This is a genomic window from Pseudomonas sp. B23(2017) (genome assembly GCF_002113725.1).
Classification (GTDB): Bacteria; Pseudomonadota; Gammaproteobacteria; order Pseudomonadales; family Pseudomonadaceae; genus Aquipseudomonas; species Aquipseudomonas putida_Z.
Map to the genome: position 1 here is coordinate 56,716 of NZ_NEJM01000006.1, position 229,210 is coordinate 285,925.

189 protein-coding genes, 13 tRNA genes and 5 pseudogenes (2 of these 207 running past the window's edge) are annotated in these 229,210 nt (G+C 61.6%); 132 read left to right on the forward strand and 75 right to left on the reverse strand.

The genetic code is table 11. The features are described 5' to 3' along the window. Window positions 1-894: the 3' portion of a cation acetate symporter gene (locus CAG46_RS11995; protein ID WP_013971432.1), read on the forward strand. Its footprint begins 771 nt before the window's first position; 894 of the gene's 1,665 nt are visible here — the last part of the coding sequence; its start codon lies beyond the left edge, outside the window; its stop codon occupies window positions 892-894. 56 nt (window positions 895-950) lie between these two features. Here CAG46_RS11995 and CAG46_RS12000 read toward each other — a convergent pair whose 3' ends face one another. After that, window positions 951-1,103: a DUF3309 family protein gene (locus CAG46_RS12000; RefSeq protein WP_013971433.1), complete on the reverse strand. Its 153-nt coding sequence runs from the start codon at window positions 1,101-1,103 to the stop codon at window positions 951-953. Between the two features lie 312 nt (window positions 1,104-1,415). Here CAG46_RS12000 and CAG46_RS12005 point away from each other — a divergent pair, with 312 nt between their 5' ends. Together CAG46_RS12005 and csrA are read left to right on the forward strand one after the other, a co-directional pair. After that, the gene (locus CAG46_RS12005; protein WP_025338082.1) at window positions 1,416-2,225 is read left to right on the forward strand and encodes an SDR family oxidoreductase; all 810 of its coding nucleotides are present in this window, start codon (window positions 1,416-1,418) and stop codon (window positions 2,223-2,225) included. A 120-nt stretch (window positions 2,226-2,345) separates the two neighbouring features. Further along, window positions 2,346-2,534, forward strand: coding sequence for a carbon storage regulator CsrA (gene csrA / locus CAG46_RS12010; RefSeq protein WP_085589970.1), 189 nt, complete (start codon window positions 2,346-2,348; stop codon window positions 2,532-2,534). Between the two features lie 113 nt (window positions 2,535-2,647). Here csrA and CAG46_RS12015 read toward each other — a convergent pair whose 3' ends face one another. The 5 genes from CAG46_RS12015 to mnmC form a co-directional block, all read right to left on the reverse strand. Further along, window positions 2,648-2,875, reverse strand: coding sequence for a YheU family protein (locus CAG46_RS12015; RefSeq protein WP_003252629.1), 228 nt, complete (start codon window positions 2,873-2,875; stop codon window positions 2,648-2,650). 168 nt (window positions 2,876-3,043) lie between these two features. Next, a complete protein-coding gene (locus CAG46_RS12020) occupies window positions 3,044-4,228 on the reverse strand; it encodes an osmoprotectant NAGGN system M42 family peptidase (protein ID WP_085617662.1) in 1,185 nt (394 codons plus the stop codon). A gap of 129 nt (window positions 4,229-4,357) precedes the next feature. Next, the gene (gene ngg, locus CAG46_RS12025) at window positions 4,358-6,103 is read right to left on the reverse strand and encodes an N-acetylglutaminylglutamine synthetase (protein WP_025338085.1); all 1,746 of its coding nucleotides are present in this window, start codon (window positions 6,101-6,103) and stop codon (window positions 4,358-4,360) included. A gap of 3 nt (window positions 6,104-6,106) precedes the next feature. Next, a complete protein-coding gene (locus CAG46_RS12030; protein ID WP_085617664.1) occupies window positions 6,107-7,894 on the reverse strand; it encodes an N-acetylglutaminylglutamine amidotransferase in 1,788 nt (595 codons plus the stop codon). 226 nt (window positions 7,895-8,120) lie between these two features. Continuing rightward, window positions 8,121-10,085, reverse strand: a complete 1,965-nt coding sequence (mnmC, locus tag CAG46_RS12035; protein WP_085617666.1) for a bifunctional tRNA (5-methylaminomethyl-2-thiouridine)(34)-methyltransferase MnmD/FAD-dependent 5-carboxymethylaminomethyl-2-thiouridine(34) oxidoreductase MnmC — start codon at window positions 10,083-10,085, stop codon at window positions 8,121-8,123. A gap of 153 nt (window positions 10,086-10,238) precedes the next feature. On the opposite strand from mnmC, the gene pap reads away from it, so the two are divergent. Together pap and CAG46_RS12045 are read left to right on the forward strand one after the other, a co-directional pair. Beyond that, window positions 10,239-11,732, forward strand: a complete 1,494-nt coding sequence (gene pap / locus CAG46_RS12040) for a polyphosphate:AMP phosphotransferase (protein ID WP_025338088.1) — start codon at window positions 10,239-10,241, stop codon at window positions 11,730-11,732. Window positions 11,733-11,986: 254 nt separating this feature from the next. Beyond that, the gene (locus CAG46_RS12045; protein ID WP_025338089.1) at window positions 11,987-12,952 is read left to right on the forward strand and encodes a DMT family transporter; all 966 of its coding nucleotides are present in this window, start codon (window positions 11,987-11,989) and stop codon (window positions 12,950-12,952) included. Window positions 12,953-13,084: 132 nt separating this feature from the next. Here the strand turns inward: CAG46_RS12045 and CAG46_RS12050 are convergent, their stop codons facing one another. After that, window positions 13,085-14,479, reverse strand: coding sequence for a class II fumarate hydratase (locus CAG46_RS12050; RefSeq protein ID WP_025338090.1), 1,395 nt, complete (start codon window positions 14,477-14,479; stop codon window positions 13,085-13,087). A 155-nt stretch (window positions 14,480-14,634) separates the two neighbouring features. Between CAG46_RS12050 and CAG46_RS12055 the strand changes: the two genes are divergently transcribed. The 7 genes from CAG46_RS12055 to CAG46_RS12085 all read left to right on the forward strand — a co-directional run bounded on the left by CAG46_RS12055 (window position 14,635) and on the right by CAG46_RS12085 (window position 22,599). Then, complete coding sequence (locus CAG46_RS12055) at window positions 14,635-15,159, forward strand: DUF2059 domain-containing protein (protein ID WP_025338091.1); 525 nt, start codon at window positions 14,635-14,637, stop codon at window positions 15,157-15,159. 10 nt (window positions 15,160-15,169) lie between these two features. Next, a complete protein-coding gene (locus CAG46_RS12060; protein WP_003252644.1) occupies window positions 15,170-15,466 on the forward strand; it encodes a BolA family transcriptional regulator in 297 nt (98 codons plus the stop codon). Between the two features lie 228 nt (window positions 15,467-15,694). Continuing rightward, complete coding sequence (locus CAG46_RS12065; RefSeq protein ID WP_025338092.1) at window positions 15,695-16,627, forward strand: rhodanese-related sulfurtransferase; 933 nt, start codon at window positions 15,695-15,697, stop codon at window positions 16,625-16,627. Window positions 16,628-16,630: 3 nt separating this feature from the next. Then, window positions 16,631-17,263, forward strand: a complete 633-nt coding sequence (locus CAG46_RS12070) for a DsbA family protein (protein ID WP_025338093.1) — start codon at window positions 16,631-16,633, stop codon at window positions 17,261-17,263. Then, on the forward strand, window positions 17,256-19,088 hold the full coding sequence (locus CAG46_RS12075; protein ID WP_075044054.1) for an ABC transporter ATP-binding protein: 1,833 nt from the start codon (window positions 17,256-17,258) through the stop codon (window positions 19,086-19,088). The genes CAG46_RS12070 and CAG46_RS12075 overlap by 8 nt, the downstream gene beginning before the upstream one ends. A gap of 238 nt (window positions 19,089-19,326) precedes the next feature. Continuing rightward, complete coding sequence (locus tag CAG46_RS12080; protein WP_085617668.1) at window positions 19,327-21,783, forward strand: EAL domain-containing protein; 2,457 nt, start codon at window positions 19,327-19,329, stop codon at window positions 21,781-21,783. Between the two features lie 30 nt (window positions 21,784-21,813). Then, on the forward strand, window positions 21,814-22,599 hold the full coding sequence (locus CAG46_RS12085; protein WP_075044056.1) for a TenA family transcriptional regulator: 786 nt from the start codon (window positions 21,814-21,816) through the stop codon (window positions 22,597-22,599). A gap of 126 nt (window positions 22,600-22,725) precedes the next feature. Here the strand turns inward: CAG46_RS12085 and CAG46_RS12090 are convergent, their stop codons facing one another. The 3 genes from CAG46_RS12090 to ubiG form a co-directional block, all read right to left on the reverse strand. Beyond that, entirely contained in the window at window positions 22,726-23,466 is a 741-nt protein-coding gene (locus CAG46_RS12090) for a YciK family oxidoreductase (RefSeq protein ID WP_025338096.1), read from the reverse strand. Window positions 23,467-23,617: 151 nt separating this feature from the next. After that, the gene (gene mupP / locus CAG46_RS12095) at window positions 23,618-24,289 is read right to left on the reverse strand and encodes an N-acetylmuramic acid 6-phosphate phosphatase MupP (RefSeq protein ID WP_085617670.1); all 672 of its coding nucleotides are present in this window, start codon (window positions 24,287-24,289) and stop codon (window positions 23,618-23,620) included. A gap of 2 nt (window positions 24,290-24,291) precedes the next feature. Next, window positions 24,292-24,990, reverse strand: coding sequence for a bifunctional 2-polyprenyl-6-hydroxyphenol methylase/3-demethylubiquinol 3-O-methyltransferase UbiG (gene ubiG / locus CAG46_RS12100; RefSeq protein ID WP_025338098.1), 699 nt, complete (start codon window positions 24,988-24,990; stop codon window positions 24,292-24,294). A 111-nt stretch (window positions 24,991-25,101) separates the two neighbouring features. Here ubiG and mtnA point away from each other — a divergent pair, with 111 nt between their 5' ends. The 31 genes and pseudogenes from mtnA to CAG46_RS29095 form a co-directional block, all read left to right on the forward strand. Then, the gene (gene mtnA, locus CAG46_RS12105) at window positions 25,102-26,178 is read left to right on the forward strand and encodes an S-methyl-5-thioribose-1-phosphate isomerase (protein WP_025338099.1); all 1,077 of its coding nucleotides are present in this window, start codon (window positions 25,102-25,104) and stop codon (window positions 26,176-26,178) included. Window positions 26,179-26,544: 366 nt separating this feature from the next. Then, window positions 26,545-29,310, forward strand: a complete 2,766-nt coding sequence (gene gyrA / locus CAG46_RS12110) for a DNA gyrase subunit A (protein WP_085589990.1) — start codon at window positions 26,545-26,547, stop codon at window positions 29,308-29,310. 257 nt (window positions 29,311-29,567) lie between these two features. Next, window positions 29,568-30,653 (forward strand): 3-phosphoserine/phosphohydroxythreonine transaminase, encoded by a 1,086-nt coding sequence (gene serC / locus CAG46_RS12115; protein ID WP_025338101.1) that lies wholly within the window; start codon window positions 29,568-29,570, stop codon window positions 30,651-30,653. Continuing rightward, window positions 30,653-31,747 (forward strand): prephenate dehydratase, encoded by a 1,095-nt coding sequence (gene pheA, locus CAG46_RS12120; protein WP_025338102.1) that lies wholly within the window; start codon window positions 30,653-30,655, stop codon window positions 31,745-31,747. The genes serC and pheA overlap by 1 nt, the downstream gene beginning before the upstream one ends. Before the next feature lie 209 nt (window positions 31,748-31,956). After that, the gene (locus CAG46_RS12125; RefSeq protein WP_238067670.1) at window positions 31,957-34,164 is read left to right on the forward strand and encodes a bifunctional prephenate dehydrogenase/3-phosphoshikimate 1-carboxyvinyltransferase; all 2,208 of its coding nucleotides are present in this window, start codon (window positions 31,957-31,959) and stop codon (window positions 34,162-34,164) included. Further along, window positions 34,161-34,847, forward strand: coding sequence for a (d)CMP kinase (gene cmk, locus CAG46_RS12130; protein WP_003260862.1), 687 nt, complete (start codon window positions 34,161-34,163; stop codon window positions 34,845-34,847). Before CAG46_RS12125 ends, cmk begins: the two co-directional genes overlap by 4 nt. Window positions 34,848-34,971: 124 nt before the next feature. Continuing rightward, window positions 34,972-36,648, forward strand: a complete 1,677-nt coding sequence (gene rpsA, locus CAG46_RS12135) for a 30S ribosomal protein S1 (RefSeq protein WP_003252673.1) — start codon at window positions 34,972-34,974, stop codon at window positions 36,646-36,648. Between the two features lie 87 nt (window positions 36,649-36,735). Beyond that, complete coding sequence (locus tag CAG46_RS12140) at window positions 36,736-37,794, forward strand: acyltransferase (RefSeq protein ID WP_178080701.1); 1,059 nt, start codon at window positions 36,736-36,738, stop codon at window positions 37,792-37,794. A gap of 190 nt (window positions 37,795-37,984) precedes the next feature. Continuing rightward, window positions 37,985-38,284, forward strand: a complete 300-nt coding sequence (ihfB, locus tag CAG46_RS12145) for an integration host factor subunit beta (protein ID WP_013971456.1) — start codon at window positions 37,985-37,987, stop codon at window positions 38,282-38,284. 19 nt (window positions 38,285-38,303) lie between these two features. Next, window positions 38,304-38,567 (forward strand): lipopolysaccharide assembly protein LapA domain-containing protein, encoded by a 264-nt coding sequence (locus CAG46_RS12150; protein ID WP_085617676.1) that lies wholly within the window; start codon window positions 38,304-38,306, stop codon window positions 38,565-38,567. Window positions 38,568-38,669: 102 nt separating this feature from the next. Then, window positions 38,670-40,094 (forward strand): MBL fold metallo-hydrolase RNA specificity domain-containing protein, encoded by a 1,425-nt coding sequence (locus CAG46_RS12155; RefSeq protein ID WP_085617678.1) that lies wholly within the window; start codon window positions 38,670-38,672, stop codon window positions 40,092-40,094. Window positions 40,095-40,328: 234 nt separating this feature from the next. Then, window positions 40,329-41,390, forward strand: coding sequence for an LPS O-antigen chain length determinant protein WzzB (locus CAG46_RS12160; protein ID WP_085617680.1), 1,062 nt, complete (start codon window positions 40,329-40,331; stop codon window positions 41,388-41,390). Between the two features lie 80 nt (window positions 41,391-41,470). Further along, a pseudogene (rfbC, locus tag CAG46_RS29085) lies at window positions 41,471-42,031 on the forward strand (dTDP-4-dehydrorhamnose 3,5-epimerase); the annotation flags it as partial. Between the two features lie 27 nt (window positions 42,032-42,058). Then, a complete protein-coding gene (locus CAG46_RS29090; protein ID WP_223998121.1) occupies window positions 42,059-42,445 on the forward strand; it encodes an FdtA/QdtA family cupin domain-containing protein in 387 nt (128 codons plus the stop codon). Further along, the gene (locus tag CAG46_RS12170) at window positions 42,438-42,905 is read left to right on the forward strand and encodes an acyltransferase (protein ID WP_085590002.1); all 468 of its coding nucleotides are present in this window, start codon (window positions 42,438-42,440) and stop codon (window positions 42,903-42,905) included. Before CAG46_RS29090 ends, CAG46_RS12170 begins: the two co-directional genes overlap by 8 nt. Next, the gene (locus tag CAG46_RS12175; protein WP_085617682.1) at window positions 42,898-44,010 is read left to right on the forward strand and encodes a DegT/DnrJ/EryC1/StrS aminotransferase family protein; all 1,113 of its coding nucleotides are present in this window, start codon (window positions 42,898-42,900) and stop codon (window positions 44,008-44,010) included. Before CAG46_RS12170 ends, CAG46_RS12175 begins: the two co-directional genes overlap by 8 nt. A gap of 3 nt (window positions 44,011-44,013) precedes the next feature. Then, on the forward strand, window positions 44,014-45,285 hold the full coding sequence (locus CAG46_RS12180; RefSeq protein WP_085590006.1) for an O-antigen translocase: 1,272 nt from the start codon (window positions 44,014-44,016) through the stop codon (window positions 45,283-45,285). 6 nt (window positions 45,286-45,291) lie between these two features. Next, window positions 45,292-46,725, forward strand: a complete 1,434-nt coding sequence (locus CAG46_RS12185; RefSeq protein ID WP_085617684.1) for a hypothetical protein — start codon at window positions 45,292-45,294, stop codon at window positions 46,723-46,725. Between the two features lie 2 nt (window positions 46,726-46,727). Next, window positions 46,728-47,993, forward strand: a complete 1,266-nt coding sequence (locus CAG46_RS12190; RefSeq protein WP_178080702.1) for a hypothetical protein — start codon at window positions 46,728-46,730, stop codon at window positions 47,991-47,993. Then, on the forward strand, window positions 47,953-48,801 hold the full coding sequence (locus tag CAG46_RS12195; RefSeq protein ID WP_085617689.1) for a hypothetical protein: 849 nt from the start codon (window positions 47,953-47,955) through the stop codon (window positions 48,799-48,801). The genes CAG46_RS12190 and CAG46_RS12195 overlap by 41 nt, the downstream gene beginning before the upstream one ends. Further along, on the forward strand, window positions 48,798-49,505 hold the full coding sequence (locus CAG46_RS12200) for an acyltransferase (protein ID WP_046615532.1): 708 nt from the start codon (window positions 48,798-48,800) through the stop codon (window positions 49,503-49,505). Before CAG46_RS12195 ends, CAG46_RS12200 begins: the two co-directional genes overlap by 4 nt. Beyond that, window positions 49,502-50,593 carry a glycosyltransferase family 4 protein gene (locus CAG46_RS12205; protein ID WP_085590014.1) on the forward strand — a complete coding sequence of 364 codons (1,092 nt, stop codon included), beginning with the start codon at window positions 49,502-49,504 and terminating at the stop codon, window positions 50,591-50,593. The genes CAG46_RS12200 and CAG46_RS12205 overlap by 4 nt, the downstream gene beginning before the upstream one ends. Continuing rightward, the gene (locus CAG46_RS12210; protein ID WP_085590016.1) at window positions 50,583-51,692 is read left to right on the forward strand and encodes a DUF1972 domain-containing protein; all 1,110 of its coding nucleotides are present in this window, start codon (window positions 50,583-50,585) and stop codon (window positions 51,690-51,692) included. The genes CAG46_RS12205 and CAG46_RS12210 overlap by 11 nt, the downstream gene beginning before the upstream one ends. Beyond that, window positions 51,692-52,681 carry an SDR family oxidoreductase gene (locus CAG46_RS12215; RefSeq protein ID WP_085617691.1) on the forward strand — a complete coding sequence of 330 codons (990 nt, stop codon included), beginning with the start codon at window positions 51,692-51,694 and terminating at the stop codon, window positions 52,679-52,681. Before CAG46_RS12210 ends, CAG46_RS12215 begins: the two co-directional genes overlap by 1 nt. After that, window positions 52,678-53,691, forward strand: a complete 1,014-nt coding sequence (locus tag CAG46_RS12220; protein WP_085617693.1) for a glycosyltransferase family 4 protein — start codon at window positions 52,678-52,680, stop codon at window positions 53,689-53,691. Before CAG46_RS12215 ends, CAG46_RS12220 begins: the two co-directional genes overlap by 4 nt. Window positions 53,692-53,749: 58 nt before the next feature. Further along, on the forward strand, window positions 53,750-55,747 hold the full coding sequence (locus tag CAG46_RS12225; RefSeq protein ID WP_085590023.1) for a nucleoside-diphosphate sugar epimerase/dehydratase: 1,998 nt from the start codon (window positions 53,750-53,752) through the stop codon (window positions 55,745-55,747). 101 nt (window positions 55,748-55,848) lie between these two features. Further along, on the forward strand, window positions 55,849-56,919 hold the full coding sequence (rfbB, locus tag CAG46_RS12230; RefSeq protein ID WP_085590025.1) for a dTDP-glucose 4,6-dehydratase: 1,071 nt from the start codon (window positions 55,849-55,851) through the stop codon (window positions 56,917-56,919). Continuing rightward, on the forward strand, window positions 56,916-57,812 hold the full coding sequence (gene rfbD, locus CAG46_RS12235; protein ID WP_061550844.1) for a dTDP-4-dehydrorhamnose reductase: 897 nt from the start codon (window positions 56,916-56,918) through the stop codon (window positions 57,810-57,812). The genes rfbB and rfbD overlap by 4 nt, the downstream gene beginning before the upstream one ends. Before the next feature lie 5 nt (window positions 57,813-57,817). Next, window positions 57,818-58,699 carry a glucose-1-phosphate thymidylyltransferase RfbA gene (gene rfbA / locus CAG46_RS12240; protein ID WP_085617752.1) on the forward strand — a complete coding sequence of 294 codons (882 nt, stop codon included), beginning with the start codon at window positions 57,818-57,820 and terminating at the stop codon, window positions 58,697-58,699. Between the two features lie 313 nt (window positions 58,700-59,012). Then, window positions 59,013-60,914, forward strand: coding sequence for an acyltransferase family protein (locus CAG46_RS12245; RefSeq protein ID WP_085617695.1), 1,902 nt, complete (start codon window positions 59,013-59,015; stop codon window positions 60,912-60,914). Window positions 60,915-61,134: 220 nt separating this feature from the next. After that, a pseudogene (locus tag CAG46_RS29095) lies at window positions 61,135-61,327 on the forward strand (transposase); the annotation flags it as partial. Between the two features lie 252 nt (window positions 61,328-61,579). Here CAG46_RS29095 and CAG46_RS12255 read toward each other — a convergent pair. From CAG46_RS12255 to wecB, 11 genes are all read right to left on the reverse strand, one after another. After that, window positions 61,580-63,196, reverse strand: a complete 1,617-nt coding sequence (locus tag CAG46_RS12255) for a hypothetical protein (protein ID WP_085617699.1) — start codon at window positions 63,194-63,196, stop codon at window positions 61,580-61,582. Window positions 63,197-63,295: 99 nt separating this feature from the next. Then, entirely contained in the window at window positions 63,296-64,333 is a 1,038-nt protein-coding gene (locus CAG46_RS12260) for an acyltransferase (protein WP_085617701.1), read from the reverse strand. Window positions 64,334-64,423: 90 nt separating this feature from the next. Further along, window positions 64,424-64,819 carry a hypothetical protein gene (locus CAG46_RS28105; RefSeq protein WP_143493479.1) on the reverse strand — a complete coding sequence of 132 codons (396 nt, stop codon included), beginning with the start codon at window positions 64,817-64,819 and terminating at the stop codon, window positions 64,424-64,426. A gap of 14 nt (window positions 64,820-64,833) precedes the next feature. Next, entirely contained in the window at window positions 64,834-66,159 is a 1,326-nt protein-coding gene (locus CAG46_RS12265; RefSeq protein WP_085617703.1) for a glycosyltransferase family 4 protein, read from the reverse strand. Further along, the gene (locus CAG46_RS12270; protein ID WP_085617705.1) at window positions 66,160-67,392 is read right to left on the reverse strand and encodes a glycosyltransferase family 4 protein; all 1,233 of its coding nucleotides are present in this window, start codon (window positions 67,390-67,392) and stop codon (window positions 66,160-66,162) included. Further along, the gene (locus CAG46_RS28110; RefSeq protein ID WP_143493480.1) at window positions 67,389-69,140 is read right to left on the reverse strand and encodes a hypothetical protein; all 1,752 of its coding nucleotides are present in this window, start codon (window positions 69,138-69,140) and stop codon (window positions 67,389-67,391) included. Before CAG46_RS28110 ends, CAG46_RS12270 begins: the two co-directional genes overlap by 4 nt. Window positions 69,141-69,163: 23 nt before the next feature. Then, window positions 69,164-69,574, reverse strand: coding sequence for a hypothetical protein (locus CAG46_RS28115; RefSeq protein ID WP_143493481.1), 411 nt, complete (start codon window positions 69,572-69,574; stop codon window positions 69,164-69,166). Between the two features lie 14 nt (window positions 69,575-69,588). Then, a complete protein-coding gene (locus CAG46_RS12280) occupies window positions 69,589-71,391 on the reverse strand; it encodes a glycosyltransferase (RefSeq protein WP_256575080.1) in 1,803 nt (600 codons plus the stop codon). A 1-nt stretch (window position 71,392) separates the two neighbouring features. Further along, window positions 71,393-76,744, reverse strand: coding sequence for a methyltransferase domain-containing protein (locus CAG46_RS12285; RefSeq protein WP_085617714.1), 5,352 nt, complete (start codon window positions 76,742-76,744; stop codon window positions 71,393-71,395). Window positions 76,745-76,757: 13 nt separating this feature from the next. Continuing rightward, the gene (gene wecC, locus CAG46_RS12290) at window positions 76,758-78,020 is read right to left on the reverse strand and encodes a UDP-N-acetyl-D-mannosamine dehydrogenase (protein WP_085617716.1); all 1,263 of its coding nucleotides are present in this window, start codon (window positions 78,018-78,020) and stop codon (window positions 76,758-76,760) included. Beyond that, window positions 78,017-79,159, reverse strand: a complete 1,143-nt coding sequence (wecB, locus tag CAG46_RS12295) for a non-hydrolyzing UDP-N-acetylglucosamine 2-epimerase (protein ID WP_085617718.1) — start codon at window positions 79,157-79,159, stop codon at window positions 78,017-78,019. Before wecB ends, wecC begins: the two co-directional genes overlap by 4 nt. 690 nt (window positions 79,160-79,849) lie before the next feature. On the opposite strand from wecB, the gene CAG46_RS12300 reads away from it, so the two are divergent. After that, complete coding sequence (locus CAG46_RS12300) at window positions 79,850-80,185, forward strand: ComEA family DNA-binding protein (RefSeq protein WP_085590160.1); 336 nt, start codon at window positions 79,850-79,852, stop codon at window positions 80,183-80,185. A 246-nt stretch (window positions 80,186-80,431) separates the two neighbouring features. Here CAG46_RS12300 and CAG46_RS12305 read toward each other — a convergent pair whose 3' ends face one another. After that, complete coding sequence (locus CAG46_RS12305) at window positions 80,432-80,599, reverse strand: DUF2897 family protein (RefSeq protein ID WP_010952850.1); 168 nt, start codon at window positions 80,597-80,599, stop codon at window positions 80,432-80,434. Window positions 80,600-80,780: 181 nt separating this feature from the next. On the opposite strand from CAG46_RS12305, the gene pyrF reads away from it, so the two are divergent. Next, the gene (gene pyrF / locus CAG46_RS12310; protein ID WP_085617720.1) at window positions 80,781-81,482 is read left to right on the forward strand and encodes an orotidine-5'-phosphate decarboxylase; all 702 of its coding nucleotides are present in this window, start codon (window positions 80,781-80,783) and stop codon (window positions 81,480-81,482) included. A gap of 188 nt (window positions 81,483-81,670) precedes the next feature. Here pyrF and CAG46_RS12315 read toward each other — a convergent pair whose 3' ends face one another. Both CAG46_RS12315 and CAG46_RS12320 read right to left on the reverse strand, forming a co-directional pair. Further along, a complete protein-coding gene (locus CAG46_RS12315) occupies window positions 81,671-81,946 on the reverse strand; it encodes a DUF3077 domain-containing protein (RefSeq protein WP_038409084.1) in 276 nt (91 codons plus the stop codon). A gap of 470 nt (window positions 81,947-82,416) precedes the next feature. Then, entirely contained in the window at window positions 82,417-83,418 is a 1,002-nt protein-coding gene (locus CAG46_RS12320) for an NADP-dependent oxidoreductase (RefSeq protein WP_024086491.1), read from the reverse strand. 175 nt (window positions 83,419-83,593) lie between these two features. Here CAG46_RS12320 and CAG46_RS12325 point away from each other — a divergent pair, with 175 nt between their 5' ends. After that, window positions 83,594-84,355: an SDR family oxidoreductase gene (locus CAG46_RS12325; protein WP_085617756.1), complete on the forward strand. Its 762-nt coding sequence runs from the start codon at window positions 83,594-83,596 to the stop codon at window positions 84,353-84,355. Window positions 84,356-84,414: 59 nt separating this feature from the next. Here the strand turns inward: CAG46_RS12325 and CAG46_RS12330 are convergent, their stop codons facing one another. Then, a complete protein-coding gene (locus CAG46_RS12330; RefSeq protein ID WP_085617722.1) occupies window positions 84,415-85,590 on the reverse strand; it encodes an MFS transporter in 1,176 nt (391 codons plus the stop codon). Window positions 85,591-85,815: 225 nt separating this feature from the next. Here CAG46_RS12330 and CAG46_RS12335 point away from each other — a divergent pair, with 225 nt between their 5' ends. The 3 genes and pseudogenes from CAG46_RS12335 to CAG46_RS29325 all read left to right on the forward strand — a co-directional run bounded on the left by CAG46_RS12335 (window position 85,816) and on the right by CAG46_RS29325 (window position 89,270). Then, on the forward strand, window positions 85,816-87,213 hold the full coding sequence (locus CAG46_RS12335) for a PLP-dependent aminotransferase family protein (RefSeq protein ID WP_085617724.1): 1,398 nt from the start codon (window positions 85,816-85,818) through the stop codon (window positions 87,211-87,213). A gap of 668 nt (window positions 87,214-87,881) precedes the next feature. After that, window positions 87,882-88,409, forward strand: a pseudogene (locus CAG46_RS29320) (HAMP domain-containing protein); the annotation flags it as partial. Beyond that, the gene (locus tag CAG46_RS29325; RefSeq protein ID WP_371858040.1) at window positions 88,407-89,270 is read left to right on the forward strand and encodes a methyl-accepting chemotaxis protein; all 864 of its coding nucleotides are present in this window, start codon (window positions 88,407-88,409) and stop codon (window positions 89,268-89,270) included. The pseudogene CAG46_RS29320 and the gene CAG46_RS29325, both read left to right, overlap by 3 nt. A gap of 143 nt (window positions 89,271-89,413) precedes the next feature. Here CAG46_RS29325 and CAG46_RS12350 read toward each other — a convergent pair whose 3' ends face one another. After that, window positions 89,414-90,604 carry a benzoate/H(+) symporter BenE family transporter gene (locus CAG46_RS12350; protein WP_084785075.1) on the reverse strand — a complete coding sequence of 397 codons (1,191 nt, stop codon included), beginning with the start codon at window positions 90,602-90,604 and terminating at the stop codon, window positions 89,414-89,416. 145 nt (window positions 90,605-90,749) lie between these two features. Here CAG46_RS12350 and CAG46_RS12355 point away from each other — a divergent pair, with 145 nt between their 5' ends. Beyond that, window positions 90,750-91,352, forward strand: coding sequence for a glutathione S-transferase family protein (locus tag CAG46_RS12355; protein WP_061302973.1), 603 nt, complete (start codon window positions 90,750-90,752; stop codon window positions 91,350-91,352). 130 nt (window positions 91,353-91,482) lie between these two features. Here the strand turns inward: CAG46_RS12355 and CAG46_RS12360 are convergent, their stop codons facing one another. The 5 genes from CAG46_RS12360 to CAG46_RS12380 form a co-directional block, all read right to left on the reverse strand. Continuing rightward, entirely contained in the window at window positions 91,483-91,854 is a 372-nt protein-coding gene (locus CAG46_RS12360; RefSeq protein ID WP_003260822.1) for a glutaredoxin, read from the reverse strand. 59 nt (window positions 91,855-91,913) lie between these two features. Continuing rightward, entirely contained in the window at window positions 91,914-92,459 is a 546-nt protein-coding gene (gene folE / locus CAG46_RS12365; protein WP_013971502.1) for a GTP cyclohydrolase I FolE, read from the reverse strand. A gap of 70 nt (window positions 92,460-92,529) precedes the next feature. Continuing rightward, on the reverse strand, window positions 92,530-93,090 hold the full coding sequence (locus tag CAG46_RS12370) for a Smr/MutS family protein (protein WP_024086499.1): 561 nt from the start codon (window positions 93,088-93,090) through the stop codon (window positions 92,530-92,532). 174 nt (window positions 93,091-93,264) lie between these two features. Beyond that, window positions 93,265-93,585: a hypothetical protein gene (locus CAG46_RS12375; RefSeq protein ID WP_024086500.1), complete on the reverse strand. Its 321-nt coding sequence runs from the start codon at window positions 93,583-93,585 to the stop codon at window positions 93,265-93,267. An 85-nt stretch (window positions 93,586-93,670) separates the two neighbouring features. Beyond that, entirely contained in the window at window positions 93,671-94,261 is a 591-nt protein-coding gene (locus CAG46_RS12380; RefSeq protein ID WP_025338152.1) for a cysteine hydrolase family protein, read from the reverse strand. 180 nt (window positions 94,262-94,441) lie between these two features. Here CAG46_RS12380 and prmB point away from each other — a divergent pair, with 180 nt between their 5' ends. Next, window positions 94,442-95,350 carry a 50S ribosomal protein L3 N(5)-glutamine methyltransferase gene (prmB, locus tag CAG46_RS12385; protein WP_015269350.1) on the forward strand — a complete coding sequence of 303 codons (909 nt, stop codon included), beginning with the start codon at window positions 94,442-94,444 and terminating at the stop codon, window positions 95,348-95,350. Window positions 95,351-95,473: 123 nt separating this feature from the next. Here prmB and CAG46_RS12390 read toward each other — a convergent pair whose 3' ends face one another. Together CAG46_RS12390 and CAG46_RS12395 are read right to left on the reverse strand one after the other, a co-directional pair. Further along, window positions 95,474-96,256, reverse strand: coding sequence for a hypothetical protein (locus CAG46_RS12390; RefSeq protein ID WP_085617733.1), 783 nt, complete (start codon window positions 96,254-96,256; stop codon window positions 95,474-95,476). Between the two features lie 214 nt (window positions 96,257-96,470). Next, window positions 96,471-97,433, reverse strand: a complete 963-nt coding sequence (locus tag CAG46_RS12395) for an alpha/beta hydrolase (protein WP_084785076.1) — start codon at window positions 97,431-97,433, stop codon at window positions 96,471-96,473. A 236-nt stretch (window positions 97,434-97,669) separates the two neighbouring features. On the opposite strand from CAG46_RS12395, the gene aroC reads away from it, so the two are divergent. The 3 genes from aroC (at window position 97,670) to CAG46_RS12410 (ending at window position 100,583) form a co-directional block, all read left to right on the forward strand. Further along, a complete protein-coding gene (aroC, locus tag CAG46_RS12400; protein ID WP_025338155.1) occupies window positions 97,670-98,761 on the forward strand; it encodes a chorismate synthase in 1,092 nt (363 codons plus the stop codon). Window positions 98,762-98,892: 131 nt separating this feature from the next. After that, window positions 98,893-100,047, forward strand: coding sequence for an MFS transporter (locus CAG46_RS12405; protein WP_085617735.1), 1,155 nt, complete (start codon window positions 98,893-98,895; stop codon window positions 100,045-100,047). Next, complete coding sequence (locus CAG46_RS12410; protein WP_085617737.1) at window positions 100,047-100,583, forward strand: oxidase; 537 nt, start codon at window positions 100,047-100,049, stop codon at window positions 100,581-100,583. Before CAG46_RS12405 ends, CAG46_RS12410 begins: the two co-directional genes overlap by 1 nt. Before the next feature lie 123 nt (window positions 100,584-100,706). Here the strand turns inward: CAG46_RS12410 and CAG46_RS12415 are convergent, their stop codons facing one another. Beyond that, complete coding sequence (locus CAG46_RS12415; protein WP_025338158.1) at window positions 100,707-100,979, reverse strand: DUF3509 domain-containing protein; 273 nt, start codon at window positions 100,977-100,979, stop codon at window positions 100,707-100,709. A 265-nt stretch (window positions 100,980-101,244) separates the two neighbouring features. On the opposite strand from CAG46_RS12415, the gene CAG46_RS12420 reads away from it, so the two are divergent. Together CAG46_RS12420 and CAG46_RS12425 are read left to right on the forward strand one after the other, a co-directional pair. Further along, window positions 101,245-101,769, forward strand: coding sequence for an ankyrin repeat domain-containing protein (locus CAG46_RS12420; protein ID WP_025338159.1), 525 nt, complete (start codon window positions 101,245-101,247; stop codon window positions 101,767-101,769). Window positions 101,770-101,829: 60 nt separating this feature from the next. Further along, the gene (locus CAG46_RS12425; protein WP_085617739.1) at window positions 101,830-102,360 is read left to right on the forward strand and encodes a hypothetical protein; all 531 of its coding nucleotides are present in this window, start codon (window positions 101,830-101,832) and stop codon (window positions 102,358-102,360) included. Between the two features lie 122 nt (window positions 102,361-102,482). Here CAG46_RS12425 and CAG46_RS12430 read toward each other — a convergent pair whose 3' ends face one another. Continuing rightward, the gene (locus CAG46_RS12430; RefSeq protein WP_085590062.1) at window positions 102,483-103,421 is read right to left on the reverse strand and encodes a ZIP family metal transporter; all 939 of its coding nucleotides are present in this window, start codon (window positions 103,419-103,421) and stop codon (window positions 102,483-102,485) included. 124 nt (window positions 103,422-103,545) lie between these two features. Here CAG46_RS12430 and CAG46_RS12435 point away from each other — a divergent pair, with 124 nt between their 5' ends. The 4 genes from CAG46_RS12435 (at window position 103,546) to CAG46_RS12450 (ending at window position 107,017) form a co-directional block, all read left to right on the forward strand. Beyond that, window positions 103,546-103,737 (forward strand): PLDc N-terminal domain-containing protein, encoded by a 192-nt coding sequence (locus CAG46_RS12435; RefSeq protein ID WP_012271091.1) that lies wholly within the window; start codon window positions 103,546-103,548, stop codon window positions 103,735-103,737. A 239-nt stretch (window positions 103,738-103,976) separates the two neighbouring features. After that, complete coding sequence (locus tag CAG46_RS12440) at window positions 103,977-106,052, forward strand: LTA synthase family protein (RefSeq protein ID WP_085617741.1); 2,076 nt, start codon at window positions 103,977-103,979, stop codon at window positions 106,050-106,052. Between the two features lie 219 nt (window positions 106,053-106,271). Continuing rightward, complete coding sequence (locus tag CAG46_RS12445) at window positions 106,272-106,508, forward strand: hypothetical protein (RefSeq protein WP_025338164.1); 237 nt, start codon at window positions 106,272-106,274, stop codon at window positions 106,506-106,508. 176 nt (window positions 106,509-106,684) lie between these two features. Next, a complete protein-coding gene (locus CAG46_RS12450; protein WP_003260395.1) occupies window positions 106,685-107,017 on the forward strand; it encodes a ribonuclease E inhibitor RraB in 333 nt (110 codons plus the stop codon). 123 nt (window positions 107,018-107,140) lie between these two features. Here CAG46_RS12450 and CAG46_RS12455 read toward each other — a convergent pair whose 3' ends face one another. After that, window positions 107,141-107,941, reverse strand: coding sequence for a cytochrome c (locus tag CAG46_RS12455; RefSeq protein WP_085617743.1), 801 nt, complete (start codon window positions 107,939-107,941; stop codon window positions 107,141-107,143). 528 nt (window positions 107,942-108,469) lie between these two features. Here CAG46_RS12455 and CAG46_RS12460 point away from each other — a divergent pair. Continuing rightward, on the forward strand, window positions 108,470-109,201 hold the full coding sequence (locus CAG46_RS12460; RefSeq protein ID WP_075044094.1) for an amidotransferase: 732 nt from the start codon (window positions 108,470-108,472) through the stop codon (window positions 109,199-109,201). A 32-nt stretch (window positions 109,202-109,233) separates the two neighbouring features. Here CAG46_RS12460 and CAG46_RS12465 read toward each other — a convergent pair whose 3' ends face one another. The 3 genes from CAG46_RS12465 to CAG46_RS12475 form a co-directional block, all read right to left on the reverse strand. Then, window positions 109,234-110,205, reverse strand: coding sequence for a magnesium and cobalt transport protein CorA (locus tag CAG46_RS12465; protein ID WP_015269363.1), 972 nt, complete (start codon window positions 110,203-110,205; stop codon window positions 109,234-109,236). A gap of 64 nt (window positions 110,206-110,269) precedes the next feature. Beyond that, on the reverse strand, window positions 110,270-110,989 hold the full coding sequence (locus CAG46_RS12470; RefSeq protein WP_085617745.1) for a 1-acyl-sn-glycerol-3-phosphate acyltransferase: 720 nt from the start codon (window positions 110,987-110,989) through the stop codon (window positions 110,270-110,272). A gap of 181 nt (window positions 110,990-111,170) precedes the next feature. Beyond that, window positions 111,171-111,860, reverse strand: a complete 690-nt coding sequence (locus CAG46_RS12475; RefSeq protein WP_085617747.1) for a crotonase/enoyl-CoA hydratase family protein — start codon at window positions 111,858-111,860, stop codon at window positions 111,171-111,173. A gap of 198 nt (window positions 111,861-112,058) precedes the next feature. Between CAG46_RS12475 and CAG46_RS12480 the strand changes: the two genes are divergently transcribed. Further along, window positions 112,059-112,148: transfer RNA gene (locus CAG46_RS12480), tRNA-Ser, on the forward strand. A 170-nt stretch (window positions 112,149-112,318) separates the two neighbouring features. On the opposite strand, the gene CAG46_RS12485 is transcribed toward CAG46_RS12480, so the two are convergent. The 4 genes from CAG46_RS12485 to CAG46_RS12500 all read right to left on the reverse strand — a co-directional run bounded on the left by CAG46_RS12485 (window position 112,319) and on the right by CAG46_RS12500 (window position 117,334). Beyond that, window positions 112,319-114,451 (reverse strand): TonB-dependent siderophore receptor, encoded by a 2,133-nt coding sequence (locus tag CAG46_RS12485; RefSeq protein WP_085707964.1) that lies wholly within the window; start codon window positions 114,449-114,451, stop codon window positions 112,319-112,321. 202 nt (window positions 114,452-114,653) lie between these two features. Beyond that, window positions 114,654-115,034 (reverse strand): hypothetical protein, encoded by a 381-nt coding sequence (locus CAG46_RS12490; protein ID WP_025338170.1) that lies wholly within the window; start codon window positions 115,032-115,034, stop codon window positions 114,654-114,656. 120 nt (window positions 115,035-115,154) lie between these two features. Then, on the reverse strand, window positions 115,155-116,342 hold the full coding sequence (locus CAG46_RS12495) for an MFS transporter (protein ID WP_085618111.1): 1,188 nt from the start codon (window positions 116,340-116,342) through the stop codon (window positions 115,155-115,157). Window positions 116,343-116,584: 242 nt separating this feature from the next. Further along, window positions 116,585-117,334 (reverse strand): 3-oxoacyl-ACP reductase family protein, encoded by a 750-nt coding sequence (locus CAG46_RS12500; RefSeq protein WP_085618114.1) that lies wholly within the window; start codon window positions 117,332-117,334, stop codon window positions 116,585-116,587. 118 nt (window positions 117,335-117,452) lie between these two features. Between CAG46_RS12500 and CAG46_RS12505 the strand changes: the two genes are divergently transcribed. Beyond that, on the forward strand, window positions 117,453-118,391 hold the full coding sequence (locus tag CAG46_RS12505; protein WP_075044101.1) for a LysR family transcriptional regulator: 939 nt from the start codon (window positions 117,453-117,455) through the stop codon (window positions 118,389-118,391). A gap of 115 nt (window positions 118,392-118,506) precedes the next feature. Here the strand turns inward: CAG46_RS12505 and CAG46_RS12510 are convergent, their stop codons facing one another. Together CAG46_RS12510 and CAG46_RS12515 are read right to left on the reverse strand one after the other, a co-directional pair. Continuing rightward, the gene (locus tag CAG46_RS12510; RefSeq protein WP_085618116.1) at window positions 118,507-118,977 is read right to left on the reverse strand and encodes a GreA/GreB family elongation factor; all 471 of its coding nucleotides are present in this window, start codon (window positions 118,975-118,977) and stop codon (window positions 118,507-118,509) included. A gap of 2 nt (window positions 118,978-118,979) precedes the next feature. Further along, window positions 118,980-119,378 (reverse strand): hypothetical protein, encoded by a 399-nt coding sequence (locus CAG46_RS12515; RefSeq protein ID WP_025338175.1) that lies wholly within the window; start codon window positions 119,376-119,378, stop codon window positions 118,980-118,982. A gap of 130 nt (window positions 119,379-119,508) precedes the next feature. On the opposite strand from CAG46_RS12515, the gene earP reads away from it, so the two are divergent. Continuing rightward, window positions 119,509-120,636, forward strand: coding sequence for an elongation factor P maturation arginine rhamnosyltransferase EarP (gene earP / locus CAG46_RS12520; RefSeq protein ID WP_085618118.1), 1,128 nt, complete (start codon window positions 119,509-119,511; stop codon window positions 120,634-120,636). A gap of 48 nt (window positions 120,637-120,684) precedes the next feature. Continuing rightward, the gene (gene efp, locus CAG46_RS12525; protein ID WP_013971530.1) at window positions 120,685-121,254 is read left to right on the forward strand and encodes an elongation factor P; all 570 of its coding nucleotides are present in this window, start codon (window positions 120,685-120,687) and stop codon (window positions 121,252-121,254) included. A gap of 224 nt (window positions 121,255-121,478) precedes the next feature. On the opposite strand, the gene CAG46_RS12530 is transcribed toward efp, so the two are convergent. From CAG46_RS12530 to CAG46_RS12540, 3 genes are all read right to left on the reverse strand, one after another. After that, on the reverse strand, window positions 121,479-121,907 hold the full coding sequence (locus CAG46_RS12530) for an organic hydroperoxide resistance protein (protein ID WP_085590091.1): 429 nt from the start codon (window positions 121,905-121,907) through the stop codon (window positions 121,479-121,481). A gap of 141 nt (window positions 121,908-122,048) precedes the next feature. Then, a complete protein-coding gene (locus CAG46_RS12535) occupies window positions 122,049-122,504 on the reverse strand; it encodes a MarR family winged helix-turn-helix transcriptional regulator (RefSeq protein ID WP_025338178.1) in 456 nt (151 codons plus the stop codon). 58 nt (window positions 122,505-122,562) lie between these two features. Then, window positions 122,563-123,516, reverse strand: coding sequence for a LysR family transcriptional regulator (locus tag CAG46_RS12540; protein WP_025338179.1), 954 nt, complete (start codon window positions 123,514-123,516; stop codon window positions 122,563-122,565). A gap of 114 nt (window positions 123,517-123,630) precedes the next feature. On the opposite strand from CAG46_RS12540, the gene CAG46_RS12545 reads away from it, so the two are divergent. Then, a complete protein-coding gene (locus tag CAG46_RS12545; protein WP_025338180.1) occupies window positions 123,631-124,380 on the forward strand; it encodes a sulfite exporter TauE/SafE family protein in 750 nt (249 codons plus the stop codon). 111 nt (window positions 124,381-124,491) lie between these two features. Here the strand turns inward: CAG46_RS12545 and CAG46_RS12550 are convergent, their stop codons facing one another. After that, window positions 124,492-125,343, reverse strand: coding sequence for a LysR substrate-binding domain-containing protein (locus CAG46_RS12550; RefSeq protein WP_061552405.1), 852 nt, complete (start codon window positions 125,341-125,343; stop codon window positions 124,492-124,494). Between the two features lie 96 nt (window positions 125,344-125,439). Here CAG46_RS12550 and CAG46_RS12555 point away from each other — a divergent pair, with 96 nt between their 5' ends. Next, complete coding sequence (locus CAG46_RS12555) at window positions 125,440-125,658, forward strand: DUF1127 domain-containing protein (protein ID WP_013971536.1); 219 nt, start codon at window positions 125,440-125,442, stop codon at window positions 125,656-125,658. 123 nt (window positions 125,659-125,781) lie between these two features. Continuing rightward, window positions 125,782-127,002, forward strand: a complete 1,221-nt coding sequence (locus tag CAG46_RS12560; RefSeq protein WP_085618121.1) for a winged helix-turn-helix domain-containing protein — start codon at window positions 125,782-125,784, stop codon at window positions 127,000-127,002. On the opposite strand, the gene CAG46_RS12565 is transcribed toward CAG46_RS12560, so the two are convergent. Then, window positions 126,983-128,329, reverse strand: a complete 1,347-nt coding sequence (locus CAG46_RS12565) for a class II 3-deoxy-7-phosphoheptulonate synthase (protein ID WP_003247094.1) — start codon at window positions 128,327-128,329, stop codon at window positions 126,983-126,985. The two genes, CAG46_RS12560 and CAG46_RS12565, sit on opposite strands and share 20 nt — an antisense overlap. 116 nt (window positions 128,330-128,445) lie before the next feature. Here CAG46_RS12565 and CAG46_RS12570 point away from each other — a divergent pair, with 116 nt between their 5' ends. Both CAG46_RS12570 and CAG46_RS12575 read left to right on the forward strand, forming a co-directional pair. After that, a complete protein-coding gene (locus CAG46_RS12570; RefSeq protein ID WP_025338183.1) occupies window positions 128,446-129,201 on the forward strand; it encodes a spermidine synthase in 756 nt (251 codons plus the stop codon). 406 nt (window positions 129,202-129,607) lie between these two features. Next, a pseudogene (locus tag CAG46_RS12575) lies at window positions 129,608-131,321 on the forward strand (DEAD/DEAH box helicase). Between the two features lie 176 nt (window positions 131,322-131,497). Here the strand turns inward: CAG46_RS12575 and CAG46_RS12580 are convergent. Further along, the gene (locus CAG46_RS12580) at window positions 131,498-132,265 is read right to left on the reverse strand and encodes a class III extradiol ring-cleavage dioxygenase (protein ID WP_085618123.1); all 768 of its coding nucleotides are present in this window, start codon (window positions 132,263-132,265) and stop codon (window positions 131,498-131,500) included. A gap of 101 nt (window positions 132,266-132,366) precedes the next feature. On the opposite strand from CAG46_RS12580, the gene CAG46_RS12585 reads away from it, so the two are divergent. Beyond that, window positions 132,367-133,017 (forward strand): thiopurine S-methyltransferase, encoded by a 651-nt coding sequence (locus tag CAG46_RS12585; protein WP_085618125.1) that lies wholly within the window; start codon window positions 132,367-132,369, stop codon window positions 133,015-133,017. A 169-nt stretch (window positions 133,018-133,186) separates the two neighbouring features. On the opposite strand, the gene htpX is transcribed toward CAG46_RS12585, so the two are convergent. Both htpX and CAG46_RS12595 read right to left on the reverse strand, forming a co-directional pair. Then, entirely contained in the window at window positions 133,187-134,074 is an 888-nt protein-coding gene (gene htpX / locus CAG46_RS12590; protein ID WP_003259721.1) for a protease HtpX, read from the reverse strand. Window positions 134,075-134,366: 292 nt separating this feature from the next. Next, entirely contained in the window at window positions 134,367-135,578 is a 1,212-nt protein-coding gene (locus tag CAG46_RS12595) for a pyridoxal phosphate-dependent aminotransferase (RefSeq protein WP_013971543.1), read from the reverse strand. Between the two features lie 167 nt (window positions 135,579-135,745). On the opposite strand from CAG46_RS12595, the gene msrB reads away from it, so the two are divergent. Together msrB and CAG46_RS12605 are read left to right on the forward strand one after the other, a co-directional pair. Continuing rightward, window positions 135,746-136,141 carry a peptide-methionine (R)-S-oxide reductase MsrB gene (gene msrB, locus CAG46_RS12600; protein WP_085590101.1) on the forward strand — a complete coding sequence of 132 codons (396 nt, stop codon included), beginning with the start codon at window positions 135,746-135,748 and terminating at the stop codon, window positions 136,139-136,141. A 13-nt stretch (window positions 136,142-136,154) separates the two neighbouring features. Next, a complete protein-coding gene (locus CAG46_RS12605) occupies window positions 136,155-136,643 on the forward strand; it encodes a glutathione peroxidase (protein WP_025338188.1) in 489 nt (162 codons plus the stop codon). Here CAG46_RS12605 and CAG46_RS12610 read toward each other — a convergent pair. Further along, entirely contained in the window at window positions 136,633-138,990 is a 2,358-nt protein-coding gene (locus CAG46_RS12610; RefSeq protein ID WP_085618127.1) for a response regulator, read from the reverse strand. The two genes, CAG46_RS12605 and CAG46_RS12610, sit on opposite strands and share 11 nt — an antisense overlap. Before the next feature lie 200 nt (window positions 138,991-139,190). Between CAG46_RS12610 and CAG46_RS12615 the strand changes: the two genes are divergently transcribed. Together CAG46_RS12615 and CAG46_RS12620 are read left to right on the forward strand one after the other, a co-directional pair. Beyond that, complete coding sequence (locus tag CAG46_RS12615; RefSeq protein WP_013971547.1) at window positions 139,191-140,078, forward strand: ATP-binding protein; 888 nt, start codon at window positions 139,191-139,193, stop codon at window positions 140,076-140,078. Beyond that, window positions 140,079-140,561: a GAF domain-containing protein gene (locus CAG46_RS12620; RefSeq protein ID WP_085618129.1), complete on the forward strand. Its 483-nt coding sequence runs from the start codon at window positions 140,079-140,081 to the stop codon at window positions 140,559-140,561. It begins immediately after the preceding gene. A 127-nt stretch (window positions 140,562-140,688) separates the two neighbouring features. Here CAG46_RS12620 and CAG46_RS12625 read toward each other — a convergent pair whose 3' ends face one another. Further along, a complete protein-coding gene (locus tag CAG46_RS12625) occupies window positions 140,689-141,456 on the reverse strand; it encodes a hypothetical protein (RefSeq protein WP_075044110.1) in 768 nt (255 codons plus the stop codon). Window positions 141,457-141,833: 377 nt separating this feature from the next. Between CAG46_RS12625 and CAG46_RS12630 the strand changes: the two genes are divergently transcribed. From CAG46_RS12630 to CAG46_RS12650, 5 genes are all read left to right on the forward strand, one after another. Then, window positions 141,834-141,909: transfer RNA gene (locus CAG46_RS12630), tRNA-Glu, on the forward strand. 4 nt (window positions 141,910-141,913) lie between these two features. After that, window positions 141,914-141,989: transfer RNA gene (locus tag CAG46_RS12635), tRNA-Gly, on the forward strand. A gap of 91 nt (window positions 141,990-142,080) precedes the next feature. Then, a tRNA-Glu gene (locus CAG46_RS12640) sits at window positions 142,081-142,156 on the forward strand. A 3-nt stretch (window positions 142,157-142,159) separates the two neighbouring features. Continuing rightward, window positions 142,160-142,235 (forward strand) — tRNA-Gly (locus CAG46_RS12645). 84 nt (window positions 142,236-142,319) lie between these two features. Then, window positions 142,320-142,395: transfer RNA gene (locus CAG46_RS12650), tRNA-Gly, on the forward strand. Window positions 142,396-142,435: 40 nt separating this feature from the next. Here the strand turns inward: CAG46_RS12650 and CAG46_RS12655 are convergent. From CAG46_RS12655 to CAG46_RS12670, 4 genes are all read right to left on the reverse strand, one after another. Further along, window positions 142,436-143,899: a hypothetical protein gene (locus tag CAG46_RS12655; protein ID WP_085618131.1), complete on the reverse strand. Its 1,464-nt coding sequence runs from the start codon at window positions 143,897-143,899 to the stop codon at window positions 142,436-142,438. Window positions 143,900-143,983: 84 nt separating this feature from the next. After that, on the reverse strand, window positions 143,984-146,164 hold the full coding sequence (locus tag CAG46_RS12660) for an autotransporter outer membrane beta-barrel domain-containing protein (protein WP_085618133.1): 2,181 nt from the start codon (window positions 146,162-146,164) through the stop codon (window positions 143,984-143,986). A 179-nt stretch (window positions 146,165-146,343) separates the two neighbouring features. After that, entirely contained in the window at window positions 146,344-148,332 is a 1,989-nt protein-coding gene (locus CAG46_RS12665; RefSeq protein ID WP_085618203.1) for a hypothetical protein, read from the reverse strand. Window positions 148,333-148,600: 268 nt separating this feature from the next. Then, window positions 148,601-153,502 (reverse strand): RHS repeat-associated core domain-containing protein, encoded by a 4,902-nt coding sequence (locus tag CAG46_RS12670; protein ID WP_085618135.1) that lies wholly within the window; start codon window positions 153,500-153,502, stop codon window positions 148,601-148,603. Window positions 153,503-153,689: 187 nt separating this feature from the next. Here CAG46_RS12670 and CAG46_RS12675 point away from each other — a divergent pair, with 187 nt between their 5' ends. The 6 genes from CAG46_RS12675 to CAG46_RS12700 all read left to right on the forward strand — a co-directional run bounded on the left by CAG46_RS12675 (window position 153,690) and on the right by CAG46_RS12700 (window position 167,883). Continuing rightward, complete coding sequence (locus CAG46_RS12675) at window positions 153,690-155,519, forward strand: hypothetical protein (RefSeq protein WP_085618137.1); 1,830 nt, start codon at window positions 153,690-153,692, stop codon at window positions 155,517-155,519. A gap of 94 nt (window positions 155,520-155,613) precedes the next feature. Further along, window positions 155,614-158,142, forward strand: coding sequence for a hypothetical protein (locus tag CAG46_RS12680; RefSeq protein ID WP_256575081.1), 2,529 nt, complete (start codon window positions 155,614-155,616; stop codon window positions 158,140-158,142). Further along, window positions 158,139-160,412, forward strand: a complete 2,274-nt coding sequence (locus CAG46_RS12685; protein WP_085618140.1) for a hypothetical protein — start codon at window positions 158,139-158,141, stop codon at window positions 160,410-160,412. The genes CAG46_RS12680 and CAG46_RS12685 overlap by 4 nt, the downstream gene beginning before the upstream one ends. Window positions 160,413-160,442: 30 nt before the next feature. After that, the gene (locus CAG46_RS12690; RefSeq protein WP_085618142.1) at window positions 160,443-163,358 is read left to right on the forward strand and encodes a hypothetical protein; all 2,916 of its coding nucleotides are present in this window, start codon (window positions 160,443-160,445) and stop codon (window positions 163,356-163,358) included. Between the two features lie 68 nt (window positions 163,359-163,426). Continuing rightward, the gene (locus tag CAG46_RS12695; protein ID WP_085618144.1) at window positions 163,427-163,942 is read left to right on the forward strand and encodes a hypothetical protein; all 516 of its coding nucleotides are present in this window, start codon (window positions 163,427-163,429) and stop codon (window positions 163,940-163,942) included. Between the two features lie 11 nt (window positions 163,943-163,953). Beyond that, complete coding sequence (locus tag CAG46_RS12700; protein ID WP_085618146.1) at window positions 163,954-167,883, forward strand: RHS repeat domain-containing protein; 3,930 nt, start codon at window positions 163,954-163,956, stop codon at window positions 167,881-167,883. Between the two features lie 67 nt (window positions 167,884-167,950). Here the strand turns inward: CAG46_RS12700 and CAG46_RS12705 are convergent, their stop codons facing one another. The 6 genes from CAG46_RS12705 to CAG46_RS12730 all read right to left on the reverse strand — a co-directional run bounded on the left by CAG46_RS12705 (window position 167,951) and on the right by CAG46_RS12730 (window position 176,074). After that, the gene (locus tag CAG46_RS12705) at window positions 167,951-169,030 is read right to left on the reverse strand and encodes a fimbrial protein (RefSeq protein ID WP_085618148.1); all 1,080 of its coding nucleotides are present in this window, start codon (window positions 169,028-169,030) and stop codon (window positions 167,951-167,953) included. A 66-nt stretch (window positions 169,031-169,096) separates the two neighbouring features. Then, window positions 169,097-171,595 carry a fimbria/pilus outer membrane usher protein gene (locus CAG46_RS12710; RefSeq protein WP_085618150.1) on the reverse strand — a complete coding sequence of 833 codons (2,499 nt, stop codon included), beginning with the start codon at window positions 171,593-171,595 and terminating at the stop codon, window positions 169,097-169,099. Between the two features lie 24 nt (window positions 171,596-171,619). Next, window positions 171,620-172,357, reverse strand: coding sequence for a molecular chaperone (locus tag CAG46_RS12715; protein ID WP_085618152.1), 738 nt, complete (start codon window positions 172,355-172,357; stop codon window positions 171,620-171,622). Window positions 172,358-172,418: 61 nt separating this feature from the next. Next, on the reverse strand, window positions 172,419-172,958 hold the full coding sequence (locus CAG46_RS12720; RefSeq protein ID WP_085618154.1) for a fimbrial protein: 540 nt from the start codon (window positions 172,956-172,958) through the stop codon (window positions 172,419-172,421). A 190-nt stretch (window positions 172,959-173,148) separates the two neighbouring features. Next, the gene (locus CAG46_RS12725) at window positions 173,149-173,547 is read right to left on the reverse strand and encodes a PA2817 family protein (RefSeq protein WP_085618156.1); all 399 of its coding nucleotides are present in this window, start codon (window positions 173,545-173,547) and stop codon (window positions 173,149-173,151) included. Between the two features lie 79 nt (window positions 173,548-173,626). Next, complete coding sequence (locus CAG46_RS12730) at window positions 173,627-176,074, reverse strand: acyl-CoA dehydrogenase (protein ID WP_085618158.1); 2,448 nt, start codon at window positions 176,072-176,074, stop codon at window positions 173,627-173,629. Window positions 176,075-176,356: 282 nt separating this feature from the next. On the opposite strand from CAG46_RS12730, the gene CAG46_RS12735 reads away from it, so the two are divergent. From CAG46_RS12735 to CAG46_RS12745, 3 genes are all read left to right on the forward strand, one after another. Continuing rightward, on the forward strand, window positions 176,357-176,980 hold the full coding sequence (locus CAG46_RS12735; protein ID WP_085618160.1) for a glutathione S-transferase: 624 nt from the start codon (window positions 176,357-176,359) through the stop codon (window positions 176,978-176,980). A gap of 144 nt (window positions 176,981-177,124) precedes the next feature. Further along, window positions 177,125-178,057, forward strand: coding sequence for an ABC transporter ATP-binding protein (locus CAG46_RS12740; RefSeq protein WP_046617069.1), 933 nt, complete (start codon window positions 177,125-177,127; stop codon window positions 178,055-178,057). Continuing rightward, a complete protein-coding gene (locus tag CAG46_RS12745) occupies window positions 178,054-178,833 on the forward strand; it encodes an ABC transporter permease (protein WP_003260104.1) in 780 nt (259 codons plus the stop codon). Before CAG46_RS12740 ends, CAG46_RS12745 begins: the two co-directional genes overlap by 4 nt. A 9-nt stretch (window positions 178,834-178,842) precedes the next feature. Here the strand turns inward: CAG46_RS12745 and CAG46_RS12750 are convergent. Next, window positions 178,843-179,349: pseudogene (locus tag CAG46_RS12750) on the reverse strand (DUF2062 domain-containing protein); the annotation flags it as partial. Between the two features lie 142 nt (window positions 179,350-179,491). Between CAG46_RS12750 and CAG46_RS12755 the strand changes: the two are divergent. From CAG46_RS12755 to murB, 8 genes are all read left to right on the forward strand, one after another. Continuing rightward, a complete protein-coding gene (locus CAG46_RS12755) occupies window positions 179,492-181,708 on the forward strand; it encodes a DNA internalization-related competence protein ComEC/Rec2 (RefSeq protein ID WP_085618208.1) in 2,217 nt (738 codons plus the stop codon). A 217-nt stretch (window positions 181,709-181,925) separates the two neighbouring features. After that, a complete protein-coding gene (locus CAG46_RS12760; protein WP_016391244.1) occupies window positions 181,926-182,561 on the forward strand; it encodes a MotA/TolQ/ExbB proton channel family protein in 636 nt (211 codons plus the stop codon). Beyond that, window positions 182,558-182,992 (forward strand): biopolymer transporter ExbD, encoded by a 435-nt coding sequence (locus CAG46_RS12765; protein ID WP_025338207.1) that lies wholly within the window; start codon window positions 182,558-182,560, stop codon window positions 182,990-182,992. Before CAG46_RS12760 ends, CAG46_RS12765 begins: the two co-directional genes overlap by 4 nt. Then, window positions 182,992-183,993 (forward strand): tetraacyldisaccharide 4'-kinase, encoded by a 1,002-nt coding sequence (gene lpxK, locus CAG46_RS12770; RefSeq protein WP_085618162.1) that lies wholly within the window; start codon window positions 182,992-182,994, stop codon window positions 183,991-183,993. Before CAG46_RS12765 ends, lpxK begins: the two co-directional genes overlap by 1 nt. Window positions 183,994-184,037: 44 nt before the next feature. Continuing rightward, window positions 184,038-184,223: a Trm112 family protein gene (locus CAG46_RS12775; RefSeq protein WP_011532874.1), complete on the forward strand. Its 186-nt coding sequence runs from the start codon at window positions 184,038-184,040 to the stop codon at window positions 184,221-184,223. Then, the gene (gene kdsB / locus CAG46_RS12780; protein ID WP_085618164.1) at window positions 184,220-184,984 is read left to right on the forward strand and encodes a 3-deoxy-manno-octulosonate cytidylyltransferase; all 765 of its coding nucleotides are present in this window, start codon (window positions 184,220-184,222) and stop codon (window positions 184,982-184,984) included. Before CAG46_RS12775 ends, kdsB begins: the two co-directional genes overlap by 4 nt. Then, window positions 184,984-185,448: a low molecular weight protein-tyrosine-phosphatase gene (locus tag CAG46_RS12785; protein WP_003259973.1), complete on the forward strand. Its 465-nt coding sequence runs from the start codon at window positions 184,984-184,986 to the stop codon at window positions 185,446-185,448. The genes kdsB and CAG46_RS12785 overlap by 1 nt, the downstream gene beginning before the upstream one ends. Continuing rightward, a complete protein-coding gene (murB, locus tag CAG46_RS12790; RefSeq protein WP_085618166.1) occupies window positions 185,445-186,464 on the forward strand; it encodes a UDP-N-acetylmuramate dehydrogenase in 1,020 nt (339 codons plus the stop codon). Before CAG46_RS12785 ends, murB begins: the two co-directional genes overlap by 4 nt. Before the next feature lie 186 nt (window positions 186,465-186,650). Here murB and rne read toward each other — a convergent pair whose 3' ends face one another. Further along, window positions 186,651-189,935, reverse strand: coding sequence for a ribonuclease E (gene rne, locus CAG46_RS12795; protein WP_085618168.1), 3,285 nt, complete (start codon window positions 189,933-189,935; stop codon window positions 186,651-186,653). 799 nt (window positions 189,936-190,734) lie between these two features. Between rne and rluC the strand changes: the two genes are divergently transcribed. From rluC to sppA, 3 genes are read left to right on the forward strand one after another with little or no spacing between them, the layout of a single operon-like run. Further along, a complete protein-coding gene (rluC, locus tag CAG46_RS12805) occupies window positions 190,735-191,691 on the forward strand; it encodes a 23S rRNA pseudouridine(955/2504/2580) synthase RluC (RefSeq protein WP_025338212.1) in 957 nt (318 codons plus the stop codon). Window positions 191,692-191,694: 3 nt separating this feature from the next. Beyond that, entirely contained in the window at window positions 191,695-192,369 is a 675-nt protein-coding gene (locus CAG46_RS12810; RefSeq protein WP_025338213.1) for an HAD family hydrolase, read from the forward strand. A gap of 6 nt (window positions 192,370-192,375) precedes the next feature. Continuing rightward, complete coding sequence (gene sppA, locus CAG46_RS12815) at window positions 192,376-193,365, forward strand: signal peptide peptidase SppA (protein ID WP_085618170.1); 990 nt, start codon at window positions 192,376-192,378, stop codon at window positions 193,363-193,365. Between the two features lie 136 nt (window positions 193,366-193,501). Here sppA and CAG46_RS12820 read toward each other — a convergent pair whose 3' ends face one another. Then, the gene (locus CAG46_RS12820) at window positions 193,502-194,080 is read right to left on the reverse strand and encodes a nucleoside triphosphate pyrophosphatase (RefSeq protein WP_085618173.1); all 579 of its coding nucleotides are present in this window, start codon (window positions 194,078-194,080) and stop codon (window positions 193,502-193,504) included. Between the two features lie 96 nt (window positions 194,081-194,176). Between CAG46_RS12820 and CAG46_RS12825 the strand changes: the two genes are divergently transcribed. The 18 genes from CAG46_RS12825 (at window position 194,177) to CAG46_RS12910 (ending at window position 209,119) form a co-directional block, all read left to right on the forward strand. Then, a complete protein-coding gene (locus CAG46_RS12825; RefSeq protein ID WP_012313431.1) occupies window positions 194,177-194,704 on the forward strand; it encodes a YceD family protein in 528 nt (175 codons plus the stop codon). Between the two features lie 13 nt (window positions 194,705-194,717). Further along, entirely contained in the window at window positions 194,718-194,900 is a 183-nt protein-coding gene (gene rpmF, locus CAG46_RS12830; protein WP_003247154.1) for a 50S ribosomal protein L32, read from the forward strand. A gap of 3 nt (window positions 194,901-194,903) precedes the next feature. After that, on the forward strand, window positions 194,904-195,914 hold the full coding sequence (gene plsX / locus CAG46_RS12835) for a phosphate acyltransferase PlsX (RefSeq protein ID WP_075044133.1): 1,011 nt from the start codon (window positions 194,904-194,906) through the stop codon (window positions 195,912-195,914). A 253-nt stretch (window positions 195,915-196,167) separates the two neighbouring features. Further along, complete coding sequence (gene fabD / locus CAG46_RS12840; protein ID WP_023661404.1) at window positions 196,168-197,106, forward strand: ACP S-malonyltransferase; 939 nt, start codon at window positions 196,168-196,170, stop codon at window positions 197,104-197,106. 15 nt (window positions 197,107-197,121) lie between these two features. Continuing rightward, complete coding sequence (fabG, locus tag CAG46_RS12845) at window positions 197,122-197,862, forward strand: 3-oxoacyl-ACP reductase FabG (protein WP_003247160.1); 741 nt, start codon at window positions 197,122-197,124, stop codon at window positions 197,860-197,862. 202 nt (window positions 197,863-198,064) lie between these two features. Then, a complete protein-coding gene (gene acpP, locus CAG46_RS12850) occupies window positions 198,065-198,301 on the forward strand; it encodes an acyl carrier protein (RefSeq protein WP_016715141.1) in 237 nt (78 codons plus the stop codon). A 188-nt stretch (window positions 198,302-198,489) separates the two neighbouring features. Further along, entirely contained in the window at window positions 198,490-199,734 is a 1,245-nt protein-coding gene (gene fabF / locus CAG46_RS12855; RefSeq protein WP_025338216.1) for a beta-ketoacyl-ACP synthase II, read from the forward strand. Further along, entirely contained in the window at window positions 199,734-200,549 is an 816-nt protein-coding gene (pabC, locus tag CAG46_RS12860) for an aminodeoxychorismate lyase (protein ID WP_085618175.1), read from the forward strand. The genes fabF and pabC overlap by 1 nt, the downstream gene beginning before the upstream one ends. A gap of 4 nt (window positions 200,550-200,553) precedes the next feature. Beyond that, window positions 200,554-201,780 carry an endolytic transglycosylase MltG gene (gene mltG / locus CAG46_RS12865; RefSeq protein WP_085618177.1) on the forward strand — a complete coding sequence of 409 codons (1,227 nt, stop codon included), beginning with the start codon at window positions 200,554-200,556 and terminating at the stop codon, window positions 201,778-201,780. A gap of 9 nt (window positions 201,781-201,789) precedes the next feature. Next, on the forward strand, window positions 201,790-202,422 hold the full coding sequence (gene tmk / locus CAG46_RS12870) for a dTMP kinase (protein WP_085618179.1): 633 nt from the start codon (window positions 201,790-201,792) through the stop codon (window positions 202,420-202,422). Further along, entirely contained in the window at window positions 202,415-203,401 is a 987-nt protein-coding gene (locus CAG46_RS12875; protein WP_085618181.1) for a DNA polymerase III subunit delta', read from the forward strand. Before tmk ends, CAG46_RS12875 begins: the two co-directional genes overlap by 8 nt. Before the next feature lie 30 nt (window positions 203,402-203,431). Next, window positions 203,432-204,214 (forward strand): TatD family hydrolase, encoded by a 783-nt coding sequence (locus CAG46_RS12880; protein ID WP_046616993.1) that lies wholly within the window; start codon window positions 203,432-203,434, stop codon window positions 204,212-204,214. Between the two features lie 340 nt (window positions 204,215-204,554). Beyond that, window positions 204,555-204,932 carry a hypothetical protein gene (locus tag CAG46_RS28755; protein ID WP_158090803.1) on the forward strand — a complete coding sequence of 126 codons (378 nt, stop codon included), beginning with the start codon at window positions 204,555-204,557 and terminating at the stop codon, window positions 204,930-204,932. Between the two features lie 431 nt (window positions 204,933-205,363). Then, window positions 205,364-205,999 (forward strand): TetR/AcrR family transcriptional regulator, encoded by a 636-nt coding sequence (locus CAG46_RS12890; RefSeq protein WP_003260720.1) that lies wholly within the window; start codon window positions 205,364-205,366, stop codon window positions 205,997-205,999. A gap of 284 nt (window positions 206,000-206,283) precedes the next feature. Continuing rightward, window positions 206,284-207,252 (forward strand): GTP 3',8-cyclase MoaA, encoded by a 969-nt coding sequence (locus CAG46_RS12895; RefSeq protein WP_085618183.1) that lies wholly within the window; start codon window positions 206,284-206,286, stop codon window positions 207,250-207,252. 66 nt (window positions 207,253-207,318) lie between these two features. Next, a complete protein-coding gene (locus CAG46_RS12900) occupies window positions 207,319-207,924 on the forward strand; it encodes a DUF4823 domain-containing protein (protein ID WP_013971585.1) in 606 nt (201 codons plus the stop codon). A gap of 10 nt (window positions 207,925-207,934) precedes the next feature. Then, a complete protein-coding gene (locus CAG46_RS12905) occupies window positions 207,935-208,495 on the forward strand; it encodes a DUF1285 domain-containing protein (protein WP_023661447.1) in 561 nt (186 codons plus the stop codon). Window positions 208,496-208,702: 207 nt separating this feature from the next. Next, window positions 208,703-209,119, forward strand: a complete 417-nt coding sequence (locus CAG46_RS12910) for a cupin domain-containing protein (RefSeq protein WP_075044140.1) — start codon at window positions 208,703-208,705, stop codon at window positions 209,117-209,119. Here the strand turns inward: CAG46_RS12910 and CAG46_RS12915 are convergent. From CAG46_RS12915 to CAG46_RS12925, 3 genes are all read right to left on the reverse strand, one after another. Continuing rightward, window positions 209,092-210,378 (reverse strand): cytosine deaminase, encoded by a 1,287-nt coding sequence (locus tag CAG46_RS12915; RefSeq protein WP_085618185.1) that lies wholly within the window; start codon window positions 210,376-210,378, stop codon window positions 209,092-209,094. The genes CAG46_RS12910 and CAG46_RS12915 overlap by 28 nt on opposite strands. 114 nt (window positions 210,379-210,492) lie before the next feature. Continuing rightward, window positions 210,493-210,568: transfer RNA gene (locus CAG46_RS12920), tRNA-Asn, on the reverse strand. 62 nt (window positions 210,569-210,630) lie between these two features. After that, window positions 210,631-211,827, reverse strand: a complete 1,197-nt coding sequence (locus CAG46_RS12925; RefSeq protein WP_085618187.1) for an amino acid aminotransferase — start codon at window positions 211,825-211,827, stop codon at window positions 210,631-210,633. Window positions 211,828-212,115: 288 nt separating this feature from the next. On the opposite strand from CAG46_RS12925, the gene uvrB reads away from it, so the two are divergent. Continuing rightward, complete coding sequence (uvrB, locus tag CAG46_RS12930; RefSeq protein ID WP_085618189.1) at window positions 212,116-214,131, forward strand: excinuclease ABC subunit UvrB; 2,016 nt, start codon at window positions 212,116-212,118, stop codon at window positions 214,129-214,131. A 132-nt stretch (window positions 214,132-214,263) separates the two neighbouring features. Here the strand turns inward: uvrB and CAG46_RS12935 are convergent, their stop codons facing one another. Continuing rightward, window positions 214,264-215,814 carry an MDR family MFS transporter gene (locus CAG46_RS12935; protein WP_085618191.1) on the reverse strand — a complete coding sequence of 517 codons (1,551 nt, stop codon included), beginning with the start codon at window positions 215,812-215,814 and terminating at the stop codon, window positions 214,264-214,266. Then, window positions 215,804-216,859, reverse strand: a complete 1,056-nt coding sequence (locus CAG46_RS12940; RefSeq protein ID WP_085618193.1) for an HlyD family secretion protein — start codon at window positions 216,857-216,859, stop codon at window positions 215,804-215,806. The genes CAG46_RS12935 and CAG46_RS12940 overlap by 11 nt, the downstream gene beginning before the upstream one ends. Window positions 216,860-217,002: 143 nt before the next feature. Between CAG46_RS12940 and gltX the strand changes: the two genes are divergently transcribed. The 12 genes from gltX to CAG46_RS13000 all read left to right on the forward strand — a co-directional run bounded on the left by gltX (window position 217,003) and on the right by CAG46_RS13000 (window position 223,384). After that, complete coding sequence (gltX, locus tag CAG46_RS12945; protein WP_085618195.1) at window positions 217,003-218,484, forward strand: glutamate--tRNA ligase; 1,482 nt, start codon at window positions 217,003-217,005, stop codon at window positions 218,482-218,484. A 289-nt stretch (window positions 218,485-218,773) separates the two neighbouring features. Next, window positions 218,774-218,849, forward strand: a tRNA-Ala gene (locus tag CAG46_RS12950). Between the two features lie 72 nt (window positions 218,850-218,921). Then, window positions 218,922-218,997, forward strand: a tRNA-Glu gene (locus CAG46_RS12955). A 53-nt stretch (window positions 218,998-219,050) separates the two neighbouring features. Continuing rightward, a tRNA-Ala gene (locus CAG46_RS12960) sits at window positions 219,051-219,126 on the forward strand. Window positions 219,127-219,169: 43 nt separating this feature from the next. Beyond that, window positions 219,170-219,245 (forward strand) — tRNA-Glu (locus tag CAG46_RS12965). 60 nt (window positions 219,246-219,305) lie between these two features. Continuing rightward, a tRNA-Ala gene (locus CAG46_RS12970) sits at window positions 219,306-219,381 on the forward strand. A 42-nt stretch (window positions 219,382-219,423) separates the two neighbouring features. Continuing rightward, window positions 219,424-219,499, forward strand: a tRNA-Glu gene (locus CAG46_RS12975). A 173-nt stretch (window positions 219,500-219,672) separates the two neighbouring features. Next, window positions 219,673-220,212 (forward strand): TetR/AcrR family transcriptional regulator, encoded by a 540-nt coding sequence (locus CAG46_RS12980; RefSeq protein ID WP_013971594.1) that lies wholly within the window; start codon window positions 219,673-219,675, stop codon window positions 220,210-220,212. Window positions 220,213-220,227: 15 nt separating this feature from the next. After that, window positions 220,228-221,061, forward strand: coding sequence for an alpha/beta fold hydrolase (locus tag CAG46_RS12985; RefSeq protein WP_085593300.1), 834 nt, complete (start codon window positions 220,228-220,230; stop codon window positions 221,059-221,061). 187 nt (window positions 221,062-221,248) lie between these two features. Then, window positions 221,249-221,683, forward strand: a complete 435-nt coding sequence (locus CAG46_RS12990) for a thioesterase family protein (protein WP_046617041.1) — start codon at window positions 221,249-221,251, stop codon at window positions 221,681-221,683. 51 nt (window positions 221,684-221,734) lie between these two features. Next, window positions 221,735-222,706, forward strand: coding sequence for a tRNA-dihydrouridine synthase (locus CAG46_RS12995; protein WP_085618197.1), 972 nt, complete (start codon window positions 221,735-221,737; stop codon window positions 222,704-222,706). 234 nt (window positions 222,707-222,940) lie between these two features. Further along, a complete protein-coding gene (locus tag CAG46_RS13000) occupies window positions 222,941-223,384 on the forward strand; it encodes an Hsp20 family protein (RefSeq protein ID WP_084785084.1) in 444 nt (147 codons plus the stop codon). A gap of 208 nt (window positions 223,385-223,592) precedes the next feature. On the opposite strand, the gene CAG46_RS13005 is transcribed toward CAG46_RS13000, so the two are convergent. Both CAG46_RS13005 and CAG46_RS13010 read right to left on the reverse strand, forming a co-directional pair. Continuing rightward, window positions 223,593-226,889 (reverse strand): PAS domain S-box protein, encoded by a 3,297-nt coding sequence (locus CAG46_RS13005; RefSeq protein WP_085618199.1) that lies wholly within the window; start codon window positions 226,887-226,889, stop codon window positions 223,593-223,595. A gap of 62 nt (window positions 226,890-226,951) precedes the next feature. Continuing rightward, window positions 226,952-227,830, reverse strand: a complete 879-nt coding sequence (locus CAG46_RS13010) for a LysR family transcriptional regulator (protein WP_025338235.1) — start codon at window positions 227,828-227,830, stop codon at window positions 226,952-226,954. A gap of 131 nt (window positions 227,831-227,961) precedes the next feature. On the opposite strand from CAG46_RS13010, the gene leuC reads away from it, so the two are divergent. Continuing rightward, a protein-coding gene (gene leuC, locus CAG46_RS13015) for a 3-isopropylmalate dehydratase large subunit (protein WP_025338236.1) crosses the window boundary here: on the forward strand, window positions 227,962-229,210 show its 5' portion. Its footprint extends 185 nt past the window's final position; the window shows 1,249 of its 1,434 coding nt (coding positions 1-1,249); it begins with the start codon at window positions 227,962-227,964; its stop codon lies off the right edge, out of view.

Here is a 229,210-nt window from a genome sequence, read left to right on the forward strand (position 1 = left end):
CCGGGCGGCCTGGTCAAGGACCCGATCTCGGCGTTCTCGCTGGGCCTGGCGCTGATGTTCGGTACCGCCGGCCTGCCGCACATCCTGATGCGCTTCTTCACCGTCAGTGACGCCAAGGAAGCGCGCAAGAGCGTGCTGTACGCCACCGGCTTCATCGGCTACTTCTACATCCTCACCTTCATCATCGGCTTTGGCGCCATCCTGCTGGTCAGCACCAACCCGGACTTCAAGGACGCCGCTGGCGCCCTGCTGGGTGGCAACAACATGGCAGCGGTGCACCTGGCCAATGCCGTGGGTGGCAGCGTGTTCCTCGGCTTCATCTCGGCTGTTGCCTTCGCCACCATCCTGGCGGTGGTCGCCGGCCTGACCCTGGCCGGTGCCTCGGCGGTGTCCCACGACCTGTACGCCAGCGTATGGCGCAAGGGCAAGGCCAACGACAAGGACGAGATCCGCGTGTCGAAGATCACCACCGTCGCCCTGGGCGTACTGGCGATCGGCCTGGGCATCCTGTTCGAGAAGCAGAACATCGCCTTCATGGTCGGCCTGGCGTTCTCCATCGCGGCCAGCTGCAACTTCCCGGTACTGCTGCTCTCGATGTACTGGAAGAAGCTGACCACCCGCGGTGCCATGATTGGCGGCTGGCTGGGCCTGGTGAGCGCGGTGACGCTGATGATCCTCGGCCCGACCATCTGGGTGCAGATCCTCGGCCACGAGAAGCCGATCTATCCGTACGAGTACCCGGCGCTGTTCTCGATGCTGATCGCCTTCGTCGGTATCTGGTTCTTCTCGGTCACCGACAAGTCCAAGGCTGCCGAAGACGAACGTGCGCTGTTCTTCCCGCAGTTCGTTCGTTCGCAGACTGGCCTGGGCGCTTCGGGTGCTGTTTCGCACTGATCCCTTCCGGCAATGAAAAAACCGCGCTTCGGCGCGGTTTTTTTGTGTTTTCGTTGCTAGATCATGCCTAGTAGCAACAAAACCAGCAGAACTACCAGCACCACGCCGATGATGCCGGACGGGCCATAGCCCCAGCTGCGCGAGTGCGGGAAGACCGGTAAGCCACCAATCAGCAGAAGGATCAGGATGATGATGAGAATCGTGGTCATGACGGAGTCCTTGCGTGGTTGAGGGTCAAGGGCCTCGGACTGCTGGCCTCTTGTAAATAAGGACTGGTGGTGAGTGTCAAAGATTCCATTTGAATGGTTGCCAGTGCCGGCCTCTTCGCGGGTAAACCCGCTCCCACAGGGACAGAGCAACCCTTAGGCTTGTGATGATCCTGTGGGAGCGGGTTTACCCGCGAAGAGGCCGGTACTGACCACACAGTCATGCCCCTCCATTCACTACCTTGATGAACCCTGCCTGCCCCCCAGGCCTTGATTAGACTGGTTGCACAACCCATCAGAACAAGGCCAGCCACCATGCAAAACCGCATCATGATCACCGGCGCCGGGTCCGGCCTCGGTCGCGAAATCGCCCTGCGCTGGGCGCGTGAGGGCTGGCGCCTGGCGCTGGCCGATGTCAACGAAGCCGGCCTGCGCGAAACCCTGGAGCTGGCCCGCGCAGCTGGCGGCGAAGGCTTTGTCCAGCGTTGCGATGTGCGCGACTACAGCCAGCTCACCGCCCTGGCCCAGGCTTGCACCGAACAGTTCGGTGGTATCGACGTGATCGTCAACAACGCCGGCGTTGCTTCGGGCGGGTTCTTCGCCGAACTGTCGCTGGAGGACTGGGACTGGCAGATCGCGGTCAACCTGATGGGCGTGGTCAAGGGCTGCAAGGCCTTCCTGCCGCTGCTGGAACGCAGCAAGGGGCGGATCATCAACATCGCCTCGATGGCCGCGCTGATGCAGGGCCCGGGCATGAGCAACTACAACGTGGCCAAGGCCGGCGTGCTGGCCCTGTCGGAAAGCCTGCTGGTCGAGCTACGCCAACTGGAGGTAGCGGTGCACGTGGTGTGCCCGTCGTTCTTCCAGACCAACCTGCTGGACTCGTTCCGCGGGCCGAACCCGGCGATGAAAGCCCAGGTTGGCAAGCTGCTGGAAGGCTCGCCGATCAATGCGGCGGACATTGCCGAGTACATCCACCGGCAGGTTGCCGCTGGCGAGTTCCTGATCCTGCCCCATGAGGCCGGGCGCCAGGCCTGGCAACTGAAGCGCCAGGCCCCTGAGCGGCTGTACGACGAGATGGCCGAAATGGCGATGAAAATGCGGGCCAAGGCTCAGTCGCGATGATTCGTCTGTAAGGAAAATTACCTGGAAATGTAGGGCGCTTCTGAATCACGGCAGAACTATTGAGTAGTCCTATGCTGTCAAGGCAGGCTCCGGTTTTCCCTTTCGCTGGAGGACCGGAGCATGCTGGTAATAGGGCGCGAAGTGGGAGAGATCATCGTGATTGGTGATGACATTCGGATCATGGTCGTGGAAACGCGGGACGGGGTGGTGCGCTTTGGTGTGGATGCACCGCGGCAGGTGCCGGTGCATCGGGCCGAGGTGTACAAGCGCATCAAGGAAGGGCAGAAAGATAAAGCCCGTGGAATCTGATGTTGCCTGTGCCGGCCTCTTCGCGGGCTCGCCCGCTCCCACAGGTACTGCACCGCTCTCAAGACTTGTGAAATTCCTGTGGGAGCGGCGAGCCCGCGAAGAGGCCAGGCCTGCTAGTCGAGCAGCTCGCGGGGCACATCATGCTTGGCCAGCAACTGGCACTGCTGGCTTTCCAGGTCGAACAGGATGAACGCCTGGCCCTTGGCCAATGCCTGGCGCACCCGCAGCACGCGGGTTTCCAGCGGGGTGTCGTCGCCGTTGTCGGTACCGTCACGGGTGACGAAGTCCTCGATCAGGCGGGTCAGGGTTTCGGCTTGCAGTTGGTCGTAGGGGATCAGCATGGTGGGCGTTGCCTAGGGTGTTGGTGGGGGCATGCTACGCGAAACATTCGGGATTTTGGGGCCGCGTTGCGGCCCATCGCGACACAAGGCCGCTCCTACAGGGGAACGCGTATCGTCTGTAGGAGCGGCCTTGTGTCGCGATGGGCTGCAAAGCAGCCCCCAGGGCTCTCAGCCCTTGTTGCCAACCAGGCTATCCACCGCCGGCACCCGCGTATCGCTTTCCATCTGCGCATCATGTTCCAGCTGATGGCTGAAGCGCTCCAACGACGCATTGGCCGGCTGCGAATCACTGGCAAACACCGGCGGGCTCAGCAGGTACGCCGACAACAAGCGGCTCAACGCCGCCAGGCTGTCGATGTGTGTTCGCTCGTAGCCATGGGTGGCATCGCAACCAAAGGCCACCAGCGCGGTACGAATATCGTGCCCCGCCGTCACTGCCGAATGGGCATCGCTGAAGTAATAGCGGAACAGATCACGCCGCACCGGCAGGTCGTGGTCGCCAGCCAGTTTCAGCAGGTGCCGGGACAGGTGGTAGTCGTAAGGCCCCGACGAGTCCTGCATGGCCACGCTCACCGCATGCTCGCTGGAGGCCTGCCCGGGCGCCACCGGGGCAATGTCGATGCCGACGAACTCGCTGACATCCCAGGGCAGGGCGCCAGCCGCTCCCGAGCCGGTCTCTTCGGTGATGGTGAACAGCGGGTGGCAGTCGATCAATGGTTGGCGGCCGCTTTCCACCACGGCTTTCAGCGCCGCCAGTAGTGCTGCCACGCCGGCCTTGTCGTCCAGGTGGCGGGCGCTGATGTGGCCGCTTTCGGTGAATTCGGGCAGCGGGTCGAAGGCAACGAAATCACCGATGCTTACACCCAGCGCCTCGCAGTCGGCGCGGGTGGCGCAGTAGGCGTCCAGGCGTACCTCAACGTGCTCCCAGCTGACCGGCATCTGGTCGATGGCGGTGTTGAAAGCATGCCCGCTGGCCATCAGCGGCAGCACGCTGCCCCGGTATACGCCGGTATCGGTGAACACACTGACCCGGCTGCCTTCGGCGAAGCGGCTGGACCAGCAACCGACCGGTGCCAGGGCCAGGCGGCCGTTGTCCTGCAACTGGCGCACGCTGGCGCCGATGGTGTCCAGGTGAGCGGACACGGCGCGGTCGGGTGAGGTCTGGCGGCCCTTGAGGGTGGCGCGGATGGTGCCGCGGCGGGTCAGCTCGAATGGGATACCCAGCTCGTCCAGGCGTTCGGCCACGTAGCGCACGATGGTGTCGGTGAAACCGGTGGGGCTGGGGATGGCGAGCATCTCCAGCAGCACGCGCTTGAGGTAGTCGAGATCGGGTTCGGGATGTCGGTCGGACATGGTTGGGGACTCCTTTACTCCTGTGCCGGCCTCTTCGCGGGTAAACCCGCTCCCACAGGAAACCCACAGAGTTCAGCGCCTGTGGGGTACCTGTGGGAGCTGGCTTGCCGGCGATAGGGCCATCAGCAGTTACGCCAAAGGCCGGCTATGCGGAAACAGCAGGTCGATAAAACGCTCGGCGGTCGGTTGTGGTTCATGGTTGGCCAACCCGGCACGCTCGTTGGCCTCGATGATCACGTACTCCGGTTGCCCGGCATCACGCACCATGAAGTCCAGCCCCACCACCGGGATCTCCAGCGCCCGTGCAGCGCGCACGGCGGCGTCGGCCAGCACCGGGTGCAGGCGTTCGGTCACGTCTTCCAGGGTGCCGCCGGTGTGCAGGTTGGCGGTGCGTCGCACGGCCAGGCGCTGGCCGGCGGGCAACACGTCGTCGTAGCCAAAGCCCGCCGCGCGCAGGGTGCGCTCGGTTTCGTCGTCCAGCGGAATGCGGCTTTCGCCACCGGTTGCGGCCTGGCGCCGACGGCTCTGGGCATCGATCAGCTGGCGGATGCTGTGCTTGCCATCGCCCAGCACCTGCGCCGGGTGACGGATGGCTGCCGCCACCACTTCATAGCCGATCACCACGATGCGCAGGTCATGCCCGGCATGGAAGCTTTCCAGCAACACGCGGCTGTCGAACTGGCGGGCCTGCGCCACGGCGTGGGTGATGTCGTCGATGCAGGTGAGGTTCACCGCCACGCCCTGGCCTTGCTCGCCATCGACCGGCTTGACCACCACCGCGCCATGCTCGTCGAGAAACGCCAGGTTGTCGTCGGCATTGCCGGCCAGTTGCTGCGCCGGCACCTGCAGCCCGGCATTGTGCAGGGCATGCTGGGTCAGGCGCTTGTCCTGGCACAGGGTCATGGTCACGGCGCTGGTCAGGTCGCTGAGCGACTCACGGCAGCGAATGCGGCGCCCACCCAGGCTGAGGGTGAACAGGCCGCCGGCGGCATCGTCCACTTGTACCTCGATGCCCCGGCGCAGTGCCTCGTCGACGATGATGCGTGCGTACGGGTTGAGGTCGGCTTGAGGCCCCGGCCCCAGAAACAGCTGCTCGTTGATGCCGTTTTTGCGCTTGACCGCGAAGGTCGGCAGGTTGCGAAAACCCAGCTTCTGATACAGGCGCTTGGCCTGGCGGTTGTCGTGCAGCACCGACAGGTCCAGGTAGGCCAGCCCACGGCTCATGAAGTGTTCGATCAGGTGGCGCACCAGCACTTCACCCACGCCGGGGCGGGTGCAGTGCGGGTCTACCGCCAGGCACCACAAGCTGCTGCCGTGCTCGGGGTCGTCGAATGCCTTGGCGTGGTTCAGGCCCATGACGCTGCCGATCACCGCGCCGCTGTCTTCGTCCTCGGCCAGCCAGTACACCGGGCCGCCCAGGTGCAGAGGGGTGAGCAGCTCGGCGTCGACCGGCAACATGCCGCGCGCCTGGTACAGGGTGTTGATCGCCTGCCAGTCGCCCGGGTTCTGCGCCCGGCGCACGCGGAAGCCGCGGAACACCCGCTGCGCCGGGCGGTAGTCGGTGAACCACAGGCGCAGGGTGTCGGACGGGTCGAGGAACAGTTGCTGCGGGGCCTGGGCCAGCAGCTGCTGGGGCGCGGCCACGTACAAGGCGATGTCGCGCTCGCCGGGGCGTTCTTCCAGCAGGTCGGCGGCGAGGTCGGCCGGGTTGGGGTAGGTGTGTCCGATCAACAGCCGGCCCCAGCCGCAATGCACGGCGCGCGGCTGGTCGTGTGGCTGGCTGCCATCGCCGGCCAGGCGCGCCTGCAGGCGCTCGTAGGACGGCGCCTGGCCGCGCAGCAGGCGCTGACCGTAAGCGATTTCATGGGCTTTCATCGGTCAGATTCCTTGTTCGCTCAGCCACAGGTTCAGCGCCGCCAGCTGCCACAGCTTGGAGCCGCGTAGCGGTGTCAGCTGGCCGTGCGGGTTGCTCAGCAGGCGGTCGAGCATGGCCGGGTTGAACAGCCCGCGGTCCTGGCTGGGGTCGGTCAGCAATTCACGTACCCAGCCGAGGGTGGCGCCTTCCAGGTGCTTCAGGCCAGGTACCGGGAAGTAACCCTTCTTGCGGTCGATCACCTCGTGCGGGATCACCCGCCGCGCCGCCTGCTTGAGCACCTGCTTGCCGCCGTCGGGCAGCTTGAAGCGTGCCGGAATGCGTGCTGACAGCTCCACCAGGCGGTAGTCGAGGAACGGTGTGCGCGCCTCCAGGCCCCAGGCCATGGTCATGTTGTCGACCCGTTTGACCGGGTCGTCGACCAACATCACCGTGCTGTCCAGGCGCAGCGCCTTGTCTACCGCATCGGGGGCACCGGGGCGGGCGAAGTGTTCACGGACGAAGTCGCCGGCCGTGTCGGTTTCCAGAAGCCAGGGTGCCTGCACGGTGTCGCGGTACTCGGCGTGGCTGCGATCGAAGAAGGCCTCGCGGTAGGCGGTAAAGGCATCTTCGGCGCCGTCCACCTGGGGGTACCAGTGGTAGCCGGCGAACAGCTCGTCGGCCCCCTGGCCGCTTTGCACGCCCTTGCAGTGCCGGGCTACTTCCCGCGACAGCAGGTAAAAGGCGATGCAGTCGTGGCTGACCATCGGCTCGCTCATGGCGCGGAAGGCGGCCGGCAATTGCTCGATGATCTCGTGCTCGGCGATGCGTAGCTGGTGGTGGCGGGTGCCGTAGTGCTTGGCGATCAGGTCGGAATACTGGAACTCGTCGCCGCGTTCGCCGCCGGCATCCTCGAAACCGATGGAGAAGGTCGACAGGTCGTCCACGCCCACTTCGCGCAGCAGGCCGACCAGCAGGCTGGAATCGACCCCACCGGACAGCAGCACACCCACGTCCACCGCTGCCCGTTGGCGAATGGCCACGGCGTCGCGGGTGGCGTCGAGCACGCGGGTGGTCCAGCCTTCCAGGTCCAGCTCACGTTCATCGGGGTTGGCGCCATAGTGCAGCTGCCACCAGGTCTGGCGTTCCACTTCGCCATGGCGGTCGATGCGCATCCAGGTACCGGGTTCCAGCTTTTGCACGTTGGCCAGCAGGGTGCGCGGCGCCGGCACCACGGCGTGGAAATTCAGGTAGTGGTTGAGTGCCACCGGGTCGAGCATCGGGTCGATGTCACCACCCTTGAGCAGCGCCGGCAGGGTCGAGGCGAAGCGCAGGCGCTCGCCGTTGCGCGACAGGTACAAGGGTTTGACGCCCAGGCGGTCGCGGGCGAGGAACAGGCGCTGGTTGTCGCGCTCCCAGATGGCCAGGGCGAACATGCCATTGAGCTTGGGCAGCAAAGCCGCGCCCCAGGCGTGGTAGCCCTTGAGCAGCACCTCGGTGTCGCCGTCGGACCAGAAGCTGTAGCCCAGGGCCTGCAGCTCCTGGCGCAGTTCGGGGAAGTTGTAGATGGCGCCGTTGAAGGCCAGCGAAAGGCCCAGGGTGTTGTCGACCATCGGCTGGGCAGAGCCGTCGGACAGGTCCATGATTTTCAGGCGCCGGTGGCCGAGGGCGATCGGGCCTTGGCTATGGAAGCCCCAGGCATCCGGGCCGCGGGGCGCCAGGTGGTGGGTTATGCGCTCTACCGCAGCCAGGTCGGCTGGGCGAGGGGCTTGGTCGATGGGGGTGAAACGCAACTCTCCTGCTAATCCGCACATAGGTCCTTACCGGTTTTTCCGTTGGGGAGGGGGTACCCCGGATTAGGGCACCTTAAGGAACTGACCCATGTGGTTTGTGAGAGTTTTAGATCGATCTGTTATATGGCGCAAAGCTATGGGGGCGCGTTGCGCCCCTTTCGCGACACAAGGCCGCTCCTACAAGAGAATACGATCTCCTGTAGGAGCGGCCTTGTGTCGCGATGGGCTGCGCAGCAGCCCCATTTCCCTATTTCCCGCGAATCAACCTGCGCAAGGCAAACCGGTTCGGGTGGCACGCCTCCGCCACCGCCCGTGGCAACGGCAGCGGCTCCCCGCACACCCACGCCGCCACCAGTTCACCGCTCAATGGCGCCGTGATCAACCCGCGCGAGCCATGCCCGCTGTTCACATACAACCCATCCAGCCAGGGGCAGGCCACATCCGGCAACTGCCGTGCATCCCGGCCCAGCACTGCGTAGGCCTGGGCGAACGCCTGCGCATCCGCCACCGGCCCGACGATCGGCAGGTAATCCGGGCTGGTGCAACGGAACGCCGCACGCCCCTGCAATTGCCCGGGGTCCAGCTCGGCCGTACCCAGGCGCTGGGCCAGGTCGACCGAAATCTCGTCCAGCAATGCCAGGTTGCCCTGGTGCTCGGCCACCGTCGGTGCCAGGTCTGTGCTGTGGAAGTCGAAGCTCGCGCCCAAGGTGTGTTCATCCCCGCGCGGCGGCGCCACATAGCCTTCCGCACACACCACGGTGCGCAGCGCGCGGCTGCTGGCCGTGGCCGGCAGGCGGGTGATCTGCCCGCGGATGTGCTTGAGCGGCAGCTGCGCGCATGGCTCGAAGCGCAGTACGTCGGCGGCACCGGCCAGGACCACCACCGGTGCGCTGGCCAGCAGGTGTTCGCCAGCCCAGGCTTGCCACTGCCCGTTGACCTTGCGCAGTTCGAGCACCTCCTGGTGCGTCAGCAGGCGAATACCTGGGTGCTGCAACTGCTGCTGGCACAGCGCCGGCGGGTGCACCCAGCCACCTTCGGGATAGAACAGCCCACCAGCCGGCAAGGCCACCCCGGCGATGGCTTCGGCCTCTGCACGCTCCAGCGAGTGCAACAGGCCAGGTTCGAAGGCGCCAGCCAGCTTGCCCTGGCGTTCGGCTTCCTTGCTGTCGAAGGCCAGTTGCAGCACGCCGCAGGCATCCCAGTCGCGGCCACGTTGCAGGCGCTGCAGCTGGCGCCGGGTGTAACCGAAACCGGCCAGGATCATCTGCGACAACGCCGTGCCGTGGGCGGACAGCTTGAGGTACAGCACCCCTTGCGGGTTACCCGAAGCTTCCCGTGCCGGGGTGTCGTGGCGTTCCAGCACGGTAACCTGCCAGCCACGCCGGGCCAGGCTGGCGGCGGTTGTGCTGCCGGCGAGCCCGGCGCCTATCACCAGCGCTTCACGCGGCCCCGCTACGGCAGCCGGGCGCGCGTACCATGGCGCGCCGGGGCTGGGCACAGGGCCGACATAGGCGCCGCTCATCACTTCCCATTTCTTGCCGATGCCCGGCACCTTCTTCATGGCGAAGCCGGCGTCGACCAGGCTGCGGCGTACCCAGCCGGTGGTGGTGAAGGTGCCTAGCACCGTGCCCGGGTGTGACAGCCGTGCCAGCTGCGCGAACAGCTCCGGGGTCCACATGTCGGGGTTCTTGGCCGGGGCGAAGCCGTCGAGGAACCACACATCGATCTGCGCATCGAGTTGCGGCAGCTGTTCCAGTACGTCGCCTATCAACAGGGTGAGGGTGACCCGGCCGTTGTCGAAGGTGAACTGCTGGAAGCCAGGGTGCACTGCCACGTACTGCTCCAGCAGGGGCTGGCTGTAGGCCGCCAGTTCCGGCCACAGGCGTATGGCGCGGGCCAGGTCGTCGCGACCGAGGGGGTATTTTTCGACGCTGACGAAATGCAGGCGGGCCTCGGCATGGGCGTGCTGCTCGAACAGTTGCCAGGCGCAGTAGAAGTTCATGCCGGTGCCGAACCCGGTTTCGCCGATCACCAGGCAGGCGTGCGGGGCGAGGTTGGCAAAGCGCTCGGCCAGGCGGGTTTGCCCAAGAAACACGTGCTTGGTTTCTTCGATGCCTTCGTTGACTGCGAAATAGACGTCGTCGTATTGCCGCGAATGGGGGCGGCCCTGGTCGTCCCAGTCGATCTGGGCGTGCTGGAGGAGGGTGGACATGGTTGGCTCGGTTGCAGCGGATGGGCGGATTTTATGCCATCCGGGAAGTTTGCGCAGGCTGTGCCGGCCTCTTCGCGGGCACGCCCGCTCCCACAGGTACTGCACAAGCCTTCAAATCCGCTAGTCTTGCTTATCCATTGAAGGAGCCAGTGCATGTTCGAATCCGCCGAAATCGGCCACAGCATCGACAAGGAGGCTTACGACGCCGAGGTACCCGCTTTGCGCGAGGCCCTGCTCGAAGCCCAGTACGAACTCAAGCAGCAGGCGCGCTTCCCGGTAATCGTGCTGATCAACGGTATCGAAGGCGCCGGCAAGGGCGAGACGGTCAAACTGCTCAACGAGTGGATGGACCCGCGCATGATCGATGTGCTCACCTTCGACCAGCAGACCGACGAAGAGCTGGCCCGCCCGCCGGCATGGCGCTACTGGCGGGCCCTGCCACCGAAGGGGCGGATGGGCGTGTTCTTCGGCAACTGGTACAGCCAGATGCTGCAGGGGCGGGTGCACGGGGTGTTCAAGGACGCCGTGCTCGACCAGGCCATCACCGGCGCCGAGCGGCTGGAGGAAATGCTGTGCGACGAAGGTGCGCTGATCATCAAGTTCTGGTTCCACCTGTCCAAGAAACAGATGAAGGCGCGGCTGAAATCGCTCAAGGACGACCCGCTGCACAGCTGGAAGATCAGCCCGCTGGACTGGCAGCAGTCGGAGACCTACGACCGTTTCGTGCGCTTTGGTGAGCGCGTGCTGCGCCGCACCAGCCGCGATTACGCGCCGTGGCATGTCATCGAGGGCGTCGACCCGAACTACCGCAGCCTGGCGGTAGGTCGCATCCTGCTGGAAAGCCTGCAGGCGGCACTGGACAACAACCCCAAAGGCAAGCACCGGGGCAACGTTGCTCCGCTGGGCCGCAGCATCGACCAGCGCAGCTTGCTTGGCGCGCTGGACATGACCCTGCGCCTGGACAAGTCCGACTACCAGGAGCAACTGGTCACCGAGCAGGCACGCCTGGCCGGCCTGCTGCGCCACAAGCACATGCGCCGGCATGCCTTGGTGGCGGTGTTCGAAGGCAACGACGCTGCTGGCAAGGGCGGCGCCATCCGCCGCGTGGCCGCCGCGCTGGACCCGCGCCAGTACCGCATCGTGCCGATTGCCGCGCCCACTGAAGAAGAACGCGCGCAGCCTTACCTGTGGCGGTTCTGGCGGCACATTCCGGCGCGTGGCAAGTTCACCATCTTCGACCGTTCCTGGTATGGCCGGGTGCTGGTGGAGCGGGTGGAAGGCTTCTGCAGCCCGGCCGACTGGATGCGGGCCTACAGCGAGATCAACGATTTCGAGGAACAGCTGGTGAATGCCGGCACGGTGGTGGTCAAGTTCTGGCTGGCGATCGACCAGCAGACCCAGCTGGAGCGCTTCGAAGAGCGCGAGCAGATCCCGTTCAAGCGCTACAAGATCACCGAGGACGACTGGCGCAACCGCGACAAGTGGGACGACTATGTTCAGGCGGTGGGAGACATGGTCGACCGCACCAGCACCGAGATTGCGCCCTGGACGCTGGTGGAGGCCAACGACAAGCGCTGGGCGCGGGTGAAGGTGTTGCGCACCATCAACCAGGCGCTTGAGGCGGCGTTTGCCAGGGACAAGAAATAATCGAAGTTCCTGTTTGCCTGTGCCGACCTCTTCGCGGGTGAACCCGCTCCCACAGGAATACCACAGGGCTGAATCTTGTGTGATCCCTGTGGGAGCGGGTTTACCCGCGAAGAGGCCAGAACAGGCAGCATATCTGCCAAGCCATGCCGCAGAAGAATGACCTGATGAATTCTTTTCCCGGCACTTGCCACCGTCCCCGCCCTCCAAGCCCGTAGAATTCAACTACCCCCACCACGGGCTTGATCGAGGATTTTATGCACACCATTACCGGCCGCTGGGGCTATGGCCTGTTCCTGGCACTTCTGACCGCATTGCTCTGGGGCATCCTGCCGATCAAGCTCAAGCAGGTGCTGCAAGTGGTCGACCCGGTCACCGTCACCTGGTACCGCCTGCTGGTCTCCGGTGGCCTGCTGTTCGCCTGGCTGGCCGCCAAGCGCAGGTTGCCCTCCTTGCGCAAACTGGCGCCCAAGGGCAAAGGCCTTGTGGTAGTGGCCGTGCTTGGCCTGATGGGCAACTACGTGTTGTACCTGATCGGCCTCAACCTGCTCAGCCCGGGCACCGCGCAACTGGTTGTGCAGATCGGCCCGGTGCTGTTGCTGGTGGCAAGCGTGTTCGTGTTCCGCGAGCGTTTCAGCCTGGGGCAGGGCGTGGGCCTGCTGATCCTGCTGGCGGGGTTCGGGCTGTTTTTCAACCAGCGTTTGGAAGAGCTGCTGACCTCGCTCGGCACCTATACCACCGGCGTGCTGACCATCCTGCTGGCCACCAGCATCTGGGTGTTCTATGCGCTTAGCCAGAAGCAGCTGCTGACTGTGTGGCATTCGCAGCAGGTAATGATGGTGATCTACCTCAGCTGCGCCGCGCTGCTGACGCCCTGGGTCCACCCGTTGGAGGCGTTGCAGCTGACCCCGGTGCAAGGCTGGCTGTTGCTGGCCTGTTGCCTGAATACCCTGGTGGCCTATGGCGCGTTCGCCGAGGCGCTGGCGCACTGGGAGGCGTCGCGGGTGAGTGCCACGCTGGCGCTGACCCCGCTGGTGACCTTTGTCGCGGTGGCGTTGGCGGCGTTGGTGTGGCCTGAGTATGTGCACGCCGAGGACATCAATGCCCTGGGCTATGTGGGGGCAGTGACGGTGGTGCTGGGTTCGGCGCTGGTGGCGCTGGGGCCTTCGCTGGTGGCCGGGTGGCGCGCCCGCAAGTTCAAGAGGGTTGCGCGCTCTGTGTAGGAGCGGCCTTGTGTCGCGATGGGCTGCGCAGCAGCCCCAGAAATCTCGGCAGCGACATAGATTTTTGGGGGCTGCTGCGCAGCCCATCGCGACACAAGGCCGCTCCTACAGGGGAGCGCGGTCTCTGAGCTGTCAGCCCTTGCCCCCCGGAGCCAGCATGTTCTCCGGCCTCACCCACTGGTCGAACTGCTCATTGGTCAGGTACTTCAGCTCCAGTGCCGCCTCGCGCAAGGTCTTGCCTTCGCCATAGGCCTTCTTGGCAATTTCCGCCGCCTTGTCATAGCCAATATGCGGGTTCAGCGCCGTCACCAGCATCAACCCCCGCTCCAGGTGCGCCGCCATCTGCTCGGCATCCGGCTCGATGCCCGCCACGCAGTGCTGCTGGAAGTTGCGGCAGCCGTCTGCCAGCAATTCGATCGACTGCAGCAGGTTGTGGATGATCACCGGCTTGAACACGTTCAGCTGCAAATGCCCCTGGCTGGCGGCAAAGCCGATCGCCGCGTCGTTGCCCAGCACCTGGCAGGCCAGCATCGACAGCGCTTCGCACTGGGTCGGGTTGACCTTGCCTGGCATGATCGAGCTGCCCGGCTCGTTGGCCGGCAGGCGTACCTCGGCCAGCCCGGCGCGCGGGCCGGAACCCAGCAGGCGCAGGTCGTTGGCGATTTTCATCAGGGCCACGGCCAGGGTCTTCAGGGCGCCGGCCAGGCTGGTCAGCGGCTCGTGGCCGGCTAGGGCAGCGAACTTGTTCGGCGCAGTGACGAACGGCAGGCCGGACAGCGCCGCCAGCTCGGCGGCGATGGCTTCGGCAAAACCATGCGGGGCGTTGAGCCCGGTACCCACGGCAGTGCCGCCCTGGGCCAGTTCGCACACCGCCGGCAAGGTGGCGCGGATGGCGCGCTGGGCATAGTCGAGCTGGGCGACGAAGGCCGACACTTCCTGGCCGAAGGTGATCGGCGTGGCGTCCATCATGTGCGTGCGGCCGGTCTTCACCAGCTTGTGGTGGCGTGCCGACAGCTCGGCCAGCCCCGAGGACAGCTCTGCAATGGCCGGCAGCAGCTTGTCGTGCACCGCGTGCGCCGCAGCGATGTGCATGGCGGTAGGGAAGCAGTCGTTGGAACTCTGCGAGCGGTTGACGTGGTCGTTGGGGTGCACGGGTGCCTTGCCGCCACGGCCCTTGCCGGCCAGTTCGTTGGCCCGCCCGGCGATCACTTCGTTGACGTTCATGTTGCTCTGGGTGCCGCTGCCGGTCTGCCAGACCACCAGCGGGAACTGGTCGTCATGCTGGCCGCCCAGCACTTCGTCGGCGGCCTGCTCGATCAGCCGGGCGATGTCGGCTGGCAAGTCGCCGTTACGGTCGTTGACGCGGGCCGCGGCCTTCTTGATCAGCGCCAGGGCGTGCAGCACCGCGATGGGCATGCGTTCCTTGCCGATGGCGAAGTTGATCAGCGAACGCTGGGTCTGCGCACCCCAGTAGGCGTCCTCAGGAACTTCGACCGGGCCCAGGCTGTCTGTCTCGATACGGCTCATTCTGTACTCACTCCTGTGTAGTTCGAAATCGCAGTTTAGGCCCTGATTCGACCGAGCGGTTCCGTCGCTCGTCGTGCCACTTGAGCACATCGCCACCACGGCGCAGAATGCTCTACTCTGAGGTACCCGCCTCCCTCTCTTCTGAAGGAAATGCAATGACCCGTCTCCGTGTCCTTTGTGCCGCCGTTGCCCTGGCTTGCGCCAGCGGCCAGGTACTCGCTGCCACCGCCAGCCACAACGCTGCTGCCGAGAAATTCCTGACCCTGGCCAACGCCGACAAGCTGGGCACCCCGGTATACATGCAGGTCCAGCAGATGTTCGCCCAGCGTTTCGCCCAGACCAAGGCCCCGACCACCAAGCAGGCGGTGCTGGAAAGCTACCAGGCCAAGGCCAACGCCGCGCTGGACAACGCCATCGGCTGGAACAAGCTGAAGCCGAAGATGGTCGACCTGTACACCCAGACCTTCACCGAGCAGGAGCTCAAGGACCTGGTCAAGTTCTACGAATCGCCGCTGGGCAAGAAAGTGCTGCGCGAAATGCCCAAGGTCACCCAGCAGTCGGCCCAGCTGACCCAGCAGAGCCTGGAGCCAGCGGTACCGGTGGTGAACAAGCTGCTGGACGACATGACCAAGGAGCTGGACCCGAACGCTGGCAAGGCCGCCGCCCCGGCGAAGAAGTGAGTACGCCGCGATGACCATGCAACAGCGTATCGAACAGCAGCTGGCCGCCCTGGCGCCGCAACACCTGCAAGTGCTCAACGAAAGCCACATGCACAGTCGTGGTCAGGAGACCCACTACAAGGCAGTGATCGTCAGCGAGCAGTTTGCCGGGTTGAACAGCGTCAAGCGCCACCAGAAGGTGTACGCCACCATGGGTGAGCTGATGGGCGAGATCCATGCCCTGGCCATCCACACCTACACTGCCGAAGAGTGGGCCAAGGTCGGCGTTGCACCGGCCTCGCCGGTGTGCGCGGGCGGCGGGCACTGAAACCTTGCTGTTGTTCTGGTAGAATCCTGCAAAATCCGGGGGCCGTTTTGCGGCCCTTTCGCGACACAAGGCCGCTCCTACAAGGGATCGCAACAGCCATCGGGTTGTGCATTCCCTTGTAGGAGCGGCCTTGTGTCGCGAAAGGGGCGCAAAGCGCCCCCAAGCTTTTTCTACACCTGTCAAACCCGGTCCGCCCCTTACGAGGGCAACCACTGGAGATCCTGCTTCATGTCCCAACCCATCGTCGTCGCGGCGCTGTACAAGTTCGTCACCCTGGAAGACTACGTCGAGCTGCGCGAGCCGCTGCTCAAGACCATGCTCGACAACAACGTCAAGGGCACCCTGCTGCTGGCCCACGAGGGCATCAACGGCACCGTGTCGGCCACCCGCGAAGGCATCGACGGCCTGCTGGCCTGGCTGCGCAACGACCCGCGCCTGGTCGATGTCGACCACAAGGAATCGTACTGCGACGAACAGCCGTTCTACCGCACCAAGGTCAAGCTCAAGAAAGAGATCGTCACCCTCGGCGTGCCGGGCGTGGACCCGAACCAGGCGGTCGGCACCTACGTCGAGCCCAAGGACTGGAACGCGCTGATCAGCGACCCGGAAGTGCTGCTGATCGACACCCGCAACGACTACGAAGTGGCCATCGGTACCTTCAAGGGCGCCATCGACCCGAAGACCGAAACCTTCCGCGAGTTCCCCGACTACATCAAGGCCAACTTCGACCCCAGCAAGCACAAGAAGGTTGCCATGTTCTGCACCGGCGGTATCCGTTGCGAAAAAGCCTCCAGCTACATGCTCGGTGAAGGCTTCGAGGCGGTCTATCATCTTAAGGGCGGCATCCTGAAATACTTCGAGGAAGTGCCTCAGGAAGAAAGCCTGTGGGACGGCGACTGCTTCGTCTTCGACAACCGCGTCACGGTGCGCCATGACCTGAGCGAAGGCGAGTACGACCAGTGCCACGCCTGCCGCCACCCGATCAATGCAGAGGAGCGCGCGTCCGAGCACTATTCGCCAGGGGTCAGCTGCCCGCATTGCTGGGACACCCTGAGCGAGAAGACCCGGCGTAGCGCCATCGACCGGCAGAAGCAGATCGAGCTGGCCAAGGCCCGCAACCTGCCGCACCCGATCGGTTACAACTACAAAGCCGAGGCTTGATGCATGTCTGCACGCCTGATCTATGTGATGGACCCGATGTGCTCCTGGTGCTGGGGTTTCGCACCCGTGGCCGCGGCCCTGATCGCCCAGGCGCGTGACGCAGGCGTGCCCACCCGCCTGGTGCCGGGCGGGCTGCGTACCGGCGGCAGTGCCCTGGACAGCTCTACCCGCAAGTACATCCTCGAACACTGGCAGGCGGTGGCCGATGCCACCGGCCAGCCGTTCCGCTTCGAGGGGGCCATGCCCGACGGCTTCGTCTACGACACCGAGCCGGCGTGCCGTGCCCTGGTCACCGCCCGCGAACTGGACGCCGAGCGCGTCTGGCCGCTGCTGGCGCTGATCCAGCGTTCGTTCTACGAGCAAGGCGTGGACGTGACCGTTGCGCCGCATCTGGTCGACCTGGCCGAACAGGCAGGCTTCGACCGTGCCGTGTTCGCCGAGGCCTTCGCCCGTGCCGACACCCGCGCCGCCACTGCAGCCGATTTCAGCTGGGCCCAGGACCTGGGCATCGCCGGTTTCCCGACCTTGCTTGCCGAACGCAATGGCCAACTGGCCCTGCTGACCAACGGCTACCAGCCGCTGGAGCGCCTGCAACCCTTGCTCGGCCGCTGGCTGCAGCAGGCCGCCTGTGCTTGATGTGCCTGGGTCACCCGACCCGGTACCGGGCAAACCTCACACTGTGGCCGATCGATTGAGCTGGGCGGAAATCCGCCGCCTGGCCCTGCATCACAAGAAAAACCTCTGGTCCGCCAACCTCATCGCCGTATTGGCGGCCTGCTGCAGCGTGCCTATCCCGCTGCTGCTGCCGCTGCTGGTGGACGAAGTGCTGCTGGGCCATGGCGATGCCGCGCTGAAGTGGATGAACCACCTGCTGCCGTCCAGTTGGCAGGTGGCCGCGGGCTACATCGGCCTGATGCTGCTGCTGACCCTGTGCCTGCGCCTGGCCGCCCTGGCGTTCAACGTGATCCAGGCCAAGCTGTTCGCCGGCCTGGCCAAGGACATCGTCTACCGCCTGCGCATTCGGCTGATCGAGCGGCTCAAGCGCATCTCGCTGAAGGAATACGAAAGCCTGGGCAGCGGCACGGTGACCACTCACCTGGTCACCGACCTGGACACCCTCGACAAGTTCGTCGGCGAAACCCTTAGCCGCTTCCTGGTGGCCATGCTGACCCTGACCGGCACGGCGGCCATCCTGATCTGGATGCACTGGCAGCTGGCCTTGCTGATCTTGCTGTTCAACCCGCTGGTGATCTACTTCACCGTGCAGCTGGGCAAGCGCGTCAAGCACCTGAAAAAGCTCGAGAACGACAGCACCGCACGCTTTACCCAGGCGCTGGCGGAAACCCTCGACGCCATTCAGGAGATCCGCGCCGGCAACCGTCAGGGCTACTTCCTGGGTCGCCTTGGCCTGCGCGCCCGCGAAGTGCGTGACTACGCCGTGGATTCGCAGTGGAAGAGCGATGCCAGTGGCCGCGCCAGTGGCCTGCTGTTCCAGTTCGGCATCGATATCTTCCGCGCCGCGGCCATGCTCACCGTGCTGTTCTCCGACCTGTCGATCGGCCAGATGCTGGCGGTGTTCAGCTACCTGTGGTTCATGATCGGCCCGGTGGAGCAGCTGCTCAACCTGCAATACGCCTACTACGCCGCCGGTGGTGCGCTCAGCCGCCTCAACGAACTGCTGGCACGCGACGACGAGCCGCAGTACCCGGCTGCCAGCGACCCGTTCGCCGGCCGCGAGACGGTGGGCATCGAAGTGCGCGACCTGCGCTTTGCCTATGCCGACGAGCCGGTGCTCGAGCACCTCGACCTGTCCATCGCCCCGGGCGAGAAGGTGGCGATCGTCGGCGCCAGCGGTGGTGGCAAGAGCACCTTGGTGCAGCTGTTGCTGGGCCTCTACAGCGCCCAGGCCGGCACTATCCGCTTTGGCGGTGCCAGCCTGCAGGAAATCGGCCTGGAAACCCTGCGTGAAAACGTCGCGGTGGTATTGCAGCACCCGTCGTTGTTCAACGACACCGTGCGCGCCAACCTGACCATGGGCCGTGACTGCAGCGACGAGGCCTGCTGGCAGGCGCTGCGCATTGCCCAGCTGGATGCCACCATCGCCGCCCTGCCGCAGGGCCTGGACAGTGTGGTGGGGCGCTCCGGCGTGCGCTTGTCCGGTGGCCAGCGCCAGCGCCTGGCCATTGCCCGCATGGTGCTGGCCGAACCCAAGGTGGTGATCCTCGACGAAGCCACCTCGGCCCTGGATGCCGCCACCGAATACAACCTGCACCAGGCCCTGGCGCGCTTCCTCAGCGGCCGCACCACACTGATCATTGCCCACCGCCTGTCGGCGGTGAAACAGGCCGACCGGGTGCTGGTGTTCGACGGCGGGCACGTGGCCGAGGATGGCGACCATCAGCAGCTGATTGCCGAGGGTGGGTTGTATGCCAAGCTTTACGGGCACCTGCAGCAGAGCTGAATTTGTGGCAGCCTGTGCGGGCCCTATCGCCGGCAAGCCAGCTCCCACAGGATTACCACAGGCCTGAGCATTGTGGGGTACCTGTGGGAGCTGGCTTGCCGGCGATAGGGCCGGGAAGGCCGTGCGAAAATCCCCAGGTTCGCTGTCATAAAAAACCCAACCGCGAGGATGGCAAATGGCCTACGCTGTGCTTTGTCTGGGTTGATTTGCGCCTTATCTGCTCTGTGACAGGGACTCCATGAAGGGACATCGCACTCTAGAAGCGCCAAAGCTGCTCGGCATCACCTGGCCCTTCATCGCCGTTGTGGTCTTCCAGGTAGCCTTGGGCAGCCTCAGCCTTTATACGCTCTCGGCCGTGCGTGCCTATGTCGCGGGCGAAAGCCTTTGGTCCAAGGCGCAGAAAGACGCCATCTACTACCTCAACCTGTACGCCGAAACCCGCGACGACAGCACCTACCATCGCTATCGCCAAGCCATCACCGTGCCCCAGGGCGACCACCAGCTGCGCGAAGTGCTGGACCAGCCCAGCCCCGACCTGGACGCCGCGCGCCAGGCCGTGCTGCAAGGCGGCAACCACCCCGACGATGTCGAGCGGATCATCTGGTTCTACCGCAACTTCCGCAACGTCAGTTACATGCAGACGGCCATCGACTACTGGGACATCGGCGACGACTACCTGGGCAAGCTGGATATGCTGGCCATGGAAATGCGCAGCAGCTTCGCCGCTGGCCCGGTGGACGCCCGCACGGTCAGCGACTGGAAGGCGCGCATCGTCACCATCAACGAAGGGGTAACCCCGGCCGCCAAAGCGTTCAGCGATGCCTTGGGCGAGGGCTCGCGCATGCTGCTGCGGGTGCTGCTGATCACCAACCTGCTGACCGCGATGTTCCTGATTGCCATTGCCTGGCGCCGCTCCAGCAAGCTGTTGGCCCAGCGCCAGGCCTTTGCCAGCGCCCTGCAGGAAGAAAAGGAGCGGGCGCAGATCACCCTGCAGGCCATTGGCGATGCGGTGATTACCGCTGACGTGGAAGGCAGTATCGGTTACATGAACCCCGCCGCCGAGCAACTGACCCACTGGCAGGCCGGTCATGCCCAGGGCCTGCCGCTGTCGGCGCTGTTCAGCCTGGTGGACGAGCAGGCCGAGGAAGACGGCCGCAGCCTGGTCGAACAGGTGCTCAGCGGCAGCCTCAAGGGTGGCGCCGAACATGCCCGGCTGATCCAGCGTCTGGACGGTAGCACCGTGTCGGTCAACCTGGTCGGTTCGCCGATCGTCAATGACGGCCAGGTCAGCGGCATCGTGCTGGTGCTGCACGACATGACCCAGGAGCGCCAGTACATCGCCAACCTGTCCTGGCAGGCGACCCACGATGCCCTGACCGGCCTGGCCAACCGCCGCGAGTTCGAATACCGCCTGGAACAGGCGCTCAATGACCTGGCGCGCCAGGCCGGGCGGCATTCGCTGATGTTCCTCGACCTCGACCAGTTCAAGCTGGTCAACGATACCTGCGGGCATGCCGCTGGCGACGAGCTGCTGCGGCACATCTGCGCCGTGCTGCAGTCCGGCCTGCGCGAGGGCGACACCCTGGCCCGGCTGGGTGGTGACGAATTCGGCGTGCTGCTGGAAAACTGCCCGCCCGACCAGGCCGAGCGCATTGCCGAGCAGCTGCGCCAGCTGGTGCAGAGCCTGCATTTCGTGTGGAAAGGGCGGCCGTTCGTCACCACCGTCAGTGTCGGCCTGGTGCACATGGCCCAGTCCCCCGGCACCCTCGAAACCTCGCTGCGCGCCGCCGACATGGCCTGCTACATGGCCAAGGAAAAGGGCCGCAACCGCGTGCAGGTGTACCATGCCGACGACAGCGAGCTGTCCATGCGCTTTGGCGAAATGGCCTGGATCCAGCGCTTGCACGTGGCCCTGGAAGAAAACCGCTTCTGCCTGTACGCCCAGGAAATCGCCCCGCTGAAAACCTTCGAAGGCCCCGGCCATATCGAGATCCTGCTACGCCTGCACGACGAAAGCGGCCGTACCATCCTGCCCAGCAGCTTCATCCCGGCGGCCGAGCGCTACGGCCTGATGACCGCGCTGGACCGCTGGGTTGTGCGCAATGTGTTCCTGGTCATCCGCCAGTGCCTGGACGAAGGGCGCGAGGGGCCGCTGTCGATCTGTGCGATCAACCTGTCGGGGTCGAGCATTGGCGATGACAAGTTCCTCGAATACCTGCAACGCCTGTTCGTCGAATACGCCATTCCGCCGCGGATGATCTGTTTCGAAATCACCGAAACCAGCGCCATAGCCAACCTTGGCAGCGCCATCCGCTTCATCAACGAGTTGAAGGGGCTGGGGTGTCGCTTCTCGCTCGATGATTTCTGCGCTGGCATGTCGTCGTTCGCCTATCTCAAGCATTTGCCCGTGGATTACCTGAAGATCGACGGTAGTTTCGTCAAGGACATGCTCGACGACCCGGTCAACCGGGCCATGGTCGAGGTCATCAACCACATCGGTCACGTAATGGGCAAGCGCACCATTGCCGAATTCGTCGAAACACCCTTGATCGAGCAGGCCTTGCAGGAAATTGGCGTGGATTACGCCCAGGGCTACCTCATCGAACGCCCCCAGGTGTTCACCTGTGACAGTCTGCAGCGCCAACGGATCGCCGCCCGGCCTCTGTTGCAGCGGGCACCTGGCACGTTTCGCTAGCTAGAAATCACAAGGATCAAGGAGCTGAAAGTGATTGACGCATTCGTTCGTATCGGGCCTTTGATGGATCCCGCCAGCTACCCCCAATGGGCCCAGCAACTGATTGAAGACTGCCGCGAGAGCAAGCGCCGGGTAGTGGAGCATGAGTTCTACGCGCGCCTGCGCGATGGCCAGTTGAAGCAATCGACCATTCGCCAGTACCTGATCGGTGGCTGGCCGGTGGTGGAGCAGTTTTCGCTGTACATGGCCCACAACCTGACCAAGACCCGCTATGGCCGTCATCAGGGCGAAGACATGGCGCGGCGCTGGCTGATGCGCAACATCCGTGTCGAGCTCAACCACGCCGACTACTGGGTGAACTGGTGCCAGGCGCATGGCGTGCACCTGCACGAGCTGCAGGCCCAGGATGTGCCGCCAGAGCTGAACGGCCTGAATGACTGGTGCTGGCGCGTGTGCGCCACCGAGAACCTGGCCATTTCCATGGCGGCGACCAACTACGCCATCGAAGGTGCGACCGGTGAATGGTCGGCGGTGGTGTGCTCCACCGACACCTATGCGCTGGGCTTCCCGGAGGATCAGCGCAAGCGGGCGATGAAGTGGCTGAAGATGCATGCCCAGTATGACGACGCGCACCCGTGGGAGGCGCTGGAGATCATCTGCACCCTGGCCGGCGAGAACCCGACCCAGGGGCTGCGCAATGAACTGCGCAAGGCGATTTGCAAGAGTTATGACTGCATGTACCTGTTCCTGGAGCGGTGCATGCAGCTGGAAGGGCGCCAGCAGGGGCGCATGCGCCCGGTGTTGGCAGCGGGCTGATCGCTCTCCAGTCCCGGCCTCTTCGCGGGTAAACCCGCTCCCACAAGTACTGCGCTGCCCTGATGGGCGGTGAATAACCCTGTGGGAGCGGGTTCACCCGCGAAAGGGCCGGTACAGGCAAAAGCCTTACTGGGCGTTGAACGCCTGCCCATTCACCCCTTTGCTGTCCGGCCCCATCAGGTACAGGTACACCGGCATGATCTCTTCCGGCAGCGGGTTGTTCTGCGGGTTCTCGCTGGGGTAGGCCTGTGCCCGCATCGCCGTGCGCGTGGCGCCCGGGTTGATGCTGTTGGAGCGCACCGGTGCCACGCCTTCCAGTTCATCGGCCAAGGTTTGCATCAGGCCCTCGGTGGCGAACTTGGACACGCCATAGGCGCCCCAGTAGGCCCGGCCCTTGCGCCCGACGCTGCTGCTGGTGAACACCACCGAAGCGTCTTCCGACAGCTTCAGCAGCGGCAGCAGGGTGCTGGTGAGCATGAAGGTGGCATCGACGTTGATGTGCATCACGCGCATGAAGTTGTCACCCGACAGCTGCTCCAGTGGCGTGCGCGGGCCGATGATCGAAGCGTTGTTCAGCAGGCCGTCGAGGCGGCCGAACTGGTCTTCGATCATCACCGCCAGTTCGTCGTACTGGTGGGGCAGGGCGGTTTCCAGGTTGAACGGGATCACCACCGGTTGCGGGTGCCCGGCGGCTTCGATCTGGTCGTAGACCTCGTTCAGGTTGGCCTCGGTCTTGCCCAGCAGCAGCACAGTGGCGCCCAGCGCAGCGTAGGCCTTGGCGGCAGCGGCGCCGATGCCGCGGCCGGCACCGGTAACCAGGATGACCCGGCCTTGCAGCAGGTCGGGGCGGGCGGTGTAGTCGAACATGGTAGGTCCTTCGAGTTCGTTGGCGCGGCACCGTCCCCTGTGGGAGCGGGTTTACCCGCGAATGCGCACTATCAGACGCCGGTGTCGCCTGGGCTGGCGCATTCGCGGGTGAACCCGCTCCCACAGGGGCTGTGCTGCGGTCTAGACAGGGTTAGCAGCCGCACAGCGCGCTGTCGATCACTTTGCGCAGTTCCAGCGGGTGGTCCACCACCACATCGGCGCCCCAGTTGTTGGGGTTGTCCTCTGGATGAATATAGCCGTAGCGCACCGCCGCCGTGCGGGTGCCGGCGTCGCGGCCAGACTCGATGTCGCGCAGGTCGTCGCCGACGAACAGTACGCTGGCCGGGTCCAGGCCGAGGGTCTTGCAGGCGAGGATCAGCGGCTCGGGGTCGGGCTTGCTGTTCTTGACGTGGTCCGGGCAGATCAGCAGCGCCGAACGCTCGGCCAGGCCCAGTTGCTGCATGATCGGCTCGGCGAAGCGCACCGGCTTGTTGGTGACCACGCCCCACAGCAGGTTGCCTTTCTCGATGTCGGCCAGCAGCTCGGCCATGCCGTCGAACAGCTTGCTGTGCACCGCGCAGTCGCGCTGGTAGCGCTCGAGGAACTCCAGGCGCAGGGCCTCGAAGCCTTCGGCATCCGGGCTCATGGCGAAGGTCGCGGCGACCATCGCCCGGGCGCCGCCGGAGATCACGTCGCGGATCAGCTTGTCATCGACGGCCGGCAGGCCGCGCTCGGCGAGCATGGCCTGGCAGATGGCGATGAAGTCCGGCGCCGTGTCGAGCAAGGTGCCGTCCATGTCGAAGAGTACTGCTTGCAAACGCATGCTTATTCCTCGCGCAGGGTCTGGATCATGTAGTTGACGTCGACGTCGCTGCTGAGCTTGTAGTGCTTGGTCAGCGGGTTGTAGGTCAGGCCGATGATGTCCTTCACCTGCAGGCCGGCAACGCGGCTCCAGGCGCCCAGCTCGGACGGGCGGATGAATTTCTTGAAGTCGTGGGTGCCGCGCGGCAGCATCTTCAGGATGTACTCGGCGCCGACGATGGCCAGCAGGTAGGCCTTGGGGTTGCGGTTGATGGTAGAGAAGAACACCTGGCCGCCAGGCTTGACCATGCGGTAGCAGGCGCGGATGACCGAAGACGGGTCGGGCACGTGCTCGAGCATTTCCAGGCAGGTGACCACGTCGAACTGTTCAGGCATTTCCTCGGCCAGGGCTTCGGCGGTGATCTGCCGGTATTCCACCTGCACGCCCGACTCCAGCTGGTGCAGCTGGGCCACGGCCAGTGGCGCTTCGCCCATGTCGATGCCGGTGACCGTGGCGCCGCGCAGGGCCATCGCCTCGCTGAGGATGCCGCCGCCGCAACCCACGTCCAGCACTTTCTTGCCGGCGAGGCTGGCGCGCTCGTCGATCCAGTTGACGCGCAGCGGGTTGATTTCGTGCAGCGGCTTGAACTCGCTTTCGCGGTCCCACCAGCGGTGGGCCAGCGCTTCGAACTTGGCGATTTCGGCGCGGTCGACGTTGCTCATTAGAACAGTCCTCTGAAACTTCGCAAAATTGCGCCGGAGTATACCCGAGCGCTCGGCCCCGAGGGTCGCTATAATCGCCGGCTTTTGATATCCGAACGACGGGGAGAGGCGATGCGCGAGCGACTTTTGGCGGCGGAGAAGGTGACCGGGATCCGCTGGCAGGGCGGCGTCTTGCACCTGCTCGACCAACGCCTGCTGCCGTCGGAAGAGCGCTGGCTGGCCTGCGACAATGTCGCGCAGGTGGCAGCGGCGATCCGCGACATGGCCGTGCGCGGCGCCTCGGCCATCGGCATTGCTGCGGCCTATGGCCTGGTGCTGGCCCTGGAAGAGCGGCTGGCCGAGGGTGGCGACTGGGAAATGGACCTGGAAGAAGACTTCCTTGTCCTGGCTGAAGCGCGCCCTACCGCCGCCAACCTGTTCTGGGCGCTGAACCGCATGCGTGAGCGCCTGCAGCGCCTGCGTCCGGACGAAGGCGTGCTGGCGGCGCTGGAGGCCGAAGCGGTGGCCATCCACGAAAGCGACCGGGAAGCCAACCTGACCATGGCCCAGCACGGTATCGAGCTGATCCGCCGCCACCAGGGCAACGCCCAGACCCTGCTCACCTACGGCAACGCCGGCGCCCTGGCCTGTGGTGGTTTCGGCACCGCGCTGGGGGTGATCCGCGCCGGTTACCTGGAGGGCATGGTCGAGCGTGTATACGCCGGCGAGACCCGCCCCTGGCTGCATGGCTCGCGCCTGACCGCCTGGGAGCTGGCCAACGAGGGCATTCCAGTGACCCTGTGCGCCGACTCGGCGCTGGCCCATCTGATGAAAAGCAAGGGCATCACCTGGGTGGTGGTGGGCGCGGACTGCATCGCCGCCAACGGCGACGTGGCCAGCAAGATCGGCACCTACCAGCTGGCGGTCAGCGCCATGCACCATGGCGTACGTTTCATGGTGGTGGCGCCGAGCACCAGCATCGACCTGAACCTGGCCACGGGCGAGGACATCCCGCTGGAAGAGCGCGCTGCCGACGAGTTGCTGGACATTGGCGGTACCCGCGTGGCGCCGGATGTCGAGGTGTTCAACCCGGTGTTCGACGTGACCCCGGCGGACTTGATCGACGTGATCGTGACCGAGCGCGGCATCGTCGAGCGGCCGGATGCCGCCAAACTGGCACAATTGATCTGCCGCAAGCGCCTGCACTGATAGTCGTAGCGCCTGTGCCGGCCTCTTCGCGGGTAAACCCGCTCCCACAGGGATAGCACAAGGCCTGAGGGCGGTGGTGTACCTGTGGGAGCGGGTTTACCCGCGAAGAGGCCGGCACAGGCTACAAAAAATCCAGATTCAACCTCGTGTGAGGCCACCTGCCACATCTCCCCACCGCCCCTGCCTTTGTGATAACATCCGGCAGTTTCCAAGACCGCCCACCACGGCGGCCTTCATTGCGCAGATCCATGGCACAACTCATTGATTTGTCGTAAGTCGTCGCACCCTTATGCGCTGCGGCGGCGAGCTTCGTTCGGCCCTTGATGGAGCTGCGAAGTTTCACCAGAAAAAGGAATCAGGCTTCTCATGGGCGAACTGGCCAAAGAAATCCTCCCGGTCAATATCGAAGACGAACTGAGACAGTCTTACCTCGACTACGCGATGAGCGTGATTGTCGGGCGAGCGCTGCCCGATGCGCGTGACGGCTTGAAGCCCGTGCATCGTCGCGTTCTCTATGCGATGAGCGAACTGGGCAACGACTGGAACAAGCCGTACAAGAAATCCGCCCGTGTGGTCGGTGACGTGATCGGTAAGTACCACCCGCACGGCGACACCGCGGTCTACGACACCATCGTGCGTATGGCCCAGCCGTTCTCGCTGCGCTACCTGCTGGTCGACGGCCAGGGCAACTTCGGTTCGGTGGACGGCGACAACGCCGCAGCCATGCGATACACCGAAGTGCGCATGGCCAAGCTGGCCCACGAGCTGCTGGCCGACCTGCACAAGGAGACCGTCGACTGGGTGCCCAACTACGACGGCACCGAGCAGATCCCGGCGGTCATGCCGACCCGTATTCCCAACCTGCTGGTCAACGGTTCCAGCGGTATTGCCGTGGGCATGGCGACCAACATCCCGCCGCACAACCTCGGCGAGGTCATCGATGGCTGCCTGGCACTCATCGACAACCCCGAAGTCACCATCGATGAGCTGATGCAGCACATCCCTGGCCCGGACTTCCCGACTGCCGGCCTGATCAACGGCCGCCAGGGCATCATCGAGGCCTATCGTACCGGTCGTGGTCGCATCTACATGCGTGCCCGCTCCGAGATCGAAGACATCGACAAGGTCGGTGGCCGCCAGCAGATCGTGGTTACCGAGCTGCCGTACCAGCTGAACAAGGCTCGCCTGATCGAGAAGATCGCCGAGCTGGTCAAAGAGAAGAAGATCGAAGGCATCACCGAGCTGCGCGACGAGTCCGACAAGGACGGCATGCGCATCGTCATCGAGCTGCGTCGCGGCGAGGTGCCGGAGGTGGTGCTCAACAACCTCTACCAGCAAACCCAGCTGCAGAGCGTATTCGGCATCAACGTGGTGGCCCTGGTCGACGGCCGTCCGCGCCTGCTCAACCTCAAGGACCTGCTCGAAGCGTTCGTGCGTCACCGCCGTGAAGTGGTGACCCGCCGTACCGTGTTCGAGCTGCGCAAGGCCCGCGAACGCGGCCATATCCTCGAAGGCCAGGCGGTCGCGCTGTCCAACATCGACCCGGTCATCGCCCTGATCAAGGCCTCGCCGACCCCGTCGGAAGCCAAGGAAGCCCTGATCTCCACTGCCTGGGAATCCAGTGCCGTGCAGGTCATGGTCGAGCGCGCCGGCGCCGATTCCTGCCGCCCCGAGGACCTGCCGGAGCAGTACGGCCTTCGTGAAGGCAAGTACTACCTGTCGCCGGAACAGGCCCAGGCCATTCTCGACCTGCGCCTGCACCGCCTGACCGGCCTCGAGCACGAGAAGCTGCTGGCCGAGTACCAGGAAATCCTCGAGCAGATCGGCGAACTGATCCGCATCCTCAGCAGCGCCGAGCGCCTGATGGAAGTGATCCGCGAAGAGCTGGAAGCCATCCGCGCCGAATATGGCGATGCCCGCCGTACCGAAATCCTCGATGCGCGCCACGACCTCAACTACGGCGACATGATCCCGGAAGAAGAGCGCGTGGTGACCATCTCCCACGGCGGCTACGCCAAGACCCAGCCGCTGTCCGCCTACCAGGCCCAGCGCCGTGGCGGCAAAGGCAAGTCGGCTACCGGGGTGAAGGACGAGGACTACGTCGAGCACCTGCTGGTTGCCAACAGCCATGCCACCCTGCTGCTGTTCTCCAGCAAGGGCAAGGTGTACTGGCTGAAGACCTACGACATCCCTGAAGCGTCCCGCGCCGCCCGCGGCCGCCCGCTGGTCAACCTGTTGCCGCTGGAGGAGGGTGAGCGCATCACCGCCATGCTGCAGATCGACCTCGAGGCCCTGCAGCAGAACGCTGACGCCGACGAAGAGCTGGAGGACGCGGAAGACACCGTGCTCGAAGGCGAAGTGGTCGAGGCCGAGGAAGTGGACGAGGAAGACGGCGACACCCCTGAGTGGGTGGCCGAGCCGACCGGCGCCTACATCTTCATGGCCACTGCTTCGGGTACCGTGAAGAAGACCCCGCTGGTGCAGTTCGCCCGTCCGCGCTCCAACGGCCTGATCGCTCTGAAGCTGAAGGAAGGTGACACCCTGATCGCCGCGGCCATCACCGACGGTGCCAAGGAAGTCATGATGTTCTCCGACGCCGGCAAGGTGATCCGCTTCGCTGAAAGCGTGGTGCGCGAGATGGGCCGTAACGCCCGTGGCGTGCGCGGCATGAAGCTGGGCAAGGGCCAGCAGATCATCTCCATGCTGATCCCGGAATCCGGCGCGCAGATCCTCACCGCCTCCGAGCGTGGCTTCGGCAAGCGCACACCGCTGTCCAAGTTCCCGCGTCGCGGCCGTGGTGGCCAGGGCGTGATCGCCATGGGTACCAAGGGGCGCAACGGCCTGCTGATCGGCGCCATCCAGGTGCAGGAAGGCGAAGAGATCATGCTGATCTCCGACCAGGGCACGCTGGTGCGTACCCGCGTTGGCGAAGTGTCCAGCCTGGGCCGTAACACCCAGGGCGTGACCTTGATCAAGCTGGCTACCGACGAGACGCTGGTGGGCCTGGAGCGCATCCAGGAGCCTTCCGAGGACGAACTCGATGATGTGATCGAGACGGACGAAGAGGGCGTCGAGGCTGAAGCGCCAGACAACGAAGAAGCTGCTGGTGCCGAAGAGGCCCCGCAGGAGTAAGCAAGCGTAAAACCCGAACGGGGCGACCAAGGTCGCCCCGTTTGACTGATCAGGCCAGGTCATTGGGGCCGCTGTGCGGCCCATCGCCGGCAAGCCGGGCTCCCACAGGTTCAGCGCGAGCTTTGAGGGTTGCGCGGCCCTTGTGGGAGCTGGCTTGCCTGCGATGGCCTGCAAGGCAGGCCCATGACAGGCGACACAGTTTTAGTTGGCCGGCACCGAATTACGATTTTGTACCATTTGGCAGAGCGAGAGTGGATGTGAGCAAACGAGCCTTTAACTTCTGCGCAGGCCCTGCCGCGCTTCCTGACGCTGTTCTGCAGCGCGCCCAGGCCGAGATGCTGGATTGGCGTGGCAAGGGCTTGTCGGTGATGGAAATGAGCCATCGCAGCGACGATTACGTGGCCATCGCCGAAAAGGCCGAGCAGGACCTGCGTGACCTGCTGTCCGTCCCCTCCAACTACAAGGTGCTGTTCCTGCAGGGCGGCGCCAGCCAGCAGTTCGCCGAAATCCCGCTGAACCTGCTGCCGGAAAACGGCACCGCCGACTACATCGAAACCGGCATCTGGTCGAAAAAGGCCATCGAGGAAGGGCGCCGCTTCGGCAACGTCAACGTCGCCGCCAGCGCCAAGCCCTACGATTACCTGGCCATCCCGGGCCAGAACGAGTGGAAGCTGACCAAGAACGCTGCCTACGTGCACTATGCGTCCAACGAGACCATCGGTGGCCTGCAGTTCGACTGGGTGCCGGAAACCGGTGACGTACCGCTGGTGGTCGACATGTCGTCCGACATTCTCTCGCGCCCGATCGACGTGTCGCAGTACGGCCTGATCTACGCCGGCGCGCAGAAGAACATCGGCCCGAGCGGCCTGGTAGTGGTGATCGTGCGCGAAGACCTGCTGGGCCGCGCCCGCAGCAGCTGCCCGACCATGCTCGACTACAAGGTCTCGGCCGACAACGGCTCGATGTACAACACCCCGGCCACCTACTCCTGGTACCTCTCGGGCCTGGTGTTCGAATGGCTGAAAGAGCAGGGTGGCGTCGATGCCATGGAGCAGCGCAACCGTGCCAAGAAAGACCGCCTGTACGGTTTCATCGACAGCAGCGAGTTCTACACCAACCCGATCAGCCACAACGCCCGTTCGTGGATGAACGTGCCGTTCCGCCTGGCTGACGAGCGTCTGGACAAGGCCTTCCTCGCCGGCGCCGATGCCCGTGGCCTGCTCAACCTCAAGGGCCACCGTTCGGTAGGCGGCATGCGCGCCTCCATCTACAACGCCCTGGGCCTTGAAGCAGTCGAAGCCCTGGTGGCCTACATGACCGAATTCGAGAAGGAGCACGGCTGATGTCCGAGCACGAACTGAAGGCGCTGCGCGTTCGCATCGACAGCCTCGACGAGAAGATCCTCGAGCTGATCAGCGAGCGCGCCCGTTGCGCCCAGGAAGTGGCCAAGGTCAAGACCGCTTCGCTGGCGGAAGGCGAGAAGCCGGTGTTCTACCGCCCCGAGCGTGAAGCAGCCGTGCTCAAGCGCGTGATGGAGCGCAACAAGGGCCCGCTGGACAACGAAGAGATGGCGCGGCTGTTCCGCGAAATCATGTCGTCGTGCCTGGCCCTGGAAGAGCCGCTGAAAATCGCCTACCTCGGCCCTGAAGGCACCTTCACCCAGGCAGCGGCCATGAAGCACTTCGGCCACGCGGTGATCAGCCGGCCGATGGCGGCCATCGACGAAGTGTTCCGCGAAGTGGCGGCCGGTGCCGTCAACTTCGGCGTGGTACCGGTGGAAAACTCCACCGAAGGCGCGGTCAGCCACACCCTGGACAGCTTCCTCGAGCACGACATGGTGATTTGCGGCGAGGTCGAGCTGCGCATCCACCACCACCTGCTGGTGGGCGAGAACACCAAGACCGACAGCATCACCCGCATCTACTCCCACGCCCAGTCGCTGGCCCAGTGCCGCAAGTGGCTGGACGCGCACTACCCGAATGTGGAGCGCGTGGCCGTGTCGAGCAATGCCGAGGCGGCCAAGCGGGTCAAGGGCGAGTGGAACTCGGCGGCGATCGCCGGCGACATGGCGGCCAACCTGTACGGTTTGACCCGCCTGGCCGAAAAGATCGAAGACCGCCCGGACAACTCCACGCGCTTCCTGATGATCGGCAGCCAGGAAGTGCCGCCGACCGGCGACGACAAGACCTCGATCATCGTTTCGATGAGCAACAAGCCGGGTGCCTTGCACGAGCTGCTGGTACCGTTCCACCAGAACGGCATCGACCTGACTCGCATCGAGACCCGCCCATCGCGCAGCGGCAAGTGGACCTACGTGTTCTTCATCGACTTCGTCGGCCACCACCGCGACCCGCTGATCAAGGCGGTGCTCGAGCAGATCAGCCAGGAGGCTGTGGCGCTGAAGGTGCTGGGTTCGTATCCGAAGGCGGTGCTTTGATCGAAGATTGCCGGGGCCGCTGTGCGGCCCATCGCCGGCAAGCCAGCTCCCACAGGGGCCGCACAAATCTCATGGCATGCGCCGTACCTGTGGGAGCTGGCTTGCCGGCGATGGGCTGCAAAGCAGCCCCCTGCGGTCTCAAAGACTGTCCTGACTTCTGAACAGGGTTCGCACCAGTGGTAAAAGCAGTAACAACCAAACCCGCACCAATCATCAACCGCCTGGTCGTGGTCGGCCTCGGCCTGATCGGTGGCTCGTTCGCCAAGGGCCTGCGTGAAAGCGGCCTGTGCCGCGAAGTGGTCGGTGTCGACCTGGACGCGCCCTCGCGCAAGCAGGCCGTGGCCCTGGGCGTGGTCGATCGCTGCGAGGAAGACCTTGCTGCCGCCTGTGTCGGTGCCGATGTCATCCAGCTGGCCGTGCCGATCCTGGCCATGGAAAAACTGCTGGCCCGCCTGGCCCAGCTCGACCTTGGCGATGCTGTCATCACCGACGTCGGCAGCGCCAAGGGCAACGTAGTGCGCGCCGCGCGGGAAGTGTTTGGGGGGCGCCTGCCGCGCTTCGTCCCCGGCCACCCCATCGCCGGCTCCGAGCAGAGCGGGGTAGAGGCCTCCAACGCCACCCTGTTCCGTCGGCACAAGGTCATCCTCACGCCGCTGGCCGAAACCGACCCGGCCGCCCTGGCCCTGGTCGACCGCCTGTGGCGCGAGCTGGGCGCCGATGTGGAGCACATGTCGGTCGAACGCCACGACGAAGTGCTTGCCGCCACCAGCCACCTGCCGCACCTGCTGGCCTTCGGCCTGGTCGATTCACTGGCCAAGCGCAATGAAAACCTCGAGATCTTCCGGTACGCTGCGGGAGGCTTCCGCGATTTCACGAGAATCGCCGGCAGCGACCCGACCATGTGGCACGACATCTTTCTCGCCAACCGCGACGCTGTCCTGCGCACGCTTGATACATATCGCAGCGATCTCGACGCCTTGCGCGACGCGATCGCTGAAGGGGACGGGCACCAGCTGCTGGGTGTATTCACCCGCGCACGCGTTGCCCGCGAGCATTTCAGTAAAATCCTGGCCCGCCGGGCCTATGTGGACGCTATGAACGCCAACGATCTGATTTTCCTGGCCCAACCGGGTGGCCGCCTGTCAGGGCGAATCCGCGTACCGGGCGACAAGTCGATTTCCCACCGCTCGATCATGCTCGGCTCGCTGGCCGAAGGCACCACCGAGGTCGAAGGCTTCCTCGAGGGTGAGGACGCGCTGGCGACCCTGCAGGCATTCCGTGACATGGGTGTGGTCATCGAAGGCCCCAACCACGGTCGCGTGACCATTCACGGCGTCGGCCTGCACGGCCTCAAGCCGCCACCCGGGCCGCTTTACGTGGGCAACTCGGGTACCTCGATGCGCCTGCTGTCGGGCCTGCTGGCCGGCCAGCCGTTCGACGTGACCATGACCGGCGACGCTTCGCTGTCCAAGCGCCCGATGAACCGTGTGGCCAACCCGCTGCGCGAAATGGGTGCCGTGGTCGAGACCGGCCCTGAAGGCCGCCCGCCGCTGACCATCCGCGGTGGCCACAAGCTCAAGGCGCTGACCTACACGCTGCCGATGGCCAGTGCCCAGGTCAAATCCTGCCTGCTGCTGGCCGGCCTGTACGCCGAAGGCAAGACCACCGTCACCGAGCCTGCGCCAACCCGTGACCACACCGAGCGCATGCTGCGCGGCTTCGGCTACAGCGTCGACAGCAACGGCCCGGTGGCCTCGCTGCAGTCCGGCGGCAAGCTCACTGCCACCCGTATCGAAGTACCGGCCGACATTTCCTCGGCAGCGTTCTTCCTGGTGGCGGCGTCCATCGCCGAAGGTTCCGAACTGGTGCTGGAGCACGTTGGCATCAACCCGACGCGTACCGGCGTGATCGACATCCTGCGCCTGATGGGCGGCGACATCACTCTGGAAAACCAGCGTGAAGTCGGCGGCGAGCCGGTGGCCGACCTGCGTGTGCGTGGTGCCAAGCTGAAGGGTATCGACATCCCTGAAGAGCTGGTGCCACTGGCCATCGACGAGTTCCCGGTGTTGTTCGTCGCCGCTGCCTGCGCCGAAGGGCGTACCGTGCTGCGTGGTGCCGAGGAGCTGCGGGTGAAGGAATCCGACCGTATCCAGGTCATGGCCGACGGTCTGATCACCCTGGGAATCAAGTGCGAGCCGACCCCGGACGGCATCATCATCGACGGCGGCCAGTTGGGCGGCGGCGAAGTGCATGGCCACGGTGACCACCGTATCGCCATGGCCTTCAGCGTTGCCTCGCTGCGCGCCAGCGCACCGATCCGCATCCACGATTGCGCCAACGTCGCCACCTCGTTCCCCAACTTCCTGGCGCTGTGCGCCGAGGTGGGCATCCGCGTGGCGGAAGAGGGCAAGTCGTGAGTGCCCTGGCGCCGGTCATCACCATCGACGGGCCAAGCGGCTCGGGCAAGGGTACGGTCGCCGGGCTGCTGGCCCGCGAGCTGGGCTGGAGGTTGCTGGACTCTGGCGCGCTGTACCGTCTGCTGGCGTTCAACGCCAGCAACCACGGCGTCGACCTGACCAACGAAGAGTTGCTGACCAAGCTTGCCGCCCATCTGGATGTGCAGTTCATCGCCGCCGAGCCCGGTAAGCTGCAACAGATCATCCTCGAGGGCGAGGACGTCAGCAACGTCATCCGCACCGAAACCGTCGGCGCCGGTGCCTCGATGGTTGCTTCGCTGCCGGCCGTGCGTGATGCGCTGCTGGTGCGCCAGCGCGAATTCCGCGAGGCGCCGGGCCTGATCGCCGACGGTCGCGACATGGGCACCGTGGTGTTCCCGGACGCGCCGTTGAAAGTCTTCCTCACCGCCAGCGCGGAGGAGCGGGCGCGTCGCCGCTACCTGCAGTTGAAGGGCAAGGGTGAAGATGTTAGTCTGTCGAGTCTGCTGGATGAGATTCGTGCGCGTGATGAGCGCGACACCCAACGTGCAGTGGCCCCGCTGAAGCCAGCGGTCGATGCCATTCAGTTGGACTCTACCGAGTTGTCCATCGAGCAGGTGTTGCAACGTATCAGGAGCGAGATCGCACTGCGCGACCTTCTCTGATAGCCAGGAAAGCAGGCAGGGGCACCAGTCAACGTCCTGCCGGCTTTCCTTTACTTAAAACAAACCCACATTGTCTGGAATGTGGCTATGGGCGTCTGTTTCGCCCGAATCTACAGGAATTAAAATGAGCGAAAGCTTTGCAGAACTCTTTGAAGAAAGCCTGAAAACCCTCAATCTTCAGCCGGGTGCCATCATCACCGGTATCGTTGTCGACATCGACGGCGACTGGGTTACCGTACACGCTGGCCTGAAGTCCGAGGGCGTCATCCCGCTCGAGCAGTTCTACAACGAAGCTGGCGAGCTGACCATCAAGGTCGGTGACGAAGTTCACGTTGCGCTGGACGCGGTCGAAGACGGCTTTGGCGAAACCAAACTGTCCCGTGAAAAAGCCAAGCGCGCCGAGTGCTGGATTGTTCTGGAAGCAGCTTTCGCCGCCGAAGAAGTGGTCAAGGGCGTTATCAACGGTAAGGTTAAGGGCGGCTTCACTGTCGACGTTAACGGCATCCGTGCGTTCCTGCCGGGCTCCCTGGTTGATGTCCGCCCTGTGCGCGACACCACCCACCTGGAAGGCAAAGAGCTGGAATTCAAGGTCATCAAGCTGGACCAGAAGCGCAACAACGTTGTCGTTTCCCGTCGCAGCGTGCTGGAAGCCGAGAACAGCGCCGAGCGCGAAGCCCTGCTGGAAACCCTGCAGGAAGGCCAACAGGTCAAGGGTATCGTCAAGAACCTCACCGACTACGGCGCCTTCGTGGACCTGGGCGGTATCGACGGCCTGCTGCACATCACCGACATGGCTTGGAAGCGCATCAAGCACCCATCGGAAATCGTTAACGTTGGCGACGAAGTCGACGTACGCGTTCTGAAGTTCGACCGTGAGCGCAACCGCGTTTCGCTGGGTCTGAAGCAGATGGGCGAAGATCCGTGGGTAGCTATCACTGCCCGTTACCCAGAAGGTACTCGCGTACAGGCTCGCGTTACCAACCTGACCGACTACGGCTGCTTCGCTGAGCTGGAAGAAGGCGTTGAAGGTCTGGTACACGTTTCCGAAATGGACTGGACCAACAAGAACATCCACCCGTCGAAAGTCGTTCAGGTTGGCGACGAAGTGGAAGTCATGGTTCTGGACATCGACGAAGAGCGTCGTCGTATCTCCCTGGGCATCAAGCAGTGCAAGTCCAACCCATGGGAAGACTTCTCCGGCCAGTTCAACAAGGGTGACAAGATCACCGGTACCATCAAGTCGATCACCGACTTCGGTATCTTCATCGGCCTGGACGGCGGCATCGACGGTCTGGTTCACCTGTCCGACATCTCCTGGAACGAAACCGGCGAAGAAGCCGTGCGTCGTTTCAAGAAGGGCGACGAGCTGGAAACCGTCATCCTGTCGGTCGACCCAGAGCGCGAGCGCATCTCCCTGGGCATCAAGCAGCTGGAAGACGATCCGTTCTCCAACTTCGTTGCTGTCAATGACAAGGGCGCTATCGTCAAGGGCATCGTGAAAGAAGTTGACGCCAAAGGCGCCATCGTCACTCTGGCCGACGACATCGAAGCTACTCTGAAAGCTTCCGAAATCAGCCGTGACCGCGTTGAAGACGCGCGTAACGTCCTGAAGGAAGGCGAAGAGATCGAAGCCAAGATCATCAGCGTTGACCGCAAGTCCCGCGTTATCAGCCTGTCCATCAAGTCGAAGGACGATGCTGAAGAGCGCGAAGCCATCCAGAGCCTGAAAAACGCTCCGGAAGCGGCTGCCGACACCACCATGGCTGCGCTGCTGCGCGAAGCAATGGCCAAGCAGAACTGAGTTCTGTTTGATCGGTAAAAAAGGGCGACCCTCGGGTCGCCCTTTTTTTATGTCGGAAATGGTCCATGTCGGAGGTGGATGATGTTGATGTTTGGCGACGTCATGAAAGGTCGCGGGCGTGATAACAATTTCCTGGTCATCAGGTTGCTGGCGGCAACCGCTGTGGTAGTTGGGCATTCCTTTGCGTTGTCCTACCTGGAGTGCCTGAGTTGTGCCGACCCGGCGTTGCTGCTGGGTATGCCGGTGCCGGTTCACAGCCTGGGCGTTGAAGTGTTCTTCATGGTCAGCGGGTTCTTGATCGCTGCCAGTGGTGAGCGCAATGGTGCCCGGGATTTCTACCTGGCGCGCGCACTGAGGATCTTGCCTGGTTTGCTGGTGTGTCTGCTGCTCATGGCCTTTGTGCTGGGGCCAGTGGTTACCTCGTTGCCGCTTGCCGAGTATTTCTCGAAAGGCCAGGTTTACAAGTACGTCTACAGCCCGCTGTTGATATTCAAGGATGCTCAGTTCGTGCTGCCCGGCGTGAGTTTTACTCCGAGGTTTCATGGGGTTTCGGTCAATGGCAGTTTGTGGACCATTCCGCTGGAAATGCGCATGTACCTGGTGCTGGGGGTATTGGTGCTGGTGGCCAGGGTTTGTCGATGGCCGATGGCAGGGCTGACGCTGGCGGCGCTGGTGATTGCGCTGGGGCTGCATACCCTGCATCCGGCTTATGGGGAGTACCCATTCAAGTTGGTGGTGTGTTTCCTGGCGGGTTCGGCGTTCTATTCGTGCCGGGCGGTGATCCCGCATGGGGGGTGGCTGCTGCTTGCCTGCGCCGGATTGTTCTTGCTGAGCAAGGGTGGGCGCTTCGAGGTGTTTACCTGCGCCATCCTGACGCTTTACGGCACCTTGTACTTTGCTTACTGCCCGCAGGTGAAGCTGCCTTCGTTGGTGCAGGATTACTCGTACGGTATCTACCTGTATGCATTTCCGATCCAGCAAGTGTTGGCGGGGGCAATGCCATGGGCCGGTCCCTACTGGTTGATGTTGGCTGCGGTGCCGGCGTCGTGGTTTGCGGGCTATGTTTCGTGGGAGCTGGTAGAGAAGCCTGCCTTGGCGATGCGAAAGCGCTTTTCCCAAGCGGTCTCCCGGGAACAATTGGCATAGGTGTTCAGGGTGTCGGTGTGCCCGCTGCGCTAGTGGCGGGCGCGCTCGGGTGCCGCCGGCTAGACCATCCCTGTAAAACTTCAATCTTGAATTTTTTTATTAAGTCAAGAACCACCCTGTTCAAATCCCTCCCAGCGTGCTACAAACTGGTTAAGCAATGATCTAGCTGCTTGATAACGAAGGGAAAAATATGACGAAGTCGGAGCTGATCGAACGTATTGTCACCCATCAGGGGCTGCTCTCGTCCAAGGACGTGGAGCTGGCCATCAAGACCATGCTTGAGCAGATGTCACAATGCCTTGCCACTGGCGATCGCATCGAGATTCGCGGTTTTGGCAGCTTCTCGCTGCACTATCGCGCCCCTCGCGTAGGCCGTAACCCGAAGACCGGCCAGTCGGTCAGCCTCGAAGGCAAGTTCGTGCCGCACTTCAAGCCTGGCAAGGAGTTGCGCGATCGGGTCAATGAAGAAGAACATGAGGCCCACACCTGATTCCACAAGGAGCAATCTGATGCGTAACCTCAAGCGCGCCCTGGCGGCGGTGTTCGTGCTGCTGTTGGCGGCTGTGGTGCTGTTCTTCGTGCTGGAGAACCAGCAAACCGTCTCGTTGGTCCTGTTCGGTTGGGCAGCCCCGGCCGTGCCAGTCGCCGTGCTGGTCCTGGCCGCCCTGGTCATTGGCCTGGCAGTCGGGCCGCTGCTGGGTGCCTACGGCGTGCAGCGCAGCAAGCGCAAGATCAGGGCTTCTGCCCGCCAGGCAGCACTGAACGGTAACTAAGGATATTTCCTACAACTGTTTGGGAAAGTCTCACCTATGCCTGTACCGGCCGTCATGGAGTAATAACGCACTTCATTTTCGGCCCAGGCGAGTGTGCGCAGCATGGAATATCCTGTCCTTTCCCATCACGGTGGTGCCCGTGGCGTCACCGGCTCATGCCATCAACTGCACCTCGCCCCGTCCACCAGCCTGCTGATCGACTGCGGCCTGGAGCAGGGCGCCGAGGCCGTGCCAGGCGCAGCATCGGCACCGTTGGGCTTCGACGTGCAGGGTATCCAGGCCCTGGTCATCACCCATGTGCATCTCGACCACGTAGGTCGCATTCCGGCATTGCTGGCTGCCGGCTACCGTGGCCCGATCCTGTGCAGCGAGCCGTCCGCCCGGCTGCTGCCTCTGGTGCTGGAAGATGCCTACAAGCTGAGTATCAGCAGTGAGCCCGCCCAAGTGGCGAGGTACCTGGAGTTCATCCGCGACCTGATCGAGCCGGTGCCTTTCGAGCAGTGGCACACCCTGGTCGAGCGCCCCGGCCTCGGTTGCCGCATTCGCCTGCAGCGCGCTGGTCATCTGCTGGGTTCGGCCTATGTCGAATGCGATGTGCAGCGTGAACAAGCCAATACCCGATATGTGTTCTCCGGTGACCTTGGTGCCGGTGGCAACCCTTTGCTGCGCCCTGTGCTGCCCCCGGAACGGGCCGATGTGCTGGTACTGGAAAGCACCTACGGCGACCGCCTGCACCCGCCTGCAGGCGACCGGCAGCAGCGGCTGGAAGCGGCCATCGACCGCGCCCTTGCCGACCAGGGCACGCTGCTCATTCCGGCCTTCAGTCTCGGCCGCACCCAGGAGCTGCTCTACGAGCTCGAAGGCATTCTTCATCGCAAGGCCTTGCTGAACAAGGCCGGCCCGGCCTCCGAGGGCGACCCGCTCGACTGGTCACAGCTGCCCATCATCCTTGACTCACCACTGGCCCAGCGCATTACCGGTGTGTACCGGGAGTTGCACGACTACTGGGATGCCGAAGCCAGGGCGCGCCTGGCCGAAGGGCGCGACCCGCTTGGCTTCAGCCAGTTGATCAGCGTGGACACCCATGCCCGCCACCAGCAGGTGGTCAATTACCTGAAGAGCACCGGGCGGCCGGCGATCGTGATTGCCGGCAATGGCATGTGTTCGGGTGGGCGCATCGTCAATTACCTCAAGGCCATGCTCGGGGATCCGCGGCACGAGGTTATGTTTGTCGGTTATCAGGCCAAGGGCACGCCGGGCGCGGTGATACAGGCGAGTGAAGGGGCGGAAGGGTTTGTGCAGATTGATCTGGATGGGCGGATGTATGAGGTGCGCGCAAAAGTCGTAACCTTGCCGGGCTACTCTGGTCATGCGGATCAGCAGGGGTTGGTTAGCTTCGCGCTGGATGGTGCGAAAGCCGCAAGGAAGGTTGTGCTGGTACATGGAGAAGCTCGGGCGAAATCAGCTTTGGCCGAAGCATTAAGCAAGCGCGGCGGTAGGGAGGTCGACGTCATGGTTGCCCAGTAGCGAGCCGCAGGCCGTCGGCTCGTGGGGCGGCGGTGGAACTTTGTTGACGGTATCTTTCTCTTAGATCGGATAAGTGCTAAAGCTGTAGGTCGTTTCGAGCGGTCTGCGGTGGATGAGCAAAATGCCGCTACGCTTAGCTTCAGCTGGTCTTTCGTCAGGTCAGCTGCAGCCAAGGCTAAGCCAAGCTGACATAGGAATCATGCAAATGGCCGGATCTAAGGAAAACGAGAACAAATGCGAAATGAACGTAGTCCCGGAGTCGAAAATGACGAAGTTGATGTTCTCGAGCTCTGGCATGTCTTGTGGAGTCGTAAACTGCTCATCCTTTCGTGCGTTGTTTTAGTTACTGCAGCTACTCTTGTTTATGTTTGGCTAAAGACGCCGATATATGAGGCCAAGTCTTTTATATTGCCACCTACCAAGAATGATATTGCCCAGTTGAACTATGGCCGCACTGAAGCCGGCGGCCTCAAAGCGTTTACACCCAAAGATGTTTATCAGATTTACCTGCGTTCCCTGCAATCCGAGTCACTGCGGCGCCAGTTTTTTCGCGCGGTCTATTTGCCTAATTTGCCAGAGGTCGCCCGCCAAGGCTCTCAAGATGCACTTTATGACCAGTTTGGCAAGGTATTGACTGTGGGGGCTGTGGCGGGAGATAGTGCCGAGCGCTTTTTGATCAGGGCGTTAAGCGACGACCCCAAGATGAGTGTGAAGTGGGTAACGCGTTTTTCGGAAATGGCCAGCGACCTTGCTAAAAAGACGCTGGTTGAAGATGCCGATACTGAAGTGAAGGTGCTGGTCAAGAACCTGGAGCAACAGATCCGCAGCGCACGAGATGCGGCGCACAAGCAGCGGGAAGATCAAATCGCCCGCCTTGAAGAGGCGCTGAAAGTTGCCAAGGCAGTGAACCTGAGCAAGCCCCCCATCATTGCCAGTGGCATGGATACTGAGGTGTCTGGCGGCATGCAGGGCGCACTGACCTACATGCGCGGTAGCCAGGCCCTTGAGGCAGAGCTTGCAAACCTTCGCACGCGGGAGTCCGATGACCCATTCGTCGCCGGTTTGCGGGAGATCCAGGAGAAACTCGACTTCTACCGCAACCTGCAGCTGAACCCTGCCGTGATCGAGGTGTTTCAGCAGGATGGTGCCATCGAGGTGCCTGATACCCCGGTCCGGCTGCGCAAATTGCTTATTGTCGTAGGGGGTGTGTTCGCAGGGCTGGTACTCGGTGTGCTCCTGGCCGCATTTACCCACCTGGTATCTACTGAAAGAGAGCGTCGTCTGGGGCGCGTTTGAGCTACCCCGCCCCCCCCGAGCCTGTATGCTGCGGGAAGAGTCGAACTGATAGTAATAAATTTCAACAAGAGGCTGGTTGCGTGAAGCTCATAGAAACAAATATCTCGGACGTAGTCGTTTTTGAACCTACCGTTTTCGAGGACGACAGGGGCTGGTTCTATGAGTCTTATAGCGAGCCTAAGTTTCATGCCTTGCTCAGTGCGCAAGGTATTACCCTTCCGCCTTCTTTTGTTCAGGAAAATTGCTCTTTATCCAAAAAGGGCGTCATGCGCGGCTTGCACTATCAGCTTTATCCATTTGCCCAAGGCAAGTTGGTAAGCGTGGTCAAGGGCGCAGTGTTCGACGTGGCAGTGGATATTCGAAAAGGCTCCCCTACCTTCGGGCAGTGGGTAGGCATGGAGCTGTCGGCGGCCAACCGCAAGATGATGTGGGTGCCTGAAGGCTTCGCCCATGGTTTTATCGCGCTGGAAGAAGATACGGTGTTTCAGTACCGCACGACCAATGTCTATTCCAAAGAGCATGAACGCAGCATTGCCTGGAATGACCCGGACCTTGCCATCGAATGGCCACAGCTGGAGGGGCTGCTGATCAGTGACAAGGATGCGATTGCGCCAACCCTTGCCGAGGCTGACTTGCCACCGCTGATCCTGAAAGGGCAGGCGGAAGACTTGGTACTACCGATCATTGGTGATGATCGCGGGAGCCTGATCAGTATTGAAAAGGCGTTGAATATCCCGTTTGCCATCCGTCGCGTCTACTACATCTTCGGTACCAAGGCCGGCGTCAGCCGCGGCTTCCATGCCCACCGGGATCTCCAGCAACTGATAATCTGCCTGGCCGGCAGTTGCCGCATGACCCTGGATGACGGTACCGGCCGAGTCGACCATATGCTTGACGCGCCACAGAAAGCCTTGCTGATCAAGAATATGGTCTGGCGTGAAATGCATGATTTCAGTGAAGACTGCGTACTCATGGTCATCGCCAGTGAAACCTACGACGAGCGTGATTACATTCGCAGTTACGATGACTTCAAGAGGCTGATCGCCCATGCCTAGCATTCATGCCTTGGCCGATGTACAAACCGATGCCATCGGTGAAAAAACCAGAGTCTGGCAATACGCGGTCATCCTCAAAGGTGCGCGAATTGGCAGCAACTGCAACATATGCGCCCACACCCTGATCGAAGGAGGGGTTGTAGTCGGGGACAACGTCACCGTGAAAAGTGGTGTGTTTCTGTGGGAGGGGCTCGTGATCGAGGACAATGTCTTCATTGGCCCCAATGCTACATTCACCAACGACAGAGTGCCGCGCTCCAAGTGTTACCCCGAGGCTTACGAAGTCACGGTGCTGAAGGAAGGCTGCAGCATCGGTGCAAACGCAACATTGCTCCCGGGCGTCACGATTGGTCGACATGCCATGGTAGGTGCCGGTGCCGTCGTGACAAAGGATGTACCTGATTACTGCGTGGTAGTGGGTAATCCGGCAAAAATAACAAGGGAGCTAGAGCATGGTTGATTTCCTGAATCTCAAGGCCGTCAATAAACAGTACCGCGAAGAATTGTTGCAAGCGTGTGCCGATGTCATCGATTCCGGCTGGTACATCGGCGGTAGCGCTCTGGCCCGCTTTGAAAGCAACTTTGCCGCTTATTGCGGTACCGCTCATTGCATTGGCGTGGCAAACGGCCTCGATGCGCTGACGTTGACCTTGACTGCCTGGAAACAGCTGGGGCGGGTGAAGCAGGGTGATGAAGTCATCGTCCCGGCCAATACCTACATTGCGAGCATCCTGGCAATCACCGCCAGTGGGCTTGAGCCTGTGCTCGTCGAACCTGACCCCGCAACCTTCAATATTGATACCTCCCTCATACGCCAAGCTATTACCGACAAGACGCGCGTCATCCTGCCGGTGCACCTGTATGGGCAAATTGCAGACATGAAGGCGATCACCGAGATTGCCGCCGAATACGGTTTGCTGGTACTCGAAGACTCGGCCCAGGCTCACGGTGCCTCAATCGATGGCAAGCGGGCGGGGAGCTGGGGGAATGCCTCGGGCTTCAGCTTCTATCCGGGTAAGAATCTGGGTGCGCTCGGCGATGCCGGGGCGATAACCACCTCGGATGCCGAGTTGGCGGAAGTGCTGCGCGCCCTCAGAAACTACGGCTCCCATGAGAAGTACAAGAACTTGTACGTCGGAGTGAACAGTCGTTTGGACGAGATCCAGGCGGCTATGCTGGACGTGAAGCTCAAGTATCTGGGTGAAGAAATCAGCCGGCGCCGGCACATCACCCAGTGCTACCGCGCGGGGATTCAAAATGCTCAAATCGTCCAGCCGCAAAATAGTGTTGTCGAGGAGCATGTCTGGCATCTGTATGTAGTACGCACGCCGCACAGAAACGATTTGCAGCAACATCTTCGCGAGCAAGGGATACAGACGCTGGTTCACTACCCAATCCCGCCTCACAGGCAGCAGGCTTACAGTCAGTACAACGGTTTGAGCCTGCCGCTGACTGAAAAAATTCATGATGAAGTGCTCAGCCTGCCTGTCGACCCCACCATGAGCGACGCGGATATTCAGACGGTCATCGATGCCTGCAACAGTTTTACTGTGTCCGGGCAATAATACATGACGTTGATCAAGACCAGTCTGCTGAATGCTATTGCTGTTTTTGTAAAGATGGCGACATTGCTGGGGCTCAACAAGGTGCTGGCCCTTTATGTAGGGCCAGCGGGTTACGCGGCGATCGGGCAATTGCAGAATGCCGTTACCATGTTCACGACACTGGCCAGCGGCGCTGTCAGCACAGGGGTAACCAAGTACACGGCGGAGTTTGCTGATCGGCCGGACGAACAACACAGGATCTGGCGAACTGCCGGGACGCTGTCACTGCTGGTTTCGTGTGTATTGGCAGTGCTGATCGTGGCCATGCGGGCACCATTGGCAGGTTGGTTTTTCAACGACGAAAAACTCGCCCCAGTGCTGGTGTGGTTTGCCGCTACCTTGGTATTTTTTGCTTTCAACTCTTTGCTGCTGGGCATTCTGAACGGCAAGAAAGACGTTCAGCGCTACGTGCTTGCCAATATTTCTGGCAGCCTGATATCGCTGGTGGTGACCTGTGCCCTGACCATCAGGCTGGGGTTGTACGGTGCGCTGGTTTCGCTGGCTGTGTACCAGTCGTTGAGCTTCGTGGCCACCTTGGTCATCTGCATGCGCACATCATGGTTCCGCCTCTCAGATTTCATCGGGGCGCTGGACAAGCAGTCCTTGTCCCGGCTGGCAAAGTTTGCCCTCATGGCCGTTGTGACAGCATGTTCTCTGCCCGTTTGCCATGTGTTCATCCGTGATTACCTGGGGGCGGAGTTCGGCTGGGATCACGCTGGTTACTGGGAGGCCATGTGGCGGTTGAGCACGGCCTATCTCATGTTGATCACCACGACGCTTGCGGTCTATTACCTGCCGAGGCTTTCGGAGCTTTCAGATGCAGGTGAACTTCGTCGGGAAATCATTCAGGGATACAAGCTCATCCTGCCCCTGACCATTGCTGCCGGCCTGGTTATCTACCTGCTCAGGGACTTCATCATCCATGTCCTTTTCTCGGCGTCATTCCTGCCCATGCGTGAGCTGTTCGCATGGCAGATGGTAGGGGACAGCTTGAAGGTCATCAGTTGGTTGATGGCCTACCTGATGCTCGGCAAGGCACTCACCCGGTTGTATCTGATTACCGAAGTCCTCTCGACGCTTTCGCTTTATGCTCTGACGGTCTATTTCACCCAGTTGTGGGGGTATGAAAAAGTTACCCTTGCATACGCGGCAAACTACCTGTTGTACGGAGTCGTGATGTATTTCTCGGTATTCCGTCGTTTGCACATTATTGTTGGCGATACGGCGCGGAGCTGAGTAGAGATGAAGGACGTCATCGAACAGTTACATGGGCGCATCCTTGGCGCTGAACCTGCCCAGGCATTGGTGCAGGCGCAGGTCTATGGGGCACTGCTCTGGGCGGTGGACCTGGGTATTTATGATGCCACCGCGCTGGAGCGCCACCTGGTGGCCCGATGCGCCAGCCAGGTCACGCTGCCGGCTGTCAGCAGCGTATCGCGCGGCTGCCTGCATGTGGTCAGCGAACCCTATATGCAAGGCGGGCACACCCGGCTGATGGAGCGCCTGGCGCACATGCACGAGGGGCCTGTGGGCCTGCTGGTCGCGCGCAGCGCCAAGCCCCAGGTGCTCGAACGCCTGGCAGGCTATTTCGCCCATATCGAGGTGGCGCGCGGCGATGACCCGTGTGCCCGCCTGCAGTCCATCGTCGACATCCTGGCCCAGTACGACAAGGTGGTGTTGCACATTCACCCGGACGACATCATCACCACCGTCGCCTGCGGCCTGCTGAAGCAACAACGTGGCGCCGCGCTGACAGTGTATTTCGTCAACCATGCCGACCACGTGTTCAGCTTTGGCGCGTCGGTGGCCGACGTGTATTTCGAGATCAGCGCCTACGGGCACCATCTGGACAAGAAAAAGCACCTATCCTGCCAGAAGAGCTTCCTGGCGATCCCGATCGAGACCAGCGGCGCCAGAGTGCCGGATGCCGTGCCAACCCATGAGCGGATCAAGGTGTTCAGCGCTGCCTCGGCGGCCAAGTACAAGCCCCACGGCGGCCTGGACATGCGTCCGTCGATCACGGCGATTCTTCAGCGCTTCCCCAATGCCGAGTGCTGGATCATCGGTGCCAACCCCCTGACCAACACCTGGTGGTGGACAGTGAAGCTGCGCTACCCCAAGCGCTTCTTCATCCGCCGCCACCTGCCGTACAAGGACTACCTGGCCTTTGCGGAAAAAGCCGACTTCTACCTGGACAGCTACCCTATACCCGGTGGCACGGCGTTCGCCGAGCAATTGCTCAAGGGCCGGCGTTGCGTGGGGCTGGTGGCGCCGATTCAGGGCTATTCCCCGGCAGACGGCCTGAAGGTGGCCAGCATCGACCAGCTGCTGGCCAGCATCGAACAACCCCGGCCCAGTGCCTCGGTGGTGGAAGCGGTGCAGCGGGTCAACTCGCTGGAGTCGGTGAAAGCGCGTTACCTGGCTTGCATCGAGCGGGGCGAATTCAGCGAGAACGAACTGGCAGCCATGTTGCCGTGGACGGGCAACCTCGATTTCATGAAACCGACAGGTAAGGTCACTAGCATGATCCCTGCGGATGTCTTCGACGCCCTGTGCCGCATAGACACGAACCTGGCGTTGCGAACCCTGTTTGCCTACGCCTGGGTGCCGAGAATCAAACTCTTGATCAAGGTCGTGCTGTTCCGGCTGGCCAGGCTGACCAGAGCGCGAGGGTGAGTGTGATCAGGATATTTATCGGCGTGCTGTTCTGCCTGCTGTTCTTCAGCGACTTCGTCGTGTTGACGCTGGGGCTGGGCAGTGTGTTTGCCGGTTGGCGAGAAATGATCAGCCTGCTGATGATCATGTGGCTGCTGCTGCGGGTGCTGGCCGGTGTCACGGCACGTGGCATGGTCAACCTCGAAGTCGGGCGGTGGTTGCTGGTCGTGCTGTTCTTCGTCTTCCTGTATCTGCTGTTCGGCGACCTTAGCGCGTCGTCGGTGCGCATGTTCCGCGCACTGGCCGTGCCGGTGTTCGTCGGCATGGCGGTGGCCATCTGGGCCCACGCGGTGTCGACCGAGAAGAAGCTGCGCCATGTGTACTGGTCGGTGCTGGCGATGAGCGTACTTACCGGCGCGTATGCGTTTTACCAGTACCTGACCATCGTCTCGGCCGAGCAGTTCTGGTACTGGCCGCTGCTTACCGCCAAAGGCTATGAGCTGCAACCCTACAACTCGATGCGTGACGGGCTGCCGCGGGTTTCCGGCTTCTTTACCGGCACGCTGGAGTTTTCTGCGGTAATCCTCAATACCGCCGCCATGACCCTGGCCGTGTTGCTCAGCGGGCGCAACTGGTCTTTGACCCGGCGCCTGCTGCTGAGTGTTGCCTTCCTGCTGCTGTGCGGGCTGATTGTGATCGGTTCGGTGCGTACGGCCATGATCGGCCTGGTGTGCATCTGCTCGATGCTGGTGGCGGCCCGGGTACTGCATACGGCCTGGCTGATCTCACTGCTGGGCTACCTGCAGTTCGTGGGCCTGACCGTGGCGATTTTCGCCTACCTGTCGATGGGCTACACCGAGGACTTGTCGGCACTGGACCGTGAGCGGCAGTGGCTGCACATGTTTGAGGTGCTTGGCGCGCACCCCATGGGCTATGGCTTTGGCGCGGTAGGCCCGGGCCAGCCGCACTGGTTCGATTCGTTCTGGCTCAACCTGCTGGCCACCTGCGGTCTGGTCGGCCTGCTGATCATGGCCGGGTTGATCCTCTGGTACCACAAGCTGGTGACGATCATCGTCCGGGACAGGCCTCACGGCAGCTCCTGGAAAAACGGCCTGGGCAACTTCGTGATTGCCAGCTATCCGTTCTTCCTGAGCTCGTTCTTTTTCCAGTCCTATACGAACAGTGTTGTCCTCTACATTTTCGCGATCGTGGTGATGGTGATCATTGGTGAAAACAGAAGAACAAAAGTTGAGCCTGGCAGTCCTGATCGTTCTGTATCGGAAAGCTAGCCAGGACTCGATTGCCCTGCAGTCGTTGCTCGCGCAGCAGGCGTTACTGCGTGACGAGGGTATCGACCTGCAGCTGTACGTCTGGAACAACTCCCCCGGCGTGGCACAGCCGTGCCCGGGCGTACGCTGGTACGAGGCGGACAACCAGCGGTTGTCGGTGGTCTACAACCAGGTGGCCGAACAGGCGTTTGCCGCCGGGGTCGACCTGTTCATGATCTCGGACGACGACACCAACTACTCGAACATCCGCCTGTCCAGCTGCCTGGCGCAGATCGGCCAGGTACGCCGTGCGCCAGGCGGCGAGCAGGTGGGCGTGTTCATGCCCCGGCTGGTCAGCCATGGGCAACTGGTCAGCCCCGGCAAGCGCTGGCTGTTCATGGGCCGCCTTACCCCCAACGTGGCCGCGGGGCTGGTGGACTCGAAAAACCTGCTGGGCATCAACAGTGGCCTGATCTTCACTTGCGAGTGCTTCCAGCGCATGACGCCTTTCTATGACGAGCGGTTGCGCTTCTATGCCACCGATACCGACTTTTTCATCCGCTACGAGGGTTATTTCCCCAAGGCCTGCGTGCTGGATGTGGAGATTGCCCACGACCTGTCCGAGCACAGTGCCGATACCCCCGAGCGTGCCTTGTTCCGCTTCGAGGAAATGATCCACGGGCTGCGTATCAGCTTCCATTCCCACGGCCTGCTGGAGCGAGGCCTGCTTGACCTGTACCTGGTCTATGCGGCCATTCGCAAAGCGGTGGCCTACCGCCGCCCGGCCTTCGTCAAGGCCTTGTTTACCCAGGTGAGGGCCGTGAAATGATGCATGCCTTGCTCGAAAAACTGGTGCTGCTGGTTAAAAAGCGCCCATTGGTTGTCGACCGGCGCATCTCGTCGGGCTATCTGCTGGGGCTGTTCGTGACCAAGCTGCTGATGGCCTGCCGCGGCGTGATCCGCCTGCGCCGGCGGCGCCTGGCGTTCATCGGCTCGGGGGTAACCCTGAAGGAAGTGGGCAAGATCGAGTACGGCCCGGGGCTGGTCATCGACCAGGGCTGCTTCGTCGATGCCTTGTCCAATGACGGCATCCGCTTCGGCACCGCCGTGTCGCTGAACAAGCACATCATCATCGAGTGCACCGGCAGCCTGGCCAACATCGGCAAGGGCCTGGTGATCGGCGACAACGTCGGCCTGGGTGCCGGCTGCTTCCTGGGCTGCGCCGGCGGCATCGAGATTGGCAGCGACACCATCATCGGCAACTTCGTCAGCTTCCATTCGGAAAACCACAACTTCGAAGACCCGCTGCAACCCATCCGCCTGCAGGGCGTGACCCGCCAGGGCATCAAGGTGGGCCGCAACTGCTGGATCGGCGCCAAGGTGACCGTACTCGATGGCGCGGTGATCGAAGACGGCTGCGTGTTCGCCGCAGGGGCGGTGGTGGCCGCGGGCGTGTACCGCAAGAATTCGATTTATGGCGGTGTGCCGGCCAAGTTCATCAAGGCGCGCGTAGCGGAAGAAGGGGTGGCATGAAAACGTTGCACTTTGTCCATCTGCTTAATGACTACAGCGGCAGCCCCCGGGTGTTGAACCAGACCATCACCGCGCTACAGCGACACGGCGCCGACTGCACCCTGCACGTGGGCAGCAGCGGCCACGGTGTGCTCGACGAGCTGCAGGTACGCACCTGCAGGTTTGCCTACAAGCGCTTCGACAACCGCTGGCTGACCTTGCTGGCGTATGCCGGCTCGCAGGTGGCGCTGTTCTTCAGCCTGTTGCGCCAGGTGCGGCCGGGGTCGATCGTGCTGGTTAACACCATGCTGCCCTTTGGTGCCGCCCTGGCCGCCCGTTTGCGCGGTGCCAAGGTGGTCTACCACGTGCACGAAACCTCCATCCGGCCTGCGCTGCTCAAGGCGTTCCTGCGCCGGGTGATTGCCGGCTGTGCCAGCAAGGTGGTCTACGTGTCGAAGTACCTGCAGGTACAAGAGGGCGTGGCCGGCGTGCCAGCGGTGACCGTGTACAACGGGCTGGCCGAGGGCTTCCAGCAGCAGGCAATGGCCACGCCGTACCAGCACTTGCACGACGGCAGCTTCAACGTGCTGATGCTGGCGTCGTTGAAGGGCTACAAAGGGGTGGACGAATTTGTCGCCCTGGCCACCGCACTGGCCGCGAACCCTGTGCTGAAATTCACCCTGGTGCTCAATGCCAGCCCGCAGGAAGTGGACGCCTACTTTGCCGGCAAGGTTCTGCCGCAAAACCTCATGCTCAGCCCGGCCAGTGCCGAGGTGGCGAAGTTCTACCGCAATGCCAGCCTGGTGCTGAACCTGTCCCATGTGGACGGCTGGGTTGAAACCTTTGGCCTGACCATTCTCGAGGCGATGGCTTTCGGCATCCCGACCATAGTGCCCCCGGTAGGCGGCCCGGTCGAACTGGTCAGTGACGGGGTTGAGGGCTACCAGATCGATTCGAAAAACCATGAACAACTGGTGCGCACCGTTGCGCGCCTGTCGCAGGACCCACAGGTGTGCCAGGCACTGTCCGAGTGCGCACGCAGGAAAGCGAGTGAGTTTTCCACTGCCAACTTCCAGAAAAAAATCGTGATGGTGTTTGATGACCTATAAGATTGCAGTGATTGGTACGGTCGGTTTACCCGCTCAATACGGTGGTTGGGAAACACTGACCGAGCAATTGGTGCGCAACCTGCCGGGTGACTGCGAACTCACCGTATATTGCAGTGCGCCCCATTACCCCCAGCGCCCGAAGTTTTTCGAGCGTGCCCGCCTGGTCTACCTGAACCTCAAGGCCAATGGCGTGCAAAGCATTCCGTACGATGTGCTGAGCATGCTGCACGCCTACCGCAAGCATGACCTGATGCTGATTCTGGGTGTTTCCGGCTGCATTGCCCTGCCATTCATGCGCCTGCTGACCCGCAAGCCGATCGTGGTGAACATCGACGGCTATGAATGGAAGCGCGCCAAGTGGTCCAACTTCGCCCGCTGGTTCCTGAAGTTGTCCGAAGCGGTGGCCGTGCGTTTTGCCCACGCGGTCATCACCGACAACAAGGTGTTGCAGGAATACGTGACCGCCGAATACAACAAACCCAGCGAACTGATTGCCTACGGTGGCGACCAGGCCCGGGCCGGCGAGCCAAGCGAGCAAGCCCGCCAGGCTTACCCCTTCCTGGGTGCGCCCTATGCCTTTACGGTGTGCCGCATCGAGCCGGAGAACAACATCCATGTCATTCTCGAAGCCTTCGCCGGCTCTGGCATGCCGCTGGCGATCATCGGCAACTGGAACCACAGCGAATACGGCGTGCAACTGCGCAAGCAATACGAAGGGGTAAGCAACATTCACCTGCTGGACCCGATCTACGACGTGGAGCAACTGAGCCCGCTGCGCAGCAATGCCACGGTGTACCTGCATGGCCACAGCGCCGGCGGCACCAACCCGTCGCTTGTCGAAGCCATGTGGCTGGGCCTGCCGGTGGTGGCCTTCGATGTGTCGTTCAACCGCGCCACCACCGAAGACCAGGCGCTGTACTTTGCCGACAGCACCTCGCTGCGCAACCACGCCCAAGCCCTGTTTGCCGATGAAGGCGCCCGTGCGCAGCTTTCGGCGCGCCTGCATGAAATTGCCAACCGCCGTTACCGATGGTCGGTGGTGGCAGACCAGTACCGTAGCGTGTTCACCCGCCTGCTAGGCCGGGCGGGGAGAGGCTGATGGCCGAGCAAGGCAACGGGCAACGGCCAGGTATCCTGGCCACCGGCGGTAGCGGTTTTGTCGGCAAGGTGTTGCTGCAACGGCTTGCTGCAGACACACGCTGGGCGCCGCGCGCGCTGGTACGGCAAGCGCCCGGCCAGCGGCTGGCGGGCGTCGACTACCGGCCATTCAGCGAACTGGCGGCGGTGGATGTTGCTTCAGGGCATTTCGAGCATGTCGACACCGTAATCCACCTGGCCTCCCGCGTGCACGTTATGCAGGAAACCGCCGCCGATCCGCTGGCCGAGTTCCGCCGGGTAAACGTGGAAGGTACCCTGAGCCTGGCCCGAGCCGCCGCCCAGGCCGGTGTGCGGCGCTTCATTTTTGCAAGCTCGGTGAAGGTGAACGGCGAAACCACCAACGGCCGCCAGCCGTTCACCGCCGATGAAACCCCCGCGCCTTCGGACCCGTACGGCATCTCCAAGCGCGAAGCCGAAGACGGCCTGCGCCAATTGGCGGCTGAAACCGGGCTGGAAGTGGTGATCGTGCGCCCGGTGCTGGTGTATGGTCCAGGCGTGAAAGCCAACTTCCGCAGCATGATGAACTGGCTGAGCAAAGGTGTGCCGCTGCCGTTTGGCGCCATCCACAACAAACGCAGCCTGGTGGCGTTGGACAACCTGGTGGACCTGCTGCTGACCTGCATCGACCACCCGGCCGCCGCCAACCAGACTTTTCTGGCAAGCGACGGCCACGACCTGTCCACCACCGAACTGCTGCAACGGTTGGGCAAGGCGCTGGGCAAGCCAGCCAGGTTGTTGCCCGTGCCCGCCGCCTGGTTGAAGGGCGCGGCCACCTTGGCCGGCAAGGCCGGGCTGGCCCAGCGCCTGTGCGGCTCGCTGCAGGTAGACATTGGCAAAACCCGTGAACTGCTGGGCTGGCAGCCCCCGCTGGATGTCGACCAGGCACTGCGGGCCACGGCACTCAACTTTCTGAAAGAGCAAGACAAATGATGGCATGGTGGCTTATCCCCCTGGTCGCAGGGGCATCCCTGCTTTTGACCGCAGTGCTGCGGCGCTACGCCCTGAACAAGCAGATCATCGACGTGCCCAACGCGCGCAGTTCGCACACCGTGCCCACCCCACGGGGTGGCGGTGTGGCCATTGTGCTGAGCTTTCTTGGCTGCCTGCCGCTGCTGGGCCTGGCGGGCGCTGTGCCGCTGCCGGCACTGGTTGCCATCGGCGGGGCAGGGGCACTGATCGCGGTAATCGGCTTCATGGACGACCACGGCCACATCGCTGCCCGCTGGCGCCTGCTTGGCCACTTCGCCGCGGCCGCCTGGATGCTGTACTGGCTGGGTGGCCTGGCGCCGCTGCAAGTGTTCGGCTTTACCCTGGACCTGCAGTGGTTCGGCTACATCCTGGCCGCGTTCTACAGCGTGTGGATGCTCAACCTGTATAACTTCATGGATGGTATCGACGGCATCGCCAGCGTCGAAGCGGTGACCGCCTGCCTGGGCATGGTGCTGCTCTCGGCCCTGGCCGGTGTGCCACAGTTGATGGCGTTGCCACTGTTGCTGGCCGCGGCCACGCTGGGCTTCCTGTTCTGGAACTTCCCACCGGCCAGGATCTTCATGGGTGACGCTGGCAGTGGCTTCCTTGGTATCGTGCTGGCAGGCCTGTCGCTGCAGGCGGCCTGGGCCGCGCCGCAGCTGTTCTGGTGCTGGCTGATCCTGTTGGGCGTGTTCGTGGTCGACGCTACCTTCACCCTGATCCGCCGCCTGCTGCGCGGCGACAAGGTGTACGAAGCGCACCGCAGCCACGCCTACCAGTTCGCCTCGCGCCACTATGGCAAGCACCTGCCGGTGACCTTGGCTGTGGCCGGGCTCAACCTGTTCTGGCTGCTGCCGGTGGCCTTGTGTGTGCTGTTGCTGGGCCTGGACGGCGTGTTGGGCGTGATCATCGCCTACCTGCCATTGGCGTTTCTGGCCGTGCGCTGGCGCGCCGGTGAACTCGAACACTAGCTAGAGTGATAGAAAGAAGACGCTAGACATGTCACTTTGCAACACTCTCAGAGGTTCTATGGATAAGCTGCGCTCAAGACTGCTTGGACTACCTCGACGCCACAAACGGCTGATCCAGGTAGCGACCGATGTAATTCTGGTCTGGTTCGCGCTGTGGCTGGCGTTTGTCGTGCGCCTGGGCATCGATGATCTGGCCAACCCTGTCCGTGATCACACCTGGCTGTTCATCACGGCGCCGATCATCTCGATCCCGCTGTTCATCCGCTTTGGTCTTTACCGGGCGGTGATGCGCTATTTCGGCAATGACGCACTGATCGCGATCATCAAGGCGGTGACCCTGTCGGCGCTGATCCTCGGTTTCATCATCTACTGGGCCAGCAACCACCAGAACGTGGTGCCGCGCTCGATCACCTTCAACTACTGGTGGCTGAGCCTGATCATGGTCGGCGGCCTGCGTCTGGCCATGCGCCAGTACTTCCTCGGCGACTGGTTTGCCACTGCCGTGCAGCACGTGCCCTTTGCCAACCGCGACGACGGCTTGCCACGGGTGGCCATCTACGGCGCCGGCTCGGCCGGTAACCAGCTGGTGGCGGCGCTGCGCATGGGCAAGGCCATGCGCCCGGTAGCGTTCATCGACGACGATGCCAGCATCACTGACCGAGTGATCGCCGGCCTGCAGGTGTACCAGCCGGAACAACTGCAACGCATGATCGACGATACCGGCGCCGAAGAAATCCTGCTGGCGCTGCCCTCGGTGAGCCGCAGCCGTCGCCGCGAAATCCTCAACCTGCTGGAAGGCTACCCGCTGCACGTGCGCAGTGTGCCCGGCTTCATGGACCTGGCCAGCGGCCGGGTCAAGGTGGACGACATCCAGGAGGTGGACATTGCCGACCTGCTGGGCCGTGACGCGGTACCGGCGCAAGGCGACCTGCTACAGCACTGCATCATCGACCAGACGGTCATGGTGACCGGTGCCGGCGGCTCTATCGGCTCCGAGCTGTGCCGCCAGATCCTCGGGCAGACACCGCGCACCCTGCTGTTGTTCGATCACAGCGAATTCAACCTGTACACCATTGCCGGCGAACTGGAGCAGCGCATCATTCGCGAAGGCCTGGCGGTGCAACTGATCCCCATCCTCGGCTCGGTCCGCGACCAGGCCAAGATGCTCGACGTGATGCGCGCCTGGCAGGTGGACACCGTGTACCACGCCGCTGCCTACAAGCATGTGCCGATTGTCGAGCACAACATTGCCGAAGGCCTGACGAACAACGTGTTCGGCACCCTGTACACCGCCCAGGCGGCGCTGCAGGCCGGCGTTGCCAACTTCGTGCTGATTTCCACCGACAAGGCCGTGCGCCCCACCAACGTGATGGGCAGTACCAAGCGCCTGGCCGAAATGGTGCTGCAGGCCCTTAGCCGTGAGCTGGCGCCGGTACTGATGGGCGAAACCGGCAATGTCTCACAGGTGAACAAGACCCGCTTCACCATGGTGCGTTTCGGCAACGTGCTGGGCTCGTCGGGCTCGGTCATTCCGCTGTTCCACAAGCAGATCAAGGCCGGTGGGCCGCTGACCGTGACCCACCCGAAAATCACCCGCTACTTCATGACCATCCCCGAGGCCGCGCAGCTGGTGATCCAGGCCGGTTCCATGGGGCAGGGCGGCGATGTGTTCGTGCTGGACATGGGCGAACCAGTGAAGATCGTGGAACTGGCGGAAAAGATGATTCACCTGTCCGGCTTCAGCATCCGCTCCGAGCGCAACCCGCTGGGCGACATCGCCATCAACTTCACCGGCCTGCGCCCGGGCGAGAAGTTGTACGAAGAGCTGCTGATCGGCGACAACGTGATTGCCACCCGCCACCCCATGATCATGAGCGCACACGAGGACTACCTGCCCTGGGATGTGCTGAAGCAGCGCCTTGACGCCCTGCGCGCGGCGACTGCGGAAGATGACTTTGCCACCGTGCGACAGCTGCTGCGTGACACCGTAAGCGGCTACGTGCCTGGCGGCGACATTGTGGACTGGCTGTACCAGCGCCGGCGCATGGAGCCCTGAACGCTGCACTTACAAAATGAACGGCGGTGCCGATACAGGAACGCCTACATGAACTTCAAACGCTGTGAAGTTTGAACGCGGGAATTGGGAAGAACTGAACGATGACTATTCTGGTAACTGGTGGTGCGGGCTTCATTGGCGCGAACTTCGTGCTGGACTGGCTGGCCGGCAATGACGAGCCCGTGGTCAACCTCGACAAACTCACCTACGCAGGCAACCTGCAGACCTTGAGCAGCCTGCAGAACGACGCGCGGCACATTTTCGTGCATGGCGACATTGGTGATTCCGCGCTGGTGGAACAGCTGCTGAAAACCCACCAGCCACGCGCCATCGTCAACTTTGCCGCCGAGTCCCACGTCGACCGCTCGATCCACGGCCCGGAAGACTTCATCGAAACCAACATCGTCGGCACCTTCCGCCTGCTGGAAGCCGTACGCGCCTACTGGGGCGGCCTGGATGAGCAATCGCGTCAGGCCTTCCGCTTCCTGCATGTGTCCACCGACGAAGTATATGGTTCGCTGGCCGCCGATGAACCGGCCTTCACCGAAACCCACCAGTACCAGCCCAACAGCCCGTACTCGGCCAGCAAGGCCGCCAGCGACCACCTGGTGCGCTCGTACCACCACACCTACGGCCTGCCGGTGCTGACCACCAACTGCTCGAACAACTACGGCCCTTACCACTTCCCGGAGAAGCTCATCCCGCTGATGATCGTCAACGCCCTGGCCGGCAAGCCGCTGCCGGTATACGGCGACGGCCAGCAGATTCGCGACTGGCTGTACGTCAAGGACCACTGCAGCGCCATCCGCCGCGTGCTGGAAGCCGGCAAGACCGGCGAGGTGTACAACGTGGGCGGCTGGAACGAAAAGCCCAACCTGGAAATCGTCAACCGCGTGTGCGCCCTGCTGGACGAACTGCGCCCCCGCGCCGACGGCAAGCCCTACGCCGAGCAGATCACTTACGTGACCGACCGCCCAGGCCATGACCGCCGCTACGCCATCGACGCCCGCAAGCTCGAGCGCGAACTGGGCTGGAAGCCTGCCGAAACCTTCGAAACCGGCATTCGCAAGACCGTGGCCTGGTACCTCGACAACCAGGAGTGGGTGCAGAACGTACAGTCCGGCAGCTACCGCGACTGGGTCGAGAAAAACTACGCAGGGCGCTCGGCATGAAGATTCTGCTACTGGGCAAGGACGGCCAGGTAGGTTGGGAGCTGCAACGCAGCCTGGCCCCGCTGGGCCAGGTGCTGGCGCTCAATTCCCGCAGCCAGGCACACTGCGGCGACCTGGCCAACCTGCCGGGCCTGGCCGAAACAGTGCGCGCCTACGCCCCCGATGTAATCGTCAACGCCGCCGCCTACACTGCCGTGGATAAAGCGGAGAGCGACCGTGAACAAGCCTTCAAGGTAAACGCCGAAGCCGTCGGCGTGCTGGCCCGCGCCGCCGCCGACTGCGGAGCATTGCTGGTGCATTACTCCACCGATTACGTGTTCCCAGGGCAGGGCACTCAAGCCTGGCGCGAAGACGACAGCGTCGGCCCACTGAATGCCTATGGCGAAAGCAAGCTGGCCGGCGAACAGGCCATCCAGGCCGCCGGTTGCCAGCACCTGATCTTCCGAACCTGCTGGGTGTATGCCGCACGCGGCAACAACTTCGCCAAGACCATGCTGCGCCTGGCTGCGGAACGCGACAGCCTGGGCGTGATCGACGACCAGCACGGCGCCCCGACCGGCGCCGAACTGATCGCCGACATCACCGCCCACGCCATCACCGCCACCCGCCGCGACCCGGCCCTGGCCGGCCTGTACCACCTGGCGGCGGCCGGCGAAACCACCTGGTGCGGCTACGCCCGTTACGTGCTGGAGCAGGCAGCGGCCTTGGGTGTGCCATTGAAAGCCCACGCCGAACAGGTCAACCCGTTGACCACCGACGCCTACCCGACCCCGGCCAAGCGGCCGGCCAACTCGCGTCTGGACACCCATAAACTGCAGCAAGCCTTTGCCCTGAACCTGCCAGACTGGCGCCTGGGTGTGGCTCGCATGCTTACGGAAATACACGAGAAATGACCACTATGAAGCGTAAAGGCATCATTCTGGCGGGCGGGTCGGGTACCCGTCTGCACCCCGCGACCCTGGCTATTTCCAAGCAGCTGCTGCCGGTCTACGACAAGCCGATGATCTACTACCCGTTGACCACCCTGATGCTGGCGGGTATCCAGGACATCCTGATCATCTCCACCCCGCAGGACACCCCGCGTTTCGAGCAACTGCTGGGCGACGGCCACCAGTGGGGCATCAACATCAGCTACGCCGTGCAGGCCTCGCCAGACGGCCTGGCGCAGGCCTTCCTGATTGGTGAAGGCTTCATTGGCAACGACCTGTCGGCACTGGTGCTGGGCGACAACATCTATTACGGCCACGACTTCCAGCAACTGCTGCGCAACGCCATGGATCGCGACGAAGGCGCCAGCGTGTTCGCCTACCACGTGCACGACCCCGAGCGTTACGGCGTGGTCGAGTTCGATGAGAAGGGCAAGGCGATCAGCTTGGAGGAGAAGCCGACCAAGCCGAAGTCCAGCTATGCCGTGACCGGGTTGTACTTCTACGACAAGGACGTGGTCGAGATTGCCAAAAGCATCAAGCCGTCTGCGCGGGGTGAGCTGGAGATTACCGATTTGAACCGGGTGTACCTGGAGCAGAACCGGTTGTCGGTGGAGATCATGGGGCGCGGGTATGCCTGGCTGGATACCGGGACGCATGACTCGTTGCTCGAGGCTAGTGGGTATATCGCGACCATTGAGCGGCGGCAGGGGTTGAAGGTGGCTTGTCCGGAAGAGGTGGCGTACAGGCAGGGGTGGATTGGGGCGGAGCAGTTGCTGAAGTTGGCTGAGCCGTTGGCTAAGAATGGCTATGGGCAGTATTTGAAGCGGCTGGTGCAGGATAGGGTTTATTGAGAGGGGGGCTCGGCCCTTGAGGTAATGGACCTCGAGGGCGTTGGACTGATAGGTTACTGTGCTGCGTCAATAGCCAAAATGTGGTAGGCCAATATCTGCGAGTGTTGATACCTTCCACTTTATGGACCTCCAGTGCTCTCTTGGTCAAATCGCTGTATAGTGGCCAAATTTTCTAGACGGGGAATGTGCGTCAGGCTTGTATTTATCGGTGCCGCTCCGGCTTAACCAGATCCAGTAAAAAGAAAGTCTTAACGCACTGCGTTGTTAAACCATAAACCATAATGCAAACTAAGAAATTCGCAGCGAACTCATAATGACATTGATAAGAAATGACATACAAGCGCTCAGGGGGCTAGCTGTAGCGCTAGTGGTGCTAGATCATATAGGTCTAAAATACTTAAAGAATGGATATCTCGGTGTTGATATTTTCTTTGTTATTTCGGGTTTTCTGATCACTTCAATTATATCTGGTAAACTCAAGGAGGGAAGTTTTTCGTTTTCGGAATTCTATCTTAGACGTGCGCGACGTTTGCTTCCTTCCGCATTCGCAACGATTGTACTAACGTCAATTGGGTCGGTGTTTTTCCTGAACTCAATTGAGCTTCAAGCACTACAGTCGCAGATCTTAGGTGCTCTTACCTTTAGTATTAATTTTGTTCTTTGGGGGCAAACAGGTTATTTTGATGTTTCTGCTGGCTATAAGCCGCTTTTGCATTTGTGGTCTCTAGCTGTCGAGGAACAGTTCTATCTTATCCTCCCTCTGCTGCTCATTATTTGCCCGCGGCGCCTGTGGCTGTATGCGATTACTACACTTATAGGTGTTAGTGCTGGGGCTTGTGCCTATTTAATGAGTGTCGATACAAGTGCTGCCTTTTACCTGCTGCCGTCGCGTGCATGGGAACTGCTTTTAGGCTCTGCAGGCGCGTTTTTGATACATAGTGGCAAAGTTAAGTCTTTCTCAAAAATTTTACTGGTCCCGTCTATAGTTGGGCTGCTAATAGTTCAATTCTTTAGTTCCGGTTTTCCGCATCCTGGGTTGGATGCAGTCATAGTTTGTGTTTTGACCTTGATTATCATACTGGCGTGTAGCCAGAAGCTTAATAGGTTGTGGTTGCTTAAGCCCGCTGCTCGTCTAGGTGATATTTCTTACCCGTTATACTTGGTTCATTGGCCGATTATAGTATTTATGAATAGTTCCTATATTGGGCCTATTCCTATCGGTACCAAGTTTGGTGTCGTTGTATTATCAGTGGTGCTCGCTATCTTCATGCACAAGGCCATTGAAAATCCCCTGCGGTTTGCTGGGAATCGGGTACTCCCGACACTGTCGGCCTATGCAGCAGCAGCTATAGTGGTGTTTGGATTCCACTTGGCAGTAATCGCTTTATCGAAGCCCACAATTGATTTTACTGTTAATCGCTTGCCCAATGTTGGTTTGGATAAGTTATGTGATAACTTTAACTTTACTGACAGCGCCAAATGCAAAACTAGCGAAAATCCTACCACACTAATTTGGGGGGATTCTTACGCAATGCACTCTGTCCCCGGCCTAGTGAGGTCGCAGAATATCGATCTGCGACAAGCTACTCTGAGTGCTTGCCCTCCGTTCATCGGATCTTCTCCCTATAATCCCAAGAATCCCTATCCTCAGAAAATAAAAAATTGCATCGCTTTTAATGATAAGGTGCTGCAATTTATTAAAGAGCATGATGAGATAAAGACTGTGATTCTCGGGGCGTCCTTTGCAGGATATGCAAATGTTGGCGGGAAGCTATCCGTCCGACAACAAAATGGCAGTGATAACCTGATAATTGACACAGGTCTTCCTAACCTAAAAAAAGATATTAAGAATACAATCGATGAAATTCGAGCGACAGGAAAAAACGTTGTAGTTATTTCCACAACTCCAGCGATATCTACACAGAACCTCAATTGTATGGAAAGAACACTAAGTGGCAAGATTAGTTTTGGAGATAACTTGGACTGTGGTAAGCCAAGAGTGATTTTTGATCGACAAACCAAAAATGTTCAAGAATTTTACAGCTACTTGGAGTCCGAACTGAATATAAAGGTCGTCAAGCTTTCGGATACACTATGCAACGCATTAAGCTGCGTAAGCATTCTTGATGGTATCCCTATTTATCGTGATGAAGGGCATTTGAGTGTGGTCGGGTCTGTTAAAGTATTCTCGCTTGCTCCTCAAGTCATTGAATGATCAAGGTTTAGTCTACGAGGGGACTCCCTAGTGATGTCGGGCTTCGTTATTTTGTACCTTTCATGATCTAACCTGTTAAGGTTGGCGTTTACGGATAGGTTGTAGAAGTTTCTGCCGAGGATTGTTTAGGCTCTGTACGAAATCCCGAGAGGCCTAATCGCCACCCCTCGTCCGCTGAGATCTTGTAGAGTTCCCGCGATCAACGGAAAGGAATTCTGCGATGGCTAAGCGTTACGTACTCTCGGATGAGGTGGTCGCCGATCTTTCCACTGAAATCCACGGCCCGGGGGCGACCTCGACCGAGTGACCGACTGCGTGCTCTGGGAGCTTTGCTCGGGTGCTGCGTGGCGAGATATGCCGGAGCACTTTGGCCCATGGTCAAGGTGTATTAACGGATTCGGGGCTGGCGAAACTAGGGGACATTCGATCAAATGCTAAAACGCTTGCACTTGAGACTGAACATCATCGAGTGCATGTTTGGCTGACTGTAAGAGTATTTCCGGATCGTGACACGCTTCGCAAGCTCGTGAAAAGCTATGCCACCATGGTGTCGCTAGCTTGTTCTATGACATCTTTTTTCGTACAGAGCCAAGCATGTAGCATTGCTCGAGCAGGCCTACCATATAATGTAGGGCCTGCTCGTACAGTTAGGGGAAGGCTTGGTCTCAAGTTAGACTGCTAGTCTTCTTGATATCTCGTTTCCATTTCAATAAGTCAGCATCACTGTTTTGAGTTAACCCCTTACCTGTCGTGGCATGCATGTTAAAGACAGTGTGGCTGTAATAAATGGCTTTAAGCTGCTTATAAGCAGCAAATAAAGCATTTTGGTCAATCCACCAGTTATTGTTCTCGTGGGAAATGGTGGAAACAAAATAGTCGCAAATTGATTTTGTGAAGAATAGCGCCGGTGCGCTTTGAGGGAGAAAGGTCCCAGCTGCTGCGATGTTGGTCCATGGGAATGACCTGGCACCGTCGCTTTTCAATGATAGCGCTAGCTCCTTGGCAGCAGCAATGCTCTTAATATCCTCGGCCATTGCGGGAGAAATGATCATGTCAATATCGAATACAAAGGCTTGGCAGTTTGTTTTTCTCAATATTTCATATGCTGCAACAAATCGAGCAGTCGCCGCAACCGGTAATAGTTCATGGCTAGTGCTGCCAAATATATAATAGCTATTCCGAGAGTGCTCTGCGCAAAGAGAATCAATCTCAGCTTTTATGGCGCAGCATTCATGTTGGTCGCCAATAATAAAAAATAAAAAGTCAACATCTAGCTTCTGCTCTAAAGCTGATCCAACTACTTGAAGTGAAAATTTATTAAAGTAATTAGGCTCGGCCGAGAAAATAAAAATGTTTTCCTTGTAGGAGTGCGAAATCTGGTGTAGGTCATTGCTTTCTACATTGATAACATTGAAGTAGTTGAGCGGTTTTCTTTGTTCGCGTAACGCCTTGATAGGATGGCGGAAAGTTGAACTTCCTCTGAGGAAATGTCCCATATGTTCTGTTAGGGGGTAGTTGGAATTAGCGAGAAATTTTTCAGCGGTATCCCATTCTTCAAGCACACTGGCGATGACACCTTTAATCAGTGAGTAGACATGATGCTTGATGTTGCCGCTTGAATAATGATAATCAAGATCACATTCAAGTTTGTCGTACCAACTTACTGGCGGGATGCCTAAGCTTGCATGTTCCCCTTTCCATCCATAGCTAGAGTTACATAGTATGTAGAAGCCATCAATCACCGAAAAGTTAAAAAGTTCGATGTTTTTGATGTTTAGTTCATGGATTTTTTCAAAGAAAATCTCATATGCCTGAACTTTTGTTTCTTTGTCATTGCAGGTATATATTGGGTTTTCAGATCTTGAAAATTTGGGGTTAATTGTCTCGGTGGCCAAGTTGGTGAAGAGAGTCTTTACTAAATTGTCTGGGGCGCGATCCACTGGCGATTCAGAAAGCGTTATTGTTTCGCTCTTGAATGACTTGACCTCAACATCTTCTTTGTCGAAGCGCAGAAATACTTGAGCTTGGAAGGTTGATTTTCCTTCAAATTTATCCCTAGGGATTTTGATTTGGTGAACCTTTGAATACCATATGACATCCTCTTTTACATTATCGAAAAAGCAATATATGGCGGCTTCAAAATCCTCTGCTCCGATTATATCGATAACTATGCCATGCTCTGCGAGTTTTACCTCTGTTGAGATGAGGTCAATTATGCAGTTCTTCATTTTGGCCCAATAACTGATGGTTTTTTGGAATTTAGTGATTGCATGTGGTTGCATCACCTATTATAAGTGTACATCTTTTTGGTTAATATAAAAAACTTGATATTATAGGTAGTGCCTAGTTCTTGCAATGCTAATAAGTTAATGCTAGTGGGGTTAGATCGTTCGATTAAGTATGGGCGTCTTGCTGATAACGTAAATAATGATATAGGAAATTATGAGGGTGGAAGTAATAGTTAGAGGTATCGAATATGTTGAATTTCCATATAATGCGGACATTTTAAAGCCAAATGTCCCGTACTTTAATGCTGTTATTATCATTGCATGCACTAAGTAGATGCCAAAGCTAAGGGTGCTGATTGAGGTTGCTAAGGTGGTCAGAATTTTTGGTAATTTAATTGCCGAATCGTCGGCTATGTACTTTATTAGTATCATCCACGCGCAGGCCGAAATAATAACAGTGGGGGCTAGGTAGTCATAGAGCGTGGCATCAAGAGAGCCTTTAAACTTACTTAAGTGATATGTTCCGTAAGTAGTAATTAAGAAAGAAGTCGCGATTGCAAAAGTCGATAGGATGGCATGCTTTCGCGTATATTTGAGCCTTCCTAAGTAGGCACCTAGGACTAGGTATCCCAAGAAACCAGTGAACAGGTTAAGTTCATACCGTGATCGAACGCCAAGCACTTTTTGCATCCAGGGCAGCAAGGCAACAACAGCAAACCAAATAATAATGAAGTAAAGAAGACTGCTGTTGCTGGCGCTGCTAGTGAAAGGTCTAATTATGGGAACCGCAAGATACAAACCTATGATTGAATAAATAAACCAAAGGTGATAGTAGGCTGGCGAAAAGAGTATCTCTACAATATTTTGGGAAGGGTCAAATTTGGCGCCTTCAAAATTAACCTTCCAGATTATATATAGCACGGACCATGCTACAAGTGGAGTTATAATTTTGTTGAGGCGTTTTTTAATAAAGCTCGTTATGGTTTCGTTTTTGTTTAGTAGTAGACAGCCGGAAATCATGAAAAAAATAGGGACACATGGCCTTACGAAAGAATCATAAAGGTTTCCTGTCATCCAGGAACTATTTACTGAGTTGTCAAACTTGTAGAGTAATGGCGCAGCGCTGTGCAATGTAATGACCATTAGCATAGCAATGGTTCGCAAGTAATGTATCCATATTAGATTTTGCATGATAAGTGATGCTGTAAGTTGTTATTTGGGTTTGTGCCATGACTACAAAAGGCCTAGCTCCAAAACGTAGGAGCTTAGCCTTAGTCTTAGTTAGATTTTTGATTCGTGCCAGTAAATGCTAGCAAAACTTAAATTTTTGCCATTAACGGAAGCAGACTTAAGGAAGACGCCAATTGTGGGGGCAGAGTACTTAGTGTAATTAAACTTCACACCTTCGGAACTAGGCAGCGAATATGGCGTGTAGCCAAGAGATTTGAGCTTGGACTCAAGCTCCGCTTGAACTATCTCAATACTTTCCGTGTATTGCAGTTTGTTAATATTTAGAGTGCCTTCTGCATTTGGTTTCTTCGAGCTATTAATGAATATGCCGGAAAGCACAATTTCCGAGCCATCTGGAAGTTTAACTTCTGTTGAAGCCGATTTCTCTTCGTTATTGCATCCAGCCAGCAGGGCCAAAGTGAAAAGGAAGGCGTATTTAATTTTCATGATTTGTTTGAAGTTTATAGTTGAGGTTGACGGTATTGTGGCGATTGTCGAGCATTCTCTGCATTAGAGTCTTTATTCAGAAAATCGGTATTGCGTGATTCTTTGGTACCCTCTTGGCTGGCATTGTCTGTATTTTTTCGGTAAAGATCATTCAAGCATGAAGATGTTGAGATTATATCTTTGGCCATTTCAATTTTTATCAGTGGCCTAGAGTACTGCTTAATGAACTCCAGGCGTGGGGTGGCGCGTAACTCGAGATTATAAAACGCGCTGATGGCGCTTTCAATGTCGCATGGTTTGAATAGGGCGATGTTTCGGATGCTGTTCCGAGCAAATCTAGCGGAAAACCCTGAAAGACCGGCCCAGATAGGCTTTTGGCTTGCGGCATATTCAAATAATTTAGAGGGCAGTACGCGACGGAAGGCTTTGAAGTCATTCAAATGTAGGAAAAGAATATCCGCCTCATCATATTTTTCCAATAACTCGGTCCTGTTCATCGGCGGATGGATAATCACATTCGTAACCTTTGATAAGCTAATAGCGGTTTCAAGCTTTTTTAACGTTCCGCCAGCTCCGATTATATGGAACTCGGCTTGCTGCTCGAGTTGCTTGGCTAGGCTCGGTATTATCAAATCTAGACCCTGCCCTGTACCAATATTCCCTGCGTACAAAATACGTTTTCTTACGGTTTCCAAATTCGGCGGCAAGAACTGAGGTGATGAGTTCTTTTCAAGAAAGATCTCGTCGACGCCGTTAGTAAACGTTGTAAACTCAAAACCTGGGTATCGGCCCTCAAAGTATGGGGTGAAACCAGGTGAAATTAAATTAACTCGCGTAGCGCTTTTGATAGTCCAGCGTTCTAGCATTGAGAAGAACAGAGCAATAGGTTTTCCGACTATATAGGGAAAAAGATCTGGAACCGTTTCTGCGAAAATATCTCGAATATCCAAGTAGAGCGGGGCTTTTGCTTTGCGGGAAACTATCGCCCCTAGAAGGGCAGTCATCAGCCTTGAAGATGTCGCAAAAACTAGATCGTAGCGTGATTTTTTTATCTGACTTAATACTCTCAGGGCGAAAATAGCAAAAGCGTATGCTTGGCCAATGAAACCTTTATGTCGAGGAACGGTAATCCGTCTAACATTAACTGTGGAGATGCGCTCAAAGCTTTCTGCCTCAGTTACATAGCTGTTATACCTGTTGGGTGTGGTCGTGATTATATCAATCTCAACCTCGTCTCCTAGCTTAGTGCGAAGCGCATTTACAAGCGCTTCAACCCTAAACGACCCAGCGGACAAGTCTGGGGGATAGTAAAATGTGAGCAGCAAGATCCGAGGTTTCATTTACGACGCCTTGCAGGAGTTTTCTTTTATTATCCTGCTATACATCTCACTAAGAAGGTTTTCTTGAGCCTCCCAGTTCAATGCCGAAGCTGATTCTATTGCTTTTTTCGAATAATGCTTTCGGAGTTCAGTGTCTCCAGCAAGCATATTAATAGCTTTTGCAAGCTCATCTTCCGATCCAGGGGGAACAAGCAAGCCTATCTCACCGTCGCGTACGATCTTTCTGATCTCTGGAAAATCTGTTGCAATTACTGGCAGCCCAGCGATGATATATTCAAATAATTTATTGGAGTCAGTTGTGTAGTGGTTAAGGCACGTGTTCTCAATGGGTTGCACACCGATATCGGCCGAAGCGGTGTAGGCAGGTAAGTCGGTGAGAGATAGAGTAGGTATGAAGTGCACTCTTTCTTGGAGATCGCGTTCATCGCGTAGCTCTTTCAATTGGGCCGTCAGTCGGCCGCCACCAATGAAAACGAAGTAGCAGTTGGGAACCTGTAGAGCAGTTTTAATAAGCTTTTCCAAGCCGCGACCTTGCTGCAGGCCTCCCTGATAAAGAACAATTGGCCAAGATTTGTTTAGTGAAAGTTCATCGCGAATTTTATTAGTTCGCTTGCTTATGGTCAGGCGTGGCCGGTTCTGCAGAACAACTGGGCGGTCAATGCTATAAGCTCTGGCGAAGAATTTTGCTCGCGCGGTTGTGGTTGTGATTGTTCCGTGTGCACGTGGCATTAAAACCTTTTCAATTTTGCCAACCATGTTTCTCAGGCTGCTGTAACCCTCACGACTTGTACTGATTTCGTGAGCATCATACACAAGCAAGGATCGGGCGAGCTTTGAGGCCAAGAAAGCTGTCGGTAGAGTATTTACATCATGTGCATGGATTACAGCAGGGCGATATCGCAACATTGCGAGCATCAGACCGCAATGAGTCCAAATTCTGGCAATCGCCCTTAGAATCAGAATTTTTAAGCTGAGCTTGTGATGATTTCCAGGTGGAGTAGGCGCGCCGTTAGTTGAAACGGTACCTTTTTTCCGCCAGCGCCACATTGGGCTGCGCGCAATCCGCTGGACCTCGACCCCATCTTCCAGAGTTTCAATCTCTTTTGTCACGCCAGGCGTATGCAGTGCAAATACTCGCACTCGATAGCCAGAGTGTTGCAGAGTCTGAGCTTCCTTCAAAACCCGAGCATCATTTAGGAATTCATTCCATACAATCATGGCTACTTTATTCATAGCGCACACTCAATCCTGGAAGTTGCAGGCTCATTCGAATCTAGAGAATTTAATAAATCATCTAGTAATTTCAGCGCGGAGCTGAAGTCTTTTCGCTGAATGTATTTTTCCAGTGTGGAAACACGGGCTGTGAGTATTACATCATCTATTTCTAGGTTAGCCAAAGACGAGCGTTTTGACTGCTGGTCACTCAAGATTTTCAGGAGTTTCTGGGTCTCAGCAATAGGCCAATTGCTTCCTATAGCCTCAAGTCGCCAATTGCCCCATTGTGAAATGCAGTAGTTAGAATCTTGAGATATCAAAAGCGACGAATTAGTAATGTCTAGTGAGACAACTTGTTTAGGTAGCGCAGCGATTTTAGACTTTACGGAAGGTATCAGTTCTACGAATCGGTTAACGCGCTCTCGGCTACCTTGATCTGTGCATGCCATCCGTAACGGGCTGATTGTATCAACATCAAATCGCTGCTCAAGGCTGGGGCGAGTACGACTGTAGCGAGTCAAAAGCTCATGAGAAGGCTCGCACATGATCAGTTGTTCTGAGATGCTGACAACACCCGCTCCAATCTCTCGGTGAACAGGATGGCGATGACCGTCGAGCACGAAAATATGGCACTTGGCTCCCTTGTAAGCATATTGGCCGAGCCATTCAAGTGATGGAAGACCATCTTGCAGTTCTATCAGGGTTTTTTCCTGGTCAGCAACATTTGAGATATTTGTCCCGAAAATTTTGAATAAGTATTCTTTTCTCTTATGGTTTTCCAGCGTTGATACGCGAAATGCCAACAGATCTGCAATCCCGGTTTGATGCCAATGGAACTCAAAGCTTGCCTGTTCATCGACTTTCATCAGTCGTAACAGGCTGGTAATCCATTCGGTTTGGCTCACTGAATCTTGCAACTCTTCAAGCCCGTTGGAGTTTTTTGGGCCTTCAAGCAACGGCTGAGAATGGTAAAAAAGCGCGTTCGCTTGGCGGTGCTGAAGCCGCAAGCTGATAATGTCAATAATCATGGTTGAAACACGCTGTAATCCCTGTCTAATGATTAGAACAGATATTACTGCGGTAAATATCTTCTCATGAGGTGATGTCAGGTAGTCCGAAACAAGATAATAAAAGCTGATCAAAAATCCAGAGGCGGAAAGCGCGTTAAGTATTGAGGTGTAGTTGCTGTTAAACTGCGTCCTGATAGATGTTGATTTATTGTAAATGACTACGCATATGCAAGTAATTAATGCAATATAGCTTGCAACGACAAGCATAAGTTTTGGGTAGATATATAACAGCGTTGCGCTGCAAACGGTGGCAAAAATGGCTCCCGATATAGCTCTGTTAAAGCGTGCAAATAGCTGTGTGGCTACTTTGTCTTGATTTTCAAATAGGCTAAGTTTAGAACTTTTTGATATCAGTGTATTGGTGCCGTGTTTGCAAAGTATTGCGATTATGATTTCACAAGCCAGGTACAGCGCGTAGCATAGGGCTGCTGCGCCGCTAAGAATAAAGATCAAGTGATCTTTCTTCAGGGTGTGCATTGCAGTCGGAAAGTAGTTTGGGATTTTTTCAGAACCAAGCAGAATTATGACCTTTAACGGCAGGAAAAAAGCTAGCAGTAAGAGGACTTGACTAAGCAAGGTGAATGCCTGGACCGAAAGAGTGGTTATTGGCACGACTCTCATGAATTTCGTGCCTAATGAGAGGCACCATCCAATGGTCAATTTTATCTCTTGCTCAAGTCTCATCTTGTCACGCATTCAATATGTTAGTGATTTAGGGTTTATTCCTGCCAGTAAATACTTGCAACGGTATTGTACTGCTTGCCATCGCTCTGTGTCGTAAAAACGGCGCCAATCGTTGGGGAGGATTTTTTGTAGTAATGGACTTTAAATTGTACGGTGTTGTTGGTTATGATTCTTCTGGTGTAGCCATTGCTTTTGAGCGCGCCGTAAAGGTCATTTTCAGCTATCTTGTCTATCCCTAAGTAAGTGAACTCATGCATTACTAAGAAGCCATCCCCATTGATTTTCTTTTGGGTTTTTACGTGTTTTCCCTGTAGCTGAATAGAACTTGAGTCCGTTAAATGCAGTGTTTTTATTTGTGCATCGGCGGAGCTAGGGGGATCAGAGCTTTCTTTTTCACAGCCGCCGAGGAGAACGAGCAATACTATAAAAAGATAATATGGCTTCATGTTGCCTGTCTCTCTCAGTTAGTTACCCGTGCAAGCAACTGCTTTGCGACGGTTTTATAGTAGTTGCCATGATAATGGTACGGGTAGTGTGACCACTTGTGCTGGTTGTTAGACACATGCTGGATTATCTTGGCGAAAAATTGTTTGGCAACGGTTTTGTAATAGGGAGTCCCAAAGTGATAGGGCGCGTAGGCCCAGCCAGGGACGCCGCCTGCCATAAGCCCAACTTCTCTACCGCCAATCTTTTCAACAGGAATGGCAGAGTCTTCAAGGCTGGCAAGCATAGGATCTATAATTGAGTTGTTAAGCTCAATCAGCTTTTCGAATGAAGTGCCTGAGAAGCTGGAAACTGTTTCTCTGCATTTGTACTGGCTCGCCCATGTTGCTTGATGAACAAAGATGTTAGGGCAGATGCTCGCGATGCGGTCTAGGAATGCAGGTAGGGCCCAAGTGCGGAGTTGCTGGGCCTCTTCGCTCCATGGTGCCTGCAATGTAAACTCTATATTGCAGCGCGACAAGGTTTTTAGCATTAGCGGGCTGGCAGAAACTACTGAGGTCCCTGTTGATGCTATACCAATACTTTCGTCAAAAAAATCTACGATAATGATATCGGGTCTAGCCTGGTCGAGCTGTTTCCAGTGCTCTTTCTTCGCGTCCCATTGCACGCGTTTTCCATCGGCTGAACTTGTATCAATGTTGAAGCGAGAGTCTAGACAGGGAGGGGCCATGTAGGAAATGACGGATGATTGAGACATATAGAAACAGATCTCAAATCGTTCCAGTGCATCACGTTGATTCTTGAATAAATTGAATGTTGCGCTCGAGCCTAAAATGGCAACACGAATCTTTCTCGTGTTTCCTTTTGCAGGATTTGGGCGAGATGCCTTTAGTTCGAGTCTGGCTTTTTGTGACAAAAGACGATTGAGCACCTCTTCATCAGTTCCAGAGGGATTTTGCTGTGCCTTTCTGATCTGCTGGCGAACAGTATTTAGCTTGTCCAAATACTTATGAGGCATCCCCAAAGGGGATTCCCGTAACAGTTGACTCAGGTATTCAAGACGACTTTGCTGCAGGCCAAAGCGTGCAAATAGTTTTGAGTCGAATCCCTTTACGCATTCAGGAGCGCCAAGGATGCGGGCTCGGGCGCCAAAAAAGTATGAGTCACTCAGAGGATGTTTAGTATAAAGATAAAGCGGTTCTTCTTGTGAAAGATGGATATGCTGGGCTGGGATGCGCTGTTGTTCAAGCGTCGAAATCACCAAGTGGTGTGCGTACTGGGTAATGGAGCGAGTTTTGGCCCCACGTGATTTGTCTACCATCGAAAGGGCTAGAGCCAAGGTCTCATATTCTACCGGGCGATAGCACTGATCCGAAGGTAAAAATTCTAATCCGTTTTTCAAAGATATCAGCAGAACTTCCGAAGCATTGCTTTCGGACGTTGCTTCTTTTTGAAGCAAGTCGATGACATGTTCGTGGACGCAGTCGTCGTCATCAATTCGGGAGGTTATGAGTACTGCCTCCTCGACACTTTTGATGATCGCCACGATTTCACGGTTGACCATGGTGTAGTCACTGACCTGAAGCGTACGGGCGTTCAGGTCTGTTTCACTGAGTAGCATTTCCAAGCGGGCGCGATGAAGGACGGGGAGCCCTTCATCAATGAAAATGACCCATTCGAATCCCTGGTTGCTCTGGTTCACCAAGGACGGAAGAACGGTATTGCTGAAGATCTCCAGCCTGTACGACAGCCACAGCTCATCCTTGATGCCGATGCCAAAATTGGTGAAAACAATATGCTTCAAAGCAGGTTTCATCATGTCATGAATGGTTCTGAATCACAGCGATTTCCCGCTCTGCCATCTTCTTAGCCGCGCTCTGCCCGCGAACTCGTTTGGCTGCAGCATTGGATTTTTCGACGAAAGTGTTGCCATTGAGGTACATATCCTCGATCGCTCTCGCCAGTTGTTCGTAGCTCTCCGGTTCGACTACGTACCCGGATGTGTTGTCGACGAACTCAGGAACGGCGGCGACGGCAGTAGTTACCGGAACGAGACCAGACGACATGGCTTCGTCACGGGATACACCTTGGGTATCCATGCGGCTTGGGCAAAGGAAGATGCCATAGTCCTTGTGCGTATCGGCAATTTCCGAGTGGTTGAGGAAGCCCTGTTGGATCTTGACGTTGCCGTAACTGCGCAGCGGCGCCAAGGTTTCGTCAAACAGCGGGCCGTCGCCGATCAGGCAGAACTGCATGTCGTTGAACCAGGATTTGCCCGCCAGGCTCTGGATCGCCTTCACGGTCAGGTCGTTGGCATAGGTCTTCGAGGTATATGGACGAATGGACAGCACTTTCTTGCGCTGCTCGGCCGCCTTCTCGCGATGGTCGAACAAGTCGGTGTTGATCGGGTTGTGAATGATTTCGAACTGGCCTTCCGGTAGGCGGAAGCCAAGATCTTCCATCACTTCTTCTGCGAAGTAGCGCGATACAAATACCAGTTTCAGGTTCGGGTGCATTGGTTGTAGCAGTTCGCGCCAGAACGTCATGCGTTTTTCGCTGGCGAGCTTACCCAGGCGCAGTTGCTCATCGGTGGTGAAGTTGTACTCACGACGCCACCAAGGCTGGATATCCGCACCATGTACCCAGACAGTGATGCGCGTGCTATTCAGGAACGGACGCAGCGTGTTCCACATCTGTTCGTCGAGGAAGTGCACGAGGATCGATTTGTAGCGATTTTTCTCGAGCATTTTTGTCAAGGTCGAAGCGCAGCCGGTAACCACATCGACGTTCTGGAACTCGTGGTAGCTGACCGTTTCGTTCGGTCGCAGACGGAATACGTCTACATGGACCCCACGCTCTTGGTAGGCCGTGACCCGGGTGTGCACGAACTTGTTGCGGTACAGGTCTGAGTAGGCCGGGTAGTGGTTGGTCAGTAGCAAGTGCTCTCCGCGGCCCATCATTTCAGATGGCTGCAGGTTGCGGTGCCCCAGGACCAATGCCTTCAGTTCAGTGCTGCCGGCAGAGTAGGCACGCAGACCGAAGCGAATGTAGACAGCTTCCGGTGGAATATCGGAAGTTTGGTTACGGTTGGCATGTTGCATCACGTGGCTGATGCGCTGCTTGTCGGCATCCAGGAACAGCACGACCAACTGCAGATTCAGGCCTGCCGTGCAGTCAACAAACAGCTTGAGGCGGCCATTGTCACAGCCCAGTTCATCTACACGGACTTCCTGCTGGGCATAGATATATTCATGCTTGCCGTCGGCCAGCTTGGAGTGTATACGCCAAGTATCGCCATCAACGACCAGGTCAACGAACTTGTTACGGATGATGCCAAACATCTCAGCCAAACCGCGCCCCGTGATTTCCGGTGCGTCATGGCTGATCTGTAGCGGGGCAATGGATTGTGCACGCGCTTGCAGTTGATCGATGGTCATACCGAGGTTCAGCTCAAGGTCGTTGACCTTGGCACTGATGCTCTCATGCTGTGTAGCACCGTTCTCGCAATAGTTGAACGGATCGATGGCCAAGCCTTGGTCATGGGTGTACTGCAGCGACGACAGGTTCTTCAGCCAGCTGCGTAGCGGCTGTTCGGCAACGACTTCGGTAGCAACCAGCGAACGGCGTGCGCTCAGGGTCTGGGTCGGGCGGTAGGCTTGTTCGTTCGACAGCAGTTCGGCATTTTGGCTCTTGCAGGTGAAGTGGGCCGCCTTACCGACTACCTGGGCTCGGCTGTATCGGGTTGCCAGCGCCAAGTCGAGCAGGTAGTTCGGGCCATAGTAGTCGCCGGGTACAAAGGCGGCCACCCAAGGTGAATTGCCAACCAGCTCTCCCAGCGAGGTCTTTTTCAACTGCGCAGGCTTGAGCACCAGGATGCGTGGATCGTCGCTGACGATGCTCCCCAGGTAGGCATCACTGATGATGACCATGCGCACCTGGCTGTAGGTTTGGCGGTTCAGGTGAGCGCGCAGCATATCGAACTGCTCGCGATCCTGGGCTTCACCGATGACCACGATCTCCGGCAAGCGCTGGGCTTTCGCGGTACCAGTGACCTTGTTCATCACGTATTCGAGACGCTGGGTGTAGGTGTGCTCCTGCATCACTTTGCGCAGGGCAGCCAAACGCAGCTTGTCGCTATTAAGCGGGTCTTCGGCCAACAGCTGCAGGCGGCGCAGCATTTCCTCGCCATTGTCGGTGGTGACGACTAGGTCGCCGAACAACAGGCGCACACCGCGCGAGAAGTTGCTGACAGTGATGGTGTTGCAGCCCAGCAGCTCGAACACTCGACGCGCGAACATCGATTGCGATTGCTTGATCGAGTTCAGGTTGATCGCATAGCGGTAGCCCTTGTAAGCAGTATCGATTTTTTCGAAGGGCAGGGTACCGACGATGTACGGCTGGTATTCCTCGGGGAACTGGTAGTTGACGTCGTTCTTGCCGAAGTTTCGGTCGAAGATCTCCAGCGGGCGGAACTTAGGTAGCTCGCAGACGAAGTTGCCCAGATCGCGGGTACGCTCCGGGTAACGGACGTAGTAGGCACCGGCAAAGCAGAAGGCGTCTTTGCGCTCGTACAGCTCGATCGGGTTGTGCAGTGCTGGCTGGCAGGCGAACGGCAGCAGGTAGACGCGGTCGTGTCCGAGCGCACCTTTGTAGCGGTGGATGCAGTCGATGTCGGTGGTGAACACATGGTCGAACTGCTTGGCAGTGGTCAGGAAGGTCTCGAAGTGGACCGGGTCTTCCTTGTTCCAGAACACAGTTGGAACCTTGTTCTGACGGCACCAGGCCAGAATGTCCTGTAGCTCCTGGCTGTTGTGGCCAACCTTGTTGCCCCACAGATCGTCCTTGCCGCGCCAGGCGGATTCGATGAACAGCAGCTCTGGGCCGAAGCCGTCGATCTCGGCTTTCCAGTTGGCGGGTGTCAGCGGCATCAGGTCGCATTCGTAGCGATAGGAGCCGAAGGTGAACTCGTCCATCACGCACGCCACTTTTAGGCGGCTGACGGGCTGGTCGACTTGGCGCAGTAGGGTCGTGCGGGCCTGCTCACTGGTTGCCAGAGCGGTTGGCAGCTTGAGGTAATTTTCGTCCTGAGCCGGTACCGGTGGCAGCAACACCTTGCGCGGCTCGTTGGCCAGCAGCTTCTGCTCGTTTTGCTGGCGCTGCTGGCTAGCTTTACGGTACAGGCGCAGCAGGCGTACTGGCAGCTTGACCAAGCCGCCCAGCGAGGTGGCGCTGTTCTTGATCTGGTAGCCAAGCTGATAGGTCATGCTTGCGCGGGTTTTCACTAGGCGCTGCTCTGCCAGGTGGCGTTGGGTGTTGGCGCGACCGAGGTTTTCATTGAGCTCGTCGATCTTGCGCTGCTGAGCGGCGCTGCGCTCTAGCAATTGACTGAGGCTGGCCTTCAATTGTGGGATTTGTTCGCCTGTCAGGGTGCGGTACTTCATGTTTGCCGCACCAAGGCCTGCCTTGGACGAATTGAGCTCGGCCTCTAGCTGCTGACGCAGGCCTTGCCATTGCTCATTCGTTGCAGCAAGGCTGACCTCGGCTGCTTGGCGGCTGGCGCTTTCGAGCATCAATTGCTCTTCAAGATCCGTTTTAGCTTGATTGAGGGCAGTTATGGTATTTGCTTGGCCCGCCGTGACTTCTTCGGCTTCCGTAATAGCCGCGGTCAATGCTTGCACCTGGTCTTCTAGCTCACTGCGGTGTTCAAGCAGCGCATTGATTGTGTGGACTTGGGCCGCATGCTCACGTTCGGTACGAGCTTGAATTTCATTCATATCTCTCAACCGGGCTTCCAGTTGAGATTGGCTAGCTTGCAAAGCCGTAATAGTTTCGTTCTGAGCATCTTGTCTCTGCAGGCTCAGAGTCTGCAGTTCATTCATGGCCTGGCGATGGTTTTTCAGCTCGAGTTCCAGTTCAGCCTGGCGCATGTGCAGCGCTGCGTTGGTGTTGGTCTGTTCGTCAATTACTTGTTGACTTTGAGCCAGCAAGTCACTTGTGTGTCGCGCTTGGCTTTCCAGTTCAGCTTCAAGCTCTGCCTGACGTCCATGTAGGGCAGTAATAGTTTCAAGATGGGCAGCACTTGTTTGTTGGGCTTGGAGGTGTTGCCCGGTTAGCTTTTGTAGCTGTTGTTTGGCCTCTTGAAGCTCGCGAGCAAGCGCTTGCGCCTTATCAGCTTCAGGTTTTACTTGAGCAAAGGTTTCAGTAACTGCACGGTACTTTTTGTTGGCTTCTTCCAATCGTTGCTTGATGTCTTCGAGTTCCTTGACACGTTGGGCCTCGACTTCAAGGACTTCATGGTAGGTCTTTTGCAACGCTGCAATATCTGCATCGCGTGTATGCAGTTGCTTTGAAAGCGCGTCAGCTTTTTGCGCCTCCGGCTTGAGCTGGCCAATCTGTTCCGTAGCACTGCGATACTTTTTGTTCGCTTCATCCAGACGCTTGCTAATTGCGCCGAGATTTCCCCGCAAAGTGCGCTCGATGGCTTCGAACGCCTTTTCCAGTTCACGAACGCGATCAACAGTCAGCGAGTCGATTTCACCTGGCTTGTGCGTTTCGCTCTTCACCGCAACGATGCCCAGCCACTTGCCGAGCACCTTGACTTCGACAATCTGCAAGTGCTCGGCCAGCAACCGGAACGGTTCCATCAGGTAGAACGTGTGCTTGTGGTCAATGAAGTCATTGACCCCGAACGGCACGGTAATCACCAGGCGGCCACCCTGCTTGAGCAGGTCGTGGGCCTTTTCGACGAACAGTTCCGGTCGCACCAGGTGTTCGAGCACTTCACTGATGACAATGGTTTCCGGTTCAACCTCGAGCGTGTCCAGCGCGAGGAAGTCTGAATTGATATACGTGACGTTCTGCTGGATGTGGGCCGGTTCGGCAGACAGGTAACCCTTGGCCTCTGCGATGGCCTGCGGGCTGGTATCCACACCGGTGACCTGGCAGCCTTCACGTGCCAGCAGCAGGGGCACGATGCCCTGCGAGCAGCCGACATCCAGGATCCGGCGCCCTTTGACCTGGGCGCAGATCCAATGGATGCGGGACTGCGTTTCCCGCATGAACTGCTCCCCCAGCTTGCCGTAATAGGCTTCCATCACACGGTCATGAATATCGGCCAAAGGTGAAGGCAGCTCTGTGGTCACGGTAGGTTTCTCAAGCGTGGGGTTGTTCATGCGGTTTGCTCCATCAAGCCTGGGTAACGCCGGCGGCGTCGATCACGAATGCCGCGTCGCGCACGTTGAAGGTGCCGCGGAATTCGCGGTGCTTCACCAGCAGTACGTGGATGTCGGCGCTGTCCTGGGCAAAGTCGAAGTCCACATGCTCGTGGCGCGCCAGGCGCTGCGGCAGGGCTTCGATGTTCGGCTCGACCAGTTGCAGGGTGGCTTCCAGCTCGTTGCCCAGGCGTTCGGCAATGCTCAGGGCAGGGCTTTCGCGCAGGTCGTCGATGTCGGCCTTGAAGGCCAGGCCGTAGCAGGCAATTTTCACTTGCTGGGCGGACTTGCCCGGGTTCTTGATCAGGAAGTTGGCCAGGGCCATCTTGACCTTGTCGATCACCCACTCAGGCTTGCTGTCGTTGACCACGCGGGCGGTGCGGATCAGGCGCGCCTGCTCTGGGGTCTGGCTGACGATGAACCATGGGTCGACGGCAATGCAGTGGCCGCCCACGCCTGGGCCCGGCTGCAGGATGTTGACGCGCGGGTGGTGGTTGGCCAGGCGAATCAGCTCCCACACGTCGATGTCCAGCTTGTCGCAGATGATCGACAGTTCGTTGGCGAAGGCAATGTTCACGTCGCGGAAGCTGTTTTCGGTCAGCTTGCACATTTCTGCGGTGCGGGCGTTGGTGACGATGCACTCGCCTTCAACGAAGGTGCGGTACAGGCGTACGGCAGCTTCAGAGCACTTCCTGGTCATGCCGCCGATGATGCGGTCGTTTTCCACCAGCTCGCGCAACACGTGACCTGGCAGCACGCGCTCAGGGCAGTGGGCAACGCGGATATCGGAGTCTTCACCGTGGCTTTGCGGGAAGCTCAGGTCCGGGCGGGCCTGGGCCAGCCAGAAGGCCATCTGCTCGGTGGCGCCGACAGGGGAGGTGGATTCCAGGATGACCAGGTCACCCTTTTTCAGCACGGGCGCGATGGCCTTGCTGGCGGACTCGATGTAGCTCAGGTCCGGCTGGTGATCATCCATGAACGGGGTTGGCACGGCGATCAGGAAGGCGTCGGCAGCTTCCGGAACGGTGGAGGCGCGCAGGTAGCCCTCGGTCACGGCAGCGTGTACCACCATGTCCAGCTCAGGCTCGACGATGTGGATTTCACCACGGTTGATGGTGTCGACTGCGTGCTGGTTTACATCGATACCGATCACGTGCTTCTTGCGGGCGGCGAAAACGGCGGCGGTTGGCAGGCCGATATAGCCCAGGCCTACGACGGAAATCTTGTTGAAGCTCATGCTACTTCCTTGGAACGGGAGAAGTTGGAAAGTGCGTCGAGGATTCGCGCGCACGCTTTTCCATCGCCGTAGGGGTTGTGGGCGAAGCTCATCTCGCGATAGGTCGCATCGTCGGTCAGCAGTTTCGCCAGGTTTTCGGTGATCGATTCCACGTCGGTACCCACCAGCTTGACGGTACCGGCAGCCACGGCTTCCGGGCGCTCGGTGGTGTCACGCATGACCAGTACCGGCTTGCCCAAGGCTGGGGCTTCTTCCTGGATACCGCCGGAGTCGGTCAGGATCAGGTAGGAACGGGTCATCAGGTAGACGAACGGCAGGTAGTCCAGCGGCTCGATCAGGTGAATGTTGTTGACGTCGGCCAGCAGGCGGTTGACCGGTTCGCGCACGTTCGGGTTGAGGTGTACCGGGTAGACGATGTCCACATCAGGGAATTGACGCGCGGTTTGCACCAGGGCCTGGCAGATGCGCTCGAAGCCGCCACCAAAGTTTTCGCGGCGGTGGCCGGTGACCAGCACCATGCGGCGCTCAGGGTTCAGGAAGCTGAACTGGTTTTCGAACTGGCTTTTCAGCTCGGGGCTTTCCAGCTTGCGGACCACTTCCAGCAGCGCGTCGATCACGGTGTTGCCGGTGGTGTAGATGGTCGCGGCGTCCGTACCTTCACGCAGCAGGTTGTCCTGAGAGGTGGAGGTGGGCGCGAAGTGCAGGGCGGCCAGTGCCCCGGTCAGGCGGCGGTTGCCTTCTTCCGGCCATGGCGAATACAGGTTGCCGGTGCGCAGGCCGGCTTCCACGTGGGCAATCGGAATCTGCTGGTAGTAGGCGGCCAGGCTGGTGGCCAGGGTTGTTGCGGTGTCGCCGTGCACCAGTACCACGTCGGGCTTGAACTCGGCCAGCACAGGCTTCAGACCCTGCAGGATGGCAGTGGTCACATCGGTCAGGTCCTGGCCGGGCTTCATGATGTTCAAGTCGTAGTCGGGCGTGATCTCGAACAGCTCCAATACCTGGTCGAGCATCTGGCGGTGCTGGCCAGTTACGCAGACACGCGACTCAAAACGGTCGTCCTGGGCAAGGTTGAGGGCCAGGGGGGCCATTTTGATGGCCTCTGGGCGGGTGCCAAATACGGTGAGGGTCTTGAGGGACACGGCGACGGTCTTCTGTGTATTGATGTAAAGGCGATTGGATCTGGTGTTACGGGGTGCAGATCACAGGTATTACGCAAATCGGCCGGGGGGAGTGGCCTAGGGGGCTCCACACACGCAAGCGCGAACGGGGGGCTTTGAAGGTGGTGAAGAAAAATTCATTTGGCTCGGATCCTTCAAGCATAGCGGTTGTCCAATGACCGCAAATTTATCATTTCGTCATCAAGATGACATCCCGTATGGCACGTTTTTTTCCCCTGGTCGTCCGAATTTGCCCCTATCTATCGGATGATTGGATCCTATTTTTGAAAGTTGCATCAAGAAAAACGATTGTTTGATGTTATTCAGGCATCATGCCAATAAAGTCAATACAACCGAGGCATACGACGAATGGGATGGGGCCTTGTCCGGCAAGGCTTGTGGGAAAAACAACAGCTTTTGGTCTGAATGAAACCTAGGTTAAACGGGAATTTACCTAGCGGCGATTTGCTATCGCCTTTGTTTCATGAACTTATACTGAAATATGGCGTAACGCCATTGCTTTTGGGTGGGCGAAGTTGTTTTTTTAATGTCGGATTCGGTAACGATTAACCAGGTCAAGAGCCTTTTTGCAAAATGGCAGAGCCGCTAGGGTTGATTGCGCAGTCGAAGGAAAACGGCTGCTGGAAAATGACCAACCCAGGAGTGTTCACCATGCGTAACAACGTTCTGTCGTACCTGCTGCTGCCGCTGTTCGCCAGCCTGTCCTTTTCCCTTAGCGCTGCCCCGGCCAGCGCCACGGCGGTGCCCGAGCCGGTCCCGGTGGTAAGCCAGCAGCAGGCCCAGCAGCCGCAGCGGCTGGACCTGAACACCGCTGACGCGCTTACTTTGCAGAAGGAGCTGAACGGGATAGGGAAGGCCAAGGCTGAGGCCATCGTGGCCTACCGGGAGGCCAATGGGCCGTTTGCCTCGGTGGATGAGCTGCTGGAGATCAAAGGGATTGGTAATGCGTTGCTGGAGCGCAACCGGGACAAGGTGATGGTGGAATAGGGGGGGAGGGGCTGGGGTTTGTGTCCTGGCCCTGACTTTCATGAAGTAGGCGATCTAATTGGCTGGTTGACGCGCCCCCTGTAGGAGCGGCCTTGCGTCGCGAGAGGGCTGCAAAGCAGCCCCAGCTATTCCTGTAGTGCCGCTGAACCCCGTGGGCCGCTTTGCGGCCCTTTCGCGACGCAAGGCCGCTCCTACATCGACCGTAACAGCCGGTCAGATCGTGGCAGCGCCAGCGACCGGGGTGCGCTAGCGGTCCTGCGCATCCTTGGCATCCGCTTCGGCATTGCGCTCATGCACCTTGCGCAGCTGTTCTTCGGTCAGTGGCAGTTTCTTTGCCGTGTCGCGCAGCAGCATCAGCCCGCCGACGATCGAGCCGAGCGCTATGATGAGTATCAGCCAGGCATACCAGGGCATTGTCGTTCTCCTTTGCTGGTGATGGGCAGCGCTTGTACAAATGTTGAGCAATTGCCCGTTCCGTTGGTTCAATTATAGGAGCCAGCCACTGTCGGGCCAATTCCGTGACCCGCGGGCCCCAAAGCCTGTGCCACTTCGTTTACAATGCGCGCCGTTTTCGACTTGCCAAGAGACCCTGCCCATGTCCGCCTGCCAGACGCCCCTGATCGTCGCCCTGGATTTCCCTACCCGTGAGGCCGCCCTGAAGCTGGCTGACCAGCTTGACCCTGCGCTGTGCCGGGTGAAGGTTGGCAAGGAGCTGTTCACCAGCAGTGCTTCGGGCATTGTCGAAACCCTGTGCGACAAGGGCTTCGAAGTGTTCCTGGACCTCAAGTTCCACGACATCCCCAACACCACCGCCATGGCGGTGAAGGCTGCCGCCGAGATGGGTGTATGGATGGTGAACGTGCATTGCTCCGGTGGCCTGCGCATGATGGCGGCCTGCCGTGAAGAGCTGGCCAAGCGCAGCGGCGCGCAGCCGTTGCTGATTGGTGTGACCGTGCTGACCAGCATGGAGCGTGAAGACCTGGCCGGCATCGGCCTGGATGTCGACCCGCAAGAGCAGGTGCTGCGCCTGGCGGCGCTGGCCGAGAAGGCTGGCATGGACGGTTTGGTGTGCTCGGCGCTGGAAGCCCCGGCGCTGAAGGCGGCGCACCCGTCGCTGCAATTGGTGACCCCAGGCATTCGCCCGGCGGGCAGTGCGCAGGATGACCAGCGCCGTATCCTCACCCCGCGCCAGGCACTGGATGCGGGTTCGGATTACCTGGTGATCGGCCGGCCGATCAGCCAGGCTGCCGATCCGGCGCAGGCGTTGGCTGCGGTGGTGGCGGAGATTCGTGGGTAAGTAGCCCGCGTTGTAGAGAAAGGCCAGCATGAGAGTGCTGGCCTTTTTTGTTTGGTACATGGCACCGCCTTTGGCGGTGATCGCCGGCAAGACGGCTCCCACAGAAGAGCGCAGCCTCACAGGCAGAGCTGGACCTGTGGGAGCGGGTGAGTCAGCTTTTGGATTTTGGGTTGTTCCCTCAAAGCCTGTCAGTGCAGCTTGTTCTTGGCCAGTTCGATGTCGTTCATCAGGGCCTTGGCCATGGCCAGCAGGTAATCGGCGGAGCCCAGCAGTTTGTGGTCATCTTCCATGTCGCCTTCGCGCACAAGGTGCTTGATGTAGCCCAGCAGCACTGACACGTGCTCGTAGGCATCATCGATCGGCACGCCGGGCTGTACGCGGAGCAGGTCCAGGGTGGGGTTGCCGGCTTCGAGGAAGGTTTCCAGGCCTGCGGTGAGGATGGGGGAGGGGGTGTTCTTTTTCATGGTGAAAATCCAGTGCGTGACGAGGAGCAACCACCCGGATCTTTCTCACGGACAAAGGTGGCAGCCATTGCGCGGGGTGAGAAACCGGTGCACTGACGCCGGCCAAGCCAAAGCCTGCCCGCGAATGGCTGCCATTGAACAGTGGAGCAGCAGTGCATAACAGGTTCTCACACCCGGTCACCAACATGGCGACCCGGTGAAGTTATCCCTGAGGGATTTCCCCGACAATTCAGCTGCTTCCGAACGCTGCGTAGGATAGTTCGCTTGCTGCTTCAAGCTGAAGCGGTGGGGGCAAGGTTCAGGAAAGTCTGACGCGCTGCGAGCGAGGTGCGGCAGTTATCGCCGGGGCCGCTGTGCGGCCCAATCGCCGGCAAGCCAGCTCCCACAGGTACAGCGTCGGGCTCAACGGTGGCGCTGTACCTGTGGGAGCTGGCTTGCCGGCGATGAGGCCAGTGTTGGTTACCTCAATCTCAAACCTTGAGCACCAACTTGCCAAAGTTCTCCCCACTGAAAAGCTTCAGCAAGGTCTCGGGGAAGGTCTCCAGCCCTTCCACCACATCCTCCTTGCTCTTCACCTGCCCGCTGGCCAGCCACCCGGCAATCTCCAGCGCAGCCTTGCCGTAATCCTTGGCGTAATCCATCACCACGAAGCCTTCCATGCGCGCGCGGTTCACCAGTAGCGACAGGTAGTTGGCCGGGCCTTTTACCGCTTCCTTGTTGTTGTACTGGCTGATCGCGCCGCAAATCACGATGCGTGCCTTGAAGTTGATGCGGGTCAGCACGGCGTCGAGGATGTCGCCGCCGACGTTGTCGAAGTACACGTCCACGCCTTTGGGGCATTCGCGCTTCAGGCCGGCCAGCACGTCTTCGGCCTTGTAGTCGATCACCCCGTCAAAGCCCAGTTCGTCCTTCAGGTACTGGCACTTCTCGGCGCCGCCGGCAATGCCGACCACACGGCAGCCTTTGATCTTGGCAATTTGCCCGACAATGCTGCCCACCGCGCCGGCCGCGCCGGAAATGACCACGGTGTCACCGGCCTTGGGCTGGCCGACGTCCAGCAGGGCGAAGTAGGCGGTCATGCCGGTCATGCCCAGCGCCGACAGATAGCGCGGCAGGGGCGCCAGGCTGGGGTCGATCTTGTGCAGGCCCTGGGGTTCGCCAGTGAAGTAGTCCTGCACGCCAAGGGCGCCGCTTACATGGTCGCCCGGCTTGTAGGCGGGGTGGTTGGAGGCAACCACTTCGCCAACACCCAGCGCGCGCATCACCTGGCCCAGGGCCACGGGCGGGATGTAGGACTTGCCTTCGTTCATCCAGCCGCGCATGGCCGGGTCCAACGACAGGTACAGGTTGCGCACCAGCACCTGGCCTTCGCCGGGTTGTTCGGCGGGCACGGTCTCGAAGCTGAAGTCGTCACGGCGCACGGCGCCGACCGGGCGTTTGGCGAGCAGGAAGCGGCGGTTGGTGTTGGTCATGGCGGGTCCTTGTGGGCAATGGAAGGGGGAGGCGTCAAATCTACCCTGTTGATGTAGGCAGGTCCTTAACATCACTGACAAGCATGGTAGCCCAACCGGTGGGGTGATGATGCTGCCCGGGCGGGTGGTGGCTGACTATGCTCTGAACCCCACCAAGCACGCTTTGGAGCACGCGATGAGCATGACCTTTTCCGGCCAGGTAGCCCTGGTCACTGGCGGCGCCGCCGGCATCGGCCGGGCAACCGCCCTGGCTTTCGCCCGGGAGGGCCTGAAGGTGGTGGTGGCCGACCTCGACCCGGCCGGTGGCGAGGCCACTGTGGCCCTGATCCACGCTGCTGGCGGGGAGGCGCTGTTCATTGCCTGCGACGTTACCCGTGACGCCGAGGTGCGCCAACTGCACGAGCGCCTGATCGCTGCCTACGGACGGCTGGACTATGCCTACAACAACGCAGGTATCGAGATAGAGCAGGGCCGCCTGGCCGAGGGCAGCGAGGCGGAGTTCGATGCCATCATGGGCGTCAACGTGAAGGGTGTGTGGCTGTGCATGAAGTACCAGCTGCCGTTGCTGTTGGCCCAGGGCGGTGGGGCCATCGTCAATACCGCTTCGGTGGCGGGCTTGGGCGCGGCGCCGAAGATGAGCATCTACAGCGCCTCCAAGCACGCGGTGATCGGCCTGACCAAGTCGGCGGCCATCGAGTACGCCAAGAAGGGCATCCGGGTGAATGCGGTGTGCCCGGCGGTGATCGACACCGACATGTTCCGCCGTGCCTATGAGGCCGACCCACGCAAGGCCGAGTTTGCCGCTGCCATGCATCCGGTGGGGCGCATTGGCAAGGTCGAGGAAATTGCCAGTGCCGTGCTGTACCTGTGCAGTGATGGCGCGGCGTTTACTACTGGGCATTGCCTGGCGGTGGATGGTGGGTCTACGGCGATCTGAGCCGAAACCGCGTGGCCTTCTTCGCGGGTAAACCCGCTCCCACAGATACCCCGTTGCCCTCAGGTCCTGTGATGTCCCTGTGGGAGCGGGTTTACCCGCGAAGAGGCCCTGGCAGACCACCACAATGCCAGCCCTACAACCACACACCCCACCATCAACACCCCACCAAATACCAGCAACGCCAATCGTGATCCCAGCCGGTCGCTCAACAGCCCGGTAAAGATCACCGGCAGGCTGAACCCCAGGTACGCCAGCAGGAAGAACCCGGCACTGGCCCGTGTCTTCTCGCTGCCGGCCAGCTGGTTCACCGCCGCCAGCCCGCCCAGGTAGATAAACCCGTAGCACGCACTACTGGCCGCCACCGCACCCAGCAATACCGCGCCCAGCTGGCCGCTGTCCGCGCCCCAGGCCAGCACGGCATAGCTGCACGGCAATATCACCAGCCCCAGCAACGTGGCCGTACGGCTGCTGAGGCGCCGTGCCATGGGCTGGAACAACAACCCGCAGCTGATCACGCAAAAGGTCGAGAACCCCGACCAGGCGCTAAGCCCATGCTGGCGCAGGATGCCCGGCAGCAGGGCGATCACCAGCCCCACGCAGGCCCATGCCAGCAAAATGGCCAGGCCATAGGCCACGCTGCCACGCGGGTAGCAGGGCAGGCGCAGCATGGGGGTGCGTCGTGCCGGGCGTGGGTCCGGCAGGCGCCACACCAGCAGCATGGCCAGCGCCGCCAGCAGCAGTTGCAGGTGGAAGCTGCCTGGGGTCAGGCTGGGGCCGCGTAGCAGGAACAGGCTGGTCAGCGCCGCGCCCAGGCCAAAGCCCAGCGAGGTGCTGGCGGTAACCCAATTGGCGGCGCGGGTGTTGTCCGCGCCGCCCATCAGTTCACCCATGTAGGCGGTGGCCGTGGCCGAGGCCAGGCCGGTACCCAGGCCGAGGAACAGCCGCGCAAGGCCCAGGGTTTGCAGGCTGGGGGCCAGCAGCATCAGCATGGTGGCGACCATCGACAGGGCCAGTGCGGCGAGCACCAATGGCCGGCGCCCAACGCGGTCGGCCAGCCCGCCCAGGGCCAGCAGCACGGGTAGCACGCCGAGCACATAGCCGGAGAAGGCCACTGCGGTGGCGGCGGCGCCTTGGCCGGAGAGGTCGGCGTAGGTGATGTACAGCGGGGCCTGCAGGTTGACGGCCAGGGTGATCAGGCAGAGTGCGAAGGCCAGGCGGGCCGGGGCGGAGGGCATGGGTAGGGATCCTGGTTCTGTAGTGGCTGTACCGGCCCTTTCGCGGGTGAACCCGCTCCCACAGGTACTGCACCGCTCTCGGGTTGGGTGCTATCTCTGTGGGAGCGGGTTCACCCGCGAAAGGGCCGTGCCTGCCACTCTGATGCCAGCCCATACCCATCACCAGACACACCGCCAACCCTTTTATGCTTAACTGTTCGCTCAAAACCAGCGAACACTTGCCCCATGCACTTGCCCCTCGACCGCACCAGCACCACCCCGCTGGTACAGCAACTCACCGACCACCTGCAAACCTGGATCGACCAGCAACGCCTGCGCCCCGGCGCGCGCCTGCCGTCGATCCGGGCCTTGGCCCGCAGCCAGGCGGTCAGTGCGTCGTGTGTGATCGAAGCCTACGACCGCCTGGTCGCCAGCGGCTGGCTGGAGGCCCGCCACGGCACTGGTTTTTTCGTCGCCGAGCGCAAACCCGGCCTGGCCGTGGAAGACGCCCAACCCTGGGGCGAGGCTGGCGACGGCAGCTGGCGGCAGTTTCGCGAGGGCCATGACGAGTTGCTCAAGCTGGGCTGCGGCTGGTTGCCCAGCAGTTGGCGCGCCGCCACCGAACTGGCCCAGGCAGTGCGCCAGGTCAGCCGCGGCAACCCACAGGACCTGTTCGACTATTGCCCACCTTTGGGCCTGGCCAGCCTTCGCCAGCAGTTGCACAAGCGCCTGGCGCAGCTGGGCATCGCCGCCGGCCCCGAACGTATCCTCACCACCCACGGCGCCAGCCACGGCCTCGACCTGCTGGTGCGCACCCTGCTGCGCCCGGGCGACACGGTGCTGGTGGAAAACCCCGGCTACTACAACCTGTACAACCTGCTGCGCCAGCACCAGGTGCACATGCTGCCGGTGCCGCGCACCGCCGAAGGCCCGGACCTGGCCACCCTCGAAGCTCTGCTGGCGGCGCACAAGCCGCGCTGCCTGTTCATCAACAGCCTGTACCAAAACCCCACCGGCACCAGCCTGACGCCCAAGGTGGCCTACCGCCTGCTGGAGCTGGCCCGCGAGCACGACTTGCGCATCATCGAGGACGATATCTACGCCGACTTCCAGGAAGGCCCGGCCACCCGCCTGGCCACCCTCGACAGCGAACAGCGGGTAATCTACATGGCCAGCTTCTCGAAAACTCTCAGCAGCTCGCTGCGGGTCGGCTACCTGGTCGCCGACCCGGCATTGCTGGCGCGCCTGGCCGAGTTGAAGATGGTCAGCGGTATCGGCACCTCGCGCTTTGCCGAGCAGGTGGTGGGGCAGATGCTGGCCAACGGCAGCTACCGCAAGAGCGTGCAGCGCCTGCGTGTGCGCCTGGGGCAGCACATGGCCAGGCTGCTAGGCCAGCTGGAACAGGCGGGCTGGCAGGTGTTCTGCGAGCCCTACGGCGGCATGTTCGTCTGGGCCTGCGTGCCGGGCCGGGATTTCGCCAGCCTGGAGCGCCTGGCGCTGGAACACGATGTGCTGCTCACCCCCGGCAGCGCCTTCGATTACCAGGGCGCGGCCAGCACCTGGCTGCGCATCAATGTCGCCTACGGGCAGGACTCTCGCGCCCAGGCCTTCCTTCAGCACGCAGGGCGACCTCTGCCAAGCTGATAGCGACACGCTCATAGCTATTTGACACTATTCTGACGCCAGGCCCTTGTTCATCGGCTGGCAACGTTGCCACCCTTGGCCTTCGGGATAACCTCGCACGCAGAAGGGGAATCGGCATGGGCGCGAGCAAGCACGGTGTGCTGGCCAACCTGGGCATGGCCCGCAAACTTGGCCTGGGCTTTGCCTTGGTGCTGGTGCTGACCCTGGCGGTGGCGGCCATTGGCATTGCCGCGCTGCACAGTGTTGGCCAGCGCTTCGACAGCTTGCGCCAACTGGCCCAGTTCAATACCGACCTGCTGCGCTTGCGCCAGCACGAGCAGGCCTTTGCCCTGCGCTCCGACCTGCAGCAGGCCGAGGCCTTGCGCAGTGGCCTGCAGGGCCTGGCCGAACGCGCCCGTGGCCTGCCGGCGCTGGCAGCGGCGGAAACCGACCTGGCCGCCTACGGCCAGGCATTCGAGGCCTTTGTCGAAGCGGTGCAGGCCAAGGAGCTGGCGCTGGACATGGCCAGCTGGTCGGTGTCCAGCGTGGCCAACAACCTCGATGTGCTGCAGGCCGGCCTGGCTGACGACGGCGTGTATACCCTCAAGCAGTCCCAGGGCCAGCAGGGCGGTGCGTTCCTCGAGCAGGCCGGGCAGGTGGCACAGGTGTCGCGGCTGATGCTGCAGGCCATGGACGAAGCGCGGGTACGCCTGGAAAAAAGCCGCAAGGGTGAAGAGGGCGTCAGCCAGGACCGCATCGCCCAGACCGTCGAGGCTGCCAGCCTGGTCAGCCAGTTGCAGGGCGCTGTCAGCGATGCCGGCTACCAGAGTGTGCTTGGCGAAGTGGCAGGGCACATTGGCAGCTTCTCGGAAAAGCTCAACGAATACACTGACCAGCTGGCCCGCGAGCAGGGCTTGAAGGCGCAGTTGCAGGCCAGTGCCGAGCAAGTCACCAGCCGGGTAGACCAGGCTTACCTTGGGCAGGAGCAGGCCCTGCAGGGCGAACTGCAACGCAATGCCGTGGCCATCGGCCTGGCTACGGCATTGGCGCTGCTGGTAGGTGTGCTGGCCGCCTGGCTGATCACCCGCGCCGTGGTCGGGCCGCTCAAGCATGTGATTGCCCGCGCCCAGCGCATCGCTGCCGGCGAGCTGAGCTTTGACGCCCAGGCACCACGGCGTGACGAAGTAGGGCAGCTGATGCAGGCCATGCAGCAGATGGCGGCGGGCTTGTCGGGCATTGTCAGCGGTTTGCAGCAGGGCATCGAGCAACTGGCCGGCAATGCGCAGGCGCTTTCGGCGGTGACCGAGCAGACCAACCGCGAGGTGGGCAGCCAGAAGGAAGAGACCGAGCAGGTAGCCACCGCAATGCAACAGATGACCGCCACGGTGCACGATGTGGCGCGTAATGCCGAAGAGGCGGCGCAGGCGGCCCAGGCTGCGGACGAGAAGGTTGATTCCGGGCAGCAGGTGGTGCGCCAGAGCATGCAGCGCATCGAGCAACTGGCGTCGGCGGCGGAGACGGCCAGCGCCGGTATCGACAGCCTCAGTGCCGAGATCCACACCATTGGCGACGTGCTGGAAGTGATCAAGAGCGTGGCCGAGCAGACCAACCTGCTGGCGCTGAATGCTGCTATCGAAGCCGCTCGGGCGGGTGAGCAGGGCCGTGGTTTTGCCGTGGTCGCTGATGAGGTGCGTGCGCTGGCGCGGCGTACCCGGCAGTCTACCGAGCAGATCGAGACTCTGGTCGCCAGCCTGCGCGGCAATGCCCAGCAGTCGGTGGCGCAGATTCGCGGCAGTACCGAGCTGGTGCGTTTGGCGGTGGCTGATGCACTGCAGACCGAAAGCGCGCTGGGCAGCATTGCGGCGGCGGTGTCATTGATCCAGCAGATGAACCAGCAGATTGCCGCGGCGGCCGAGCAGCAGAGTTCGGTGGCGGAAGAGATCAGCCGTAGCGTCACGCAGATCCGTGGTAGTGCCGATCAGGCGGCGTTGGCAATGCAGGACAATGCCCGTTCGAGTATCGAGCTGGCGCAGTTGGGGACCGACCTGAAGGGGATGGTGGGGCATTTCAGGTTGTGATCTGGGTCCGGGGCTTGTGTTGCCTGTACCGGCCTCTTCGCGGGTAAACCCGCTCCCACAGGAATACCACAATGCTGAATATTGTGTGATCCCTGTGGGAGCGGGTTTACCCGCGAAGAGGCCGGTACAGGCAACAAATACCTTCAGGCCCTACGCGGGTTGAGGATCATCAAGGCCAGCACCCCCGCCACAATCCCCCAGAACGCCGAGCCGATCGAGAACAAGGTCAGCCCCGAAGCGGTCACCATGAAGGTGATCACCGCCGCCTCCCGCTCCCGCGCTTCGCTCATGGCCACGGTCAGCCCGTTCATGATCGAGCCAAACAGCGCCAGCGCCGCAATCGACAGCACCAGCTCTTTCGGCAGCGCCGCAAACAACGCCGCCAAGGTCGCGCCGAACACCCCGGCAATGCCATAGAAAATCCCGCACCACACCGCCGCGGTATAGCGCTTGGCCGGGTCTTCATGGGCATGCGGCCCGGTGCAGATCGCCGCGCTGATCGCCGCCAGGTTGACCCCGTGCGAGCCGAACGGTGCCAGCAGCAGCGAGGCAAAGCCGGTGGCAGAGATCAGCGGCGAGGCCGGCACCTGGTAGCCGTCCGCGCGCAGCACGGCCACACCCGGCATGTTCTGCGAGGTCATCGCCACCACGAACAGCGGGATGCCAATGCTGATGGTCGCCGCCAGCGAGAAGCTTGGCGTGGTCCACACCGGTGTGGCCGCTTCCAGGCGGAAGCCGCTGAAATCCAGCAGGCCCAGGGCGCCGGACAGCACCGTGCCCACCAGCAACGCGGCCAGTACGCAGTAACGCGGCGACAGGCGCTTGACCAGCAGGTAGCTGAAGAACATGCCCAGTACCAGCAAGGTGCGGTGCTGGGCGGCAACGAAGATTTCGCTGCCGATCTTGAACAGGATGCCCGCCAGCAGCGCCGAGGCCAGCGAGGCCGGGATGCGCTTGACCAGGCGCTCGAAGCTCCCCGTCAGGCCACAGATCAGCACCAGCACGGCGCAGGTGATGTAGGCGCCGATCGCCTCGCCATAGCTGACCCCGCCCAGGCTGGTGATCAGCAGGGCGGCGCCGGGGGTGGACCAGGCCACGGTGATCGGCGTGCGGTAACGCAGCGACAGGCCGATGCTGCACACCGCCATGCCGATCGACAACGCCCAGATCCATGACGAAATCTGCGCGCTGGTCAGCCCGGCAGCCTGGCCGGCCTGGAACATCAGCACCAGCGAGCTGGTATAGCCGGTGAGCATGGCGATGAAGCCGGCGACCACCGCCGACGGGGAGCTGTCTGCCAGGGGCCGCAGGCGTGCGGAAGTGGCATCGGTCATGAACAAAATCCTTGTAAAGGTGTAAGCAGTTTTTTCAGACTACAGCGAGCAAGGTTGATCCTTGCCATACAGCGGCCATTGCTTTTAGCCGTACAGTCGCCAACTATTGGGCGCAAATGCAGAACTGCTTGGGAGTGGAGGGGCGATGTACAAGGTCTATGGCGACTACCAGTCGGGCAACTGTTACAAGGTCAAGCTGATGTTGAGCCTGCTGGGCCGGCCATATGAATGGCACCCGGTGGACATCCTCAAGGGCGAGACCGAAACGCCCGAGTTCCTGGCGATGAACCCCAACGGCAAGGTGCCGGTGCTGGGGCTGGAAGACGGCAGCTACCTGTGGGAGTCCAATGCCATTCTCAACTTCCTGGCCGATGGCAGCGAGTTTCTGCCCACCGAGCCACGCCTGCGCACCCAGGTGTTGCAGTGGCAGTTCTTCGAGCAGTACAGCCATGAGCCGTACATTGCCGTGGCGCGTTTCATCCAGTTCTACCTGGGGTTGCCGGACGAGCGCCTGGAGGAGTACCGCAAGCTGCACAAGGGCGGTTACAAGGCCCTGAGGGTGATGGAGCGGCAGCTGCAGATGACGCCGTACCTGGTCGGCGAGCAATATTCGATTGCCGATGTGGCGTTGTATGCCTACACCCATGTGGCGCAGCAGGGCGGGTTCGACCTGGCCGACTACCCGGCAGTGAGGGCCTGGCTGGAGCGGGTCAGCAGCCATCCACGGCATGTGCCGATGGTGGGCTGATCTTTAGCCTGTACTGGCCCTATCGCCGGCAAGCCAGCTCCCACAGGTTCACCACAGGACTGAATATTGTGGGATCCCTGTGGGAGCTGGCTTGCCGGCGATAGGGCCGGTACAGGAAACCTGCAAACTGTCAGGCCGAAGCGAACCGCTCATCCAGGTAGGCAATGATCGCCTTGGACTCATACATCCAGGTCACCTTGCCCGCTTCTTCAATGCGCAGGCACGGCACTTTCACCCGGCCGCCACCTTCCTGCAGGGCCTGGCGGTGCACCGGGTCATTCTTGGCATCGCGCAGCGCCACCGGCACGTTCAAACGGTGCAGGGTACGGCGGGTCTTGACGCAGAACGGGCAGGCGTGGAACTGGTACAGCGCCAGGCCCTGGGCCGCTTGCTCGACGCGGGCCTGGGCGGCGGCGTCGCGCTTGCGCTTGGCCGGGCGGCTGATCCAGTCACCGAACACGATGAGCTGGCCGAGGCCAACCCGCAGGGCTTTGACGATCATGGGCAACTCCTGAAATGAAAAAGCCGACCCGGCAGGGTCGGCTCGGGGTCAGCAGCCAATCACTTGATCAGGCTGAGGAACTCGCTGCGGGTGGCGGCGTTTTCGCGGAACTCACCCAGCATCACCGAGGTGATCATGGTCGAGTTCTGCTTCTCGACACCGCGCATCATCATGCACATGTGCTTGGCTTCGATGACCACGGCAACGCCGGCGGCACCGGTTACCTGCTGCACGGCCTCGGCAACCTGGCGGCTGAGGTTTTCCTGGATCTGCAGGCGGCGAGCGTACATGTCGACGATGCGCGCCACCTTCGACAGGCCCAGTACCTTGCCCTTGGGCAGGTAGGCCACGTGCGCCTTGCCGATGAACGGCAGCATGTGGTGTTCGCACATCGAATACAGCTCGATGTCCCGGACCAGCACCATTTCGCTGTTGTCAGAGCTGAACAGCGCGTTGTTGGTGACTTCTTCCAGTGTTTGCTCATAACCGCGGCAAAGGTACTTCATCGCCTTTGCAGCCCGCTTGGGCGTGTCGAGCAGGCCCTCACGGGAGACGTCCTCGCCAATCTGGCTGAGGATCTCGGTGTAGTTCTGTTCCAGGGACATGGATCTACCTGTGGGAAAAAATCGCAAAAACGAAGGGTACGGCGGTGAGGGCGGCGCTGCAAGCGCGGCGTTACTCGTCGCGGCCTTCGAGCATGGTTCGCTTGAGCATCACATACACCGCGCCGGTGCCGCCGTGGCGGGCGTTGCACGAGGCAAAACCGAGCACCTGCGGGTGCTGGCGCAGCCAGGTGTTGACGTGGCTCTTGATCATCGGGCGCTTGCCGTCCAGGCGCGCGGCCTTGCCGTGGGTAACCCGCACGCAGCGCACTTCCAGTTTGGTGGCTTCGGCGATGAAGTCCCACAGGGTTTCGCGGGCCTTTTCCACGGTCATGCCATGCAGGTCGAGGCTGCCCTCGAACGGGATCTGCCCCAGCTTCAGCTTGCGCAGCTGGCCTTCCTGCACGCCGTCGCGGCGCCACAGCAGCTCGTCTTCGGCGCCAACGTCGATGACGAACTGGTCGGACATGCCGTCGATAACCAGCGCCTTGTCACTGCGCACGGTCGCCGCCTGGCGCAGGCCGGCCAGCTTCTGGCGGTCGGCCTTGGGCTTGCCGACTTCGGCGCGGTCGTGCGTGATCGGTTTGACACCGCGCACTTCGGCCTTGAACAGGGAAAAATCGTCGTCTTGCATGATGCCTCCACGTGGGCGGCGTAGTTTACGCGACTGTGGGGCCTTGTGCAGCCTGTGCCGGCCCTTTCGCGGGCACGCCCGCTCCCACAGGGATATCACTGGGGCTGAAGGGAGCGGGGTACCTGTGGGAGCGGGCGTGCCCGCGAAGAGGCCGATACAGGTAATACAACCCCATCAGTCATGCTTCTTCATCAGGTGCGGCGAAAGGTTCAGTTCCCGCCCGCGGCGCAGGCGAATGCGGCTGCGCCGCCAGAAGCGCACTCCCAGCCACAGCAGCAGCAAGCCGGCCACGGTGAGGATGCCGGCCAGCGGTTTGTTGGCATTGAGCTCCGCCAGGGCAGGGTAGTTGCCCAGCAGGCCTGCGACCCCGGCCATCGCCAGCAGCACGCCAAGGGTCGCCAGCATGGCCGACAGGCCGGCCGCCAGGCGGGCGCCCCAGTTACGCGGTTCGCGCGGGCGCAGGCGCTTGGCGTCGAAACTGCCTTTGAGCTTCATTCCGCTCTCCTCTGTGGATATCCGGAATTCGACCTGGAGCCGCCCATCGGGTTCCGCCCGGCTGCCGGGCGGTTGTACCAGCCGATCAGATCAGGCTGGCGGTGGGGGCCACGCAAGCGAAGTTGTCGGCCATCACGGCCATTTCGCACTGGTGGATCTGCGCGGCCGGGATCACCCCATCCTTGAATGCCAGGTCGCGGGTCGCCGAAGCGTCTTCCACCAGGGTGCAGCGGTAACCATAGTCCTTGGCGCGGCGTACCGTGGTGCTGACGCTGGAGTGGCTCATGAAGCCGCAGACGATCAGGTCCAGGTGGCCCAGCGCCTGCAGGGTCTCATGCAGTTGGGTGTTCTTGAATGCATTGGGCATGCGTTTTTCGATGACGATTTCGCCTTCCAGCGGCTCCAGCCCCGGAATGAACTGGCCAGCCGGCCCTTGTGGGTCGAAGCGGCCACCGACAGTGCCCAGGTGGCGAACGTGGATGATCGGACGGCCGCTCTTGCGCGCGGCGTCGAGCAACCTGGCGATGTTGGCCACGGCCTCGTCCATGCCCGACAGCGCCAGGGGCCCGCTGAGGTACTCCTTTTGCGCATCGATGATGATCAGGCTGGCGTGGCTCAGCTTGGCCGGCGGGTAGTCGCGGCCAGTGAGGCGAAACATCGTGGTTGGAACGGACATCAAGGGCTCCTTGGATAGGGCTTTTGTATACCTATTCTCCCCTGCCTTGGCGCCAATGGGAATGGTTGACAACGCAAGCGGCATGGTTACTGGCTTGTGGCTAGCCATTGGGTAAGGCAAAGGAACAAATGTGCGGGTGGGGCTGTTAGACTTTTGTCCGGTCTGAATTAGGAGTACCCCGTGATCACATCCCGCCTGCGCACGCTGCGCGACTACATCCGCTGGGCGGTCAGCCGCTTCCACGAGCACGACCTGTTCTTCGGCCACGGTGCCGACAACGCCTGGGACGAGGCCCGCCTGCTGGTACTTGGGGCGGTGCACCTGCCGTGGGAGGTGGCCGACAGCTACCTGGACTGCATGCTCGAGGACGACGAGCGGGTACGCCTGCAGCACCTGCTGAAGCGCCGTATCGAAGAACGCGTGCCGGCCGCCTACCTGCTGGGCGAGGCCTGGTTCTGCGGCATGTCGTTCATCGTCGACGAGCGCGTGCTGGTGCCGCGTTCGCCGATTGGCGAGCTGATCGAGAAACGCTTCGAGCCGTGGCTGGCGAGCGAGCCGGCGCGCATTCTCGACCTGTGCACCGGTTCTGGCTGCATCGGCATCGTTGCCGCCGACGTGTTCCCCGAGGCCGAGGTAGTGCTGGCCGACCTGTCGTTCGAAGCGCTCGAAGTGGCCAACCAGAACATCGAACGCCACGGCCTGGACGGGCGCGTGTATACCGTGCAGGGAGACGGTTTTGGCGGTTTGCCGGGGCAGCGTTTCGACCTGATCCTGTCCAACCCGCCGTATGTCGATGCAGAGGACTTCGACGACATGCCGGCCGAGTATCACCACGAGCCCGAGTTGGGCCTGGCCTGCGGCAACGATGGCCTGGACCTGGTGCGGCGCATGCTGGCCGAAGCGGCGGACCACCTGACCGACAAGGGCTTGCTGATTGTCGAGGTGGGCAACAGCCAGGTGCATGTCGAGGCGCTGTACCCCGAGGTGGACTTTGCCTGGCTGGAGTTCGAGCGCGGCGGGCATGGGGTGTTCATGCTGACTGCCGAGCAGTGCCGCCAGCATCAGGAACTGTTCAAGGCCCGGGTCTGAACCTGAAAGGGGCTGCTCTGCAGCCCAATCGCCGGCAAGCCAGCTCCCACAGGAATACCACAGGCCCGAGCATTGTGGTGGACTTGTGGGAGCTGGCTTGCCGGCGATGGCCGCAACGCGATGTCAGCGCGTGGCAATCCAGATCAGCAACCCCGCCTGGAACACCGCAAACGCCACCAGGCAGGTGATGGTAAAGCGCAACCCGCTGTCCTCACGCTGGTACTTGGCAACCCGTTCATCCCGCTCACGCAGTTGCCCTTCCTTCTCCTGCAACTGCTGGTCAGCCTGCTGCAGCAGGCCGGCAGCATCCAGCATCCCCACTCGCTGCAAGCGCTCGCTGTTCCACGCGCCCTTGAGCTGGCCCACCGTCATTTCCACGGTACGGCCCTTCAGATGCTGGCTGTCCTCGTACTCCACCTCGATACCCATGCCGCGCAGGCAGTGGTCACGACGCAGGCGGGAGTCTTCGTTCAGCGCATCCTTGCTCGGCAGCGCCATGCCCTCGATCTGGTAGTGCGACCACTTGCGCTGCAGCCACTGCGCGGCCTGGGCCAGCAAGAAGCGGCCGATGCCACGGTTCAGCGGCTCCAGTTGCAAGCCATGTTCATTGCCAATGCGCACCAGGCGTGCTGTGTGGTCGACGCGAATGTCCAGGCGGTTCTGTTCCTTGTGCACCTTCTGCCCGGGCAGCTGGATTTCCATGCGCAACAGGCTGTGGGCCTTGTCGTGGCGTTCGGCATAGCCGAACTGCACAAAGCGCAGCGGCCGTGCGCCGGTGTTGCGGTCGGTGGGCAGGGCGGCCAGGCGCAACAGCTGGAAATGTTCGGCGGCCAGCTCGGCCCAGGGCAGGGCGGTGCTTTCCTCGGGCTCTTCGGCCGGCTCTACGGCGGCGGGGGCGGTTGTCATCAGGGTTTGTCCTCAAGTGCGTGCCGGCTGCAAGAGGGGGCACTGCGTGCCCCTTTCGCGACGCAAGGCCGCTCCTACAGAGGATCGCGCATCGCAGAGACGACGCGTAACGCTGTAGGAGCGGCCTTGTGTCGCGAAGGGCCGCGCAGCGGCCCCAATTTTCGCCGTTATCCACCCTATCGGCAGAAGCGCCCGGGACCTGAGCCTATTTCCCTTACGCCGAAGGCAAATGCTGGATAAACGTCACAATCTGCTCGCCCAGCTCCCTCGCCAGCGGCAGTTCAGGGTTGAGGTAGCTGTCGCGCTGCTGGCTCATCGCCTTGGGGCTGATGCGCAGCATGTGGTTCATGCCATCGATCAGCACCAGTTGGGCATCCGGCTTGGCCGCCTTCAGCCGTTCGGCGTCGACCACGCCCACCTGCACGTCGTTGCGCCCCTGCACGATCAGCGCGGGCATGGGCAGGCGGGCAAAGGCCGCCGCCGGGTTCTGCTGGAACAGCGAAATCAGGTAGGGCTGCACGCTGGGGCGGAACACCTGGCGCAGCGGCGCCGGCACCTCCAGGCTGGTCTGCCCGGCCTGCAGGCGGTCGAGCAGGGCGCTGCCACCGGCCAATTGTGCCGGCGGCAGGCGCTGGGCCAGCTGTTCGCGCAGTACCTCGGCCAACGGCCGGCCGCTGCCGGCCAGGGTAATCACCGCGCTGGCGCCGGCCTGCTCGGCGGCCAGGCTGGCGATCAGCGCGCCTTCGCTGTGGCCGATCAGGATCAACGGGCCAAAGCGCGGGTCGGCCTTGAGCTTGTGGCTCCAGGCGACCACGTCGGCCACGTAGCGCTCCACGCTCAGGTCACGCTCGTCGGGCGTGGCCGGCTGGCTGGCGGCCACCCCGCGCTTGTCGTAGCGCACGCTGGCGATGTGCTCGTTGGCCAGTAGCAGGGCCAGGCGCTTGAGGTTGTCGACCCGGCCTGACGCCGGGTTGTTGCCGTCACGGTCGGTGGGGCCGGAGCCGGCGATGATCAGCACCACCGGTGGCGGGGTGGGCTGTTGTGGCAGCAGCAGGCTGCCGTGCAGCACGCCCTGGCCGGTGTCGAGGTCGATCGGGCGTTGCAGCACGGTGGGGGCGGCGGCCTGGGCCAGACCGGTGCACAGCAGGAAGAAGAGGGCGACGAGGCGCGACATCATGCGGTACTACATGGGGAGATGAGGGTTTGACCCAGTGTTTGCGGGAAGGTTCGAAGGGGAGGTTGCCTGTACTGGCCTCTTCGCGGGTAAACCCGCTCCCACAGGTACAGCACGATTTTCGCATCGTGTGGGGTACCTGTGGGAGCGGGTTTACCCGCGAAGAGGCCAGCACAGGCGATCAATCCATCTGTATACTGCCGCTTTCGTTCACTTCAGGCAGATCTCGCGGAGCGTCCATGTCCGGCAATACCTACGGCAAGCTGTTCACTGTCACCACCGCTGGCGAGAGCCATGGCCCGGCGTTGGTCGCCATTGTCGATGGATGCCCACCGGGCCTGGAAATTTCCCTCGCCGACCTGCAGCACGACCTCGACCGGCGCAAGCCCGGCACCAGCCGGCACACCACCCAGCGCCAGGAAGCCGACGAGGTGGAGATCCTCTCCGGCGTGTTCGAAGGCCGTACCACCGGCTGCTCGATCGGCCTGCTGATCCGCAACACCGACCAGAAGTCCAAGGACTACTCGGCGATCAAGGACCTGTTCCGCCCGGCCCACGCCGACTACACCTACCACCACAAGTACGGCATCCGCGACTACCGCGGCGGTGGCCGCAGCTCGGCCCGCGAAACCGCCATGCGCGTGGCCGCCGGTGCCATCGCCAAGAAATACCTGGCCACCCAGGGCATTACTGTGCGCGGCTACATGAGCCAGCTGGGCCCGATCGAAATCCCGTTCAAGACCTGGGAGTCGGTGGAGCAGAATGCTTTCTTCAGCCCTGACCCGAGCAAAGTGCCGGAGCTGGAGGCCTACATGGACCAGCTGCGCCGTGACCAGGACTCGGTGGGTGCCAAGATCACCGTGGTCGCCGAAGGCGTCATGCCGGGCCTGGGCGAGCCCATCTTCGATCGCCTCGACGCCGAACTGGCCCACGCGCTGATGAGCATCAACGCGGTCAAGGGCGTGGAAATCGGCGCCGGCTTCGCCAGCGTGGCCCAGCGCGGCACCGAGCACCGTGACGAACTGACCCCGGAAGGCTTCCTCAGCAACAATGCTGGCGGCATCCTCGGCGGTATTTCCTCGGGCCAGCCGATCGTTGCCCACCTGGCGCTGAAGCCGACCTCCAGCATCACCACCCCGGGCCGCTCCATCGACATCGACGGCAACCCGGTGGACGTCATCACCAAAGGCCGCCACGACCCGTGCGTGGGCATCCGCGCCACGCCGATCGCCGAGGCGATGATGGCCATCGCGCTGATGGACCACCTGCTGCGCCACCGCGCGCAGAATGCCGATGTGAAGGTGAATACCCCGGTGCTGGGCCAGCTCTGATTCGCTTGCACTGGCCCTATCGCCGGCAAGCCAGCTCCCACAGGAACCCCCAATGTTCAGGCTTGTGGTAATCCTGTGGGAGCTGGCTTGCCGGCGATAGGGCCAGTACCGGCAACCCCATAGGCCACCCCATGCAACCAATCCCCTACTGGCGCCTGTCCAGCTTCTATCTGTTCTACTTCGCCCTGCTCGGTTCCACCGCCCCGTTCCTGGCGCTGTACTTCGACCACCTGGGCTTCTCTCCGGCACGCATCGGCGAGCTGGTGGCCATCCCCATGCTCATGCGCTGCATCGCCCCCAACCTGTGGGGCTGGCTGGGTGACCGCACCGGCCAGCGCCTGCTGATCGTGCGCCTGGGCGCATTGTCGACCCTGGCCACCTTCGCCCTTATCTTCCTTGGCAAAAGCTACGCCTGGCTGGCGCTGGTCATGGCCCTGCACGCGTTCTTCTGGCATGCGGTGCTGCCGCAGTTCGAGGTCATCACCCTGGCCCACCTGCACGGGCAAACCGCGCGCTACAGCCAGGTGCGCCTGTGGGGCTCGATCGGCTTCATCCTCACCGTGGTCGGCCTGGGCCGGCTGTTCGAGTGGCTGAGCCTGGATATCTACCCGGTGGCGCTGGTCACGATCATGGCCGGCATCGTCGCCGCCAGCCTGTGGGTACCCAATGCCCAGCCGGTGGAGCAGGGCGAGCGCAGCGGCGCGGGCGGCTTCCTGCAGCAGCTGCGGGCGCCCGGGGTGATCGCGTTCTACGCCTGCGTGGCACTGATGCAACTCAGCCATGGACCGTACTACACCTTCCTCACCCTGCACCTGGAACACCTGGGCTATGCCCGGAGTGCCATTGGCTTGCTGTGGGCACTGGGGGTAGTGGCCGAAGTACTGGTGTTCATGGCCATGAGCCGCATCTTCGCGCGCTTTTCGGTGCAGCAGGTGCTGTTGGCCAGCTTCGTGCTGGCGGCGCTGCGCTGGCTGTTGCTGGGCAACCTGGCCGGCGAGCCGGCGGTGCTGGTGTTCGCCCAGGTGCTGCATGCTGCCACCTTCGGCTGCTTCCATGCCGCCAGCATCGCTTTCGTCCAGGCAAGCTTCGGCGCCCGCCAGCAGGGCCAGGGCCAGGCGCTGTATGCGGCGCTGTCGGGCACTGGCGGTGCGCTGGGGGCGTTGTATTCGGGTTACAGCTGGAAACTGCTGGGGCCCACCTTCACCTTTGGTATGGCCAGTGCCGCAGCCTTGGCTGCAGCCGTTATCATTGCCCTTTGTTCGCAACCGACCAGGACCCGCCCCTGATGAGCATTCTCAGCGTTTTCCACCCCTCCAGCCCGGAACTGCCGAACAAGGTGCTGACCCACCACGACGACATCGCCGCCACCCTGGCCGAGCAGGGCGTGCGCTTTACCCAGGCCGGGCATGGCCTGCGGGTGCGCCCGGGTACGGCCCAGGACGAGGTGCTGGAGGCCTGCCGCGACCACTTGGACCAGTTGATGACAGCGCATGGCAGCAAAGCCTTCGTGGTGCTCAACCGTGACGGCGAGGCCCCGGCGCAGGTGGACGTGCGCGATGAGCATGTGCATGACGCCGACGAGGTGTTTGCCGTGATCAGCGGGCGGGCGCAGGTTGGCCTGCGTTTGGGGGATTGGGTGTATTCGGTGCTGTGCGAGAAGGGTGACCAGCTGGTGGTGCCAGCGGGGACCCGGCGCTGGGTCGAGCTGGGCGATGCGCCGTTTTGCCTGGCGTTGCGTTTGTATGGCAGCGAGCAGGGGATGCAGCCGAGGTTTACCGGGGATGTGACTGCGCGGGCGTTTCTGGGCATTGATGAGTTGTGATGGCTTTGCCGGCCTCTTCGCGGGCTCGCCCGCTCCCACACGGATAGCGCTGCCCTCAGGCTCGGCGATATCCCTGTGGGAGCGGGCGAGCCCGCGAAGAGGCCAGATCAACCAACACAGAACTCAGCGATAAGTCGGCAAGGCAAACCGCTGCTGGCTCTGCAGCATCGAAATCACCGGCAACTCGCTGGCCTGCTCGGCCAAATCCCGGCGAATCGCACTGATCGCCCACGAAAGCTGTTCGGCACTGTGCAATTGCGTATAGGTCAGTACCCGGCGGGTGACCTTGCCATCAGCAGCGCGCAGGGTCAGCAGCACACCGCCGTCGGGTCGGGCCTGGGTATTCACCTGGTAGGCCGAAAATACCGAAACGAACTTTTCCTGGATGAGGTCCATATCAACTCCTGGCTGTTGCGTGGCAGACGTGAGTTGATGGTTGCAGTGACCGTGCCAGGAAGTTTTTTCTGAAAAATCCCTTTAAATTCAGTTGGTTACGTATTTTTTTTCGAAGCGCTGTCGTGCAAGCTGCACGGTCGTGCATTTTGCACAGTGCATATTGCACGACCCGTGGCCAGCTATCGCCCCGATAGAATCTGAACCTTTGACCCGGCAGCCTTGCCTGACAAAGACTTGGGCAACGATTTCTGCCAGGAGGTTCCAAATGTCCAGCCAACCCACGCCTGCCACCATGACCGACGACGAAACCGCCGCCTTCGCCGAGCAGGTGTTCGAACGTGCTCGCCAAGGCGATGCCGAGATGCTCGGGCGCCTGCTTGCCAGCGGCCTGCCGGCCAACCTGCGCAACCACAAGGGCGACACCCTGCTGATGCTGGCCAGCTACCACGGCCACCACGACGCAGTGCGCGTGCTGCTGGCGCATGGCGCCGACCCGCTGATTGCCAACGATAACGGTCAGCTACCCATCGCCGGTGCCGCATTCAAGGGCGACCTGGCCATGATCCGCCTGTTGCTGGAGCACGGCGTACCGGTGGACGCCGCCGCGCAGGATGGCCGCACCGCGCTGATGCTGGCGGCCATGTTCAACCGCAGCGAAATCCTCGACTACCTGCTGGCCCAGGGGGCCGACCCGGCCCGTCAGGATGCCCGTGGTACCACCGCGTTGATGGCAGCGCAAACCATGGGGGCCGTGGACGCCGCAGCGCGCCTGCAAGTGCTGGCTGGCTAACCGCAAGGGGGCATTTGCGGCTATCCTTGGCGACTTTTCACCCGTCGCAGGCCCCCTTTCATGAAAACTCAGTTGCTCGAATTCATCAGCCTCATTGGCGCTGGCTGCATGCGCGAGGAAGACATCGAGCGCATCGCCGACGAGGCCGCCCAGGCCTACGCCGACCCCGCCGCCTTCCTGGCCGCCAACCCCGACATCAACTACGACGACAGCTTCCCCATCCCGCTGGGCGAATGGGTGGTGCTGGGCAGCCTGCCGGACACCGTGGTGTTCCAGGCCGACAGCTACCAGGACCTGTTCCAGGAGATCAGCGATTCGTTCGACCAGAGCGTGCCGTTCACCCTCAAGCCCAAGCAACTGGCCCGCACCGAGCCGCTGACCGCACTCAACCGCATCCAGGTGCAGATGGGCGCGCTGAACAAAGAGGCGGGTGGTTATGTGCTGCTCAACTTCAGCCAGTTGCTGGATGACGAGCTGCAGATGGTGATGGTGGGGCAGAACGACCTGGCGCGGGTGCTGGAGCTGGGGGCAGAGGTGGGGATCAAGGTCGAGCCGGCCCTGGAGGCATTGAAAGTGGCTGTACACATCTAAAGGCTGATGGCCCTATCGCCGGCAAGCCAGCTCCCACAGGATCACCACAGAGTTCGAAACCTGTGCTGTACCTGTGGGAGCTGGCTTGCCGGCGATAGGGCCGGTACAGTCAGCCCAGAACTTCAGCCCAGCGCGGTATCGAGGAACATCATCACCGCAAACCCACCCATCAACCCCAGGGTCGCCGCTGTCTGGTGCCCATTGCGGTGGGTTTCGGGAATCACCTCGTGGCTAACCACAAAGATCATCGCCCCCGCCGCCAGCCCCATGCTCACCGGGTAGGCCAGGGCAAAGCCGGTTGAAATCCCCAGGCCGATCACCGCACCCAGCGGCTCCATCAGCCCCGACCCGATTGCCACCAGTGCAGCCTTCAGGTTCGACAACCCGGTAGCGCGCAAGGCCAGCGCCACGGCCAGCCCCTCGGGGATGTCCTGGATGGCGATGGCGCTGGTCAGCGGCAGGCCGATGTTCATGTCGCCATTGGCAAAGCTCACGCCAATGGCCATGCCCTCAGGCAGGTTGTGCAGGGTAATCGCCAGCACGAACAACCAAACCCGGCTGATGCGCTCGGCCTCCGGGCCGCACGGGCCGGTGCTTTCGTGTTCATGCGGGGTGAAGCGGTCCAGGCCCAGCATCAGCAGCACGCCCAGGCCCATGCCCAGCACCACGGTAAAGGCCGCGGCCGGGCCGTTGCCGGTAATTTCGCGGGCGGCATCCAGGCCCGGCAGAATCAGCGAAAACGAACTGGCCGCCAGCATCATGCCGGCAGCAAAACCCAGCATCACATCCTGGGTGCGCGCCCTGACATCGCGCAGCACCACCGCCAGCACCGCGCCCAGCGCCGTGGCGCCAAAGCCGGACAACCCGCCTAGTGCGGCCAGGTGCAGGTTTTCGGCGTGGTCGCCGTTCACTGCGTTCCACAGGCTTGCCCCCAGCAGTACCAGTACCACCAGCAGGCTCAGGGCCAGGCCGGCACCTATCCATGGGTTGTCGTGCATCTGTTGGCGCCAGGCGCTGACGGGCGAGGGCAGGGCAACGGGGTGGGTATGAGCGGGGGGCATGGCAACCTCGAAATCGATGGATACAGCAGTTTAAGCAGTGACCCACGCAAACGGCCAAGGATTCCCTTCTATCGACGTGATAGCTGGCTATGCTGTGGCAAAGCCTCTGGACAGGAGTTTAGGCATGGGGTCGACGTTCAACAGCCTGGTCGGGCTGATCATTCTGGCGCTGGATATCTGGGCCATCCTCAATGTGATCAAGAGTGGTAGCGAAGTGGGCATCAAGGTGTTGTGGATCCTGCTGATCGCCTTGCTGCCGGTGGTGGGCCTGGTGATCTGGGCGATCGCCGGGCCGCGGGGGAATGTGCGGATCTGAGTGCCTGTACAGGCCCTATCGCCGGCAAGCCAGCTCCCACAGGTACCCACAATGCCAGGGCCTGTGGTGATCCTGTGGGAGCTGGCTTGCCGGCGATAGGGCCGGAACAGACAAAAGCGGCAACACCCCCGTGACAAAATTTTCACATTGGTTTAAACAGAATCCGCACCCGCACAATGCTGCGTTGGTATACACCTGCGCCATCTCCGCAAACCCGCAATCCTAGGACCTTCCCATTCATGGCTAACCCGGACGCCTTGAAGCAACGGGGCGCGCGAGCGTCGTTCTCGCCCACCCTGAAATCCCACCTGGCCTACACGCTGCTCAGCGGCCTGGTGATCATGCTGATGCTCAGCCTCGTGCGCCTGGCGCTGCTGGTCTACAACAGCGACATGATCGGCGACACCCCCAATGCGACCGTCGCCGAAGGCTTCCTCAACGGCTTGCGCTTCGACCTGCGGGTGGTGGTGTACATCAGCATTCCGCTGCTGCTGGCCATCCTCAGCCCCTGGGCCATGGCCCGGCGTGGCCTGTTCCGTTTCTGGCTGACCATCACCTCGAGCGTGGTGATGTTCCTCGGCCTGATGGAGATGGACTTCTATCGCGAGTTCCACCAGCGCCTCAACGGCCTGGTGTTCCAGTACATCAAGGAAGACCCGAAAACCGTGCTGAGCATGCTCTGGTACGGCTTCCCGGTGGTGCGCTACCTGCTGGCCTGGCTGTTCGGCACCTGGCTGCTGAGCCTGCTGTTCAAGGGCATCGACCGCATGACCCGTGGCAATGGCGACGGCGAGGTCACCCTGCAGCGCCGCGCGGCGCCGTGGTACAACCGCCTGGCGGTGTTCATGGTGATCCTGCTGGTGGCCGTGGTCGCCGCCCGTGGCACCCTGCGCCAGGGCCCGCCGATGCGGTGGGGTGATGCCTTCACCACCGATTCCAACTTCGTCAACCAGCTGGGCCTGAACGGCACCCTGACCCTGATCGATGCTGCCAAGAGCCGCTTCGGCGAAGACCGCGCCAACATCTGGAAGCCGGTGCTGGAGCAGGACGTGGCCACGCAGAGCGTGCGCGAGCAGCTGCTGACCGCCAATGACACCCTGGTCGATGCCGACGAGGCTGCAATCCGCCGCGACTTCGTGCCGCCGGCCGAGCGCACCCTGCCGATCAAGAACGTGGTGGTGATCCTGATGGAAAGCTTCGCCGGCCACTCGGTGGGCGCGCTGGGCAGCCCCAACAACATCACCCCGTACTTCGACAAGCTGGCCAAAGAGGGCCTGCTGTTCGACCGCTTCTTCTCCAACGGCACCCATACCCACCAGGGCATGTTCGCCACCATGGCCTGCTTCCCCAACCTGCCAGGCTTCGAATACCTGATGCAGACCCCGGAAGGCGGCCACAAGCTGTCCGGCCTGCCAGCCTTGCTCAGCGCCCGCGATTACGACGACGTGTACGTCTACAACGGCGACTTTGCCTGGGACAACCAGTCCGGGTTCTTCGGCAACCAGGGCATGACCACCTTCATTGGCCGTAACGACTTCGTCAACCCGGTGTTCTCCGACCCGACCTGGGGCGTGTCCGACCAGGACATGTTCGACCGCGGCGCCGAAGAGCTGGCCAAGCACGATGGCAAGAAGCCGATCTACGCGCTGCTGCAGACCTTGTCCAACCACACCCCGTACGCGCTGCCCAAGGACCTGCCGGTAGAGCCGGTAACCGGCCAGGGCCGCCTGGACGAGCACCTGACCGCCATGCGCTATTCGGACTGGGCGCTGGGGCAGTTCTTCGAGAAGGCGCGCAAGGAGCCGTACTTCAAGGAAACTCTGTTCGTCATCGTTGGCGACCATGGCTTTGGCAACCACCAGCAGGTCACCGAGCTGGACCTGGGCCGCTTCAACGTGCCGCTGCTGCTGATTGCCCCGGGCATCCAGGAGAAGTTCGGTGGGGTCAACCACACCGTGGGCACCCAGGTCGACATCGTGCCGACCATCATGGGCCGCCTGGGTGGCCAGGCCCGTCACCAGTGCTGGGGCCGCGACTTGCTCAACCTGCCTGAGGGCGACCAGGGCGTGGGCATGATCAAGCCATCGGGCAGCGAGCAGATCGTCGGCCTGGTGCAGGGCGACCGCATCCTGATCGAGTCCAAGGACATGACCCCGCGCATGTACCGCTACCAGTTGGGCAGCGAGTTCAAGGCCGAGCTGATCGAAAGCCCGGACCAGCCGGAAATGCTGAAGAAGCTGGAAGCGTATATCCAGACCGCGACCAAGAGCTTGCTGGATAACACTGCCGGTGTAGTGCACGGCACGCCGAAGTAAGGCTGCAACAGGGGCCGCTATGCGGCCCATTCGCGGCGGTTCGACGCATCGATGAACCCGCTCCCACAGGGATTTCACAGGGTCTGAGGGCAGTGATATCCCTGTGGGAGCGGGTTTACCCGCGAAGAGGCCGGCACAGACTGAACATTCTCCCCACCTCAAGGTCACTTGTTTCAGGCATCACACACCCGGTGTTCGTTGACTTAGAGGGTTCGTTCAATGAAAGAGTGGGAAGTCATCTTTGCCGACCAGAAGGGCGTGCTCACCACCCTGACGCTGCACGGCGACCAGTGCCCCAGCGAGGAGGACGCCGCGCGGGCCATCCGTTCGCACCTGTTCCCGGTGATGGACGAGCTGGACCTCAACGACTTCCAGGACCGCACTGTTTCACCCACCGCACGCTGGCTCAAGGAACAGAGTGGCGTGACCATCACCAGCATCCACGAAACGCCCTGAACCACACGTTTGCGTGGTGCACTGGCAGGCACTACGCTGCAAGAAGGTGCCGGCCTATTCTGCGGGTCGGCACCGCATCCCTTCGCGTCTTGCATCAGCTCGAACTGCCCGGCCGCTGCCGGCAGGTGCGTAGTGCACGGAAAGTCTATCCATCGCATTATTCAGGAGGACGTTTCATGAGCAGCCAGAACGACGATATCAGCAGCAACGTCCTGCGCCAGATGAAGGCAGGCGGTTTCGACTTCACCCAGATCCACCCCATCGAGTTCTACGCCATATTCCCCGACGAAGCAGGGGCCCGCCGCGCGGCCGGGCAGTTTCGCGGTGAATCGCTGAATGCCCAGGTCAAGGAGCTGGGCGACGGTGCCTGGCATCTGGAGCTGAGCAAGGTCATGTATGCCACCCATGGCGGGATTGGCGACTTCGAAGAGGCCTTCGAGCAGCTGGTGACACCTTATGGCGGTGAGGTGGAAGGGTGGGGGGTCAAGCAGGAGCGGCCCATAGCCTGAGATTTTGGGAATTTGGGGCCGCTTTGCGGCCCATCGCGACACAAGGCCGCTCCTACAGGCGTGCGCGTACCCTTGTAGGAGCGGCCTTGTGTCGCGAAAGGGGCGCAAAGCGCCCCCAGGTTCTCAAGGCCTGCGCCCAGCCATATGCCTCAAATAGGCCAGCAATTCATCCAGCTCCGGTTCACTCAAGACACTATCTGCAAACCCCGGCATCTTCGCCTGCGGCCACTGCCGCAGGCTCTGCGGGTCACGAATCAGCTGGCGAAGATATTCCGGCCGAAAATACTCGGTCGGGTTATGCGGCACATTCAGGTCCGGCCCCACCTGCGCATCCCCCGCGCCATTCAGCCTATGACACGCCAGGCAGTTCTGCTGGAACAAGGCAAAGCCCCGGCGCACCGGGCTGTCGGCCGGCAGCTTCGGGTCGGGCAGCAGCGCCGGAAAACGCGCCTCGACAGAAGCCAGTTTGCGAATCGTTGAAATCTGGAACGGCCACTGCTCCGGGCGGATGCCGCTTGCCTGCGGTGCAGTCCACACCAGGTAGAACGGCCCCGCACTTGGCTTGCCCTGGCCCAGTGGTGGCCACGGCCGGCCCGGCTCCTCCACCGCCAGCCAGGCCTGTGCCGGCCCGTGCTGCAACAGTGGCGCCGCCGGCATTTCGGCGGCAAAACCGTCCAGCGCCACCGCCTGCAGGTGGTCGCTGGCGTTCACGCCATCCAGCAGCGCGGCCAGCGGCACCGCCCGATAATGCATGGGCTGCTTGTAGGAAACGTCCTGGTCGATGCTGATGTCCCGGGCCTGCGGGTGCTCGAGCAGTTCGGCACTGCTCCACTGGCGCGTCGTGGCGCCCAGTTCAAGGTGCAGTTGCGCCGCCGACAGCGGCAGGCTCAGAAGCAACACTAACAGTGCAAGGCAGTGGCGCATGGATAATCTCCGACCATCAAGGCCAGCAGGTTACCTGTGCGTTGCCTGTTGGCGCCACAGCGGCAGTCAGCCGAACAAACGTGTGAGGTTCGGCAGGATCAGCAGCAAAGTCGTGGCGAAGAGAATGAGCCCAGCTTGGCGAATTTTCGATTGTCTGAACATGGCGGACCGCCTTCTTGTTGTTATTCCTGAATACCCGTTGGCTTCCCTGTCGCGCTTCGGGTCGATCGCAGTGGCGTTGCGTTACGCCTGAACTGCCTGCCTCTTGAAAGTGGATATACAACCAACAGTAGGGTGTGCGTCATCCATGTTTGAGAACCCTTTGTTCTAATACCGTAGTTCGTTGATTTCGTCTGGCTATGAGGCCAAGTGCCAGCCGGCTGGCATGCTCTGGCTAGACGGTGGCGCAAGTGCCAGCAGTGCACCGACGAAATGTGACCGTTCGTCAGTGCGGCCTACTTGCTTGTACGTGCCTTTCGCGTCAGTCTCTACAGCAGATTCCCACCCATGTCGTTCAGGACTACCCCTATGTCGTTACGCATCTGCATCCTTGAAACCGATGTCCTGCGACCGGAGTTGACCGCGCAGTACCAGGGCTACGGCAGGATGTTCGAGCAGCTCTTCTCGCGTCAGCCGATCGCCGCCGAGTTTCGTGTGTACAACGTGATGAATGGCGATTACCCCGCCGACAACGAAGTGTTCGATGCCTACCTGGTGACGGGCAGCAAGGCCGACTCGTTTGGTACCGACCCGTGGATCCAGACCCTCAAGGTCTACCTGCTGAAGTTGTACGAGCGTGGCGAGAAGCTGCTGGGTGTGTGTTTCGGCCACCAGTTGCTGGCGTTGACCCTGGGTGGCAAGGCCGAGCGTGCCGAGCAGGGCTGGGGCGTGGGTATCCACCGCTATTCGCTGGCGGCCCATGCGCCGTGGATGGACCCGGAGGTGTCGGAGCTGACCTTGCTGATCAGCCACCAGGACCAGGTGACCGAGCTGCCGGAAGGCGCCACGGTGATCGCCTCCAGCGATTTCTGCCCGAACGCTGCGTACCACATTCGTGACCAGGTGCTGTGCTTCCAGGGGCACCCCGAGTTCGTGCACGACTACTCCCGCGCACTGCTCGATGCGCGCCAGCAGTATCTGGGTGATGAGGTGTATCACAAGGCCGTGGCCAGCCTGGCCACCGAGCACCAGGGCGACCTGGTGGGGGAGTGGATGTTGCGGTTTATCCAGCAACCGGTGAGCAAAGATACCGCAGCGTGATGGCTGGGGGCCGCAAAGCGGCCCCGACAATCTCAAAGCCAGCCAGATTTCTTGAAGCTGGCATACAACGCGGTACAGCCCAGCCCGATCACACCCAGCACCCCGAAGTACCCATAGTGCCACCCCAGCTCCGGCATGTTCTGGAAGTTCATCCCGTAAACCCCGGCAATTGCCGTGGGGAACGCCAGGATCGCCGCCCAGGCTGCAAACTTGCGCTGCACGATGCTCTGCCGTGACGACTCCAGCAGCATGCCGATCTCGATGGTCTGGCTGGCGATGTCGCGGATGCCTGCCAGGTCCTCCATCTGCCGCGTCACGTGGATCTGCACATCACGGAAGTATGGGCGCATGTTCTTGTCGATGAACGGGAAGCTCAGGCGCTGCAGTTCCTCGCTCACTTCCACCATCGGTGCCACGTAGCGGCGCAGGCGCAGGATGTCGCGGCGCAGGCTGTGCAAGCGGCGGATATCGTCCTCTTGCAGCGAACCGCCAAGCACGCTCTGCTCCAGCTCTTCGATCTCGCCATGAATGGCCTCGCTGACCGGCTGGTAGTTCTCGGTGACAAAGTCGAGCAGGGCGTACAGCACGAAGTCTTCGCCGTGCTCCAGCAGCAACGGCCGCGCCTCGCAGCGCTGGCGCACCAGGGCATAGGATTTCGAGTGGCCGTTGCGGCAGGTGATGATGTAGCCGTTGCCGGCGAAGATGTGGGTTTCGATGAACTCCAGCTTGCCTTCGTGGCGCACCGGCGAGTAGGTGACGATGAACAGGGCGTCGCCAAAGGTTTCCAGCTTGGGCCGGCTGTGCTTTTCCAGGGCGTCTTCGATAGCCAGTTCGTGCAGGTTGAACTGGCACTGCAGGTTGGCCAGCTCCTCTGCGTTGGGCTCTTCCAGGCCGATCCATACAAAGTGCCCCGGCTTGCGCGCCCACTCGCTGCCTTCATCGATGCTGATATTGGTGACCTTTCTGCCGGCGCTGTACACCGCCGATGCCACGACTCGACCCATGGTTGTTCGCTTATTCCGGTTGGACACGGGTTACAGCTTGGGCTGTAGTGGGCTCAAGAGCAACCTAGCGCTTGGCCAGTTCCCCTTCCATGCGGTCGATGCATTGTTGCATCTGCCCCCGGCACTGTTCGATCAGCGCCGGCAGGTCCTGCAGGGTCATGCCCGCCGTGGCGATCGGTGGCAGCGAGCGCACGATCACCGTGCGCTGGCGCCAGCTGTTCAGGCTCAGGCGCCCGGCATAGCGGCTGACGCATACCGGCACGATCGGCACACCGGCCTCGATGGCCATGTGAAACGCGCCTTTCTTGAAGGCCAGCAGGTGCTCGCCGGGATTGCGCGTGCCTTCGGGGAAAATCCAGATCGAGGTATCGTCCTGCAGCACCCGAGTGGTCTTCTGCATGGCCTTGCGTGCCTGGTAGGCGTTCTTGCGGTCGACCAGCACGTTGCCACCCAGCCAGAACAGCTGGCCGAACAGCGGGATCCAGCCCAGGCTTTTCTTGCCGATGGCGACGGTGCGCTGCGGCACCACCTGGCCTAGCACGAACAGGTCGAAGTTGGACTGGTGGTTGGCGACGATCACGCAGCCTGGCGGCTGGTCCCACAGCGGACCGACTTCGGCCTTGACCCTGATACGCATCAGCCAGGTGGCCGGCAGGCTGTAGAGGCGGGCGAACACGCGGCTGTTGTCGGGGTTGAAGGGACGGCACAGGCCAATGACCAGGCCCAGGGTACCAACCACAAGGAAATGCAGCGCCAGCAGGAACATGCGCATTGAATAAAGCATGGTACGACTCACACCAGACAGTCGCCGGGCAGTGTACGGATGTGCACTGGTTGGGGCAAACCCTGGAGCAAGCCTGTACTGGCCCTTTCGCGGGTGAACCCGCTCCCACAGGTACCTCATTGCTCTTGAGGCCTGCGATATCCCTGTGGGAGCGGGTTCACCCGCGAAGAGGCCGCTACGGTCAACCTGTATAGTGCTGGTCCAGCTCGATCGCCTTGTCCAGCGCTTCCAGCAGCCCTTTGCGCACCTTCAGCTTGGTGTTCTTGTGCGCCAGCATGTTCAGCTTCTTCAGCTCCCGCGCTTTCTCCAGTGCTGCATCCTGCAACTGCTCGGCCGGCACTACCTTGTCGAGGAAGCCTGCGTCCACCGCGCCCTGCGGGTCAAACACCTCGGCATTGATCACCGAGCGGTGGAAGGCCGAGCGGCGCAGGCGGTCGCGGGCCAGTTCGATACCGGCATGGTGCATGGTCATGCCGATCTGCACTTCGTTCAGGCACACCTTGTACGGCCCTTCGACGCCAATGCGATAGTCGCCCGACAGCAGCAGGAAGGCACCCTTGGCCACGGCATTGCCCGGGCAGGCGACTACCACCGGGAACGGGTGCGAAAGCAGGCGGCGGGCGAGGGTGGAACCGGCGGTGACCAGGCTGACTGCTTCCTTGGGGCCGCTGGTCATCACCTTGAGGTCGTAGCCGCCAGACAGGATGCCGGGCTGCCCGGTGATGATCACCACCGCGCGCTCTTCAGTGGCGCGGTCTAGCGCGGCGTTGAAGGCGGTGATGACGTCTGGCGAGATGGCGTTGACCTTGCCGTTGTTCAGGGTCAGGGTAACGATGCCGTCTTCGGCGTGGTAGGTAATGAGCTCGCTCATGGCAGAGTCCTTTTGTTGGCGTGGCGACGACGTTACCCAGCGCCAGGGGCGAGGTAAAGCAGTAAGGCTGACTGGTCGGTCAGCGTTCGCCGGGGCTCAAATGCAAATGCATGAAAAAATTGAAAAAAATGCTTGCCAAAGGGAAGGTCTTTCACTAAATTAGCGCACCTCGACAGGCTGCAAGGCTTGAAGAGAAACGGTGAAGTGTCCGAGTGGTCGAAGGAGCACGCCTGGAAAGTGTGTATACGAGAAATCGTATCAAGGGTTCAAATCCCTTCTTCACCGCCACATTCTACGAAGAGCCCCCGAGCTGAGAAGCCGGGGGCTTTTTGTTTTTGGCGCCTTTGGGGGCCGCTTTGCGGCCCTTTCGCGACACAAGGCCGCTCCTACAAGCGTGCGCGGCCCCCTGTAGGAGCGGCCTTGTGTCGCGAAAGGGCTGCAAAGCAGCCCCAAAAAATCTAGAAGCTGACCGAAGCCGAAAGCCGAGCCGTCCGCGGCGCCCCCTGGAACAGGTAGTTATCCCCCAGGTAATCCCCCACATCGCGCCAGTAACGCTTGTCGAACACGTTGTCCACAGTCAGGCGCAGCACCGTGTCATACCCCCCGATACGCGTGCGGTAGCGGCTACCCACATCGAACACTGTATACCCACCAACTTCCACATTCCCCGCCTGGCTCGCATACTTGCTGGCGCTGTAGCGCGCCCCGCCCAGCAGTGCCAAGCCCGGTACCGGCAGGGTGTATTCCGCCTGCAGCGCTGCCCGGAACCTGGGCACGTTGATCGCCTGGTGGCCTTCATAGGCATCGGTGTCGCTGTTCTGCACCCGCGCCCGAATCGCCGCAGCGCTGGCCTGCACCTGCAGGTTCGAGGTCACCCAGCCGCTGGCGCCCAGTTCCAGGCCGGTGTTCTTCTGCTGGCCTTGCTGCACGTAGGTGAAAGTGCCGGCGCCGTCCGGGCGCGCGTACTGGTATGCCTGGCGTATCTGGAACAGTGCGGCGCTGAAGCTCAGGCCTTGCCAGTCATGCTTGAGGCCCAGTTCCAGTTGGTGCGAGGTCGTCGGTGCCAGGATTTCGAATCTGTTCTCGGCGAACCACGGTGCGGTGCCGCCTGCCGACAGGCCTTTGGAATAACTGGCATATACCGTGGTATCCGGCTGCGGCTTGTAGATGAGCGCGGCGTTGGGCAGCAACTCGTACTGCCGGGTATGGCGACCGGCAACGCCTTCCTCATTCCAGGTTTTCTCGTCCAGGCGTACTTCACGGGCACCCAGTACGGTCTGCCAGTGCTCGTTGAAGCTGATGCGGTCGCTCACGAACAACCCGTACTGGCGGCTGTCCAGGCGACGTTCGCTAGACCTGATGGGCTTGTCGGATGGATCAAAGGCCGGTGCACCCGTGTAGATGTTGCCTGTACCTACCCATTCCATATAGCTGGGGCGCTGATCCAGCGTGCGCCGCTGCGCACTGGTGCCCACGGTCAGCTCATGCCCCACGCCCAGCGCATCGAAACGCCCGTTGAGCATCGCCTGCGCCTCGTCGGTACGGCGGGTGTCGTCGGGGCTGCGGAAGTCGTAGATGTCGTAGTCGCCGTTGCTGCCGAAGAACGCGCCTTCGCTCGAGCCCCAGGCAAACGAGCTGTAGTCATCGATCACCACCTTGCTGCGCGAGGCGCTCAAGGTCCCGGTCCAGGCTTCGTTGAAACGGTACTCGAAGCGCCCACCCAGGTTCAGCGAATCGTTCTGCACCGGCTTGGCCCAGTGCTGGTAGGCCAGGCGGTCGTCGGGGTCGATGCCATGGGGTACTTCGCTGCCACCGAGCAGTTGGTAACCCGGCACCGAGCGCTGTTCGCGGTGTTGGTATTCGGCATCCAGCTGCAGGGTGGCATCCGGGTTGATCTGCCAGTCGAAGGCCAGCGAGGCGAAGTCGCGCTTGCCGTCGGCGTGGTCTACGTAAGAGCGGATGTCTTCATGGGCCAGGTTGGCCCGCAGGCCGAACTGCCGCTCGCTGCCGAACCAGCCGCCCAGGTCGGTGGCCAGATAGCGTTCGCCTTGTTCGTTGGTCGAGACCGTGACGCTGCGCACGTCTTCGGCGCGCTTGGTCACGTAGTTGATCAGGCCGCCCGGCTCCGACACACCGCTCTGCAGCCCGGACAAACCCTTGAGCAGCTCTACCTGCTGCTTGTTCTCCAGGGCCACGTTCTGCTCGCCGGCGATGGTCTGGCCATTGATGCGGTAGCTGCTGGCAGCATTCAGCTCGAAGCCGCGCACGTTGAAGTTTTCGTAGTAGCCGATGGGGGCGTAGCTTTCGCCCACCGAGGCGTCGCTTTGCAGCACCTCGCTGAGCTGGCGCACCTGGCGGTCTTCCAGCAGTTGCTGGCTGAACACGCTGATCGAGGCCGGGGTGTCGAGCAGGGGCGCGGGCTGGAAGCCGCCTACTGCTGCCTGGCGTGCCTGGTAGCCGTCGTTGGTGTAGGTGTCGGACACCTGCAGCGGGGCCAGTAGCACGCTGTCTTCGGCAAGCACATGGGGGCAATGCAGGGCCAGGCCCAGGCTGAGCAGGCTCAGGGGCAGGCGGGGGTGACGCGGGGGCATGCGGTGGGGCTCCTGGATGCGCGACACCTGTGCCGGCCTCTTCGCGGGTGAACCCGCTCCCACAGGGATATCACTATCCTCAGGTGCAGTGATATCCCTGTGGGAGCGGGTTCACCCGCGAAGAGGCCGGCACAGGCCATGAAAAAGGCGGCATCTTACAGCCGCCTTCAACATAAAACGATCCGGGCTCTGCGATATCCAGTCAGCCTTTGCGGGCCGGCCGCCTGTGCTGCCGCCAGTTGTCATCGATCTTCGACCAGGTCTTGCCATCGGTAATGGCCATGAGCTTGCGCCCGTCCTTGAAGGTGGCCAGGAAGGTGGCTTCCTCTTCCTTGCCACCCAGCCACAGCCCGGCCAGCAACCCCACCGGCCCGGCCACCAGGGCCCCGGCCACGCCCCAGCCCAGGGCACTGCCCAGGCTACGGCTGGATTCCAGGCTGGCCAGCCGCAGCTCGCTGATGCGTGCCAGGGAAATCCGCTCGCCCGGCGAGGGGCTGCGCGGGGTCTTGAGTGTGAGCGATCCATTGCGATACTCGCCTTCGCCTTGCAAGAAATCGCCGGATTGCACCGTGAGTCTTGTCATAACGTCGTCCTGTCAGGGAAAGGGCATTGACCAGCGCCTACTGAGCGCTGCCCGGGCAGGCAAGTCAACGGCCATGCGACGGAGGGTCGTGCGGTGCATTGTCGCCCAGGTCAATGGACTTCAGGCCACCTGCAAAGCGTTCTTGCGCTTGCGCTCGGCCAAACCCCACGCCAGCAACGCCAGCCCGCCAATCACCAACCCGGCCACCACAATCCCCATCCAGCCCTGGCGCTGGAACAACTGCGTGCCCAGCAACGACCCCAAGGCCCCGCCAATGAAGTAGCAGGTGATATACCCGGCATTCAGCCGTGTGCGCGCTTCCGGCCGCAGGGCAATCACCGCGTTCTGGTTGCTCACGTGCACCAGCTGCACTGCCAGGTCGAGCATCAGCACGCCCAGCAGCAAGGCCAGCAACGATTGCTCGGCAAAGCCCAGCGGCACCCACGACAGCAGCAATACCACCAGGCCCACGGTGGTGCCCAGCGAACCCTTGCCACGGTCGGCCAGGCGCCCGGCCCAGTTGGCCGACAGCGCACCCGCTGCACCGGCCAGGCCGAACAGGCCTATCACCGCGTCCGAATAGTGGTACGGGCCTTTCGCCAGCAGGAACGCCAGTGGCGTCCAGAACAGGGCGAACAGGCTGAATGCCAGCAGGCCGAGCAGCGAGCGCAGGCGCAGCACCGGTTCTTCAACGAACAGGCGGAACACCGAGCCGATCAGCGCCGGGTATTTCAGCCCGGCATGGCTGTGGTGTTGCGGCAGGCTGCGGTACAGCGCCACGGCGGTGATGGCCATCAGCACTGCAGCCAGCACGTAGATGCTGCGCCAGCCACCCAGTTCGGCCATGAACCCGGCGGCGGTACGTGCCAGCAGGATGCCCAGCAGCAACCCGCTCATCAACGTGCCGACCGCGCGCCCGCGCTGGTGTGGCTCGCTGAGGGTCGCGGCCATGGGCACGAGGATCTGCGCCACCACCGAGAACAGCCCGGTCAGCGCCGTACCAAGGATCAGCCAGGGCAGGCTCGGTGCGCAGGCGCTGATGATCAGGCCCAGGGTGGAAATGGCGGTCATCACGGTGATCAGCCGGCGCTGCTCGAACAGGTCGCCCAGCGGTGCCAGCAGCAACAGGCCGGCGCCATAGCTCAGTTGCGCGGCAATGACGATGCTGCCGGCACTGGCGGTGCTCAGGCCGAACTGCTGGGCGATGCTGTGCAGCAGTGGTTGCGCATAGTAGTTGCTGGCCACGGCCAGGCCGGTGGCGGTGGCCATCAGCAGGATCAGGGCGCGGCTGAGAGTGGGGGCGTTCATGCAGTTCTCGTGGCGGGCAGGAGTAAAGGGGGGATTATCGGAAAGTGTCGGGCACTACATCAATGCATTGTGCGGCAGAGCAGGGCAGGGGGAGGGGGCTGGAGGTTGGGGATCGGTTGAGCCTGTGCTGGCCTCTTCGCGGGTAAACCCGCTCCCACAGGTACACCACTGGGCTCGGGGCCTGTGATATCCCTGTGGGAGCGGGTTTACCCGCGAAGACGCCGGACCAGGCAACCCTTCAATCAGGCAGCAAACCCGCCATCGACCGTCAGGCTGGCCCCAGTGACATACCCCGCCTCAGGCCCCGCCAGGTAAGCCACGAAGCTGGCAATCTCATCCGCCTCGCCATAGCGCCCGATCGCCATCAGCGGGATCAGGCTGTCAGCGAACTCGCCGCTGGCCGGGTTCATGTCGGTGTCCACCGGCCCTGGCTGCACGTTGTTCACGGTAATGCCTTTCGGCCCCAAGTCACGGGCCATGCCGCGGGTCAGGCCGACCAGCGCCGATTTGCTCATGGCATAGGGGGCGCCGCCGGCAAACGGCATGCGCTCGGCATTGGTGCTGCCAATGTTGATGATGCGCCCACCTTGGCCCATGTAGCGTGCCGCGGCCTGGCTGGCGACGAATACGCTGCGCACGTTCACCGCCAGCATGTGGTCGAAGTCGGCCAGGTCGAATTCGGTCACCGGTGCTACCGCCAGCACACCGGCGTTGTTGACCAGGATATCCAGCCTGCCGAAGGCCTTCACAGTGTCATCCACGGCCAGTTGCACAGCCGCCGCGTCGGCGCTGTCGGCCCGCAGGGCCAGGGCCTTGCCGCCGTTTTCGGTAATTTCCTCAGCCAGCGCCTGCGCCGGGCCGGCGGAGCTGACATAGGTGAAGGCCACCTGCGCGCCTTCGCGGGCCAGGCGTCGCACGATGGCTGCACCAATGCCGCGGGAACCGCCCTGTACCAGGGCTACTTTGCCGTCGAGGGTGTGTTGCTTGGACATGCTGATCTCCTGCTGGAAGCCAGGCCGGAATGCCTTGGATGGGCGCAGTATCGGCGCTTGATTACCTGCTGATAAGATGGCAATCACTATCAGCAGAGTAAACCTTTGGTTGCCAATAATGGCCATGGAATCGTTCAACGCGTTGGAATGCTTCATCCGCAGTGCCGAAGTCGGCAGCTTTGCCGAGGCCGCCAGGCGCCTCAGCATTACCCCGGCTGCCGTGGGCAAGCATGTTGCCCAGCTGGAAGCGCGCCTGGGGGTGCGGTTGTTCCAGCGTAGTACCCGCAAGCTGACCCTGACCGAGGCCGGGCAGCGATTTCTGGGGGAGGTCAGTGACAGCTTCCGCACCATCCAGTACGCCGTGGCCAACCTGGCCAGCAGCGAAGGCCAGCCGGCCGGGTTGTTGCGGGTGAGCATGGGCACGGTGTTCGGGCGCTTGTATGTGTTGCCATTGCTGGCCGAGTTCCTGCGTCGCTACCCGGCCATTACCCCGGACTGGCATTTCGACAACCGCCAGGTCGACCTGATCGGCCAGGGCTTCGATGCGGCGATTGGTGGCGGCTTCGATCTGCCGCCGGGGGTTGTGGCGCGCAAGCTGACCCCGGCGCATCGGGTGCTGGTGGCGGCGCCGGCTTACCTGGGCCGGCACGCGCCGATTGACGACCCGCAGGTATTGCAACGGCATGACGGTATCCTGATCCGCTCGCCGCAGACCGGGCGGGTGCGTTCATGGCCGTTGACCAGCCGTTGGCAGGTGCAGCAGCCATTGCAGTTGCGCCAGACGATGACCATGAGTGATTCGGATGCGGCTTGCGCGGTGGCCGAGCAGGGCTTGGGGATTGCCCTGGTGAGCCTGCCGTTTGCAGTGCCGTACCTGGAAGGCGGGCGGCTGCAGCGGGTGCTGCCGGACTGGTACGTGGACGATGGGCATATCAGCCTGTATTTCGCCGAGCACAAGCTGTTGCCGGGCAAGACCCGGGCGTTTATCGATTTTGTGGTGGAGCAGTTCGAAGAGCAGGGGTTGGCGCGGCGGTTCGATGCCTTGCAAACCCTTTAAAAGTGTATTGCCTGTAGCGGCCCTATCGCCGGCAAGCCAGCTCCCACAGGTACAGCGACAACCCCGAGATTAACGCTGCACCCGTGGGAGCTGGCTTGCCGGCGATAGGGCCGGTTCAGACAACATCGACTATGAACAATGCCTGTGCCCCCAGGCTCACCTCATCATCAACCTTCCTGCCGACCAACTGTTGCCCCAGCGGCGAGCGCGGGGTAATCACCGTCACCAGCCCATCCCCCTCGCCAATCTTCAACCCCGCCGCCTCGGGCCCGAGGAACAGTCGGCGCAGCCCGCCATCTTCATCCTCCAGCGTCACCAGGTTGCTCACCTGCACCCCGCGTGCCGGGTCGTAGTCGCGCAGCAGCAGTTGCTGGTAGGTCACCAGCGCCTTGCGGATCTCGGCGCTGCGGCGGGCCTGGCCGGTAGCCAGATACGAGGCTTCCAGGCCCAGGGTGTCGTACTTGTTCTCGGCGATGTTCTCTTCGGCGGTGGCGGCTTCGTACGCGGTTTGCGCCGCGCGGGTCAGCACATCCAGGTCATGCTCGAGGGTGGCGACGATCTGCGCCAGCAGGCTGGGCTTTTCCATGGTCAGTAACAGAACTCCAGCACGTTGGCCTGGCTTTTGTCGGTGGGCGCGGTGCGGTTCTGCTGCAGCCAGAACTGGCACTTGGGGCTGTTGAGGTTGCGCGGGTTGCCCTGGGCGGCCTCGGCGGCCTGTTGCACCTCCTGTTTGTGCAGGATGTCCTTGTAGCGTTCGAACATTTCCGCCTGGGCATCCGCCGCAGGGGCGGGCGCTGGCGGCGCGGCAGGCCGGTACGCGGCGGGGGCCACGGCCTGGGCCAGTGGCTGTACCTGCTGTGGCCACAGTTGCAGGGCCAGCCACAGGCTGGCGGCGATCGCCACGGCGCCCAGCCACAGGCCAAAGGCAACGCACACGATCAACGGCAACGGCTTGAGGGTGATCTTCAGTTCACGGTGGCGCGGCATGGCAGCCTCCTGGCAGGGTGTTCGGGGAGCATTGTCGCATGCGCCTGGGCATTTTTCCGCGCAGGTGCTTTTGTCGGCGACAATTTATGCGCAGAATGCGCGGTTTTTCCGCTGGGCGAGGGCAGGGCACATGAAAGCCACCTGGGACATCTTCTGCAGCGTCGTCGACAACTACGGCGATATAGGCGTGACCTGGCGCCTGGCCCGGCAGCTGGTGGCCGAGCACGGCCTGGCAGTGCGCCTGTGGGTGGATGACCTCAATGCGTTCAAGCCCATGTGCCCCGGGGCCGATGCCGACGCCCCGCAGCAGTGGCAGCACGGTGTGGATGTGCGCCAGTGGCCGGTGACCTGGTTGCCGGTGGCGCCGGCTGATGTGGTAATCGGTGCCTTCGCCTGCCAGTTGCCTGCAACTTATGTAGAGGCAATGCGTGCTCGCGCCACGCCGCCGCTGTGGTTGAACCTCGAATACCTCAGTGCCGAGGACTGGGTGGAGGGCTGCCATGGCTTGCCTTCGCCGCAGCCCAATGGCTTGCGCAAGGTGTTTTTCTTTCCCGGCTTTACCGAAAAAACCGGTGGCCTGCTGCGCGAGGGCTCGCTGCTGGCGCGGCGTGATGCGTTCCAGCAAGGCGCACGGCAGGCCTTCTTGCAGGGGCTTGGCGTAAACCCTGAAGCGGGGGCGTTGCTGATTTCCCTGTTCGCCTACGAAAACCCGCAACTGGGCAACTGGCTTGATGCCCTGGCCTCAGGCGAGCAACCTTGCCACCTGCTGGTGCCGCAAGGGCGCGTTGTCGCGGGGCTCGGCCAGTGGCTTGGCGAGGCGACACTGCAAGTGGGCAGCGTGCGCAAGCGAGGGGCGCTGACCGTGCAGGTGCTACCTTTCGTCAGCCAGGACGACTACGACCGGTTGCTGTGGAGCTGTGATTTCAATGCCGTGCGCGGCGAAGACTCATTCGTGCGCGCGCAGTGGGCTGGGCAGCCGATGCTGTGGCACATCTACGTGCAGGACGAGAATGCCCATTGGGAAAAGCTCGAAGCGTTTCTGGCGCATTATCGACACGGGTTGTCAGGCGATGCCGATGCCGCCCTGCTTGGCCTGTGGCGTGCCTGGAACATGGACCGCGACATGGGCCAGGCCTGGCAGGCGGCCCGCCAGCACTGGCCGGAACTGCAGCAGCATGCCCGGCTTTGGGCAGCGCGACAGGCCGCTCAGCCGGACCTTGCCACAGCGCTAGTACACTTTTACCGAAATTCGCTATGATACGCGGCCTCGATTTTTATAAATCCATCCAGATTCGGATACTTCGTAATGAAAACTGGTAAAGAACTGAAACCCGGTACCGTCCTGCGGATCGACAACGACCCGTGGCTGGTTCAAAAAGCTGAGTTCACCAAGTCGGGCCGTAACAGCGCGATCATGAAGACCAAGCTGAAGAACCTGCTGACCGGCTACAAGACCGAAACCGTCTACGGTGCAGACGACAAGCTGGACGACGTGATCCTGGATCGCAAAGAAGCGACCCTGTCGTTCATCAACGGTGACGAATACACCTTCATGGACACCACCGACTACACCATGTACGAACTGAACGCCGAGGACATCGAAGCCGTTCTGCCGTACATCGAAGAAGGCATGGAAGACGTCTGCGAAGCCGTGTTCTTCGAAGGCCGCCTGGTATCGGTTGAACTGCCGACCACCATCAGCCGCCAGGTTGTCTACACCGAGAACGCTGCACGCGGCGACACCTCGGGCAAGGTGATGAAGCCTGCCAAGCTGAAGAACGGTACCGAGATCTCGGTTGCCGACTTCATCCAGATCGACGAGTGGATCGATATCGACACTCGCGACAACAGCTTCAAAGGCCGTTCCAAGAAGTAATCCTTCCTGTGAAACGCAAAAAACCCGGCCTTGGCCGGGTTTTTTCATGCCTGCAAACTTCCAGGCCGCGGCACGCTTCCCTTGTAGGAGCGGCCTTGTGTCGCGATGGGGCGCGAAGCGGCCCTGACGATCTCACAGGAATACTTGCTTTCGCAGGCCGATCCTGGGGCCGCTTCGCGGCCCATCGCGACACAAGGCCGCTCCTACATGAGGCGCTGCAAGCCTTACACGGTCACGTGCAGGCGCACATCCACATTGCCGCGGGTGGCGTTGGAGTACGGGCACACCTTGTGCGCCTTTTCCACCAGCGCTTCAGCATCGGCCTGGGCCAGGCCCGGCAGGTTGATGTGCAGGTCGATGTCCAGGCCGAAACCACCTGGAATCTGGCCGATGCCCACCTTCGCGGTGATCGAGGCGTCCGCCGGCAGGGCTTTTTTCTCCTGCCCGGCCACGAACTTTAGGGCACCGATGAAGCACGCCGAGTAACCGGCGGCGAACATCTGCTCGGGGTTGGTACCGTCACCGCCTGCGCCGCCCAGCTCCTTGGGGGTGCTCAGGCTGACCACCAGCTTGCCGTCGCTGGAACGGGACTTGCCGTCGCGCCCACCGGTGGAGGTAGCTTCTGCGATGTACAGCGGAGTGACCTTTTGCATCTTGAGCCTCGCTAATGTGCTGTGCGCTCCCCGTCTGGAGGAGGGCGCGGGTTGGTGTGGGATTTAAATTAGCGCGCAATTAGTTAGTGCGCAAGATAAATCGTCACCGCTCATCCGAACGGCCATTGCACAGCATAGCTGTCAGAGGGTTTTCTGCAGGTTCTCGCGCAGCGCCAGCAGGTCGGCCTGCAGCTGTTGCAACTGTTCCAGGCTGCGCCCGCTGGCCTTGAGGATGCACTGCGGCACTTCCTTGGCCTGCTGCTGCAAGGCGCGGCCCTTGTCGGTCAGCTGCACCAGTACCACCCGTTCGTCCTCGCGGCTGCGGTTGCGCTGCAGCAGGCCTTCGCTTTCCAGGCGCTTGAGCAGCGGCGTCAGCGAGCCGGGGTCAGTGAGCAGGTGCTGGCTGATCTCGCCTACGGTCAGGCCGTCGTGCTCCCACAGCACGAGCATGGCCAGGTACTGCGGGTAGGTCAGGCCCAGGGCCTGCAGCAGCGGTTTGTAGACCTTGGTCATCAGCAACGAGGTGGAGTGCAGGGCGAAACAGACCTGGTTGTCCAGCAGCAGCTCGTCACAGGAGGCTTGGGTGTTGGCGTTCATGCAGGTCCTTGAATGTAATCAATGGGAAAGTCTGGCACGCGGATCGTTAGTGCGCGCTTTATTCGCGCAGTTCACTGCGCAAGGCCAGGTCCCAGGGTGGAATCGGGCTGAAGCGGCTCTTGAGAAATTCGAGCAGCAAACGACTGCGAGAGTTCGTTTCATGTTCCAGGCGAAGCGCGTAGATACCGCTGGTTTCCGCTTGGGGCAAGCCACCGTCGCAAAACAAAGGTATCAGCTCGCCACGTAGCAGGTATTCACTGATCAGCCAAGTGGGCAGGTGGGCTATGCCTAAACCGGCGAGGGCGCCGAACAGCAGGGTTTCGGCGTTGTTGGCGGCCATGCGCATGCGTGAGGGGCGGTACAGGCGGGTTTGCCCGGCCACGTTGAAACGCCAGGCGAATGGCGGCGCCAGGCCGTCCCAGTCCAGGCCGTCGTGCCCGGGCAGCTCGCTGGGGCAGGTGGGCATGCCGCGGCTGGCCAGGTAGGCCGGGCTGGCGCAGGCGATGCGCACCATGTAGGCCAATGGCGTGGCGACCAGCCGGGTGTCGGCCAGGGGGCCGGCGCGCAGCACCAGGTCGACCTCGCCCAGGTGGCTGCCATGCAGGTCGACGAAGCTGTCGATCAGGCGCAGTTGCACATCCAGGCCTGGGTAGGCGACCAGGAAATCGGCGATGGCGGGGGCCAGGTGGCGGCGGCCGAATGCGGCGGGGGCGTCGATGCGGATCAGGCCTTCGGGGGCATTGCTCAGCGACACCGCTTCGGCGCGGGCCAGGCGCAGTTCCTCGATGATGCGCCTGGCCCGTTCGGCAAAGGCGTTGCCGGCAGGTGTGGCGCGCACGGCGTGGGTGCTGCGGGTGAACAGGCGGCTGCCCACGGCGCTTTCCAGGTTGTCGATGCGCCGGGCCACGGCAGACGGGGTCAGCGGGTGGCGGCGGGCGGCGGCAGAAAAGCTGCCGGTTTCCAGCACATCGAGGAACAGGCTTAGCTGGTCGGTCAGGGTATCGGGGCTCATGGCTGTCTTGCTTTTGCGAAAAACGCACAGCCATTGTGCGCTGCTGTGCGTTTCCCCGCCAGCCCGCAATCGTTAGCATGCTCGCATTATGTGTAAAGGCGGATGAGGCCCCTGATGATCGAGTGGTTGTTGTATATCGTGCTGGGCGCAGCCCTGGGGACCATGGGTGGCCTTTTCGGCATTGGTGGCGGGCTGATCGCGATTCCGGCGCTGGGCGTGCTGTTCGGCCTGGACCAGCAACTGGCGCAAGGCACGGCGCTGGTGATGGTAGTGCCCAATGTGCTGCTGGCGCTGTGGCGTTATCACCAGCGTAACCGCATCGAGCTGCGCCATGCGGTGCCGTTGTCGCTGTGCAGTTTCGTGTTCGCCTGGTTGGGGTCGATCTGGGCGGTGGGGCTGGATGCGCAATCCATGCGCCTGGGCTTTGTCGGCTTCCTGGTGGCCCTGGCGGTGTGGAACGTGGCGCGGATGTTCATGAAGGTGACGCCGCCCAGCGCCGAGTTGCGCTATGCCTGGCCGTGGCTGGGTGTGCTGGGCAGCTTTGCCGGCACCATGGGCGGCTTGTTCGGGGTGGGTGGGGCCGTGGTGGCCACGCCGATCCTGACCAGTGTGTTCGGTACCACCCAGGTGGTGGCGCAGGGGCTGTCGCTGGCGCTGGCGGCGCCGAGTACCTTGGTAACTCTGGTGACCTATGGGGTGCACCACAGTGTTGACTGGGGGGTGGGGGTTCCATTGGCGGTGGGCGGCCTGCTGAGTATCAGCTGGGGTGTGAAATTGGCCCATGCATTGCCGGAGAAGGTGTTGCGGGCGATGTTCTGTGTGTTTCTGGTGGGGTGTGCGGTGATGCTCGGGTTCGAGCTTTGAGATTTTGGGGCCGCTTTGCGGCCCATCGCGACACAAGGCCGCTCCTACAGGGGATCGCGTGCCCTTGTAGGAGCGGCCTTGTGTCGCGATGGGCTGCGCAGCAGCCCCAAGTTACTTGAACCCTTCGACAATGTAGTCGGCCATGCAGTCGGTAATCGGCGAAGGGTTCTGGGTACTGCGCACCAGCATCACATTGGCCACCGGCAACTGCGGCAACCCTTCGCTCTCGCCCAGAATGCGGATATTCCCGCCGATCAGGCTCTGCAACTGTGCGGTCACCGCCAACCCTGCGGTGACAATGGCAAAGATCGCTGCCAGGCTCGGGCTGGTATAGGCGATACGGTAGTCGATGCCCTGGGCCTCCAGGGCATTGCAGGTCCAGGCCCGGCAGAAGCAGTCGGTGTTGAACAAGGCTACCGGCATGGGGCGTTGCTCCTGCGGGCAGAAGCCTTCCGCGGCGGCCCAGACCAGGCGTTCCTGGCGCAGCAGCTGGCCAATCTCGTTGCCCGGCTCACGGGTGACGATGGTCAGGTCCAGGTCCTGGCGCAGCATCAGTTGTTTGGAGGAGTCGCAATGCACCTCCACCTGCACCAGCGGGTAGGCTTGGGCAAAGCTCGACAGGATGGTCGGCAGGAAACGCATGGCATAGTCGTCCGGCGTACCGATGCGTACGACCCCGACCATGTGCGGCATGCGCAGGGTGTTGAACACTTCCCCATGCAACTTGAGGATGCGCCGCGCATAGCCCAGCAGCACCTGGCCTTCGGCGGTCAGGCGCACCTGGCGGCCGTCGCGCTCGAACAGCTGGCGCTGCAGAATGTCTTCTTCCAGGCGTTTCATCTGCATGCTCACCGCCGACTGGGTGCGGTTGACCACCTCCCCGGCGCGGGTGAAGCCGCCCTGTTCGGCGATGGCCACGAAGGTGCGCAGTACGTCCGCGTCGAGGCTCTGGTACTGGGACATTGCATCAATCTCCGAGATGCATGGCATCAGAAACATTCGTTGGATTGATCTTATGCCTGGCAGGAGACTGGAGCCATCAACACGGAGGGCTTCACGATGAAAGGTCATGTCAGCAGCATCCAGCAACCTGCCTTTTCCCTGAACCACCTGTGGCATGCCGCCCTGCAGCGCCCGGCGCGCTGGCTGCAGCTGTACCGCCAGCGCCAGGAACTGGCCAGCCTGAGTGATGCGACCCTGCACGACCTGGGGCTGAGCCGGGCGGATATCCAGCAGGAGGCCGAGCGGCATTTCTGGGATGACCCGCTGCGGAAATAGGCTAAGTTTGTCGGTGGGTTTACCGGCCTCTTCGCGGGCAAGCCCGCTCCCACAGGTACTGCACAATGTGGGAGCGGGCTTGCCCGCGAAGAGGCCGGAACAGACACTACAAGGAGTTCAGGCTTGCCCCTCAAGCTGTCCATCAACCAGGCCCGCCGCCTGGCCCTTTCTGCCCAAGGTTTCGGCAAACAGCCGGAATCGGCGCCCACCCTGCCAGCACTCAAGCGCATGCTGCAACGCCTGGGTGTGTTGCAGATCGATTCGGTCAACGCCCTGGTCCGCTCCCACTACCTGCCGCTGTTCTCCCGGCTGGGCAACTACTCGCCTGCCACCCTCGACCAGCTCGCCTGGGGCAGTGGCCGCCAGCGCCTGTTGTTCGAGTACTGGGGGCACGAAGCCTCGCTGCTGCCGCTGAGCCTGTACCCACTGCTGCGCTGGCGCATGGCTCATGCCGCCGATGGCCGTGGCATCTATCGCCAGCTCGCGCAGTTTGGCCGTGAACGCCAGGATGTGATCGCCCGGGTACTGGCAGCGGTCCGCGAACAGGGCGCCCTTGGCGCGGGCAGCCTGTCCACCCGCGAGGAGCGGGCTGGCCCCTGGTGGGACTGGAGCGAGGAAAAGCACGCGCTGGAATGGCTGTTCGCCGCAGGGGAGGTGACGGTCGCTGGCCGGCGCGGCTTCGAGCGGCTCTACGATGTGCCGGAAAAGGTCCTGCCGAAGGCGATCCTCGACCAACCTTTGCCCAGCGAGACCGAGGCGCATCAGGGCTTGATGCTGCACGCCGCCACCGCCCTGGGCGTAGCCACCGAGCGCGACCTGCGCGACTACTTCCGCCTGGACCCGGCGCAGGGCAAGGCGGCACTGGCCGAGCTGGTGGCTGATGGCCGCCTGCAAGCGGTCGAGGTGCAGGGTTGGAAGCAGCTTGCCTACTGCGCCGGCGCGCCGCGTATCCCCCGGCGCATCCAGGCCAGCGCGCTGTTGTCGCCGTTCGATTCACTGGTCTGGGAACGCAACCGTACCGAGCGCTTGTTCGACTTCCGCTACCGCCTGGAAATCTACACCCCGGCGCACAAGCGAGTGTACGGCTACTACGTGCTGCCGTTCCTGTACCGCGAACGCATCGGCGCGCGCGTGGACCTGCGCGCCGAGCGCGCCCAGGGGCAACTGGCAGTGCACGCCGTGCATGTCGAGGCAGGCGGCCTGGACGAAGAGGGTTACCAGGCCTTGGCCGGCAACCTGCTGCGCCTGGCCAGCTGGCTGGGGCTGGAGAAGGTGCAACTGAACTGCCCGCGTACCGAGGGCAGCCAGTTGCGCCAGGCGTTGCTCAGCGCCGCACCTGCTTGAGGGTTTCGGCAATCAGGAACGCCAGCTCCAGCGACTGGTCGGCATTCATCCGCGGGTCGCAGTGGGTGTGATAGCGGTCGGACAGCGCATCCTCGGTGATCGGCCGGGCACCGCCGATGCATTCGGTGACGTTCTGCCCGGTCATCTCGATGTGGATGCCGCCGGCATGGCTGCCCTCGGCCTGGTGCACCTGGAAGAACTGTTTCACCTCATCCAGGATCTGCGCAAAGTCACGGGTCTTGTAGCCGCTGCTGGCCTTGATGGTATTGCCATGCATCGGGTCGGAGCTCCACAGCACCTTGCGCCCTTCGCGCTCGACCGTGCGGATCAGCCCCGGCAGGTGGTCGCCGACCTTGCCGGCACCCATGCGCACGATCAGGTTCAGGCGCCCGGGGTCGTTGGCCGGGTTCAGCGTGTCGATCAGGCGGATCAGTTCTTCGGGGTTCATGCTCGGGCCAACCTTGACCCCGATCGGGTTGTGCACGCCGCGCAGGAACTCCACATGGGCACCGTCCAGCTGGCGGGTGCGGTCGCCGATCCACAGCATGTGCGCCGAGCAGTCGTAGTAGTCGCCGGTCAGGCTGTCCTGGCGCACGAAGGCTTCTTCATAGTTCAGCAGCAGTGCTTCGTGGGCGGTGAAGAAGCTGGTTTCGCGCAGCTGCGGCGCGCTGTCCAGGCCGCAGGCGCGCATGAATGCCAGGGTTTCGTCGATGCGGTTGGCCAGTTGGTGGTACTTGTCGGCCAGCGCCGAGTTGGCGATGAAGTCCAGGTTCCACTTGTGCACCTGGTGCAGGTCGGCAAACCCGCCCTGGGCGAAGGCGCGCAGCAGGTTGAGGCTGGCAGTGGCCTGGTGGTAGGCCTGCAGCAGGCGCTCCGGGTCGGGGATGCGGCTTTTCGCGTCGAAGCCGATGCCGTTGACGATGTCACCACGGTAGGCGGGCAGGGTGATGTCGCCGATGGTTTCATCGCCCGATGAGCGCGGCTTGGCGAACTGCCCGGCCATGCGCCCGACCTTGACCACCGGGCAGCCGGCGGCGAAGGTCATGACGATGGCCATCTGCAGCAGCACCTTGAAGGTGTCGCGGATTTTCGCCGCCGAGAACTCGGCGAAGCTCTCGGCGCAGTCGCCACCCTGCAGCAGGAAGGCGCGGCCTTCGGTGACCTCGGCAAACTGCCGGCGCAGCTCGCGCGCCTCGCCCGCGAACACCAGCGGCGGGTAGCTGGCCAGGGTCTGTTCGACCTTCAGCAGGTGCGCGGCATCGGGGTAGGTCGGTTGCTGCTGGATCGGCAGGGCGCGCCAGCTGTCGGGGCTCCACGGTTGGTTCATCTCGGGCTCGGTCTTGTCGGTTGTAGGCTATGGGCCATGGTAACAGTTGGCGCTGCGCTTGTTGCATCGAGGGTGTTGACGGACAATGCGCGTTTTTGCGCGGGTGGGTGGTGAGCATGGCGGCGGAACGGGAAGAGCGGCTACTGGCACGGGTGGAGGACGCCTTTGGCGTCATCAGCGTGTATGAAGTCGACGACTACCGCTTTCTGGAATTCGGCGATGCGATCGAGCAGAGCTGCGTGTTCACGGCCGACCCCAGCTGGCTGGAGTACGACTATACCCGCGCCATGCTGGTGGGGGCGCTGTGCCACGAGCAGCCGGAGAGCGCGCTGTTTCTCGGCCTGGGTGCCGGCACGCTGACCCAGGCCTGCATGAAGTTCCTGCCGCTGGACGACATCGAAGCCATCGAACTGCGCCCGGACGTACCGCGCCTGGCCATGGAGTACCTGGGCCTGGACGACGACCCGCGGCTGTATGTACGCATCGGCGATGCCCTGGAGCTTTTGCCCACGGCGGAGAAGGCCGACCTGCTGTTCGTCGACCTGTACACCGACCATGGGCCGGGGGTGGGCCACCTGGCGTGGAACTTCCTGGAGAACTGCCAGCAGCAGCTGAACCCGGGTGGTTGGCTGGTGATCAACCAGTGGGCCACCGACGATGGCAAGCCGCTGGGCGCGGCGTTGCTGCGCGGGTTGTACCACCGGCATTACTGGGAGCTGCCGGTGAAGGAGGGCAATGTGATCCTGCTGGTGCCGGCGGACCTGGAGCAGACGCTGGACCTGGATGGGCTGAAAGCCCGGGCCGAGGCGCTGGCGCCGCGCCTGGGGTACAGCCTCGAGGGGCTGATCCGCGAGATTCGGCCGGCCACCTGATGAATCTGTGGCGAGGCTGCTGGCCCTATCGCCGGCAAGCCAGCTCCCACACCGACCGCGTTGGCCTCAAGCCATGCGCTGTCCCTGTGGGAGCTGGCTTGCCGGCGATGAGGCCGGTACAGGCAATAAAGGATTATCGATTCAGCTCCGGGTGATTGATGGCCCGACACTGGCCAGGCACCCTGAAAATATTCCTCACGTCTGCGCACGATTTCGGGTATAGTACGCGCCGGTCTTTTAGCGGACCGCAAAATCAGGTGGTGCAAACCCTCCGAGTCCAGCTTCGGCTGCACGTCCGCTAGGCGGACTTTCCCACGTTTTCTTTTTCAATCGTTTTCGCAAATCCCCGCCGCCAAAGCTGCCTGGGTGACCTGTCGGTCTTTCATGGCTTGTGCAGCTTTGGAGCATGGGTCTTTGCGGATGCACCTAGAGGCAGACCCATGACCCAGGAAACCGGCGGCTTCGCCGCTCTCGATCTCAATCCGAATATTGTTGCTGCCGTTCTGGCGACCGGCTACGAAGAGCCGTCCGCCATTCAGCAACAATCGATCCCGATCATCCTCGCCGGTCACGACATGATCGGCCAGGCGCAGACTGGCACCGGCAAGACCGCTGCCTTCGCCCTGCCGATCCTCAACAAGATCGATGTGAGCAAGCGCGAACCGCAAGCCCTGATCCTGGCGCCAACCCGTGAGTTGGCGCTGCAAGTTGCTACCGCTTTCGAAACCTACGCCAAGCAGATGCCGGGCGTGAACGTGGTCGCCGTCTACGGTGGTGCCCCGATGGGCCCACAGCTGCGTGCGATCCGCAACGGCGCGCAAATCGTCGTGGCCACCCCGGGCCGTCTGTGCGACCACCTGCGTCGTGACGAAAAAGTCCTGTCGACCGTGCAGTACCTGGTACTGGACGAAGCCGACGAGATGCTCAAGCTGGGCTTCATGGACGACCTCGAAGTGATCTTCGATGCCATCCCGGCCAGCCGCCAGACCGTGCTGTTCTCCGCCACCCTGCCGTCGTCGATCCGTTCGATCGCCGAACGCCACCTGCGCGAGCCCAAGCACGTCAAGATCCAGAGCAAGACCCAGACCGTTACCGCGATCGAGCAGGCCCACCTGATGGTCCACGCCGACCAGAAGATCCCGGCTGTGCTGCGTCTGCTGGAAGTGGAAGAGTTCGACGCGCTGATCGCCTTCGTGCGTACCAAGCAAGCCACCCTGGACCTGGCCTCCGCGCTGGAAGCCAAGGGCTACAAGGCTGCCGCGCTGAACGGCGACATCGCCCAGAACCAGCGTGAGCGCGTGATCGACTCGCTCAAGGATGGCCGCCTGGACATCGTTGTCGCTACCGACGTCGCTGCCCGTGGCCTGGACGTTCCGCGTATCACTCACGTGTTCAACGTCGACATGCCGTACGACCCGGAGTCCTACGTACACCGTATCGGCCGTACCGGCCGTGCCGGTCGCGATGGCCGTGCACTGCTGCTGGTCACCCCGCGTGAGCGCCGCATGCTGCAGGTGATCGAGCGCGTAACCGGGCAGAAAGTTGCCGAAGCCCGCCTGCCGAATGCCCAGGCCGTGCTGGATGCCCGCATCAAGAAGCTGACCTCGAGCCTGGCGCCACTGGTTGCCGAAGCGGAAGCCACCCACGGCGAGCTGTTCGACCGCCTGACCGCCGACCTGGGTTGCAGCGCGCGTGCCCTGGCTGCTGCCCTGCTGCGCAAGGCCACCAATGGCCAGGCGCTGGACCTGGCTGCGGTAGAGCGTGAGCAGCCGCTGGTGCCGAGCTTCGCCCCGCGTGGTGAGCGTACCGAACGTGGTGAGCGTGGCGAGCGTCCGGAGCGTGGTGACCGCGAGCGCCGTGCGCCGATGCCGCTGGCCGAAGGCCGTGTGCGTTGCCGTACTGCCCTGGGTGCCCGTGACGGCATCGCTGCCAAGAACCTGCTGGGCGCGATCCTCAACGAAGGTGGCCTGGCCCGTGACGCCATTGGCCGCATCCAGGTGCGCGACAGCTTCAGCCTGGTCGAGCTGCCGGAAGATGGCCTGGAGAAGCTGCTGTCCAAGCTCAAGGACACCCGCGTGGCCGGCAAACAGCTGAAGCTGCGTCGCTACCGCGAGGATTGATCCTGGCGCAATGAAAAAATCCCCGGCTTTTGCTGGGGATTTTTTTTGCCTGTGCCATTTTGGGGCTGCTTTGCAGCCCATCGCGACACAAGGCCGCTCCCACAGTAACGGGTTGCACTGTACCTGTGGGAGCGGCCTTGTGTCGCGAAAGGGGCGCAAAGCGCCCCCGGCTATCTTCAGTCGAACCGATAAATGTCCATCCCCAACGCCCCCAAGGTAAACCCTTGGTGCACCACCCCGAACTTGCCCCCAGCCCCCAGGGCAAAGAACAGCGGCAGGAAATGCTCATCACTGGGATGGTTACGCACCGCAAACGGCGCCTGCTGCCGATAACCCAGCAACGCTTCCTGATCATCCGCCCGCAGCTTATCCACCACCCAATCCCTGAACGCCAGTGCCCAAGGCTCGATCACATCCGGCCCGGCATGCCAGTCCAGTTCGCCCAGGTTGTGGGTAATGCTGCCCGAGCCGATCAGCAGCGCGCCCTGGCCGCGCAAACCCGCCAACGCCTGGCCTACCTTGACCTGCAGCGCCGGCCCCATGTGGCTGGGCAGTGAAACCTGCACCACCGGAATATTCGCATCCGGGTACATCAGCGACAGCGGTACCCAGGCGCCGTGGTCGAACGGCCGTTGCGCGTCCAGCCGGGCAGGCAGCCCGGCAGCCTGCAGCAGTTCACTGATCTGGCCGGCAAGGGTGGGGTCGCCCGGTGCCGGGTATTGCACCGCATACAGCGCCGGTGGGAAACCGTAGAAGTCATGCCAGGTCTCTGGCTGCGCGCTACCAGTGACCAGCAGTTCGCGGCTTTCCCAGTGCGCCGACACCACCACGATCGCTTTCGGCCGGGGCAGGGCGTTGGCCAGCCCGGCGAGCGCCGGCCCGCTGGCGCCGGGTTGCAGGGCAAGCATGGGGGAACCATGGGAAATGAACAGGCTGGGCAGCATGGCAGGGTCCTGACGGTTAAGATGCACTCATCTTCGATCAACTACAGATCGAAATCCAAACCAACTTTTACCGACAAACCATCTAAAAATCGGGAGTGATCATGGAGCCAGCGTTCTGGCAGCAGCGGTGGGCCGACAACCAGATCGGCTTTCACCAGGCGCAGGTGAACCCCTATCTGCAGAAGTATTGGCCAGCGCTTGGCCTGGCGCCGGGTAGCCGCGTGCTGGTGCCATTGTGCGGCAAGAGCCTGGACCTGGCCTGGCTGGCCGGGCAGGGGTACCGCGTGTTGGGCGTAGAGCTGTCGCGGCGGGCGGTGGAGGCATTCTTCCGCGAGCATGGGCTTGAAGCCGAGGTGCAACAGCGCGGGGCTTTCGAGGTTTGGCGCAGTGGTGACGTTGAGCTCTGGTGTGGGGATTTCTTTGCGTTGCAGGCAGAGGATATCGGCGACTGCGCGGGGCTGTATGACCGGGCGGCGCTGATTGCCTTGCCGCCGCAGATGCGTGTGGCTTACATGCAGTTGTTGTCGGGCTTGCTGCCGGCGGGTTGCCAGGGGGTGGTGGTGACTCTGGATTATGACCAGGCTTTGTTGGGCGGGCCGCCGTTTTCGGTCGCGGATGAAGAGCTGCGGCAGGGGTTTACCGGGTGGCAGGTGGATGAGCTGGAGGTTGTGGAGGTGATTGAGGAAAGCCCGAAGTTCTTGCAGGCCGGGGTATCGAGTTTGTTGGAGCGGGTGTACCGGGTTAGCCGATGACAGGTGTGTAGCCTGCAGCGGCCCTTTCGCGGGTGAACCCGCTCCCACAGGTACTGCACAATCCTCAAGGTGTGTGGTGAACCTGTGGGAGCGGGTTTACCCGCGAAGAGGCCGGCACAGGTGTACAAAAAAGGGCGACCGAAGTCGCCCTTTTGTTTTACCGGTTGGATCAACCGCGACGGCGCAGGGCCTCGATACGGTCTTCCAGCGGCGGGTGGCTCATCAGCAGCCCGGCCAGGCCGTGCTTCAGGCCACCATTGATGCCGAAGGCCTTCATGGTGTCGGGCATGTGCACCGGCAGGCCTTGCTCCACGCGCAGGCGCTGCAGCGCACCGATCATCGCCGCGGTGCCGGCCAGCTGTGCACCGGCTTCGTCGGCGCGGTATTCGCGGCGGCGCGAGAACCACATCACGATCATGCTGGCCAGAATGCCCAGGATCAGCTCGGCAACGATGGTCGCCACGTAGTAGGCAATGCCCTGGCCTTCTTCGTTCTTGAAGATCACCTTGTCGACGAAGTTGCCGATGATGCGTGCGAAGAACATCACGAAGGTGTTCACCACGCCTTGCACCAGCGCCAGGGTGACCATGTCGCCGTTGGCCACGTGGCCGATCTCGTGGGCCAGCACTGCGCGCACTTCATCGGGCGAGAAACGCTCCAGCAGGCCCTGGGACACGGCGACCAGCGCGTCGTTGCGGTTCCAGCCGGTGGCGAAGGCGTTGGCCTCGTACGCCGGGAAGATACCCACCTCGGGCATCTTGATGCCCGCTTCACGGGACAGCTCTTCGACCGTTTGCAGCAGCCACTGTTCGTGGCGGGTGCGCGGCTGGCTGATGATCTGGGTGCCGGTGGTCATCTTCGCCATCCACTTGGAGATGAACAGCGAGACGAGGGAGCCGGCAAAGCCGAACACGGCGCAGAACACCAGCAGGCTGCTGAGGTTCAGATCGACCCCGTTGGCGGCCATGAACCCGTTGAAACCGAACAGGCTCAGGGTAATGCTTGCAACCAGCACCACCGCGAGGTTGGTGGCTACAAACAACAGAATGCGCATCATGGTTGTTACGTTCTCCTGACGGATGAGTTGTCGCTTACTGCGGGGTATATAAGGTGCCGGCCGTGCCGATTCAATCGGGCGACTATTTCAAACTGTGTACGGCGGAGTATGGCAGAGGATGGCGCGGAGGCTGTGGGATAGAGCGTTGCAGGATGTAAGAAACATCCTGTGGGGTTTTGGGGCTGCTTTGCAGCCCATCGCGACACAAGGCCGCTCCTACAACTGATCGCGTAACCCTGTAGGAGCGGCCTTGTGTCGCGAAAGGGGCGCAAAGCGCCCCCAGGGCCTTCACTTACTGCGAATAACCCTTCAGGAAATTCCCGATCCGGCCAATCGCCGCCTCCAGGTCATCCACCCGCGGCAAGGTGACCACGCGGAAGTGGTCCGGCCACGGCCAGTTGAACGCCGTACCCTGAACGATCAGCAGCTTCTCCGACAGCAGCAGGTCGAGCACGAACTTCTCGTCGTTGTGAATCGGGCAAACCTTCGGGTCGATCTTCGGGAATGCATACAGCGCACCCATCGGCTTCACGCAGCTCACGCCCGGGATGTCGTTCAGCAGTTCGTAGGTGCGGTTGCGCTGCTCCAGCAGGCGGCCCGGTGGCAGCACCAGGTCGTTGATGCTCTGGTAGCCGCCCAGCGCGGTCTGGATGGCATGCTGGGCCGGCACGTTGGCGCACAGGCGCATGTTGGCCAGCATGTCGATGCCTTCGATGTAGCTTTGCGCGTGGTGCTTGGGCCCGGAGATGATCAGCCAGCCGGAACGGAAGCCCGCCACCCGGTACGACTTGGACAGGCCGTTGAAGGTCAGGCACAGCAGGTCGGGGGCCAGCGATGCGGTGCTGATGTGCACGGCTTCGTCGTACAGGATCTTGTCGTAGATCTCGTCGGAGAACACCACCAGATTGTGCTGGCGGGCCAGTTCCAGCATGCCCAGCAGCAGCTCTTTGGAGTACACCGCGCCGGTCGGGTTGTTCGGGTTGATGATCACCAGGGCCTTGGTGTTCGGGGTGATCTTGGCCTTGATGTCCTCAAGGTCGGGGAACCAGTCGGCCTGCTCGTCGCACAGGTAGTGCACCGGCTTGCCGCCGGCCAGGCTCACGGCGGCGGTCCACAGCGGGTAGTCGGGGGCCGGGATCAGCACTTCGTCGCCGTTGTTGAGCAGCGCCTGCATCGACATCACGATCAGCTCGGACACACCATTACCCAGGTAGATGTCCTCGATGCCGACGCCTTCGATCTGCTTCTGCTGGCAGTACTGCATCACCGCCTTGCGCGCGCTGAACAGGCCCTTGGAGTCGCTGTAGCCCTGCGCGGTGGGCAGGTTGCGGATCACATCCTGGAGGATTTCGTCAGGCGCCTCGAAGCCAAACGGCGCCGGGTTGCCGATGTTCAGCTTGAGGATGCGGTGGCCTTCCTCTTCCAGGCGCTTGGCGTGCTTGAGCACTGGGCCGCGAATGTCGTAGCAGACATTGGCGAGCTTGTTCGATTTGCTGAACTGCATGATGGGATCCCGATTGAGAAAACGCGCTACGCCCCGCCGAAAGGTTTGAAAGGGCAGGAAGCGGGTGCCAGACTGAACGCCTGGCACACGAAGCCAACTAATATACGTGCCACCCGCGCCCCGGAAAAGACGGTGCGCAGTGAAATTCAGCCTGCCGAGGTCCCTACATGCAAAAGATCGAGAAAACCCTGGAACAATGGCGGTCGATGCTCGACCCCGAGCAGTACCAGGTGTGCCGCCTCAAGGGCACCGAGCGGCCGTTCAGCGGCAAGTACAACAGCGAGCGCCGCGACGGCATCTACCATTGCATCTGCTGCGGCCTGGCACTGTTCGATGCGCAGACCAAGTTCGATTCCGGCTGCGGCTGGCCGAGCTTCTACGCCCCCATCGAGGAGAGCGCGATGATCGAGATCCGCGACACCTCCCACGGCATGATCCGCACCGAAGTCACCTGTGCCCGCTGCGATGCGCACCTGGGCCACGTATTCCCCGATGGCCCGCCACCGACCGGCCTGCGCTACTGCATCAACTCGGTGTGCATCGACCTGCGCCCGCGCGACTGACCGGAGCCCGACCATGGCTGGATCGATACTGGACATCCCCTGTGTGACCCTGGGCGGCGAGCACAAGAAGCTCGGCGACTTCCCCGGCAAGGCGCTGCTGGTGGTCAATACCGCCAGCCAGTGCGGCTTTACCCCGCAGTACAAGGGCCTGGAGCAACTGTGGCAGGCCTATCGCGCACGCGGCCTGGTGGTGCTGGGCTTCCCCTGCAACCAGTTCGGCAAGCAGGAGCCGGGCGATGCGCGGGAAATTGCCCAGTTCTGCGAGCGCAATTTCGGCGTGAGCTTCCCGCTGTTTCGCAAGGTCGAGGTCAACGGCCCCGGCAGCCACCCGCTGTTCGTCGAACTCAAGCAGCGCGCCCCGGGCATTCTGGGCAGCCAGAAGATCAAGTGGAATTTCACCAAGTTTCTGGTCGACCCGGCCTCTGGCCAGGTAACGCGCTACGCCCCCACCACCAAGCCGCAGGCCCTGGAAGCGGACATCGAGCGCCTGCTCAACCGTTGACCGGCACCCAGTGGTCGACCAGCGCCAGCAGCTCTTCACGGCGGAACGGCTTGGCCAGGTAGTCGTTCATGCCCGCTGCCCGGCAGCGCTCGCGCTCCTCGGGCATGGCGTTGGCGGTGAGGGCAACGATCGGCAGGTCGGGCCAGCGGCCGCTCTGGCGGATGCGCCGGCTGGCCTCGTAGCCGTCCATCACCGGCATGTTGCAGTCCATCAGTACCAGGTCGAATTCGTCCTGTTCCAGTAGCTCCAGAGCCTCGGCGCCCTGGGTGGCCAGCTGCACCTGGCAACCGAGCTTGGCCAGCATGCCCTTGGCCACCAGCTGGTTCACCGGGTTGTCCTCCACCAGCAGGATGCGCGCGCGGCCTTGTTCCAGGGTGATGGCCGGGGTGGCCAGCGGGTGTTCGGGCTCATGGCCCTGCAAGGTGCGGCGCAAGGTCTGGTACAGGGCGTTGCGCGCCAGCGGCCGGGCCAGCTGGTGCAGGGGGGCGAGGGTGACCGACTGTTCGCTGGGCAGGAAGTTGCCGTAGGCGGTCACCAGCAGGATCGGTGTCTTCAGTGCCGGGCGCAGTTCGAACAGCTGGTCCAGGCTGTCGGTGATCAGCAGGTCGATGGCCGTGGCGTCCAGCCCCGCGCTGCTGTCATGGTGCTGATAGGCAAGGCCCCAGGCGGGCAACAGGTCCTGCAGCAGTTCATCGAGCCCGCTGCCGGCCGCGCTCAGCGCCGCCACGCGCCCGTGCAACGGTGCCGGCGGGATGGCTTCGGTGTGCACCGCCAGCGGCAGCTCGGCGGTGAAGCGGCTGCCGAAGCCCGGGTCGGACTTGATATGCAGGTGGCCCTGCATGGCCTTGCACAGGTTGCGTGTCAGCGCCAGGCCCAGGCCGGTACCGCCGTACTGGCGGGTGATGCCGGCGCCGGCCTGGGTGAACGGCTGGAAGATCCGCGCCTGGGCTTCTTCGGGGATGCCGATGCCGGTGTCGCGCACTTCCAGGCGCACACCGCCGACGATGGCCGCCAGGCGCACATCCACGCGGCCGAAGCGGGTGAACTTGAGGGCGTTGGACAGCAGGTTGCTGACGATCTGCCGTACCCGCGTGGGGTCGCCAAGCACGCTGCTGGGGAAGTCGCGGGCGATCAGGCAGGTCAGCTCCACGCTTTGCGCGGTGTTCTGCGACAGCAGGTTGGCGGTGTCCTCGACCATCGAGCCCATGTCGAACGGAATGCGCTCCAGCTCCAGCTGGCCGGCATCGAACTTGGACAGGTCGAGAATATCGTTGAGCAACTCCACCAGTACCTTGCCCGAGTCATGGGCAATCGCCAGCTGCTGGCGTTGTTCGCTGGGCAGCGGGCTGTCCAGGGCAAGGGCGATCATGCCGAGCATGCCGTTGAGCGGGGTACGGATTTCGTGGCTCATGTTGGCGAGGAAGGCGGCGCGTGCCTGGGCCATGTCCAGCGCCCGGCGGCGGGCTTCTTCCAGCTCCTGGTTGGACAGGCTCAGGCTGCTGTTGCTGGCCTTCAGCTCGTTGGTGCGTGCCGAGACGATATCTTCCAGCTCGTTGAGGTACTGGGTCAGGCGGTTTTCCGCGGTGCGCCGCTGCTCGATCTCGGTGGCCATGCTGACGAACTGCTGGTTGGCGACCTTCACCAGTACGCCGATCTCGTCGTGTTCGTGGCCGTGCGGGCAGGCCACGCGGGTTTGCCGGGGCTTGCGCGGGTCGCTGCCGCTGAGCGCGCCGATCACCGTCACCAGCGGCTTGGTCAGCATCATGTAGAACAGCGCCAGGAGGATGCCGGTCAGCACCAGGCTGCGGGCGAAACCGTTGAGCAAGGTGATGCCGGCACGGTCGAGAAAGCGGCTGCCGAAGGCGTAGGTGTCAACCTCCAGGTACAGGGTGCCGAGATATTCCTCGGGCATGTGGGTCAGGTACAGGCGTTCCTTGAACTGGCGCTGGTCGCCGAACAGGAAGTCGCTGAGCGGCCGGTAGCGGTCCTGCAGGCGCGGCCGTTCGACGTCGGCCAGCACTGTTTCGTTGTTGTCGATCAGCCGCGCACGGATGATCGCCGGCGATTGCAGCAGGCCGCGGGTCAGCTCCAGGGCCAGTTCCGAGTCGATGTTGTAGGCGATGCGCGAAGCCGGGTTGTGGCTGATTTGCAGCAAGGCGCGCACTTCACGGTTGATGGACGCGTCTTCGCTGGCATAATCGATGCCGATCTGGATGAGACTGAGCAATGTTCCCAGGATGAAGCCGACCAGGACTGTCAACCGGGCTTGCTTGTATGACAGGCGATTGGTGAACTTGATATCCATGTGTCCCGAGCCGGTTTCACGTCCCTTGCGCTGCGCAAGCATAGCCGAATAGCCCCGGCTGCTGGTGGGCCTGTCACACATTCAGCCTTGATTGTTCTACTGGCTGTGCCGGCCTCTTCGCGGCTAAAGCCGCTCCCACAGGTACATCACAGGTCTCAAGGGCGGTGATAAACCTGTGGGAGCGGCTTTAGCCGCGAAGAGGCCGGCACAGCAGCCCCGAATCTGAATTTGCAGGAGCCCTGATGGACGCTCGCTTGATTGCTTTCCTGGACCGCGCCGAATCGGTACTGGCCCGCCTCGAACCCCTGTTGCCAGCCCAGCGCCCGAACATCGACTGGGCCACCACCCTGGCCGCGCGCTGGCAGCGCGATGGCCGCAGCGGCTACCTGCTGCCGCTGGAAGTCAGCCTGGACATCCGCCTCAGCGACCTGATCGGCGTCGACCAGCAGCGTGATCAGCTGGGCCGCAACACCCATCAGTTCATCAACGGCATGCCGGCCAACCATGCACTGCTGTGGGGCTCGCGCGGCACCGGCAAGTCGTCGCTGGTACGTGCCCTGCTGGCCGAGCACGCGGGTGCCGGCCTGCGCCTGATCGAAATCGAACGCGACCACCTGGCCGACCTGCCACGTGTAGTCGAGCAGCTCCAGAAGCTGCCGCAGCGCTTCATCCTGTTCTGCGACGATCTGTCGTTCGAAGCCGGGGAGGGCGACTACCGGGTGCTCAAGAGCGTGCTCGACGGCTCGCTCGAGCAGGCCCCCGACAACGTGCTGCTGTACGCCACCTCCAACCGCCGCCACCTGGTGCCGGAGAAGGAGAGCGACAACGAGAACTGGAAGCGCGTGGATGGTGAGCTGCACCCCAGCGAAGCGGTGGAGGACAAGATTGCCCTGTCCGACCGTTTTGGCCTGTGGCTGTCGTTCTACCCCTTCACCCAGGAACACTTCCTGAACGTGGTCGAGCACTGGATCGGCCAACTCGCGCAAACTGCCGGCCTGGCCTGGCAGCGCAGCGAAGAACTCGACATACTCGCCGTGCGCTGGGCGACCGGCCGCGGTAACCGTAATGGCCGTTGTGCCTATCAGTTCGCCCGCTACTGGGTCGGGCTGCAATTGCTGGAGCAAAAGTAAATGATCGACCTCAATGCCAGTGGCGCCGGCCTCGACGGCTACAACCTGCTGGCGGCGCAAGTGCAGGCGCTGTTTGCCGACGAGCGTGACTTCATCGCCAATGCCGCGCAGTTTTCGGCGTTCCTCTTTAACCAGGTGGACGACCTGAACTGGGCGGGGTTCTACCTCAACCGCAACGAAGAACTGGTGCTGGGCCCGTTCCAGGGCCAGGTGGCGTGCGTGCGCATCCCGTTCAGCAAGGGCGTGTGCGGGGCGGCAGCGGCCACCCGGCAGACCCAGCGGGTAGAGGACGTGCATGCGTTCCCGGGGCACATTGCCTGTGACAGTGCGTCCAACAGCGAGCTGGTGATCCCGCTGGTGAAGGAGGGCAGGTTGATTGGTGTGCTGGACCTGGACAGCCCGAAGCTTGGGCGCTTCAGTGAGGCGGATCAGGTGGGGCTGGAGCGGTTGGCGGCGATTTTTCTGGAGCTGACCGACTGCTGATATTTGTTGCCTGTACCGGCCTCTTCGCGGCTAAAGCCGCTCCCACAAGGATGGCATCAAGCCTGAAGGCAGTGTCGTCCCTGTGGGAGCGGCTTTAGCCGCGAAGAGGCCAGTACAGGTTAAAGCATCAGTCGTACATCACCTTCTTCTTCCAGGTCTCTTCCTCATCGGTCTTGAGCCCCTGGGTCAGTTCATTCTGCTCGTCCTCCGCCGGGGCCATGCGGTCCAGCACCTGGGCGTTGGCCCGGGCCAGCAGCTTCTCCAGGTACGTCAGCTGCTCTTCATACACCTTCGGTTCCGGCTGCTTGCGCAGGTACTGCACGCCGCGCTCGAAGGCCAGGCGCGCCTGGCCTGGCTGGTTCTGCTGCAAAGCCTGCTGGCCGAGGTTGTTGAAGAACTCGATATGCAGCAGCACCAGGATATGGCGGATTTCCTTGATCCATTGCTTGGCCTCGGGCGTGGGCAGGAAGCCCTCCTGGGCGGCGCGGGTCACCTGGTTGTGCAACGCCTCCAGCAGGAAGCGCACATCCTTGGCCTTGATCTCGGTCTGGATCGGGTTGGGCGGGTTGTTCACCGGAATCTGCCTGCCCTGGGCAATCAGCCTCTCCAGTTCGGCGATGCGCGCCTTGATTTCGGCATTGTGCTTGTCCATCGCCAGTTGACGCTGGTTGAGGTTGAGCTCCAGGCGGGTCAGCAGCAGCTTCAGCGCCGGGGTCATGAACTGGCCGGGGAAGGTCTCGGTGATTTCGCCACAACGGCGCAGGCGGTCGGCCAGCTCGACCTTCATCCGGGCGCGCTCGAGCTTGCCGTTCTCGACCACATTGTTTAGGTAGCCGATCACGATCAGCAACGCGATACCCGCCACGATGAGCAGGGTGATCAGAAGTGGTGTCACCGTTAATGCCTCATTGAAGAAGAATTACAGCTTTGAGTGTAGTGAGTTTGCCGGGGGGCGAATAGCGGCTATATGCCTGTACCGGCCCTTTCGCGGCTAAAGCCGCTCCCACAGGTACGGCACTGCCTTCAAGCTGCGCACGGTCCCTGTGGGAGCGGCTTTAGCCGCGAAAGGGCCGGCACAGGATTGTCTATCTCTATATCGGCAACCCCACCCGCATCTGCACCCCAACTCACCCGGAAGTCATTGATTTAAATAAATTTCTACAAAGGGGTTGACGCCTGTCCGAACCATCCATAGAATGCGCGCCACTTGCAGCGTAAAGCACACAGCGAAACGCGGCAGGGAGTGAAAGCAGGCAGTAATGCCAGCAGCGTGTCCCCTTCGTCTAGTGGCCTAGGACACCGCCCTTTCACGGCGGTAACAGGGGTTCGAGTCCCCTAGGGGACGCCAAATTGCGGGAATAGCTCAGTTGGTAGAGCACGACCTTGCCAAGGTCGGGGTCGCGAGTTCGAGTCTCGTTTCCCGCTCCAGTTTCTCCGGCAGCGCCTAAGGGCGGGGCAGGAAAAGAAAATCCAGGCTGAATCGTGAGGTTCAAACCTGGTGCACTGAAAAGTGTCGTGTGTCCCCTTCGTCTAGTGGCCTAGGACACCGCCCTTTCACGGCGGTAACAGGGGTTCGAGTCCCCTAGGGGACGCCATTTGCGGGAATAGCTCAGTTGGTAGAGCACGACCTTGCCAAGGTCGGGGTCGCGAGTTCGAGTCTCGTTTCCCGCTCCAGTTCAATACTGTGGCGTCTATGCGGTGCAGTGGTGGTGAAGGTCTTCAAGGCGCTTCACGCCGATAGCGGTAAAGCTTCACAATGCGGGAATAGCTCAGTTGGTAGAGCACGACCTTGCCAAGGTCGGGGTCGCGAGTTCGAGTCTCGTTTCCCGCTCCAATTCAAAAAAACCACTCCATATGGAGTGGTTTTTTTTTGGTCATTTCACCAGTTGAACCGGCAATGGAAGAGAGGTAATCCAACTCTGCTTGTTGTCGACACTGAGGAACGCCAGTATCTCCAGATCCGACGGTGTGACGAATACCCTCAGCGCATCAGCAGTTACCGTCCCGATCGTCATGTCGCCATCAGCCGACTGTACCGGTGTTGCCTCTGCGACCACGACCGGGTCTTTGCTGCCATCGTTGCGTACGCCTGTAATGTAAAGCCTGACGAACTGGCCGGTATCCTTGAGCACCCAGCGCTCCAGGGTAAAGGTCACAGGGCCCATTTTGCTCAGGCTCAACGGCTCGCTGCCGATCTGTTCAGATTGTGGGGCTCCAATGTCCGGGGCTTCCACCTTGAGAAGGTGCGGGTCTGAGGGGTGATTCTTGCCACGCCGCGTGACTTCGAAATACAGCTCCAGCTTGCTGCCCATCCGCGCCGCAATGTTCGCTCTGGGGATAGCACACTCCATCTCGCCGGGGGCAATGCTCACGACTGCGCTGAAGGCACCGTGTTCGCCCGGATGCGCAAAGTACATTGTCACGATGTCGTCGGGTTCGAAGCTGCTGCCCGATTTGATGACCGCTGTGCCACCGTTCGTGGCCCGTGCTGGTTTCAACGTGCTGCTACTGCCGGTGCTGCCTGTTTCCTTCAGGTAAGGGGGAGCGAACCTTGTTGGCAGTGGGGTGGCGTTGCACTGCAGATCTATCGGCAGCGCGTGTTGCAGAGGGGTGCCGGCGCGGTCCTGCACCGTGTAATGCGCATAGCGAATGCCGTCACCCAGCTTGCGGATGAGCTCGCCGGGGAAATTGATTTGCAACGGCTTGCTTGTGTCGTCAAGGGTCAGGGTCCAGCTGTCTACCAGGTCCTGGCCGCCGACTGTTTTGCTCCAGTACCAGGTCAGGACATCACCGGGGCGAACGTTCTTGTAGGCCGGAACCATGGCGGGCAGGGCGTCGCCATTGGTCTGAAGGTAGGCATCGGTCACCCCATTGGCAATGACTGCCGGGTCGAACAGCAGGGCGCTATCCTTGGCGAGTTCGGGCGGGGTTGTGAAGATGTAGATATCCAATGGCCGGGAGACTGAAACATTGTTGTTATACAGCTCCACCTCGTAGCGCAGTGTATGCTTCCCATCAGTGCTCATGTAGCGTTCCGGCACTATGATGAAAAGATCCGTTTCGGCTACCGTAGCGGTCCAGATCTTGCTGTCGACTGGCTGATCATTCCAGAACAGCGTTAGTGTTTCGGGGCCATCCGGGCTCGGGTCGGAGTTTTCCCACATCTCGAACGCCACGCGCAGGGGCTTTTGCGTAGCGCTGTAGCGCAACAGGTTGCTCTCGCCGCCCTCGATATCGTCCAGTAGGTCTTCAATCAGGACAGGAGCAAGCTTGTCCGACTGGGCCGTCGGTCGAAGCAAGCGGGTAAACAACCAACGAAGGTGAGCTACGAAAGACATGGTGACGCCTCCGGAATGAAAAACTCATCGCATGAATGACGGGCCCAGCAGTGGATCAAGGATGCTGCCGGGCACTATTCACGGCTACCAGTTGTAACGTACGCCCAGGCTGGCCCCCCACGGCTGTTCCAGGCGTTCGCCGTTGGCATAGTCGAACTCCGCATGCACTTGCCACTGCTCGGCCCAGGCCGCTACCACACCGGCACCCAGCTCTGCACGAGAACCGCCCAGGTCGTTATCCAGGCTGTTGCCGTTGACTTTCACGCGGTTGTTGTTGACGAACTCATGGGCCCCGGCAACCCGCACATAAGGCTGGAGCATGCGGCCCTGGCCGAAGTCGAAGGTGCGCCCGGCGGTAGCCCCCAGCTTGCCTTGCAGCGAGCGGGTGTCGTCACCGCTGGCTTGCAAGCCATTGGCCAGGTGGTACGACTGCCCCTCGATTGCCATTGCCGCCAGCTGGGCATAAGGCTCGATGAAATAGCCATGGTCCAGCTTGATGTGCCGGCCGGCCTCCAGCGAAACGCCGATGCCGTGGTTGCTGTAATCGCCTTTGGTCTTGCTGCCGTCGCTCAGTTGCACATCGGCGCGGTTCTGGTAGCGGTTGAGCTTGGCAACCCCGTCGAAGTAGTAGCCGCTTTGTGGGTCGAGCCAGGTGGTGTAGGCACCGATGTGGTAGCTGTCGACCGAGCCCGAACTGCCGCCCTGCAGGTTGAGGTCGGAATTGCTGTAACCTGCCGTTACCCCGGCCAGCCAGTTGCCGTCGCCGATTGGCAAGCGGCCATCGGCACCGAACGACAGCCCTTGTTGCTGTTGCTTGTAACCGAAGTCGGAGGTAGAGGCGTTGTACTGGTTGCCATAGCTGCGCATCCAGGCGCCCGCAGCACCATCGTTGCGGCGCACTTCACCCATGCGGCTGCGCAAGGTGGTGAGCTCGCCATACCACACCGTGGGAGCGGTATTGGCCAGTGCCAGGATGGCCTGGGTGCCGTTGCTGAGCGAACGCATCGAGGTATCCAGGTACCAGTCATTGCCGCGTTGTGCCAGGCCGTAGGCGAAGGTACCGAGGTCAACCGGCCCGCCCTCCAGGGTGAAGCTGGCATCGCTGCCTGCGGCGGTCTCCACCAGGCGCAGTTCGCTATCGGCCAGTGGATCCTTGCCGGTGCTGGTAACCCGGATCTGGTGGTTGCCGGTGGCATTACCGGTTATTTTCAGCAGGTCGCCCCGGCCGTCCGCGAAATCGACATTCATGTTGAAGCGGCCACTGCCTTCCACTGTGGCCACCTCCAGTGTAAGGAATTCGCCGTTGTCGCCAAATTCCACCGCGCCGCCGTCCATCACCAGGTCCTTGAGCTGGGCATCACCGGTCATTGTCCACCGGCCGCCGCTGTTCAATGCCAGGCGATCGAGGTTTTCAAGGCGGCCTTTGAGGGTGGCCTGGTTGGCCAGGGTCAGGTTGCCGCTGCCGCCTTCGGCAATGATGATATTGCCTTCCAGGGCGCTGGCACTGACCAGGATGTCCGCGGTGCCGACGGCACCCACTTCAACCAGGGTGTCGTTGCCGGCCTTGAGGGTGGAGCCGTTCAGTACCTCGATCCTGGCGCTGGCTGGTGCGCTGCCTACAGTGCCGACGGCTATCGCTGACCCGTTCTGGCCTTCTACGTGGCTGGCATCCAATACCACCGTGCCTGTCCTGGCAGCTTGGCCGCTGTCGCCACGCAAGCGAATGCCATTCTGGCCACCGACAATGCGGCTGCCGGCGCTGGCCTGCAGGTCGCCGTCGAACAGCTGTGCCCCCACGCCGGTGGTGTCGGTGCCCAGCAGCTGGCTGGCGGACAGCGTCACCAGGCTGTTGTTGATGACTGCCCCAGCGTTGCCGCCGCTGATCACGCTTTCGTGTGCATCCAGCCGTGTGCCTGCCCCGAGGCCCAGCCCCTGGACTGCCGATGACACGTGGCTGCCGCTGAGGGTGGCGCTGCTGCCGTCGCGCAGCCTTATCCCGGTCGCATTGCCGGTGGCGTTCACGGTGCTGGTGTCGAGTACCAGCCTGGAGCCTTCCCGTACCTCGATGTTGAGGGCGTTGGCGCCGTTGGTGGTGAGAGTGGCACCGTCGAGCACCGTGTAGTTGTCTGGTGGCGTGCTGTTATCGATCGTGGTGTCTTTGTCGATGATGGTTTGCGCCCAGCTCTCCGGGCTCAATAACAGAAGAGGGCCCAAAGAGGCGGCGCGCAGTGCATGGCGCAAAGGAAAAGGGCGGAGTGCTGACATACGAGTACCTGTGGCTTATCCGGTTCAAGTTTGGTCGGCAGGTATCGGAAGCTGACCAATGGCGGCGAAGTCTAGGGATTTCTCAACATATTTCTGTAGGAAAAGTCCTCAAGTTGCCGTCGTTGGTTTTGTGTGTGATGGGCTGCGGGTATGCCGACAGCCCATGCTTGGCTGGCTGCTCAGGAGAATGAGCAGGTTCCTGAACCGGTACCCAGGCTGACGACGGCTTCGACGGTTTTCGATGTGACAATTTCGCCGTTGAATTCCAGGCTGTAATTGACGCGGCCACGGCCGTCCTGTCCGAGGCCGTCGGGGTCATAGATCGGCAGAATGTGGGTTGCGTAAGGTTTGACCTCCCATTCAAAACCGTTTTCTGCCTGGGCCTTGGTGATGGTGACGGTCTCGGTCTTCCGAACTCCGGGAATTTCGGTTTCGCCACTGCGGCCACCCATGGCGGTCCACACCATGGTTACATCCCCGCCGTTAGGCAGATACTGATTCACGGGTTTGACGGAGACCTTGAAGGCGGGTTCGCCGGCGGGGTTTGCCGAGTCCTCCCACAGCGAGTCGCAATTGAGCCAGCCTTTGCTGCTCGTCCGCAGGAATTCTGCGGCATCGGGAACGATGGTCACGGCGTCGGCAGCGACCGATGCATTCGTTGATTTTTGTTCGTTTCCCGCGCCCACCGGCTTGCGGATGGTGTAATGCACCGGCAGCGTGGTGTTGTTCCCCGCCCTCAGGATGTAGGCCCAGGGGATCGTCCGTTCGATTGGTGGGGTATCACCTGTGGCGACGGTGTAGGTAGCTTCGGTGACCAGGATGCCGTCCCAGTAGAAGTCCATCAGGTCGCCATCCTCGGCATCGGCATGGAGCGAGAACGTCAGCTTGGCATCCTGCTCCGCGTCATCGCGCGTCAGTACGTTTGCCGTGTCAGATGTCGCACCCCGCACCTCGGGCGCTGGCAACTCTGTATTGACCGGGTCTGGCCAGTTGGGGTCCGGGTCCGGGCGCCCGGGGCCGGCGACCGAGAAGTCGACATCCACATCGTCACTTTCCGGCCCGTAGGCTATCTGGTGGCGCAGGATCCGATAGCTGACCGGGGTCTTTACAACATCGTCGGCGGCACCATAGGCGGCGCGCAAATGGGTTGGAGGTATGGCGATGGAAAGCGGGAACTCACGGAAGCCAATCTGTTCGGCGAATGCTGCGGATGTACCCCAGCTCACTTCGACAAAATCAGTAGGCCGAGCATTGTCGAACTTGCGTATCTCGACGGCGATACCTGATTGCGCATCCGCCAGGTCGAGGAGGCCGTCTGCCGCCAGGGGCACTACCGGCTTCTGCAAGTTGTCGGGCAATGCGCCCAAGTTGACATCGACGGCGACAAGTTTTGAAATCTGGCTGCGGTTGGTAGCTTTGTCCAGCAGGATGTAGACGATGTAGAAGTGGCCATCTCCGAACTCTGCAATGTCTTCCTTGGTGATGACTAAAATTCTATCAGTGGGTACCAACCCACTCGCCACCGGGTCCGGCACCTCGGCTTCGACGGGAGGGGTGTCTGAATAATAAAGCGCGAAGACATCTTTCTTGTCCTGGTCTTCATAGGGTGGAAGCGTAACTTTCAATCCGGCAGGGTTGGCGGTGAAGAATGCATCGGTAATCAAATTGGTCTGGAGTATCGCCGGCTCCGGCATTTCTCGGTCCCACGGGGCGGTCTTGTCAAAGATCAGATCGACCGCAGCCGAACATAGGGTGTTCTCATTATATTTTTCAATGCGGTACCTGAGTTGGCGCCTGCCGTCAGCCGGATAGGCATCCCGAGGAACGTTTACGGTCATAGGGAATTTTTGGCTTTTATCGCACTGGTGGCTAGGGCCGACATCAAGGAAGTCCCCCACGCTGTCATCATCCGCGACCTTGGCCATTTGTAGTTGCAGTTCGTCGTACTCCCCTGGCTCGGTAGGCAGGGCCCCCCACTCCTGGATGATGACCTCAAGATCGGCGTCGAGAACATCCTTGTTCAACGTGCCGTCCTCGGTGTCAATGATGCCCACCACCTCCGGATCGGCTGGCGCCAGATGCATTTGTGCAGCCAGCCTGTCAACACGCTGTTGTTGATAGTCACGACGTACCTTAGCTGTAAGCAGACGTGTCGAGTCGTTACTCATGTGGATTGCTCCCATTCGACGGAGAATAACGGTTGCGGGCATGCCACACTTTTGGAGTGACATGCCCTTTGGGGTGGTGGAATGAGGCTAGCGCTGAAGGAAAACTTCGGATACTGGTAAAAATGCTAGGTGGGAGATGAGCGGGACGGAAGATAAAAAAATCCCACTCTGCCAGTGCACGGATAGGTTTCGTTATCTCGTGTTTCTGGCTGAGTGGGATTATCTGTAATGTTTATCGCGCTGGATCAACTCTTCATGATGTCATTGATTAGTGAAAACGGCTTTGTCCCCAATATCTGGCCCACTTTTTTCTTATATCGAATACTTTAGCTGACTCGCTCCTTTGATCAGTACGATTTGCAACGATACTTTCACTGCCGCTAGTAACAGGAGCACCAGCATTTCTCAACGCACCGCTCAATCTCTCCGCGTATCTACCTGTCATTCCGCTAAATATCCTACTGCCGGCCCCGGCTATCCCAGTCGCGAATCCCAAACCAATAGATGCAAAAGCCAGGTATTCTGCCCATTGTGCGGCCTGCATATTGTTGTCAATGACCGAGACCGCCTGTGCTACCGTGCCGGCCAACGTCACTGCTGCTGCGGCAGTGCTAACGATGGCCGATGTAGTGGTTGTTCCCGCAAAACTGGCAAGAATCGCCGTTTCTAGGACGACTTTGCCGGCAGCCATGCTGGTACCTGCTGTCGCTATCGCTGTCGCCGCCGCACTGCCGAACGCGCCCACCGCTGCCAGTGCACCGCCGGCGGTAACCACGGCAGCAATGGTGGCGAGAACGCCGATGGCCAGCCATATCCATTTCGATGCATCGCTACCCCTGTCAACCCCCAGCCAGCTCGGGTCATCCTCATCCGGGCGTCGCGGTCGGCCACTGCCGCTTGTGGCCGTGAACCCGCTTGGGTCGCGCAGGGCAATCGGGTTGTTCAGGCAATAGGCATATGGGTTCAACTCGCCGGTTTCGAAGACGCTGAGTGGGTCGGGGCTGTTGAAGTTCCTCTTGCGTGGGCTGCGGGCACGCACGCTTCCCGGGAAGTACCAGCCACTGCCCTGGTCCAGCGCTTCGCCATTGAAGGCCAGATGGCTGTGCAGCGCAGCTGTGGCATGACGTTGGCCGTACGCGCTGTACTGGATGTCGCGAACAATACCGGCCTCGCATTCCGCGATGACACTGAGGCTGGCGTTGGTCTGCAGCAGCAATGTCCTGGGCGGCGATTCGCTCTGCTGTGCCAAGGGAGTGTCTGCATAGAAGCTGTAGCGGGTCCGCGCGCTACCCTGGATGGCCAGGCTCAGGCGGTTCTCATCGAACCAGAGCAGTTTTGCCTCCTCGCTCCCTGTCTGGCTGGTCAGCATCTGCCCGATGCCGTCGTAGCTGTATCGGCTGTGGCCCACAACCTGCAAAAGGAGGCTTTCTTTGTCGTACACCAGCTTTCGGCCATGCTGGTCAATTTCAAGGTTGCCGTTCTTGTCATGGCTGAATGTCATTTCGGTGGGTGCGGAGCCTGTCGTTGCCAAGGTCAATGTCTTGAGCAGGAAACGGTCTTCTTTCTCATAGGTGTAGGTCTCCCTTTCACTGCTGCCATCAGCGAATTCAGTCAGGCAGATTTTGATGTTGTCGATACTGTCATATCGAAACGTCTCCTGGCTGACCGCGCGTCCGGCCTCATCTTTCGGCAACCGGCTGCCGCTGTACTCGACGATACCCAGCCTGCCTCGCGCGTCATAAGTGAACCGCTCTTTCAGTAGTACGTTACGGCCTTCACGCAGCAGGCGCCCATCGAGCAGCTTGTCTTTGCCCCATTGCTGCACCAGGGTACGTTCGGGTTGGTTGTCGAGTCGTTGTACCCGTTTGCATTCGAAACCATGATCATCGTATTCGAGCGTGGTGACCAAGGTGCTGCCATTGCTCTTGTCCGTGCTGGTTATTTTCTGCAGGCGGCCCAAGTTGTCGTAATCGAATGCCGCGAGCAGGTTGCCCTCGTCGGTGGACTTGATACGGCCAGCCTCGTCGTACTCGTGCACGGTGACGATGTCATCGACATAGGTGCGGGATTTGAGGCGGCCTTGCACCGTGTTGACAAATACCGCGTGCAGCTCGCTGCTGTCCGGTTTCTTCCAGGTTTCCCGGGTTAGCTGCTCATGCTCGTTGTACTGGTAGATTCGGCTACCCTCGGCATTTTCCGTTCGCTCCAGCAGGCCGGTGACCGGTTGGTAGACATACCTGGTTTCGGCGCTTTCGACGCTGCTGTGAGTCGGGGTGGGTGAGAGAGCCAGATTGTATCGGTAGGCAATGGTGTCCCCCGCCCCGGTAACTCTCGCCCGGGGGGCCGACTGGCCAGGTGTGTACTCGTACTTCTCGAGCCGTTTGCCGATCGTACGTGAAGTCAGTTGACCGAGGCCGTTGAAGCTCTGTGCGCCTACCTCGAATGGCGGTTCGGACCCCACATTGGAAATAGCGCAGATACTGGTCGCCCATAGTTCTTCCGACTGGGGCGCATAGCGGTGTTCGATACGGGTCTCGTCGGCCAGTATGTTGGCCGTCATGCGGTTGAAATGGTCATACTTGAACCGGGTGACATTGTTGCGCTCATCGGTCTTGCTGATGCAACGTCCCAATCCGTCATAGCTCTGTTTCTGTTCGGCTACGGCGGTATCGTCCGGGCCAAGGCGCTGGATCAGCACAGGCTTGTCGAACGCGTTGGTCCAGGTACTGACCTTTTGGCTCTTCACGGTCTGTTGCGCAACCTGCAGCCAGGTGACTTTGCGCACGTTGTTGTCCGCATCCTTTTCGGTCGGGTCGAACGCCGTATGCTCTTGCACGTTGTCTTCGCGGATGATCACGTTGCGTGCTTCCCAGGCGTCGTACAGGTACTTGCGAGCCACGAACTGCACGGTTTCGGGGAAGGGTTGGGCATCGAGCCAGTCATATCGGCGCTCCTCCACTTCCCGCTCCCAGGCGTCGTACAGCTGTTCCCGGATCAGGAAAAGCCGGGCTTTTTGTTTCGGGTCGACATGGCTTCGGCGTTCCTGATGCACCCTGCCCAAGCCGTCGAAACGTGTTTCGGTGACCACCGTCGTGGGCGAGGTGAAACGCTGGCTGGCCTGGTCCTGGTCGTCGGCGCAAAGGTTGTACTCGTTGCTGCGAACGGCTTCGTCGGCATTGCCCCCGTCGACTACTTCAAAAATGGTATTGCGCAGTTCGTCCTTGACGGTGCGGCGCTCGACATTGTCTTCATCGATATCAAGCAGCAGTTCCCGGGTCAGTAGCGAATGGCCTTCGCTGCTCTTTTGCTGCTCACCGTCGTACCCCTTCACGGTCTGAACAGTTTCCAGCACTTTTATTGGCGGCAGGGCGTGCAAGCGATCGTCGCGCATCCCCTCCCATGTCATCGTGGAGAACTGGTAGGCATACTCCACTGTCGTATCCAGCGTCTTTGGCTGGTCCAGGTCGCCTGCCTTCGGGTTCGGGTAGCTTGTAACGCTTTGCTTCATGCGGCCATGCAGCAGTGGCGTGTCTTCGATCGGGGCTTCATGCTCATTGTCGTAGTAGTCATAGGTGATGGTTTTCACCTCTTTGCCGCTTTCGCTGGTCGTTTCGCTGTGGAGCGCGCACCAGGTCGTCTGGTCGCTGGCGGAGCGGCTGCTGGCCAATACCTTGTAGGCCTTGTAGCGGTAGCGGGTAACCAGCGTGGGGGCGTCACCGGGGTGGCCCTCTGCTGGAATCACGGTCTTCGATTTCATGTCGCAAACGAACATTTCGTCGTTGCCTGGGTAACCGTCCTCGGCCTGCCTGTACCATTCGTAGCGCTCGACAGTGCCGTTGGCTGCCTTCTGCATCAATGCATTACCGAAATCGTCATACGCGGTTTCGACATACTCCTTGCGGCTGTTGCTGCTATCTGCTTTCCACCAGTGCTTAACGACCTTGATCGGCAATTGGCAATATCTGACCTGATCTTTGAACAGCCCTGATTTCAATGCGTACGAAGTGGTTGTTTCTTCCACGTTCGGGCCGATGACTTCATTTTTTTCGGCGTTCAGCCTGTTGCCTCGATAGGTAGCCTCGCGCGTGTTCAGGTGGAACTTGTTGAATTCGCGAACCGTGCTGCGCACTGGCTTGCCATCGACCCATAACGTCTCGGTCGTTGCGTAGTCATAATCGATGGCTTTGCGGAACAGGTTGTCCAGGCCATCTGCGATCCAGTCCAGGTCCGTGTTGCCGCCGAGGAAGTTATGCCCATTCCTGGAGTAGGTGTAGCGGATGTCGATGGCTGTTTTGTCCTGATCCGGTCCTTTTGCAGCGTATTTGACATGTTTGGTAACCCGCGGTACGGGGTCCAGGCCCGAGCGGTTCGGCAGCAAGTGACCACCATCGTCGTAGAAAAGTTTCTCCAGGCCATTGGTGGGGGTGATGATCTCCTTGATGCACTCCATTCCTCGCTCGAGCGAGTAAGTAAAGCGCCAACTGGCCAGGTTCGGAGTGGGCAATTCGATGCGCTTTACTCTATTGGTCGTGTTTTCGAATACCAGGCTGTAGCTCGCAGTACCGACATCGGTCAGGAATTTCAGTATCGCCCGATCGGAGCGGCGCTCCACTTCCAGTAAGGTAAGGCCGCGCATGTCGGTAATCTTGCTTAGGGTCGGGAACCCGTCGTGGTGCTTGTACTCCAGCGCCAGCCAGTGGCCCTTGCGGCTGAGCATGCAGGTCGGCACCGCTCTGGCGTTTTCGCCCCAGCCTTTGAGTTCGAGCACTTCCACCACGCCAGAGCGGTGTTTCACGTACCACAGCTCCGGAGATAGCTCGTATAGATGGAAAGTGTCGATTTTCTTTTCCGACATCGACAGCTGGTTACTGGTACCGACGCGGCCATCGACCTTGAACGTTTCGCCATTGGCCAGTGAGATGATGCGCCGCCCGCTGGCGACATCGAACTCGGTCACTGGAAGGGTCCAGCCGCTGCCGAATCCACGGTCGTATTGGCTCAGTTGGCTATAGCGCAGGTGTAATCCCAGATCAGCGGCCATCAGATCACTGCCGGAAAGCTCAGAAAAATCCATGCGAAACATGAAGATACCGGTGCGTTTATCAACACCATTCTGCATGTGGCTGCAGAAGTTGAATGCATTGGAGCTTGGGTTGGTTACGGTGGCCATCAAGCGTGCTCCCCTGTGTCAAAGGCGTGAAATTCAGATCATTTGATCGCCACGCTAACAAAGCCCCCGCGTATTGCCACCTGTTAAATCTGCTAGTTTCGATGGTGCAGATGCAGGTGTAAAAAGTCCCTATCGTGATCGGCAGGCAAAGGCCTGTTTATCGGGCAGATGTATAGGGGATGAACAGATGAAAGATGCTTCCAAGATGCCATTGCCACTAGGCGGGGGGGCGAAAAAAGTTGCGCTGCCGAAACCCTCTGTTCCAGATTTGGAAGGGGATTCCCTGAGCCTGGAGAAGCTGGGGGATGCCAAACTCAAGACATATTTGCCGGGTTTGAAGTTAGGCGATGAAGTATGGCCGCGTTTGTTTGGTTGCGGCCCTGCCGGCGAAACGAGGGACTTGGAGCCGACGCCTGTAGATGTAGAGGCTCTGGAGCCGGATGGCACTTTTCTGGTTGAGGTAGGAAATGAACTAATGAAAGAACTGGATGAGGGGGTTGTATTTTATTCGTACGCTAGAACCCTTCCTCCAAAGACTGATCCGCGGAAGCTGGAAATTTCCGACAGGTTGCTCTTCTACGTGAATAAGCCAGTCCCGCCCGCCGACTTGCTGCCACCCCCTCATATGATGGACAGTGATGGCCTGATTATTGATTTGACTCGTGTGTCCGGAGCCGGCCAAGTCATTAGTACAGCATTCCAGTTCATGTCTGTAAACGACAAGGTGGTACTTTCCTGGAAGGACGAGTACGGAAGTGAAACGTTGACCAAAGAGTTAAAAGCAGAGGATCTGGGCAAGCCTTTGCTTTGGAGTATAGACGCAGCCTGGTTTCAAATGGCTGGAAGTTGGTGCGAACTCTACTACACGATTCATTATCACGATGGTACGCAGGCCAGCCAGTCGCCTACCCAGCGTTTCACGATCGACAACCCAGGCAGCGGGCAATCTCCCAGCTTGCCGCCGCCGAGGATCCCCGATCATGACGGCGGGATGCTTGACCCAAACAGCTATCCGGATGGGGTGTGGGTCGAAGTGGATGGCTATGTTGCACAATTCGGCGATGAGCTGTTGCTTACCGCATCGGGCAAACAGGTTGTACGCGGCGTTTTTCGTATTGATCGTGCTGTATTGGACAGTGGCCGGCTGCGTTTTCATGTGCCTGGCGAGTGGCTCCAGGCCAATGGCGGGGAAAAGATAGCACTGACCTGGCAATGGAACAGGGTCGGTGGCGCGGCAGACTCTGCGCCCCTCGAACTTACCCTGCGCCGGCCGCTGGATTTGAAGGTTCCATTTGTCCTGGAGGCGACAGCGGAAGATTCGGATCCCGGTGAGGAAGTTGACCCCGCCATGAAGCAGTTCGGCTTTATCCGGGCTGGCAAGTTGAAATTGGGCGCGTACGTTGAAGTACCAGTAGATTCCGAAACCGGTGGTGGCAAGATCACCATGCACTGGCAGGGGTATGGCGAGTCGGGTAGTTACAGTACGGATAAACCGACCGCAGGTAATAACCGACGGTTTCAAATCCCTGTCGAGTTTGTGCCTCCCAACTTTTATTCAAGGGTCAAGATTTTTTATACCGTTGAAGTGGATGATGCCCAGCAGCATTCGGACGCGTACGGCCTGAGAATAATCAAGCCGGAGCCCGGTGATTATGGGGCGATCAGTTGCCCTGACGCGCCGGATGGGAAGCTGTCGCTTTCCAGCGTAAAGGATAACCTCGGTTTTTATCTGAACTCGAGCAGTTGGCCTTTTTTTGCAGTCGGTCAGCTTGTGCGTGTTTTTGTGGAGGGTGAAGGGAAAGGCGGCGGGGGATCGTTACCTCGGGAGTACATTCGTAAGGATCTGCCGGTGACTGAAGAAGAGTGGTTTGCCGATAAGGTGGAAGTTCTGCTTTCAATGGGATACCTGACAAAGCTTAAGTTGAACAAGAGTTTCTCGGTCCATGTACAGGTTAGTTTCGATGGTGGTGTTCATTTTGAACAACTCTTGCCTGTAGACATTTACCTGGAAGCATGAGTCTGTCGCAGCGCCTTCAAATGCATTGCCGGGTTGCAGCCCTGTTTGTACTGCGCGCGGTGCGCCGTTAATCGTTATACAGGAGTTTCTGAAGATGGAGTATACATTTGATAAGCTTTATAGTCGGCTGCAAGAGCAGTCGCATATGCTCAGGTGGGGGATGATCTCCTTCGCTGATGATTTTAAACTGGGGCGATTGTTGCTGCAGATTTATATTCGCCGATTCAAGACCAGTTCAATCATCCCGCCTATCAGCGGGAGCATTCCCAATGAAAATGGTTGGCGCTTTGCGCTGAATGATTTCACGCTCGATTCACCTCGATTGGATTTCACACGCCAGTTGTCGAATGACTCCACGGCGCGTTTGTGTATGTCTGTTGCCGGCGGGACCCAACTTGGTCTGCAGAAAGCGGGTGGCGGCTGGCAAGTTCGAGAAATTCGCGAAACCAGCCCGCTGCTCGGGCCCGAGTTGAGCCTGAACCTGCTGCTGGCTCAAGTACCTGGCGTTGTCGGTGAAGACGGGCGGGTGAGACTTGACTTGAGCAAGAGTTCCGATTTCACCTTGGAGGTTTCTGACGACCCTGGCATGCAAAGGCTGGTAGGTGAATTCTTCAGGCAGAAGTTCGTCGCCCTGAAAGAGGAACAGCGCGTATTTACGCTCGGCCAGATCGAGGCTGGAGGAAACCCTCTGTTGCGAGCGAAATCATTCGCGCTGCGTACCCAGGCCCGTGGTCGTGACAAAAATGATAGCGCTGGAGGTGTGCTTGCGCTGATACGTTACGAAGGGGATGAGGAAGGTGATTTACCTGGTAATGACTTCAGCTACTTGTTACCCAGCGACAGGGACTATGACGCTGCGGTGTTATTCGAGCCGAAGCGGATCATGCTGGCGCAGTTGCTCGAGTCGTTGCTGACGATAGCAAAGGACGTTGCGTTCGATGTTACTCAGGATGATGAAGGCATGGTGACAGGAGCTGTGGCCACGTCCGGGACAATGATCGTAGAAGAACAGGTGAGAGTCGCCAAGTTTAGGACCGAAGTGGTGGAAGGCCAATACTTCGATATGGTCCTCAAGCTGAGGATCTTCCAGGTTGACTTGCAGATGGCCAAGGTTTTGAGCGTGTCCGTAAAGGAAGATAAAGTCGTTGTTGAATGGTGTTTGAAAGGAATTTTGGCGGTTCAGCCAGAGGATCTGGATGATGTAACGGGACGCTTCAAGAAGACCATGATAGCTTTGAGGCTTGATACCAGTGATTTTTACAAGCGCAGCGAGGATGATTTTGAATACAGGATAACGTCTAGCTACCAGCTTAAGGATATTGACGGTGGGACGCTGGAACATAATGAGTTCAAGATGGAGGAGATCAAGGCGGCGGCTCCACCTATTGGGGAAATTAAGCCGGGAGAGGTCGAGTCGGAGGATTTTTGGGGGTGGTTGATCCTGTTTTTAATAGCGGGCGGCGCTTTGCCCATAATGATCGTCGCCGGAGTAATGAATGTAATTGATATATTGCTCAGGATGGTGGAGGATGTCGAAGTTCCAAGCGTCGAATCCGTTGTTCGCGAGTCTCTCGAGCAGAACTTCAAGTTCTCAAACTCTCTCAAGCAACTGGTCCAGGACACCATCAAGCTCAACTTCGGCAACGCCATTATCGGCCAGGACCAGTACGCCCCACTGGATGTCGGTTTTTTTGGCAATGTAAACCCGACGTTTACCGCCTTTGCCATCGAGCCGATGCAGCACACCATGGCAGTGGGCGCGGCCCCGATGAAGTTCAAGACCGACAAGGCGGACAATAACCTGGAATGGTCCATCGAGCCCTTGCTGGACACTGTTCTCAGCTCGCAGATCGGTGATATCGACCCCGACGAAGGCCTGTACACCCCTCCGTCCGCAGACGCTTTCGACGGCCCATTCGTGCGGGCGCGAATTTTGGCCAAGGACAAGGCAAGCAATTTCAGTAGCGCGGCCCTGGTCACGGTCATGAAGAATGCCCTGCAGGTAAACCCCTTGGCTTATGTCATGCAGGCCGGGGATGAGGTCACCCTGCAGGCCGGCTACCTCGGCGATGCCGCTTTGCTGAATTGGCAGCAGCCAAAGCACGGTAGCGTAACGGGCAGTGGGGCTACGGTTGTCTATCATGCGCCCAAGGAAATGCCCCCCATCGAGTCGGCGAACTCGGAAGGGGAGGAGAAAGAGCGTACGGCCTTTGCTGTCGATGAAGTGCAGGTAAGCACCCCGGGTGATGGGCCGACCAAGACCGCGCTGCTGATTACCGAGAACCCTACAAAGCCGCCGATGCCAATCAAGCGAGAGGTGGACCCTGCTACCGGTACGGTGCAATTGACGGCACTCGCCAACAGTAACCCGATACCAGCGGACAAGGTCAGCTGGAATGTCCGGTTTGGCAGCGGCTCGGTCGACCCGAAAACCGGCATCTATTCCCCCGATAAATCCAGCACCGATCAGTTTGCCCTGATTACAGCCTCCTTCGACACAGGGTTTATAGGCACTTTCGAAGGTTATGTGCTGCAGACCTTGCCGCCAGCGGCGCTCGAGGACGCGGTATTGGGCGTTGGTGCTTTTCAGGTGAAACAAGGACGACAAGGAGCCGAATCATGAAAGTGACAGATCCTCATCTGGTTGACTGGCTGGCTGACCACCCTGATCTGTACAAATGGGACAATATCATGGGGCTGGCGTTGGAGGGAGGGAACCGCATACTCCGGCAGACTCATGCCGCTCACCTGAGCCAAGGGCAGCAGGTTGACGGTATCTCAGGCCAGTTCACTGTCGACATGACGAACGTCACTTACCACCTGGCGGGTTTTGAGCTATCGGCGCCCCAGGTGGCTATTGGCAGTATTGGTCTTGAGGACATCCGCCTGGACATGGTGGCGCAAATGTATGGCGGTACCTTGGTCAAGGCCGAGAAGCCCTACAAAGTGCTGAGCTTGTCGTCGTATGGCCCTCTGGACAGCCTGGAACTGAGGCAAAAGGTGCCCGTGCTCGGCAAGAATGGCGCGTTGGTGCTGGATGTGTCCAAGGGCGAGGATGTGCGCCTGATGGTAAGTGATGACCAGAGCGTACAGCGTGCTGCCGGTGACTGGCTACAGCAGCAACTGCCGCAGGACCCGGCAAGACTCGACTACCCGTTGGTTTCCGCTGGTCCTCAAGAGCAGCCGGAACACTATCTGGATGCCCTCTATCTAGGCACGCAGGCCGACGCTCAAGGTAAAGGTGACACCTTGGTGATTTTTGCTTCCTCGGCACATGGCAGTCATGGTGATTATCCGGGAGCAAGCAGTGGCTTTCCACGCCTGTTGCCAACACCGCCCAAGGCAAGTGACGCGGTACAGCTCATGAGCTCAAGGATGCTGCATCGCAACGCCTACCTGGCCGGCTTCATCAACATGTTGACGAATCCGGCCTTCGACTACCGCTATGAAGAGGGCGTGCTCGACCGTGTTGTTGTCGAGGAGGGTCAGCTGTCGGTGCCGGCAACCAATTACAGGTCCGATAACTACACCTTCAACGGTAAGGCATTCAAGTTGCACGCAGCCGGTGGCCTTGAGGCGCGTTTCGAACAGGACTGGGCGAGCCAACATTGGGATGGCGAATGCGAACTTACGTTCGATTGCCTGCGCAATGGGGAGGAGGTGGCGGTTGAGTACAAGGCCACGTTCGACCTGTCCTTGCACCATCGCTACTACCTGTTACTTGGCTCGGGGCCTGATGAACACTTGCTTGAAGGCCAGTTCTACTCGCCGTGGCCAGAACGACTGGAAGCAAGGGTGATACGTGGTCTGCCCGAGGACGGTGACGATAAGGTGGCAGAGCTGAGGGTCGAGGCTGCAGATTTTGCAGCGCATGCGGTCAAGCAGGCGATCTTGCTGGGTATGGCAGGCAAACTCGGCTCGAAGTCAGCGGAAGATTGGCTGGATAAGCTGCAATTTGGCGCCTTCGGCAAGGTGCGGCCTGTCGCAGCCGAGTTCCCCGGGGCCATGGCTGTGTCTGCCCACCTGGGGGGCGAGGCGTCGTTCTCCATTTACGACGATGCCGTACTGGTGCGAGCGGGTAGCGCACACAAGTTTCAGGTCGATAATCCGAAGGAAGCATTGGACTGGAGATTGGAAAGCCTCCCTGGGGGGCCGACGCACCCAGGCTTCGTCGAGAATGGCACCTACCGTGCGCCGCCTGCCCACACTTTGCAGCGTGCCTTTGGCCAGGTGCTGGTGACTGCCAATAAAGGGGACAAAGAGCGCAGCGTGGCGGTGGTAACGGTGCTTCCCAAAGCACTGGCCGCCAACCCATTCATCACCACGGTGCAAGCCGATTCGACGATATCGCTGAGTGCTAGGGCGCTGGGCGATGCCCCCCTGCGATGGGCCAAGGTCAACGACGACCAGAGTGGAAGTGGCGAACTGGTGGAGGAAGACCTGGGACGGCGCTGTCGTTACCTGGCCAAGGCTAGCGACCCGAGCAAGACCAATACCTACTGGCTGGAACGGCTTGAGGTAGCGATCGCCGAGCCGACGACGGACGAAAAACAGGGCCTGTACGTGCTGGTGATACAGCGCACGCCAGCACTTGTCGTGGCATTGAAAGAACAGCCAGAGGCCGATGGCAGCATGCAGTTCGTCGCTTATGCCAACGACAGGGTAGTGGTTGCCCAGTGGGAGCTGGCGGTAGGCACGGGCAGCATCGACCCGCAATCAGGGCTGTATCGGCCCGCGCAGAGTGGGGAGCAGTCGCCCGGCATTCTGGTGTTGGCTTCCTTCGACACGGGGCAACTCGGTGTGTTCGAAGGCCACCTGATCATGCCGCTGCAGGCTGCCGGCTTCAAAGGCCTGTGCCAGCAGATGCTGGCTCCACAAGCGCGTTCTGCGTGACTGCCCCGCGACGAAAACAAGGAGAGTGACATGTCTACATACCCTATCGAGCAGGTACTGGCTCGTATGGACAAGCGCAACATCACCCGAGGCTGGGGGGCTGTCGCAGCGTTCAGCCGTTCGCGGCTGAACGACCAGTTGCGGGAGCAACACCGACAACGCCTGGCTACCTTGCGTTTTATACCGCTGTTCAACGGTGATGTGGAGCACGATGACCATATTCGTACGTCCAGCGTATTGCGAAAGATCGAGTTCGGTGCACCGCTGTTGTCCTTCACCAATGCATCGCTCAGTGATTCCAAGGCACGCCTGACTTTTCCCATTATTGCCGGGACGTACAAGCGCCATTCGCCACTGGCAGAAAACCTGCTGACACGATTGGTCATCGACGAGGCCCTGGGCTACACGTTGGTGATGGAAATCGAGCTTCGGCTGGTGATCGGTGAGATCGATCGACGTGGCAGGGTAACCCTGGACTTGGCCGAAGCGTCCAGTTTCAGCTGCAACCTGGCGGGTGCAGACGAGAAAATCAACGGGCTGATTGCCGCCGCCATTCAGGAACACTTCCAGCAACTGGAACCAAGCAGCAGCCAGTTCGAACTGGGCATGCTCGAACTCAAAGGCCTTACACAATTGTCGCCGACCCACTTCCGAATCCTGACTCAGGCTGCGCCAGGGGCGCAGACCCTGGGTGCTGAGAATTTTGGTGATGGTGCGGTACTGACGTTCATCCAGCTGCGGGCAAGCAGCGGCCCGGGCGATCTGCCTGAGCATAGTTTTCCCTACCTGATCCCTGATGATCTCGACAGCGACGGCAGCCTGCGCTATTCGGCAGTGATGGTTGTAGACAGAGCCATGCTCCAGCATGTTCGCAATGACCGCCTGGATGTTCTGGCATCGTTGTTGTTTTCGACGCGGCACAAGTTCGTCGAGCGGGAGCGGCACATACCTCACGATCTGGCAGTTTTCGGCAAAATTGTTGCAGTACCGCCGTTGTATGCCATCGATCCGCCGTCTCAGACCATCGGCGTTGGGGACACTCAGCAATTCACACTGCGTGATCAGGCAGGAAACAAGGTGACGGCTACCAACTGGTTTGCCTACAGTCGCCAGAGCCATCGTGAAAAAGGCGATGGCACAATCGACGATGGCCTTTACCAGAGTGCCGGCATAGAGGATATCGGCCATCACAGTTTGACCGTTGTGATCACGGCAGAACTCGAAGAGGGGAACCAGCTGCATCGCGTGCATGCTGAGGTGATCGTGCAGTTCGAGCGAACTCAGGTTGCACCACGGGTTAGCGTGTTTGCACCACGCACGCCGATGGTACTGAGCGCGACCATGCAAGCGGAAGATATCGAATGGTCGCTGAGTGGCGAAAAGCGCGGGCAGCTTGACCAGACCAAGGGTCGCCGCGTCACGTTCAGTGCTGAAAGGGAGGCCGCTCGGCGCCACTTGAGCATCCAGCAGGTGCATGCCAAGGGTACGCAACAACAACGTTTGTCGACTTTGGTCATGCTCAATGGCTTGCAGTCCGTGGTTATCGAGCCTGCGCGGTCTGTCGGCCTTCAGCCGGGCGAAACCGTGGACCTGAGCGAGCGAGATCCTGGTTTGCTGCCCGGCGCGCAACGACGCTGGCGGCTAGTCGGTCCTGGGACGCTCGACGATAACAGGCGATATACCGCGCCGTTGGGGGGCGAGCAGGGCACCAGCGTGGTGACATGCGAACTGATTCAGAACGGTGTGATATTGGCGAGCGGTTACAGCCTGCTGGAGTTTGGTGAAAAGCAATTGCAGGAAGAAAGGACCTGGCGCGAAATCAAGAGTTACAAGATCTACGTGCCCGGTGGTCAGGAGGACGATTCCAAGGGCCAGTTGCTCAACAATGGGTTCCAGCCTTTGCGGCTGGAGGTAGTGATTGAAACTGAACCGGTCAATGGCGAGTACTTCAGGCTCAGTGGCGATGAACAACGCTCCATCGGCATGAGGTTTGTGAACAACAAGCAAACCCTGATAAAGCTCAATGATGATGACCCGAGTGGTGGTATAGAGCGCGACCACCTGCATCGCTGGGGTACCCGTACTGTGGCGAACCGATTCGAGTTTGCCCATGTCCAGTTATCCGAGCCCGCGCGTCCCGCCAGTGAACAGGGTATCACCCGCAAGAATCTCTACCTTCATTGTGGTGACCGTGTGGGAACTACCACCAGACTGTATAGCACCTTCAACCCGGATATCGGCGGAATCGAGGCCTCCAACAAGACTGAGGCTAAAAACACCACGGTGGTGATCACACCCAAGGCCCCTCCGGAATTCGGAGATGAGCATTATTCGTTTGTGGCCAAACGTGTAGAGGGAGATGGCACCGATCCCAACCCGAATCTACCTCTTGACCCTAGCAGAGAGGAGATTGACCCGGCGTTCGACCTGCGTTTGAAAACACTGGATTACTGGGTGTTCAAATTGAGAAGTAGCCGCTTCCTGACGGTTGAGTTCCTGCCGGAAGAGGCGGGGAATGGCCATATAAGCCAGTCAATGATTCGATGGGAATCCGAGCACAAGAACGAAAAGATGTTCAGTTTTACCGGATCTATCTTCCGGGACCGGTTGAGCAAGGAAGAAGAAGACTGGGTGAAGCCTAAACCGGAGGTGCCGATTGTTTTCGACGAAAGCCTGCCGGAATTCATGCCCGGGCGCAAAGAGTTGGAAACCAAAGTCAATATTTCAAAATACGAAGAGGGAAGCCTGGTCATTACCAATCATCGGGTCCCGGACTTTGCTTACCAGAAGCCAGGCGCAGAGGTTCGTGACAACCTGTCGCGCGATGTCGTGGTGTTGCTACGAGACCTGCAAGGTAATGCCCATTATCGGCGCTTTTCATTCCGGCAGCCCGGCACGACTTATCATCGCAACTATATCGAACATACTTTGTTTACTCCGCATTAATGCCGGCCGGCTGCCTGCCCTGCCGGGCAGGCAGTTGGTTGCTTGAATAACTTCAATGGAGATTTTTCATGAAACTCAACTGGGCTTTTTCATGTGGTGCCGTATTGGCAGTTGCGCTTTGGGGCTGTAGTCCTTCTGGGTATGCAGCCAGCGGTGAAACACCCAAGGTTAAAGACACAGGGTTGATTTACTTTGCCGGGCAGAAAAATGGTGAGCCGGATGGTTCGAATACATGTTCAATCAAGATTGAGTCGGGTACGCACAAGTTCGTCAAGATGGATGACTGCAAAAATGATGATTACTACTATTATCGGTTTGAAAATGCACCGTCCGCGGCGTTGATTACGCTCTATGCCGAGAATGATTGCCGAGACGGTAGTGATGATAATGATTGGTATTTTACGCTGAGAACTTACGTGGGGTCGCTCAGCAATAAGTATAGAAAGATCTCTGATGTTGAAAATCTTTCTGCTGGCGATATTGTGTCCCTGGGGGTCATGTATGAGAAGGGGAAAAAGAGAAAGGGTGACGTAGATGGCAAGCTGTCTTGCGTAGTCATTGATTATGATCTGGGTAAAAGCTGAGGAGAATTACCATGGCTGCTAACCTCTCGGTTCACTCCAATGCCTTCAATTTCGGTAGTCACTTGCGCGGGGGAGTGGACTCACGCACCGGCTTGTATACGTTTTCCGCCAATCTTCGCCGTATTCTGGGGAACGATAACCTGGGTGCGCAATTTGATGCACTGCTCCGCTCCAGCTCACTTGGCCTTGTTGATAGCGGGTTCGGCAAAGGCTGGTACATGGCTGTCACCGAGTTTGACCCTGACCCGGATCGCCGCATTATTTCCCTTGCCAGCGGCGAAACGTTCAAGGCCGATGGCCGTGTCGGCACGACCAACCAGTTGACGATGTCGGAAAGGAAAATCGATTCATTCCATCTTTACGAAGTGTCTGCGAACCGCTGGGATATCAGGTATGACACCGATGTGGTGGAAAGACTCGAGCTCAGGGGTGTCGGCAAGCACGCCAGGGCCGTGCCGACCCGCATTTTCGGTGCAAAGGGCGGCCATTGGCTGGATCTGGAATACAAAAACCACAATGACTACCCCATGCTGGTCAAAATCACCGACATGCGCGGAGTGACCCACCTGGAAGTCAGTCGTACCGACAAGTTGGTGGAACTCACAGTGCTTGCGGATTCGGGCCCGCAGACATTCAGCCTGATTCTGGATGGGGATTACAGGGTAAGCCGTCTCGAACTGCCGACCCCGAACCGTGCCAGTTGGCGCTTCAGTTACATCCATGAAGGAGGCATGGACTTGGTCGACCAGGTCCAGACCCCCACCGGCGGTTTGGAGAAGCTGTATTACCAGGATGGTGGTCACCAATTCCCTATCGGGTCTAACGTGGCTCCGCTGCCGCGGGTTACGCGACACGTGAGCTATCCGGACCCAGGGCCAGGCCAGGATAAAACGGCCATTGACACGCGCTACACATACTCCAGCAACGGGCACAACTTCCTGGGTGGCAATGCGGAGCTGGACTGGATTAACGATGGCCTCGACAACTTGTTCCGTAAAAATATCGACTATGACTACGCTGTTACCGAAACGCTCTGGGTTGAAGATGTTCCGGTAAAAAGTACGGTGCGCGAGTTCAACAAGTTCCACTTGCTCACGCGCGAAGCGACTTTTCTGGGCGAGGAACTCAATGCCGAGAAGACCGAGGTCATTGGCGACAACGTCGTAGAGCAGATCAATACCTACAACCTGAAGCCGGGTCTTTTCAAGGACCAACCCAGATACTGCCAACTGGTGCATGGCGCCCATACTCACTGGTGGTTGAATAGCAATCCGACACATAACCGAAAAGTCTCCGCTACCAGTACTTACGACGACCACGGCAACCTCAAAACCCACGTGGGTGAAAACGGTGTCGAAGAAATCTATGAGTGGTATGGCAAGGCAGAGCCTGGTTACCCGGGCAATGAAGAGGGTTTCGTTACCCATGTGAAGAAAAAAACCGAGAAACCGGCAGCCAGCAAGGCGGCGGCACTGCCACGCATAACAAATTACACCTACCAGGCACTGCCCATGCTGGCCAGCGCGCAGGCGCAAACTCAGGTGAGCCAATGGCTGGAAGTGGATCTCGAAACGTACACCTGTGGTGATGAAGTGCAAACCACGCACTACAGCTTTGTACAAGCAGAAAATGAAACTGTCGTTGAAGGTGTACCACTGCAACATGGCCGCCTGCATATTCAGTGCGTGCGGTTTCCGAACCCTGAGGCCGCTGAGCCAGGCGCTCCAGCAACGCTCGATACCCAGTTTGAACACACCTACACATACCAGACACTGAACTGGGACGTTGCGAAGGAGAGAGGGCCATCGGTCAGCGGAACCATGCAGGTGTTGCAGACCGCGCAATTACTGACGGGTTTTGATGGCAAAACCAAGGAAGTGAAATCTCAGCAGTCGCTGGCTACGGGTGAAACCGTGCTTAATCGTGATGATACCGACACGGTCATCATGACCGTCTGGGACGCGTTGCTTCGTGTCGAGCGTGAGATCGTAAGCCCGGGCAAGCGTGAGGAGGCGCTGCGTAGGTACGAGTACGAGCTTTGTGCCCAGGTGGGTGACCGGGCGCTCCAGGCGACGTACGACGTGAATGATGTGATGACCGTGGCGTATTTCGATGGTGCTTCCCGAACGGTCCGTGAGGAGAGGGAAACCCGTCTTCTGGATCAACCAGGGGTGAAGAGGAAGAGTAAGCCCAGGTCAGATCGCGAAACCAAGCCCACTTACAGCGCGAAGTACGACAATCGGGACAAGCTCGCGGAAGAGACCGAGATTGACTGGATGACCAGCGGCGATTTGTACCTGACAAGCCATTATCGCTACGACGCCTGGGAGGAACAGCTGGGAGTCATTGGGCCTGACGGTGTGGGTGAGTTTGCGCAAACGGACCCTATCGGTGATGGCAAGACAGGCCCGATCACGCGTGAATGGCGGCAGCAGATGTTCGACGGCGGCGGCAACGAGTTGGATAACGGGCGCAAGACCGGCGTGACCGAAACCCAGCTGGACCTGTTTGAATTGCCAGTTCAGGTGCGGCGTTGGGTGAAGGAATGCCCCGACGATGAAAAAGAGACGGTTCTTGTAAGCCAGACGCTGACCGAGTACGACGGGTTTGGCCTGAAGACCAAGGAAATCTCGGGCCTTGACGGCAACGTGAACAAGCAGACGGAGGCCTTCACTTACGATGGCTTCCAGCGCCTGGTGACACATAGCTTGCGCGAAGGCGAGGTGGTTTATCGAACGTACGCTGCGCACAGCGATAAAGACCTGCCGGTCCAGATCTGGGTGAATGACCTGCCGCTATTGGGCGAGCAGCGCTTCGATGGCCTGGATCTGATGGTCTGGTCCAGTACGGGTGGGCGCGAGCAGACATACGAGTACAAGCAGGGGGAAAGCAAGCCGCACAAGGTCATCACGCCGGAGGGTGAAATTGATTATGTATATCGTCCTTATCTGACCGACGAACCGGTACAGCGTACGCTTGCCGGTCATGAGGCTGACTTTGTTTATGATCCGCACAATGCGCGGCTGCTCAGCTGTACCGAGCAAGGAGGGCAGGGGTTCTCGCGTACATATTACACGACTGGCGAGGTGCATACGGAAACTCGCGGCGACCTCGACATGGTGTATGGCTACAGCTACCTCGGGCGCATGGAGTCCTATCGGGATGTGCTGGAGCAGACCCAGGTCAATACTTACGATAAGGCCGGGCGGTTGGAGCGGACGACATTGGGCTCACTGAGTAGTGAATTCAAATACGATGAGCTAGGCCGTATTGAAAGCTACGAAACCATTGACCAGCCGCAGGGCGCTGGCGAGAAAAACTCACTCAAGACCACCTTGGCCTATGATGATCTTGAGCGGGAATGTTCTCGTACGTTTACGTTCAGCCACGGCGCTGAACAGGTGCTTGCCCAAGAGTATGACGATTTTGATCGTATTATCGAGCGCACCCTGTCGGACGGTACGACAGTGCTGCGCAAGGAGACCTACAAATACGATACGCGCGGCAGGTTGACTACGTATGAATGTGAGGGTGATGATGATTATCGCCCGGTTGACCCCTGTAATAAAAAGATTATCAGCCAGGTATTCCGCTTCGATGCGGTTGATAATATTCGGCAGGTGTTGACAAAGTTCATCGATGGTAAAGATGAGAGTGGTCATGATATTGCGGGTCAGAACATGGCGGTTTATCATTTTGAAAATCCCAAGGACCCAGCACAGCTTTCCCGTATTACCAATAACTTTGGCTCCCCTTATCCGCCAGAAGTACTGCTCAAGTATGACGATAACGGAAATTTGAAGGAAGATGGCGAACTCACCATGAAGTACGATGCACTGAATCGCCTGATCGAGGCTACGGCCTCCGGCAAAGGCAAGTGTACGTATGGCTATGACCCGAAAAATATTCTGAGTTCGACTGAAACCGCAGATCCCGCCTGATCCGTGAATAAGCGCGACGCCCAAGGCCCTCGCCTTGGGCGTCGCTCTGTTTCAAACTTGTTGGCGGTCAGCGGTAGCGCATGGTGAATTTCAAGGCCCCCTTCGCCTCGCCGGCGCGAACTGCGCTTGCGTCCTCGGTCTGGTAGAACCGTGCGCCAAAGTTCAGGATCGTGTTGCCATCCCGGATCGCTTGGAGCTCTACCTCGCGCTGCAAGGGGAGAGGGGAGTTGTCATCTTTCAGTATCTGGATACCGACACCTTCAGCGGTAGAGTCAGAGGTGAGACTGAACACCCCGTCCAGCCCGGGTACCGGCATAGATCCATCGACGGGGTCGAGTTCGATGGTGGCCTTGGTCAGGCCGCCTGGGTCTGTCTTGCAGTCGCTCAAGGTGATGGAGAACGGAATGATCGAAGTCGTGGTGCCTTTGGCGACGAAGTGTGACTTGTCCCACTCCTGCAAGTCCACCGGGTTTGCGCTGACCGGGTCACCGATCAGGCTGCACTGGGTTTGCAGTACATTGGCCTGCAACCGGTAGCGCAGCACCAGTCCCAGCCCTGTTGCGTCGAAATGCCCGGTGAACAGTTCGGCGTCGACTGTGTGCAGGCCAGGCGCAATGTCCCCGGTCTTGACCAAGGTTACCTCGTTGCGCAGAGTGGACATCTTGTAACCAACCAAGGTGTTGTTGAACTGGTAAGTCGAGCGCATCGGGATCAATGGTTTGCCAGGGCCACTTTCGGGCATGAAGTAGGCGGGGTCGGTGCCGGTGAAAGGCCGATCGAGGCGGATGCGTGCGCCGATTCCGTCGATATTGGTATTCAGTATGTAGCCGTCGGAAGGTTCACCCGCCACAGGTGGTAGCGGGCCGGGAAAGATGGAGCGAGCGTTCATGTCGAAGCGCCAGAGCACGTCGCCATCGTTGTAACAATGCAGTTCCGACCTTGGCTGGGACAGGGTGAATTCCGGTTGGTTTGGCGTACCGATGACGTCACCTGGGGCGGCGTTGAGGGGTACATGCATCACGCCGGAGAGTACCCGGATGATATTCATTGGCTGGGTGCCCGCGCTCCAGGTGCAACTGTCACCTGCGTGGGCTTGATAGCTGGCGAAAAGCATGACGGGTAGCGCCAGGGGCAGGAGGCGTTTCATTGGTATTTCCTGATGTCGCGCGCCTTTTGTGGGCGCGCGTTCAATAATTGGGAAGGGTTTGTCAGGTCATTCACAGGTCAGGGACTGCAGGCGATAGCCTTGGTTTTGTGGAATGGCTTGTGGATCCAGCTCGAAGCGGCAACGCGCATCTGGCGCTTCGCCCCAGCGTGCTTCCAGCAGCTGCAGGCCATCGGCAAGCGACAGCATGGCGCGGCCAGCCGGGCCGACAATGCCCAGCACGTTGCCGTCGGCATCATGAAGCTGGCTGCCGAAAGGCAATGGCAGTTGCTCGTTGCTGGTAAGGCTGAGTACCACCCGGTTGGCCCGGCGGGCTTCGAACCCGCTTTTGATCACTGCGCCGCGGCGTGGGACGACCTCGGCGGTCGCGTTGACGATTTCGACGTCCGGGTCCAGCTGGTTGGTATCCAGCACCAGTTGATTGAGCCGGTATGGGCGTAAGTGTGGAATCAGTGCGTAGCCATTGGCATTGGTTCGGCTGGCGCTGTGGTTCTGCAGCCCCACCTCGGCGATGTCGGGCACATGCACCAGGCCGATGGTCTCCCCCAGGTAAGGCCCGAGCGCTATACCATCGCTGTGCAGCAACGCAGCGCCGTTCATGTTCAACGACAGGCTACGGTAATCGTCCGACGCCGACAGGCCGGCTCCCAGGGTTGCCTGGGGCGCCTGGTATGCCAGGGACAACGCGGCGCTTTGCTGCTGTTGCTCGCTGGAGGCGACCGAGGCGTTGTAGCTCAGGCTCTCGACCTGGCTGTGCAGGGATGCACGTTGCGACGTGCCATGAGCGGAGTGCTGCAGGTCGAGGCTGAAGCTGCTGCCGCGGCCGAATTCCAGTGGAACCGAAACGCTGAGGCCGAACTGTCGGTCGCTGCCAGTGCCGTGTTGGGTCAACGATTGTGAACCATGCAGGCTGTAGCTGATGCCGTTGTGCGAGGTGGTGAAGTTGAGCTGGAACTGGCGTTGGCTGTCGCTGCGTTGCCAGTAATCCTGTTGCGACAGGGTCAGGCTGAGCGTGCTGCGTTCGCCGATGCGCTGGTTGATCGAGCCTTCCAGGCGGCTGCGGCGGCTACCGAGGAACAGGCGATCACTGCTGCGTTGGCTGATCCACTCGTCGAAGTCGCGATAGCCTTGGGTGGAGTATCGGTAGCCGGCAAAGCGCAAGTGTGTACCGCTGTTGAATGCCTTGCTGTATCTGGCGCTGTAGCTCATGCCTTGGGCAATATGTGGCTCGACCGGCGAGAGGTCGCTGCGGGCATGGGTGATGTCGAACGAAAGAGCCCCGATTGCCCCCAGGTCGCGGGCGATGCCTATGGCTTCGGCGGTGTAGCCTTCGCTGGCCATCAGCCCACCATACAAGGTGGCATTCCACGCCATGCCCAGGGCCATGGTGCCCTGCCAGAGCAATGGGTCCTGGTTGCCGTATGCCGCGTTGTAGCGGCCCAGGGTGGTGCTGTAGCGCCAGACTCCGGGGCGCAGCAGGTTGGTGATGCTGGCGAAAGGCTGGATGAATCGCCGCACCTGGCCGTCGGCTTCGGTGAGTACTACCTCCAGTTCGCCGCTGGCGCCTACGTTCAGGTCGTCGATCACGTAGGGGCCGGGGCTTACGTAGGTCGAGTAGATCGGGTAGCCGTTTTGCCAAACCTCGAGTTTGGCACGCGTTTGCGCTACACCACGCAAGGTGGGGGCATAGCTGCGCATCGCGTCGGGCAGCATGTCGATATCGGAGGCCAGGCGCATACCGGTGACCGGCACGCCGCGGAACACATCGCTGCTGGTAAAGGTTTCGCCCAGGGTGATATTGCCCCAGGTGCCGGGCAGATCATGCTGGGCATAGGTATAGGCACGGCTCCAGGTTTGTCGACCCTCTTCGTCACGGCGCCAGGCCTGGTTGCTGCGCAGTCGCCAGCCTGCCAGGTTTACGCCGCTGTTGAGGTAGAGGTCCTGAGTGTTCTGGCTGCCGCTCCTGCGGTGGTCGCTTTGCTGCATGGAAGCCTGGTAGCTGACGAATGCGGCCGGGATGCCGTGTTCCCAACGTGCCGGGTCCACCTGGCCTGCCATGTCCCGACGCAATGCGATTTGCGGGATGGAGATGGCAAGTTGCAGTCGGCTGGCATCGAAGTCGACAAGCGCACCGGGTACCAGGGTGGGTAAGTCCAGGCAGGTGTTTTCAAGTGCCGCTGGGTCGGCGATGGCATCCAGGCGCAGCCCTAGCTCGCCCATCAGGCCAGGGCCAAGGCACGGTCGCAACTGCTCATCGCCAGGGGCCGCTTCGAACGTCAGTTCGCGTACACCCGCCGGCGCCAGGTTGACCAGCACCTGCACTGGATAGCGTCCAGGTGGCAGTGCCTTTTGCTCGGCCAACCCATGCAGGGCATGGGCAGCATTTGCCCGTGGCTGCCCGGGCGACAGGTAGAGGAAGCTTGCGTCGAACTCGGGCTGCGCCGCAGGAAAGGGGGTTGCCAGCACCGTGCCGGTCGACAGGCAGATGACCATCGGGCAAACGTGGCGCAGGCGAAAACGCCTGCACCCGGAGGGTTGCAGGATCATGGGAAGTCCTTCGAAGGCCGTGGGTCAGGGGGTGTCGTGCACGGGCAGGGTCAGCGGTTTGCTGGTGCTGCCGTAGTCAGTGATCACCGCTACGATGGCCTGTAGGCCGGCGCTGTCGATTTCGGCTGGCAGCGGATAGCTGAGCTCGGACATGGGTGGCACCATGTCCGCACCGGGCAGGGCTTTTTCCTGTTTGCCCTTGACCAGGTCCAGGCGGCTGAAGGTGTAGTGGTAGGGCGTGGGGTTGTGCAGCGTCAGGTGCGGGTGGCCCTCGCGCAGGGTCCTGGCGAGGTGCAATTGCTTGAGCTGGTGAACCGGGTCGCCTTGCAAAGTGGCCGGCCGGTAGAACAGCTTGATGCGAGTGCGCAGGGCAATGTTCAGCGCATTGCGCTGCCCGTCGATGGCCTGAGGGATCTCCTGCAGGTTGAAGAAGAACAGCGATTCGCGGTCTTGTGGCAGGTCGTTGGGCAGGCCGCTGATCTGCACCGATTGCTCCTTGCCGGCCCCCAGCCGGAACAAGGCCGGAGCTGTCATGAACGGTACGGCGGTGGTGGTGTCATCGGCCTGGGTATTGACCCAGGCCTGGGCGGCAAAGGGGCGCTGGCTGGGGTTGGCAACTACCACCGAGGCACTGCGCTGGCTACTTTCGTAGATGATGCGTGTGCTGCTGATGGTGAGGGCGGCATGGGCGCTGTTCAGCAGGCAGGCCAGCAGCAGCAGGCAGCCGCCCAGCAGCGTCGAGGTGCGGGTGACGGGGAACATGGAAGATGACCAGGTGAGGGTGAGCGAAGGATCCAGGTGCACTGGGGCACCTGGAAGGGCATCAAGGCAGGGTGACCACGAAGCTCAAATCTGCGTTGGCTGCGCCATCGGTAACGGTGCCGGTCTTGGTCAGCGAGGCGTAGAACCTCATGTCGGTAGTGCCGGTTGACGTCACAGGGTATTTCTTGGAGTCGGTTCGTGGCGGGATCGACTTGTAATCCTCGTCCTTGATCTCCAGCGCCAAACCGTCGGCACCGGCAGTGCGAATCTTGTAGTATTCGCCGGACGCGCCTGCATCGCCGTTCGCTGAGTCGAATTTCACTGTGGCTTCGGTGCCTGGTGCAATGGTGCAGGTGGAATCTGCCTCGATTCGCAGGGCGAATGGGACATCGGTGGTGGAAGCGTTAGAGGCGAAGTACTTGACCGGGTATATCCCAAGGTCTACCCAGCCCAGGCCACCCAGGCCCGGTTCAACCACTTCGATGGGGCAGGTTGTGCCGCCGTTGATATGCCCCTTGAAGATAATCTTGCCTTCTTCATCGGCAGCAAAGGCCGTGCTGCTTGCCAGGCTCAGGGCAAGCACCATAAGAGTTTTTTTCATTGTTCAATCCGTACATTGAAAGGTTGGCTGGCTGTGTGCAGGGCACGCAGCGCTTCAAGTTGCCAAGGCATCCTTGAAACGAGGTACAGCGTACGGACAGGGGGGCGAAGGGGATGTAGGGCGAAGTAATTGGCTAAGGTTGAAACTTCGACAGGCACCCGGCCGAATCACGGCCAGGTGCTTGGAAAGGTCAGTGGCGGGCCGGGTTCAACAGCTGCTTCTCGGCGTGCCAGTCGAAGGGTTCATCGTTCTGTTCCGCTTCGTAACGGCGCTCTTCCAGCCGCTGGTAAAGGTCCAGTTCCTCGTCGGGCATATAGTGCAGGCAATCGCCCGCGAAGAACCACAGCAGGTCACGGGGTACCAGGTGTGCGATTTGCGGGTAGCGCTGGATTACCTGGCAGATCAGGTCCTGGCCCAGGTACTGGCTTTCCAGAGGATCCTGCGGCAGCAGGCTCAGCAGCTCGTCGAAGCGCTCGAGGAACAGGGCGTGGCTTTCCTCCGGTACCTGTTCGGCGTCACCCAGGGCCACCAGGATGGTACGCAGGTGGTTGAGCAGTTGCAGGTGGTATTCCAGGTGGGGGTTGGCCATGGGGACGGTCCTCGGGTTGGTTGAAACGGGGGCGGAGTATACGCGGGTTACAGAAGGGGCCGCAAAACGGCCCCTTGGCTCAGCGTACCTTGCCTGGTTCGGGCAGCAACTGTGTCTTGTCGAAGGCATCCACATCGATCACCGCCCGGCGGGCGTGCTCTGCCTCGTGCAGTCGTTGCCCCTCACCAGGCTGTAGCGCACCGCTTTCCACTGCCGCATCGATTATCGACTGCCCTGTTGCAGGCTGAACCTTGCCTTCCTTGATAGCTTGGTGCAGTGCCTTGTGCAGTGGGGCCGCCCCATCCAGCAAGTCGGCGGCCCGCTGTAGTGCCGCTACCGGGTCGCCATCGGCCTGCGGGCGGAAGCAACCTGCGAGCAGCTCCTCCAGGGCTGGGTCGCCCTTGCTGCGACCGATCAACGCCGCCACTTCGGCATCCAGTTCATCGCTTGGGCCGGTGTGGCGGCGGCCGAAGGGGAACACCAGCACGCGTAACGCACAGCCGGCAAAGCGGTTGGGGAAGTTGTCGAGCAGCCGGTCCAGGGCCGTTTCCGCCTGGCCCAGGCTTTCTTCCATCGCCCAGCGCAGCAAGGGCTGCATGTGTTCCGGTGAGCCCAGGTCGTGATAGCGCTTGAGCGCAGCGCTGGCCAGGTACAGGTAACTCAGTACATCCCCCAGCCTTGCGCTCAGCCGTTCGCGGCGTTTCAGCGCACCGCCCAGCAGCATCATCGACAGGTCAGCGAGCAGGGCGAAGGCCGCGGCCTGGCGGTTGAGCGCCCGGAAGTAACCTTGGCTCAAAGCGTCACCCGGTACGCTCTCCAGGCGGCCCAGGCCGAGGTTCAACACCAGCGTGCTGGCCGCATTGCTCGCGGCGAACAGGATGTGTTTCATCAACAGGTCATCGAATTCCCTCAATGCCTGATCGCGGTCCTCGCGCCCGGCCAGGGCCATTTCCTTGAGCACGAACGGGTGGCAGCGGATGGCGCCCTGGCCGAAGATCATCAGGTTGCGCGAAAGAATGTTGGCGCCTTCGACGGTGATGAAGATCGGCGCCCCTTGCCAGTTGCGCCCCAGGTAGTTGTTCGGCCCCATGATGATGCCCTTGCCACCGTGCACGTCCATGGCGTGCTGGATGCATTCGCGGCCGCGCTCGGTCAGGTGATACTTGAGGATTGCCGACAGCACCGAGGGCTTCTCGCCCAGGTCCACGGCCTTGGCGGTCAGCAGCCGCGCGCTGTCCAGCAGCCAGGCATTGCCGCCGATGCGTGCCATCGACTCCTGGATGCCTTCGAAGGCAGCCAGCGGAACATTGAACTGTTCGCGGATGTTGGCGTACTGGCCGGTGACCAGGCTGGTGTATTTGGCAGCGCCAGTGCCCACGGCCGGCAGGGAGATGGAGCGGCCTACCGACAGGCAGTTCATCAGCATCATCCAGCCCTTGCCGATCATGGCCTGGCCACCGATGAGGAAATCCAGCGGCACGAATACGTCCTTGCCGCTGTTGGGGCCGTTCATGAACGCGGCGCCCAGTGGCAGGTGGCGTTTGCCGATTTCGACGCCGGGCGTGTCGGTAGGGATCAGCGCCAGGCTGATACCCAGTTCTTCCTGCTCGCCCAACAGGTGGTCCGGGTCGTAGGCCTTGAACGCCAGTCCCAGCAGGGTGGCGACGGGCCCGAGGGTGATATAGCGCTTTTCCCAGTTCAGCCGCAGGCCGATGACCTCTTCGCCGTTCCATTGCCCCTTGCAGACCACCCCGGTGTCAGGCATGGCGCCTGCGTCGGAGCCGGCCAGCGGGCCGGTGAGGGCGAAGCAGGGGATTTCATCGCCACGCGCCAGGCGTGGCAGGTAGTGGTTGCGTTGTTCGTCAGTGCCGTAATGCAACAGCAGTTCGGCCGGCCCGAGCGAGTTGGGCACCATCACGGTGGAAGCCAGGTCGCCGCTGCGGGTGGCCAGTTTCATCGCCACCTGGGAGTGGGCGTAGGCTGAAAAGCCCTTGCCGCCGTATTCCTTGGGGATGATCAGGGCGAAGAAGCCATTCTGCTTGATATGTGCCCAGGCTTCGGCCGGCAGGTCCATGTCCTGGCCGATCTGCCAGTCGCTGACCATGGCGCAGAGCTGTTCCGTCGGGCCATCGATGAAGGCCTGTTCTTCTTCGGTCAGCTTCGGCGCCGGGTAGGCGAGCAGGGTGCGCCAATCTGGACGGCCGCTGAACAGTTCGCCGTCCCACCATACGGTGCCGGCGTCGATCGCCTCGCGCTCGGTTTGCGACATCGGCGGCAGGGTGCGCTGGAACCACTTGAACACGGGGCCTGTGAATACCTTGCGGCGCCATTCCGGCAGCGCCACCAGGGCGACTTTCAGTGCCAGCACTATCCAGAGCAGGGTCAGCAGCCAGCCGGGAGCGCTGCTGAAAATGCCCATCAGCAGCACATAAGCGGCCATGATGCCGAGAATCTGCAAGGGCGCCAGGCGCCGGTGCGTGAGGTACGCCGCGCCGATCACCAGCACTACCAACCACAACAGCAACATAATCGGTCCTCCTTGGAACCAGGGGGTAAGCCGTCCCAGACAGCTTAGACGCAACGCTGCGAACGGCCGGGTCAGAACAGTGACAGGGTATGGCGGCGGGAGTTTCAGTCCGGTGTTTGCCTGTACCGGCCTCTTCGCGGGCACGCCCGCTCCCACAGGTACTGCACCACCCTGAGGCCTGGTGCGATCCCTGTGGGAGCGGGCGTGCCCGCGAAGAGGCCGGTACAGGCGACGAAAGTCTGGAGTAGACTGCACCACCTCCGCATTCATAAGGACGTTGCCATGCTGAAGATCTGGGGCCGCAAGAATTCGAGCAATGTGCGCAAGGCGCTGTGGGTCGCCCACGAGTTGGGCCTGGATTTCGAGTCGATCGACGCCGGCGGCGCCTTCGGCGTGGTCAACGAGCCGCACTACCGTGCGCGCAACCCCAACGGCCTGGTGCCGATGCTGGAAGACGGCGACCTGACCCTGTGGGAATCCAACACCATCGTTCGCTACCTGTGCGCCGAGTACGGTGCGGAGCAGGGCTGGTACCTGGACGACCCGCGTCAGCGCGCCCTGGCGGACAAGTGGATGGACTGGACCACCTCGTCCTTCGCCACGCCGTTCCGCCCACTGTTCTGGGGCCTGTTGCGCACCCCGGAAGACCAGCGCGACTGGGTGGCGATCAACGCTGCGCACAAGCAATGTGCCCAGCTGCTGGCCATTGCCGACGAAGCCCTGGCCAAACAACCGTACCTTTCCGGTGACCAGATCGGCATGGGCGACATCCCACTGGGTAGCTTCATCTATGCCTGGTTCGAAATGCCCATCGAGCGCCCGGCCATGCGTCACCTGGAGGCCTGGTACGAGCGCCTCAAGGCCCGCCCTGCGTACCAGGCAGCGGTAATGACTGCGCTGACCTGATCGAACACCACGGCTACTTCGATAGTCATTATCAATACACATGACTGTACTTGTGCGGCCAGGCCAAGCACCATTGGCCGCACTCACTGCGCCAGTGCCTTTACCTGGCGTGTCCTGCACCTTTTTCTCGGTAAGTGACCCGCTATGAGTTCCGCCCTGTCCATCCGACAGCTGACCAAGACCTACGGCAACGGCTTCCAGGCCCTCAAGGGTATCGATCTGGATGTTGCCGAAGGCGACTTCTTCGCCTTGCTCGGCCCCAACGGCGCGGGCAAGTCCACCACCATCGGCATCCTCTCCACCCTGGTCAACAAGACCAGCGGCACGGTCAACGTGTTCGGCCACGACCTGGACCGCGAGCCGTCGGCGCTCAAGCGCTGCCTGGGCGTGGTGCCGCAGGAGTTCAACTTCAACCAGTTCGAGAAAACCTTCGACATCGTCGTGACCCAGGCCGGTTACTACGGCATCCCGCCCAAGGTGGCCAAGGAGCGTGCCGAGCAGTACCTGACCCAGCTCGGCCTGTGGGACAAGCGTGACGTGCAGTCGCGTTCGCTGTCGGGGGGCATGAAGCGCCGCCTGATGATTGCCCGTGCGCTGATCCACGAGCCGCGCCTGCTGATTCTCGACGAGCCCACCGCCGGTGTGGACATCGAACTGCGCCGTTCGATGTGGAGCTTCCTCACCGAGCTGAACCAGAAGGGCATCACCATCATCCTCACCACCCACTACCTGGAAGAGGCCGAGCAGCTGTGCCGTAACATCGGCATCATCGACCACGGCACCATCGTCGAGAACACCAGCATGCGCCAGTTGCTGGGCAAGCTGCATGTCGAAACCTTCGTGCTCGACATCAAGCAGGACCTGGCCACTGCACCGGTGCTGCAGGGCTACCCGTGCCGGCTGCTGACCCCGCATACCCTGGAAGTGCAAGTGGACAAGGACATTGGCATCACTGCGCTGTTCGGCCAGCTGGCGCTGCAGAACATCGAGGTGCAGAGCCTGCGCAACAAGACCAACCGACTCGAGGAGCTGTTCGTGTCCCTGGTGGAAAAAAACCTGTCGAAGGTGGCCGTATGAGTGTGGAACTGCGCACCAACTGGGTCGCCCTGAACACCATCGTCTACCGCGAAGTGCGGCGCTTCCTGCGTATCTGGCCGCAGACCCTGCTGCCGCCGGCGATCACCATGGTCCTGTACTTCGTCATCTTCGGTAACCTGATCGGCCGGCAGATCGGCGACATGGGTGGCTTCACCTACATGGAGTACATCGTGCCGGGGCTGATCATGATGTCGGTGATCACCAACTCCTACGGCAACGTGGTGTCGAGCTTCTTCGGCAGCAAGTTCCAGCGCTCCATCGAAGAGCTGATGGTGTCGCCGGTATCGCCACACACCATCCTCGTCGGTTACGTGCTGGGTGGCGTGCTGCGTGGCCTGGCGGTGGGCGTGATCGTGACCTTCCTGTCGCTGTTCTTCACCCATCTGCAGGTGCACCACCTGGGTGTGACCGTGGTCGTGGTGCTGCTGACTGCCACCATCTTCTCGCTGCTGGGCTTCGTCAACGCGGTGTTTGCGCGTAACTTCGACGATATCTCGATCATCCCGACCTTCGTGCTGACGCCGCTGACCTACCTGGGCGGGGTGTTCTATTCGATCAACCTGCTGCCGCCGTTCTGGCAGACCGTGTCGCTGGCTAACCCGGTGCTGCACATGGTCAACTCGTTCCGCTACGGCATCCTAGGGGTGTCGGATATCAGCATTGGCACGGCGATTACCTTCATGCTGGTCGCCACCGCGGTGCTCTACCTGGTGTGCGTTCGCCTGCTGGTCAGCGGCCGCGGCATGCGTGCCTGAAGCCTTGCACCGGCATTGGCGCAGACGCCACTGCCGGCCCACCCACCAGCGCCAGTAGAGCATGGTGGTGAAGTAGCCAAGGATGCCCAGCACCACACCGCACACCACCGAGCCGAGCAGGAAGGGTTGCCACAGCGTCGACAGCTGGTCGGTTATCCACTGGAAAGTCAGCTCGTCGGGCAGGGTGCGTGGCGGTACCTGCATCAGCCAGGCGCCGGTCATGTAGGTGACGAAGAACACCGGTGGCATGGTCAGCGGGTTGGTCAGCCATACCAGGCTGACCGCGATCGGCAGGTTGCCGCGCAGCGGAATGGCCAGCGCGGCGGCCAGCAGCATCTGCGCCGGCATCGGGATCAGCGCCGCGAACAGGCCAACGCCCATGGCCCTCGCCACCGAGTGGCGGTTCAGGTGCCAGAGGTTCGGGTCATGCAGCAACTTGCCGAAAAAGCGTAAGGACTTGTGTTCCCGAATACTGGTCGGGTCCGGCATGTAGCGTTTGAAAAGTCGGCGCGGCATGTAGGCTCCCGGAGCGTTGATCCGGGCAGTATGCCCTGATTCCCGCTCAGCCTCGTTTAGAGTTTGTGACAATTGTTGAGCAAGCGCTGCCGGCAATTGGGCTATGCCTCAGAAGGTGATTTCGCTTCTGGAGCTCTACTTCATGCGCACAGGGATGTTTGCGCTCGCGCTTGGGCTGTTGTGCCTGGGCTTTTTCCCCGCATTGCCATCGGTCAGATGGCTGGTGCTGCTGGCTGTAGTCGGTGGCCTCGGCCTGTTCACCCGGCTGTGGCCGCTGGGCTTTTTTCTGTTGGGCCTGTGTTGGGCCTGCTGGTCTGCGCAGCAGGCGCTGGATGACCGCCTGGCAACCGGGCTGGATGGCCGCACCTTGTGGCTTGAGGGCCGGGTGGTCGGCCTGCCGACCCGGACTGCGCAGGGTGTGCGCTTCGAGCTGGACGCGGCCCGCTCGCGGCGGGCAGAGCTGCCGCAGCGCCTGCAACTGAGCTGGTTCGACGGCCCGCCGCTGCGCGCGGGCGAGCAGTGGCGGATGGCGGTGACCTTGCAGCGCCCGGCCGGGCTGCTCAACCCGCATGGGCCGGACCGTGAGGCGCAATTGCTGGCGCGGCGGGTCGGTGCGACCGGTACGGTCAAGGCCGGGCAGTTGCTGGCCCCGGTTGTCGGCGGCTGGCGCGACACGCTGCGCCAGCGCCTGCTGGCAGTCGAGGCCAATGGCCGGCAGGCAGCGTTGGTGGCGCTGGTGCTTGGCGACGGGGCGGGTCTGGCCCGGGAGGACTGGCAAACGTTGCAGGCCACCGGCACGGTGCACCTGCTGGTGATCTCTGGCCAGCACATCGGCCTGGTTGCCGGCTTGCTGTATGGCCTGGTTGCCGGGCTGGCGCGTTGGGGGCTGTGGCCCGCTCGGTTGCCCTGGCTGCCCTGGGCGTGTGGCCTGGCCATGGCTGCGGCACTGGCCTACGGTTGGTTGGCCGGTGGTGGTGTACCGGTGCAGCGTGCCTGCCTGATGCTGGCCGTGGTGTTGCTCTGGCGCCTGCGCTTTCGCCACCTCGGTGCGACCTTGCCGCTGCTGCTGGCGCTGGTTGCCGTGCTGCTGGTGGAGCCGTTGGCCGCGCTGCTGCCCGGGTTCTGGCTGTCGTTCGCGGCCGTGGCCACGCTTGGCTATTGCTTCAGTGCCCGCCTGGGCGGCTGGCGGCCCTGGCAGGCCTGGACGCGGGCGCAATGGGTGATTGCCATCGGTTTGTTGCCGGTGCTGCTGGCTACGGGCTTGCCCGTGAGCCTGAGTGCGCCGCTGGCCAACCTTGTTGCGGTGCCCTGGGTCAGCCTGGCAGTGCTGCCATTGGCGTTGCTGGGCACTTTGCTGCTGCCGTTGGGCGGGGTGGGGGAGGCGCTGCTCTGGCTGGCGGGTGGTCTGCTCGATGTGCTTTTCCGGCTGCTGGAAATGGTGGCGCAACAGCAGTCGGCGTGGCTGCCAGCAGTTCTGCCATTGTGGGCCTGGCTGCTGGTATGCCTGGGTACGCTGCTGGTTTTGATGCCCCGTGGCGTACCACTGCGCGGGTTGGGTGGCGTGATGCTGCTGGCGCTGTGGGTACCCCGGGAGACGGTGCCGTTCGGCCAGGTCGAGGTCTGGCAGCTGGACGTCGGCCAGGGGCTGGCGGTGCTGTTGCGCACCCGGCATCACGACCTGCTGTACGACGCCGGGCCGGCCAGGGGGGAGAGCGACCTGGGCGAGCGGGTGGTGTTGCCGACCTTGCGCAAGCTGGGGGTGGGCAGCCTGGACCTGGTGCTGGTCAGCCACGCCCATGCCGACCACGCCGGTGGTGCTGGCGCAATCATGCGTGGCCTGCCGGTCGAAAGGGTGATCGGCGGCGAAGTGCTGGATGACATGCAACTGCAGCCTTGTGTCAGTGGCGACCAGTGGACGTGGGATGGCGTGCGCTTTTCGCTGTGGCGCTGGGCTGATGGGCAGAGCAGCAATGACCGCTCCTGTGTGTTGCTGGTCGAGGCGCAGGGTGAGCGGTTGTTGCTGGCGGGAGATATGGAAGCCGGTGCCGAACGGGCCTGGCTTGCGGCCACAGAATCGCCGCGGATCGACTGGCTGCAGTCGCCGCACCATGGCAGCCGCAGTTCGTCCAGCGAGGCCTTCATCCGCGCCACGGCGCCGCGCGGGGTACTGATTTCGCGCGGGCGCAACAACAGCTTCGGGCACCCGCACGCGCAGGTGGTCGAACGTTATCGGCGGCATGGGGTGGTGATGCATGACACAGCGGAGCAGGGGGCGTTGCGGTTGGTGTTGGGAAGGCAGGGGGAGGTCGAGAGTGTGCGCCGACAGAGGCGTTTCTGGAGGGATGCGGGCGGTGGCTGAGCTGGCCCTTTCGCGGGTGAACCCGCTCCCACAGGTACTGCACTCAACCTGAGGAGGGTACAAAACCTGTGGGAGCGGGTTCACCCGCGAAAGGGCCAGTTCAGCCACCCGACAGCTCAAGGTAGAAACCGGGTAGGGCAATTCCCTGACCTCCGGCAGATGAGCCCCCGGCGCGCCTATGGTAGAGTGGCGGCCTTTTTCCGAAGGGGCGTTTACTGTGTGGGAATTGGTCAAGTCCGGTGGTTGGATGATGCTGCCGATCATTCTGAGCTCCATCGCTGCCATGGCTATCGTCGTCGAGCGCCTGTGGACCCTGCGCGCCAGCCGCGTCACCCCGCCGCACCTGCTGGGCCAGGTGTGGATGTGGATCAAGGACAAGCAACTGACCAGTGACAAGCTCAAGGCCCTGCGCGCCGATTCGCCACTGGGCGAGATCCTTGCCGCCGGTCTGGCCAACTCGCGCCATGGCCGCGAAATCATGAAGGAATGCATCGAGGAGGCCGCCTCGCGCGTCATCCACGAACTGGAGCGCTACATCAGCACCCTCGGCACCATCGCCGCCATGGCCCCGCTGCTGGGCCTGCTGGGCACCGTGCTGGGCATGATCGACATCTTCAGCGCCTTCATGGGCTCGCAGATGACCGCCAACGCCGCAGTGCTGGCCGGTGGTATCTCCAAGGCCCTGGTCACCACTGCGGCCGGCCTGATGGTCGGTATCCCGGCGGTGTTCTTCCACCGTTTCCTGCTGCGCCGCATCGACGAGCTGGTAGTCGGCATGGAACAGGAAGCGATCAAGCTGGTGGAAGTGATCCAGGGCGACCGTGAAGTGGAAGTGGCCGGAGGCAAGGCGTGAAGTTCCGGCGCAATCGCCAGCGGGAGAGCGTCGACATCAACCTGGCGTCGCTGATCGACGTGGTGTTCGTCCTGCTGCTGTTCTTCGTGGTCACCACCACCTTCACCCGCGAGACCCAGCTGCGCGTCGAGCTGCCCGAAGCCGCCAGCGCCGAGCAGGCGCCGCCCGACCAGGGCAAGCTGGTGGAAATCACCATCAGCGCCGAAGGCGTGTACTCGGTAAACAACCACCTGCTGCCCAAGAGCGACCTGGCCACCCTGAGCGAAGCGATCGAGCGTGAGTCGGGCGGCGACAACAAGCTGCCACTGGCCATCAGCGCCGACGGCAAGACCCCGCACCAGGCTGTGGTCACCGCGATGGATGCCGCCGGCAAGCTCGGTTTCAGCCAGTTGCGCATGACCACCGTCGAGGCGGCCCAGGGCACGCCTTGATGGCCTTCGCCGACCGCCTGCTCGCCGCCTGGTACGCCGGGCACCCGGCCCTGGCGCTGCTGCGCCCGCTGGAGGCGCTGTATCGCCGCGTGGTCACGCGCAAGCGGGCGCGTTTTCTCAGTGGCGAAAGTGCCAGCTACCGGGCACCGGTGCCGGTCATCGTGGTGGGCAACATCACCGTGGGCGGTACCGGCAAGACGCCGATGATCCTCTGGCTGATCGAGCACTGCCGCCAGCAGGGGCTGAAGGTGGGCGTGGTCAGCCGTGGCTATGGCGCCAAACCGCCGCAGCTACCCTGGCGCGTGCAGGCCGACCAGGCTGCCGAGCAGGCCGGCGATGAACCGCTGCTGATCGTGCAGCGCACCGGCGTGCCGCTGATGATCGACCCCGACCGCTCCCGCGCCGTGCAAGCCCTGCTGGCCAGCGAACCCCTCGACCTGATCCTGTGTGACGACGGCATGCAGCACTACCGCCTGGCCCGTGACCTGGAACTGGTGCTGATCGATGCTGCCCGCGGCCTGGGCAATGGCCGCTGCCTGCCGGCTGGGCCGTTGCGTGAGCCGGCCGAACGCCTGCACGAGGCTGACGCGGTGCTGTTCAACGGCGCCAGCGCAGACCGCGCCGATGGCTTCGGTTTCTGCCTGCAGCCGTCCGCGCTGGTCAACCTGCGTAGCGGCGAGCGCCGCGCGCTCGACCATTTCCCCGCAGGCCAACGCCTGCACGCGGTGGCCGGTATCGGCAACCCGCAACGTTTCTTCAATACCCTGCTGGGGCTAAACTGGCAGCCGGTGCCGCACCCCTTTGCCGACCATGCGCAGTTCAGCGCCCAGAGCCTGGCCTTCAGCCCGCCGCTGCCGCTGGTCATGACCGAGAAGGATGCGGTGAAATGCCGGGCCTTCGCCGCTGACGACTGGTGGTACCTGGCCGTCGAGGCGCAGCCCACGCCAGCTTTCAGCGCCTGGTTCGACAACCAGTTGCAACGCTTGCTGCACAAGCCCTGAGCCCTTTTTCAATTCCCGGCCACCTGGCCTAAAGGAAGCCTCAAATGGACACCAAACTGCTCGATATCCTGGCCTGCCCGATCACCAAGGGGCCGCTGAAGCTCAGTGCCGACAAGACCGAGCTGATCAGCAAGGGCGCCGGCTTGGCCTACCCGATCCGCGACGGCATCCCGGTCATGCTGGAAAGCGAGGCGCGCACCCTGACTGATGAAGAGCGTCTGGACAAATGAGCCTGGATTTCACCGTGGTGATCCCCGCCCGGCTGCGCTCCACGCGCCTGCCGGGCAAGCCATTGCTGCCGATCGCCGGCAAGCCGATGGTGCAGCATGTGTGGGAACAGGCCCGCAAGAGCGGCGCCAGCCGCGTGGTCATCGCCACCGACGACGCCAGCATCGTAGAGGCCTGCAAGGCCTTCGGCGCCGAAGTATTGCTGACCCGTGCCGACCATGAGTCCGGCACCGACCGCCTGGCCGAAGTGGCCGCGCACCTCGGGCTGCCGGCCGATGCCATCGTGGTCAACGTGCAGGGCGACGAGCCGCTGATCCCGCCGGTGATCATCGACCAGGTGGCAGCCAACCTGGCGGCGCATCCGGAAGCCGGCATCGCCACCCTGGCCGAGCCGATCCATGAGCCGGAAACCGTGTTCAACCCCAACGCGGTCAAGGTAATCAGCGACAAGAACGGCCTGGCCCTGACCTTCAGCCGTGCGCCGCTGCCCTGGGCCCGCGATGCTTTTGCCAAGGGCCGCAACCTGTTGCCAGAAGGCGTGCCGTATCGCCGCCACATCGGCATGTACGCCTACCGCGTCGGCTTCCTGCAGGACTTCGTCAGCTGGGGCCCGTGCTGGCTCGAGCAGACCGAAGCGCTGGAGCAGCTGCGTGCCCTGTGGCATGGCGTACGCATCCACGTCGAAGACGCCATCGAGGCGCCTGCCGTGGGCGTGGATACCCCTGAAGACCTGGAGCGCGTACGGCGCTTGCTGGAGGCCTGATGCGCGTCCTGTTCGTCTGCCTCGGCAATATCTGTCGCTCGCCCACCGCTGAAGGCGTGCTGCGCCATCAATTGCAGGCTGCCGGGCTTGCCGACCGGGTGCATGTGGCCTCGGCCGGCACCGGCGACTGGCACGTCGGCAAGGCGCCTGACAGCCGTACCTGCAAGGCAGCGCTGGCGCGTGGCTATGACCTGTCGCAGCAACGCGCTCAGCAGGTCAAGGCGGCGCACTTTGCCGAATATGACCTGATCCTGGCCATGGACGAGAGCAACCTCGGCCATTTGCGTGCGATGCGCCCGCACACGGCAGTGGGGGAGCTCGACCTGTTCCTGCGCCGCTATGGCGCAGCACTGGATGAAGTGCCAGACCCGTACTACGGCGGCGCCGATGGCTTCGAGCAGGTGCTCGACCTGGTTGAAGCGGCGTGCCAGGCGCTGGTCCTGGAAATCAAGGGGCGGCTATGACAGTGCAGTGGCAGGAGCAGGTATCGCTCAAGCCGTACAACACCTTTGGCATCGACGTGAAGGCGCGGTATTTCACCCAGGCACATGATGACCAGGAGGTGCGCCAGGCGATGTCCCAGGCGCAGCAAGGCCGCGTGCCGGTGCTGGTGATTGGCGGTGGCAGCAACCTGCTGCTGACTCGCGATATCGATGCGCTGGTGCTGCATATGGCCAGCCGTGGCCGGCGCGTGCTCAGCGACGATGGCGAACGTATCGTGGTCGAAGCCGAGGCCGGTGAGCCATGGCACCCGTTTGTGCAGTGGACACTGGCGCAGGGGTATTGCGGGCTGGAGAACCTCAGCCTGATCCCCGGCACCGTGGGCGCCGCGCCGATGCAAAACGTGGGCGCCTATGGCGTGGAAATCAAGGACGTGTTCGTCGGCCTGACCGCCCTGGACCGCGAGACCGGCGAGTTGCGTGACTTCGGCCTGGCTGAATGTGCCTTCGGGTATCGCGACAGCCTGTTCAAGCGCAACCCTGGGCGTTGGTTGATCCTGCGTGTGCGTTTTGCCTTGAGCCGTACGCTGCAGGCCCACCTGGACTATGGCCCGGTGCGCCAGCGCCTGGCAGAGCAGGGCGTGACCGAGCCGACCGCGCAGGCGATCAGCGAGGCGATCTGCAGCATTCGCCGCGAGAAGCTGCCAGACCCGGCAGAGCTGGGTAATGCCGGGAGCTTCTTCAAGAACCCGGTGGTCTCGGCGGAACTGGTCGAGCGTATCCGTGCGCAGTACCCGGGAGTGGTGGCGTATCCCCAGGCTGATGGCCAAGTGAAGCTGGCGGCAGGCTGGCTGATCGAACAGGCAGGCTGGAAGGGCCATCGCGAGGGGGATGCCGGGGTGCATCGTTTGCAGTCGCTGGTGCTGGTCAACTACGGCCAGGCGAGCGGGGCGCAGATGCATGCGCTGGCGCGGCGGATCCAGGCCGATATCCTCGAGCGGTTCGGGGTCGAGCTGGAGATGGAGCCTAACCTCTACTGATTCAGTGCCTGGGCTGGCCCTTTCGCGGCTAAAGCCGCTCCCACAGGGACCTCACAGGGCCTGAGGGTAGTGGGGCCCCTGTGGGAGCGGGTTTACCCGCGAAGAGGCCGGTACAGGAAAAACGTCCAGCCAAGAAAAAGCCCCGCCAGTACGCACTGGCGGGGCTTTTTCATTCAGCCTTGGCTATCAACCGTGATGAGGCTTTTGCTCATCAGTGGCTTCCAGGGCTGGCTCCTCGGTGGCTGCAGCAGCTTCCTGTGCGGCTTTGGCGGCAGCCTCGGCCTCACGCTTGCGGCGACGCACTTCACGCGGGTCGTTCGGCGCACGGCCGTTGGCCAGCATGATAGTGGCAGGTTCCACCGCCGCAGGGGCTTCGACCGGTGCAGGCTCGACGGCCACTGGGGCAGGCTCGGCCACCACTTCTGGCTGGGCTTCGACAACCGGAGCGGCTTCGACCACGGCCGGGGCCTGCTCGATTTCACCGGCCTCGACGGCAGGCGCTTCTACCGGTGCTTCGGCAACTACTACCGGTTCGGCAGCAGGTGCTTCGTCTACCACTGGCTGCGGAGCGACTTCGACCACTGGCTCGGCAGTTGCCTCGACCACGGCCACAGGCTCGCTGACCGGCTGCTCGACCACCGGGGCCACAGCCACTTCTTCAGCCTCGGCAGCAGCTTCGACCTGCTCGACCTTCTCGGCCTGCTCGACCGGCTGGGCGACTTCGCTATTGTCGGTTTCCGCTACGGCGGCGACTTCGGCGGTGGCAAGCTCGGCCTGCTGGTTGGCCTGGGCTTCGGCGTCGGCACTGATGTTGCTGCTGGCGACAGCGGCAGTCACGGCCAGGCCGGCAGCCAGCTCGGCACCCAGCTCGGTGGCCTGGTGCGGTTGTGGCTGCTCTTCGCCGCCTTCTTCCTCGCTGCCATCGATCAGCTCGCCGTTGGCGTTGCGTTGACGCTCACGGCGGTTGCTGCGACGACGCTGGCCACGGGAACGGCGGCGCGGGCGCTCGCCATCGGTGCCTTCCTGTTCGTCCTGCAGCAGCTCTTCGTTCGGCAGTTGCTCTTCGGCCAGCTCGGCAGCCTGCTCGGCGGCTTCTTCGGCTACGCGTGGCTGACGCTCTTCGCGTGGTGGGCGAGGGGCACGTTCTTCGCGTGGAGCACGTTCTTCACGAGGTGCGCGTTCTTCACGTGGAGCACGCTCCTCGCGTGGGGCGCGTTCTTCACGTGGAGCACGCTCCTCGCGTGGGGCGCGTTCTTCACGTGGCGCACGCTCCTCACGTGGGGCGCGTTCCTCGCGAGGTGCACGCTCTTCACGCGGGGCACGTTCTTCGCGTGGGGCACGTTCTTCACGGGCTACACGCTCCTCGCGCGGCTGACGTTCCTCACGCTCGGCAGGGGTAGCGTCCAGTGGCTCACGCAGTTCGCGCACGCGCTCTTCGCCACGGTTGCCACGGCGGTCTTCGCGTGGCTGGCGTGGAGCACGTTCTTCACGCGGTGCACGCTCTTCGCGTGGGGCGCGTTCTTCACGTGGTGCACGCTCTTCGCGTGGGGCACGTTCTTCACGAGGAGCACGTTCTTCACGAGGTGCGCGCTCGGCACGCTCTTCACGCGGCTTGCGCTCTTCGTCGCGGCGGCCGTTGCGGTTGCGGCTCTGCTGGCGGCCGTTGCGGCGTTCTTCGTTGCGTGGGCTGCGCTCGGCGGCCGGCTTCTCGGCGGCAGTGACAACCGGCGCTGCGGCAGGCTCTTCCTTGCCGGCGAACAGGCTTACCAGCGATTTCACCAGGCCCTTGAACAGGCTTGGCTCCGGGGCGACCGGGGCAGGGGCGACCGGTGCGGCAGGCTGCGGCTCTTCGACAGTGGCCGGGACCGGCGCGTTGGCGCGGGCCGGGGCGGTCTTGACCGCGGCTTCCTGGCGAACCAGGGTGCGAGTGGCGGTCGGCTGCGGCGCTTCTTCGGCTTCGGCGGCGGCGATCTCGTAGCTGGACTGGTTGCTCAGCACTTCCGGGTTGTCGTCGCGCAGGCGCTGGACTTCGAAGTGCGGGGTTTCCAGGTGATCGTTCGGCAGGATGATGATGCGCGCACGGGTACGCAGTTCGATCTTGGTGATCGAGTTGCGTTTCTCGTTGAGCAGGAAGGCAGCCACCGGGATCGGCACCTGGGCGCGAACTTCGGCGGTGCGGTCCTTCAGGGCCTCTTCTTCGATCAGGCGCAGGATGGCCAGCGACAGCGATTCGACGTCACGGATGATGCCGGTGCCGGAGCAGCGCGGGCAGACGATGCCGCTGCTTTCGCCCAGCGAAGGGCGCAGGCGCTGACGGGACATTTCCAGCAGGCCGAAGCGCGAGATGCGGCCGACCTGGACGCGGGCGCGGTCGGCTTCCAGGCACTCGCGAACACGCTCTTCGACGGCGCGCTGGTTTTTCGCCGGGGTCATGTCGATGAAGTCGATGACGATCAGGCCACCGATGTCACGCAGGCGCAGCTGGCGGGCGATTTCCTCGGCCGCTTCCAGGTTGGTCTGCAGGGCGGTTTCTTCGATGTCGCTGCCTTTGGTGGCGCGCGCCGAGTTGATGTCGATGGACACCAGGGCTTCGGTCGGGTCGATCACGATCGAACCGCCGGACGGCAGGTCGACCACGCGCTGGAAGGCGGTCTCGATCTGGCTTTCGATCTGGAAGCGGTTGAACAGCGGCACGCTGTCTTCGTACAGCTTCACCTTGCTGGCGTACTGCGGCATCACCTGGCGGATGAAGGTCAGGGCTTCTTCCTGGGCATCGATGCTGTCGATCAGCACTTCGCCGATGTCCTGGCGCAGGTAGTCGCGGATGGCGCGGATGATGACGTTGCTTTCCTGGTAGATCAGGAATGGCGCGGCGCGGTCCTGGGACGCTTCCTTGATGGCGGTCCACAGTTGCAGCAGGTAGTCGAGGTCCCACTGCATTTCTTCGCTGCTGCGGCCGAGGCCGGCAGTGCGCACGATCAGGCCCATGTCGCCCGGCACGGTCAGGCCGTTCAGGGCTTCACGCAGTTCGTTGCGCTCTTCGCCTTCGATGCGGCGGGAGATGCCACCGGCGCGCGGGTTGTTCGGCATCAGCACCAGGTAGCGGCCGGCCAGGCTGATGAAGGTGGTGAGGGCGGCGCCTTTGTTGCCACGCTCTTCCTTCTCGACCTGGACGATGACTTCCTGGCCTTCGCTCAGTACTTCCTTGATGTTGACCCGCCCTTCGGGGGCTTTCTTGAAGTATTCGCGGGAGATTTCTTTCAGCGGCAGGAAGCCGTGACGTTCGGAGCCGAAGTCGACGAAGGCGGCTTCGAGGCTGGGTTCGATGCGGGTGATCTTGCCTTTGTAGATGTTGGCCTTTTTCTGCTCGCGCGCGCCGGACTCGATGTCCAGGTCGTAGAGACGTTGGCCGTCCACCAGGGCTACACGCAACTCTTCGGGTTGAGTCGCGTTAATCAGCATTCTTTTCATGTTGTACCGTCGGTTTCCGGGCTGCCGGAAACGGCGTTCGGCACACACGACGTCTCATGGTCGGTGCCAAGGTGCGCAAAGGGTGGCCGGGCCACCCCCGTGTCGAGCGACGTTCGGCACCAGCCGGTTGCCCAGCCTGCCGTTGTCGCGACGACGCGTCCTGTTTGCTGCGGTGCCAACAAGGCCCCGGTGGCTTCGAATTGGAATCCGAATCAACCAAGCGGGCCTTGTGCACTCAGTCAGGAGGAGGAATCAACCGTCAGCCGTGGACGCCCGGGGGCATCTGTTCAGGACCTTATCCGCTCGCCAGCCGTTCAGTGGGCTGGTGGGCCGGACGCGGTGCTACACGGTCCGAGGGCTGTGCATCTCCACCCTGCACGTATCCCTGATAATTCGGGTGCTGCCGCGCGCTGAATCCGCAACGGGTTGCATTTTTCGCCAGCGCAGGTTCTGCGCTGGCGCCATTCATGTCCAAGGCAGGTATTTCCGAAGCATTCGCCGGGCGTTGCGTGGAAGCGACGGGGCGGGCAGAGGTGCAGCGAAAAGAATCGGGTAAGCAGGTGAAACACCGCACTTGTCGTTTTTTTTCGGTCTTCTCTACACAGCGCTGGTGGCGATTCCAGGCAATTCGGTAAACTGGCGAAAACCCCGTAGGACGGCCTCGCGTCCTGGAGAATTGCGTTGGTCAGGGACCGGCTAGGAGCCTGGTGCCGCTGGCCTGCCGCTTTTGGCGGCGTTCGCGACTATAGCAGCAATGATTAAGTGCTTCAATTCCATAAAAAATTGTTATGATCCCGCCATGACGACCAATACCCCTCCGACTTCCGGCGTTCAGCTGATCGAAGTCGCGCCGGAGCTTGCCGGCCAACGCATCGACAATTTCCTCATCACGGCCCTCAAGGGCGTGCCCAAGACCCTGGTGTACCGCATCCTGCGCAAGGGTGAAGTACGGGTCAACAAGGGGCGCGTCAAGCCGGAGTACAAGATCCAGGCCGGCGACATCGTGCGGGTACCGCCCGTCCGCCTGCCGGAACGTGACGAGCCGGCGCCGGTAGCCCAGGGCCTGTTGCAGCGCCTGGAAGCGGCCATCGTCTACGAAGACAAGGCGCTGATCGTGATGAACAAGCCGGCCGGCATCGCCGTGCATGGCGGCAGCGGCCTGAGCTTCGGCGTGATCGAGGCGCTGCGCCAGCTGCGCCCGGACGCCAAGGAACTGGAGCTGGTGCACCGCCTGGACCGCGATACCTCCGGCCTGCTGATGATCGCCAAGAAGCGCAGCATGCTGCGCCACCTGCACGCCGCGCTGCGCGGCGACGGTGTCGACAAGCGCTACATGGCGCTGGTGCGCGGCCACTGGCCGACCTCGAAGAAGCAGGTCAACGCGCCGTTGCTCAAAAGCAACCTGCGCTCCGGCGAGCGCATGGTCGAGGTGAACGACGAGGGCAAGGAGGCGCTGACCCTGTTCCGCGTGCTGCGCCGCTTCGGCGAGTTCGCCACCATTGTCGAGGCGCGCCCGATCACCGGCCGTACCCACCAGATCCGTGTGCACACCCTGCATGCCGGGCATATGATTGCTGGCGACAGCAAGTACGGCGACGAAGACTTCAGTCGTGAAATTCGCGACTTGGGCGGCAAGCGCCTGTTCCTGCATGCCTACGCACTGACCGTGCCGCTGCCAGACGGTGGCGAGCTGAAGCTCGAGGCGCCAGTGGATGAAGTCTGGGCGAAAACCGTTGAACGTCTGAGTGCGTCCTGACCTATGAAAAAAGGCTATGAGCTACTGATCTTCGACTGGGACGGCACGCTGGCCGACTCGATCGGGCGTATCGTCGAGGCCATGAACGCCGCTGCCGAGCGTGCCGGTGAGGCACAAAGCAGCGAGGACGCGGTCAAGGGCATCATCGGCCTGGCCCTGGGCGAGGCGATCCACACCCTGTACCCGCACCTGGCGCCTGCTCAGGTCGAAAGCTTCCGTCAGCACTATGCCGATATCTACATGGCCCTGGACCAGCAGCCCTCGCCGCTGTTCGAGGGTGTGGTCGAGTCGCTGGATGCCTTCCGTGCCGAGGGGTACCGCCTGGCGGTGGCCACCGGCAAGGCGCGTCGCGGGCTGGACCGGGTGCTCAAGGCCAATGGCTGGGAGCAGTTCTTCGACATCACTCGCGCCGCCGACGAGACTCGCGGCAAGCCGCACCCGCTGATGCTCGAGGAAATTCTCGGCCATTGCGGTGTCGAACCGGGGCGTGCGCTGATGGTTGGCGATTCGGCATTCGACCTGCAGATGGCCAGCAATGCCGGCATGCACTCGGTGGCCGTGGGCTATGGTGCCATGTCGCTGCAGGCGCTGGCCGAGTTTGGTCCGCAGGTGTGCATCGATCATTTTTCCCAGTTGCGTGAGTGGCTGGGTGGTTCCGCAATTCCATTTCCAAGGTAGGTAAGCATGGCAGACGAATGGAAAGCCCCCGAGGCCGAACCCGAGGAGCGCGAAGAGCGCAAGAGCTGGAAGCTGCTGGAAAAGACCCTGCTGGCAGGCGTTCAGGAGCAGCGCCGGGCGCGACGCTGGGGGATCTTCTTCAAGTTGCTGGCCTTCGTCTACCTGTTCGGCATCCTGATCCTGTTCACACCGTTGATGGACATGGACAAGGCCGCGTCGCGCAGCGTCAGCCATACCGCGCTGGTCGAGGTGCGCGGGGTGATTGCCGACCAGGAGCCGGCCAGCGCCGACAATATCGTCAAGAGCCTGCGTGAGGCGTTCAAGGACAGCAAGACCAAGGCTGTGGTGATGCGTATCAACAGCCCGGGAGGCAGCCCGGTGCAGTCGGGTTACGTGTATGACGAAATCCGCCGTCTGCGGGCCGAATACCCGGCCATCAAGCTGTATGCGGTCATCGCCGACCTAGGTGCTTCCGGTGCCTACTACATCGCCAGTGCGGCGGACGAGATCTATGCCGACAAGGCCAGCCTGGTGGGCTCGATTGGTGTGACGGCGGCCGGTTATGGCTTTGTCGGCACCATGGAGAAGCTGGGTGTGGAGCGGCGTACCTACACTGCAGGCGAGCACAAGGCCTTCCTTGATCCGTTCTCGCCGCAGAAGCCGGAAGAGACCGAGTTCTGGCAGGGCGTGCTGAATACCACGCACCAGCAGTTCATTGCCATGGTCAAGCAGGGGCGGGGCGAACGCCTGAAGGACAAGGAGCATCCGGAGCTGTTCAGTGGCCTGGTCTGGTCGGGCGAGCAGGCCAAGGAGTTGGGCCTGGTGGACGGGCTGGGCAGTGCCAGCTATGTGGCGCGCGAGATCGTGGGCGAGAAGGAGCTGGTGGACTTCACCGTGCAGGAGTCGGCGCTCGATCGCTTCTCCAAGCGCGTTGGGGCCAGCGTGGCTGAGCGCCTGGCGATGTGGATGGGCTTCCAGGGGCCGCAGTTGCGCTGATCCGGGATTGCCGGGTGCGCTTTGCGCCCCTTCGCGGGCACGCCCGCTCCCACGGGGATCGCGCAAAACCCGCAGGTTGCGACACGCCTGTGGGAGCGGGCGTGCCCGCGAAGGGCCGCAGCGCGGCCCCAAAATCTCAGGGAATCACCACTCCTTCCCTGGTCAACATATCCACCAATCTAATCAGTGGCAGCCCGATCAGGCTGGTCGCATCGCACCCGTGCGTGCTTTGGAACAGACTCACTCCCATTCCCTCGGCCTTGAAGCTGCCGGCGCAGTCCAGCGGCTGTTCCGCCGCTACATAGCGTTCCACTCGCTCCCGGTCCAGTTCGCGCAGGGTCACGGTAAACGGCACGCAGTCCAACTGGCAGTGCCCGGTGGCGCTGTTCAGCAATGCCAGTCCGGTCAGGAAGCTCACCTGCTGCCCGCTGCACTCCAGCAACTGCTCGCAGGCCCGCTCGAAGGTGTGCGGCTTGCCCAGTATCTGCTCGCCCAGCACCGCAACCTGGTCCGAACCGATGATCAGGTGCCCGGGGTGGCTGCCCGCCAGGGCCTCGGCTTTTTGCCTGGCCAGCCGGCGCACCAGCTCCACCGCCGGTTCGTCATCCAGGCGCCGCTCGTCTATATCGGGGCTTGCCCAGGTGAAGGGCAGGCGCAGGCGCGCAAGCAGTTCGCGGCGATAGGCAGAGCTGGAAGCCAGTAACAGAGGAAGCATGGTAGACTCCTGAATCAGTTGAACAAATTCTATCACGCACGATGCCGCCGAATTTCCTTTGACAGGGGCGGGGGGCATCCCTAGAATGCTGCGCCTATGTTGAATGACCCGATTCCACCTCACGTTGACCCGCGCAAATTAGCCGATCGTGGCGTAACCCTTAACGGTTCGCTGCAACTCGCTGATTTGGAAAGACTCTGCGACCCGCTTTCCGACAATGTCGGTACGGTGCAGGCGAAGTTCGATTTTGAACGAGATGAACAGCACGTGGTGGTTATCCACAGCGAGCTGGACGTCGAAGTCAAGATGGTTTGCCAGCGTTGTCTTGAGCTGGTCACCCTGCCGATCCACAGCGAATGTACATACGCCGTGGTGAAGGAGGGTGCGAATACCCAGTCGTTGCCGAAAGGCTATGACGTGCTGGAACTGGGCGAAGATCCTTTGGATCTGCAGGCATTGATCGAGGAGGAGCTTCTGCTCGCCTTGCCAATCGTGCCTGCTCATCATCCGGAAGAATGCCAGCAGCCGGCGGGCGCAGACGAGCCCGAATCGAGCAAGGACGAGGTATCGCGGTCCAACCCGTTCAGTGTTTTGGCGCAGTTAAAGCGTGACCCAAACGTTTAGGAGTTAATCAATTATGGCTGTTCAGCAGAACAAAAAATCCCGCTCTGCCCGTGACATGCGCCGTTCGCACGACGCCCTGTCGGAAAACGCGCTGTCGGTAGAGAAAACCACCGGTGAAGTACACCTGCGTCACCACGTATCGCCAGAAGGCGTATACCGTGGTCGCAAAGTGGTCGACAAGGGCGCTGACGAGTAATCCTTGTCCGCTCAGATCATCGCGATCGACGCAATGGGCGGGGACTTCGGTCCCCGCAGCATTGTCCAGGCTAGCATTGCCTGCCTTTCGGCTACCCCCTCGCTGCACCTGACCCTCGTCGGTCAACCCTCCCTCCTTGAAGATCTTGTCAGCGGCCTTGCGGCTGCGGATCGCGCGCGCCTGCAAATCGTGGCCGCCAGCGAGGTGGTCGGCATGGACGAGCGGCCATCCCAGGCGCTGCGCGGCAAGCCGGACTCGTCGATGCGCATCGCCCTTGAACTGGTGCGCGACGGCAAGGCCCAGGCCTGCGTCAGCGCCGGCAATACCGGGGCGCTGATGGCGCTCTCGCGTTTCGTGCTCAAGACACTGCCGGGTATCGACCGGCCGGCCATGGTGGCGGCGATCCCGACCCAGACCGGGTACTGCCAGTTGCTCGACCTTGGCGCCAACGTCGACTGCAGCGCCGAGAACCTCTACCAGTTCGCCGTGATGGGCTCGGTGGCCGCCCAGGCCCTGGGTGTGCAGCGGCCGCGCGTGGCGCTGCTTAACATCGGTACCGAAGACATCAAGGGCAACCAGCAGGTCAAACTGGCGGCCAGCTTGTTGCAGAACGCCCGCGGGCTCAACTACATAGGCTTCGTCGAAGGTGACGGGTTGTATCGTGGCGAAGCCGATGTGGTGGTGTGTGACGGGTTCGTCGGCAACATCCTGCTCAAGTCGAGTGAGGGGCTGGCGACGATGATCGGCGCGCGCATCGAGCAGTTGTTCAAGGGTGGCGTGTTGTCGCGGGCAGCCGGGGCCGTGGCCATGCCGCTGCTCAAGCGCCTGCAGGCCGACCTGGCACCGGCGCGGCACAATGGCGCGAGTTTCCTGGGGTTGCAGGGCATCGTCATCAAGAGCCATGGCTCGGCGGGGGTGCAGGGCTTCCAGAGTGCCATCCAGCGGGCGTTGATCGAGATCCAGGAAAACCTGCCGCAGCGCTTGCATGGGCGGCTCGAGGACCTGCTGTTGTAGCCTGTGCCGGCCCCTTCGCGGGTAAACCCGCTCCCACAGGTGCTCCACAACCTTCAGGTCTGTGGTAACCCTGTGGGAGCGGGTTTACCCGCGAAAGGGCCGGTGCTGAAGGAATAAAGACCTTAGGCATATCGCCGCTGAAGTGCTTAAATGTGACCGCTTGGTCTGGGTATCCATCCAAGCTTTCAGATTCCGCGCCTGGCCCAAAGCCCGGCGCACCCTATCCGACGACAAGATCATAAGGGCTTGTTCAATGTCTGCATCTCTCGCATTCGTCTTTCCCGGTCAAGGTTCCCAGTCGCTGGGCATGCTCGCCGAGCTCGGCGCCGAGAAGCCAGTGATCATCGAAACCTTCAAGGAAGCGTCCGAGGCACTCGGTTACGACCTGTGGAAGCTGGTCCAGGAAGGCCCGGAAGAACAACTCAACCAGACCGACAAGACCCAGCCGGCCATCCTCACCGCGTCCATCGCGCTGTGGCGCCTGTGGCTGGAAGAGGGCGGTGCCAGGCCGGCCTTCGTCTCTGGCCACAGCCTGGGTGAATACAGCGCCCTGGTTGCCGCCGGCAGCCTGAGCCTGAAAGATGCCGTGCGCCTGGTCGAGCGCCGGGGTCAGCTGATGCAGGAAGCCGTGCCGGCCGGTCATGGCGCCATGGCCGCCATTCTCGGCCTGGATGACGCCGTGGTCGTGGAAATCTGCGCCGAAGCGGCCGAAGACCAGGTGGTCAGCGCGGTCAACTTCAACTCGCCAGGCCAGGTGGTCATCGCCGGCAACAAGGCCGCCGTCGATCGCGCCATCGAGCTGTGCAAGGCCAAGGGTGCCAAGCGCGCCCTGCCGCTGGCGGTCAGCGTGCCGTCGCACTGCGCGCTGATGAAGCCGGCTGCCGAGCGCTTTGCCGAGTCGGTCAATGCCATCGAGTGGCACGCCCCGCAAATTCCGGTGGTGCAGAACGTCACCGCTGCCGTTGCCGCTGACCTCGATGCCCTCAAGCACGACCTGCTGGCGCAGCTGTACCAGCCAGTGCGCTGGGTCGAATGCGTGCAGACCCTGGCCGCCAACGGTGCGGTCAACCTGGTCGAGTGCGGCCCGGGCAAGGTCCTGGCCGGCCTGAACAAGCGTTGCGCCGATGGCGTGACCACCTACAACCTCAATACCCCTGACGCCGTCGCCGCCACCCGCGCGGCACTGGCCTGATTTGGAGAAGCTTGCATGAGCCTGCAAGGTAAAGTTGCACTGGTCACCGGCGCCAGCCGTGGCATTGGCCAGGCCATCGCCCTCGAGCTGGGCCGCCAGGGCGCGACCGTGATCGGCACCGCCACTTCGGCCTCCGGCGCCGAGCGCATTGCTGCCACCCTGAAAGAACACGGCATCACCGGTACCGGCATGGAACTGAACGTGACCAGCGCCGAATCGGTTGAAGCTGTGCTGGCCGCCATCGGCGAGCAGTTCGGCGCACCGGCCATCCTGGTCAACAACGCCGGTATCACCCGTGACAACCTCATGCTGCGCATGAAGGACGACGAGTGGTTCGACGTGATCGATACCAACCTGAACAGCCTCTACCGTCTGTCCAAGGGCGTGCTGCGTGGCATGACCAAGGCACGTTGGGGCCGTATCATCAGCATCGGCTCGGTCGTCGGTGCCATGGGCAACGCCGGTCAGGCCAACTACGCGGCCGCCAAGGCCGGCCTGGAAGGCTTCAGCCGCGCCCTGGCGCGTGAAGTGGGCTCGCGTGGCATCACCGTCAACTCGGTGACCCCAGGCTTCATCGACACCGACATGACCCGCGAGCTGCCAGAAGCGCAGCGCGAAGCCCTGCAGACCCAGATCCCGCTGGGCCGCCTGGGCCAGGCCGACGAAATCGCCAAGGTGGTTTCGTTCCTGGCATCCGACGGCGCAGCCTACGTAACCGGCGCCACCGTGCCGGTCAACGGCGGGATGTACATGTAACACTGCAACTCAATGTGACGGATTTCGTAAAAAAAGAGTCATACTGCGAGCCTAAAATCCGTTATAAAGCTGCAACCAGATTCCAGGCAGCGGGTGTGGTGACTGGTGTGAAGGTGCGTTTAGCTTGAAAAGCGAACGTCTTTCTATAAAATTAGCCACCGGCCAGCTGCCTGACATATATCCATTAGGAGTAAACCTAGGTATGAGCAACATCGAAGAACGCGTCAAGAAAATCGTCGCCGAGCAACTGGGCGTCAAGGAAGAGGAAGTGACTCTCGAGAAGTCCTTCGTCGATGACCTGGGTGCCGATTCGCTTGACACCGTTGAGCTGGTGATGGCTCTGGAAGAGGAATTCGAGACCGAAATCCCTGACGAAGAAGCCGAGAAGATCACTACCGTTCAAGCTGCTGTAGACTACGTCAAAGCCCACCAGGCCTAAGACGCTGTAGTCGACGCTTCTTGTCGGGAAAAACCGCACTGCCTTTGCCGGCGTGCGGTTTTTTCTTTGCGAGCACCCTGCGTTTTGCAGATCGGGCTCGTTCACCGGGTACCAAGAGCTTGTTGCCATTTCATTCCATTGCTTGAATGCAATGGCAAGAAACTCTGTCATTAGAAAAGGAGAGTACTGTGTCGCGTAGACGCGTCGTGGTCACCGGTATGGGTATGCTGTCGCCACTGGGTACTGATGTACCGAGCACCTGGCAGGGCATTCTGGCTGGCCGCAGTGGCATCGGTCCGATTGAACACACGGACCTGTCTGCCTACTCCACCCGTTTTGGCGGCTCGGTGAAAGGCTTCGAGGTCGAGCAATACCTGTCGGCCAAAGAGGCCCGCAAGCTCGACCTGTTCATCCAGTACGGCCTGGCGGCCGGGTTCCAGGCAGTGCGTAATGCCGGCCTGGAAGTCACCGACGCCAACCGCCAGCGTATTGGCGTGGCCATGGGCTCGGGTATCGGCGGCCTGACCAACATCGAAGAAACCAGCCGCACCCTGCACGATTCGGGGCCGCGTCGTATTTCGCCGTTCTTCGTGCCTGGCTCGATCATCAACATGATCTCCGGCTTCCTGTCGATCCACCTGGGGCTGCAAGGGCCGAACTACGCCATCGCCACCGCGTGCACCACTGGTACCCACTGCATCGGCATGGCCGCGCGCAACATCGCCTACGGTGAAGCCGACGTGATGATCGCCGGCGGCGCCGAAATGGCCGCCTGCGGCCTGGGCATGGGCGGCTTCGGTGCCTCCCGTGCACTGTCCACTCGCAACGACGAGCCGACCCGGGCCAGCCGCCCGTGGGACAAGGGCCGTGACGGCTTCGTGCTGTCCGACGGTGCCGGTGCCCTGGTGCTCGAAGAGCTGGAGCACGCCAAGGCCCGCGGCGCGACCATCTATGCCGAGCTGGTCGGCTTCGGCATGAGCGGTGACGCCTACCACATGACTTCGCCACCCGACACCGGCGAAGGCGCTGCCCGCTGCATGGCCAACGCCCTGCGTGATGCCGGCATCCAGCCGGAAGAGGTCAGCTACATCAACGCCCATGGCACCTCGACCCCTGCTGGCGACGTGGCCGAAGTGGCGGCGATCAAGCGCGTGTTCGGTGAGCATGCCTACAAGCTGGCGGTCAGCTCGACCAAGTCGATGACCGGCCACCTGCTGGGCGCCGCCGGTGCCGTGGAAGCGATCTTCAGCGTGCTGGCGATCAACAGCCAGATGGCTCCGCCCACCATCAACCTGGATGAGCCGGACGAAGGCTGTGACCTCGACTTCGTACCGCACCAGGCGCGCAGCATGCCGATCGATGTGGTGCTGTCCAACTCGTTCGGCTTTGGCGGCACCAACGGTTCGCTGGTATTCCGCCGGTTCGCCGATTGATGCAAAGCTGGATCGATGGCCAGCCGGCGGCTGCAGTCAACCTGCAGAACCGCGGCCTGGCCTACGGCGATGGGCTGTTCGAAACCATCGCCGTGCGCGGCGGCCGGCCCAGCCTGCTGGACGGCCACCTCGCACGCCTGGCGCTGGGCTGCCAGCGCCTGGCAATCAGTGCCGACCTGGCGCTGGTGCGCGACGAACTCCTGCGCTATGCCAGCCAGCTCGGCGATGGCGTAGCCAAACTCATCCTTACTCGTGGTGACAGCCAGCGCGGTTACGCACCGGTTGCCGGTGCCGCGCCGCGCCGTATTCTGCAGGGCAGCCCGTTGCCCAGCTATCCTGTCGAACATGCCGAGCACGGCGTGCGCCTGTTCCCGTGTCAGACCCGGCTTGGGGAACAACCACTGCTGGCAGGCCTCAAACACCTCAACCGCCTGGAGCAGGTGCTGGCCCGTGCCGAATGGCAGGACAGCGAACATGCCGAAGGCCTGATGCGTGATGGGCAGGGTAGGGTGATCGAAGGGGTGTACAGCAATCTGTTCCTGGTGCGCGATGGCGTGCTGTTCACGGCCGACCTCAGCCGCTGTGGCGTCGCTGGCGTGATGCGGGCCGCGTTGCTGGAACAAGCAGCGCTGCTGGGCATCCCGGTGCGGGTCTGCGACCTGCCGTTCGACGCGCTGGAGCAGGCAGATGAAGTATTTGTCTGCAACAGCGTCTACGGTGTCTGGCCCGTGCGTGGCGTTGCCGCGCTAAACTGGTCGCCGGGCCCGCTCACCCGTAAACTGCAGGCCGTTGCCCGTACGTTACTGGAAACCTGAATTCGTGAGACGTAAATTCCTGCTGCTGCTGGAAATGGGCTTGATCCTCGCCGGCCTTGCCGTGGGCTGGTCGGCCTGGAAGGTCAACTCGGTCCTGGAGCAGCCCCTGCACGTGACGCAGGAGCGCCTGCTCGACGTGCCCAATGGCACCACCCCCAATCGCATGTTCTATCGCATGCAGAACGAAGGGTTGCTCGACGACGCCGTCTGGTTGCGCCTGTACTGGCGCTTCAACATGGCCGGCATCCCGCTGCACACCGGCGAGTACCGCCTGACCCCCGGCATGACCGTGGAGCAGTTGTTCGATGCCTGGCGTCGGGCCGACGTGGTGCAGTACAACCTGACCCTGGTCGAAGGCTGGACCTTCCGCCAGGTGCGCTCGGCCGTGGCCAAGCATGAAAAGATCAAGCACACGCTGGATGGGCTGTCCGATTCGGAAGTGATGGACAAGCTCGGCCATACCGGTGTGTTCCCCGAGGGGCGCTTCTTCCCGGACACCTACCGCTTCGTGCGTGGCATGAGCGACGTCGAGTTGCTGCAGCAGGCCTATATGCGCCTGGACGAAGTGCTGGCCAAGGAGTGGGCCGAGCGCACCACCGACCTGCCATACCGTGACCCGTACCAGGCGCTGATCATGGCCTCGCTGGTAGAGAAGGAGACCGGCATTCCCCAGGAGCGCGGGCAGATCGCTGGCGTTTTCGTGCGGCGCCTGCGCCTGGGCATGATGCTGCAGACCGACCCTACCGTGATCTACGGCATGGGTGAGCGTTACAACGGCAAGATCACCCGCGCCGACCTGCGCGAGCCGACGCCTTACAACACCTACACCATCACCGGCCTGCCGCCGACCCCGATCGCCATGGTCGGTCGCGAAGCGATTCACGCGGCGCTCAACCCGTCCGATGGCACCAGCCTGTACTTCGTCGCCCGTGGCGATGGCAGCCACGTGTTTTCCGACGACCTCGACGACCACAACTCGGCGGTGCGCGAGTTCCAGCTCAAGCGCCGTGCGGACTACCGCTCCAGCCCCGCGCCGCAATCGCAGCCAGAGCCGCAGCCGCAGCCCCAACCACAACCCCAACCACAACCAAGTACCGACGAGGCCGAACAGCCCGAGGCGCCTGCCGACGAGTCTACCGCGCAGCCAGCGCCCGACCAGCCGCCTGTGCAGGACGCCCCTGCCGGCGGCGCGCAAGCGGCCGAACGGCCGATGCCTGACGAACAACATTAAGGACTGCCTGTGAGCGGCTTGTTTATTACTTTGGAAGGCCCCGAAGGCGCGGGCAAGAGCACCAACCGCGACTACCTGGCTGCGCGCCTGTGCGAGCAGGGCCTGGACGTGGTGCTGACCCGTGAGCCCGGCGGCACGCCGCTGGCCGAAAAGGTGCGCGAGCTGCTGCTGGCGCCCAGCGATGAAAGCATGGCGGCCGACACCGAACTGTTGCTGGTGTTCGCTGCGCGTGCCCAGCACCTGGCGCAGGTGATCCGGCCGGCGCTGGCCCGCGGGGCGGTTGTGTTGTGTGACAGGTTTACCGATGCCACTTACGCCTACCAGGGCGGCGGGCGCGGTTTGTCGGTCGAGCGGATAGCCACCCTGGAGCAGTTCGTTCAGGGCGACCTGCGCCCGGACCTGACCCTGGTCTTCGACCTGCCGGTCGAAGTGGGCCTGGCCCGCGCCGCCGCCCGTGGCCGCCTGGACCGTTTCGAGCAGGAAGGCCAGGCGTTCTTCGAAGCGGTGCGTCAGGCCTACCTGCAGCGCGCCAACCGCGAACCACAGCGCTATAGCCTGCTCGATGCCGCCCAGCCTCTGGAGGCCGTGCAGCGCGCCATTGATTCACTGCTGCCAGGCATCCTGGAGCGTTGCCGTGGCTGAGGCCTATCCCTGGCAGCAGGCCCTCTGGCAGCAACTGGCCGGCCGCAGCCGGCACGCTCACGCCTACCTGCTGCATGGGCCGCAGGGCATCGGCAAGCGGGCCCTGGCCGAGCGCCTGATGGCCCGCCTGCTGTGCCAGCAGCCCCAGGGCCTGGAGGCCTGTGGCGCGTGCAAGTCCTGCCTGTTGCTCAAGGCCGGTAGCCACCCGGACAACTTCGTCCTCGAGCCCGAAGAGGCCGACAAGCCGATCAAGGTCGATCAGGTGCGCGAGTTGGTGGCCTTCGTGGTGCAGACCGCGCAGTTGGGTGGGCGCAAGGTGGTACTGATCGAGCCGGTGGAAGCGATGAACGTCAACGCCTCCAACGCCCTGCTCAAAAGCCTCGAAGAACCCTCCGGCGACACCGTGTTGCTGCTGGTCACCCACCAGCCCAGCCGCCTGTTGCCGACCATCAAGAGCCGTTGCCAGCAGGTCGCCTGCCCGCAGCCCAGCCTGGCCCAGAGCCAGGCCTGGCTGGCCGGTGCGCTGCCCGACAGTGACGAGGCCGAGCGCGACGAGTTGCTGACCCTGGCTGCCGGTTCGCCGCTGATGGCGGTCAGCCTGCAGGCGCAAGGCGTGCGCGAGCAGCGCGCGCTGGTCACCGACGGGGTGAAGAAGCTGCTCAAGCAGCAGCAATCGCCCAGCCAGCTGGCCGATGCCTGGAACGGTGTGCCGCTGTTGCTGCTGTTCGACTGGTTCTGCGATTGGGCGCACCTGATCCTGCGCTACCAATTGACCCAGGACGAGGAGGGGCTAGGCTTGGCCGATATGCGCAAGGTGGTGCAGTACCTGGCGCAGAAGAGCCGCCAGGCCAAGGTGCTGGAGGTGCAGGCGTGGATCCTGGAGCAGCGCCAGAAGGTGCTGGGCAAGGCCAACCTCAACCGCGCCCTGCTGCTTGAATCGCTGCTGGCCCACTGGCTGCAGTTGCCGGGCGCCCGCTGATTTTCATTTTTTCATGTGTGTCGTTATCCCATGCTCGTAGATTCCCATTGCCATCTCGACCGTCTAGACCTGAGCGCCCACCAGGGCTCCCTCGATGCTGCCCTGCAGGCGGCGCGTGAGCGCGGGGTCGGGCATTTCCTGTGTATTGGCGTCAGTGCCGAGAATGCTGGTGCGGTGAAGGCGCTGAGCGAGCGCTACGCCGATGTCGATTGCTCGGTGGGCGTGCACCCGCTGGACCTGGCGCCGGGCGAAACGCCGGCGCTGGAATGGCTGTTGCGCGAGCTGGCTCACCCGCATGTGGTGGCGATTGGTGAAACCGGGCTGGATTACCACTACGAGCCGGAAGCAGCCGAGTTGCAGCAAGCCTCGTTCCGCCTGCACCTGGAGGCCTCGCGGCAGACCGGCAAGCCGGTGATCGTGCATACCCGTGCGGCGCGTGCCGATACCCTGGCGCTGCTGCGCGAGGCTAACCTGCCGCAGGCTGGCGTGCTGCACTGCTTCACCGAAGACTGGGACATGGCCAAGGCGGCGCTGGACCTGGGGTATTACATTTCGTTGTCTGGCATCGTTACCTTCCGCAATGCCGATGCCCTGCGTGAAGTGGCGCGGCAGGTGCCGGTCGATCGTTTGCTGGTGGAGACGGATTCGCCGTACCTGGCGCCGATCCCGCATCGGGGCAAGCCGAATTTGCCGCAGTACGTACGTGAGGTGGCGGAGTACGTGGCTTCGTTGCGCGGGGCCAGTTATGAGCAGTTGGCAGAACAGACCACTGCCAACTTCAAGCGCTTGTTCCCGTTGGCGCGGGTGGCCTGACAGCAACTCTTCATAATACAAAGCCTGAGCGCTCTTGCTCTTGCTTCAGCTTTTGCTTTTAAGCGCGCGATAGTTCAGGCGCCGCCGATTGCGACTTCAGGAGGCCGAGCGAAGGGATTGCGGAGGGAGGTGACGGGCATGGATGCCCGTCAAGCGCTGAGGCCCCATGGATGGGGCCTGCAGCGCGTCCTCCCGGGAGCAAGCCCGTAGCGAGGGGACCCCGGAGCGCAGCGCAGGGGCCGGATGATGGGAGCCGACGGTTTTTGGTTCCTTTTTGCCACGACAAAAAGGGACCCGCCGTAAGGGCGGAAAGGTGACTTTGCGCCACCATCGCGAATGAATGCCTACTCGATGTGAATGCCCGCATCCAAAAAGCAAAAAGCAAAAAGCAAAAAGCAAAAAGCAAAAAGCAAAAAGCAAAAAGCAAAAAGCAAAAAGCTTAAGCGACGGTTTTGATATGGCGAACAGTCCGTTTGCGATGGCGACGCTGACTCACCTTTTCGCCTTTACGGCGAGTCACTTTTTGCCAAACGCGGCAAAAAGTAACCAAAAAACGCTGCGCTCCCATCATCCGGCCCCTGCGCTGCGCTCCGGGGTTCCCTCACTCCGGCCTTGCTCCCGGGAGTACGCGCTGCAGGCCCCATCCATGGGGCCTCAGCGCTTGACGGGCATCCATGCCCGTCACCTCCCTCCGCAAGACCTGCGTTCGGCCTCCTGAAGTCGCGAAGATCAAGATCAAAAGCAAGATCAAAAGCCAGAGCAAGATCAAAAGCCAGAGCACGATCAAAAGCTCAGCACGAGCCTCGAGTGGGCGGCCCGTCACGTAAGCAAAAAAAACCCGGGTTCTGGGGGGGGAATCCGGGTTAAGACCATTAGGAGTAAAACAAAGGTACGCGGTCCCTGAGCACCTTTATCGGCGCGCCACTTGGGGGGGATGCGCCGCGCCAACACTTCAAGTATTGGTCAGCTTTGGCGCAGTGCCAGTGCATATTGATCGTTTTTTAAACAGATTTGGAATACGACAACGTTTCATTCCTCCCGCAGCGCATGGCCGTAAGCATCATGAAACACAGACATGCTAGGATGATCCGTGCAATTTCCCGCAAGTTAGGCATAATAAACCGCTTCGATTGTCATCCAGTCCTTCCTATGCAGAAAGAACCTCGTAAGGTCCGTGAGTTTCGCCGTCGCGAACAGGAAATCCTCGACACCGCGCTCAAACTGTTTCTCGAACAGGGTGAAGACAGCGTCACTGTCGAGATGATCGCTGACGCCGTGGGCATCGGCAAAGGCACGATCTACAAGCACTTCAAGTCCAAGGCGGAGATCTACCTGCGCCTGATGCTCGACTACGAGCGCGACCTGAACGCGCTGTTGCATTCGGCCGACGTCGATCGCGACAAGGAAGCCCTGTCGCGAGCCTACTTCGAGTTCCGCATGCGCGATCCGCAGCGTTACCGGCTGTTCGACCGCCTGGAAGAAAAGGTGGTCAAGGGCAACCAGGTACCGGAAATGGTCGAACAGCTGCACAGCATCCGTGCCTCCAACTTCGACCGCCTGACCCAGCTGATCAAGGGCCGTATCAGCGAAGGCAAGCTCGAAGACGTGCCGCCGTATTTCCATTATTGCGCCGCCTGGGCGCTGGTGCACGGCGCCGTGGCGCTGTACCACTCGCCGTTCTGGAGCAATGTGCTGGAGGACCAGGAAGGCTTCTTCCAGTTCCTGATGGACATTGGCGTGCGCATGGGCAACAAGCGCAAGCGCGATCCCGAACCTTCCAACTGAGATAGTGCAGGCTTTCCCTGAAGCCTGGCAGTCAGCGTTATTGGGGCCGCTTTGCGGCCATCGCAGGCAAGCCAGCTCCCACATTTACAGCGCAGATCTCAAGTGTTGCGCGATCCTGCGGGAGCTGGCTTGCCTGCGGTGGGCTGCTCAGCAGCCCCATGACTGACATGCCTGCTTCCACAACAGCACGGCGACACCGACAGCGGCAAAAAGGATAGGGCTTGCAAAAACCTGATTTATGAGTCAGGTTTTGCCAGCCCCCATCATCCATGCCGGAGTCATTCATGATCGTCGATCGTCAAGGCAGGCGTTTTCGCAACCTGCGCGTCAGCCTGACGGCTGCCTGTAATTATGCCTGCACCTACTGCGTGCCAGACGGCAAGCGCCTGGTGGCAGCCCAGGACGAACTGCCGGCGGATGCCCTGGCCCGTGGCGTGGCCTACCTGATCGAAGCCGCCGGCATCGAACGCTTGCGCATCACCGGCGGTGAGCCATTGGTCAGTCCGCGGCTGGATGCCTTCCTGGCCGCCGTGACCAAGCTTGATCTTGACGATATCTCGCTGACTACCAATGGCCAGCTGCTGACGCGCAAGTTGCCCCAGTTGCAGGCGGCAAGTATCCGCCGATTGAACGTTTCCCTAGACACCCTCGACCCACATGCCTTCCGCCGTATCGCCCGGGGCGGCGACCTGGCCAGCGTGCTGGCGGGTATGCAGCAGGCCAGCGCCATGGGCATGCAGATCAAGGTGAACATGGTGCCGATGCGCGGGCACAACCTCGATCAGGTGCTGCCGCTGCTGGATTACTGCCTTGAGCGTGGCTTCGAACTGCGCTTCATCGAGCTCATGCGCATGGGCCACCTGGCCCGTGACCACAATGCCTTCCTGCAGCAGTTCGTCGGCCTCGACCAACTGCTCGCACTGATCGCTGGCAAGCATGCCTACGTTCAGGTCGACGCGCCGCTGGATGCCACCGCCTTGCGTTATCAGGTACCCGGCAAAGGCCACTTTGGCGTGATCGCCAACGAAAGCGTACCGTTCTGCCGCACCTGTTCGCGGCTGCGCCTGTCCTCCACGGGCTGGCTGCACGGCTGCCTGTCGTCGGGCAATCGCCATTTCATCGGCGATCTGCTGGAAAAGCCGCGGCATCAGGCGCTGCCGGCCCTGCAGCGCTTGCTGGTCAAGGCCTTGGCAGACAAGCAGGACCTGGCGTTTTCCGGCGATGTGATGGTGATGAAGGTGATCGGTGGCTGAAGCTGGCGCAAAAGCTGCATCCGCCGGCTATTCGCCGGTTTTTCGTCGCCGGCCACTGGAGGAAAGATGCGTAGCCTGGTTTTGCTGCTGGCGCTGATGGCGCTGGGCGGTTGCATGAATGTCAGCGATATGGGCGAGGGCGTCCGTTACCACATGAGCGATGCCGGTCTGCTGGACCACAGCGATACCCGGCGCACTCTGTCGATCCGCCTGCAGCCCGATTCGTTCATCTTCATCGGCCAGGGCGCGTTCGTGCCCCCGGGCAAGGGGCCGGTGCCGCGGCAGAATGCGGTGGCCGAGCAGGCCTACAAGAGCTTCGTCGAGTATTTCCCGCTGGTACGCCGCGCCCAAGGGCCACTGGGCCTGGAAGAGGCCATCGCCCAGGCGCGTTCGGTGGGTGCCGACTACGTGCTGTACACCCGCTTCGCGCGCACCGACGACCGTATCGGCAATGGCGACGAGTGGTATGACGAACAAGCGGTGGACCGCCTGGGCTGGGACACCGGCGTGGTGCAGATGATGCTCATCGAAACCAGCACCCGCTACCTGATCGACACTGCGCGTATCAAGAGCCGTGGCGGTTTGTTGACGTTCCACGATAAAACCCCGGAGGATTTGCTTGGCGCGCCGATGCGCGAGTACGCTCGTAGCCTTCTGGGTGTGAGTGAATGAGGCAAGCGTGATGAGCGATTCCGGCAAGGCCAATGATCTACTGGCGCAGATTCCCAAGGCCAAGGGCCTGCCGCCGGTGCATCTGTGGAACCCGGATTTCTGCGGTGACATCGACATGCGCATCGCCCGTGATGGCACCTGGTACTACCTGGGTACGCCGATCGGTCGCAAGCCGATGGTGCGGCTGTTTTCCACCATCATCCGCCGCGATGGCGATGACTACTTCCTGATTACCCCGGTAGAGAAGGTGGGCATCCGCGTCGACGATGCGCCGTTCGTGGCCGTGGCGTTGGATGTGGAAGGTGAGGGTGAGCAGCAGGTGCTGCGCTTCACCAGCAATGTCGAGGACCAGGTCGAAGCCGGGCCGGCCAACCCGCTGCGCGTGGTGATCGACCCCGTCACGCAGGAGCCATCGCCGTATGTGCTGATGCGCAGCAATCTCGAGGCGCTGATTCATCGCAATGTGTTCTACCAGTTGGTAGAGCTGGCGGTGCCGCGTGAGATCGACGGGGAAGAGTGGCTTGGGGTCTGGAGCCACGGTGAGTTTTATCCGATCGGGCGTAGCAGCTGAGATATCTGGTGCCTGCACCGGCCTTTTCGCGGGCTCGCCCGCTCCCACAGGGTTTTCTACAGGCTTCAAGGGTGTGGGAGCGGGCAAGCCCGCGAAGAGGCCGGCACAGGCAATAATCGGCCTCTTGGTTTTTCCCCGAATTGGTCATTTGTCTCTCTGCCCCACAGGCCTAACCTGCAGGCAATTGCCATCCAGGAGAAGCCCCCCATGAAACCCTTCAGCATCATCCTTTTCGCCCTGTTCGCCGCTCAAACCCCTGCCTGGGCGCACGGCGACGCTGCCGACCAGGTCAAGGTCCTGCAGCAGCAACAACCCTCGAACGCCCCTGGCAAGAGCGCCGTGATGCTCACCGTCAGCTACGCCCCCGGCCAGGCATCACCCGCGCATCAGCACCCGGGCGCAGTGATGGCCTACGTGCTGGAAGGGGCAGTGGTATCGAAGCTCGATAACGAGCCGGAGAAAACCTACAAGGCCGGTGAATACTGGTACGAAGCCCCGGGTACCGTGCACAGCGTGTCACGCAACGCCAGTCAGAAGCAGTCAGCCAAGTTGCTGGTCTGGAGCCTGGTGGATGAAGGCAGTGCGGTCACATTGCCCTATCCGGCAGCAGGCTCGGAGCGCTGAGCCTGCCCCAGCCGGGTTGTCACTTCCTGCATCAGGTTCGGGTCCAGTACCTGGCAAGGCGCGACCTGCGCGTTGCTGGTGTAGAACGGCGGCAGATTTTGCGCCAGTCGAGCAACGTCCTTGGCAGTGCAGCCTGTTGGCAGCAACACATATTGCAGGCTTGAGGGGAAGGACGGCGCGGTGTGCCGTTCCAGGGTGGAACCATAGGCGCCGAGGGTCATGACCGCCTCGCTGCCGGCCGGGTCCGGAAAACGGAGCAGGACGAATGTGCAGTAACGGGGGTGGGTGAGATGCTGGTGTGCTTCGTCGCGGACCTGTGGGTCGTCATGGTTCATCAGGTTCCAGCGTAACGCGGCGTAGCTGCGAGTGGTCTCCATGAACGCAGTGCGAATGGGGGAGCGCGTTTCGTCACCGCCCAGGCAGGCCAGCAGATTGCCGAATGGGTCCAGCAAGGCTACGGCGTTGCACGTATCTGCCGCGAGAGCTGTGTCGACCAATGGCTCGGCCAGTTCGATGCCGGGCAGGCGAGGGTCTGCACTTTTGATGCGCAGGCTCCATGGGCTCAAGCCCGCCAGGGCCTGGCGTACCAAGCTCCGGCTGGGTAGGGCGATCGGGTCTTTCAGGGCAGAGGGCGGCAAGCCGGCGTTGCTGCTTTCGTCGTGCACGTGGTTCACGCTGGCTTCGAACAACGAACGGGTAAGGCACATCGTTGCGGCATCGATGCGTTCGCCGGCGTAGATCGGCCCTTGCGTCGGCCCGACATAGTCGCGATCAAAAGGGCTGCCGACAGCATAGTAGCCCCATGTGGCTTGCACGCGCAGACGAAGGGCGGCCGGCAGGCCGGGGAATTCGAAGCGGCCGTCATGATTGATGCCGGCAAAGGTGTCGAGCGCACTTACCGCAACATTGAAGCCGGCAGTCAGCAGGGCACCTGCGCACATGGCGCAGGGGTCGAGCGTGGTGATGACGGTCAGTTCATGCGCGGGGGGTAGGGCAAGGCGCTGCTGGTTGTCGAAATACCAGTCGACCAGCCGGCGCTCACCATGCCCCGTTGGGTCGTGAAGCCTGAATGCGGGTTGCGCCTGGCTGGCAGAGGGCTCCAGCACGCGGTTGTGCAGGGCGACCAGTACCTTGCCAGTGGCATTTTCGATGATGCAGCCACCCACGGCGAACGTTGCTTGTCGGCTAGCCAGGAGGGCCTGGTTGGCGGCGATTGCTACCGCTTGCTGAGCGTTCTGGGTGAAATCGTTGGCTTTCATGCTTGCCTGTGCTCGTCGAGGGATCTCGGACGATACAGCAGCCGTGCACTGGCATGAGGGGATAAGTGCAACAAAAAACCTCCAGTGCTTGCGCATCTGGAGGTTTTCAATGTTTGGCTCCGCGACCTGGACTCGAACCAGGGACCCAATGATTAACAGTCATTTGCTCTACCGACTGAGCTATCGCGGAATCTGTGCGTATCTTACTGATTGCCTAGGGGAAGTCAAGCCACCCCTAGGCAAAACAATGAGTTACAGCACCTGCACGATAGCTTTGGTCACCACGTGGATGTTGCTCTGGTTCAGCGCGGCCACGGCGATGCGGCCGGTGTCCAGCGCATAGATGCCGAACTCGTTCTTCAGGCGGGCGACCTGTTCGACGGTCAGGCCCGAGTACGAGAACATGCCAACCTGGCGGCCAACGAAGCTGAAGTCGCGGTTGGCGCCATATTCGGCCAGCAGCGAAACCATCTGCTTGCGCATGCCGTGGATGCGCTCGCGCATTTCGGCCAGCTCGGTTTCCCACATCTGGCGCAGTTCGGCGCTGTTAAGCACGGTGGCAACGATGGTCGCACCGTGGGTCGGCGGGTTGGAGTAGGTGGTGCGGATCACGCGCTTGACCTGCGACAGCACGCGGGTGCTTTCGTCCTTGGAGGCGGTGACGATCGACAGCGCACCGACGCGCTCGCCGTACAGCGAGAACGACTTGGAGAACGAGCTGGACACGAAGAACTCCAGGCCCGACTCGGCGAACAGGCGCACGGCGAAGGCGTCTTCGGCGATGCCGTCACCGAAGCCCTGGTAGGCCATGTCGAGGAACGGCACGTGGCCCTTGGCCTTGACCACTTCCAGGACGTTTTTCCAGTCGTCCAGGCTCAGGTCGACGCCAGTCGGGTTGTGGCAGCAGGCGTGCAGCACCACGATCGAGCCGGACGGCAGGTTGTTCAGGTCTTCGAGCATGCCGGCGCGGTTGACGTCGTTGGTCGGCGCGTCGTAGTAGCGGTAGTTCTGCACCGGGAAGCCGGCCGATTCGAACAGCGCGCGGTGGTTTTCCCAGCTCGGGTCGCTGATGGCAACCACGGCGTCAGGCGACACACGCTTGAGGAAGTCGGCACCAATCTTCAGCGCGCCGGTACCGCCAACGGCTTGCACGGTAACCACGCGGCCGGCGGCCAGCAGTGGCGACTCGGCGCCGAACAGCAGCTTTTGTACAGCCTGGTCGTAGGTGGCGATGCCGTCGATCGGCAGGTAGCCGCGCGAGGCGTGCTGGGCGGCACGCTGGGTCTCGGCTTCGATCACGGCGCGCAGCAGCGGAATGCGGCCTTCCTCATTGCAGTACACGCCCACGCCCAGGTTGACCTTGTCGGTACGTGGGTCGGCGTTGAATGCTTCGTTGAGGCCCAGAATAGGGTCGCGGGGTGCCAGCTCGACAGCGGAAAACAGGCTCATTGTTACCTTGGCTCTGATTGGAGTGTGATAGGACGTACACGCTCCAGCCCGAATGCACTGAAGCGGTGCACAAACGGGGAGTCAGTATAGTGATACCGACCGGTCACCGCGACAGTCCGGCATCGCTTTTCCGGTCATTTGCGCAAATATTTTTCGACCATTGGTCTAATTGCCGGGTCCACCGTAACAAGCGCTCACAGCTGTGCCTTGAAAGCGCCCCCCGGCGGGCGCATTTGGGTATAGACTACTGGCTAAATTTACAGTTGCTGCAACACCGCGAGGTCTGTCATGTCCGAGTTCCAGCTCGTCACCCGTTTCCAGCCGGCCGGCGACCAGCCCGAGGCCATCCGCCAGATGGTCGAAGGTATCGAGGCGGGGCTGTCGCACCAGACGCTGCTCGGGGTGACCGGCTCGGGCAAGACCTTCAGCATCGCCAACGTCATTCAGCAGGTGCAGCGCCCGACCCTGGTGCTGGCGCCGAACAAGACCCTGGCCGCGCAGCTTTATGGCGAATTCAAGGCGTTCTTCCCCAACAATGCGGTGGAGTACTTCGTTTCCTACTACGACTACTACCAGCCTGAAGCCTACGTACCGTCGTCCGACACCTTCATCGAGAAGGACGCTTCGATCAACGACCACATCGAGCAGATGCGCCTGTCGGCGACCAAGGCATTGCTGGAGCGGCGTGACGCGATCATCGTCACCACCGTGTCGTGCATCTACGGCCTGGGCAGCCCCGAGACCTACCTGAAAATGGTCCTGCACGTGGACCGCGGCGACAAGCTCGACCAGCGCGCGCTGCTGCGCCGCCTGGCCGACCTGCAATACACACGCAACGAGATGGACTTTGCCCGCGCCACCTTCCGCGTGCGCGGCGATGTGATCGACATCTTCCCGGCCGAATCGGACCTCGAGGCCATCCGCATCGAACTGTTCGATGACGAGGTGGAGAACATCGCCGCCTTCGACCCGCTGACTGGCGAGGTCTTCCGCAAGCTGCCGCGTTTCACCTTCTACCCCAAGAGCCACTACGTCACCCCGCGGGAAACCCTGCTGGAGGCGGTGGAAGGCATCAAGGAAGAGCTCAAGGACCGCCTGGAGTACTTGCAGAAGGCCAACAAGCTGGTCGAGGCCCAGCGCCTGGAGCAACGCACCCGCTTCGATCTGGAGATGATCCTGGAGCTGGGCTACTGCAACGGCATCGAGAACTACTCGCGCTACCTGTCCGGGCGCCCGGCCGGGGCGCCGCCGCCCACCCTGTACGACTACCTGCCGCCCGATGCGCTGCTGGTGATCGACGAATCCCACGTCAGCGTTCCGCAAGTCGGCGCCATGTACAAGGGCGACCGCTCGCGCAAGGAAACCCTGGTCGAGTACGGCTTCCGCCTGCCTTCGGCGCTGGACAACCGGCCGATGCGTTTTGACGAGTGGGAAGATGTCAGCCCGCAGACCATCTTCGTGTCCGCCACCCCGGGCCCCTACGAGGGCGAGCACGCCGGGCGTGTGGTGGAGCAGGTGGTGCGCCCCACCGGCCTGGTCGACCCACAGGTGGAAGTACGCCCGGCGCTTACCCAGGTGGATGACCTGCTGTCGGAAATCCGCAAGCGCGTGGCACAGGGCGAGCGGGTGCTGGCCACCACGCTGACCAAGCGCATGGCCGAAGACCTCACCGACTACCTGGCCGACCACGACGTGCGGGTGCGTTACCTGCACTCGGACATCGACACCGTCGAGCGGGTGGAGATCATCCGCGACCTGCGCCTGGGTACCTTCGACGTGCTGGTGGGCATCAACCTGCTGCGTGAGGGCCTGGACATGCCCGAGGTGTCGCTGGTGGCGATCCTCGATGCCGACAAGGAAGGTTTCCTGCGCTCCGAGCGCTCGCTGATCCAGACCATCGGCCGTGCTGCGCGTAACCTCAATGGCCGGGCCATCCTGTATGCCGACAACATCACCGGTTCCATGCAGCGCGCCATCGACGAGACCGAGCGTCGTCGCGAGAAGCAGATCGCCTTCAACCAGGCCAATGGCATCGTGCCCAAAGGTGTGGTCAAGGACATCACCGACATCATGGAAGGCGCCACCGTGCCCGGCGCGCGCAGCAAGAAGCGCAAGGGCATGGCCAAGGCAGCGGAGGAGAGCGCCCGTTACGAGGCCGAGCTGCGCACGCCGGGCGAGATCACCAAGCGCATCAAGCAGCTGGAAGAGAAGATGATGCAGTTCGCCCGCGATCTGGAGTTCGAGGCCGCGGCGCAACTGCGCGACGAGATTGCCCAGCTGCGCGAGCGGTTGATTACCAGCTGATTTTTTTACTGCCTGCACTGGCCTCTTCGCGGGTAAACCCGCTCCCACAGGATCGCTGTAATCCTTGAGCTCTGCGCAGTACCTGTGGGAGCGGGTTTACCCGCGAAGAGGCCGGCTCAGGCGACAACCCATTCAGTGGGTCTCCCCAGCCTTCAGCCCCTCTGGCAACTTCCGCGTCAACAACACCGCCAGCATGCTCACCGCCAACCCGATCCCCACAAAGTGGAACGCATCGTTATAGGCCATGATCAACGCCTGCTGGTGAGTGATCTCGCTCAACTTGCCCAGCGCCGCATTGTCATTGCCCAGCCGCTCCGCCAGTTGCGCCAACCGCTCCGCCACCTGCGGGTTGCTCGGCACCACCGCCTCCCTCAGGTAATCGAAATACACCTTGGTCCGTGCATCCAGCAGGGTGGCCAGCAGCGCAATGCCGATCGCACCGCCCAGGTTACGCAGGATATTGAACAGGCTCGACGCCGAACCCGCATCCTGCGGCTGTATATACGCCGTGGCGATCAGCGAGATGGTCACCATGATCATTGGCTGGCCGATGGCACGGATGATCTGGATATGGTTGAACTGCGGCCCTGCAAAGTCCGGGTTGAGCACCCCCGAGCCGAAACTGGCGGCGCCGAACAGGCAGAACCCCAGGGCACACAACACCTTGGGCGACACCACTTTCATCAGTTGCGGCACCAGCGGGATCAGGAACAGCTGCGGGATACCCATCCACATGATCACCTCGCCGATCTGCAAGGCGTTGTAGCCCTGCACCTGCGCCAGGTACAGCGGCAGCAGGTAGATCGACCCGTACAAGCCCACCCCCATGCCCAGGCTGGCGATGCTCGACAGGCCAAAGTTGCGATTGCCGAGAATGCGCAGGTTGATCAGCGGGTGTGGCTTGGAAAACTGCAGAATCACGAAGGTGATCAGGCTGACCAGGGCGATGCTGCCCAGGCCGACGATCAGCTGCGACTCCAGCCAGTCCTTGCGGTGGCCTTCCTCCAGGAACACCTGCAGGCAGCCAAGCCCCAGGCCCAGGGTGACGATTCCGGCGTAATCGGTGCTTTTCAGCAGTTCCCAGTGCGCGTCCTTCTTTTCCAGCCCGTACAGCAGGCCGGCGATCATCACCAGGCCCGGCGGGATATTGATGTAGAAAATGTATTCCCAACCCCAGTTCTCGGTCAGCCAGCCGCCCAGGGTAGGGCCGATGGAGGGGGCGAAGGTGGCGGTCATGGCGAACATGGCCATGCCCTTGGCGCGGTGGTGTTCGGGCAGCTTGATCAGGGTCAGGGTGAAGGCCAGCGGGATCAACGCACCGCCGGTAAAACCCTGCAGGGCGCGGAACAGGATCATGCTCTCGAGGTTCCAGGCCATCGAGCATAACAGCGACGACAACAGGAAACCGCCGGATACCCACACCGCCAGGCGCCGCGCCGACAGCAGCTGCACCAGCCAGGCGGTGAGCGGGATCATGATGATCTCCGCGACCAGGTAAGAGGTGGAAATCCACGAGCCTTCCTCCAGCGTCGCCGACAGCGCGCCCTGGATGTCCTTGAGCGACGAGTTGGTGATCTGGATGTCCAGCACCGCCATGAAGGCGCCGAGCATCACGCTCATTACCGCGATCCAGTCGCGCCGGGTCGGCTCGGCGGTGGGCCTGAGCAGCTGGTCACCGGCCATTGTGGCCTTCGTCTTCGCTACGCAGGTCGACGGTGGCGGTCACCGACATGCCAGGGCGGATGCGCCCGTGCAGTGGGTTGTCGGCGCGGAAGGTCAGCTTGACCGGGATGCGCTGCACCACCTTGGTGAAGTTGCCGGTGGCGTTGTCGGGCGGCAGCAGGCTGAACTGCGCGCCGGAGGCGGCGAACAGGCTGTCGACCCGGCCTTCGATCGGTGTGTCGGGGTAGCTGTCGAACAGCAGTTCTGCACGCTGGCCGGGCTGCATGCGGCCGATCTGGGTTTCCTTGAAGTTGGCCTGCACCCAGATGTCTTCGTCCGGCACGATCGACAGCAGGTAGGCACCGGCCTGTACCACCTGGCCATTGCGCGCGTTGCGCTGGCCGATGCTGCCGCTGATCGGTGCGCGGATTTCGCAGCGGGTCAGGTTCAGTTCGGCCTGGGCCAGGTCGGCGCGGGCGTTGGCGATCTGCGCGTCGAGGCGCTTGAGCTCGGCGGCCAGCGCATTGACCTGCTGGCGCTGGCTTTGCAGGTCGGCACGGGCCTTGTCGACCTGCGAGCCGGCGACATGGCTGTCTGCGGACAGGGTGGTGACCCGCTCTTCCGATACGAAACCTGGCTTGCGCAACTTCTCGGCGCGGCTCAGGTCCAGGCGCGAGCGGTCGAAGGTGGCCTGGTTGGCCGCCACCTGGGCCTGGCCGGCGGCGATCAGGCTGGCTTGCTGGGTCAGGCGGCTTTGCGCCTGCACCTGTTCGGCTTCGCGGGTGGCCAGGGCGGCGCGGGCGCGTTGCACGGCCAGTTCGAAGTCGGCGGCCTCCAGGCGCACCAGCAGGTCGCCTTTCCTGACGTGCTGGTTGTCCTCGACCCGCACCTCGTCGATGCGTGCGCCCAACTGGCTGGAAATGCGCGTGATCTCGCCCTGTACGTAGGCGTTGTCGGTGCTTTCGTAGAAGCGGCCCTTGAAGTACCAGTGGCCCAGGAAGGCGAGGGCGATGACGGCCACCACGGTGAAGAAGACCAGCAGGCGGCGTTTGAGTTGGGCAGGCATGAGGACTATCGTTCCAGAAATGTAAATAAATTTAACAGCGGCACATGGCCGGTCGACAAGTGACGTTCGCGCCATTGCTGGAGCCCGGTGCCTGCCTCCTGCTAACATCCCGCCTTTGTTTCATCTTTCGTTCGAGACTCTCCATGACCACCGTACGCACGCGTATCGCGCCATCGCCTACCGGCGACCCCCATGTCGGCACCGCCTACATCGCCCTGTTCAACTACTGCTTTGCCAAGCAGCACGGCGGTGAGTTCATCCTGCGCATCGAAGACACCGACCAGCTGCGCTCCACGCGCGAGTCGGAACAGCAGATCTTCGATGCCCTGCGCTGGCTCGGCATCGAATGGAACGAAGGCCCGGACGTCGGCGGCCCGCACGGCCCGTACCGGCAGAGCGAGCGTGGCGAGATCTACGCCAGGTACGCCAAGGAGCTGGTTGACGCCGGCCATGCCTTCTACTGCTTCTGCACCGCCGAAGAGCTGGAGCAGATGCGCGCCGAGCAGCAAGCCCGTGGCGAAACCCCGCGCTACGACGGCCGCGCGCTGCTGCTGAGCGCCGAGGAAGTGCAGCGCCGCCTGGACGCTGGCGAGCCGCACGTGATCCGCATGAAAGTGCCGAGCGAAGGCGTGTGCGTGGTACCGGACATGCTGCGTGGCGATGTCGAGATCCCGTGGGACCGCATGGACATGCAGGTGCTGATGAAGAACGACGGCCTGCCGACGTACTTCCTGGCCAACGTGGTCGACGACCATCTGATGGGCATCACCCACGTGCTGCGCGGCGAAGAGTGGCTGCCATCGGCACCCAAGCTGATCAAGCTGTACGAATACTTCGGCTGGGAACAGCCCAAGCTGTGCTACATGCCGCTGCTGCGTAACCCGGACAAGTCCAAGCTGTCCAAGCGCAAGAACCCGACCTCGGTGACTTTCTACGAGCGCATGGGCTTCATGCCCGAGGCGATGCTCAACTACCTGGGCCGCATGGGCTGGTCCATGCCGGACGAGCGCGAGAAGTTCTCGCTGGCCGAGATGGTCGAGCACTTCGACCTGTCGCGTATCTCGCTGGGCGGCCCGATCTTCGACATCGAGAAGCTGTCCTGGCTGAACGGCCAGTGGCTGCGCGAACTGCCGGTCGAGGAGTTCGCCGCGCGCCTGCAGAAGTGGGCGTTCAACAGCGACTACATGATGAAGATCGCCCCGCACGTGCAGGGTCGGGTGGAAACCTTCAGCCAGGTTGCCCCGCTGGGTGGGTTCTTCTTCGAGGGCGCGCTGAAGCTGGACGCCAAGCTGTTCGAAAGCAAGAAGCTGTCGGCCGACCAGGTACGCCAGGTGATCCAGCTGATCCTGTGGAAGCTCGAAAGCCTGCGTCAGTGGGAAAAGGAGCGCATCACCGGTTGCATCCAGGCGGTGGTAGAGGCGTTGGAGCTGAAGCTGCGTGACGCCATGCCGCTGATGTTTGCCGCCATTACCGGCCAGGCCAGCTCGGTTTCGGTACTGGATGCCATGGAAATCCTTGGCCCGGACCTGACCCGCTTCCGCCTGCGCCAGGCCCTGGACCTGCTGGGTGGTGTGTCGAAGAAAGAAAACAAAGAGTGGGAAAAGCTGCTGGGCTCCATCGCCTGACAGTGGTCCCGAGGCTATAAGCCAAACCTGTGGGAGCGGGTTTACCCGCGAATACGATGGTGCGTTTTCCGTCGCATTCGCGGGTAAACCCGCTCCCACAGGGCTCACTGTTCAGTTTTGGCAAGGGCAGGGCGGTAAGTGATTGTTATCTGTGAAAAATTTTTTGAATATTTTGAAAAATTCGTTTGACAGCCCTGCAATCCGATCTTAATATGCGCCCCGTCCACAGCGATGAACGAAAACGAAACGCCAGGCACCCAGCCAGCGCTTCGGTTCAAAGCGACATTGTGGGGCTATAGCTCAGCTGGGAGAGCGCCTGCATGGCATGCAGGAGGTCAGCGGTTCGATCCCGCTTAGCTCCACCAAATTCCGTCTGGCAGCCAAGGCTGTCGGGCAAGACCGGGTCCAGCAACCGGGTCTTGAAGGTAAGAAGGTTCGTCCCCTTCGTCTAGTGGCCTAGGACACCGCCCTTTCACGGCGGTAACAGGGGTTCGAGTCCCCTAGGGGACGCCAGTTTTGCACAAGCGATGTTTCAGGATGTCGCTGGGCCGAGAGGCTAGAAATCCGGGGCTATAGCTCAGCTGGGAGAGCGCCTGCATGGCATGCAGGAGGTCAGCGGTTCGATCCCGCTTAGCTCCACCAATTTTTGCCGCGATTCGCGTTGGCGGATCGGCACGAGGGTTACGTCCCCTTCGTCTAGTGGCCTAGGACACCGCCCTTTCACGGCGGTAACAGGGGTTCGAGTCCCCTAGGGGACGCCACTTTTCCTGCGTTTTGCAGGGCTTTAAAGGCTCGTCGATTACTGATGAGCCTTTTGTTTCGGGGCTATAGCTCAGCTGGGAGAGCGCCTGCATGGCATGCAGGAGGTCAGCGGTTCGATCCCGCTTAGCTCCACCATTTCTGCCGCGGTTCGCGCAAGCGGATCGGCACGAAGGTTACGTCCCCTTCGTCTAGTGGCCTAGGACACCGCCCTTTCACGGCGGTAACAGGGGTTCGAGTCCCCTAGGGGACGCCACGTTTACCCGCGTTTTGCGGGACTTTTAAGGCTCATTCGATTATTGAATGGGCCTTTTGTTTTTCTTCCCTACTCAAAATTTCGCGACCGACAGGCGGCCGCGGATTCTGCTTGCAAAAAAATATTATGCGAATAATATTTCGATCATCATATTTTGATCGGCGAGTGGCCTGATGAGCGACAAGAAGAGCAGAACCCGCGAACGCATCCTCGAGGCGGCGCGAAGTGCGCTGATCCAGCACGGCCCGGCCGAGCCCAGCGTCAGCCAGGTCATGGGGGCGGCAGGCCTGACCGTCGGTGGCTTCTACGCCCATTTCGACAGCAAGGACGAGTTGATGCTCGAAGCGTTCCGCCAGTTGCTGGGCGAGCGCCGCGCCTTGCTCGCGCAGATCGACCCCAGCCTCGATGGCGCCGGGCGGCGGGCGCTGGCCAGTGCCTTCTACCTGTCGCGCAAGCACCGTGATGCCGAAGTGCATGCCTGCCCGCTGCCCAACTCGCTGGGCGAGATGCAGCGCCTGCCGGAGGCCTTCCGCGAGGTGCTGGCCGAGCACATCGAGTTGATGGCAGCCGCCATGGTCGACCGCCCCGAGGACGCCGACAAGGCCTTGGCCGACCTGGCCCTGATGGTTGGCGGCCTGGCGCTGGCCCGTGCCCTGGGCACCAGCGAGCTGTCTGATCGTATTCTGCGCGCCGCCAAATCGGCGGTGCTTTAACCCTGGAGCATGGCGATGACTACCCTGAGCTGGATTCGTGGTGTCAATGGCACCCTGGGCCGCCTGGCCCCCGAGCACGTCGCGGGCAAGATGCGCCGTGCCTTCATGACCCCGCGCAACCTGCCGCCACGGGATTGGGAGTTGCCCGTGCTGGCCAGCGCCGAGCGCATCACCCTGCGCTTCGGCTTGTCGGCCTTGCGCTGGGGCAAGGGGCCGACCGTGTTGCTGATGCACGGCTGGGAAGGGCGCCCGACCCAGTTTGCCGCGTTGATCGAAACCTTGGTCCAGGCCGGGCATACCGTGGTGTCGCTGGAGGGGCCGGGGCATGGGCGTTCGCCCGGCGAGCAGGCAAATGTGGTGCTGTTTGCCCGAGCGCTGCTGGAGGCTGCCGCCGAACTGCCGCCGCTGCGCGCGGTTATTGGCCATTCAATGGGCGGCGCCAGTGTATTGCTGGCCCTGCAGATGGGGCTGCGCACAGAGGCAGCGGTCAGCATTGCCGCTCCGGCGCGGCTGTTGGGCGTACTGCGTGGCTTTGCCCATCGCCTGGGGTTGCCGGCGCGGGCGCGGGCGGCATTCATCCGCCAGGTGGAGCGGGATGTGGGCATGCAGATTGCGCGGCTGGATGTGACGGGTTATCAGCTGGAGTTGCCTGGGCTGGTGGTGCATGCCGCCGATGATGCGTTGGTGGCAGCCGATGAGGCCCAGGTCATCCACAAGGCCTGGTTCGATAGCCGCCTGATGCTGCTGGAGGCGGGTGGCCACCAGCGGGTGCTGTCCGATCCGCGCCTGAGTGCAGCGGTGCTGGAGCTGCTGGCCCGGGCTGGCGCACCAGCGCGGCAAAGTGCCTGAGCATCCGTTACACTCGGTACGACTCCGGGGCTGCTGCGCAGCCCTTTCGCGACACAAGGCCGCTCCCACAGGGACCGCGAAACCCCCAGGCTTGCGCGGTCCCTGTGGGAGCGGCCTTGTGTCGCGAAAGGGGCGCAACGCGCCCCCGGCTATTTCAAATTTATGCACCGTTTTCACAGGAGTGTGCATGAGCTGGGACCTGGCAACACCTTTCGTCATCGACCTGCGCGTCGGCAGCGAGGATATCGACGGCCTTGGCCACGCCAACAACGCGGTCTACGTCACCTGGCTGGAGCGCTGCGCCTGGCGCCACTCCCAGCGCCTGGGCCTGGACCTGGCCGAATATCGCCGGCTGGACCGGGCCATGGCCGTGGTGCGCCACGAAATCGACTACCTGGCCGCTGCCTACGAGGACGACGAACTGCAACTGGCCACCTGGATCATCGACTGGGACCAGCGCCTGCGCATGACCCGGCGCTTCCAGCTCAAGCGCCCGCGCGACGGCGTGACCTTGCTGCGCGCCCAGACCACCTTTGCCTGCATCGAGCTGTCCAGCGGCAAGCCCAGGCGCATGCCGGCGGAGTTCCTCGACGGTTACGGCCCGGCGCTGATCGGCGCCTGAAACACCGGCAATTTTTGTTAGACTGCCGGCTTTTTCCGCCGAGACCCCGACATGCAAATTGCCCTGGCCCCCATGGAGGGGCTGGTCGACAACATCCTGCGCGACGTGCTGACCCGCGTGGGCGGTATCGACTGGTGCGTCACCGAGTTCATTCGCGTGTGCGACCGCCTGCTGCCGCCTTCCTCGTTCGACAAGCTGGCACCCGAGTTGCGCAATGGTGCGCGGACTGCCGCAGGGGTGCCCATGCGTGTGCAGCTGTTGGGCTCGGATCCTGTGTGCCTGGCGGAAAACGCCGCGCTGGCCTGCGAGTTGGGCGCGCCGGTGATCGACCTGAACTTTGGTTGCCCGGCCAAGACCGTGAACAAGTCGCGTGGTGGAGCGGTGCTGCTCAAGGAGCCGGAACTGCTGCACGCCATTGTGCGTGAAGTGCGCCGGGCCGTGCCGGCGGATATCCCGGTCACCTCGAAGATGCGCCTGGGTTTTGACAGCCCCGATGGTGCGCTGGAGTGTGCCACGGCGCTGGCCGAAGGCGGTTCGGCGCACCTGGTGGTGCATGCGCGGACCAAGGTCGAGGGCTACAAGCCGCCGGCCCACTGGGAGTGGGTGGCGCGGGTGCAGGATGTGGTCAAGGTGCCCGTGTTCGCCAATGGCGAGATCTGGACCGTGGACGACTGGCGGCGTTGTCGTGAGGTCAGTGGCGCCGAAGACATCATGCTGGGCCGTGGGCTGGTTTCGCGCCCCGACCTGGGGCTGCAGATTGCCGCGGCGCGTGACGGGCGGGAGTACCAGCCGATGAGCTGGGACGACCTGCTGCCGTTGCTGCGCGAGTTCTGGCGCCAGGCCCAGGCCAAGTTGTCGCCGCGCTATGCGCCGGGGCGGATGAAGCAGTGGCTGGCGATGCTGACCCGCAGTTATCCCGAAGCGGTTGTGCTGTTTGCCGAGTTGCGGCGGGAGGATGACTGTGCGCGGATCAGCCGGTTGCTGGGGGTTGAGGCGGTTTCCTTGGAGGCTTGTGTTGCCTGATCCGGCCCTTTCGCGGGCTCGCCCGCTCCCACAGGTTCGGCGCAGGTTTTGGAATGTGTGAGCTCCCTGTGGGAGCGGGTTTACCCGCGAAGAGGCCATCAAGCCCAACGCGGGAATCCAGATTTTTTCTGCTCCCCCCTTGAAAGCATTTCCCTCGGCCATATCTCTTGAGTACGCGATGCCGAAGTCGGGTCGCGTAATGACTTACTTGCTGAATCTCAGGAGTTCATGACCATGACCACCGCTTTCTCTCTCGCTCCACTGTTCCGCCATTCCGTTGGTTTCGACCGTTTCAACGACCTGTTCGAATCCGCGGCACGTAACGAGGCCGGTAGCAGCTACCCGCCCTACAACGTGGAAAAGCATGGCGATGACCACTACCGCATCGTGGTTGCTGCAGCCGGTTTCCAGGAAGAGGACCTCGACCTGCAGGTTGAAAAAGGTGTCCTGACCGTGACCGGTGGCAAGCGCGACAATGGCGCTGCTGAAGTGACCTACCTGCATCAGGGTATCGCGCAGCGCGCCTTCAAGCTGTCGTTCCGCCTGGCCGACCATATCGAAGTCAAGGCCGCCGGCCTGGCCAATGGCCTGCTCAGCATCGACCTGCTGCGCATCGTGCCTGAAGAAGCCAAGGCCAAGCGCATTCCGATCAACGGCGACAAGCCAGCGCTGAACTGATCGTGTAGATGTGAAAAAGGGCACCTCCAGGGGTGCCCTTTTTATTGTGATCGCCTGAAGGCCGGCTTCCTTGTGGGAGCGGCCTTGCGTCGCGAAAGGGCTGCGCAGCAGCCCCGGCAATGCTGCAGGATGGCTGAGATCCTGGGGCCGCTGCGCGACCCTTTCGCGACGCAAGGCCGCTCCCACAGGAATCGCATCCGCATCGGTTTCAGTAATCCGCCGGCGCCTCCAGCAACATCTGCCGGAACTCCGGCAACGGCAGCGGCCGGCTGTGCAAGTACCCCTGGTACAGGTGGCACCCCAGCCGTTCCAGGAACTCCAGCTGTTCGGTCAGCTCCACCCCTTCGGCAATCACCGCCAGGTCCAGGCTGCGGGCCATGGCGACGATGGCGCGGACGATTTCGGCGTCGTTGGGGTCCACCGGTGCATCGCGCACGAAGGTCTGGTCGATCTTCAGCGCATCCACTGGCAGGCGTTTCAGGTAAGTCAGCGAGGAATAACCGGTGCCGAAGTCATCCATGGCAAAGCTCACCCCGTAGCGCTTCAGTTCGCGCATCTTGCTGATGGTGTCTTCCAGGTTCTGGATCACGATGCCTTCGGTAATTTCCAGCTTGAGCATCTGCCGTGGCAGGCGGTAATCGTCCAGGCTGCGCAGCACCCGCCCGACAAAGTCATTCTGGCGGAACTGCCGTGGGCTGATGTTCACGCACAGGCTGAAATCATCGGCGTCGATCAGCCCGTCGCCGAGCATGCGCGCGCAGGCATCGCAAGCTTCGTCGAGGATCCAGCTGCCAACTTCCAGGATCAGGCCGCTTTCTTCCAGCACCTGAATGAATTGCGCGGGCGGCTGCTGACCCAGTTGCGGATGGTGCCAGCGCAGCAGTACCTCGGCGCCGACGATGCGGTTGTCGCGGGCATCCACCTGTGGCTGGAAGTGCAGCGCCAGCTCGCCGCGGGCCAGGGCCAGGCGCAGGTCGTTTTCCATGCGCAGGCGCTCGCTGGCAGCCTTCTGCATTGTGGTATGGAACAGCTGGGTGGTGTTGCGCCCGGAGTCCTTGGCCCGGTACAGGGCGATATCGGCACGCTTGAGCAGGTCGGCCGGGGTGGCGCCGTGGTCAGGGATCAGCGCCACGCCGATGCTGGGTGTCACCTGCAGGCGCTGGCCGTCCAGCGACATCGGCTCGGCCAGCAGTTCGCGCAGGGTGTCGGCCAGCCCGCGGACTTTCTCTTCGACCAGCTCGCGGCTGCCTTCCAGGCCGCTGAGCAATACCACGAACTCGTCGCCACCCAGGCGCGCCACGGTGTCTTCCAGGCGCACGCTGGCTTCCAGCCGCGCGGTGATGATCTTCAGCACCGTGTCGCCCACCGGGTGGCCCAGCGAGTCGTTGATGTGCTTGAAGTGGTCGAGGTCAAGGAACAGCAGGGCGCCGCGCAGGTTGTGGCGCCTGAGCAGGGCGATCTGCTGGCTCAGGCGGTCCATCAGCAGGGCACGGTTGGGCAGGTTGGTCAGCGGGTCGTGGTAGGCCAGGTGGCGAATCTGTGCCTGGGCGTTTTTCAGCTGGCTGACATCGCGGGCGGTTACCAGCAGGCAGTCCACCTCATTGAGGGTGATCGGCTCCACCGACACTTCCACGGTGAGGATGTCGCCGCGCTTGTTGCGCCCGAGCATCTCGCGATGATGCACCCGGCCACGCTCGCGCAACTCGGCCAGCAGGGCGCTGCGCTGCTTGTCGTCGGCCCAGATGCCGATCTCGTACACCGTGCGGCCGACCACGTCGGCGGCGTTGTAGCCGGTCAGGCGGCAGAAACCGTCGTTGATTTCCAGGTAGCGACCGCTGTAGCGTTCGGTGATGGTAATGGCGTCAGGGCTGGAGTGGAAGGCCTTGGCAAACTTCTCCTCGCTGGACTTCAGCGCCGCCTCGGCGCGCTGCTGCTGGGTGATGTCGCGCAGGGTGGTAACACTGCAAGGCTGGTCATCGACGGTGATGAGGCGGCTGGAAATCACGCAGGTCAGCGGTGCGCCATTGCGGTGGTTGACCACCACGGCGACGTTGCTCAGGGCCTGCTCGCGGATTACCCGCTCGATGCGTTGCGCGCGCTCGACTGACTCCGCCCACAGGCCGATTTCCTCGGCAGTGCGGCCGATCACCTGGTCGGTGCCCCAGCCGAAGGTCTGGGTGAACGCCGGGTTGATCTCGATGAACTGGCCAGTGTCCTGGCGAGTGACGCAGATCGGGTCGGGGCTGACCTGGAACAGGCTGGCGAACTTCTCTTCCGAGGCGCTCAGGCGCTGTTCGCGTTCCACCTGGTCGGTGATGTCGAGCAAGGTGCCAGCCATGCGCAGCGGGTTGCCCTGCTCGTCGCGGTACAGCCGGGCGCGGCTTTCGATGTAGCGCGAGATGCCGTTCTCCAGTTGTACCCGGTAGGTGATCTGGTAGTTGCCGGCAGGCCCTTCGCGCAGGCTGCGGTAGGCCTGGCGCATCGAGTTGCGCTCCTGCTCCGGTACCCCTTCGAAAAACGCGTCGAACGATTCGTGAAAGGGAATGGGCGGCAGGCCGTGGAGCTGTGCGGCCCGGGCCGAGCCGTAGAGCATGCCGCTGGGGATATGCCAGTCCCAGGTGCCCAGCTGTGCCGAGTCCAGGGCCAGGTCCAGGCGCTCCTGGCTGTCCTTCAGCGCCTGCTCGGCGCGCTTGCGTTCGGTAGTGTCGACGAAGGTGCTGATCAGATAGGTCACGCCTTCCAGCTCGATGCCCTGGGTGCAGAGGATGCCGTCATGCACCTTGCCGCTGATGGCGCGGAACTGCACCTCGAGAATCAGCGGGCCACTGTTGGCCCGGGTCGATTCCAGCATCTGGTGGCGCTGTTCGGGGTTGACCCACAGGCCCAGTTCCAGGCTGGTCTTGCCGATCACCTGGCTGCCGGGCCAGCCGAACATGTCTTCGAAGTGCTGGTTGACCTCGAAGATCATGCCGTCGTGGCGGCGGGTGAGCAAAATGGCATTGGGGCTGAGGTGGAACAGGGTGGCGAAGCGTTTTTCCGAATTGATCAGCGCCGTTTCCCGCTCGCGTTGGCGGGTGATTTCACGGATCACCCCGATCATCTGCGGCCGGCCGTTCGGGTCGTGGGTCAGGCTGCCGTTGATCTCCAGCCAGTGCAGGCTGCCGTCCGGCCAGCGGATACGGTGGCGCATGGCCTGTTCTACCGGTTCGCCGTTGAACACTGCCTGGAACACCTGGCGTGTACGCGCGCGGTCTTCCTCGGGCAGCAGGTCGAGGTAGTCGACATCGGCGGGGAGCGGGCGCTGCGGGTCGAAGCCGAACAGGGCCTGGGTGCCCCGTGACCAGCTGACCCGGCCGCTTTCGATATCCCATAGCCAGGCCCCCAGCCGTGCGCCGTTGAGCGCGGCCAGCAGTTGCGGGGCGTTCTGCCAGGCCTGCTCGGACTCCTGAGGGTCGGCCGCAGGTATGCGCGGCAGGCGCAAAAAGCGATTCGCTGATTTGGGCATCGGTACCAGACCTTTGGCGTGTGACGCGTCCTTGGAGGTGGCAATACCGGGCTGACGACCGGTCAGGCGGGCCCTGCGTGGCTGTCGAGCAGGGCCATGAATGCCCTGGCCGCGTTCGATAGCGTACGCTCCGTGTGCAAAATGTAGCCTAGCTGGCGTGACAGCTGTATGCCCGGCAAGGCGATGGGTGCAACCTGTTCGTCGAGCATGGTGCGCGGCAGCACGCTCCAGGCCAGGCCGATCGACACCATCATCTTGATGGTTTCCAGATAGTTGGTGCTCATGGCGATGTTCGGCGTCAGGCCCTGGCTTTCGAACAGGCGCTGGACAATATGGTGGGTAAAGGTGTTGCCGCCGGGGAACACGGCCGGGTGGCGGGCGACGTCGGCCAGGCTGACCGTATGGTTGTTGGCCAGCGGGTGCTCGGGGGCGGCGACGAAGTCCAGGGCGTCGTCCCACACCGGCACGGCCTTGACCAGGTGGTGCGGCTCGGGCGCCAGGGTGATAACGGCAATCTCGGCGCGGCCATGGAGGATTTCGTCGTAGGCCTGTTCCGAATCCATGAACTGAATATCCAGCGCCACTGCCGGGTATTCCCGAGTGAAAGCCCGCAATAGCGGGGGAAGGCGGTGCAAGCCGATATGGTGGCTGGTGGCAAGGGTCAGGCGACCACTCACTTCACCGGTCAAATTGGTCAGTGCGCGCCGGGTATCATCGAGGACGTTGAGGATCTGATAGGCACGGGGCAGCAAGGCGCGGCCGGCCTCGGTCAGGGTCACCTCGCGGCCCAGCCGGTCGAACAGGCGTACATCCAGTTGCTGTTCCAGCCCGGCGATGCGTTTGCTGACGGCCGGTTGGGTCAGGAACAGGCGGTCGGCTGCCCCGGAAAAGCTACCGGTTTCGGCAATCGCGATGAAGGCGCTAAGGTTCGCCAGATCCATAGGGTTGTATTCCTGTTGGTTATCCAAAGCATAAAAATTATGAATTTGAGTTATTCAATTTAACCCCCTAGCATCGACCGCACAAGCCAAGGGGTCTTTGGCATAGAAAGACGCTGATGAGGAACAGTCTGATGGCTGGCAAAACGCTCTACGACAAACTCTGGGAAGCCCATGAGGTCAAGCGCCGCGATGACGGCTCGTCCTTGATCTACATCGACCGTCACATCATCCACGAAGTGACGTCGCCCCAGGCCTTCGAAGGCCTGCGCCTGGCCAACCGCAAACCCTGGCGCATCGACACCAACATCGCCACGCCGGACCACAACGTGCCGACCACGCCAGAGCGCAAGGGCGGTATCGAGGCCATCGTCGACCAGGTGTCGCGCCTGCAGGTGCAGACCCTCGACGAGAACTGTGACGAATACGGCATCGTCGAATTCAAGATGAATGACGAGCGTCAAGGCATCGTCCACGTCATCAGCCCGGAGCAGGGTGCCACCTTGCCTGGCATGACCGTGGTCTGCGGTGACTCGCACACCTCCACCCACGGCGCCTTCGGTGCCCTGGCCCACGGCATCGGCACCTCCGAGGTAGAGCACGTGCTCGCTACCCAGTGCCTGGTCGCCAAGAAGATGAAGAACATGCTGGTGCGCGTGGAAGGCCAGTTGCCTGCCGGCGTTACCGCCAAGGACATCGTCCTGGCCGTGATCGGCAAGATCGGTACTGCCGGTGGTAACGGCCACGCCATGGAATTTGCTGGCAGCGCCATCCGCGAATTGTCGATGGAAGGCCGCATGACCATCTGCAACATGTCCATCGAAGCCGGTGCCCGCGTAGGCCTTGTAGCGGTGGACGACACCACCGTTGCCTATGTCGAAGGCCGCCCGTACGCGCCGAAGGGCGAGCAGTGGAAGCAGGCGGTCGAAGCCTGGAAAGGCCTGGTTTCCGACGCTGATGCGGTGTTCGACACCGTGGTCGAGCTCGACGCTGCGCAAATCAAGCCGCAGGTCAGCTGGGGCACCTCGCCGGAGATGGTCCTCGCCGTCGACCAGCGCGTGCCGGACCCGGCTGCCGAGCCTGACCTGATCAAGCGTGGTTCGATCGAGCGTGCTCTCAAGTACATGGGCCTCGCCGCCAACCAGGCGATTACCGATATCAAGCTCGACCGCGTATTCATCGGTTCGTGCACCAACTCGCGCATCGAAGACCTGCGCGCCGCTGCCGAAATCGCCAAGGGCCGCAAGGTCGCTGCCAACGTCAAGCAGGCGCTGGTGGTACCGGGCTCGGGCCTGGTCAAGGCCCAGGCCGAGCGTGAAGGCCTGGACAAGATCTTCCTCGAAGCTGGTTTCGAATGGCGTGAACCAGGCTGCTCGATGTGCC

What these genes read in the sequence shown, in the direction of transcription:
- CAG46_RS12580 (WP_085618123.1), bottom strand. Translation starts at nt 132,265, where the DNA reads ATGCTGCCCAGCCTGTTCATTTCCCATGGTTCCCCCATGCTTGCCCTG.
- CAG46_RS12335 (WP_085617724.1), top strand. Translation starts at nt 85,816, where the DNA reads ATGCACTTGCCCCTCGACCGCACCAGCACCACCCCGCTGGTACAGCAA.
- CAG46_RS12825 (WP_012313431.1), top strand. Translation starts at nt 194,177, where the DNA reads ATGTTGAATGACCCGATTCCACCTCACGTTGACCCGCGCAAATTAGCC.
- CAG46_RS12990 (WP_046617041.1), top strand. Translation starts at nt 221,249, where the DNA reads ATGAGCTGGGACCTGGCAACACCTTTCGTCATCGACCTGCGCGTCGGC.
- CAG46_RS12900 (WP_013971585.1), top strand. Translation starts at nt 207,319, where the DNA reads ATGCGTAGCCTGGTTTTGCTGCTGGCGCTGATGGCGCTGGGCGGTTGC.
- CAG46_RS12030 (WP_085617664.1), bottom strand. Translation starts at nt 7,894, where the DNA reads ATGTGCGGATTAGCAGGAGAGTTGCGTTTCACCCCCATCGACCAAGCC.
- CAG46_RS12720 (WP_085618154.1), bottom strand. Translation starts at nt 172,958, where the DNA reads ATGAAAAAAACTCTTATGGTGCTTGCCCTGAGCCTGGCAAGCAGCACG.
- CAG46_RS12320 (WP_024086491.1), bottom strand. Translation starts at nt 83,418, where the DNA reads ATGACCAACACCAACCGCCGCTTCCTGCTCGCCAAACGCCCGGTCGGC.
- aroC (WP_025338155.1), top strand. Translation starts at nt 97,670, where the DNA reads ATGTCCGGCAATACCTACGGCAAGCTGTTCACTGTCACCACCGCTGGC.
- acpP (WP_016715141.1), top strand. Translation starts at nt 198,065, where the DNA reads ATGAGCAACATCGAAGAACGCGTCAAGAAAATCGTCGCCGAGCAACTG.
- CAG46_RS12380 (WP_025338152.1), bottom strand. Translation starts at nt 94,261, where the DNA reads ATGTCCGTTCCAACCACGATGTTTCGCCTCACTGGCCGCGACTACCCG.
- CAG46_RS12675 (WP_085618137.1), top strand. Translation starts at nt 153,690, where the DNA reads ATGAAAGATGCTTCCAAGATGCCATTGCCACTAGGCGGGGGGGCGAAA.
- CAG46_RS13000 (WP_084785084.1), top strand. Translation starts at nt 222,941, where the DNA reads ATGACCACCGCTTTCTCTCTCGCTCCACTGTTCCGCCATTCCGTTGGT.
- CAG46_RS12445 (WP_025338164.1), top strand. Translation starts at nt 106,272, where the DNA reads ATGAAAGAGTGGGAAGTCATCTTTGCCGACCAGAAGGGCGTGCTCACC.
- CAG46_RS12410 (WP_085617737.1), top strand. Translation starts at nt 100,047, where the DNA reads ATGAGCATTCTCAGCGTTTTCCACCCCTCCAGCCCGGAACTGCCGAAC.
- CAG46_RS12160 (WP_085617680.1), top strand. Translation starts at nt 40,329, where the DNA reads ATGCGAAATGAACGTAGTCCCGGAGTCGAAAATGACGAAGTTGATGTT.
- rpmF (WP_003247154.1), top strand. Translation starts at nt 194,718, where the DNA reads ATGGCTGTTCAGCAGAACAAAAAATCCCGCTCTGCCCGTGACATGCGC.
- pheA (WP_025338102.1), top strand. Translation starts at nt 30,653, where the DNA reads ATGTCCGAGCACGAACTGAAGGCGCTGCGCGTTCGCATCGACAGCCTC.
- CAG46_RS12325 (WP_085617756.1), top strand. Translation starts at nt 83,594, where the DNA reads ATGAGCATGACCTTTTCCGGCCAGGTAGCCCTGGTCACTGGCGGCGCC.
- CAG46_RS12080 (WP_085617668.1), top strand. Translation starts at nt 19,327, where the DNA reads ATGAAGGGACATCGCACTCTAGAAGCGCCAAAGCTGCTCGGCATCACC.
- CAG46_RS12065 (WP_025338092.1), top strand. Translation starts at nt 15,695, where the DNA reads ATGTCCCAACCCATCGTCGTCGCGGCGCTGTACAAGTTCGTCACCCTG.
- CAG46_RS12680 (WP_256575081.1), top strand. Translation starts at nt 155,614, where the DNA reads ATGGAGTATACATTTGATAAGCTTTATAGTCGGCTGCAAGAGCAGTCG.
- CAG46_RS12715 (WP_085618152.1), bottom strand. Translation starts at nt 172,357, where the DNA reads ATGTTCCCCGTCACCCGCACCTCGACGCTGCTGGGCGGCTGCCTGCTG.
- CAG46_RS12585 (WP_085618125.1), top strand. Translation starts at nt 132,367, where the DNA reads ATGGAGCCAGCGTTCTGGCAGCAGCGGTGGGCCGACAACCAGATCGGC.
- rfbB (WP_085590025.1), top strand. Translation starts at nt 55,849, where the DNA reads ATGACTATTCTGGTAACTGGTGGTGCGGGCTTCATTGGCGCGAACTTC.
- CAG46_RS12570 (WP_025338183.1), top strand. Translation starts at nt 128,446, where the DNA reads ATGGCGGCGGAACGGGAAGAGCGGCTACTGGCACGGGTGGAGGACGCC.
- CAG46_RS12545 (WP_025338180.1), top strand. Translation starts at nt 123,631, where the DNA reads ATGATCGAGTGGTTGTTGTATATCGTGCTGGGCGCAGCCCTGGGGACC.
- CAG46_RS13010 (WP_025338235.1), bottom strand. Translation starts at nt 227,830, where the DNA reads ATGGATCTGGCGAACCTTAGCGCCTTCATCGCGATTGCCGAAACCGGT.
- CAG46_RS12540 (WP_025338179.1), bottom strand. Translation starts at nt 123,516, where the DNA reads ATGAGCCCCGATACCCTGACCGACCAGCTAAGCCTGTTCCTCGATGTG.
- CAG46_RS12670 (WP_085618135.1), bottom strand. Translation starts at nt 153,502, where the DNA reads ATGGCCACCGTAACCAACCCAAGCTCCAATGCATTCAACTTCTGCAGC.
- CAG46_RS12200 (WP_046615532.1), top strand. Translation starts at nt 48,798, where the DNA reads ATGATGCATGCCTTGCTCGAAAAACTGGTGCTGCTGGTTAAAAAGCGC.
- murB (WP_085618166.1), top strand. Translation starts at nt 185,445, where the DNA reads ATGACAGTGCAGTGGCAGGAGCAGGTATCGCTCAAGCCGTACAACACC.
- CAG46_RS12915 (WP_085618185.1), bottom strand. Translation starts at nt 210,378, where the DNA reads ATGAAAGCCAACGATTTCACCCAGAACGCTCAGCAAGCGGTAGCAATC.
- CAG46_RS12315 (WP_038409084.1), bottom strand. Translation starts at nt 81,946, where the DNA reads ATGAAAAAGAACACCCCCTCCCCCATCCTCACCGCAGGCCTGGAAACC.
- csrA (WP_085589970.1), top strand. Translation starts at nt 2,346, where the DNA reads ATGCTGGTAATAGGGCGCGAAGTGGGAGAGATCATCGTGATTGGTGAT.
- lpxK (WP_085618162.1), top strand. Translation starts at nt 182,992, where the DNA reads ATGGCCTTCGCCGACCGCCTGCTCGCCGCCTGGTACGCCGGGCACCCG.
- CAG46_RS12150 (WP_085617676.1), top strand. Translation starts at nt 38,304, where the DNA reads ATGCGTAACCTCAAGCGCGCCCTGGCGGCGGTGTTCGTGCTGCTGTTG.
- CAG46_RS12245 (WP_085617695.1), top strand. Translation starts at nt 59,013, where the DNA reads ATGACATTGATAAGAAATGACATACAAGCGCTCAGGGGGCTAGCTGTA.
- CAG46_RS12425 (WP_085617739.1), top strand. Translation starts at nt 101,830, where the DNA reads ATGAAAACTCAGTTGCTCGAATTCATCAGCCTCATTGGCGCTGGCTGC.
- CAG46_RS12555 (WP_013971536.1), top strand. Translation starts at nt 125,440, where the DNA reads ATGAAAGGTCATGTCAGCAGCATCCAGCAACCTGCCTTTTCCCTGAAC.
- CAG46_RS28105 (WP_143493479.1), bottom strand. Translation starts at nt 64,819, where the DNA reads ATGAAAATTAAATACGCCTTCCTTTTCACTTTGGCCCTGCTGGCTGGA.
- CAG46_RS12045 (WP_025338089.1), top strand. Translation starts at nt 11,987, where the DNA reads ATGCACACCATTACCGGCCGCTGGGGCTATGGCCTGTTCCTGGCACTT.
- CAG46_RS12020 (WP_085617662.1), bottom strand. Translation starts at nt 4,228, where the DNA reads ATGTCCGACCGACATCCCGAACCCGATCTCGACTACCTCAAGCGCGTG.
- mnmC (WP_085617666.1), bottom strand. Translation starts at nt 10,085, where the DNA reads ATGTCCACCCTCCTCCAGCACGCCCAGATCGACTGGGACGACCAGGGC.
- CAG46_RS12225 (WP_085590023.1), top strand. Translation starts at nt 53,750, where the DNA reads ATGGATAAGCTGCGCTCAAGACTGCTTGGACTACCTCGACGCCACAAA.
- ngg (WP_025338085.1), bottom strand. Translation starts at nt 6,103, where the DNA reads ATGAAAGCCCATGAAATCGCTTACGGTCAGCGCCTGCTGCGCGGCCAG.
- CAG46_RS12620 (WP_085618129.1), top strand. Translation starts at nt 140,079, where the DNA reads ATGATCGACCTCAATGCCAGTGGCGCCGGCCTCGACGGCTACAACCTG.
- CAG46_RS12895 (WP_085618183.1), top strand. Translation starts at nt 206,284, where the DNA reads ATGATCGTCGATCGTCAAGGCAGGCGTTTTCGCAACCTGCGCGTCAGC.
- CAG46_RS12450 (WP_003260395.1), top strand. Translation starts at nt 106,685, where the DNA reads ATGAGCAGCCAGAACGACGATATCAGCAGCAACGTCCTGCGCCAGATG.
- earP (WP_085618118.1), top strand. Translation starts at nt 119,509, where the DNA reads ATGAAAGCCACCTGGGACATCTTCTGCAGCGTCGTCGACAACTACGGC.
- CAG46_RS12285 (WP_085617714.1), bottom strand. Translation starts at nt 76,744, where the DNA reads ATGAACAACCCCACGCTTGAGAAACCTACCGTGACCACAGAGCTGCCT.
- CAG46_RS12810 (WP_025338213.1), top strand. Translation starts at nt 191,695, where the DNA reads ATGAAAAAAGGCTATGAGCTACTGATCTTCGACTGGGACGGCACGCTG.
- CAG46_RS12170 (WP_085590002.1), top strand. Translation starts at nt 42,438, where the DNA reads ATGCCTAGCATTCATGCCTTGGCCGATGTACAAACCGATGCCATCGGT.
- CAG46_RS12745 (WP_003260104.1), top strand. Translation starts at nt 178,054, where the DNA reads ATGAGTGTGGAACTGCGCACCAACTGGGTCGCCCTGAACACCATCGTC.
- CAG46_RS12820 (WP_085618173.1), bottom strand. Translation starts at nt 194,080, where the DNA reads ATGCTTCCTCTGTTACTGGCTTCCAGCTCTGCCTATCGCCGCGAACTG.
- CAG46_RS13005 (WP_085618199.1), bottom strand. Translation starts at nt 226,889, where the DNA reads ATGCCCAAATCAGCGAATCGCTTTTTGCGCCTGCCGCGCATACCTGCG.
- fabD (WP_023661404.1), top strand. Translation starts at nt 196,168, where the DNA reads ATGTCTGCATCTCTCGCATTCGTCTTTCCCGGTCAAGGTTCCCAGTCG.
- CAG46_RS12070 (WP_025338093.1), top strand. Translation starts at nt 16,631, where the DNA reads ATGTCTGCACGCCTGATCTATGTGATGGACCCGATGTGCTCCTGGTGC.
- CAG46_RS12205 (WP_085590014.1), top strand. Translation starts at nt 49,502, where the DNA reads ATGAAAACGTTGCACTTTGTCCATCTGCTTAATGACTACAGCGGCAGC.
- CAG46_RS12305 (WP_010952850.1), bottom strand. Translation starts at nt 80,599, where the DNA reads ATGCCCTGGTATGCCTGGCTGATACTCATCATAGCGCTCGGCTCGATC.
- CAG46_RS12500 (WP_085618114.1), bottom strand. Translation starts at nt 117,334, where the DNA reads ATGTCCAAGCAACACACCCTCGACGGCAAAGTAGCCCTGGTACAGGGC.
- CAG46_RS12050 (WP_025338090.1), bottom strand. Translation starts at nt 14,479, where the DNA reads ATGAGCCGTATCGAGACAGACAGCCTGGGCCCGGTCGAAGTTCCTGAG.
- CAG46_RS12255 (WP_085617699.1), bottom strand. Translation starts at nt 63,196, where the DNA reads ATGCAACCACATGCAATCACTAAATTCCAAAAAACCATCAGTTATTGG.
- wecC (WP_085617716.1), bottom strand. Translation starts at nt 78,020, where the DNA reads ATGAGCTTCAACAAGATTTCCGTCGTAGGCCTGGGCTATATCGGCCTG.
- CAG46_RS12210 (WP_085590016.1), top strand. Translation starts at nt 50,583, where the DNA reads ATGACCTATAAGATTGCAGTGATTGGTACGGTCGGTTTACCCGCTCAA.
- CAG46_RS12510 (WP_085618116.1), bottom strand. Translation starts at nt 118,977, where the DNA reads ATGGAAAAGCCCAGCCTGCTGGCGCAGATCGTCGCCACCCTCGAGCAT.
- CAG46_RS28110 (WP_143493480.1), bottom strand. Translation starts at nt 69,140, where the DNA reads ATGCGTGACAAGATGAGACTTGAGCAAGAGATAAAATTGACCATTGGA.
- CAG46_RS12880 (WP_046616993.1), top strand. Translation starts at nt 203,432, where the DNA reads ATGCTCGTAGATTCCCATTGCCATCTCGACCGTCTAGACCTGAGCGCC.
- uvrB (WP_085618189.1), top strand. Translation starts at nt 212,116, where the DNA reads ATGTCCGAGTTCCAGCTCGTCACCCGTTTCCAGCCGGCCGGCGACCAG.
- CAG46_RS12390 (WP_085617733.1), bottom strand. Translation starts at nt 96,256, where the DNA reads ATGACAACCGCCCCCGCCGCCGTAGAGCCGGCCGAAGAGCCCGAGGAA.
- CAG46_RS12775 (WP_011532874.1), top strand. Translation starts at nt 184,038, where the DNA reads ATGGACACCAAACTGCTCGATATCCTGGCCTGCCCGATCACCAAGGGG.
- CAG46_RS12270 (WP_085617705.1), bottom strand. Translation starts at nt 67,392, where the DNA reads ATGAATAAAGTAGCCATGATTGTATGGAATGAATTCCTAAATGATGCT.
- CAG46_RS12000 (WP_013971433.1), bottom strand. Translation starts at nt 1,103, where the DNA reads ATGACCACGATTCTCATCATCATCCTGATCCTTCTGCTGATTGGTGGC.
- CAG46_RS12395 (WP_084785076.1), bottom strand. Translation starts at nt 97,433, where the DNA reads ATGATGTCGCGCCTCGTCGCCCTCTTCTTCCTGCTGTGCACCGGTCTG.
- CAG46_RS12725 (WP_085618156.1), bottom strand. Translation starts at nt 173,547, where the DNA reads ATGGCCAACCCCCACCTGGAATACCACCTGCAACTGCTCAACCACCTG.
- CAG46_RS12935 (WP_085618191.1), bottom strand. Translation starts at nt 215,814, where the DNA reads ATGGCCGGTGACCAGCTGCTCAGGCCCACCGCCGAGCCGACCCGGCGC.
- CAG46_RS12055 (WP_025338091.1), top strand. Translation starts at nt 14,635, where the DNA reads ATGACCCGTCTCCGTGTCCTTTGTGCCGCCGTTGCCCTGGCTTGCGCC.
- sppA (WP_085618170.1), top strand. Translation starts at nt 192,376, where the DNA reads ATGGCAGACGAATGGAAAGCCCCCGAGGCCGAACCCGAGGAGCGCGAA.
- CAG46_RS12985 (WP_085593300.1), top strand. Translation starts at nt 220,228, where the DNA reads ATGACTACCCTGAGCTGGATTCGTGGTGTCAATGGCACCCTGGGCCGC.
- CAG46_RS12785 (WP_003259973.1), top strand. Translation starts at nt 184,984, where the DNA reads ATGCGCGTCCTGTTCGTCTGCCTCGGCAATATCTGTCGCTCGCCCACC.
- fabG (WP_003247160.1), top strand. Translation starts at nt 197,122, where the DNA reads ATGAGCCTGCAAGGTAAAGTTGCACTGGTCACCGGCGCCAGCCGTGGC.
- pabC (WP_085618175.1), top strand. Translation starts at nt 199,734, where the DNA reads ATGCAAAGCTGGATCGATGGCCAGCCGGCGGCTGCAGTCAACCTGCAG.
- CAG46_RS12995 (WP_085618197.1), top strand. Translation starts at nt 221,735, where the DNA reads ATGCAAATTGCCCTGGCCCCCATGGAGGGGCTGGTCGACAACATCCTG.
- CAG46_RS12435 (WP_012271091.1), top strand. Translation starts at nt 103,546, where the DNA reads ATGGGGTCGACGTTCAACAGCCTGGTCGGGCTGATCATTCTGGCGCTG.
- CAG46_RS12260 (WP_085617701.1), bottom strand. Translation starts at nt 64,333, where the DNA reads ATGCAAAATCTAATATGGATACATTACTTGCGAACCATTGCTATGCTA.
- CAG46_RS12180 (WP_085590006.1), top strand. Translation starts at nt 44,014, where the DNA reads ATGACGTTGATCAAGACCAGTCTGCTGAATGCTATTGCTGTTTTTGTA.
- CAG46_RS12690 (WP_085618142.1), top strand. Translation starts at nt 160,443, where the DNA reads ATGTCTACATACCCTATCGAGCAGGTACTGGCTCGTATGGACAAGCGC.
- CAG46_RS12155 (WP_085617678.1), top strand. Translation starts at nt 38,670, where the DNA reads ATGGAATATCCTGTCCTTTCCCATCACGGTGGTGCCCGTGGCGTCACC.
- CAG46_RS12610 (WP_085618127.1), bottom strand. Translation starts at nt 138,990, where the DNA reads ATGCTTGCGCAGCGCAAGGGACGTGAAACCGGCTCGGGACACATGGAT.
- efp (WP_013971530.1), top strand. Translation starts at nt 120,685, where the DNA reads ATGAAAACTGGTAAAGAACTGAAACCCGGTACCGTCCTGCGGATCGAC.
- CAG46_RS12420 (WP_025338159.1), top strand. Translation starts at nt 101,245, where the DNA reads ATGTCCAGCCAACCCACGCCTGCCACCATGACCGACGACGAAACCGCC.
- CAG46_RS12175 (WP_085617682.1), top strand. Translation starts at nt 42,898, where the DNA reads ATGGTTGATTTCCTGAATCTCAAGGCCGTCAATAAACAGTACCGCGAA.
- CAG46_RS12615 (WP_013971547.1), top strand. Translation starts at nt 139,191, where the DNA reads ATGGACGCTCGCTTGATTGCTTTCCTGGACCGCGCCGAATCGGTACTG.
- CAG46_RS12595 (WP_013971543.1), bottom strand. Translation starts at nt 135,578, where the DNA reads ATGCAGTTCAGCAAATCGAACAAGCTCGCCAATGTCTGCTACGACATT.
- CAG46_RS12490 (WP_025338170.1), bottom strand. Translation starts at nt 115,034, where the DNA reads ATGACAAGACTCACGGTGCAATCCGGCGATTTCTTGCAAGGCGAAGGC.
- CAG46_RS12405 (WP_085617735.1), top strand. Translation starts at nt 98,893, where the DNA reads ATGCAACCAATCCCCTACTGGCGCCTGTCCAGCTTCTATCTGTTCTAC.
- rfbD (WP_061550844.1), top strand. Translation starts at nt 56,916, where the DNA reads ATGAAGATTCTGCTACTGGGCAAGGACGGCCAGGTAGGTTGGGAGCTG.
- rne (WP_085618168.1), bottom strand. Translation starts at nt 189,935, where the DNA reads ATGAAAAGAATGCTGATTAACGCGACTCAACCCGAAGAGTTGCGTGTA.
- CAG46_RS12910 (WP_075044140.1), top strand. Translation starts at nt 208,703, where the DNA reads ATGAAACCCTTCAGCATCATCCTTTTCGCCCTGTTCGCCGCTCAAACC.
- CAG46_RS12890 (WP_003260720.1), top strand. Translation starts at nt 205,364, where the DNA reads ATGCAGAAAGAACCTCGTAAGGTCCGTGAGTTTCGCCGTCGCGAACAG.
- CAG46_RS12265 (WP_085617703.1), bottom strand. Translation starts at nt 66,159, where the DNA reads ATGAAACCTCGGATCTTGCTGCTCACATTTTACTATCCCCCAGACTTG.
- mupP (WP_085617670.1), bottom strand. Translation starts at nt 24,289, where the DNA reads ATGCGTTTGCAAGCAGTACTCTTCGACATGGACGGCACCTTGCTCGAC.
- CAG46_RS12705 (WP_085618148.1), bottom strand. Translation starts at nt 169,030, where the DNA reads ATGAAACGCCTCCTGCCCCTGGCGCTACCCGTCATGCTTTTCGCCAGC.
- CAG46_RS29325 (WP_371858040.1), top strand. Translation starts at nt 88,407, where the DNA reads ATGGCGGCGGGCTTGTCGGGCATTGTCAGCGGTTTGCAGCAGGGCATC.
- CAG46_RS12495 (WP_085618111.1), bottom strand. Translation starts at nt 116,342, where the DNA reads ATGAACGCCCCCACTCTCAGCCGCGCCCTGATCCTGCTGATGGCCACC.
- ihfB (WP_013971456.1), top strand. Translation starts at nt 37,985, where the DNA reads ATGACGAAGTCGGAGCTGATCGAACGTATTGTCACCCATCAGGGGCTG.
- CAG46_RS12655 (WP_085618131.1), bottom strand. Translation starts at nt 143,899, where the DNA reads ATGTCTTTCGTAGCTCACCTTCGTTGGTTGTTTACCCGCTTGCTTCGA.
- CAG46_RS12685 (WP_085618140.1), top strand. Translation starts at nt 158,139, where the DNA reads ATGAAAGTGACAGATCCTCATCTGGTTGACTGGCTGGCTGACCACCCT.
- CAG46_RS12735 (WP_085618160.1), top strand. Translation starts at nt 176,357, where the DNA reads ATGCTGAAGATCTGGGGCCGCAAGAATTCGAGCAATGTGCGCAAGGCG.
- CAG46_RS12485 (WP_085707964.1), bottom strand. Translation starts at nt 114,451, where the DNA reads ATGCCCCCGCGTCACCCCCGCCTGCCCCTGAGCCTGCTCAGCCTGGGC.
- CAG46_RS12370 (WP_024086499.1), bottom strand. Translation starts at nt 93,090, where the DNA reads ATGCAAGACGACGATTTTTCCCTGTTCAAGGCCGAAGTGCGCGGTGTC.
- CAG46_RS12440 (WP_085617741.1), top strand. Translation starts at nt 103,977, where the DNA reads ATGGCTAACCCGGACGCCTTGAAGCAACGGGGCGCGCGAGCGTCGTTC.
- CAG46_RS12090 (WP_025338096.1), bottom strand. Translation starts at nt 23,466, where the DNA reads ATGTTCGACTACACCGCCCGCCCCGACCTGCTGCAAGGCCGGGTCATC.
- CAG46_RS12475 (WP_085617747.1), bottom strand. Translation starts at nt 111,860, where the DNA reads ATGAGCGAGCTCATTACCTACCACGCCGAAGACGGCATCGTTACCCTG.
- CAG46_RS12215 (WP_085617691.1), top strand. Translation starts at nt 51,692, where the DNA reads ATGGCCGAGCAAGGCAACGGGCAACGGCCAGGTATCCTGGCCACCGGC.
- pap (WP_025338088.1), top strand. Translation starts at nt 10,239, where the DNA reads ATGTTCGAATCCGCCGAAATCGGCCACAGCATCGACAAGGAGGCTTAC.
- CAG46_RS12740 (WP_046617069.1), top strand. Translation starts at nt 177,125, where the DNA reads ATGAGTTCCGCCCTGTCCATCCGACAGCTGACCAAGACCTACGGCAAC.
- CAG46_RS12375 (WP_024086500.1), bottom strand. Translation starts at nt 93,585, where the DNA reads ATGAAGCTCAAAGGCAGTTTCGACGCCAAGCGCCTGCGCCCGCGCGAA.
- mtnA (WP_025338099.1), top strand. Translation starts at nt 25,102, where the DNA reads ATGCGCGAGCGACTTTTGGCGGCGGAGAAGGTGACCGGGATCCGCTGG.
- CAG46_RS12925 (WP_085618187.1), bottom strand. Translation starts at nt 211,827, where the DNA reads ATGAGCCTGTTTTCCGCTGTCGAGCTGGCACCCCGCGACCCTATTCTG.
- CAG46_RS12565 (WP_003247094.1), bottom strand. Translation starts at nt 128,329, where the DNA reads ATGAACCAACCGTGGAGCCCCGACAGCTGGCGCGCCCTGCCGATCCAG.
- CAG46_RS12300 (WP_085590160.1), top strand. Translation starts at nt 79,850, where the DNA reads ATGCGTAACAACGTTCTGTCGTACCTGCTGCTGCCGCTGTTCGCCAGC.
- CAG46_RS12185 (WP_085617684.1), top strand. Translation starts at nt 45,292, where the DNA reads ATGAAGGACGTCATCGAACAGTTACATGGGCGCATCCTTGGCGCTGAA.
- CAG46_RS12535 (WP_025338178.1), bottom strand. Translation starts at nt 122,504, where the DNA reads ATGAACGCCAACACCCAAGCCTCCTGTGACGAGCTGCTGCTGGACAAC.
- CAG46_RS12355 (WP_061302973.1), top strand. Translation starts at nt 90,750, where the DNA reads ATGTACAAGGTCTATGGCGACTACCAGTCGGGCAACTGTTACAAGGTC.
- CAG46_RS12505 (WP_075044101.1), top strand. Translation starts at nt 117,453, where the DNA reads ATGGCCATGGAATCGTTCAACGCGTTGGAATGCTTCATCCGCAGTGCC.
- CAG46_RS12470 (WP_085617745.1), bottom strand. Translation starts at nt 110,989, where the DNA reads ATGCTTTATTCAATGCGCATGTTCCTGCTGGCGCTGCATTTCCTTGTG.
- CAG46_RS12515 (WP_025338175.1), bottom strand. Translation starts at nt 119,378, where the DNA reads ATGCCGCGCCACCGTGAACTGAAGATCACCCTCAAGCCGTTGCCGTTG.
- CAG46_RS12550 (WP_061552405.1), bottom strand. Translation starts at nt 125,343, where the DNA reads ATGTCCCAGTACCAGAGCCTCGACGCGGACGTACTGCGCACCTTCGTG.
- CAG46_RS12330 (WP_085617722.1), bottom strand. Translation starts at nt 85,590, where the DNA reads ATGCCCTCCGCCCCGGCCCGCCTGGCCTTCGCACTCTGCCTGATCACC.
- CAG46_RS12060 (WP_003252644.1), top strand. Translation starts at nt 15,170, where the DNA reads ATGACCATGCAACAGCGTATCGAACAGCAGCTGGCCGCCCTGGCGCCG.
- CAG46_RS12940 (WP_085618193.1), bottom strand. Translation starts at nt 216,859, where the DNA reads ATGCCTGCCCAACTCAAACGCCGCCTGCTGGTCTTCTTCACCGTGGTG.
- CAG46_RS12695 (WP_085618144.1), top strand. Translation starts at nt 163,427, where the DNA reads ATGAAACTCAACTGGGCTTTTTCATGTGGTGCCGTATTGGCAGTTGCG.
- ubiG (WP_025338098.1), bottom strand. Translation starts at nt 24,990, where the DNA reads ATGAGCAACGTCGACCGCGCCGAAATCGCCAAGTTCGAAGCGCTGGCC.
- CAG46_RS12700 (WP_085618146.1), top strand. Translation starts at nt 163,954, where the DNA reads ATGGCTGCTAACCTCTCGGTTCACTCCAATGCCTTCAATTTCGGTAGT.
- CAG46_RS12455 (WP_085617743.1), bottom strand. Translation starts at nt 107,941, where the DNA reads ATGCGCCACTGCCTTGCACTGTTAGTGTTGCTTCTGAGCCTGCCGCTG.
- CAG46_RS12015 (WP_003252629.1), bottom strand. Translation starts at nt 2,875, where the DNA reads ATGCTGATCCCCTACGACCAACTGCAAGCCGAAACCCTGACCCGCCTG.
- CAG46_RS12755 (WP_085618208.1), top strand. Translation starts at nt 179,492, where the DNA reads ATGCGCACAGGGATGTTTGCGCTCGCGCTTGGGCTGTTGTGCCTGGGC.
- CAG46_RS12430 (WP_085590062.1), bottom strand. Translation starts at nt 103,421, where the DNA reads ATGCCCCCCGCTCATACCCACCCCGTTGCCCTGCCCTCGCCCGTCAGC.
- CAG46_RS28115 (WP_143493481.1), bottom strand. Translation starts at nt 69,574, where the DNA reads ATGAAGCCATATTATCTTTTTATAGTATTGCTCGTTCTCCTCGGCGGC.
- CAG46_RS12360 (WP_003260822.1), bottom strand. Translation starts at nt 91,854, where the DNA reads ATGATCGTCAAAGCCCTGCGGGTTGGCCTCGGCCAGCTCATCGTGTTC.
- CAG46_RS12005 (WP_025338082.1), top strand. Translation starts at nt 1,416, where the DNA reads ATGCAAAACCGCATCATGATCACCGGCGCCGGGTCCGGCCTCGGTCGC.
- CAG46_RS12140 (WP_178080701.1), top strand. Translation starts at nt 36,736, where the DNA reads ATGTTTGGCGACGTCATGAAAGGTCGCGGGCGTGATAACAATTTCCTG.
- CAG46_RS12730 (WP_085618158.1), bottom strand. Translation starts at nt 176,074, where the DNA reads ATGTTGCTGTTGTGGTTGGTAGTGCTGGTGATCGGCGCGGCGTACCTC.
- CAG46_RS12980 (WP_013971594.1), top strand. Translation starts at nt 219,673, where the DNA reads ATGAGCGACAAGAAGAGCAGAACCCGCGAACGCATCCTCGAGGCGGCG.
- CAG46_RS28755 (WP_158090803.1), top strand. Translation starts at nt 204,555, where the DNA reads ATGCCTACTCGATGTGAATGCCCGCATCCAAAAAGCAAAAAGCAAAAA.
- CAG46_RS12415 (WP_025338158.1), bottom strand. Translation starts at nt 100,979, where the DNA reads ATGGACCTCATCCAGGAAAAGTTCGTTTCGGTATTTTCGGCCTACCAG.
- CAG46_RS12530 (WP_085590091.1), bottom strand. Translation starts at nt 121,907, where the DNA reads ATGCAAAAGGTCACTCCGCTGTACATCGCAGAAGCTACCTCCACCGGT.
- CAG46_RS12605 (WP_025338188.1), top strand. Translation starts at nt 136,155, where the DNA reads ATGGCTGGATCGATACTGGACATCCCCTGTGTGACCCTGGGCGGCGAG.
- pyrF (WP_085617720.1), top strand. Translation starts at nt 80,781, where the DNA reads ATGTCCGCCTGCCAGACGCCCCTGATCGTCGCCCTGGATTTCCCTACC.
- CAG46_RS12710 (WP_085618150.1), bottom strand. Translation starts at nt 171,595, where the DNA reads ATGATCCTGCAACCCTCCGGGTGCAGGCGTTTTCGCCTGCGCCACGTT.
- CAG46_RS12660 (WP_085618133.1), bottom strand. Translation starts at nt 146,164, where the DNA reads ATGTCAGCACTCCGCCCTTTTCCTTTGCGCCATGCACTGCGCGCCGCC.
- rpsA (WP_003252673.1), top strand. Translation starts at nt 34,972, where the DNA reads ATGAGCGAAAGCTTTGCAGAACTCTTTGAAGAAAGCCTGAAAACCCTC.
- kdsB (WP_085618164.1), top strand. Translation starts at nt 184,220, where the DNA reads ATGAGCCTGGATTTCACCGTGGTGATCCCCGCCCGGCTGCGCTCCACG.
- gltX (WP_085618195.1), top strand. Translation starts at nt 217,003, where the DNA reads ATGACCACCGTACGCACGCGTATCGCGCCATCGCCTACCGGCGACCCC.
- rluC (WP_025338212.1), top strand. Translation starts at nt 190,735, where the DNA reads ATGACGACCAATACCCCTCCGACTTCCGGCGTTCAGCTGATCGAAGTC.
- rfbA (WP_085617752.1), top strand. Translation starts at nt 57,818, where the DNA reads ATGAAGCGTAAAGGCATCATTCTGGCGGGCGGGTCGGGTACCCGTCTG.
- CAG46_RS12665 (WP_085618203.1), bottom strand. Translation starts at nt 148,332, where the DNA reads ATGAGTAACGACTCGACACGTCTGCTTACAGCTAAGGTACGTCGTGAC.
- CAG46_RS12220 (WP_085617693.1), top strand. Translation starts at nt 52,678, where the DNA reads ATGATGGCATGGTGGCTTATCCCCCTGGTCGCAGGGGCATCCCTGCTT.
- gyrA (WP_085589990.1), top strand. Translation starts at nt 26,545, where the DNA reads ATGGGCGAACTGGCCAAAGAAATCCTCCCGGTCAATATCGAAGACGAA.
- CAG46_RS12460 (WP_075044094.1), top strand. Translation starts at nt 108,470, where the DNA reads ATGTCGTTACGCATCTGCATCCTTGAAACCGATGTCCTGCGACCGGAG.
- msrB (WP_085590101.1), top strand. Translation starts at nt 135,746, where the DNA reads ATGCAAAAGATCGAGAAAACCCTGGAACAATGGCGGTCGATGCTCGAC.
- CAG46_RS12465 (WP_015269363.1), bottom strand. Translation starts at nt 110,205, where the DNA reads ATGGGTCGAGTCGTGGCATCGGCGGTGTACAGCGCCGGCAGAAAGGTC.
- CAG46_RS12905 (WP_023661447.1), top strand. Translation starts at nt 207,935, where the DNA reads ATGAGCGATTCCGGCAAGGCCAATGATCTACTGGCGCAGATTCCCAAG.
- CAG46_RS12280 (WP_256575080.1), bottom strand. Translation starts at nt 71,391, where the DNA reads ATGATGAAACCTGCTTTGAAGCATATTGTTTTCACCAATTTTGGCATC.
- htpX (WP_003259721.1), bottom strand. Translation starts at nt 134,074, where the DNA reads ATGATGCGCATTCTGTTGTTTGTAGCCACCAACCTCGCGGTGGTGCTG.
- folE (WP_013971502.1), bottom strand. Translation starts at nt 92,459, where the DNA reads ATGTCCCTGGAACAGAACTACACCGAGATCCTCAGCCAGATTGGCGAG.
- CAG46_RS12350 (WP_084785075.1), bottom strand. Translation starts at nt 90,604, where the DNA reads ATGACCGATGCCACTTCCGCACGCCTGCGGCCCCTGGCAGACAGCTCC.